Source organism: Candidatus Vicinibacter proximus (assembly GCA_016713905.1).
GTDB classification, from domain to species: Bacteria; Bacteroidota; Bacteroidia; order Chitinophagales; family Saprospiraceae; genus Vicinibacter; species Vicinibacter proximus.
On sequence record JADJOE010000001.1, the window covers coordinates 1,091,029 to 1,321,714 of the forward strand.

149 protein-coding genes and 5 tRNA genes (2 of these 154 running past the window's edge) are annotated in these 230,686 nt (G+C 38.0%); 90 read left to right on the plus strand and 64 right to left on the minus strand.

Annotation, left to right across the window (positions count from 1 at the left end; genetic code table 11):
- Positions 1 to 62: the 5' end (the start) of a DNA-3-methyladenine glycosylase 2 family protein gene (locus IPJ83_04320; protein ID MBK7879768.1), read on the minus strand. 553 nt of this gene lie to the left of the window's left edge; 62 of the gene's 615 nt are visible here — the first part of the coding sequence; the start codon lies at positions 60 to 62; the stop codon falls past the left edge of the window.
- Positions 63 to 105: 43 nt separating this feature from the next.
- Between IPJ83_04320 and IPJ83_04325 the strand changes: the two genes are divergently transcribed.
- The gene (locus IPJ83_04325; GenBank protein MBK7879769.1) at positions 106 to 1,728 is read left to right on the plus strand and encodes a choice-of-anchor B family protein; all 1,623 of its coding nucleotides are present in this window, start codon (positions 106 to 108) and stop codon (positions 1,726 to 1,728) included.
- Positions 1,729 to 2,080: 352 nt separating this feature from the next.
- On the opposite strand, the gene IPJ83_04330 is transcribed toward IPJ83_04325, so the two are convergent.
- Positions 2,081 to 3,844 (minus strand): T9SS type A sorting domain-containing protein, encoded by a 1,764-nt coding sequence (locus IPJ83_04330; GenBank protein ID MBK7879770.1) that lies wholly within the window; start codon positions 3,842 to 3,844, stop codon positions 2,081 to 2,083.
- A gap of 623 nt (positions 3,845 to 4,467) precedes the next feature.
- Between IPJ83_04330 and IPJ83_04335 the strand changes: the two genes are divergently transcribed.
- From IPJ83_04335 to IPJ83_04360, 6 genes are all read left to right on the plus strand, one after another.
- Positions 4,468 to 4,995, plus strand: a complete 528-nt coding sequence (locus IPJ83_04335) for a hypothetical protein (GenBank protein MBK7879771.1) — start codon at positions 4,468 to 4,470, stop codon at positions 4,993 to 4,995.
- A gap of 177 nt (positions 4,996 to 5,172) precedes the next feature.
- Positions 5,173 to 6,849: a DUF1800 domain-containing protein gene (locus IPJ83_04340; protein MBK7879772.1), complete on the plus strand. Its 1,677-nt coding sequence runs from the start codon at positions 5,173 to 5,175 to the stop codon at positions 6,847 to 6,849.
- A 23-nt stretch (positions 6,850 to 6,872) separates the two neighbouring features.
- A complete protein-coding gene (locus tag IPJ83_04345) occupies positions 6,873 to 8,459 on the plus strand; it encodes a DUF1501 domain-containing protein (GenBank protein ID MBK7879773.1) in 1,587 nt (528 codons plus the stop codon).
- A gap of 250 nt (positions 8,460 to 8,709) precedes the next feature.
- Positions 8,710 to 9,099, plus strand: a complete 390-nt coding sequence (locus tag IPJ83_04350; protein MBK7879774.1) for a hypothetical protein — start codon at positions 8,710 to 8,712, stop codon at positions 9,097 to 9,099.
- Between the two features lie 321 nt (positions 9,100 to 9,420).
- Positions 9,421 to 9,669 carry a hypothetical protein gene (locus tag IPJ83_04355; protein ID MBK7879775.1) on the plus strand — a complete coding sequence of 83 codons (249 nt, stop codon included), beginning with the start codon at positions 9,421 to 9,423 and terminating at the stop codon, positions 9,667 to 9,669.
- Positions 9,660 to 10,295, plus strand: coding sequence for a hypothetical protein (locus tag IPJ83_04360; protein ID MBK7879776.1), 636 nt, complete (start codon positions 9,660 to 9,662; stop codon positions 10,293 to 10,295). Before IPJ83_04355 ends, IPJ83_04360 begins: the two co-directional genes overlap by 10 nt.
- Before the next feature lie 105 nt (positions 10,296 to 10,400).
- On the opposite strand, the gene IPJ83_04365 is transcribed toward IPJ83_04360, so the two are convergent.
- The 6 genes from IPJ83_04365 to IPJ83_04390 all read right to left on the minus strand — a co-directional run bounded on the left by IPJ83_04365 (position 10,401) and on the right by IPJ83_04390 (position 19,573).
- Positions 10,401 to 10,616: a hypothetical protein gene (locus IPJ83_04365; protein ID MBK7879777.1), complete on the minus strand. Its 216-nt coding sequence runs from the start codon at positions 10,614 to 10,616 to the stop codon at positions 10,401 to 10,403.
- 278 nt (positions 10,617 to 10,894) lie between these two features.
- Positions 10,895 to 14,452 (minus strand): DNA polymerase III subunit alpha, encoded by a 3,558-nt coding sequence (dnaE, locus tag IPJ83_04370; protein ID MBK7879778.1) that lies wholly within the window; start codon positions 14,450 to 14,452, stop codon positions 10,895 to 10,897.
- Positions 14,453 to 15,223: 771 nt separating this feature from the next.
- Complete coding sequence (locus tag IPJ83_04375; protein MBK7879779.1) at positions 15,224 to 16,750, minus strand: T9SS type A sorting domain-containing protein; 1,527 nt, start codon at positions 16,748 to 16,750, stop codon at positions 15,224 to 15,226.
- 414 nt (positions 16,751 to 17,164) lie between these two features.
- The gene (locus IPJ83_04380) at positions 17,165 to 17,746 is read right to left on the minus strand and encodes a hypothetical protein (protein ID MBK7879780.1); all 582 of its coding nucleotides are present in this window, start codon (positions 17,744 to 17,746) and stop codon (positions 17,165 to 17,167) included.
- A gap of 107 nt (positions 17,747 to 17,853) precedes the next feature.
- Positions 17,854 to 18,345 carry a heme-binding domain-containing protein gene (locus IPJ83_04385; protein ID MBK7879781.1) on the minus strand — a complete coding sequence of 164 codons (492 nt, stop codon included), beginning with the start codon at positions 18,343 to 18,345 and terminating at the stop codon, positions 17,854 to 17,856.
- Between the two features lie 10 nt (positions 18,346 to 18,355).
- Complete coding sequence (locus tag IPJ83_04390; GenBank protein MBK7879782.1) at positions 18,356 to 19,573, minus strand: hypothetical protein; 1,218 nt, start codon at positions 19,571 to 19,573, stop codon at positions 18,356 to 18,358.
- 1,358 nt (positions 19,574 to 20,931) lie between these two features.
- Between IPJ83_04390 and IPJ83_04395 the strand changes: the two genes are divergently transcribed.
- From IPJ83_04395 to IPJ83_04410, 4 genes are all read left to right on the plus strand, one after another.
- Positions 20,932 to 21,156 (plus strand): hypothetical protein, encoded by a 225-nt coding sequence (locus IPJ83_04395; GenBank protein MBK7879783.1) that lies wholly within the window; start codon positions 20,932 to 20,934, stop codon positions 21,154 to 21,156.
- Entirely contained in the window at positions 21,099 to 22,004 is a 906-nt protein-coding gene (locus IPJ83_04400; GenBank protein ID MBK7879784.1) for an IS110 family transposase, read from the plus strand. Before IPJ83_04395 ends, IPJ83_04400 begins: the two co-directional genes overlap by 58 nt.
- 76 nt (positions 22,005 to 22,080) lie before the next feature.
- Positions 22,081 to 22,437: a hypothetical protein gene (locus IPJ83_04405; protein MBK7879785.1), complete on the plus strand. Its 357-nt coding sequence runs from the start codon at positions 22,081 to 22,083 to the stop codon at positions 22,435 to 22,437.
- 2 nt (positions 22,438 to 22,439) lie between these two features.
- Positions 22,440 to 22,979: a hypothetical protein gene (locus IPJ83_04410; protein ID MBK7879786.1), complete on the plus strand. Its 540-nt coding sequence runs from the start codon at positions 22,440 to 22,442 to the stop codon at positions 22,977 to 22,979.
- Between the two features lie 607 nt (positions 22,980 to 23,586).
- Here the strand turns inward: IPJ83_04410 and IPJ83_04415 are convergent.
- From IPJ83_04415 to IPJ83_04430, 4 genes are all read right to left on the minus strand, one after another.
- Entirely contained in the window at positions 23,587 to 24,351 is a 765-nt protein-coding gene (locus IPJ83_04415) for a hypothetical protein (protein MBK7879787.1), read from the minus strand.
- 7 nt (positions 24,352 to 24,358) lie between these two features.
- Positions 24,359 to 25,357: a hypothetical protein gene (locus tag IPJ83_04420; GenBank protein ID MBK7879788.1), complete on the minus strand. Its 999-nt coding sequence runs from the start codon at positions 25,355 to 25,357 to the stop codon at positions 24,359 to 24,361.
- An 885-nt stretch (positions 25,358 to 26,242) separates the two neighbouring features.
- Entirely contained in the window at positions 26,243 to 26,602 is a 360-nt protein-coding gene (locus tag IPJ83_04425) for a hypothetical protein (protein MBK7879789.1), read from the minus strand.
- Positions 26,603 to 26,613: 11 nt separating this feature from the next.
- On the minus strand, positions 26,614 to 27,696 hold the full coding sequence (locus tag IPJ83_04430; protein MBK7879790.1) for a hypothetical protein: 1,083 nt from the start codon (positions 27,694 to 27,696) through the stop codon (positions 26,614 to 26,616).
- Between the two features lie 648 nt (positions 27,697 to 28,344).
- On the opposite strand from IPJ83_04430, the gene IPJ83_04435 reads away from it, so the two are divergent.
- The 15 genes from IPJ83_04435 (at position 28,345) to IPJ83_04505 (ending at position 52,023) form a co-directional block, all read left to right on the plus strand.
- The gene (locus IPJ83_04435) at positions 28,345 to 28,851 is read left to right on the plus strand and encodes a transposase (GenBank protein ID MBK7879791.1); all 507 of its coding nucleotides are present in this window, start codon (positions 28,345 to 28,347) and stop codon (positions 28,849 to 28,851) included.
- 632 nt (positions 28,852 to 29,483) lie between these two features.
- A complete protein-coding gene (locus IPJ83_04440) occupies positions 29,484 to 30,629 on the plus strand; it encodes a T9SS type A sorting domain-containing protein (GenBank protein MBK7879792.1) in 1,146 nt (381 codons plus the stop codon).
- 422 nt (positions 30,630 to 31,051) lie between these two features.
- A complete protein-coding gene (locus tag IPJ83_04445) occupies positions 31,052 to 32,497 on the plus strand; it encodes a T9SS type A sorting domain-containing protein (protein MBK7879793.1) in 1,446 nt (481 codons plus the stop codon).
- 401 nt (positions 32,498 to 32,898) lie between these two features.
- The gene (locus tag IPJ83_04450; protein MBK7879794.1) at positions 32,899 to 34,260 is read left to right on the plus strand and encodes a protein kinase; all 1,362 of its coding nucleotides are present in this window, start codon (positions 32,899 to 32,901) and stop codon (positions 34,258 to 34,260) included.
- A gap of 1 nt (position 34,261) precedes the next feature.
- Positions 34,262 to 35,794, plus strand: coding sequence for a serine/threonine protein kinase (locus IPJ83_04455; protein MBK7879795.1), 1,533 nt, complete (start codon positions 34,262 to 34,264; stop codon positions 35,792 to 35,794).
- A gap of 10 nt (positions 35,795 to 35,804) precedes the next feature.
- Positions 35,805 to 37,514 (plus strand): FHA domain-containing protein, encoded by a 1,710-nt coding sequence (locus IPJ83_04460; protein ID MBK7879796.1) that lies wholly within the window; start codon positions 35,805 to 35,807, stop codon positions 37,512 to 37,514.
- Between the two features lie 44 nt (positions 37,515 to 37,558).
- Positions 37,559 to 38,986, plus strand: a complete 1,428-nt coding sequence (locus tag IPJ83_04465; protein ID MBK7879797.1) for a serine/threonine-protein phosphatase — start codon at positions 37,559 to 37,561, stop codon at positions 38,984 to 38,986.
- 78 nt (positions 38,987 to 39,064) lie between these two features.
- Positions 39,065 to 39,724, plus strand: coding sequence for a hypothetical protein (locus IPJ83_04470; protein MBK7879798.1), 660 nt, complete (start codon positions 39,065 to 39,067; stop codon positions 39,722 to 39,724).
- 76 nt (positions 39,725 to 39,800) lie between these two features.
- Positions 39,801 to 40,265: a hypothetical protein gene (locus tag IPJ83_04475; protein ID MBK7879799.1), complete on the plus strand. Its 465-nt coding sequence runs from the start codon at positions 39,801 to 39,803 to the stop codon at positions 40,263 to 40,265.
- A 5-nt stretch (positions 40,266 to 40,270) separates the two neighbouring features.
- The gene (locus IPJ83_04480; GenBank protein MBK7879800.1) at positions 40,271 to 45,205 is read left to right on the plus strand and encodes an Ig-like domain-containing protein; all 4,935 of its coding nucleotides are present in this window, start codon (positions 40,271 to 40,273) and stop codon (positions 45,203 to 45,205) included.
- Between the two features lie 56 nt (positions 45,206 to 45,261).
- On the plus strand, positions 45,262 to 46,698 hold the full coding sequence (locus tag IPJ83_04485; protein MBK7879801.1) for a hypothetical protein: 1,437 nt from the start codon (positions 45,262 to 45,264) through the stop codon (positions 46,696 to 46,698).
- The gene (locus IPJ83_04490) at positions 46,698 to 49,220 is read left to right on the plus strand and encodes a hypothetical protein (GenBank protein ID MBK7879802.1); all 2,523 of its coding nucleotides are present in this window, start codon (positions 46,698 to 46,700) and stop codon (positions 49,218 to 49,220) included. The genes IPJ83_04485 and IPJ83_04490 overlap by 1 nt, the downstream gene beginning before the upstream one ends.
- 1 nt (position 49,221) lies before the next feature.
- Positions 49,222 to 50,064, plus strand: coding sequence for an ABC transporter ATP-binding protein (locus tag IPJ83_04495; GenBank protein ID MBK7879803.1), 843 nt, complete (start codon positions 49,222 to 49,224; stop codon positions 50,062 to 50,064).
- 29 nt (positions 50,065 to 50,093) lie between these two features.
- On the plus strand, positions 50,094 to 51,536 hold the full coding sequence (locus IPJ83_04500; GenBank protein ID MBK7879804.1) for a hypothetical protein: 1,443 nt from the start codon (positions 50,094 to 50,096) through the stop codon (positions 51,534 to 51,536).
- A gap of 10 nt (positions 51,537 to 51,546) precedes the next feature.
- Complete coding sequence (locus IPJ83_04505) at positions 51,547 to 52,023, plus strand: hypothetical protein (protein MBK7879805.1); 477 nt, start codon at positions 51,547 to 51,549, stop codon at positions 52,021 to 52,023.
- A 73-nt stretch (positions 52,024 to 52,096) separates the two neighbouring features.
- On the opposite strand, the gene IPJ83_04510 is transcribed toward IPJ83_04505, so the two are convergent.
- A complete protein-coding gene (locus IPJ83_04510) occupies positions 52,097 to 53,365 on the minus strand; it encodes a C40 family peptidase (GenBank protein ID MBK7879806.1) in 1,269 nt (422 codons plus the stop codon).
- Between the two features lie 162 nt (positions 53,366 to 53,527).
- Here IPJ83_04510 and IPJ83_04515 point away from each other — a divergent pair, with 162 nt between their 5' ends.
- Complete coding sequence (locus tag IPJ83_04515) at positions 53,528 to 54,193, plus strand: PorT family protein (GenBank protein MBK7879807.1); 666 nt, start codon at positions 53,528 to 53,530, stop codon at positions 54,191 to 54,193.
- Between the two features lie 374 nt (positions 54,194 to 54,567).
- Here IPJ83_04515 and atpC read toward each other — a convergent pair whose 3' ends face one another.
- Together atpC and IPJ83_04525 are read right to left on the minus strand one after the other, a co-directional pair.
- On the minus strand, positions 54,568 to 54,810 hold the full coding sequence (atpC, locus tag IPJ83_04520) for an ATP synthase F1 subunit epsilon (GenBank protein ID MBK7879808.1): 243 nt from the start codon (positions 54,808 to 54,810) through the stop codon (positions 54,568 to 54,570).
- 4 nt (positions 54,811 to 54,814) lie between these two features.
- Positions 54,815 to 56,329, minus strand: a complete 1,515-nt coding sequence (locus tag IPJ83_04525) for a F0F1 ATP synthase subunit beta (protein ID MBK7879809.1) — start codon at positions 56,327 to 56,329, stop codon at positions 54,815 to 54,817.
- An 83-nt stretch (positions 56,330 to 56,412) separates the two neighbouring features.
- Between IPJ83_04525 and IPJ83_04530 the strand changes: the two genes are divergently transcribed.
- From IPJ83_04530 to IPJ83_04540, 3 genes are all read left to right on the plus strand, one after another.
- Complete coding sequence (locus tag IPJ83_04530) at positions 56,413 to 56,649, plus strand: hypothetical protein (GenBank protein MBK7879810.1); 237 nt, start codon at positions 56,413 to 56,415, stop codon at positions 56,647 to 56,649.
- Positions 56,650 to 56,903: 254 nt separating this feature from the next.
- On the plus strand, positions 56,904 to 57,053 hold the full coding sequence (locus tag IPJ83_04535) for a hypothetical protein (GenBank protein ID MBK7879811.1): 150 nt from the start codon (positions 56,904 to 56,906) through the stop codon (positions 57,051 to 57,053).
- A gap of 155 nt (positions 57,054 to 57,208) precedes the next feature.
- Positions 57,209 to 57,739, plus strand: coding sequence for a hypothetical protein (locus tag IPJ83_04540; protein MBK7879812.1), 531 nt, complete (start codon positions 57,209 to 57,211; stop codon positions 57,737 to 57,739).
- 79 nt (positions 57,740 to 57,818) lie between these two features.
- Here the strand turns inward: IPJ83_04540 and IPJ83_04545 are convergent, their stop codons facing one another.
- On the minus strand, positions 57,819 to 58,739 hold the full coding sequence (locus tag IPJ83_04545) for a DUF1566 domain-containing protein (protein MBK7879813.1): 921 nt from the start codon (positions 58,737 to 58,739) through the stop codon (positions 57,819 to 57,821).
- Positions 58,736 to 59,191, minus strand: a complete 456-nt coding sequence (locus IPJ83_04550; protein MBK7879814.1) for a hypothetical protein — start codon at positions 59,189 to 59,191, stop codon at positions 58,736 to 58,738. The genes IPJ83_04545 and IPJ83_04550 overlap by 4 nt, the downstream gene beginning before the upstream one ends.
- A gap of 207 nt (positions 59,192 to 59,398) precedes the next feature.
- Here IPJ83_04550 and IPJ83_04555 point away from each other — a divergent pair, with 207 nt between their 5' ends.
- The 6 genes from IPJ83_04555 to IPJ83_04580 all read left to right on the plus strand — a co-directional run bounded on the left by IPJ83_04555 (position 59,399) and on the right by IPJ83_04580 (position 67,163).
- Entirely contained in the window at positions 59,399 to 59,830 is a 432-nt protein-coding gene (locus IPJ83_04555; GenBank protein MBK7879815.1) for a nuclear transport factor 2 family protein, read from the plus strand.
- Positions 59,831 to 59,900: 70 nt separating this feature from the next.
- Positions 59,901 to 60,911, plus strand: a complete 1,011-nt coding sequence (locus IPJ83_04560; GenBank protein MBK7879816.1) for a proline iminopeptidase-family hydrolase — start codon at positions 59,901 to 59,903, stop codon at positions 60,909 to 60,911.
- A gap of 132 nt (positions 60,912 to 61,043) precedes the next feature.
- Positions 61,044 to 61,784 carry a hypothetical protein gene (locus IPJ83_04565; protein MBK7879817.1) on the plus strand — a complete coding sequence of 247 codons (741 nt, stop codon included), beginning with the start codon at positions 61,044 to 61,046 and terminating at the stop codon, positions 61,782 to 61,784.
- Positions 61,785 to 62,540: 756 nt separating this feature from the next.
- Entirely contained in the window at positions 62,541 to 64,208 is a 1,668-nt protein-coding gene (locus tag IPJ83_04570) for a DUF1800 domain-containing protein (GenBank protein MBK7879818.1), read from the plus strand.
- Positions 64,209 to 64,218: 10 nt separating this feature from the next.
- A complete protein-coding gene (locus IPJ83_04575) occupies positions 64,219 to 65,805 on the plus strand; it encodes a DUF1501 domain-containing protein (GenBank protein MBK7879819.1) in 1,587 nt (528 codons plus the stop codon).
- Between the two features lie 110 nt (positions 65,806 to 65,915).
- Entirely contained in the window at positions 65,916 to 67,163 is a 1,248-nt protein-coding gene (locus IPJ83_04580) for a S8 family serine peptidase (protein ID MBK7879820.1), read from the plus strand.
- A 450-nt stretch (positions 67,164 to 67,613) separates the two neighbouring features.
- On the opposite strand, the gene IPJ83_04585 is transcribed toward IPJ83_04580, so the two are convergent.
- The 4 genes from IPJ83_04585 to IPJ83_04600 form a co-directional block, all read right to left on the minus strand.
- Positions 67,614 to 69,068 (minus strand): SusF/SusE family outer membrane protein, encoded by a 1,455-nt coding sequence (locus IPJ83_04585; protein ID MBK7879821.1) that lies wholly within the window; start codon positions 69,066 to 69,068, stop codon positions 67,614 to 67,616.
- Positions 69,069 to 69,099: 31 nt separating this feature from the next.
- Complete coding sequence (locus IPJ83_04590; protein ID MBK7879822.1) at positions 69,100 to 70,572, minus strand: RagB/SusD family nutrient uptake outer membrane protein; 1,473 nt, start codon at positions 70,570 to 70,572, stop codon at positions 69,100 to 69,102.
- 32 nt (positions 70,573 to 70,604) lie between these two features.
- On the minus strand, positions 70,605 to 73,577 hold the full coding sequence (locus IPJ83_04595; GenBank protein ID MBK7879823.1) for a SusC/RagA family TonB-linked outer membrane protein: 2,973 nt from the start codon (positions 73,575 to 73,577) through the stop codon (positions 70,605 to 70,607).
- A 597-nt stretch (positions 73,578 to 74,174) separates the two neighbouring features.
- Positions 74,175 to 78,776 (minus strand): T9SS type A sorting domain-containing protein, encoded by a 4,602-nt coding sequence (locus IPJ83_04600; GenBank protein ID MBK7879824.1) that lies wholly within the window; start codon positions 78,774 to 78,776, stop codon positions 74,175 to 74,177.
- 315 nt (positions 78,777 to 79,091) lie between these two features.
- Between IPJ83_04600 and IPJ83_04605 the strand changes: the two genes are divergently transcribed.
- The gene (locus IPJ83_04605) at positions 79,092 to 81,623 is read left to right on the plus strand and encodes a carbohydrate binding family 9 domain-containing protein (protein ID MBK7879825.1); all 2,532 of its coding nucleotides are present in this window, start codon (positions 79,092 to 79,094) and stop codon (positions 81,621 to 81,623) included.
- Between the two features lie 196 nt (positions 81,624 to 81,819).
- On the opposite strand, the gene IPJ83_04610 is transcribed toward IPJ83_04605, so the two are convergent.
- Entirely contained in the window at positions 81,820 to 83,202 is a 1,383-nt protein-coding gene (locus tag IPJ83_04610; GenBank protein ID MBK7879826.1) for a TolC family protein, read from the minus strand.
- 248 nt (positions 83,203 to 83,450) lie between these two features.
- Here IPJ83_04610 and IPJ83_04615 point away from each other — a divergent pair, with 248 nt between their 5' ends.
- The 4 genes from IPJ83_04615 to IPJ83_04630 all read left to right on the plus strand — a co-directional run bounded on the left by IPJ83_04615 (position 83,451) and on the right by IPJ83_04630 (position 88,992).
- Complete coding sequence (locus IPJ83_04615) at positions 83,451 to 83,777, plus strand: c-type cytochrome (GenBank protein MBK7879827.1); 327 nt, start codon at positions 83,451 to 83,453, stop codon at positions 83,775 to 83,777.
- Positions 83,767 to 84,732 carry an NAD-dependent epimerase/dehydratase family protein gene (locus IPJ83_04620; protein ID MBK7879828.1) on the plus strand — a complete coding sequence of 322 codons (966 nt, stop codon included), beginning with the start codon at positions 83,767 to 83,769 and terminating at the stop codon, positions 84,730 to 84,732. Before IPJ83_04615 ends, IPJ83_04620 begins: the two co-directional genes overlap by 11 nt.
- Before the next feature lie 121 nt (positions 84,733 to 84,853).
- On the plus strand, positions 84,854 to 86,701 hold the full coding sequence (locus IPJ83_04625) for a T9SS type A sorting domain-containing protein (GenBank protein ID MBK7879829.1): 1,848 nt from the start codon (positions 84,854 to 84,856) through the stop codon (positions 86,699 to 86,701).
- An 80-nt stretch (positions 86,702 to 86,781) separates the two neighbouring features.
- Positions 86,782 to 88,992 (plus strand): hypothetical protein, encoded by a 2,211-nt coding sequence (locus IPJ83_04630; GenBank protein MBK7879830.1) that lies wholly within the window; start codon positions 86,782 to 86,784, stop codon positions 88,990 to 88,992.
- Here the strand turns inward: IPJ83_04630 and IPJ83_04635 are convergent.
- On the minus strand, positions 88,982 to 89,794 hold the full coding sequence (locus tag IPJ83_04635; GenBank protein MBK7879831.1) for a segregation/condensation protein A: 813 nt from the start codon (positions 89,792 to 89,794) through the stop codon (positions 88,982 to 88,984). The two genes, IPJ83_04630 and IPJ83_04635, sit on opposite strands and share 11 nt — an antisense overlap.
- Positions 89,795 to 89,892: 98 nt before the next feature.
- Between IPJ83_04635 and IPJ83_04640 the strand changes: the two genes are divergently transcribed.
- On the plus strand, positions 89,893 to 90,603 hold the full coding sequence (locus tag IPJ83_04640) for an SAM-dependent methyltransferase (protein ID MBK7879832.1): 711 nt from the start codon (positions 89,893 to 89,895) through the stop codon (positions 90,601 to 90,603).
- A gap of 35 nt (positions 90,604 to 90,638) precedes the next feature.
- Here the strand turns inward: IPJ83_04640 and IPJ83_04645 are convergent, their stop codons facing one another.
- Positions 90,639 to 91,775, minus strand: a complete 1,137-nt coding sequence (locus IPJ83_04645; GenBank protein MBK7879833.1) for a glycosyltransferase family 4 protein — start codon at positions 91,773 to 91,775, stop codon at positions 90,639 to 90,641.
- 73 nt (positions 91,776 to 91,848) lie between these two features.
- On the opposite strand from IPJ83_04645, the gene nadB reads away from it, so the two are divergent.
- Positions 91,849 to 93,450: an L-aspartate oxidase gene (nadB, locus tag IPJ83_04650; protein ID MBK7879834.1), complete on the plus strand. Its 1,602-nt coding sequence runs from the start codon at positions 91,849 to 91,851 to the stop codon at positions 93,448 to 93,450.
- Here nadB and IPJ83_04655 read toward each other — a convergent pair.
- The 4 genes from IPJ83_04655 to IPJ83_04670 form a co-directional block, all read right to left on the minus strand.
- Positions 93,424 to 93,915 carry a RecX family transcriptional regulator gene (locus IPJ83_04655; GenBank protein MBK7879835.1) on the minus strand — a complete coding sequence of 164 codons (492 nt, stop codon included), beginning with the start codon at positions 93,913 to 93,915 and terminating at the stop codon, positions 93,424 to 93,426. The two genes, nadB and IPJ83_04655, sit on opposite strands and share 27 nt — an antisense overlap.
- Positions 93,908 to 94,540: an HAD family phosphatase gene (locus IPJ83_04660; GenBank protein ID MBK7879836.1), complete on the minus strand. Its 633-nt coding sequence runs from the start codon at positions 94,538 to 94,540 to the stop codon at positions 93,908 to 93,910. Before IPJ83_04660 ends, IPJ83_04655 begins: the two co-directional genes overlap by 8 nt.
- 390 nt (positions 94,541 to 94,930) lie before the next feature.
- Positions 94,931 to 95,013: transfer RNA gene (locus tag IPJ83_04665), tRNA-Met, on the minus strand.
- 208 nt (positions 95,014 to 95,221) lie between these two features.
- Positions 95,222 to 95,295, minus strand: a tRNA-Ile gene (locus tag IPJ83_04670).
- A 983-nt stretch (positions 95,296 to 96,278) separates the two neighbouring features.
- On the opposite strand from IPJ83_04670, the gene IPJ83_04675 reads away from it, so the two are divergent.
- Complete coding sequence (locus IPJ83_04675; protein ID MBK7879837.1) at positions 96,279 to 98,240, plus strand: hypothetical protein; 1,962 nt, start codon at positions 96,279 to 96,281, stop codon at positions 98,238 to 98,240.
- Positions 98,241 to 98,336: 96 nt separating this feature from the next.
- Here the strand turns inward: IPJ83_04675 and IPJ83_04680 are convergent, their stop codons facing one another.
- Both IPJ83_04680 and IPJ83_04685 read right to left on the minus strand, forming a co-directional pair.
- On the minus strand, positions 98,337 to 99,293 hold the full coding sequence (locus tag IPJ83_04680; protein MBK7879838.1) for a M28 family peptidase: 957 nt from the start codon (positions 99,291 to 99,293) through the stop codon (positions 98,337 to 98,339).
- Positions 99,294 to 99,470: 177 nt separating this feature from the next.
- Positions 99,471 to 99,541, minus strand: a tRNA-Gln gene (locus IPJ83_04685).
- Between the two features lie 380 nt (positions 99,542 to 99,921).
- On the opposite strand from IPJ83_04685, the gene IPJ83_04690 reads away from it, so the two are divergent.
- A complete protein-coding gene (locus IPJ83_04690) occupies positions 99,922 to 101,514 on the plus strand; it encodes a right-handed parallel beta-helix repeat-containing protein (protein ID MBK7879839.1) in 1,593 nt (530 codons plus the stop codon).
- Here IPJ83_04690 and rnr read toward each other — a convergent pair.
- Positions 101,511 to 103,655 carry a ribonuclease R gene (gene rnr / locus IPJ83_04695; protein MBK7879840.1) on the minus strand — a complete coding sequence of 715 codons (2,145 nt, stop codon included), beginning with the start codon at positions 103,653 to 103,655 and terminating at the stop codon, positions 101,511 to 101,513. The genes IPJ83_04690 and rnr overlap by 4 nt on opposite strands.
- Positions 103,656 to 103,817: 162 nt before the next feature.
- Between rnr and IPJ83_04700 the strand changes: the two genes are divergently transcribed.
- Both IPJ83_04700 and IPJ83_04705 read left to right on the plus strand, forming a co-directional pair.
- Positions 103,818 to 105,230, plus strand: a complete 1,413-nt coding sequence (locus IPJ83_04700; GenBank protein MBK7879841.1) for an inorganic phosphate transporter — start codon at positions 103,818 to 103,820, stop codon at positions 105,228 to 105,230.
- A 262-nt stretch (positions 105,231 to 105,492) separates the two neighbouring features.
- The gene (locus IPJ83_04705) at positions 105,493 to 107,493 is read left to right on the plus strand and encodes a T9SS type A sorting domain-containing protein (GenBank protein ID MBK7879842.1); all 2,001 of its coding nucleotides are present in this window, start codon (positions 105,493 to 105,495) and stop codon (positions 107,491 to 107,493) included.
- A 194-nt stretch (positions 107,494 to 107,687) separates the two neighbouring features.
- Here the strand turns inward: IPJ83_04705 and IPJ83_04710 are convergent, their stop codons facing one another.
- The 4 genes from IPJ83_04710 to IPJ83_04725 form a co-directional block, all read right to left on the minus strand.
- Positions 107,688 to 107,963 (minus strand): GIY-YIG nuclease family protein, encoded by a 276-nt coding sequence (locus IPJ83_04710; GenBank protein ID MBK7879843.1) that lies wholly within the window; start codon positions 107,961 to 107,963, stop codon positions 107,688 to 107,690.
- A 273-nt stretch (positions 107,964 to 108,236) separates the two neighbouring features.
- Positions 108,237 to 108,512, minus strand: coding sequence for a GIY-YIG nuclease family protein (locus IPJ83_04715; GenBank protein ID MBK7879844.1), 276 nt, complete (start codon positions 108,510 to 108,512; stop codon positions 108,237 to 108,239).
- A gap of 273 nt (positions 108,513 to 108,785) precedes the next feature.
- Complete coding sequence (locus tag IPJ83_04720) at positions 108,786 to 109,061, minus strand: GIY-YIG nuclease family protein (protein ID MBK7879845.1); 276 nt, start codon at positions 109,059 to 109,061, stop codon at positions 108,786 to 108,788.
- A gap of 73 nt (positions 109,062 to 109,134) precedes the next feature.
- A tRNA-Asp gene (locus IPJ83_04725) sits at positions 109,135 to 109,208 on the minus strand.
- Between the two features lie 721 nt (positions 109,209 to 109,929).
- Between IPJ83_04725 and IPJ83_04730 the strand changes: the two genes are divergently transcribed.
- Both IPJ83_04730 and IPJ83_04735 read left to right on the plus strand, forming a co-directional pair.
- The gene (locus tag IPJ83_04730; protein ID MBK7879846.1) at positions 109,930 to 110,904 is read left to right on the plus strand and encodes an acetyl-CoA carboxylase carboxyltransferase subunit alpha; all 975 of its coding nucleotides are present in this window, start codon (positions 109,930 to 109,932) and stop codon (positions 110,902 to 110,904) included.
- Between the two features lie 8 nt (positions 110,905 to 110,912).
- Entirely contained in the window at positions 110,913 to 111,797 is an 885-nt protein-coding gene (locus tag IPJ83_04735; GenBank protein ID MBK7879847.1) for a 4-hydroxy-tetrahydrodipicolinate synthase, read from the plus strand.
- A gap of 16 nt (positions 111,798 to 111,813) precedes the next feature.
- On the opposite strand, the gene lptC is transcribed toward IPJ83_04735, so the two are convergent.
- A complete protein-coding gene (gene lptC / locus IPJ83_04740; GenBank protein MBK7879848.1) occupies positions 111,814 to 112,347 on the minus strand; it encodes an LPS export ABC transporter periplasmic protein LptC in 534 nt (177 codons plus the stop codon).
- 29 nt (positions 112,348 to 112,376) lie between these two features.
- Positions 112,377 to 114,458 carry a gliding motility-associated C-terminal domain-containing protein gene (locus tag IPJ83_04745; protein MBK7879849.1) on the minus strand — a complete coding sequence of 694 codons (2,082 nt, stop codon included), beginning with the start codon at positions 114,456 to 114,458 and terminating at the stop codon, positions 112,377 to 112,379.
- A 178-nt stretch (positions 114,459 to 114,636) separates the two neighbouring features.
- Between IPJ83_04745 and IPJ83_04750 the strand changes: the two genes are divergently transcribed.
- The 3 genes from IPJ83_04750 to rsmI are packed head-to-tail and all read left to right on the plus strand — an operon-like array spanning position 114,637 to position 116,263.
- Positions 114,637 to 115,341 (plus strand): CDP-alcohol phosphatidyltransferase family protein, encoded by a 705-nt coding sequence (locus IPJ83_04750; protein MBK7879850.1) that lies wholly within the window; start codon positions 114,637 to 114,639, stop codon positions 115,339 to 115,341.
- Positions 115,338 to 115,598, plus strand: a complete 261-nt coding sequence (gene purS / locus IPJ83_04755; GenBank protein MBK7879851.1) for a phosphoribosylformylglycinamidine synthase subunit PurS — start codon at positions 115,338 to 115,340, stop codon at positions 115,596 to 115,598. The genes IPJ83_04750 and purS overlap by 4 nt, the downstream gene beginning before the upstream one ends.
- Positions 115,598 to 116,263, plus strand: coding sequence for a 16S rRNA (cytidine(1402)-2'-O)-methyltransferase (gene rsmI, locus IPJ83_04760; GenBank protein ID MBK7879852.1), 666 nt, complete (start codon positions 115,598 to 115,600; stop codon positions 116,261 to 116,263). The genes purS and rsmI overlap by 1 nt, the downstream gene beginning before the upstream one ends.
- A gap of 545 nt (positions 116,264 to 116,808) precedes the next feature.
- Here rsmI and IPJ83_04765 read toward each other — a convergent pair.
- From IPJ83_04765 to IPJ83_04810, 10 genes are all read right to left on the minus strand, one after another.
- Positions 116,809 to 118,005 carry a DUF1566 domain-containing protein gene (locus IPJ83_04765; protein ID MBK7879853.1) on the minus strand — a complete coding sequence of 399 codons (1,197 nt, stop codon included), beginning with the start codon at positions 118,003 to 118,005 and terminating at the stop codon, positions 116,809 to 116,811.
- A gap of 7 nt (positions 118,006 to 118,012) precedes the next feature.
- On the minus strand, positions 118,013 to 118,522 hold the full coding sequence (locus IPJ83_04770) for a HupE/UreJ family protein (GenBank protein MBK7879854.1): 510 nt from the start codon (positions 118,520 to 118,522) through the stop codon (positions 118,013 to 118,015).
- 55 nt (positions 118,523 to 118,577) lie between these two features.
- Positions 118,578 to 120,218 (minus strand): YHYH protein, encoded by a 1,641-nt coding sequence (locus tag IPJ83_04775; GenBank protein ID MBK7879855.1) that lies wholly within the window; start codon positions 120,216 to 120,218, stop codon positions 118,578 to 118,580.
- A gap of 33 nt (positions 120,219 to 120,251) precedes the next feature.
- Complete coding sequence (locus IPJ83_04780; protein MBK7879856.1) at positions 120,252 to 121,475, minus strand: T9SS type A sorting domain-containing protein; 1,224 nt, start codon at positions 121,473 to 121,475, stop codon at positions 120,252 to 120,254.
- An 18-nt stretch (positions 121,476 to 121,493) separates the two neighbouring features.
- The gene (locus IPJ83_04785) at positions 121,494 to 123,209 is read right to left on the minus strand and encodes a metallophosphoesterase (GenBank protein MBK7879857.1); all 1,716 of its coding nucleotides are present in this window, start codon (positions 123,207 to 123,209) and stop codon (positions 121,494 to 121,496) included.
- Between the two features lie 28 nt (positions 123,210 to 123,237).
- On the minus strand, positions 123,238 to 124,908 hold the full coding sequence (locus tag IPJ83_04790; protein ID MBK7879858.1) for a T9SS type A sorting domain-containing protein: 1,671 nt from the start codon (positions 124,906 to 124,908) through the stop codon (positions 123,238 to 123,240).
- A 106-nt stretch (positions 124,909 to 125,014) separates the two neighbouring features.
- Positions 125,015 to 125,410, minus strand: a complete 396-nt coding sequence (locus IPJ83_04795) for a hypothetical protein (GenBank protein ID MBK7879859.1) — start codon at positions 125,408 to 125,410, stop codon at positions 125,015 to 125,017.
- Positions 125,411 to 125,511: 101 nt separating this feature from the next.
- Entirely contained in the window at positions 125,512 to 125,772 is a 261-nt protein-coding gene (locus IPJ83_04800; protein MBK7879860.1) for a hypothetical protein, read from the minus strand.
- Between the two features lie 51 nt (positions 125,773 to 125,823).
- A complete protein-coding gene (locus IPJ83_04805) occupies positions 125,824 to 126,381 on the minus strand; it encodes an RNA polymerase sigma factor (GenBank protein MBK7879861.1) in 558 nt (185 codons plus the stop codon).
- Positions 126,382 to 126,925: 544 nt separating this feature from the next.
- Positions 126,926 to 127,792, minus strand: a complete 867-nt coding sequence (locus IPJ83_04810) for a helix-turn-helix transcriptional regulator (protein MBK7879862.1) — start codon at positions 127,790 to 127,792, stop codon at positions 126,926 to 126,928.
- A 136-nt stretch (positions 127,793 to 127,928) separates the two neighbouring features.
- Here IPJ83_04810 and IPJ83_04815 point away from each other — a divergent pair, with 136 nt between their 5' ends.
- From IPJ83_04815 to IPJ83_04830, 4 genes are all read left to right on the plus strand, one after another.
- On the plus strand, positions 127,929 to 130,055 hold the full coding sequence (locus IPJ83_04815) for a TonB-dependent receptor (protein ID MBK7879863.1): 2,127 nt from the start codon (positions 127,929 to 127,931) through the stop codon (positions 130,053 to 130,055).
- 3 nt (positions 130,056 to 130,058) lie between these two features.
- Entirely contained in the window at positions 130,059 to 130,676 is a 618-nt protein-coding gene (locus tag IPJ83_04820) for an HmuY family protein (GenBank protein MBK7879864.1), read from the plus strand.
- A 198-nt stretch (positions 130,677 to 130,874) separates the two neighbouring features.
- Entirely contained in the window at positions 130,875 to 132,551 is a 1,677-nt protein-coding gene (gene ettA, locus IPJ83_04825; GenBank protein MBK7879865.1) for an energy-dependent translational throttle protein EttA, read from the plus strand.
- 490 nt (positions 132,552 to 133,041) lie between these two features.
- Entirely contained in the window at positions 133,042 to 135,036 is a 1,995-nt protein-coding gene (locus IPJ83_04830) for a T9SS type A sorting domain-containing protein (protein MBK7879866.1), read from the plus strand.
- Between the two features lie 40 nt (positions 135,037 to 135,076).
- On the opposite strand, the gene IPJ83_04835 is transcribed toward IPJ83_04830, so the two are convergent.
- The 6 genes from IPJ83_04835 to IPJ83_04860 all read right to left on the minus strand — a co-directional run bounded on the left by IPJ83_04835 (position 135,077) and on the right by IPJ83_04860 (position 140,219).
- On the minus strand, positions 135,077 to 136,264 hold the full coding sequence (locus IPJ83_04835) for a homoserine dehydrogenase (GenBank protein ID MBK7879867.1): 1,188 nt from the start codon (positions 136,262 to 136,264) through the stop codon (positions 135,077 to 135,079).
- Positions 136,265 to 136,269: 5 nt separating this feature from the next.
- Complete coding sequence (locus IPJ83_04840; protein MBK7879868.1) at positions 136,270 to 137,448, minus strand: aminotransferase class I/II-fold pyridoxal phosphate-dependent enzyme; 1,179 nt, start codon at positions 137,446 to 137,448, stop codon at positions 136,270 to 136,272.
- Complete coding sequence (locus IPJ83_04845) at positions 137,429 to 137,857, minus strand: OsmC family protein (protein MBK7879869.1); 429 nt, start codon at positions 137,855 to 137,857, stop codon at positions 137,429 to 137,431. Before IPJ83_04845 ends, IPJ83_04840 begins: the two co-directional genes overlap by 20 nt.
- Positions 137,857 to 138,834 (minus strand): homoserine O-acetyltransferase, encoded by a 978-nt coding sequence (gene metX, locus IPJ83_04850; protein ID MBK7879870.1) that lies wholly within the window; start codon positions 138,832 to 138,834, stop codon positions 137,857 to 137,859. The genes IPJ83_04845 and metX overlap by 1 nt, the downstream gene beginning before the upstream one ends.
- Positions 138,835 to 139,124: 290 nt before the next feature.
- Positions 139,125 to 139,718 (minus strand): thioredoxin family protein, encoded by a 594-nt coding sequence (locus tag IPJ83_04855; GenBank protein ID MBK7879871.1) that lies wholly within the window; start codon positions 139,716 to 139,718, stop codon positions 139,125 to 139,127.
- Positions 139,719 to 139,727: 9 nt separating this feature from the next.
- Positions 139,728 to 140,219 carry a TlpA family protein disulfide reductase gene (locus IPJ83_04860; GenBank protein MBK7879872.1) on the minus strand — a complete coding sequence of 164 codons (492 nt, stop codon included), beginning with the start codon at positions 140,217 to 140,219 and terminating at the stop codon, positions 139,728 to 139,730.
- A 103-nt stretch (positions 140,220 to 140,322) separates the two neighbouring features.
- Here IPJ83_04860 and IPJ83_04865 point away from each other — a divergent pair, with 103 nt between their 5' ends.
- Entirely contained in the window at positions 140,323 to 141,138 is an 816-nt protein-coding gene (locus IPJ83_04865; GenBank protein MBK7879873.1) for an alpha/beta fold hydrolase, read from the plus strand.
- Between the two features lie 6 nt (positions 141,139 to 141,144).
- Positions 141,145 to 141,840 (plus strand): tRNA (guanosine(46)-N7)-methyltransferase TrmB, encoded by a 696-nt coding sequence (trmB, locus tag IPJ83_04870; GenBank protein MBK7879874.1) that lies wholly within the window; start codon positions 141,145 to 141,147, stop codon positions 141,838 to 141,840.
- 71 nt (positions 141,841 to 141,911) lie between these two features.
- Here trmB and IPJ83_04875 read toward each other — a convergent pair whose 3' ends face one another.
- Together IPJ83_04875 and IPJ83_04880 are read right to left on the minus strand one after the other, a co-directional pair.
- Positions 141,912 to 142,697 (minus strand): sterol desaturase family protein, encoded by a 786-nt coding sequence (locus IPJ83_04875; GenBank protein ID MBK7879875.1) that lies wholly within the window; start codon positions 142,695 to 142,697, stop codon positions 141,912 to 141,914.
- 31 nt (positions 142,698 to 142,728) lie between these two features.
- Entirely contained in the window at positions 142,729 to 143,118 is a 390-nt protein-coding gene (locus tag IPJ83_04880; GenBank protein ID MBK7879876.1) for a hypothetical protein, read from the minus strand.
- Between the two features lie 1,138 nt (positions 143,119 to 144,256).
- Here IPJ83_04880 and IPJ83_04885 point away from each other — a divergent pair.
- The 5 genes from IPJ83_04885 to IPJ83_04905 all read left to right on the plus strand — a co-directional run bounded on the left by IPJ83_04885 (position 144,257) and on the right by IPJ83_04905 (position 152,600).
- Entirely contained in the window at positions 144,257 to 145,594 is a 1,338-nt protein-coding gene (locus IPJ83_04885) for an autotransporter outer membrane beta-barrel domain-containing protein (protein MBK7879877.1), read from the plus strand.
- 23 nt (positions 145,595 to 145,617) lie between these two features.
- Positions 145,618 to 146,676 (plus strand): imelysin, encoded by a 1,059-nt coding sequence (locus tag IPJ83_04890; GenBank protein MBK7879878.1) that lies wholly within the window; start codon positions 145,618 to 145,620, stop codon positions 146,674 to 146,676.
- Positions 146,677 to 146,678: 2 nt separating this feature from the next.
- Entirely contained in the window at positions 146,679 to 148,055 is a 1,377-nt protein-coding gene (locus tag IPJ83_04895; GenBank protein MBK7879879.1) for a c-type cytochrome, read from the plus strand.
- A 40-nt stretch (positions 148,056 to 148,095) separates the two neighbouring features.
- Entirely contained in the window at positions 148,096 to 150,321 is a 2,226-nt protein-coding gene (locus IPJ83_04900) for a M20/M25/M40 family metallo-hydrolase (protein MBK7879880.1), read from the plus strand.
- A gap of 167 nt (positions 150,322 to 150,488) precedes the next feature.
- Entirely contained in the window at positions 150,489 to 152,600 is a 2,112-nt protein-coding gene (locus IPJ83_04905; protein ID MBK7879881.1) for a hypothetical protein, read from the plus strand.
- Between the two features lie 494 nt (positions 152,601 to 153,094).
- Here IPJ83_04905 and IPJ83_04910 read toward each other — a convergent pair whose 3' ends face one another.
- Entirely contained in the window at positions 153,095 to 154,435 is a 1,341-nt protein-coding gene (locus tag IPJ83_04910; protein ID MBK7879882.1) for a phosphatidylserine/phosphatidylglycerophosphate/cardiolipin synthase family protein, read from the minus strand.
- A gap of 283 nt (positions 154,436 to 154,718) precedes the next feature.
- Between IPJ83_04910 and IPJ83_04915 the strand changes: the two genes are divergently transcribed.
- The 12 genes from IPJ83_04915 (at position 154,719) to IPJ83_04970 (ending at position 178,783) form a co-directional block, all read left to right on the plus strand.
- The gene (locus tag IPJ83_04915) at positions 154,719 to 155,465 is read left to right on the plus strand and encodes an outer membrane lipoprotein-sorting protein (protein ID MBK7879883.1); all 747 of its coding nucleotides are present in this window, start codon (positions 154,719 to 154,721) and stop codon (positions 155,463 to 155,465) included.
- Positions 155,462 to 156,676 (plus strand): ABC transporter permease, encoded by a 1,215-nt coding sequence (locus IPJ83_04920; protein MBK7879884.1) that lies wholly within the window; start codon positions 155,462 to 155,464, stop codon positions 156,674 to 156,676. The genes IPJ83_04915 and IPJ83_04920 overlap by 4 nt, the downstream gene beginning before the upstream one ends.
- Positions 156,673 to 157,890: an ABC transporter permease gene (locus tag IPJ83_04925; protein ID MBK7879885.1), complete on the plus strand. Its 1,218-nt coding sequence runs from the start codon at positions 156,673 to 156,675 to the stop codon at positions 157,888 to 157,890. Before IPJ83_04920 ends, IPJ83_04925 begins: the two co-directional genes overlap by 4 nt.
- Positions 157,891 to 157,892: 2 nt before the next feature.
- Positions 157,893 to 158,573: an ABC transporter ATP-binding protein gene (locus tag IPJ83_04930; GenBank protein MBK7879886.1), complete on the plus strand. Its 681-nt coding sequence runs from the start codon at positions 157,893 to 157,895 to the stop codon at positions 158,571 to 158,573.
- Between the two features lie 10 nt (positions 158,574 to 158,583).
- Entirely contained in the window at positions 158,584 to 159,747 is a 1,164-nt protein-coding gene (locus IPJ83_04935; GenBank protein ID MBK7879887.1) for a hypothetical protein, read from the plus strand.
- A 324-nt stretch (positions 159,748 to 160,071) separates the two neighbouring features.
- Entirely contained in the window at positions 160,072 to 163,170 is a 3,099-nt protein-coding gene (locus IPJ83_04940) for a CHAT domain-containing protein (GenBank protein MBK7879888.1), read from the plus strand.
- 29 nt (positions 163,171 to 163,199) lie between these two features.
- Positions 163,200 to 166,439 (plus strand): CHAT domain-containing protein, encoded by a 3,240-nt coding sequence (locus tag IPJ83_04945; protein MBK7879889.1) that lies wholly within the window; start codon positions 163,200 to 163,202, stop codon positions 166,437 to 166,439.
- Positions 166,440 to 166,482: 43 nt separating this feature from the next.
- Complete coding sequence (locus IPJ83_04950) at positions 166,483 to 169,425, plus strand: CHAT domain-containing protein (GenBank protein MBK7879890.1); 2,943 nt, start codon at positions 166,483 to 166,485, stop codon at positions 169,423 to 169,425.
- 35 nt (positions 169,426 to 169,460) lie between these two features.
- A complete protein-coding gene (locus IPJ83_04955) occupies positions 169,461 to 172,448 on the plus strand; it encodes a CHAT domain-containing protein (GenBank protein ID MBK7879891.1) in 2,988 nt (995 codons plus the stop codon).
- Positions 172,449 to 172,569: 121 nt separating this feature from the next.
- A complete protein-coding gene (locus tag IPJ83_04960) occupies positions 172,570 to 172,857 on the plus strand; it encodes a tetratricopeptide repeat protein (GenBank protein MBK7879892.1) in 288 nt (95 codons plus the stop codon).
- Positions 172,858 to 172,895: 38 nt separating this feature from the next.
- A complete protein-coding gene (locus IPJ83_04965) occupies positions 172,896 to 175,691 on the plus strand; it encodes a CHAT domain-containing protein (GenBank protein MBK7879893.1) in 2,796 nt (931 codons plus the stop codon).
- Between the two features lie 38 nt (positions 175,692 to 175,729).
- Complete coding sequence (locus IPJ83_04970) at positions 175,730 to 178,783, plus strand: CHAT domain-containing protein (GenBank protein ID MBK7879894.1); 3,054 nt, start codon at positions 175,730 to 175,732, stop codon at positions 178,781 to 178,783.
- 27 nt (positions 178,784 to 178,810) lie between these two features.
- On the opposite strand, the gene IPJ83_04975 is transcribed toward IPJ83_04970, so the two are convergent.
- Positions 178,811 to 179,713 carry a hypothetical protein gene (locus tag IPJ83_04975; protein MBK7879895.1) on the minus strand — a complete coding sequence of 301 codons (903 nt, stop codon included), beginning with the start codon at positions 179,711 to 179,713 and terminating at the stop codon, positions 178,811 to 178,813.
- Between the two features lie 526 nt (positions 179,714 to 180,239).
- Here IPJ83_04975 and IPJ83_04980 point away from each other — a divergent pair.
- The 6 genes from IPJ83_04980 to IPJ83_05005 all read left to right on the plus strand — a co-directional run bounded on the left by IPJ83_04980 (position 180,240) and on the right by IPJ83_05005 (position 192,453).
- Positions 180,240 to 180,413, plus strand: a complete 174-nt coding sequence (locus IPJ83_04980; protein ID MBK7879896.1) for a CHAT domain-containing protein — start codon at positions 180,240 to 180,242, stop codon at positions 180,411 to 180,413.
- Positions 180,414 to 180,528: 115 nt separating this feature from the next.
- Positions 180,529 to 181,266, plus strand: a complete 738-nt coding sequence (locus IPJ83_04985; protein MBK7879897.1) for a tetratricopeptide repeat protein — start codon at positions 180,529 to 180,531, stop codon at positions 181,264 to 181,266.
- A gap of 8 nt (positions 181,267 to 181,274) precedes the next feature.
- Positions 181,275 to 182,639: a CHAT domain-containing protein gene (locus tag IPJ83_04990; protein MBK7879898.1), complete on the plus strand. Its 1,365-nt coding sequence runs from the start codon at positions 181,275 to 181,277 to the stop codon at positions 182,637 to 182,639.
- A 207-nt stretch (positions 182,640 to 182,846) separates the two neighbouring features.
- Entirely contained in the window at positions 182,847 to 186,158 is a 3,312-nt protein-coding gene (locus tag IPJ83_04995) for a CHAT domain-containing protein (protein MBK7879899.1), read from the plus strand.
- 296 nt (positions 186,159 to 186,454) lie between these two features.
- Positions 186,455 to 189,448 (plus strand): CHAT domain-containing protein, encoded by a 2,994-nt coding sequence (locus tag IPJ83_05000; protein ID MBK7879900.1) that lies wholly within the window; start codon positions 186,455 to 186,457, stop codon positions 189,446 to 189,448.
- Positions 189,449 to 189,510: 62 nt separating this feature from the next.
- On the plus strand, positions 189,511 to 192,453 hold the full coding sequence (locus tag IPJ83_05005; GenBank protein ID MBK7879901.1) for a CHAT domain-containing protein: 2,943 nt from the start codon (positions 189,511 to 189,513) through the stop codon (positions 192,451 to 192,453).
- Positions 192,454 to 192,619: 166 nt separating this feature from the next.
- Here IPJ83_05005 and IPJ83_05010 read toward each other — a convergent pair whose 3' ends face one another.
- Both IPJ83_05010 and IPJ83_05015 read right to left on the minus strand, forming a co-directional pair.
- Positions 192,620 to 194,281, minus strand: coding sequence for a T9SS type A sorting domain-containing protein (locus IPJ83_05010; GenBank protein ID MBK7879902.1), 1,662 nt, complete (start codon positions 194,279 to 194,281; stop codon positions 192,620 to 192,622).
- Positions 194,282 to 194,343: 62 nt separating this feature from the next.
- Positions 194,344 to 197,337, minus strand: a complete 2,994-nt coding sequence (locus IPJ83_05015; protein ID MBK7879903.1) for a hypothetical protein — start codon at positions 197,335 to 197,337, stop codon at positions 194,344 to 194,346.
- A 302-nt stretch (positions 197,338 to 197,639) separates the two neighbouring features.
- Here IPJ83_05015 and IPJ83_05020 point away from each other — a divergent pair, with 302 nt between their 5' ends.
- From IPJ83_05020 to IPJ83_05040, 5 genes are all read left to right on the plus strand, one after another.
- A complete protein-coding gene (locus IPJ83_05020) occupies positions 197,640 to 198,050 on the plus strand; it encodes a CHAT domain-containing protein (GenBank protein MBK7879904.1) in 411 nt (136 codons plus the stop codon).
- A 78-nt stretch (positions 198,051 to 198,128) separates the two neighbouring features.
- On the plus strand, positions 198,129 to 198,863 hold the full coding sequence (locus IPJ83_05025) for a tetratricopeptide repeat protein (protein MBK7879905.1): 735 nt from the start codon (positions 198,129 to 198,131) through the stop codon (positions 198,861 to 198,863).
- 23 nt (positions 198,864 to 198,886) lie between these two features.
- Positions 198,887 to 199,330: a tetratricopeptide repeat protein gene (locus IPJ83_05030; GenBank protein ID MBK7879906.1), complete on the plus strand. Its 444-nt coding sequence runs from the start codon at positions 198,887 to 198,889 to the stop codon at positions 199,328 to 199,330.
- A 38-nt stretch (positions 199,331 to 199,368) separates the two neighbouring features.
- Complete coding sequence (locus IPJ83_05035) at positions 199,369 to 201,408, plus strand: CHAT domain-containing protein (GenBank protein ID MBK7879907.1); 2,040 nt, start codon at positions 199,369 to 199,371, stop codon at positions 201,406 to 201,408.
- A 363-nt stretch (positions 201,409 to 201,771) separates the two neighbouring features.
- Positions 201,772 to 202,320 carry a glutathione peroxidase gene (locus IPJ83_05040; protein ID MBK7879908.1) on the plus strand — a complete coding sequence of 183 codons (549 nt, stop codon included), beginning with the start codon at positions 201,772 to 201,774 and terminating at the stop codon, positions 202,318 to 202,320.
- 181 nt (positions 202,321 to 202,501) lie between these two features.
- On the opposite strand, the gene IPJ83_05045 is transcribed toward IPJ83_05040, so the two are convergent.
- Both IPJ83_05045 and IPJ83_05050 read right to left on the minus strand, forming a co-directional pair.
- Positions 202,502 to 202,651 carry a hypothetical protein gene (locus tag IPJ83_05045; GenBank protein ID MBK7879909.1) on the minus strand — a complete coding sequence of 50 codons (150 nt, stop codon included), beginning with the start codon at positions 202,649 to 202,651 and terminating at the stop codon, positions 202,502 to 202,504.
- A 207-nt stretch (positions 202,652 to 202,858) separates the two neighbouring features.
- A tRNA-Cys gene (locus tag IPJ83_05050) sits at positions 202,859 to 202,929 on the minus strand.
- A 197-nt stretch (positions 202,930 to 203,126) separates the two neighbouring features.
- Here IPJ83_05050 and IPJ83_05055 point away from each other — a divergent pair.
- From IPJ83_05055 to lysA, 3 genes are all read left to right on the plus strand, one after another.
- The gene (locus IPJ83_05055) at positions 203,127 to 204,245 is read left to right on the plus strand and encodes a hypothetical protein (GenBank protein MBK7879910.1); all 1,119 of its coding nucleotides are present in this window, start codon (positions 203,127 to 203,129) and stop codon (positions 204,243 to 204,245) included.
- Between the two features lie 61 nt (positions 204,246 to 204,306).
- Positions 204,307 to 205,635, plus strand: a complete 1,329-nt coding sequence (locus IPJ83_05060) for a hypothetical protein (protein ID MBK7879911.1) — start codon at positions 204,307 to 204,309, stop codon at positions 205,633 to 205,635.
- 38 nt (positions 205,636 to 205,673) lie between these two features.
- Positions 205,674 to 206,873, plus strand: coding sequence for a diaminopimelate decarboxylase (lysA, locus tag IPJ83_05065; GenBank protein ID MBK7879912.1), 1,200 nt, complete (start codon positions 205,674 to 205,676; stop codon positions 206,871 to 206,873).
- Positions 206,874 to 207,100: 227 nt separating this feature from the next.
- On the opposite strand, the gene IPJ83_05070 is transcribed toward lysA, so the two are convergent.
- From IPJ83_05070 to IPJ83_05080, 3 genes are all read right to left on the minus strand, one after another.
- Positions 207,101 to 207,469 (minus strand): c-type cytochrome, encoded by a 369-nt coding sequence (locus tag IPJ83_05070; GenBank protein ID MBK7879913.1) that lies wholly within the window; start codon positions 207,467 to 207,469, stop codon positions 207,101 to 207,103.
- Positions 207,459 to 209,393 carry a cytochrome C peroxidase gene (locus tag IPJ83_05075; protein MBK7879914.1) on the minus strand — a complete coding sequence of 645 codons (1,935 nt, stop codon included), beginning with the start codon at positions 209,391 to 209,393 and terminating at the stop codon, positions 207,459 to 207,461. The genes IPJ83_05070 and IPJ83_05075 overlap by 11 nt, the downstream gene beginning before the upstream one ends.
- A 183-nt stretch (positions 209,394 to 209,576) precedes the next feature.
- Positions 209,577 to 209,912 carry a hypothetical protein gene (locus IPJ83_05080; protein ID MBK7879915.1) on the minus strand — a complete coding sequence of 112 codons (336 nt, stop codon included), beginning with the start codon at positions 209,910 to 209,912 and terminating at the stop codon, positions 209,577 to 209,579.
- A 46-nt stretch (positions 209,913 to 209,958) separates the two neighbouring features.
- Between IPJ83_05080 and IPJ83_05085 the strand changes: the two genes are divergently transcribed.
- Positions 209,959 to 230,686: the 5' portion of a T9SS type A sorting domain-containing protein gene (locus IPJ83_05085; GenBank protein ID MBK7879916.1), read on the plus strand. It continues 1,955 nt past the right edge of the window; the window shows 20,728 of its 22,683 coding nt (coding positions 1–20,728); it begins with the start codon at positions 209,959 to 209,961; its stop codon lies off the right edge, out of view.

Here is a 230,686-nt window from a genome sequence, read left to right on the forward strand (position 1 = left end):
GGTGTCTCCTGAATAATTTTGTGCATCCTTTTATCTTTGGACAAAATATCAAGGATTTTTATATTAGAATTTTTCATATATTTGCTCAATTATTAGTTAAATATAATGAAAACTTTTGCCGCGGTCTTGTTGAGTTTGATGGTCAGTTTCTCAGGAATCAGCCAAAACTGGAACATGTCACAATGCTTTCGTTACGATGATCCTAATCTGCCATTCCGTGGACCTGTAGCCTACAACGATGTCTGGGGCTACGTGTGCCCGGCAGGGGAGGAAGTAGGAATTATAGGCACAGTGGACAGTATTTTCTTTTTTGAAATTGCGGGTTCCTGCAGCGGAAGTTTACGAAAAATATTTAGTTTCAAGGGAGGGGCTTCTTCCATTTGGAGAGACATCAAAACGTATAGAAACTATGCGTACACTACAGCAGATGAAGGAACAGAAGGTTTACTAGTTTTTGATCTGGAGGATGCGCCGGATTCTATTGCTTTCATGGGGAGAGATGACAGTACTTTCCATCGGGCGCACAATCTTTTTGTGGATACAGCAACAGGGCATCTTTACATTGCCGGAGCAAGCCTGAATAATGTGGGCATCAGTCTGATCATGTATGACCTCAATCCGGACCCAAGTCATCCGCAGCTGATAAAAAAGATCAGTTTGCCTGGTGGATACGTGCACGATGTGCATGTTCGAAATGATACCGCTTTTGCCTCTCACGGATATTATGGGTTGGGAATTTATGCCATTCACCCGAATGGTAATTTTACTGAAATTTCATCCATCACCAATTACCCTCAAAAGGGATACAACCACAGCAGCTGGGTGACCCGCGATGGAAAAAATCTGGTATTCGCAGATGAGTCTCATAACATGGGCTTAAAAATTTACGAGTTGAACGACATCAGCAAACCTAAGTTGGCCAGCATTTTTCGTTCAGCACTTTTAGCACCCGGGGACACTGCCAGTATCGTGCACAACCCATTCATCAAAGACGATTATATTTATTTGGCCTACTACCATGATGGCGTTCAGATATTTAACATGGCTGACCCTAAGAATCCGTACAAGGTTGCTTATTTTGATACAGAACCGAATAATACCGATTACTCGGGATATCAAGGATGTTGGGGCGTGTATCCCTATTTACCATCCGGAAGAGTCATTGCCACCGACATAGCAAATGGTTTTTTTGTGATCAATGTGGATATATTACTTGCTTTGAATGATGTAAAACTCGAAGCAAATGCTGAGCAAGAAGGCATCATGTTGCATTGGGATATTTTGGCAGACCAATCCAGCGGTACCGCTGGAATTGAATTGCAGAAAAGTACAGATGGGATGACATGGGAAGGAATGTACGGATTAGGTGATCATGAAATGTCTGCTAGTTGGATGGATCATACCCCTATGGAAGGTCAGAATTATTACCGCATGACGTGGATGGAAAATGGGGTACAAAAATCCACTGAACCCGTCAGCGCCCTTTGGTCTAAAGAAGAAACACAAGGATTAATTTACCTGATAGGCGATGAAATCTATCTGCAAAAAATGCATGCAACAGAATTTGAAGAGTTGAAAATTTATAACCTCGATGGCAGACTATTGGAATCAACCATTCAACCCTCTTTTCCGGTAAAAATAAAACATGCGATACCGGGTAGCATGCTTTTATTGGAAATAAAAAAGACCAACGGCGGAAGCGTTTTCACCAAAGGATTCTACAAATAAATATGGTTATTTCAAGCTTCCTAACTTGAAATTTACTTTGCGTTGGTTATTTCGAGCTTCCCAGCTTGAAATTTACGTATTGTTGGTTATTTCGAGCTTCCCAGCTTGAAATTTACGTTATGCTTAAATAGCAGTGGATCATATTTACGTTGTGTTTGACAACCCTTGTTATTTCAAGCTTCCTAGCTTGAAATTTACGTATCCATAAATGAAGTATTTTTTTGATCACTTTTTGTGAGCAACGTTCGTCTTTTTATTAACTAATTAGCTCATTAGCTAATTTTCAAATTAATTTAATAGTTCATTAGCCGATTTACGGATCCATAAAATTCTAAAAAATTATCCTAATTATTTATTCAATCACCAACTTCTCGGTCTTCATCATTCCATTGATGTCACCTAATTGTACAAAATATAATCCAGATGGAATTGACTCCAGATCTATTGTGTTACTTCCCTGAAATATTCTCTGAGAAAGTACTTTCTCTCCCTGCGAATTGAACAGTGTACAAACTAACCTTTGAGGAATATAGTCTATTAAATTAATGACGACATAATTATTGGCAGGATTGGGAAATATCTCAATTTGCATTTTCAAATTATTGTCACCACTTGTATGCGTTGTACCAAGATTCAAGCTGCGACACAAGGTGTCTGCGCCATTATGATTCTTTACAATAAGACAAACGTCATAGACTCCTCCTTTTGAATAGCAATGAACGGGCGAAGTGTCTGTGCTTTGAACACCATCTCCAAAGTCCCAGAACCACTCTGATACTTCATAAGCACTGAGATCTCTGAATTTAATACAAAGAGACCTACTAGTATCCTGTTCATATCTCCACCAGCACCATGGAATATTGTCTATCCCAAGACTGTCACAGATGCTTCCGTCGATTGGTCCCAATCGAAAATTGGGGAATGATGGGATTGTTGTTATGATGGATTTAAGGCGGACAGAATGCTGTCTGAAATCGCAATCAGATCCCGGCTTATTCGGTTCATTGATGACATGCATATACCTGGACTGTAGGAATTCAGGATTGGAATAGATTCTTCCGTCAGGAGCCAATTGAAGATTTCCGAATGTGGAAGACGATCTGTTATTCTGAAAAATGTGTCCGTAATGTCCATCGTATTCAGCTATGACCTGCTTATTGGAAAGCTTGCCATTGATGATTTCGTATTGATAAAGATAATAACTGGAACTTAGATACAGAAATCTGCTGTCTGGCGAAAATGCACATCCGAATGCAATTGTAGGAGTAGTATCAATAAGGACATACTGCCGATTTGATATCAATCCAGAACATCTATCAAAATTGTAAAATTCAACACCACCTATTGCAAGACTATCTAAATTTTCTCCCAAAGTTATACAATAATAATTCCCGTCTGGTGAAAAACAGGAATATCCATTACTACTATTTCCTGGAATTCTCCCAATATTTTGTATGAAAGTTGTATCAATATTTTCCCCATTAAATAAAAAACTATAAACTTCATTTCTGTTAAATCGTCCAACAATTATCCACCAATCCTTCCCATTGGCATGACGACAAGCAGTCAATCTTTCAAAATCAATCGAGTCATTTACAATTTGATTTCTAATTTTTTGAAGTATTAATCCTGAGTTATTTATTGTATTACTTAATTTATTTACAAATAAATTGAGACACAATAAATATGCATTTGTATCACCCACGGCAAAAGTTTCAGTGTTAATTAAATTAAAAATTAATTTATTATTATGATTGGGAATAATTAGACACGATTGAGGGTGATAACCACAATAATTAATTGGGCAAATATCTTCATCACCTGTCACCCATTTATTAGTGTAATCTTCAAGACGATAACCATTAAATTGGAACATGAAATTGCCATCCTTATCAGATATCAAAGCACCATAAGACCCCATATAATTTTTAAACTTGGGAGAAGCCTGAATCAACGGATTGCCATTCTGAGAATTGAAATTCAGAATGGCAGTCCCTTCGAGAGAATCTTTCTTAATAGCATACGGTTCACCCATTATCCAATTGAAGTCGTACTTCTGAGAGTACAGATCAATAAGAAATAAATTAAAAGCAATAGCCAAAAAGAATTTATACATAAGATAATATTAAATTATTCATTTCAATATAATGATAGATTGGCTTCCAAAAAATTTGTGTGAACTATACAAAACAAGATTGTATATTCCGGCTGTCCAGTCATGACAATGTACTCTAATGTGATCAGAAACCTGCACTCCAGAATCAAACATACGGAGAGTTTAGTAAATATCAATTTTGATCTTAGTCATTTTGACGCTGGGAAGCATGACTGAACCATCTCTGCTTCAACAGAGTATCGTGCGACAGCACGATAAGTGATGGAACCCTGCCTGACTGGGTCGGCAGGCAGGCGCGAAAGCGGCTAACAGGAGAATTAGAGAATGAGAGATGACTGAACGATCTCTGCTTCAGCAGAGTATCGTGCGACAGCACGATAAGAGAAGGAACCGCGAAAGCGGCTAACGTACACTATATTAGGTTCTGGTTTTAATCACCGTAATGTTTGACGCTGGGAAGCATCAAACAACCCGGTTATTTCGAGCTTCCCTGCTTGAAATTTACGAATAGTTTAGCAGGTACTATTTGTAATCTTCGTCATTAACTCATTAGCTAATTTTCAAATTAGCTCATTTTCAAATTCTCCCATTCTTTTTTCCTTATTTTTGCAAAAATTTCAAAGATGAAATACGTTTTTAGCTTGCTCTCCATCGCTTTGCTTTTTGCCTGTAATCCATTGTCCAAACACCGTGAAGCAATAGAATCCCTCAGTTCAGAATGGCAGGCCATGGCCATAAAGGTTCACGAAGGTGACAGTGCGGTGGCAGCTTCACACCAGACGGTTAACTTCCTGAAGGATAATTTCACCCAGGCTGCCGGTAACACCAAGCTCAAGAAAGCCGAGCTCGATTACATTGAAGAAATGAGACAGGCTTATCAGGCCCAATTGGATGGATTATCTAAAATGATCGAAGACAAAGGGACATTCCTTCAAAAATGGGAAGAGCAAGCTCAAAGGCTTAAGCTGCTTACCGAGGGTCTTAAAGCTGGAAAGTATGAGGGCGATGCCGCCAAGGAAATCGAACAACTCCAAGCCTTTTTGATCGAAGCAACCGAGGTTACCGAGAATTGGGCGAAGCGTTCTGAAGGTGCCAAAACTACTGCGCTGACCGCCTATCGCAATGTCTTTCCATTCCTGCCAAAACAATAGGGTACATATAGATCGCTTCCCGCCTACCAAAAAATAATTTGGTAATTTAAAGTATTCAGGCAACATTCCATCCGGTATGGTCATCATTTCCATAGTATTGATGGTCTATTTTGCCATTTCCATATTCAGATTTGCGAATATTACCTATCTTGTTTCCTATATCAAAAAGTAAGCCTTATGCCAATCAACAGTCCTTTGTTGCCTTATTCCGGGCCGTTCAACAAACCGGAGTTGCTGCATCTGCTGAGACGTACCCAGTTGGGCGTTTCCAATGCAGATTTGAATCATTTTAAAGGAAAATCACTGAATCAGGTGGTAGATGAGTTGCTGACTTTCGGAACTACTGTTGCACCACCGGTGAAGAATTATTCTGCCAGAGTAAATAACTTGCCGGATCCTACGGCCCTCGATACAGAAGTTCAGCTAGGCCAGACCTGGGTGGACACTCCTATTCGAAACCAAACCACCAATCCAGATGGCTCAAGAAGAGAAAGTCTGAAAGCCTGGTGGATGGGACTCATGTTGGGGCAGGAACGTAACCTTCGTGAACAAATGGTTTTGTTCTGGCACAATCATTTTTCTACCGAGGCCAACGATGTAGGGAATGCACAAATGTCCTATCGTACCAACAAGCTATTTAGGGAAAATGCTGTAGGTAATTTCAGAGATTTTTTATTCAAGATCACTCTGGACCCGGGAATGCTTAAATACCTGAATGGATATCTGAATAAGGCTACGGCTCCGGACGAAAATTATGCACGGGAACTTCAGGAGTTATTTTGTGTGGGGAAGGGTCCCGGATCAGGATATACTGAAGATGACGTAAAGGCAGCAGCCAGGGTACTTACCGGCTGGAGTCTGATCACCCAGGAAGGAACCCCTGCGGTTCCGGTAACACCTTACGTGAAAGAAAATTTAAACAACCACGATAAAAAAGATAAAGTTTTTTCCGCTTTCTACGGCAACAAAGTGATCAAGGCAGTTGCTACGCCAACCCGTGCTACCATGGAAGCAGAAATAAGAGAATTGATCGACATGATTCTAGCCGTGGAAGAAACATCCAAATTTATATGCCGGAAATTATACACTTATTTCTGTTATTACGAAATCACTCCGGATGTTGAAGTGAATCTGATCGAACCACTGGCAGAAGTTTTTAGAAACAGCAACTACGACCTCAAAGTATTGTTGAAAGCATTCTTTACCGCAGATTATTTTTTCAAACCTGAATTAAGGGGTGCCATGATTAAAAGCGGGATGCAATTCGTGATTGGCAAAACCAGAGCTTTTGGTTATCAAATTCCGGATGCTTCCAAATTTGAGGCACAATATTATTACTGGTCCGTATTTAAGAATTATGCACGCAACATGGGCCAGGACATCATGGATCCACCCAATGTGGCCGGCTGGCCTGCTTACTATCAGGTGCCGCAATTTCATGAAATGTGGGTCGACACAGCCACCTATCCGGAACGAAAAAACTTTTACGAAAACATTAGTAAAAACGGTCTGAACTCCGGTACTTTTTACTATCAGGACGTCAGCAAAAATGTAAAAGTTACGGTGGACTTTGTAGCCTTTGCCAAGCAGTTTTCTGTACCGGAAAACCCAAATATTCTCGTGGCCGAAGCATGTGAATTATTGTTTGGTGTGCCGGTCTCTCAAGCCGTCAAAGATCAACTGAAGACGAGTTTTCTTTTGGAAAACCAGAGTTCGGATTATTATTGGACCGAAGCGTGGCTGGAATACATCAACAATCCTTCCACCACTGATCCGGAAGCCAAACGCGTACCAACCATGCTGAAGAATTTATTTCTCGACATGGAATCCGCTGCTGAATTTCATCTTTGTTAATTCATCTCCACAAAAAAATTAAAATGAAAAGAAGACAATTTATACAATCTGTACCGGTCGCAATAGGTGGAATGTCCGTTACAGCATATGCCAACAGCCCTCTGTTGTCGGCACTTACGGCTGCGCTTTACGAAACAGACCGTGTACTCGTAATTGTTCAGCTCAACGGAGGTAATGATGGATTGAATACCGTTTTTCCATTGGATCAATATGCTACCTTGGCCAAACACAGAGCCAATCTGCTGATGCCGGAATCCGATATACTTGTCCTTGGAGGGACGAATGGAACAACAGGTATTCATCCCGCGATGAATAAATTTAAAGAATTATACGACGAGCAAAAATTATCGGTGATACAGTCTGTAGGTTATCCTTCCTTCAATTTCTCCCACTTCAGGGCAACGGATATATGGATGACGGCATCGGATTCAAAAGAATTTTTGAACAGTGGATGGGCCGGTAGATATCTCAATTATGAGTTTCCAAATTACCCGGTGGGATTTCCGAATACGACCATGCCTGATCCATTGGCCATACGGATAGGAGGGAATGTGCCCCTTGGATTGCAGAATATTGGTGTCAACATGGCCATCTCTATCAACAATACAAATGACCCGCTAAACCTTACCGGATCGATTTATAAAGACCCAGCTTCTGCCGATTATAAAGGCAAAGAATTGCTTTATTTGCGTGAAGTTCAACGCCAAACAGATAAGTTTGGGGATGCGGTTGCAGCTGGAGCCACCAAAGGAAAAAATCTTTCCACTTTGTACCCGACGGGCAGTGCGCCGGGAGCGTCGTTGGCCAATGCCTTAAAAATTGTTGCCAAGCTTATTTCTGGCGGATTGAAAACCAGGATTTATTGGGTGAGTACTGGAGGTTTTGATACACACTCCAATCAGGTTGTAGGAAGTGACCGAAAAACCGGAAATCACGCCAACCTCCTTAAAGGGGTAGCAGATTCCATCCATGCGTTTATGGACGATGCCAAACTGCTTGGATTGGAAGACAGGATTGCCGGGATGACCTTTTCTGAATTTGGCAGGAGAATCATTTCCAATGGATCGGTAGGTACTGATCACGGTGCCGGTCAGCCGATGTTCCTTTTTGGTAAGAAGGTCGTGCCGGGCGTCATCGGTAAGAATCCAACCATTGATCCCAATGCTACGGCCAACTCCAATATTCCAATGCAATACGATTTCAGATCGATCTATGCTTCTATTTTGAAAGACTGGTTCTGTGTGCCACAGGAAGATCTGCAAAGTGTTTTGTTGAAGAATTTCCAGGCCTTACCGCTGTTTGATCCATCAGGCTGCATTCCTACCAGTGTGCATGATGAAAACAATAAAGCTGGAGAGAATCTGCTTTATGCCTATCCAAACCCGTTCCAGGAATCCACTACCATCAAGTTTGAAACTAAAGGAGATCATACTCTCGTACAGATTTTCAACAATCAGGGTGTGTTGATGCAGACGCTGTATGATGGAGATTTGGCTCCTGGTAAGTACGATTTACCTTGTGACCTTGGGCAGGCACCTGCAGGAATTTACTACGCCAGAATACAGAATGGTAAACTGCAACAGGTGAAAGCCATTCATAAAGTTCGCTAATCCGGTAGATTTCAAGAAGACTGGAGAAAGGAAATCTGCTTGAATTGACTTTTTGAGCATTTTGCTCAATGCAAATAGGGGAGGCTCATTGGTTTAATGCGGCTTACTTGAAGGATTTGTTCGGCAGGCCTCATGTTTATGCGTCGAACCAAATCGATATGGTCGTTGATGAGAATCAATGGGAAGGATGACTTTCACCGCAGGTGGTTTGCAGGATAATGATTAGCTTTGGGTCTTTAAACCAAGAATTATGAGCTACAGCGATAAAAAAGTGATAGGTGTCTGGATAGATCATTTACATGCCTACATCATCGGAACACCGGATCTAAAAAATGAAGGGGAATACGATGTCCTCAAAAAGATAGAATCTCATTTTAATCCCTCCAATGGTAAAAGCGAAGGAGTGATGAACCACAAACATTCCAATGAGTTGAAAAAGCTCTACAAGGAAGTTGGAGAGCAAGTGTCTCAGGCAGATGCTGTGTTTATCATCGGCCCGGGAAAAGCTCAGGAAGAATTAAAGAATTTTCTGCAGGAAGACAGACATTTTCAAGCCAAGGAAATTGAATTAGGTACTGCCGATCATCTCAGCATGAATCAGATGGTGGCTAAGATAAGAACCCATTTCTTTCATAATTAATCAGACACAAGCAATTTTAATTGCTTGAGCTGTTTTTGATTTTTATTTAGATACAAGTTGTATGCATTGAGGCGGAAAAGATGTTGATTAAATGCATCTAGTCTTTTTAATTTAACTCATCATAATGCATATTATGGGTTAAAAAGCTTCCGATACCTCATCATATAGTTATCGAATGATAAATTGAGATCGGCCTTTTTCATTTTAGCTAAAACTGATTTAAAAAGCGTTCAAAACAAAATACTGTTTGAGCTCTCATGCAAATAAGCTAACAAATATAATAAAAATATTGATGATTATTTTCCTAATTATCAATCATATTTGAATCAATATGGACCAAATTATGGTGTCGCTGACCATGAATATTTGGCTGCCCATTGGATTCAAAAAATTGTGGATGGATTAAAAGATATTTATGGTAATACATTTACAGATGGTGAGTATTTGGCTTTTGCATGGCAGGGGCTTCGAAATACAGCTGCTTGGTCAAATTTAACAAATACCCAAAAAAACCAAATCAATACAAACTTGACTAGCGGATTATCCAAATGTACTAAAACATGTTTATAATATTTATTTTACTTCTACTAATAAGTTGTCAAAAACCCGCTACCGCCATCTATGTTAATGAGCATAGCCAATTAATTTTTCAAAAGAATGACAGTTTATATATTTCTAATTCTTCCTTGGGGTTTATTAAAATAGATAACTTTACAAATTCTAAAACTATTATTGTTTATTCAACTGATGTAGAGTGTATTGATTTAGAAGGCAATATATACAATATAGAATTGATAATTTCAAAGTTGAATAATTCATTTTTACTGCAATTTAATGATAGCTGTGCAGAAAATTCGAACTATTCAGGAGAATATACTCAATTAATTTTAGAGCCGATTCAATGGGATTCACTTAAAATTCATTTTGTAAACAGTGAGGAATATGATGTAATTGTCCATCGTCATAAAACGAAGGATTTATCTAAGAATTGCAATTTGTTGGATTTTGATTCAGAAATTCTATTGTATTTTAATGATAAACTGAATAACGATATGCGCAGGTATCGAATTGGTGAAATTCCAGAGTTAATTTTATACCATAATGGTTTAGTAACTAAGAAAAAGAGACGAGGATATTTGCCTCAATATTTTACTAATATTAGTAAAGTAGGTTATTCTAAATTCAAATATAATTAATATTGATTTAAACTTTAAGTATTTTGTGTTGACTTACAAAACATAATTCAAAATAACGTTACACTTAAATTTTCATTCCTACTTCCCATATAATTCCGCATCTGTTTAACCATCTCCATTGCTGTCAAATCCGGATACATTAATTTTTACCTTTAAATAGGCATTGGTTCCTGTAGTGCCGAATTGGTCCTGAATGTAAATGAGACCATGCGTTCCGCGGTGACCCATTTTGGTTTTGACCGCTATAACTTTACCTGTTAGTGCAGTACATGATTCCAGCCTGTCTTTGAGTCCGGGTGTTTGTTGAATGACAGCGGCCAATAGTTTATAGTCTTTTATTTTATCGTATCCGTCCTACAAACTGCCACATCCCATAGTTCCTTTGGAAAATAACTATGTGCAAAATAAGTAGGTCTAAGTAAGTATTTGAGAAAATGTAGGATGGCTACAGGAATAGAAATTCAAACGCATTGAATGGTTAAATCAAATTCATAACAACAAGGTAATTGTTATGAGTTATGATGACTTCATATTTTCATTCACCATGTATGCTTTACACTAAAACAAACTTGTCAGACGATAAGACTTCATCTTTAAAATTATCCTTTGCCATTGATTTTGTAATGAACACCCAATTCATCCAATTCAGAAAACAATTCTCCGCTTGCAGTTACTTTTCTCTTTATACCCAGAAATGCCAGACTTAACTCTTGTTCGGTATCCAGAATATTGAAGCGTATGATTTGATGTCCTTTGTGTTTTTTTAATGTTTGGTCCAGACGCTTGATCATGTCTTTGTTGACAGATCTAAGGTTGATGTACATCAATAACTTTTGGACAGTATATTCCAATGCAGAACTGAGCAACATGATGTTCTCCACTTTAAAAAACCACTCGTCACTGTTGCGCCAAGTATCTTTACCGTAGGTCCCCTCTACCAAAATCGAAACCCCCGGTTCCAGCAAATTTCTTTTGTTCCGGTAGAGTTCTTTATTCGCATTAAACGCAAAATTTCCATGGTAGTCCTGTAAAGTAAAACTCGCATATCCTTCGCCGGCTTTATTGGTCTTGTGCTGTACATTGCTGATCACACCCGCCAAACGGAGTTTGATGCCATTGGTTTCGTCTTTCTGATATCGTGGCAAAGCATCCAGGGTGCAACTGGTCGCATATTTAACTTCATGCTTGAAGTCATCAAGTGGATGCGCACTTAGATAAATGCCTGCAACTTCTACTTCATGCTCCAGTTTTTCTATGCTGTTCCAGGGTTCTGCCTGCGGAGGAGAAGGGGGCATCACCTCCTGAGTATCGAATGCCCCGAATAAGGAACCTTGTGAATTGTTTTGTGAATTCTGATATTGCTGTCCCCAACGAATCATATACTCCACATAGGTATTGTACTTTTCGAAGGGGGCAAAATATTGTGCACGGTGCACGCCTTCAAAACTGTCAAAAGCACCTCCATATACACAACTTTCGATGACCTTCTTGTTGGCAGAACGAGTACCCATGCGCTTGATGAAATCTCCAAAATCTTTGAAAGGGCCGTTTTTTTCTTTCTCTATGATCAATTCCTCTACCGGTCCTTCTCCGACCCCTTTTAAAGCGGATAAGCCAAAACGAATTTCACCTTTTGCATTTACGGTAAAATCTATTTCACTCTCGTTGATGTCAGGACCGAGTACTTTAATTTTCATCCGGTTGCATTCGTGCAGATAATGGCCCAGATCATCCATTTTATTTTTTTTGGACGTAAGCACCGCTGCCATGTACTCTGCAGGATAGTGCGCCTTTAAATAAGCTGTTTGGAAAGCAAGAATGGAGTAGGCCGCAGCGTGGGAACGGTTAAAGCCGTAGGAAGCAAATTTAGCCATCGTGTCGAAGATTTCCACCGCCTTGGCTTCTTCAATTCCTTTGGCAGTCGTCCTTTCTACAAATATGGATTTTTGCTTGTCCATCTCTTCCTTCTTTTTCTTTCCCATCGCCCTCCTGAGAATGTCTGCTTCTCCCAGACTGTAGTCTGCCATGATCTGTGCAGCCTGCATGATCTGTTCCTGATAGACCATGATGCCATAAGTAGGACTGAGCAAATCTTTCATCCATTCATGCGGATACACCACCTGAAGTCTGCCGGACTTGCGCGCAATGAATTCGTCAATGTAATCCATCGGTCCCGGCCTGAAAAGTGCATTCATGGCAATGATGTCCTCAATATTGCCCGGCTTCAGATTCTTAAGATGCCCCCTCATTCCCTCGGATTCGAACTGGAACACACCAATCGTATTTCCCAATTGGAAGAGCTCCAGTGTGAGCGGATCGTCCAGCGGTATTTCCTTTATCTCCAGCTTAAAGTCATCCCCAAGCCTTCTTTTAATGATTTTAAGGGTATCGTCGATGATGGAGAGCGTAGCCAGACCAAGAAAGTCCATTTTAATCAATCCGGTTGACTCAATCACACTCCCTTCTACCTGGGTGACCCACAAGTCGGTATCTTTTGCTGTGGATACCGGGATAAAGTTCATGATGTCTTCGGGTGCAATGATCACTGCAGAGGCATGTACGCCTACACTTTTGACAGAGCCTTCCAGTTCTTTCGCAGTTTTCAATACTTCAGCTTCCAGTCCTGTGGACTGAAATATTTTTCTAAGCTCTGTGATTTTGACTTTTTCGTCCGGTGTAAAATCATCCGAAACCTGTTGTTCCAGATCCAGCAGGTTTTTTAAGTAAACGCCGGGTTTGGCAGGAACGAGTTTGGCAAGCCGGTCTGCGGATGACAGATCCAGTCTTTTGACTCTGGCAACATCACGGATGGAGGATTTGGCTGCCATGGTTCCGAAGGTGACGATTTGGGCTACCTGATTTCTTCCATATTTCTCTACGACATAGTTCAGCACCTTATCCCTGCCGCGGTCGTCAAAATCTATATCTATATCGGGCATGCTGATACGCTCCGGATTCAGAAATCGCTCAAAGAGTAAATTATATTTAATCGGATCAATGTCGGTGATGGTCAGGCAATAGGCAACGGCAGATCCTGCAGCTGATCCTCTTCCCGGGCCCACACCTACTGAAAGATTACGTGCAGCCTGAATGAAATCCTGAACAATCAGGAAGTAGCCTACAAACCCCATTTTCTCAATGACTTCGAGCTCAAAGTCCAATCGGGATTTTACCTGCGCAGTGATCGTGCCATAGCGCTTTTTTGCACCTTCATAAACCAGGTGTCTCAGATAGCCGGCCTGATCCTGAAACTCAGCAGGAATCGGAAAAGCAGGAAGCAGAATGTCCCGTTCGAGATTGGGCGTATAGCATTTGTCGGCGATCTCCATGGTATGGTCAAGCGCAAAAGGGACATCGGCAAACCGTTCAGACATTTGATCGTGAGTCTTGAAAAAATACTCCGGACTCGAAAATTTAAATCTCGATTCTTCATCTACGAACGAGTTGGTATTCACACACAAGAGGATGTCATGCGGTATGGAGTCTTTCTCTTCCAGATAATGGACATCGTTGGTCGCAATGACTTTGACATTGTATTTTTTGGCCAATGCCAATAAATGCTGATTTACCTGTTCCTGGCTGATGCCAATTCCATCAAGGTCATCATTGCCATGCTGTCGCTGAATCTCTATATAAAAATCCTCTCCCAGAAGATTCAGCCACCATTGTAAGAGCCTTTCAGCCTCTTCCATTTTTCCTTTGATAATGGCTTGCGGAATTTCAGCCCCAATGCAACAACTGGTCGCGATGAGTCCCTTATGGTGAAGCTGGATAAGCTCTTTGTCTATCCTTGGAAATTTACCGTATAGCCCTTCTATGTAACCCAGCGAACAAAGTTTGGAAAGGTTTTTATATCCTTCTTCATTTTTCGCCAGCAGGAGTTGGTGGAATCTTTCGTCTTTCTCACCTCCGGATTTCAGAAAAGATTGTTTACGCCTGTCCTCGACCATGTAAAATTCGCAACCCAGTATGGGTTTCAATCCATTTGCACGAGCCTCCTTCACGAAGGAGTAGCATCCGAACATATTGCCATGGTCCGTAAGGGCAACGGCTTTCATTTTATCGGCTTTTGCCTTAGCCATCATGGACTTGATGTCCGTAGCACCGTCAAGCAATGAAAACTGGGTATGGCAGTGCAGATGACAAAATTCAGGCATGGTGCGGTGGAGTCTTGGTGGGATGCAAATTTACGGCAGTTTTAAGATATTTGGATTTATTTAATATCAGGCCAGGTATATTTTAAGGGAATTAAGTAGAAACTAACCTCTTATTAAGCAGTATTTGTTAGATTCCAATGCCTCATATATTTATCGAATGAGAAATTCAGCCCGGCCTTTTTCATTTTAGCTAAACCTGATTTAAAAAGCGTTTAGAACAAAATACAGTTTGAGCTCGCTTGCTGCTAAGCTAAAATATTTGTGACAGTAAGGCCAGGAGCTATTATGACTGTTTAAGGTGACTGACCGATTTCCGCAATGCGGAATGAAGCACGACAGTGCTTCAAGGGAAAGAACCCTGCCTGACTGCGTCGGCAGGCAGGCGCGAAAGCGGCTAGTAAGAGAATGAGAAATGACTGAACGATCTCTGCTGTAAGCAGAGTATCGTGCGACAGCACGATAAGTGAAGGAACCGCGAAAGCTGAAATTTTTTGACTTGGAATAGAAATTCTAATGCATAGAATGGGTTTATCAAGACAAAAAAGAACAATGATAATAAGATGGAATTTAGGACAACTTTAAAATCCAATAGGCAACAATTTGTTGTAGTCCTTTATTGTAAATTGTTTAAGAAAGTGACTTGTACAAGCAAGTCATTTTCTTTTAGTGAATGTAGGGAAAAAATATTCGGTCAGCCCTTCCAAAAAAAATATACCACAACAGATAACTCTGTTCATTGTGTTGAAACATCCCATTTAGCATATCTAAACACTAATTAATTATAATTTTTTTCAAATAATCTCGATTATTTAACCTAACTTGTATAAAATAAATTCCAGCTGGAATATCTGACACATCATAATAATTATTATAATTTTTTTGATACTCCTTGACAATAGTGCCCATTAAATCAAGTAATCGCACGTATAGGTAAGAATGAAGATCTGAACCTATTTTAAAATAATTATAAACTGGGTTTGGGTAAATTGAAATTTCGACATTCAAATTATTACTAGAACTTGATAAAAGTGTATCACATGAAGATTTCGTTTTTACTAATAGATTATAATTTGGCGGAGCAGGCAAATTGCCAAACATAAAAGCAGGTAGTTCAATTTGCCTTAAATGGAAATTGCAATTCAATCCTTTTTCATTAGGATTGTTTACCACATGAAGATATATACTACTGCTTCTACACGATACATAGATCTTTCCATCTGTCGCAAGAGATAATTGATTAAATGAGGTAGTTAACCTATTCTCAAATAAGTAACCATCCCATTCACCAATTATAGTCTCGCTACTCTGGATATCTTTTGCATGCAAATCGTATTGCCAGATAATAGAATCAGAGTTTAAATATAAAAATTGACTATTCGGACTTACAACCACATAACAATAATCCTTAAATAAAGCATTTTTATTAATAACAATTCTTGGATTTGAAAGAATTCCAAGACACCTGTCAAAGTCAAATATTTGAATTTGATAACCTCTTAAATATTTGATAAACATCTCTCCATCCGGTGTAAAGATACTATTTCCAGTCCAATCAAAACTGTCTGCAGGAACGCCAATTTTTTGATTAGCGTAAAGCCTTATTCCAGATGTATCCAATAAATAAACTCTATGGTTGTTACTCAGATAATCCTCTATTATAATCCACCAATCTCTTCCATTTGCATGTTTTGTTAATGCCATATGAGATTGGACAAAATCACCCTGTGTAATAATGCTATCTTTAATTGAAACTAAATTTTCTTTGGAAATCCTGTCAAATTCTATTCTTGAAAATTTGAATACAGGAGCAAAGAAATACCTTTGAATAAAATCAGGATGATAATTAATTGTAAAATGAATTAATGCGGTTTGAATATCCTCTTTCCCTGGCATTGGAATAAAATAATGATTATACTCAGCCGGATATCCACCAACATAGTCGCGCCAAACACGTCCGTAATTTATACTATCTCCATTTGAAATGACTTTTTGCTTATTATCATAAATTCTAAAACCATCAGTAAAATATCTCAATGTTCCATTTTTATTACCTATAGATGCGTTTGTGTACCCCAATTCTGGTAACTTTTCACCAAACTTGTATTCAACATTAATATTACCACTTGAAAAATTAATTTCAGTTTTTCCGTACTTAGGCAAAAATGTACTATCATTGCTATAACCTACTATCCAAGCAGCTCCATAGTAATCTTGTGCTACTAACGCATGATTAGTAGAATCACAAAATCCATAAAAGATACATATATATATACAATATTTAAAATAGTATCGTTTCATTTAAATAAATTAATTAACAGAAATTCTTCTTTGCAATGTGTTTCCATTTTTGGATTTATAACTACTAGATAAACGCCTGGGGTTAATTTAATTCACTTAATTTAAGTTTGTCCTTTAATTGAATTTGTAAATCCCCAATATAGTGGACCAAATATAACTAAAAATAAAGTAGTGTTTCCAAGATCATTTAAATTTGTCCATCATGGGAACATATAAGAAACAAACCACAGACAACTTTAGTGAATAACGGGGTCCACAAAACTAGTTTCTCCCAAAATTTTAACTTGACCCTTTATATCTGTCTGCTTTGTAATAGCATTTTAGTTATTCTCAGATATGCCCCTAACACAGCTCTACTGGCATGTAAATGAATGTTAATTTAAGGATTTATAAAATCAGGAAATTTTTTAAAAATTATTCTTCTCTAAAAAATCGAATATGCTCAAAAGGCATAAAATAATTTGGAAAGCAGCTGATAAAATCTTCTTCAATCTGAAAATCTATACCTTTGAAACTTACTTTCTGCAGAGAAGGATTGAGTCCCACTTCGAAATAATTATTTTTATTTTGCGCGTCTTTTATCTGACACATCACATCCGGAAACATGGGGTGCTGTAAATAAATATCATCAGCTTCCTTTAAATCGGTCCTGATATATCCTTCACGGTCCGATTCAAAATCTCTTTTTTCTTTTTGGTAAAAAACAGCACATCGCACCCGGTCGATCATCATTGGATTGTCATGCACAATGCGAATGGTAATGGGTCCGTCTTCCTGAGTTTGTTTGCGGACCGGAAAATCCTGCTGAACGTTTTTGTCAGAATGCAGTTTGAGGATGTTCCCTTCAATGGAATAGGTTCCTTCCGCATAACGGTCAGATGCGCCGTAGACATAATAAAAACGAAATGTACTGTCTTCCCTGAATTCAAATCCGGCAGCCATTTCCATGATTCCACGCAGATGATAACTCCCCGGTTTAAAATTTTGTGCCTGCATGTGAGTAACTGATTGAAGAATTAATCCTAAAAAAATAAACTTTTTATACATGGCAAGATGACTAAAAAATGACGGTCATTTTTCTTTGAAGTTTGATGAAACTGCCGTTATCTTTTCTTTCTCTTAAGACTGTCAGCAGGATACTGTCTGGCAATTAAATCCAATTGCATCTGTGCCCACATGGTGATGTTCGCACGGTCACTGTCTGTTAGTTTGGCTTCAGGGTGAAGTCCCAACCAGGTATAGGAAGGTAAGGGCATTTCTTTTTCCTTTACCACCTCGATTATTTCTTCAAACTTGTGATTTTGTCTGGCGATGGGTCCGGCGGTAAAATTAGAAAAATTCAATTCTCCTCTACCTTCCTCTATGTGATGATTCAGCCACCAGCCTATGGGTTGAATGCTGCTGTACCATGGGAATTGCACTGAATTGCTGTGACAATTGTAACAGGCATTTTTAAGCAAAAGCCCCACATCTTCGGGTACCGGAAATTTTGTGTTCAAGTGATTAGACTGGTCTGCGTTGGAAGTTTTGTCAATCTGAAAAAACTGAATGATGATCAGGCCGACCGCAAGTGTGATTAATATTTTCCTTATCATAAAATTAGATTTATTGCTGTGAAACCACAAAACTCAAACTATTACTTTTTTTGTCAATGGTCAACCTGGCAAAATACAGTCCGGGAGGAAATCCCTGAACACGATATTGAACAGCAAGCTCCGTTTTTCCGATCAGTTCTGCATTCACTTTTTTACCATCCGCTGAAAAGAAAACGATGGATTTTTCATCAAATTGTTTGTTGCTTCTTATTTCAATTATTCCGGTAGATTGGTTTTGCCATAATTGGAATTCACGATCTTCAATGTTGACCGTGCTGAGTAATTCGTCGTTTCTCAAAATCCTGCCCAGATAGGTGCAGATGAATCCGCTGTTTTGATTGACCAGATCCACTGAGAAAAGATGTTCCGGACCCAGTGGACTTGGCATCTGAGTCCAGGACTGCCCTCCATCCGTCGTTTTTAGAATGGTGCCATTGAATCCCACCACCACACCAGTCAGCGCATCTGCAAAATCCAAATCCATCAATGGTTCCTGGACACCAGAATTCAAGCTGGTCCATTTCGTTCCCCCATCCTCTGTTTTATAAATTCTACCGATGTCAGCACAGGCATATCCAACTTGAGTATTTACGAATTTGATGCGACGTATCCAATCAGCAGGCGGGGTGAATGGGAAGTCTTTGACCGCAGTCCAGGAATCGCCACCATCATCGGTTCTCAACAAAACATTGGAACCGGAAGCAAATCCTTTTTTATCATCCACAAAGCAGATTGAATACAATAAATTATTGAGGCCGGTGGGAATGCTGAACCAGCTTTCACCGCCATCTTCTGTCTTAAGAATCATTCCATAGGCACCACAGGCAAATCCCGTCTGGTCATCCAGAAAATGCAATCCCCAGAGTTGTTCTTTGGTGCCGGTTGTTTTGGTTACCCATTTATTTCCCCCATCGGTCGTTTTGATAATCAGGCCATCGTTTCCACTCATGAAAGCGGTTTGTTCGTTGAGGATAAAAATGTCCATAAACCGGGTTCCGGAATAGCCGGAGCTCTGATCCGTCCAGCTGAGGCCACCATTGGTGGTCTTGTGGATATTCATCGTAGAGCCATTGTACAACGAACTAACACAATACCCAAGTTCGGAGGTAAGAAAGCGGATTTTCTGAATGGTTTGCTGCGGACTAAATCGCGTGATTTCTTTCCAGCTTTGCGCATTGGCAAAGCATACCATCATCAAGAAATAGAATCCTGTAAATACCGGTTTCATGCTTCGATTTTTTCCAAAGATAATGGAAAGATAATTGTGACAATTAGGAAATTGGCTAATTAGCTAATGAGTTAATGGATGACTGAACGATCTCTGCTTCAGCAGAGTATCGTGCGACAGCACGATAAGAGAAGGAACCGCGAAAGCGGCTAACGGGAGAATTAGAGAATGAGAGATGACTGAACGATCTCTGCTTCAGCAGAGTATCGTGCGACAGCACGATAAGAGAAGGAACCGCGAAAGCGGCTAACGGGAGAATTAGAGAATGAGAGATGACTGAACGATCTCTGCTTCAGCAGAGTATCGTGCGACAGCACGATAAGAGAAGGAACCGCGAAAGCGGCTAACGTACAATATATTAGGTTCTGGTTTTAATCGCCATAATGTTTGACGCTGGGAAGCATGACTGAACGATCTCTGCTTCAGCAGAGTATCGTGCGACAGCACGATAAGAGAAGGAACCGCGAAAGCGGCTAACGTACAATATATTAGGTTCTGGTTTTAATCGCCATAATGTTTGACGCTGGGATGACTGAACGATCTCTGCTTCAGCAGAGTATCGTGCGACAGCACGATAAGAGAAGGAACCGCGAAAGCGGCTAACGGGAGAATTAGAGCAATGAGAGATGACTGAACGATCTCTGCTTCAGCAGAGTATCGTGCGACAGCACGATAAGAGAAGGAACCGCGAAAGCGGCTAACGTACACTATATTAGGTACTACTTTTAATCACCGTAATGTTTGACGCTAGGAAGCATGACTGAACGATCTCTGCTTCAGCAGAGTATCGTGCGACAGCACGATAAGAGAAGGAACCGCGAAAGCGGCTAACGGGAGAATTAGAGAATGAGAGATGACTGAACGATCTCTGCTTCAGCAGAGTATCGTGCGACAGCACGATAAGAGAAGGAACCGCGAAAGCGGCTAACGTACACTATATTAGATTCTGGTTTTAATCGCCGTAATGTTTGACGCTGGGAAGTATGACTGAACGATCTCTGCTTCAGCAGAGTATCGTGCGACAGCACGATAAGAGAAGGAACCGCGAAAGCGGCTAACGGGAGAATTAGAGAATTAGAGAATGAGAGATGACTGAACGATCTCTGCTTCAGCAGAGTATCGTGCGACAGCACGATAAGAGAAGGAACCGCGAAAGCGGCTAACGTACACTATATTAGATACTACTTTTAATCACCGTAATGTTTGACGCTAGGAAGCATGACTGAACGATCTCTGCTTCAGCAGAGTATCGTGCGACAGCACGATAAGAGAGTATCCATGTAATTGAAAAAAGGTTTAGCTTTAGTTAAGTGGTCCAAAGGCCACAATTTAAATTAAATAACTAAAAACTAAACCTTATGACAAAAGTATTACAAAAGGCTGGATTTGTAGGAGAAACCATTTACGTTGGCATAGATGTCCATTTGAAGAGTTGGAATGTTTCACTTTATTATGGGAGTCAATACCTCCGAAGTTTTCATCAATCACCTCATCCAGATATTTTAGTTTCATTTTTACAGCGTGAATTCCTGGAGCAAATTACAGTTGTGCCTATGAGGCTGGTTTTAGTGGTTATTGGATAAAAAGAGCATTGGATAATCATGGTGTAAGTTGCATTGTTGTTAATCCAGCAGGCATACCCCAGACAGACAAAGGAAATAAATCAAAAACAGATAGAAACGATTCTAAACGGATTGGATCTTCACTTCAAGCCGGAATGTTGTGTCCGATTTATATCCCATCGCAAGAGACAGAAGCTGATCGGCAACTAGTTCGTACAAATGAAAAATTAACACGCGACCTGACCAGATCAAAAAATAGAATCAAAGGAATGCTATATCAAGTAGGCATAGAAATTCCCGAACGGTTTGGAAGCGAAAATTGGAGCAATATATTCATAAACTGGTTAAAAGACCTACCTATTTCATTTGGAACATTACGAACTGCCTTAAACCATCAAATAAAAATGATGGAAAATATCAGGGTAGAAAAAAACCTGGCACTTAAAGATATTCGCAAACTAGCAGTTAGTGAAAAGTATGCCTCTATCGCTTCTAGATTAAAAACAGTACCTGGTGTGGGCACAATAACTGCCATTACTTTAATAACGGAAATAGAAGACATGAATCGCTTCAAATGTTTCGAAAAACTAAATGCATTCGTTGGTTTTTATCCCACAGAGTTTTCTAGTGGGGAACATATTCGTACAGGACATATAATAAGTAGACATCATAAGCGATTGTGGAGCTTAATCCTAGAAGCCGCCTGGATAAGAATAAGACGTGATCCTGCTATGACCCAATATTATAATAATACAAAACTAAAAGTAGGAGGTAAAAGGGCTATCATTAAAGTTTCACGAAAACTATTAAATCGTATAAGATCAATTTGGTTAAATAAAATAGATTTTGAAATCGGAATATTGAAATAAATAAAATTATTTCCTAATGATATTAATAACTACAAACAAAAAGAATTAGCTTTGAATTAAATTGAAACACTACTTAGTGATAAGTTCAAATTACTTTGACAACATACATATCAAGATTTTTAATAGTGGGAGCCCAGCATGTAATTTTCAATTACTAAGTGGTGGAACCAACAATCCACAAGTTGTACATGCTTACCCAAACCCAGTAAGTGGGGAAATTACATTAGAATTTGATATTAAGAATGAAAATACTAAGGGGGAATTTTTAATTTCTGGTCTGGATGGTCAGAAATTAATTTCTACTTCTAAAATTTATCCTAGAGGTCATCAAACCGAAATCTTCAATTTAAATAGCATAACAAATAACATATTGTTTTTGAGAGCGGTTATCGATGAAAAGGCACAAGTAACTAAAATTATTAAAATTCATTAGTAATGAAAAGAGTGTATATATTATTAACCATTATTTCGATTTTATCTTGCGAAAAAAACAGCATTTTTGATAATGATGGCTTCTATGGAGAGGGAAAGGCAAAGCTTGATGAAGTAGAATGGAACGGCAGTACCGGTATTTTTAAAGCAAAAAAATATTGCTTTCCAGATACCTGTGTGGCTATATTAGTCGAGGGTTACAATAAAACTAGATCAGTGCGCAGCAAAATTATAATTAATCAAGTTTTCTTGAAAACTGGCAAGTTTTATTTTAATCCAATTTACCCGACATTCAAGGATACTTTATACAGATTTTCATATCAGGAATTCAGTGGAGATGCTGTAGTAGGTATTTATAATATTATTGAGGCTGATTGGAACAATTATGTTGAAATCAAAGAACTTAATTTGAAAACCGGCGATGTCAGGGGAAGTTTTCAAGCAAGAGTGATTTCAAATTCAGGTTGGCCTTCAAATGGATCTCTTCCTGATACCATTGACATTACAAACGGAAGTTTTTATGGAAAAATTAATTGGAAGTAATTGTTTTTACATTAATTGATGATAACTGAGTATCTACGGAGATAGATGCCATCTAAATGTTCTTAACTATGGATTCTTACCAAAGGTAATTTTTAAGATCTAATCTTTTGGTTTGTTCAATTGCAGTTGCTTCGTAGATACTATTTCGTTTCCGGTAAAGGTAAGTTCAGACTATTTTAATGAATATAAATTCTATTTAAAGAAAGATCTAAGGAATTTCATAAGTGATAGAGGTAACAATTTATGGAAAAGAGAATTCTCTAAATACAACAAATATGATTAATTACGGAATTTTTAACTAATTCATGTATTGGTCTGCGTTAGGGACGAAGTTAAGATGTGGTGTTTTTGTGAATGATTGAAATAGCAGGCCGCATTAAAAATGATATGATCAAATGGCATCGCAGTTTAAAATTGCGACGAACAAATGGAACAATTTTCAAATTCTGGAGATGCGAAAGATTTATATGATCATGAGACGTATAAATCTAATTACAATTTATTAGATGCCAATTGATTTCTTAAATCTCTAAATTGTTAATTAGTTTTTGTTTTGAAAATGTATCAATATTTTTCAATTTTATAACTTGTTCATGGTGATAATTGACTAATCCTTTTTAAGAATTGCTTGTGTGGAATCATATAGAAAGCCTCGCTCTGAATGGATAAATTCCGGATGATCATTCATCCAGAATTTTTCCTTTTGCAAGAGATCCTTATATTTAAGATTGCTAATATTATGAATTAAATGAAATATTATATGTGAATATGATTTCTTATACCGCAAACTGGGAATAATATTTTCTAAAAACAATAATAGATTTTCCTCTGATAAAGAGTAATAACAATTGAGAATATATGCATTTAAACTATATTCTGATATTCCTTGTATTGAATTAATGTTTAGTAATAATATTTTTAATTCATTTTGTTTTATTCGTTTATTTATACAGGATATTAATTCAGGAAAAGCAATATAATTTATTTTCAGAATGCTGTCTGGAGTTGTCAAAATATTTATTAATAGATCATAATTATTGGGCGTATAATTAATGGATTTTGAAAACTCATATGCTAGTATTTTTTTCTCTAGCTCATAACATAAGTTATTTCTATGATTTCCTAGTGTGTAAAATAATGTGTCGTTGTATTCTTTTAATCTCGAATTTAGATTTTTTAATAGCTGATCGACATTTGTACTACCATTAAAATATTGTTCTTCGATAATTGATCCTATGCTATCACAAATAATTTGAGAACGGCCATGTTGTTTTTTGAAGTCTAAAATAATTTGTTCCTTTTTAGGTGGTTGACAGCATGCTGTAATTGTATAGCAAATTGAAATAAATAATAAGAGAATATTTGTTTTCATATGTTTTCTATTTCCATTGTTTACCTTGAAATTTGTGGGAAAGGTCAAATGACCAATCTTTCATATCATATTGATTAAAATTTGAATTTAGTTCTTCTATTTCACATAACATTTCCTCATATTTAATCCCAGCCATTCCTCCAACTTCGTATCCATCTAATTGCGGCAAATCAAATTTAAACATTTTGCCTTCATTTAACTCCCATAGGTCAGGCACATAATCCTTATCTGAATCAAGACTAATATTATAACCGTTTGGCCACCAATTGTTCCATATTTCAATGTGTTTATTTTCATGTACAATTGTTTCAACAAAAGTATGTATTCCAGAGTGAGTAGTTATCCAATTCTTTTCACTGGCTTCTTGTCGAAAAGTGGTTATAAAACTGTTATCAAATCTAGTTGTGCATGCGAAATTATTGTCCTTATCATCATATTTTATTTTCTTAATTCTATGTAAGTTAACAATCTGACTCCAATAATGAAACCAATTCGGCTCTGTTGGATGCCAAAAATTGGGTTCATCTTTTAGAAAGAAGACCTGAGCTTTTTTATTGGGTCTGATGTCTGTGGAGTAGACTGAATTATTGTATTTGTCTGTAAGCCTAATGGTTCCGTTCTTGGAGCCAAACTCCTCATTGTACTGTGGTAGTGCATATTTTTGAATAAATCCCATATCTGTCAGGGAAGAAGCGGATTCAAGTGTCCATTTATTTTGATAGCCTGGTCCGCTTCCAGATCCGAGCCCCCATTCATAGGGTTCCGATGGGGTAAAATCAAATCCCTTGACATCGATCCACATTTTTTCTTGGCCACTGATGACAACTTTCCAGACTTTTTCATTTCCTACTACTTTTTCTATCCGCATGCCCGAAGAACACTCCACCTGATTACCTCCCGGGAGGGGAGTGGTCTCCGGTATTTGTGCAGGAATATAATGGACATTGCTGAGCATAACTAAGGCAATATACGTTTTCTTAACTACTTTAAAGAACGGATGCAACATAATAATGATTTAATTGTGTGTGAATGCTTTTTATCTTTTTACAAATTTTTTTATAACGGCTTCACCATTGGTGGTTTTGAACTTTATGAAATAGATGCCTGGAGTTAAGAATCCAATTTCTTCACGTGCATTTTAATTGGTACTGTTTTTAATCACCGTAATGTTTGACGCTAGGAAGCATGACTGAACGATCTCTGCTTCAGCAGAGTATCGTGCGACAGCACGATAAGTGAAGGAACCGCGAAAGCGGCTAACGTACACTAAATTAGATTCCGGCGTGAAGCGCCATAGTGTTTGACTCTGGGTAGTATTAGGTGGCGATCGTTGCTTTAGCAGAGTATCGTGCGACAGCACGATAAGAGAAGGAACCGCGAAAGCGGCTAACGTACACTATATTAGGTACTGCTTTTAATCACCGTAGTGTTTTCCATGATTTGTTTAAATATCGTACGACCAATCTAATAACACTCCTAATTATTTTTCTCTAATAATTCATTCATTTGTTTTCTAAGCTGAATATTTGCATTAAATTTAGGATTATCGTTTAACCGATTCTGCAAAAGTTCAATATATTTTATGCGTTCTTGATAATTTAATAAATTAATATCGACTTTCATGTCATTCAATAACCGAGCAGAATACAAGGAGTTTTTGCGCGAATCTTCAGAAATTAAATCCAATATAAATAAGTAATAATCCATCCTTGATATAACATCTACACTTTGTAAAATTGCATCAATAGCAAAAAACGTGTGTCATCATTATAATAAATTTGGATGATTTCAATTTTTTCTTTTTCCGAAAGTACTCTAGACTGATACATTAATAAAACCGAATAAGCACCTTTTAAATACTTATCATCAGCATAGCAACTATCTACAATAGTCAAAAATCTATTTTTGCGGATTTTATATATTTAAATTTGCATGAAAGACTTAGTGATAATAAAATAGATTTTAATCCAGAACAGTATGAAAGTTCATGTGAGCTTAATTTGGTGATATTTGAAAGATTATATTTGTAAACATGAATAATAAAATTATTTATGATTGGGTTCAAAAAAACACATTCAATATTAAAATAAAGTTTATCAATTTCTTTTTGAATCGCCAAACATTTTGATTCAGTCAATGTAGTGTCAGAAAGTAAATTAATTAAAATATTTACAGATTCATTTGTCTTTTTTTCTTGTGCATTGCAACTAGTAATTGAAGCAAATAAAATTAAAAACAGATATTTTTTCATAACATTAAATATTATTTCCATTGTTTACCTTGAAATATATTGTTAAAATCAAATGACCAATCCTCAGTATCATAAACATTTACTTTTGCCTTTTTTTGAATTTCTAAACACTTATCTTCTTCATACCTATATCCATTTGATCGCCAATATGGTGAACCATCTTTTTTCTGCTCATACCTGTCTACATCATCATAAGGATCAAATTTATATAGTTTTCCATCATCGCTTATCTCAAACCATTTAGGGTAATAATCTTTATCACAATCTGAATATGGACCATCAGTTTCATTATTACAACCTGAGTTATCTGGATTGTACCCATTCGGCCAAAAGTACTCAGCAAGTGTGATATGATGATTTTCATGGGCTAAAACTTCTACAAACGCATGTATTCCTACGTTATTTGTATACCCTGGTTTTTCTGATATTAATTGTCTATATACGCAACTACGATCTCCCTTAGCTTGGACACAAGCAATAACATCTTTCTTGCAAACCTTTATTATTTCACTTAAAGTTAAATATTTTAAACTGCTTATTTTCTTTTTATCCACAATCTGCTTCCAATAATATGACCAATTTGGTTCTTCCGGATGCCAAAAATTGGGTTCATCTTTTAGAAAAAGACCTGAGCTTTTTTTATTGGGTCTGATGTCTGTGGAGTAGACTGAATTATTGTATTTGTCTGTAAGCCTAATGGTTCCGTTCTTGGAGCCAAACTCCTCATTGTACTGTGGTAGTGCATATTGAGGAATAAATCCCTTATCTGTCAGGGAAGAAGCGGATTCAAGTGTCCATTTATTTTGATAGCCTGATCCGCTGCCAGATCCGAGACCCCATTCATAGGGTTCCGATGGGGTAAAATCAAATCCCTTGACATCGATCCACATTATTTCTTTGCCACTGATGACAACTTTCCAGGCTTTTTGATTTCCTACTACTTTTTCTATCCACATACCTAAAGAACACTCCACCTGATTACCTCCAGGGAGAGGAGCGGTCTCCGGTACTTGTGCAGGAATATAATGGACAATGCTGAGCATAACTAAGGCAATATACGTTTTCTTAACTACTTTAAAGAACGGATGCAACATAATAATGATTTAATTGTGTGTGAATGCTTTTTATTTTTTTAGAAATTTTTTCATAACGACTTCACCATTGGTGGTTTTGAACTTTATGAAATAGATGCCTGGAGTTAAGAATCCAATTTCTTCACGTGCATTTTAATTGGTACTGTTTTTAATCACCGTAATGTTTGACGCTAGGAAGTATGACTGAACGATCTCTGTTTCAAGAGAGTATCGTGCGACAGCACGATAAGTGAAGGAACCCTGCCTGACTGCGTCGGCAGGCAGGCGCGAAAGCGGCTAACGTACACTATATTAGGTTCTGGTTTTAATCGCCGTAATGTTTGACGCTGGGAAGCATCAAACAACCCTGGTTATTTCGAGCTTCCCAGCTTGAAATTCATGTGCATTTTAATTGGTACTGTTTTTAATCGCCGTAATGTTTGACGCTGGGAAGCATCAAACAACCCTGGTTATTTCGAGCTTCCTAGCTTGAAATTCACGTACGTTTTAATTGGTACTATTTTAAATAAACGTAATGTTTGGCGCTGGGAAGCATCAAACAACCGGCTGAGAAACATCAAACAACCCAAGTTATTCAGGCTTTCCAATTTGATATTTCTCAATTTTTTCAGTTTCTATTAAAATTAGAATTATTAATTTTACGAGACTATGACTTACACAATCTACAGGAATATATACTATTCCACATTCACTATCTATCAGTGGAAGAAGCTTTTAAAAAATGAAAAGTATATAGAATTAGTGCTGGACTGTTTGGTCTTTTTATATAAAAATAATAGATGCTTAATTTTTGCATTTGTTATTATGCCAGATCATATCCATCTTATATATGAAGTGTTAGAACCAAATTCAAACGAAAACTTTAAACATAATTTTTTAAGCTACACAGCGCATCAGTTTTCAAAAAAAATGAGTAGTGAAATGAAAGAAGAATTTTTAGTAAATAAATCAAAAAGAAAATACCAATTTTGGAAATCTCCCTCATTAAGTGTAGAAATAGTCAGTCCTAAATTTCTAATTCAAAAATTTAACTATTTACATGATAATCCAAGAAGAGCTGGACTCGTGGAAGATAATTTGAATTACAAATATTGTTCATATAGTTCTTATGAACTGGGTGCCCCTCAATTTGATTTTTTAACATTGTTTTTGTGATGGTAAGTTTGGGATTCCTAATGCAATGTTTAATGTGTATCTGCATTAATGCAATGTTTGACTCTAACCAGCATCAAACAACCATTGTTATTTCGAGCTTCCTAGCTTGAAATTCACGTACGTTTTAAATGGTACTACTTTTAATTACCGTAATGTTTGACGCTGGGATGACTGAACGATCTCTGCTTCAGCAGAGTATCGTGCGACAGCACGATAAGAGAAGGAACCCTGCCTGACTGTGTCGGCAGGCAGGCGCGAAAGCGGCTAACGTACACTATATTAGGTTCTGGTTTTAATCGCCGTAATGTTTGACGCTGGGAAGTATGACCGAACGATCTCTGCTTCAACAGAGTATCGTGCTACAGCACGATAAGTGAAGGAACCCTGCCTGACTGCGTCGGCAGGCAGGCGCGAAAGCGGCTAACGGGAGAATTGAAGAATGAGAGAATTTGAAAATTAGTCGATTAGTATTCACGTAAATTTTAATTAGTACTGCTTTAAATAAACGTAATGTTTGACGCTGGGAAGCATCAAACGACCACAACATTATTACAAATTAGCTCATTTTCAAATTTGCAAATTCTCTAATTCTCCTAATTTTTTCCTTACTTTAGATCATAATTCATAAGACAATGACCAAAAAGGCACTGCTATTTTTACCAATAGCTTTAATGATCAGTCCTCTGATTGTCCTTGCACAATCAGATTTTTGCAAGCAACTCAACCAAGCTGGTTTGATTTTTTGCGATGATTTTGAATCTACTCAGGCCATATCTTCACGATATTTCGAATACAACAACAACAATGGAGATTTTGTGCCACTTGGCGGTCTGGGGCGTAATTCCTCAACAGGCATGAGGGTAAGATGGCAACCAGGTGAAGTAGGTGCAGGGAGTTTGTCAAAATCTTTTGGGCGTACACCTTCCACTTACATAGGTAAAAATGCTTCTCTTCCCGACAGCACTTTCAAGGAGGTTTATTGGCGCATGGATGTCCGGCATCAGGAGGGATGGATGGGCGGAGGCCCGGCTAAACTTTCACGCGCACTCACTATGGCCAATGGCAACTGGGCCACAGGTGCCATGGCTCATATGTGGTCCGGTGGACAGGGAGATTTTTATTTGGGAATGGATCCGGCAACGGGAATTGATGCCAGTGGCAAGCTGGTGAGTACCAAATACAATGACTTTGCGAATCTTCGGTGGCTGGGCTTTAAAGCAGGCAATATTCCATTGTACAGTTCTGAACGAGTAGGCGAATGGTTTTGTATTGAAGGACATGTCAGGTTAAATACGCCCGGCAAAAGCGATGGCGTATTTGAGTTCTGGATCAACGACACCCTTCAGGCCGGTAGCTATTCCCTCAACTGGCATGGCAACTGGAATGCGGATGAAAGGAATTATGGAATCAACGCCATTTTCTTTGAAAATTATTGGAATGCCGGGTCCCCTGTCTTGCAGGAAAGGTATTTCGATAATTTGGTAATTGCGACTTCCAAAATATCCTGCAAATCTGCTACCACGCACGCCAAAGAAGCTACGCCCATACACTGCAAAGTCTGGCAAGATCCACAACATTTGAATTGGCCGTCAGACCTTGCCCCGAATTCTACGTTGAAGATATATTCACTTTTTGGTCAATTGGTCTTGCAGCCGCCATTAAATATTTCAGGTAAACTTAATCTGGCAGAATTGCCACTTCCAGCAGGTATTTATCTCTATCAGTTGAGTGGTTTGTCCTGTGGAACTTTAACAGGTAAGCTGATATTGCATCCATAGATTATTTCACACCTAAAAAACGTTTAGGCAAAAAGGATTAATAAATTAGAGAAGGTAGTAATATTAACCAATTGGAAATTGAGCAATAAATAAATTTATTAATAAAGTAAATATTTCGTATAATTGTGAAGTGAATCAAGGAATATGAAAAAGTAAACACAAAGTGAGCCTGGAATTATTATAAAAAGTATAAAATTTTTGAAGGACCAAACATTTAAAGCGGTCCTGAATTTTGCTTATATGGGTTTATATAACCATGTCGTAAACAATTCGTTTTACATTTAAATGGTTAATGGTTCGATTTATAGTTATGGCTTCTAAGCTTGACTTGTGGAAGAAACGATAGTGATAAAATTTACAGCTTTGGATTATCATTGATTCATATTTTAGTAGAAAGAATTAAAATCAAAAAAAATCGTCGGATGAAAATACAAATAATTCCATTCATTTTTAGCTTAGTATTTAGTATACAATTATTTTCACAGTCATGCCCAACTGGGGATATTTACTTCACAAAACAATCTGAAATTAATACATTTAGGCAGTTATATCCAAATTGCAAGGAAATTGCAGGATCGGTTTATATTTCTGAAAATTCAGTAAGAAATTTAGATTCATTGGTGAATATCGAAGCAATTAAGGGGGATCTGAAAATTGGTAATGCTGATGTACTTACAAGCGTTAGCGGTCTGCGAAACCTAAAAAGTGTAGGTAAGAATTTTGCAATAGAGTATAATGACATATTAACTAACTTAAATGGATTATCATTACTAGAGTCAATTGGGGGGAGTCTTACAATTAGGAGTAATCTTTTATTATCAGATCTTAAGGGAATGGTTAAGCTTAAAAGTATTAAACTTGGCATAAGCATTGAAAATAATGCACAGTTGAAAGAATTATTTTCAAATAATCTTATTACAAGAATTAACAATGGATTGAATATTTGGAATAACAAGAAATTAAAATCTTTAAATGGATTAAGCAACATTCGATCTATTAATGGTGATTTATCTATTGGTTACAATATTTCGCTTACGGATTTAAGTGTATTAACAACAATTGATACCTTAATAGGACAAATTAAAATTTCTAATAATGATTCTTTACAATCCATAGCTGGTATAAACATTCTTTCTGGTGAAATAGATGGGGTAATTATTAGAAATAACAAATTTTTAAAATCAATTGGAGGATTAAATAAGTTTTTACTATGTGATGGAGAGTTGACTATTGAAGGAAATGAAAGCTTAAAGACTTTAGATGGACTTCAAGATCTGCAGATTGTAAATGGAGATTTGACCATATATAATAATGCTTCTATCGTGAATTTAAATAGTTTGAAGAATTTATTATATGTGACAGATGACATTAGTATTGATGACAATAGTCTTTTAGAAGACATTAGTGGTTTAAGGAATTTAAATTATACAATTATTGATAATGGAAAATTATATTACTTAATCACAGGTCTTTCAATAACCAACAATAGCACAAAATTAAGGATGTGTGCTTTGTCGGCATTTTGTGAGTACCTTTTGGATAGTGGAACTTCTTCAATTTATGGAAATGGAACGGGTTGTAACACAAAATCAGAAGTGCTAAGTCAATGTCTTACAGATAGTAAAGATAGCAAGAAAAAATCCAAAAAAACTGATATATTGACTTTAGCTGATGGGAAATTTTTTATTCAATCAAACAACGGTTTGTCTCAAGTAAGTGTTTACTCGAGCTTAGGAGTTAATCTAATTAAAGTATCAACAAATGATGAGAATTATATACTTGATTTGACGAGATTCCCTTCAGGTATTTATATTTTAGAGCTTTTTACTTTAGATGGTAAAGAGTATAAAACAGTTTTTAGTAATTAAAAATATTAGACTTTTCTATAATAAGAGGTCAATATCTGTCTGAATGTCAGGGGGCTGGGAACTGATTCCGCCTTAATGGCAGTCACAATTCAACGCCATAATTGACCTATAATATAATGGTGAAAAAGCTCAAGTTTTCATATTTCGAGTTGTCATAATCATTGAAATAGGGGGCAAATTCCTGTGGAATCTAAATGCATATCTATTTATTATAGAAATCCTGTGAATTTCTCTTTTTCATCGGTCTGTTTTATAGTTCCTTAGGATATGCAGAAATCAAAGACGCAAGTCGGTCTAGCTGAATGATTGTTCATTAAAATGCTTCTCAATTCATTTATTTTCAATTAAATTTAATTTGTAGTACAGAATTTATATATTTGTCGGAAAGAATGCCATTTTTAATGACGCCCGCTTTAATTGATAGAGCTGAGTATAAGACTTATTTTGAGTCAAATAATTCAATCCCGGAGAATATAAAATTTTCAGCTGGGGATAAGTTCTACCTTAGTTCAGGTCCATATGAATGTGTGAAGTTCTTAGGTGAAGGCGGTTTTGGTTTAGTATACGAGATAAAAAATGAATCGGATAATCAGAATTACGCTTTAAAAATCCTGGACTTAGCAACAAAGGATCCTAAAGATTTTGATAATTACAAACGAAGATTCCTTCAGGGGTTCGATATTGGTCGCCTGAACTCTTCACACCTGGTTTCAAATTATTTCAAAGGAGAGCTTCATGGAAACCCATATATAATTATGGAATTTTGTGAAAACAGTAATTTAAGATCTAGAATTGGAAATAATCTTGATCAATCGGACTTTAATCAAATCGGAAAAGGTATACTCAAAGGGCTTGCGAGCCTTCATGAAAATGGCATAGTTCATAGAGATTTGAAGCCGGAAAATGTTCTCTTTGATTCAAACTTTCAAGCTAAACTTTCCGATTACGATATTTCTATACTTGTTGATCAAAGGCAAACAATTAGAAACTGGATGGGCCAATTAAGACAAGTTTGGGGTACTTTACCATATGCTCCTCCGGAACAATTGGATGTTTTTAATGGATTTAAATCATTGACATTTGCAGCCGATATGTTTAGCTTTGGAGTGACAATGTATGAAGTCATTACTAATGGATGCCTTCCTTATGGTTCTTATGAAGAAGTTAAAAGGGATCCTGAAAAATACTATGAAAGAATAAAACAGGGCGTACCCATACCAATTACAACATACACCAGGAAGGTGGAACCCGCATGGGTCAATATTATAACTAAATGTATTTCTTCTAAAATTCTAAATCGTTACCCCAATGCTTCCGTTGCCTTGAAGGACTTACCTGATTTTGAAGGAACTCTTATAAAACCTGATAAGCAAGACAATTTGGAAGGAGTGTGGTTTTTGCAAATCGTGAATGGTTCCGAAAGAGGCAAAATATTCAACTTAAGCCAAATTATAAATATTAAAGGATCAAATAGTGTTTTATTAGGTTTTACAGAAAGTAAGGAAGATAATACAAATGATATAGGAATTTCCGAATATTATTCAAGGTATATTTCTAGAAGGCAAGCTACTTTAATTTTCGAGCTTGGAAAGTGGATGATTAAAGATGGTCAATTTGAATCAAGCGAAAATTTATGGAAATTTTCTAAGAATGGAACATTTGTAAATTCATATGAGTTACAAGAAAATGAAGCAATGCCTTTACAAGATGGAGATATTATTCAAATTGGTCATGATACTTCATTACAAATCAGATTAAGGTAATATGCTTAAAATTGGTGATAAAGTTGGCGATTATACCTTAGATCAATTCATTGGGAGTGGTGGATATGGAGTGGTTTGGAGAGCTAGGGATCCTTTTGGAAAAATATTTGCATTAAAAATTTTCCATGAAAGTGTAATTGATGATGTGAAATTGTTTTTGGAACGTGAATATGATGAAGTGAAAAAATTAATTCATGGCAATATCATTGTTCCATTAGCTGTGGCCTATCATCAATCTATCCCTTTTTTAATTTTAAAACTTTGTGATGGAAATCTTAATCAATTAATGAATCAAAGAATAATTGAAAGAAAGAAATCAGGTGAATTCACAAAGCCTTTGTTTAGTGAAATGGAAATTGCAAAAATAATTAGGGATATCGGATCGGCTCTTGTTTTTTTGCATTCAAGACGGATCATTCACAATGATATTAAGCCCTCTAATATCCTATATAAAAATGAAGATGATGGTTCTTATTCATTCTTTATAAGTGATTTTGGAACAAGTTTTTTTCTAAATAAGACTATACGGAAGAACCCCCATAAGGCTACTGAGGATGAAAAAAATGCAAGTGATTATGGTCTGTCATTAGGTTATGCAGCTCCTGAGGTTTATCAAAATAAGCCTGAATTTGCAAGTGATGTATTTTCATTAGGAGTTACGATTTACGAGTTAATTTCCGGTGAATTACCCAGTAAGACTAATAATTTTGGACTTGGTTATTTGCTTACTCATGGAGGAAGTTTTTCACCACTATCCCAAGATACTCATCCTAATCTCAATAAGGTACTTTACATGATGCTTGAAAAAAAGGCAATCCACCGACCATCAGCAGAATTGTTGATGAGTTTTGCAGATTCTTTTATTCTGAATGGGGAGTGGAGGGTTCTTCAAATTCCAAGATCTACGGATGATGAAGTTTCGTTTGCTTCAAATTTTCAGAAATTGATTTCGGGAAAGTCAGGTGAGATTAATAGTTATTTTTCTAAAATTGGTTCAATTTTAAATGTATTTAAAAAGCAGAAGTTATATTTTATAGTAGGGATGACGATTTTTGTCCTTCTTGCCTTATTTTTCACAGCCAATAACTCAGAAAAGATTGATTTTAATGAACGGATAGAGTCTTGCAATAATTTGAGTGAATATAATAAATTATTGATTGAATTGAATACCATTTCCTTATCCAATGAGGATTTAGAATTAAGGAAAAATATTTCATATCTTTCAAGAGCAGTTAAGAAATATTCGTATATTGGAAAGTTTAAAAATGGGTTCACTGAAGTGCATGACAGAGATAAGAAGGGGGTGATTAATCTTCAATTTAAGATTGTAATTCCTGTTGAATTTCAAGATATTAGGTATTTAGAAAATATTTATTTTGTTAAAGATTTTAAAGGAAATTGGGGAGCTTATTATCCTAACGGTGAGCAAATATTTAATAATGAGTATGCAAGAATAAATTTTAGCAAAGACTTCAAGTCTCTTGAAGCTAAGCTGCCAGTCACAAATGAAATTATTACCAAATCAATTAGATAAAAATAGTCATATGTCAACAACGAAAACAACCAACAATCCTTACAAGCAAGGTCTTGCAAAAACTATTGGTCAGGGCTTTAGTACCATAGGTGGAAGTAGCTCAGTTTATTATACCTTGTATTTTTTAGAAAATTCGGCAAATAAAAGAGCTTCTGAGCATGAGACAATTGTGGTGAACGAGGCTTTTTTGGGAAGAGATCGTGACTGTATAGTTAAATACGGGGATGAATACCCTACAGTTTCAAGAAAGCATGCTGTACTTAGGTGGTCAAATGGGGTTGTAGTGTTGCATCATTTGAGTCAAACTAACAGTACTTTTGTAAATGATCAAGAAGTTTTTGGTCAAAGAGCCCTACAGAATGGAGATGTAATTAAGTTGAGCAGTGATGGACCCAGATTAAGATTTAATATGGCTGAATCAGGCCAAGGTGTCAAAAGCATGCGTATATCTGAAAGGCTTGCACTTTTTGCAAAGCAAGGCTTGAGACCATATCGAAATGCAATTATTGCACTTTCAACCTTATTAGTTTTAGCTACTACAGCTGGAGTTTACTACTTTATAAAGACTGGAGATCAATTAGAGCTTATTACCGAGAAGCAAAAGGAGATAGATCAGTTGGGTAACAAAGTTCTTATGGCTGAAAAGGAATTAAAGGAACTTGAGTCTAAGGGTGAGGCCGATGCTTCTCGTGTTAATGCACTCAGAAATCAAATAAGTTCATATACCGGAAGTATCAGCAGACTAAGGAGTGATTTAAGTAAAATAAAGTCTGGGTCTAGAAATTATGGAAATTCAAAATCTGATGCAGCCAACAATTCTTCTTCATCGTCAGAATCTGGCAACAGCCCACAAGCAACCTCAACGAATTCAAATGTAACAAGGCAGGAATCTTCGTCCGAAAGTTCCACATATGATGATAATTTGAAGTTTTTAGAGAGTGACGTCTATTTTGTTTCTGTGGATAGAATTGAAATGAAAAATAACAAAAAGCAACCGGTACCTGTACCTTTAAATGATGAAAAGCAAACCTGGGGAGGCACCGGATTTATGACAGCTGATGGTAATTTTGTAACTAGTAGACATGTTGTTCATCCCTGGAGATATATGGATATTGAAAAGGATAAGTGTTCCATTTTTCACCTCTTGAATATTTGTGAATACAATGAATTTCCGTTTATAGTATATTATAAAGCAAAATCTAAAAGTGGCAGAGCTTTTACATTTACTAATAAGGATTTAGGAAAGGATGAGAGTGAAGATAAGGATATTGAATCTAAAGAATCCCTTTTTTATTGCAAAAATGAGATTAGAGATTTGGCTAAATCAGTAATTCCTTCAGATTTGAGAAAGTATAAAACACTTAAAATCGCAAGGCGAGAGAACACCGATTGGGCAAAGCTTAGCAATCAAAGTGAAAAATCAAAATTTGAAACTTCTAGAGATATTATACCAAATAAGGGAGAGATTTTATACACTTTAGGTTATCCTCTAGGAACTGATATACAGGAAGCAACTATTGAGCCAGCCTTTTCTCAACTAACAGTAAGTCAAACCGGACCAAAAAATTCGATAATTAATGTGACCAACCATTCTGTTACGGAAGGTCATAGTGGCAGCCCGGTTTTTGTAAAACGCGATGGAAGGTACATATGCATTGGGCTGCTATCTGCTGCCAATAATGGTTTAGCTTTTGTAGTACCTTTTAATAATGTTAGGTAAAGACAAAGCGAGTGTTTGAAATTAATTAAAATTACCTACTTGTAATGTATTCATCAATTTCTATCAAGTACTGCGCAGGAACCAATGTAGGTCAATGTCGTGAAAATAACGAAGACAACCTTATTATTGGATTAGGCTCAGGATTAGCCAATGAATATTTTTATAACAATGATAGTTTTATCATCACTGAAACTAAATTTACTGTTGAGAAAGATTTATTTTTTTTAGCAGCAGTTGCCGATGGTATGGGGGGGACCAACGCAGGTGAAATTGCCTCTTTACTTGCTTTAAAAACAGTTCAGGAAAGAGTTAATGTCGCTAAATCTTTTCCAGAAGGGGATAATGAAAAGGCTCACTTTTTTAAAAGCATGATCCTTGAGGCACATAAGGTGATTAAAGATGCAGGCAAAAGGAATCCGGAACAACGAGGAATGGGTACCACTATTGTACTTGTTGAAATTGACAGCAGAGGAATGACGTTAGTTTGGAGTGGTGACAGCAGGGCTTATTCACTTTCTCCTACAAGCCTAGTTAATCCTGACAGAAGACTTGGCCTTGATCGTATGGAACTTCTTACACGGGATCACAGTCTGGTGTGGGATTATGTAGAGAGTGGAGAAATAACACCAGAGGAGGCTAGAGTTCATCGGATGAGTCACATTATTACTCAAAGCCTCGGGTCTGACGATACCGCACCAACCCCTGAAGTTGGGTTTAGGAATCTTATGAAAGGTCAACGTATTCTTTTGTGTTCAGATGGATTGAATGGAATGCTTACAGAACTACAGATAGAGAATCTTTTAAAACAAGATGGGGGACTTGAAGCTGTTGTGAAAGATTTAATTAACGGAGCAAACGAAGCCGGAGGGCAGGATAATATAAGTGTTATTGTATTGGAAATAGAGCAAGCAGTTGAATGTGAAACTAACAATTTAAATGTAATCAAGAATTTAACCACCGCTAATCAGATTTTACGAAAAAATGGGTCTTTTCAATTAAAACAATTTTTAACTGTGATTTTCTTGTTTGTATCAATTATTTTTTTAATATTTTTCATTTTTAGATATAATGATTTTACTAAATTTATAGATCAATTTTCTATAAGACAAAATTCAGAAGATACATCTCAATTACAGATGAGTAAACTAAAAATTGAATCAGATTTAGAAGGTTCAACTTTATCCACAAATATTGTGACCCTATTAAAGAATGAGGACTCACTGAGAGAAAATGTAAAACAGTTTGAAAATCTTGTGCGAGAATCAATGACTATTTTGAAGAGAAATGAAGAAAATGGCGCACGCTCAAAACAATTTAAAAAGCAAGAAAATGAAGAGGTTTTATATTCTGTAACTGGTGCTCTAGTAAAGGATTCAATGGGTCAAATGGAGGGAAAATTCACCTCAAAAAATCTTAAGGATAGTTCAAAATTATTGAAAGTAATGATAAATGAGGACAGTTTAAGAAAATAAATAAATATTAATTGTCTAGTTGAAACGCCTTATGAGAGTAAAATGTATAGTGATTTCTAATAATAAATCAAGTAAACTATGAGATACACACAAATACAGATGTCCATCAATTCAATAATTGGTTCAATTGTTTTATTCGGTATATTTACTTCTTATGGATGCAAAAGCGATAAGAAAAATATTGATGAAATTGTTATGGGATTTGAAATAGAGGGGCAAACTGATGTGCAGGATGCAGAGTTAATGGTTGCCGGCACACCTGAATTTAGTGATCTGGATTGGGTTTATCAGTTGGAAGGTGAAAACAGTTACAATTTTAGTGATAAAAATCATGAAGTGGGTGGTGTTACAGAACGGAAATGGTATTTGGTTGACAGAGTAGAGAATGAGGAGCTTATTGGTGTTGGATCTGCATTTGAATTTTCACCTTCTGATACAGGATTATTTAAAGTAAAATTGTGCTATAATGACAACTTAAAGTGTACAAGCAGGTGGCTATATGTATCTGGTGTTGATCGGCCAATTGTTAAAGAAGATGATACCCAGATGGAAGGAGCATTAAGTAATAATAAGCAAACTGATGACCTAATTTTAGATGAAGCTAAAGTGGAAAGGAAAATGTCTATAAATACCCAACTTGAAAAGAGCGATAAAGATTTTGTTGTTGGTAAAAATCAAATTGTTGAAATTGACAGAAGTAAGTCAACTGAAACCACACAGGGAAAAGTGAAAAAATAGCCTTACAATTTCTACTCAAAAGGCTGCAGAAATTAAGGAAGTTCCAAATTTTATTGAGCCAAAAGTTGAAAAGGAAATGATTTCCGAAGAAATAAAGCCTAGCGAAAAAGATATAAAGGTTAAACCAAAATCCTTTGAACTTAAAGATGAGGGCAGGATTCTTCAATTGACAACTGAGGATTGTATACGTCAAAATGGCAAGACGAAAAATACTGGTAGTATGAAACTAAGTGCTTCTAAATTAACCAGATTAAAGGGAGGGTCAGTATGGGCTACACAGCAAGGACAGATAAAAATAAATTTAACAGGACCAAATGGAGAGTCAGGAGAGCTTAAAAAATTTCTTAATGCCGGTGCAAACGTAATTAGATTTTCTGAATGGCCACACTTGCTATTGAAATCAGGTGAGTCCTGGTTACTTGAATTTCAAAGTATTGACGGAGTTAAGCTTTTTGAAGTAAATTCCTGTGTAAGTGGTACCGGAACAGAACTTAGGCCAATGAATAGTTTTTTTATTTATAATTTAACTTATTATAATTGATTTTTATGAGACATTTCTTTTTTAACTTGATTTTTAGTTACATAATTGTAGGTTTTACACCAATTAATTCTTTTGGGGAATGTTCCATTATTAATCCAGCATATATAAATTACAAAGAAGATACACCATTAACTATCGTACTATTTTATAATAATTTAATTGAAGGAATAGATAAGAGTCAAACTATAGATAAAGTCGCAAGAGAAGGTTCGATTCCTCTTGCTTTAACAGTTTCAATAAATGGTATGGGAACTATTTGTGAAGGTGAAAGTTCCATTTTTACAGCAGTTCCATCTGGAGGAACAGGTTCATATAACTATTTATGGAGTACAGCAGAAACGACTGTCTCAATAAATGTTTCAATACCGGGAACTTATACAGTTACTGTTACTGATAACGGAACATCTGAAATGGCAAATACATCCAAAACAGTTACAGTAAATCCAAAGCCAGTGGTGAATGCAGGGATGGATGTGGCAATATGTAAAGGTACATCAACGACATTGATGGCAAATGGGTCAATGGGAACTCCACCGTACACATACAATTGGGACAACGGACTTGGGGCTGGACAAAATCATAATGTTTCCCCTATTTCAACGACAACCTATTCAGTAACTGTTACCGATTTCAATTTATGCACTTCAACAGACAATGTGATAGTTACAGTAAATCCAAAGCCAGTGGTGAATGCAGGGATGGATGTGGCAATATGTAAGGGTACATCAACGACATTGATGGCAAATGGGTCAATGGGAACTCCACCGTACACATACAATTGGGACAACGGACTTGGGGCTGGACAAAATCATAATGTTTCCCCTATTTCAACGACAACCTATTCAGTAACTGTTACCGATTTCAATTTATGTACTTCAACAGACAATGTGATAGTTACAGTAAATCCAAAGCCAGTAGTGAATGCAGGGATGGATGTGGCAATATGTAAGGGTACATCAACGACATTGATGGCAAATGGGTCAATGGGAACTCCACCGTACACATACAATTGGGACAACGGACTTGGAGCTGGACAAAATCATAATGTTTCCCCTATTTCAACGACAACCTATTCAGTAACTGTTACCGATTTCAATTTATGTACTTCAACAGACAATGTGATAGTTACAGTAAATCCAAAGCCAGTGGTGAATGCAGGGATGGATGTGGCAATATGTAAGGGTACATCAACGACATTGATGGCAAATGGGTCAATGGGAACTCCACCGTACACATACAATTGGGACAACGGACTTGGAGCTGGACAAAATCATAATGTTTCCCCTATTTCAACGACAACCTATTCAGTAACTGTTACCGATTTCAATTTATGTACTTCAACAGACAATGTGATAGTTACAGTAAATCCAAAGCCAGTAGTGAATGCAGGGATGGATGTGGCAATATGTAAGGGTACATCAACGACATTGATGGCAAATGGGTCAATGGGAACTCCACCGTACACATACAATTGGGACAACGGACTTGGGGCTGGACAAAATCATAATGTTTCCCCTATTTCAACGACAACCTATTCAGTAACTGTTACCGATTTCAATTTATGTACTTCAACAGACAATGTGATAGTTACAGTAAATCCAAAGCCAGTAGTGAATGCAGGGATGGATGTGGCAATATGTAAGGGTACATCAACGACATTGATGGCAAATGGGTCAATGGGAACTCCACCGTACACATACAATTGGGACAACGGACTTGGAGCTGGACAAAATCATAATGTTTCCCCTATTTCAACGACAACCTATTCAGTAACTGCAACAGATTTTAATTTATGTATGTCATCGGATACCATAACTGTAAATGTACTTGATATCCCTAAGGCTGGTAAAATTGATGGTGACAACTTTGTATGCAAAGGTGCAATGAACTTTTTATCAATTAGTGGAAATTCAATTCCAGGTGGCTGGAGTAGTAACAATACAAATGTAGTTACTGTCGATAATTCCGGCAAGGTTATGGGTCAAAGTGCAGGTTCAGCTGTAATCAAGTATACTGTTGTTAGTTCAAGTGGTTGTAAAGACAGTGTGCAAAAGGATATAAATGTTCCCTTCGTTAATGCTGGATTAATTTCAGGACCAGATCAAGTGTGTAAACAGGCTGATATAAGTTTGAAAATAAATGGTAATTCTAGTCAAGGCTTATGGAGTAGCGATAATACTAATGTTGCGACAGTGGACAATTTTGGAAAAGTATTTGGTGTAAATGTTGGTCAGGCTAAAATAAAATATTTGGTTATTGGATTAAACGGATGCAAGGATAGCGTTATTCAAGTAATGAAAATTAATGAAAAACCCTCAGCCGGATTAATTTCAGGTGCAAATATGTTATGCAAGGGTTCAATGATAATTTTGACTATTACTGGAAATTCAATTTTAGGAGGATGGAGTAGTAATGATTTGAGTGTTTTGGTTGTTAATGCCCAAGGACAAGTAACTGGTTTAAAACAAGGTAAGACTTCAGTAAAGTATCTTGTAGTTTCTTCAGAGGGATGTAAGGATAGTTTTTTAAAGGATATAACAGTAAATCCTTTACCTAATCCTGGATCAATTTCTTCTAATAGTGGAAGATTTGAACTCTGTGATGATTCCAGTTTGGATTTGACAAGCAATGGTGATTTGAATGGCAAATGGTCGTCATCAAAATTATCTATTGCAACTATAGCCCAGAATAACGGCAAATTGACAGCAATTTCACCAGGAGTGTCAACGGTAGTTTATTCAGTAACAAATAGTTTTGGTTGTGTTGACTCCACAAGTAAAGATTTTACAGTAAACTCAAATCCTAAAGTCGAAATTGATGGAATTGGCTCAATTTGCAAGAATGATACTACAGAATTTATTGCAGAGGTGATGGAAGGAACTCCAACCTATTTTTACGTTTGGGACAAAGGTTCTAGTTTGGGTTCAAAAAGAAATAATGTAAGTCAGGCCGGAATTTACAATGTTTCTGTAACGGACAGTAAAGGATGCAAAGGAGTTACATCTAAAGAATTAAAATTATTTAAACTTCCCTTTAGTAACTTTGATTTTACTCCAAATCTTGGAAATAATTACAATATTGATATTAGTAATCAAAGTTATCCAACAGAATCCGGCGCAGTAATTGTTAAGTATGAAATGTATATTGATGGGGTCAAAAAGCTTGATTCAAGTGCTTTTAAGAGTTATAATCATACCTTTGTAACTACAGGAATTCACAAGATTATTTTGAAAGTTACGGATTCAAATGGCTGCATGAATATTTTTGAAAAAACTTACAAAATCCAAGATCTGAAGTGTGATGACCTGGCTTTCAAAATTAATTTTTCAAGCAAGGATAGTACATATTGTTATAGAGGAAATGATTCTATTTTTATAGACTTGGAATTAAATGAAAGTAAAATATTTCAGAGTTCTAATGGTATAGATTCATTCAGTATTCCAAGGTTTATAATAACAAACGGTAAAGGAGGTAATTTTAGAGATACCATAAATAAGGTAATATCTTCTAGTGGCAAAGATAGATTTATAAAAATTCCCGTGAATAAATTACGGACAGGAAAGGAGTCTTTTATAGTAGAAGTGACAGTATTATACCTGAATTCCACTGGCGGAAAAGACCCATTAATTTGTTCGGCGGAATTGCCCTATGAAATATTTGACACAGTTAATTTAACTCTCGAAAGGGATAGTTTTTGTTTTAAAGATTCTAAAAATTTGACTTTAATAAAATCCAATGGAAATAATGTTTCCGAATTAAAAATTAATGGGCAATTAAGGACGGACTTTAATTCTGTTTCCTATCCTTTTCCCATTACATTTGGCACAAGAGATAGTTTGTTAAATATTTTGTATGAAATTAAATCAGAAGGAGGGTGTACTTCTAAAAATTCATTAAAAGCATATGGATTTTCACTTCCACCCGAAATCATGGATACCACAGTTTGTATAAATGATTCAGTGGTATTTTTTAAGAATATTGACACTAAAAATTTTGAATATTGCTGGAGCTATATAGGTAAATCTGAAGTATGTAACAAGATAATGAATTTAAAGGTTACAGAAAATCTTATAGCAAACTATAGTTTTAAAAATGTGAGAAGTGGAACTCTTGAATGTAAGTCGGATCTGTCTTTTAATATTTCTGCAGTAGAGAGTCCTGATTTTATACTTGATAGTATTGCATGTTCTGGATTATACTTTATAAAGAATTTATCTAACTCTAAAGCTGTTTTAGCCTGGGAGTCAACTGGAAGCCTTAGCACTAAAGTAATTGACCGCAATAAGAATTTAATTTCAGTTTTAAATGGTAGAGGTAAATTGATAGCACAGGCAAAAATTGGGTCCTGTTATAAAAGAGATACTTTAGATGTGGAAACTTCATCATTAGTAGACAATAGACTGCTTGATAGTAGTTCCATAAAAAGTTTTATTTGTGGAGGCAAGAAATTGCTCTTTCCATCTGATTCAGGTTTATGTACAAAATGGATATCCTTTAATGAAGATGGATTAATTGATACCTCATTCATGAGTTCTCTAGAATACAAAGTAGTTGACTTCGACTATTCAGATAATCACCATGTTTTTATGATGAGGTTTAATTGTTCAGATTCTTGCAATGGGTATATTTCCATTTTAAACGATAGAATTAAAGAGAAGGACTCTTGTAACATACTATCTCAGGCCAAAATGATTTTGTATCCCAATCCAAATAATGGACTATTTACGATAGAGTTTGATGGAATAGAGAAGGGGAATTATCAGATTGAAATTTTTAACCATTTAGGCCAATTGGTAGAAAGTGATAATATCCAAATAACAGAGTCTGATTATAAACATCTGTATAGCTTCAAATCCTTTACTTCTGATGGAATTTACAGTCTTCGAATTGTTAATTCCAGCATAACTAAGTTTCATAAAAATTTGGTCATTTTGAAATGAATATAATAATGAAGATGCAATTAATTTATAATAAAATCACCCTAACAATATTTAAAATGAAGTTATTTATTATATCCCTTCTTTTTTATGCTACATTTATTATAAATGGAGTTGGGCAAACAAATCTATTGGAAATTAGGGAAGATGAAAAAACCAAAATATCTGAAGATTCTGAAAATGTAAAGTCTGAAATAAAAGACTTGTTAACAAAATTTTTAATTCGCTTTCAGCAAGCCAGCACAATGATAGATTTATCATTGCCTTCCACAGATGAGCAACTTATTTCTGCTGAAAGTCAAAGCAGGTTTACTTCAAATTTTTCTTATAGTTCGAAAATTTATAATGACTTACAATTATATCCGGAAGTAATCTCTCCAAAGGATTACGCAGCATTCGTGGCAACCTATTATCCAAAAGGGATTTCCCCAAGTGAACTCACTTTTACGGATGTTCTTTTAAAAGATTTAAGATTTAATGTTGAAGCGCAGATATATGAAATCTCTATAAGAGTATCTAAGGTTTTAAATACTGCAGTGGATGAAAATAAGTTAAATCCCAAAAAGTCAAAAATCAAGACTTATAAAGAAGGTAGAGAGCATAAGCTCGATATGGTCATTAATGTTTCTGAATCTTTAGACTACAAGACGATGTCTATACTTAGTATTATTGGAGAAAGAAAGGAGAGGCCTGCTGAAAAGAAAAGGTGGCTCAATCTTTCAATCACTGCCGGGCTGAATAAACCAGAAATTGGAATTCAAGCTTGGGCAAATAATAGTTCTTCATTAATAAAGGTTTCTCCAGGTATAAGTTTTGGACCCGGTTTAAGTTATTCTTTGGAAATTCTTAGAAGGAAAGGGCATTATTTTGTAGGAGGCATAAATTCTGTTTATCATACATTCAACATTAAATCAGATCAGATAGATTGTAATTTTGAAAATCAAGTGTTGGCTGCTTCTGGAATTAGAGGGGCACATGTATTAAGAATTAAAGATTTTAGTGAAAGTTCAATATTTACTCTAGAAGGTTTATTTGGACTTTCCTTTAATTTTACGCCAAATTCTATTATTAATTCTTATGGTTTAGGGCTTTTTATAAAGCCTGTTTATTCTGTTTATTCAGGAAAAGCGAATGGAAAGTTGACCATGCATCAGATAGTTGGGAATACTGAAGTTTGGTGCACAGAGGAGCTCAATCAAATACCCGAACGAAATTTTAATCCACTTAATTTTTTCATATCAGCGTCACCATTTTACGAATTCGATGTTGATAGACGTGGATATCGAAGAATGAGAATTAATTTAGATATAAATTATTCTTTAACCAATTGGATTAAAGGACAAGATGGGAATTTGGCTTCATCTGATTTCATCTCAGGTAATCAAATTATAAATCCATCACTAAATAATATAAGTTTATTGTTTTCTTCTTTTAAACCTCATTATTTGGGGTTTAGGTTAGAATATAAGTTTAATTTAAATCCAAATACTCAATGATGCTCAGAACTAAAAATGTCTTATTATTATTATTAGTTTTATTAATTGCTTTTGAATTTAGTTATGCTCAAGATTTTAAAAGAGTTTTGGGATTTCCGGAGCATTTTATTCGACCTAAAGATAAGTTAGGCTCTGACTATAATGATTATATGGTTCAGAGGAGTAGTCTGTCCAAAAGTGTACCATGGATTGTAGTTTCGGATAGAACGAATAATCCAACATTTAATAAACCTTCAGAATCCAGCGGTGAAAAGGAACGACTACCATTTAGAGGGGTGTATTATGTCGTAGAGGAGGAAGGAGAATGGGTTCATGTTGTAAATCTTGGTAAAAAGTTAATAGGTGGATTAGATATTAAATTAGGAACTGCGCTTACAGATAGAGGCTGGGTCAAAAAGCGAAATATGCTGTTGTGGCAGACTCCATTAAGAAATCCTGTGAATGGAATAATACTTAAATCTCTATTGCTTTATTCTGCAAGAGCTGTTGTTGATATTGCAAATGGTGATTTGGGGAAAACCGTTAAATTTCTTGATGCTCCAATGTCTAATGGGCAGGTATTAGATGATAAGTTGCTTTATGAATTTTTCTTTATCCTTAAAAGGGAAAATGGATTTGTTTTACTTGGTTCTGAAGCAAATTTTTCGGATCTCAAATCTAATGATCCAAGGATATTAGGTTGGATAAGTGAGGTCAAACAGGCACCTTGGGATACTAGACTTTGCTTAGAGCCAAATTTCAAACCAGAGGCATTTAAAGAGAGAAAAAATCGCACCGATTGTCGTATTCATTTATATAAACAGTCAGTAAGTGCATCAGATAATTTTCGGACAGGCGCTACAAGAGATTATGATGGAATATATGATCCTGTTGTGGCAGACCCTAGAGAGATAGCTAAGGATGGATTAAGGTTTAAAGGGTATAAAATGAGGCTGCCAGTGCTTAAGGTCGATCCAAGTCCCAAATCAGAATGGTTCTTTAGTGGAGCTTTAGGTGGTCTTGGGTCTGATGGACAATTTAAACTTGAGGATAATGACATGGCAAAAATACAAAGTGCTTTTGTGGCTCAAAAGAAAAAGCAATCCAATTGGAATATTTTTTTTCTAATAGAAGCATCTGAATCCATGAGAGCATGGAAACCGGCAATGATTGCTGCGCTTGAAAATATAAGAAAGGAGATAAGTAGCGAGGAAAATGTTAGTTTTGGTGTTGGTTTTTACAGAGATGCAAAACTAACTGGAGCCCCTCCCTTCTTTTCAGTTAAGACAAGGAGTCGTGATCTGCAAGATATTTACAAATTTATTAATCAACAGGAGTTTATAGCTGAAGAGGTAGATCCACACACAGCATTAAATTATGGAATTAAACAGGGACTAATTAAATCAGGATTTGGTGAAGACGAGACAAATATCTTTTATCTTTTTGCCAATAACCCAGATTTCAGTCAAGACGCTATGTTAGATTTTAAGTGTAATAATATTGAGTGTCCTGAGAAAGTGACGGTAGATGATATCTCCTCATTGATGCAGGATAAAAAAGTGCATTTTATTTCCATTCAACCATCCGCATCTGATTTTTACTTGGCTCGTGATATGCGTGACAGAATTGAGGATATCATGGCGGAGTCTTCAAAGAGAATTTTTGAGAGTAACAAAAGTGTTGGCAAAATGCTTGAATCTTTTGTAAAGTTCGATAATCCCAGAATAATTGAAACCAGTACAGGTAAAACTGTAAAGGAAGGAGCATTTGTATCCAAGTTAGTCCATCCTGAAACTAATTCTGCAGGTATCGGCAAGCAAGGATTTTCAGATGCCATCTCGAAATCTTTTAGCGAAATTAAGGAAAGAACAAATTCAATTACTGAAGTACTGAACAAACTTATTCTCAATGGAGAGTCTGCATTGGATCTTAAAGATGATATTTCAATTGGTAAATTCGGAAATGGAATAATAGATAATATCAATGATATACTTAAAAATGCTGGATATTCTGAAGTTAGTAAAAGTGTGATTAATCAGATAATACAAAGAAAAATAAGATTATATCAGGAGGTCTTTGTTTCTAGAAGATCGGCCGGGGCAAATTATGATGCATTTTCTCCTGTTTTGTTTTTTCCGCGAGAAGAATTAAGGGATTATATAAATGAATTACAAAATTTGAGTGTGTTAGTAGAAAAAAATGACATTGAGATGCGAAGAGGATTAAAAAGCCATTTAGAGAATCTTTTTAGTAAATATTCAGGAACAAAGAAAATGCCTAAAGATTTAAACCTGGAGGATATTTGTAAAGCATTAGCCGGTAATGGGTTTGAATTTAAGCGAGCTGATAATTTTGAAATTAGTGACCTCGTTAAGGATAACATCCAAAGTGATATGATCCGGAGTTTTATTGGAGAAATTACTGCTAAAATGGAAAGATTGGATAAGATTGTAAACAATCCAAAAATATATGCAGAATATATTTATACCACGCCTGGAAGTGGGGAGAATTATTTTTGGATACCATTTGAAGAAGTATTTTAGGATGGAAGAGCCAAAAGTTTATGAGATAAAAAATTTACTTTGTGGATATAAAAGTGATCATCCTGTCTTGTTTATTAAAGATTTGACAATTGAGAGATCGACGCTTTATTTTATAGTGGGTCCTTCAGGAATTGGCAAAAGCACTTTCATAGAGGCATTGGGCTTAATGAACAACACCATATTGGATGGAACAAATTCAACATTTAGGTACACAAATAAGGTTGGTGATATTCACGATCTTTCATTGGTATGGAAAAACTCACTTCATACCATTGATAAATTTAGGAAAAATTATTTTAGCTTTCTTTTTCAAAATAATTTTTTAATGCCGAATTTCACTTCGGGAGAAAATATGATGTTTACTGCATTGCTTAAGGGAGATAGTTTAGATTATGTTGAAAGGAATATATTAGAACTTATGGCCAAAGTAGATTTAAGTAATGATTTATTTACAAGAGAGGTAAGCCAACTATCTGGTGGACAAAAACAACGAGTGGCATTTATAAGATCATTAGTAGCTTCATGCGAAGTTTTATTTGCAGATGAACCCACTGGTAATCTTGATCAAATTACAGCCCGAAAAATACTTAAATTGATGAAGGAAGAAAATCTTCAAAGGTCTAGAACCGCAATGATTGTAAGTCATGATTTGGATATGGCGATTGAGTTTGCTGATGTAATTGTGCCAATAGTTAAAAGTGCATCAAAGGATACCACGTCTGGAATAATTGATCATTGTTATAATTTTAGGAAAAAGGATGATTTTTGGGTTGATCATGAAAATAACCGGCTATTTGATATTAAGAGTTTATTAATTCAGATGTACCAAGAAGAAGTTTTATGAAGCCACAAAAGGTCTCCTATTATGATCTCTTGAAATCTAAGGAATACCTTGCATTTAAAGGGAGAAATAGTATAAATCAGGTAATTTTGATTTTAATTATAACCCTTTCTCTCGGTTGTATAGGATTGGCTTTACAGATTTATTACTCTTTGCAAGAAAAAATGAGTAACCCTTTTACGAACTGGGTTGACCTTCCTGTAAGTGTTGGATTTCAAGACAGTATTAAAACGATGGAAGACCATGTTTTGCGTGATGAAAAAACTAACCAATTTTATCTGAATTCTATAGTTGAGTACAATCAAAGACTTCAGGCCATATTTGAACCTAATTTACAACATAAAAATTATCTTTTTTTACGTTCAATGCAATATGATGAAGATCTATTTAAGAAGTTTACTGACCTTTCAAATATTGTTTATGGAAAATATGATGATAGTTGGACTGGAGAGATTTGTAAGATAATCATAACCGAAGAATTATTTAAGTCATCGGAATATGTTTGGGATGAAAAGAACGGATTGAAAATCGCACTACCATTCAGAGACAGTACCATTCTATTAGATGTTTTAGCTGTGGTCAAGGATATACCGAATCTAGCTGATATAGTATGTTCGGCCGAAATGATGAACTTATTAAGCAATCCTGTTGACGAAAGCAAGTTTTACCGCACGGGAAATATTTCAGAGGTTACATTTCTATTGCAAAACAAAATTGAACAATTTGATGATGATATATTATCCGGTAATTCTCTAGAGTCTTTTGAAATCAACCCAGTTTTACTTTATGGAGAAAGGGTTTTCTATTTGACAAAATTAAACTTTAGAGATTATTTAGATTATCCTAGAAAGGATTCTATTATGAAATATTTAATTCTAAAGAGTGGAGGTATTGTAGAAGATTTAATAGACTGGGAGTGTGTGGCAGGCAATCGAAATTTTAACAGGCCACAATTCTTAGCTTTTAATTTTTCAAAATTGGATCGCATTAGAGATTTTAAGGACCACTTATTAAAAAATTATGCTATTCCTCTGGATATTTCTGAAGTAGATGATAAAGAAAATTTTGCTTTAGTAAGTAAATTGGCAATTTCTGCAATTTTAAGCATAATACTAATTGGTGCCATGTGCCTTGTAATATTTATGTACTTTCTTATCAAAAGTCATATTGAAAGTGTAAAACAAAACATTGGCACATTTATGGCATTTGGACTCTCGCAATCATTAATTATAAAAGCATATTTGACTGTTATTATTAAACTTATGTTATCAAGTACGGTTGCTGCAGTTTTTATTTTACTTTTCTTTAATCTGACATGCCAGATATTTGTAGGAAAATATTTTATTTTAGTTTTTCATATACTCATATTTATTGTTACTTTTTTATTTATTTTAGTTGGTTTTATAATTGGAAATTTATTAGTTTCAAAAATGTGTAGGAATACACCAGGTAATTTGATTTATAACCGAGTTTAATTTTTATTTTGTGAAAGCGATAACTGAAATTATTTTATTATCATTTTTTATTTCATGCACTTCATGCTCTAATAGTAATGATCAAAAAGTTCTAAGTAGTGGTTATGCAATGTTGGATTCAACTCTATTGAAAGAAGTAAACATGCAAACTCCAGATTCTATAAGTACAATAGATCCATCAATTTCTATATCTATGGTCAACCCTGAAACTAAGGCAAAGGAAGGGAAAGCCGATAGTACATATGCTGTAAAAATAAAAAATGACGCTGATCGAAGTATAAATAAGGCTAAGCCTTGTGAGCAGATTATGGAGGATTTCAAATCAATTGTAGATGAAGTTATTAAAACTAAGGATCCAACACTTTTTGAACAACGTGGTTGGAATAAAAACGATCCATTTTTTCAGGGTTGTTTGAAATCAGATAAAGATTTCCAAGAAAAGTATTATAAATTAAATGACTTGTTAAAAAGTACATTCTCAAAGTAGATGTTGGTTCTTTTAATCGTTTTATTCGTAAATACGTTTTTTTATAATTTCTTTGGCGATTTGAGTTAATAAGTTATTTAACATAAAGCAATCTACCCTCAACTGGGCAGCCAGCTTCGTAATTATCGCCTAAGATTAAATTAAAGTAATCACTTTCGTCTCTTACTAAGTTTTTAGATAGAGAATCGTTACGGTAAAATTCTTGATTATTAGGTTTTGTAGAATATATATTCCCTTTAAGTAAACTTGTGAGGGTTGAATATTCAAATGTTGCCTTGTAATGTACAACCGTACCATCATAATCAATTCCACTTCCATTTAAAGTGAATGCACTGTTTTGTTTTTTGGGGAAATCAAACGATAATGTAATAACGTCTGTTGTTTGATTTTGGCATCTTAAAAATAAACTCCACTTTCCAGTGATTTCGGTTGAAATTCTTGTAATGTAATATTTGCCGCCATTAAACCAAGGTTTATCCATAAATTGTATCAATCTACAACCTCTTTTTGATGTCTTGTTTAATGCACAATCTGTTGGAAGGCTATCATTTCCATTTGATTGAAAAACAGCTAATTCGCCGGATTTGTTTTTTAAGATTATACCAATATGCTTGGCAATATCCGTTCCCTTTTTTTTCCAATGAATTATATCCCCAGTTTCAAACATCAGCGTATTATCAGTGGTGATTTCTTCTACTTTTATTTTAGACAATGCAGGTATTCCTTTAATTATTGAATTTTGTAATACCTGAGCTTTTCTTTGGTTGTCTGCAGGTGATGCCAGTTTTATATTAGATTTATTGAAGATGCTTTCAAGAAAACCTGAACAATCAAGTCCATAAATATTTTCTTTGCAAACAGACTTCGGGTAGGGAGGTGGCTGAAATTTAGTTTCATCTTTTTGTCCATAGGAATAAGCCAATCCGTATTGGTCTATATTCCCATCTTTATTATAATCAAATTTATGCAGTTCCCTATTAACAAGAGTTAAAGCAGAATAAGTCAATTCTTTAATTAGTTTATTTTTAGCATCTTGGGGACCAAGATCATTATAGCCCTTAGGGGTTCTTGTGGAAGTTTTGTTTTGTTTAAATGAGTCTATTTCGTTTGAAAAAGCTTCCAGACTTAGTCCATTGGGAAGGATTATAGTCGAAGGGTCAAAACCTATCGCGTCAGGAGTTGATTCAATAATAATCGATTCATCTATTGATAATGGTTCTTCAAAGAAGTTATTTTTCTGATTTAACCAATCAATATCTGAGTTTGTGCCTAGATCATCATTGCATGAGAAGTTAAAAGATAGTACTAATAGCAACACGATGGTTAATAAAATGTATTTCATAATATTTGATTAATAATTGATTATATATATATATAAATTTAATTCAAGGTAAGGCTTTTAACCATGGAAAGTTTTCAAATACCAAATTTAATATTTAAAGTGTATTATATTTAAATTTCCAAGAGAATTAATATCTTGCAACCATAAACTAAATCAACTTTTATGAGAAATGTAATCTTATTTTTATTTGTTATTATAAGTGTTTTTTCAATTTCATCTATACATGGACAAACCAGGTTTGGCTTAAAGGGAGGGCTGAATATAGCTTATGGCAGTTGGCAAGGTCCAGGTTCTTCTGTTAGGGAAGAAAATAGGAAGTTGCTTTATGGATACCATTTAGAAGGGCTATGTGTGTTACCGGTTAAAGATAATTTTGCCTTCAGATTGGGGATTGGAGTTCATTTAAAAGGAGATAAGTATTCTGAAACTGTTTCCGGAAGAACAACTTCATTGACTACTGCACCAGTTTATATACAATTACCGGTAATTGCATCCTATGTTAATGAAAAATTTCATATTGGAGCAGGGCCATATTTTGGCTTTGGGGTTGCGGGTAAGATAACTTCTAAAGCAACAGGAGGAGGTCTTGATGATAAATCTACTGACAAGAAAATAGTTTTTGGTAATGCCTTGGGTAATGATATAAGACCTTTGGATGTCGGTTTGCAATTGGAGGCAGGATTTACTATCAATTATGATTATATCATTAGTGCTTCGTATAATGTAGGTTTGGGGAACATTGTGCCAACAGAGTTTTCGGAAGAATACGGTTTTACTGGAAAATTTAATTCTATAAGTATTTCTTTAGGGTACCTATTTCCTTACTAATCCAGCTCATTATTTTAAAGGTATTAATTACCCTTTTGTTTTAGGGTGAAGCTGGTTTGGGTTTCTATACTGGTTTTACAAAATCTAGCATTCGGATTTTTCAAAGTCGAAGTGTTAATATTAATTAGTCAAATAGTAGTGTCCTCACGAATAATTCGATAATTATAAACAGTTGGGCCAACATACTAATAGTCAATTAATATCACACTTATACTTAAATTTTTTCATGAAGAAAATTTCATTCTTATCATGAAAGGAGAAATTCTAACATGTCAAATTTTTGTTATAATAAGGTTCACGAAAAAAAATGAAATCTCAAATTGCAATGATGCAGTTTAAAATGTCATAAATTAATAAATAGTTTCAGAGCTTTTTTACAAAACCCTCACCAAAATGCTCACTTCATTTTTGAGCACCTCCGCAAAACCATTTTTAATGGAGAACTTATGTTTTTCTCCTTTTTCATCGGTCAGCTGGATGGTGCCTTTGGATAATGCGGAAATCAAAGGCGCATGTCGGTCAAGTACTTCAAATTGACCTCCGAGTCCCGGCATTATGATGGCTTTAGCCTGGCCTTCGTAAAGAGAGCTTTCGGGGGTTAGAATGCTTACCTTCATGGGATTAATTGTTTGATTCGGCCAAAATTTTCTTTCCCTTCTCGATGGCATCATCGATCGTTCCTACCAGGTTGAAGGCTGCTTCCGGATACTGGTCAACTTCACCATCCATGATCATGTTAAATCCGCGGATGGTTTCTTCAATAGGTACCAATACTCCTTTCAGACCGGTAAACTGTTCAGCAACATGGAAAGGCTGAGACAAGAACCTTTGTACACGACGTGCGCGGTGTACAATCAATTTATCCTCTTCTGACAATTCTTCCATACCGAGGATGGCGATGATGTCCAGAAGTTCGTTGTAACGCTGAAGGATATTTTTTACGCGCTGAGCGGTGTTGTAATGCAATTCTCCGATGATCAGCGGATCAAGGATTCTTGAAGTAGAATCGAGTGGATCCACTGCAGGATAAATACCCAGTGCTGCAATCTTACGACTCAATACCGTCGTTGCGTCCAGGTGAGCAAAAGTCGTAGCCGGAGCCGGGTCAGTCAAGTCATCCGCAGGAACGTAAACCGCCTGTACGGAAGTGATGGATCCTCTTTTGGTAGAGGTGATACGCTCTTGCATCAAACCCATCTCTGTAGCAAGCGTAGGTTGGTAACCCACCGCAGAAGGCATACGTCCCAACAAAGCTGAAACCTCAGAACCTGCCTGTGTGAATCGGAAGATGTTGTCGATGAAGAAAAGGATGTCTTTTCCTCCTGCAGGATCTGTCATGTCTCCGTCACGGAAATACTCCGCAACAGTAAGACCTGAAAGGGCAACCCTTGCACGTGCACCCGGTGGTTCGTTCATTTGTCCAAAGATGAAAGTTGCCTTAGAATCCATTAATTCTTTTTTATCTACAGAAGCGAGATCCCAGCCTCCTTCTTCCATGGAATGCTTGAATTTATCTCCGTATTTTATGATTCCGGCCTCTATCATCTCACGAAGTAAGTCATTTCCCTCACGGGTTCTTTCTCCTACCCCTGCAAATACGGACAGACCTCCGTAACCCTTAGCAATGTTGTTGATCAACTCCTGGATCAATACGGTTTTACCAACACCCGCACCTCCGAACAATCCAATTTTACCACCTTTGGAATATGGCTCAATCAAGTCAATAACTTTAATACCTGTGAAAAGAACTTCGGTCTCTGTGGACAAATCCTCATAGGTAGGCGGTTTCTGGTGAATGGAATAAGTATGTGCACGGCTTACCGGTCCAAGACCATCAATAGGCTCTCCTACCACATTAAACAAACGGCCTTTGATTTCTTCACCCACCGGCATAGAGATGGTCTCTTTCAAGTCTATGGCCTCTGCACCGCGGGTAAGTCCATCCGTGGAATCCATGGCAACTGCCCGGACGCTGTCTTCACCAAGATGTTGCTGAACTTCTAGAATAAGATCTTCCTTACCTTCACGTTTAATACGAAGGGCATGATATATTTCAGGTAGATGAGAACCTTCTCCGGAAAATGAAACGTCCACCACAGGACCGATGATTTGACTTACGCGACCGATATTTGCCATAAATTAGAATTAATTAGATGTGTTTTTAATCCGCCGCAAAGATAAAACCCTGAAGGACGCTGAAAGCCTTAATTTTGTTAATAATGATTAAAGATTTGGATAACAATTTGGAGGATTTGAAAACTGAGGCCCTTCATGGTGCTCAGGATCCTGTCGGCTTGGCTCAAAATCTTGCCCACCGCTTCCTTTTGGTCCACTCAGCACAATACATCCAATATCATGGCAAAGACCTGGATCAGTTTCCAAAAGCAAGAGTACAAGCCACCTGGGAACATTTTTTAATCAGATCTTACAACAGGATCACCAGGCGCTTTTTATGAATTTTGCCTACTGACCCAAAGAAAATCCCAGGTCTTTCCGGTCAATTTTTTGGTCAAAGTGCTGGATTATCTTGGCACTCATCCCGAATTGGCAGATTATGCTTTTCCCATTCTCGGAGAAGCCGGACAATTTCTTTGTCGCCAAAATCCGGACTGGCACTGGTTAGATTCAACAAAATGGGAGAAACCTTTATGGTGCAAAGAATCTGCAAAGAGGCTGTTTATGTACCGCCGATTTTTGGAAAGTAAGAACCATGAAGCATTTCATTTCTTTTTTAGAACAGGTTAGCGATTTTTCTGAAAAAGAACAAGCGGCGATCCTTGAATATGGTTTGCATAACTGGCCGGTTTTAACGGAAGAACAAATGGAACAATTGCTGAAATCGGTTAAACCAAAAATGTAATTCTTCTGTATCCCCATATCTTTAAGGATAAACAGAATCCTGTTAGCATACAGTCAAAACTCTGGCTTGAATCTTTACTGCTTAAACCATCTTCTCTGCAAGAGCCAATTCCTCCATTAAAGAAAAAGCAAAAAGAATATACGCTAGCACAACATTTGGAAATTATTCCACCCACTTGGATTACCGAGAGACAAGATGCAAAAAAAATTTTGCAAAAATTGGCCGGTGAAGATTTTCTTCAATCTATATTGGAATCTATCAGAAAATACAAAGATGTCGAATCTGCCAAATTTCTCGCCAACTGGCTGATCGATAACCAAGCTTTTACGGAAGATTTGGAGGTGGCAAAATTGTCCTCCTGTATGAACTTTGAAACATTTAATCAGGTTTGCGTTACCGCAATAAGAAAATTGGGTCCGCAAATAGATCTAGAGGCTTTTCTGCATTTTATTCTTGCAGAAAAACATTTTTGGTCTGATGATTTGTTGACCGCAGTTTTGGATTTACATCTGCATGAGCGGTTAAGGAGAGATTATGATTTGGAAGTTTTCTATGCCATGATTCCCTATAGAATTAACCCAAATACATCTAGGCTGGAAGAAATCCCAAAATCGCTTTACCATTTGCACGAAGCGGTTTTGAGTTTTGAAAGGGTTTTACAGTTCAGAAGACTTCTTAGAAAATAATGACTGGTATTTAAATATTAAATACAAATTATTACATTAATTATTTTGACTGTCTAATTATAATTTATTTTCGAAAGTATTAAAATTTTCGAACTGCCCTGATGTGGTATAATGCAGTATTCTTACCGACAGTAGCAATGTCTCCTGAACCAAATTGAAATACAAAGGCTGTATTAGCTTTAGCTTCTGTGGATGACCAATAATAGTCAAAATGAGTTATGGGAACGGTCAAAGGATCACCATCATTATCAGCTATTTTATTAATATAATATCGTCCATTTCTTAACAAATTTAGTTCATCAATCGATGGTAAATACCAGTCTGAGAATCCAGCATAATTATAGTCAATGCATATTTGAGCAGCGCTGGCAGAGTGTCCGGATTGCTTAGTAATAGCATTCGAATTTTCTTGCCCATTCCAAAGGCTTTGTGCGCCATTCCCAACTAAACTGGCACCTACATTGCTCCATACGGTTCCATTAGAAACATCATTTAAACTTACTATTAAACCGTGCTCATTTCCATCCTGGCCATTGTACACATCAAAAATAATTCCGCCCTGATAGTACTCGCCAATAAAATGTTTTGTTAGAGTCCTTGCTTTTTCTGAATAGAAAGAAAAGGGTACACTAAGCAGTTGACTATTGCTTTCTAAAGTATAATTATTTCCACCTTTAACATCAATTCTTGTTTTAACAAAATATGGACCATTTCCCCAGTTAATTTTATTTAATGTGCCAAGTACTGAGGTGCCTTCACCTATATTTAAGGTGACTAATCCATTTGCATTCGTGGTAGGAGATTGAAGTTCAACAAATACCTGATTTCCATTAATTGATTTTTCCAATATTGAAATTTCGATTCCAATTTTTTGGTTAGACACCAACGAATTGTCATTTTTTCTAATGATTGCCTGATAGCCTATAAGATCAGGCGTTTGACATACAAGTTGATTGCCAAATTGCAAGAACAGAAAAGAGACAAATAATAATGTTCTCATAAAACTAATACTTTAAAGGTTTTTAAATTAGATTCTTTAACAAATACCCCCAGATAATAAATACCGGGCAAATAATGGTTTAAGTCAATTGTACTGAATGTAAAATTTGAATTTTTACTTTCTAATATTTTTCCATCCCCGCTCATTAAAATATAAGTATGGCCGGAAGGCGCAGTCAATTCTATTAAATTTCCAGATTGATTCAATTGCAATACTTCAGTATCAATTAAGTCTTTAGATTTTGTAAGTCCATTAATGGATGGCTGTTGTATTCCTTCATTTAAATTATTCAAACTGTTGGAAGCATAATTATCAAACACTTGACCGATTGAAAAAGAGACTGCTGTGGTTCCATTTGAAACATGTCCACCTGAGGAGACCGTCCCTGATTGACAAAAAGACCAATTAAAGAGGAAAACTCCAATGACCAGAATAAATAATGCTTTGTTCATAATAGCTTAAATCTTAAGTGATCAAAGATATAGAAATATTTGAAAGCACGGATATATATATATATATATATATATAATATGTAATAAATTGATAATATTTATTTTGTTTAGAGTTGAAATAAGTTTTTCAATTAATTTAAGTAACACTATTATTCATAATTTTATTTCGAATAGATTTATGATTAAATTTACCCAAACCTATATTTCATGAATCCAACGCTTACTTTTTTTAGGATTGTTTCTTTCTTATTTTTTCTCACAGGTGCAAGTGCCCAAAAAAATGAACTCATCCTTCAAAAAGTTCAGTCCTTAAATCAAGCATTGTTATCACAAGACTCTTCCACTCTTCGTTCTTTGTTGCACAAGGATCTTAGCTATGGGCATTCCAATGGATGGATAGAAAATGTAAATGAACTCATCCACAACAATGCAACCGGATATTTAACCTATCAAAAGATAGAGGTAGAGAGTATTTCTGTTAAATTAAAAAATAAAACTGCCGTTGTGCGTTTCAATGCCACACATGACATCATTCTGAACGGCAAATCCATTTCATTAAAGTTGCATGTTTGTCAGACCTGGATAAAGGATAAGAGGAAGTGGAAACTGCTGGCAAGACAAAGCACAAAAGTTAATTAGTATTATAGTCATCTGCGAATAAGAATCTTCTTTAAATTGGTTATCTTCGTGCAACTCAAATTAAAATTCCATGCGTAATTTTATTTTTTTAATCACTGTCCTCTCTATTGCATCCTGTACCCAGCCATGCGTACAGGAAAAATGTTTGCCCCTAAGTTACTTCCAACCACAAGATACGGGCATACTAAATGGAGGAATTCGCATGATTCCCATTACTACTCCAAAAGGTAATTTTAAAGTATGGACCAAAAGGATTGGCAACCATCCAAAAATAAAACTTTTGCTGCTACATGGAGGACCGGGCACCGGGCATGAATATTTTGAATGCATGGAGAGTTTTCTTCCACAGGAAGGTATCGAATTTATTTATTACGACCAATTGGGAACCTGCAACAGTGATAAGCCGACAGACACCAGCCTTTGGGATCTGTCAAGATCAGTAGATGAGTTGGAACAGGTGCGTCAGGCATTGCATTTAGACAGCAGCAATTTGTATTTGTTGGGACATTCGTGGGGTGGAATTCTGGCAATGGAATATGCACTGAAATATCAACAACATCTTAAAGGACTGATAATATCCGATATGATGTCAGACGCAAGAGCATATGGCAAATATGCGGACGAAGTGTTGTCTAAAAAACTCCCTGCAACAGTACTGGATACCATTCGTGCCATCGAGCACAGAAAGGATTTTTCAAATCCTCAATACATGGAATTGCTGATGCCACATTTTTATGAAAAATTTATTTGCAGAATTCCTTTGGAGCAATGGCCTGAACCCGTGAATCGCGCTTTCGCAAAATTAAACCAACAACAATACGTGATCATGCAGGGGCCCAGTGAATTTGGTATCTCAGGCAAATTAGAAAATTGGGATCGGAGCAATGATCTAAAGCAAATTAAAGTTAGAACCTTGATCATCGGAGCAACTTATGATACCATGGATCCGGCACACATGGAATGGATGTCCAAACAAATCAGTGGTGCATTGTTTCATTTATGTCCAAATGGATCTCATATGTGCATGTGGGATGATCAGCAATCCTATTTTAAGGGATTGATTGATTTTTTAAAATCATGATTGTTTTTCCTTCTGACTTTGTTCTTACTTTTCTATTTCACTTCATCTGGTAGATCTTAGGTTTTACATTTATTAATCAGGTGCTCAACAATAAAGACTACCTTGGGCATTATTCACTAAAATCAAACAAAAATGAAAAAGTTTTTATTGTGGTTGTTGGTTTGCGGATTTGTGCACAACCATTCCTTTGCACAAGCCAAGACCGACATGCCTGCTTACCAGATGTTCAACAACATGTTGGTAAAACCAAAACGTGGTATGGAGAAAAAATTTGAAGATGGGGTCAAAGCACACAATGCCATGTTTCACAGTTCAGGACCTAACAGAGCTACACTCTCTCAGATTACGGAGGGATTTAAGAGTGACGGCTGGTATGTCTGGAGTATGGGTCCTATGACATTTACAGATATGGATCATGCACCGGGTGGTGATGCCAAGCATGATGCAGACTGGGATAAAAATGTAGATGTTTACGTGGAAGAATATGGCGAATCCCATTTTTGGAAATTACAGGATAAACTTTCCTACACACCACCAAATTACAATCCAAGTCATATTGATGTATGGATTGTAGACATCAAACCCGGAATGAGATATGAATTCGCTGAACTCATGAAAATGAATAAAGCAGTTTGGGATGCAAAAAAGTATAACTTTTCTTCCAGAGTATTTTACAATGAATTGTGGAACAGGAGTGGACAGGACGCTGCAGTTATTTTTAATTTTGAAAAGTATGCAGAGTATGATGAAGACATTAAGTTTAAAGAAGATTATGAATCTGTACATGGTCCCGGATCTTATGATAGTTTTTGGAAGCGCTGGCACCTGTGTGTAGAAGGTGTTAATGAACAAATGAGAAAATTTATTAAATAATTCTTAGTTTCTTATTTTTAAAATTCTCTTTATTGAGGATTATTATCCCTTGCATGCTGTCGTGTATAATTATCTTTTATAGTGCCGGTTTGCAAGGGATTTTTTTATATTTAAAGTTCATGTATTAATGTATTTTTTATCAAGTCAGGTAAATTCTATAGTGAATAAGTAGAAATTAAACCTCTTTAGTTGCTGTATTAATTAAATTCCGATACCTCATATAGTTATCGAATGAGAAATTCAGATCGGCCTTTTTCATTTTAGCTAAAACTGATTTAAAAAGCGTTAAAAACAAAATACTGTTTGAGCTCGCTTGCAGATAAGCAAATAAATTTATGACAGTAAGACCAAGAGCTATTATGGATGATTAAGGCGAGTTCATTTTGTTTAGCTTTTTAGATCAGTTTTTGCGTTAAGAAATGAAAACAGCCTTGATTTTTTTTGGTTCTTTTTTGTATTAAGACAAAAAAGAACAATGTGAATAAAAGGATGGAATTTAGGACAACTTTAGTGACAAACGGGGTCAGCAAAACTGGTTTCTCCCAAAATTTTCAACTTGCCTCTTTTTTAGACTTGTGTTTGATGGAATATTAAATTTTTCTTAAAGTGCAATAAGAAGTTCAGGATATCCTTTTTGATTGTATTTTTAAACTTGATTTAGCTTATCGATTTGAGCAAATCGAATAATAGAAATAATATTTCCACTCATTATTTTGTTAAAAGTAGAATCGAATCATCATCTCAGAATATTATGTCATGAAAAGATCAGAATTTGTAAGGATGTTTGGTGGATTGAATCAAAGTATGCGGCCAGATCCGCAATCGGGAATCAATCCTTATACAGGACCCTGGACCACTACACAGGTTGTGCATCTGTTGAGAAGAGCCACCTTCGGGGTTAGGAAATCGGAAGTGGACCAGTTGTTATCTCTGGGTATGAATGCAGCAGTAGACAAATTGCTGGATACCGCCGGGGCTAAAGATCCTATTCCATCCCCACCCCTGAATGTGTACAGCACACCGGCAGAACCCGATCCGACAACCCCTTACGGACAGACCTTTATCAATGCCCCCGCTGTCACTCCCATTCCACCGCAATATTATCAGGCTCGGACGGATGTGTTTAAAGCCTGGTGGGCCGGAAATATGATCCATCAGAAAATGACCATTACAGAAAAATTAACCCTTTTCTGGTTTAATCACTTTGCATTGGAGGCAGATACGGTTCAGATCGCACAGGCGATGTATTATTATTATAAACTACTCAGAGAAAATGCATTGGGTAATTTTAAAACCATGGTGAAGCTGGTATCCGTTGATCCGGCAATGCTCCGGTATCTAAATGGCCAGCTGAACAGCAAGGCTGCACCAGATGAAAATTACGCTCGCGAATTACAGGAACTTTTTACCATTGGAAAAGGACCGGATGCTACCTGGACAGAAGATGATGTGAAAGCTGCTGCGAAAGTTCTTACGGGCTATCGGATTAATCCATTGACCACACCGATTTCCTATTATTTTGACTTTAATCAGCACGATCTATCTACCAAAAGATTTTCAACTTTCTACAACAATAAAACCATCACCGGAAAATTTGGTCCGGCAGGAGAACAGGAATTGGATGAGCTGATTAACATGCTCACCGACAATATTGAAACTGCACGACACATGGTGCGTAAATTATACCAGTTTTTCGTGTATTACGAAATTCCAAATGATGTAGAGATGAATGTCATTAGACCACTTGCAGACCTTTATAAATCGTCAGGATACGACAACAAAAAAGTAGTAGAGACTTTGTTTAAGTCAGAGCATTTTTATGATATGCTCAGTGTGGGTTGTATCATCAAGAGTCCTTTGGATTATTCAATTGGGTTGACCAAAGAATTTTCTATTAAATTTCCCGACCAATCCAATCTGGTAAATCAGTATTTATCCTGGGGGCTTATAGCCTCTTTGTCTGCTTATCAGGGATTAAACATAGCCGATCCACCGGTAGTTTCCGGATGGCAGGCCTGGTATCAGTCTCCCCAGTTTCATGAGATTTGGATCAATGCAGATACGCTTGCAAACCGCAACAGGGTGGCAGAAAATATTACCAGCAGCAAAGGGGTAGAGTTTAATGGAATTTCCTTAAAAGTAGATCCCATAATTCTGGCATCCAGCTTTTCACAACCACAAGATGCCTTGCAGTTGGTGAAAGATTCTGTGGCCATCTTGTACAATTATACCCTTTCAGATACTTCCATTCAATATTTAAAATCTTTTCTAATTCAGGGACTTCCCGGGGACAGTTATTGGACAGACATCTGGTTAGAATATACCGGAAATCCAACAGATCCTGCCTTAAAAAATGCAGTGACCCTGAGATTAAATGCCCTCTTTAAAGAAATCATTAGCCAAGCAGAATATCATCTATCCTAAATTAAGAAACATGAAACGTCGTAAGTTTATAAAATCCGCCGCCGCCGCAAGTGTTGTAGTGCCTTCCATGATCAATGGTATTCCGCTGCAGGCACACAGCAATAATGCATGGCTGCAATCTGTCCTGAATCCTGGATTGGAAACAGATCATGTGATGGTGCTTATTTATCTCGGAGGAGGTAATGATGGATTGAATACGGTAGTACCTGTAGATAATTACAGCCGACTGGATGCGGCCCGAAAAAATGTTTTGTTGCCACAAAATCAATTGTTGAAACTAAACGGATTTGCCAATACTGCACTTCATCCTGCCATGACCGGTATGCAGACTCTTTTTAATGAAGGGAAAGTAAACATCGTACAATCTGTGGGCTACCCAAATCCAAATTTTTCACACTTCAGGGCAACAGACATTTGGGCAAGCGCCAGCGAAGCCAATCAATACCTCGACTCTGGTTGGCTCGGAAGGTATCTGAATGAAGAATTTCCGGGTTTTCCGCTCGATTATCCGAATGCTGCAAATCCTGATCCGTTAGCCATCCAGGTAGGGGCTAATCTTCCGTTGCTTTTTCAGGGTCCAAATGCTCAAATGTCCATGAATGTGTCCAATCCGGACATTTTTGGGGCATGGCCAACCGGATTAAGTGATCCTCCACCAGCAACACCACTCGGTCATGAATTGAATTACATCCGAACTATAAGCCGACAATCCAAAACCTACGCGGATACGCTTGTTAAAGGTTTTTTAAAAGGTAATAATCTCGGAAATTACCCTGCAGGAAATTATTTAGCGGATACGCTGAAAGTGATCGCACGCCTGATTAATGGTGGCCTCAAAACCAGATTGTATTTGGTAAATCTATACGGCTTTGATACCCATTCTGATCAGGTGGTTACCGGTAACAACGCTACGGGAGCGCATGCCAACCTCTTGAAATTACTGAGTGATGCCGTTTTTTCATTTCAGCGTGATATAGAACTCATGAACGTGGCACATCGTGTCATGGGTATGACTTTTTCTGAATTTGGAAGAAGGATTAAATCCAACGACAGCGTAGGAACAGATCATGGTGCTGCAGCGCCTTTGTTTGTATTTGGTTCAAAGGCAAGAGGCGGAATTACAGGCAACAATCCAATTATTCCTTCGACCGTTACAGAAAATGACAATCTGCCCATGCAGTATGATTTCCGGTCTGTGTATGCATCAGTGCTCAAGGATTGGTTCTGTGTCAAGGATGATAGTCTGCAAAGAATTCTCTTAAAAAATTTCCAGGCACTTCCACTGATAAAAAATGAGTGCAGCACTACGGATACCAAGAATCTTAAAGATGCCGAAGATGCTCTGCAAATCATCGCCAGCCCAAATCCAATGACTTCTTTTACAAATATTCAAATTGCAACTGGCACAGATGGTGTAGCTCAGTTACAGTTGATAGATCCATTAGGCCGACTGGCTAAAATTTTATTTTCCGGCAAATTGCAAAACGGTACCCATCAGTTCAGTTTGGAAAATGAAGGGTACGCACCGGGCAATTATTACATCAGACTTCAACAGGGCAATGCACAAAAGACGGAGCCATTGTTGATTGTAAGATAGGGCTGCTTAATCAAAATAGTAAGTTTTGAAAAAAGTGATTATTGTGTCATGAATAGTTTGTAAATTTAAGTTAATGCAGTATTTTTGTTGACTAACTTAAATTATTACAGATGAAACTAACGCCAAGTATTCAAAGTTTTAAACTTTTATTCTGTTTGTTGCTCATGCTAGCTGCATGTAAGCACGAAACAACAGAACAATACATTGCACCTTTATTCACCCCACCTGGTCAGGTCATCAGCAACCAATACATCATTTTGTTTGAAGACAATTTGGTCGACCTGAGTAAACTAAATTCTGCCGATGTTCAAAGGGCACAAAGGCCATCAGTTGGCGAAACCCGCAAACAAATAGTAAAGGATAGAATTCTTGAGATTGTCTCACCGATGGGGATTAGACCAGATGCCATCATTGATGTATATGCCGAATTGATGATTGGATTTTCAGCAGTTTTGGACAACAACCAGCTTACACAATTGCGAAACCATCCTAATGTAAAACAAATCGAACAGGACATGATCGTGAATCTCCCTGAAACCACACTGGAATATCAGAATGTAGGGCTCAGAGCACAATCTACACCGTGCGGCATCACCAATGCAGGAGGATCTGCGGACGGTAGCGCTTCATCCAAATGGATTTGGATCGTGGACACAGGAATCGATCTCGATCATCCTGATCTGAATGTAGAGACTGGAAGCCAGTATGCAAAATCATTTGTAAAAGGAAGCAAAAGTGCCGATGACTGCCATGGACATGGTACACATTGTTCAGGGATTGCTGCCGCCAAGAACAATGACATTGGTGTAGTTGGGGTTTCAGCCGGAGCTCGGGTGGTGCCTGTTAGGGTTTTAAATTGTCAAGGTTCAGGAACCACCTCCGCTATATTATCAGGACTTAATCATGTTGCTGCAAATGACGAACCAGGTGATGTAGTAAATTTAAGTCTTGGAGGATACTGGGGTGCAAATTGTGATGCAAATTCTTCCTATTCTGCTGCTTTAAAAAATATGAGTGCTGCGGGTACCCGTATTGCAATAGCTTCAGGAAATTCTGCTGCAAATGCCGCTTTGTACACCCCAGCTTGTGCAAATGCCACAAATATTCATACCACTGCATCTATGACTTGTGCAAAAGCCTGGTCTTCATTTTCTAACTATGGCGTACCTCCGGTGGATTGGATTGCAACCGGCTCCAGTGTATATTCTACTTACAAGGATGGCACTTATGCTACCTTAAGTGGGACTTCCATGGCAGCACCACATGTTGCAGGAATTATGCACAACATACAGGCTAGTCCTAACCAAAATGGAACGGTAACTTACAACAACATAGACTATAAAATTGCCGTGAGGTGATTTTAAAATTATAACCTTACCTGAATTAAGCTCCGGTCCTTGGTCGGGGCTTTTTTCTTTTTATAATCTGAATATCGCAAAACTGGTTATTTCGAGCCTACCGGCTTAAAATTTACGATAGTTTTATGGGTGCCCCTTTTAATCAACTTAATCATGAAAATATTAATGATCAGGCCGCATTTAAAATGCTATAGTCCTATTGCATCGCAGTTTAAAACTGCGACAACCAAAAGCGGTTATTTCGAGCCTCCCGGCTTGAAATTTTCGAAAGTTTTTATAGGCACTACTTTTAATCAAAGGGGTAATGAAAATATCGATTAAGCAGTTCGCATTTAATATCCTAACGTCGTATCGCATTGCATTTTAAATCTGTGACGAACTGAGACCAAACAAAAAAAAGGGAAGACCATATAGGCCTTCCCTTTTTCTAATTTTTAATAATAAAAAATACTATTGAACGCTTCCGGTTCCGTCTTTAAAATTAAGTGTAATCGTATGACTTCCCGCAGCTACATTAACTCTTGCCTGATCATTTCCGGTGCCTCGGAACTCAATCTTTCCGTTCAGTACCATCAGCTCTGCTTGCCACCAATCGCATTTCAAGGTAGGCGAAGCAACATGAATACGTAAATCTCCTGCACTCAATGCTTTGGTAATGGTCACATCTGTTCCGGAAGTAAATTTATTTTCCGGTTTTGCAGCATCGTATCCACCAACGCAATCACCAATCAGGTAAACTGCAGCGTCGATAACTTCAATGGTTTCATCTTTAAGGTTCACTACCACAAGGTAATTTCCTGGTGCAGTTGGAGCAGAAACGTTGTCAGTTCCTTTACCGTAAACACCATTTGTTGCGGTTCCTTTAACGCCAAAGTCTCCTTTCCACTCTCTGCCTGGTGCAAACTTGAATCCACCGGTTCCTTCCATTCTTACAATTTTCCAGAATAATTCTGGATGGCTGTGCACCGGAACCATAGGAAGGTCAATGGTTGCCCAATCCCATCCACCAACTGCATCACCGATCATGTATAGTTTTTCAGGATATTCAGCAAGAGGAGGTCCGTCACCGGTTTTGGTTTGCGTTGCTGTAAAACCTTTACCCACTTCATAAGTTAAAGTGAATTTGTATAAGCCGTAAACAGTATTTGCAATATTTGCACCACCTGCGGTAAGTGCAGCAACCGTTCCACCCAGATTTGAATTTGCCTTAATCCCTTTCTTACCGCCACCAAGATCAAACTCAGTATCGATATTGATTTTCCATCCATTTGAATAACGGAATTTCCAGTCATTTTTTAACATGAGCACATCAGTTGCCTCAAATTCCATTTTAGTCAAATTGAAAGTAGTATTCATTGGTGTATTGGTACTCCATCCACCTGGTGTTGCGCCGCCTATCAAACCATATTTTACTCTGGCGATGGCTACTTTATTTACACCTAAATCCACAATAACATGATATAAACCATCTTCCGGAACAGTAAATGGGGTAGTAGATTCTACCAAATTACCTTTCCAAAGTCCATCTTTTGGTTCATCCACATCCAATGCAGCAGTTTCTACAATTTTGAAATCTGCACCCGGTCCATAGGTTTTACGTGTAGTTCCGGAGACACTAACGATGTTGAAACCATCAGCACCTGCTTTAACTGGAATATATAACTCCAACAAATTGGTTCTGTCTTCTTGCAGAACTTCATTTTTAGTAACTTTAAATAAAGCTTTGGTACTGAAATCCGCAAATCCGGTACCTGCACCTTTTACATAAAGCCCATCTTCTACTACTGTTCCACCACCGCCGGTATCGTCGTCATCTGAGCATCCGGTCATCCAGAAGCTCAAAGAAGCGACCATCGTCAACAGAAGGTACTTAGAGCAAAAGTTTAAAAAATTTTCCTTAGACATTTTTAAAGATTTATAGTTAATGAATAAAATTTTACAAACCTAAATTTGGATTGGCATCAATGGCCCATTGAGGAATTGGAAATAAATTCCTTTCCGGAGCACTTGCCGGTTTTGCCCACCAGGCATTATTGAATTTCTTAAAACGAATGAGATCTTGTCTTCTGTGCCCCTCAGCAAACATTTCCCTCCCTCTCTCAGCAAGGATCATGTCTAAAGTAGTACCTGTCCATGCAGATACACCGGCTCTTTGGCGAACCTGATTGACTAGATTGTCTCCATTTTTTCCTTGTCTGATTTTTGCTTCTGCGCCCATTAAAAGGATGTCTGCATATCTAAAAAGCGGAAAGTCGTTGTCCAGATTTTCATCTGTACCTGCTGCAATTTCAAATTTACCTATTCTGGCACCGGACATTCTGATTTGTTCGAATGTATAAGAACCATCCATGATCAATGCGGGAATTTTAGGATTGATGACCAAAGGTTTTCCAGCTGTTTCATCAAACAATGGCTGACCTGTAGAAGTAAATTGTGGTCCAACAATAAATCCTTGTTTTCTAAGGTCGTCATTCGTAAAAGTATTGTAATGATCTTCCACTGCAGCACATCCGTTCCATGGTCCAACCAACATGTCAAAGGTTTGATTCATCAAGTAATGAAGTGTCCTCATATGCAAACGGAATCCTTTCAAACTTTTTGAATCGAATGGAATGGTGAATATGTTTTCAATGGAATTTTCATTATTTTTTACAAATGGAAGCAAGGGTTTAGCTTCCAGATTATAGATTCCTAATTGTATGATACTGTCACAATATGATTCAGCCTCTGCCCATTTTTGAGTGCCAGTATAAATTTCCGCATTCAAATAAAGTTTAGCCATAATGGCATAAGCAAGTCCTTTGGAAACTGCAAATTTTTTAGTGTTCACTTGGAGATAAGGAAGGCTTTCCTTTAAATCTTTGATCAGGAAATCAAAAATTTCAGCTCGTTTATTTTTCTTTGGTTGTGGATCGGCCGTAAAAAATGAGGTAACCAAAGGTACATCCCCATAATTGTCCATCAACAAATACAAATAAAAAGCCCTCAGGGTTTTCAATTTTGCAATGTTTACTTTCGCTGCTTCAGCAGCCTGAAACGGGATGAGTTCATCAATGGCTTTATTTGCTTCAAACACGCCATCATACATCTGTGACCACATAGAATTTACAGCATCCACATTGTTATTCCATTCATGGGTATGCAAGACTCTCCATTTACCTCCATCTTCCCAATCTGTAAGCCTCACGGGAAATACAATTTCATCACTGGTCACCTCTTGTGCCCAAAACCACCATCCCGCATCATCTATGAGGTCCGCAAGTTCCTTATAGGTTGGAATAATATTTAATGCAGCCTGCTCTTCGTTTTCAGGAAACTCGCTTTCCGGAATTTTGTCAAATATCTTTTCATCCAGTTTGGTACAGGAAAGTGAGAATATTAAAGCAGAAATAAAATATATTTTTTTCATGTTTTTACTTTTTGTGAATCAGATTTGAAGATTTAAAAACTTGCGTTAATTCCAAATGCAATACTTCTGGCTTTAGGATAAACATCGTATTGGTCCCTTCCGAATTCAATACCACCATAACTTAATTCAGGATCCAGTCCACTGTATCCGGTAATGGTCAGAAGGTTTGTCCCTGCCACATAGACTCTTAAATTTTTCAGATACTTGGAATTTCCAGTTTTGAAATTGTAGCCAATATTGACATTGTCAAGTTTTAGGAAAGTGCCATCTTCCAGATAATAATCGCTTACAATCGGCGAACTGGTAAGACCCTTGTCATACTCTGTTAATGCTTCCTCCAATACATTCAATGTAGGAAGATCTGCAGGATTACTGAATACCATTCTGGTGACATTAAGTACATCAAATCCCACAACAGCCCGGACTGAAAAACTAGCATCAAAAGATCTACCTAATTTAAAATAATTGGACCAGCCAATGGTAAAATCAGGTTGTGCATTTCCGACTACTCTTCTCTCCGCTCTTGCCGGATCTCTGGTCACTCCACCTGCGGCAGTGTAAAAAAGAAATTTTCCATCTTCGGTTAGGCCTGCATATTCAGGGAGATAAAAGGTGCCCAATTCTAAACCTGGTTTAATGATTTGTGTATAGTTCTCACCACCTACCAGTCCGCGTCCGGAAACATACAGAGTTTTAATTTCGTTCAGATCATATTTATCATTTGCAAGCTCTGTGGTTTTTTGTTCGTTGGCACTGAACACCAGATTGGATCGCCAATCAAAATTTTTCATATCCACCACAAAGGTTTGAATGCTTGCTTCAATACCATTGTTTTTTATTTTTCCTGCATTTGCAAATATGTATCTGTTTTTATTTGGTGGAACTGGCAGCTCATAGTTATAGATCAAATCGCGTGTGGTCTTTTGATACACTTCAATGGATCCGCTGATTCGGTTTTTCAAGATGCCAAAATCCAAACCGATGTTTAATTCTACATTCTCTTCCCATTTTAAATCTGGATTTGGATTTACACCGCCAAGATTTTGAAATGAAATTACTTTATTTCCATTTTCCGGATTGATGGCTGTCCCGGCAGGAATAAAAAATATCTGATCCACATTCGTAGGAATATTTTGATTTCCTGCAATTCCATATCCTACCCGCAATTTAAGTTCTTCCAAAAAACCTACATCACTGAGGAATGATTCACGGACCAGATTCCAACCCACAGAGGCCGAAGGAAACCAGCCCCATTCATTGTTTTTGCCAAACTTAGACGAACCATCTCTTCTAATCGTCGCAGTAATAAAATATTTTTTGTCAAAATCATAAACTGCACGACCAAAAAAAGATGCGAGCAAAAATTCGTTCTTGTAGGAAGAAATACTTCCCGGTTCCAAATTCAACAACGCTCCAAGATTATAGGATTTTAAATAATCTGAAAGTGCTTCTTTTCCCTGGGCAGTAAATCCATCGTAACCATCTTTTTGGTAAGAATGTCCACCCAACAATTGAAGTTGGTGTTTTTGTGAAATATTGGTGGAATAATTTAATGTGGTTTCAATAATTTTTGACTGATAATTATTGTAAGATCTCTTGCCAAATCCTTTGGTGAAATTGGATGCAGCATAACTTGGTTCGTAATAAAAACTTTCATCGTCATCACGAATGTAGGCAAGGTTAACTGCAGCAGAAAGTCCCCTGAATATCTCTAAATCAGCTCTGAAATTTCCAAAAATCCTTTTCGCTTCACGTTCATTTTGAGTTTCCTTGATGATGGCCACTGGATTAAAATACTGGAAGGATCTGTCTGTCTCAAAATAACTACCATCCGTATTGTACACCGGATCTGTTGGGCTTCTTCTAAAAGCCTGATAAATTATATTGGTAGGTGAAATTCCTCCTCCGTAATTAACATAATTATTGTTCTCTACCGTTCCGGAAAGTCTTGCCTGAACAGTAAGTTTGTCCTGAAGACCTTTTTGGGTAAAATTCAATCGGCCTATACTTCTTTGCTTGGCAGATCCAAGAAGCAATCCATCAATATTTAAATGCGAAATGGATGCTCTATAATTTGAATTAGCATCTGAGCTGGAGAAGGACAGCGTCTGGTCATGCAGCAAACCTGTGCGGTATATTTCGTCCAACCAATCCACGTTTGCACCATTATCAATGAATGTTCTGCCGGTCTTTGCTGCAAAATCTCTGATTTGATCCCCAGTAAGAAAATCCAGTCTTCTTGCTGTCTGGTCCACGGATACCTGGCCATTATATTCTATTTGGTTGATGCGATCTTTTGATTTGGAAAGTCCTGCATTTTTGGTGGTGATGATGATGACACCATTGGAACCTCTTGCCCCATATATGGCTGTGGAAGAGGCATCCTTTAAGACGTTATAGGATTCAATGTCATTTGGGGAGATGGTCGTAGGGTCAACACCCGGCACTCCGTCCACTACAAACAACGGGCCTGTTCCACTGGTAAAACCGGAGGCGCCCCTGATGTTTACAGAAAAACCACCATTAGGATCTCCGCCTTGTTTCGAAATGGTAACACCTGCTGCCTTTCCCTGTAAAGCTTGCACAGGATCCTGAAGACTACCAACATTGAGCTCATCCGCCTTAACCATAGAAACCGCCCCAGTCTTGTCCGTTTTCTTCTGAGTACCATAACCGATAAGAATTACCTCATCCAATAATAATCCTGGTTTTAACTGAATGAGATAGTTGTTTTCTACCCCAATGCTTTGAATCAAAGTGGTATATCCTGTAAAAGTGATGACAAGGTTTTGCGCACCATCCGAAAGACTAATGCTGAAATTGCCATCTGCATCTGTTACGGTACCAATGGTCGTATTTTGCACTTGAACTGCCGCCCCAATAATTGGTTCTGAGGTAGTGGCATCCTGGACCTTTCCGGTGATGATCCTTTGTGAAAATAGACTTACCCCTGCTATCAGGGTAAAAACCAGTAACAAAGTAATCTTAAAGTATCGCTTATTCATGGATGAGTTGAAATTAGGTTTTGTTTGAACTGGCAAACTTAATATCTTATTAACAATTCTACCGGATTTTGTTTATTCTGCCATTATTATTTTTTCTGATATAGTATATTTTATAAGATTTTCTATGTGTTGGCCAAAAAAACTGGCAATTATTTTTATATGGCATGATTCAGGATTATGGAAAATCTTTAAAAATTGCCGCGTTAAAGTAAGAAATCAATGCGCACAAGCATTAATATATGGGCGGTCAACATTGTTTGAACGTACATATTCTGTATATCGACCAACAGAAATGACAAAAAGAAGATGCCAATGTCTTTTATTTCAAATTTATTGTATGTGACATATATTTTGAAATTCAATAAATTTTCAAAATATATGTTGGTTTAGTATAAAGTTATTTTAGAGTGACTATAGTTTAGGGTATTCTTGAATACTTAAACATTGTCATCATTTTGGACATTTAAAAAGCCCCCCAAAAATATGGGAGGCTTTTTAGACTATCTGAATAGAGCATGAGAATAAACAAATTAACTATCAGGATTTCATAGTGTCAAAAACAATACACATTTTAAAGATCGAATGGGTAAACAATGATTAAAGTTTAATCAGTTTAATTATTTTCGAATGGCCTATTCCATTTCTAAAGTCAAGTATGTAAACTCCTTGTTTGAGATCAGCAACTTCAATTTTTTGTTCGAGGTTAGGTGGAATGTTTATTGTCCTGATCAATTGTCCGTTCAAGTTTATAATGTTTAATCTAGTTTGATCATTGGTCCATTTTTCGTAAATTTGGATGAATAATTCATCGTTTACCGGATTAGGTCTGATTCTTATATCCATTTCAGAGTTTTTAGGATCAATTCCACTGTTGATACAACCCCAGTTCTTCACAAATCCATCTCCTGCGGAAATTAGTTCACATGTTTTGGTTCCACATGAATCATAGGATGCCAGCGCCCTTACCAATTGATTTAAATGAGCGGTACTGTTCCAATCCAGAGAATCCCATTCTGCCACCCCTGACATCGTCTTCATTCCTGCTTCCATAAAATTTCCGGCCACATAAAGTTTTTGATCATAATCTCTCAAATCATAAATTCCTTCGGTGCTCTTGTTGAAATCACCACCATTGAGAGCAGACCAATTTGTGCCATTCCATTGGGCGATGTGTTTAGTATTGTTGATGCCATTCGCATTTTCAAATCTACCGCCAACCATTAATTTTCCGTTAAACTCTTTTAATGTGGTCACGCCCTGCCCTTTGTTTAGGGGATCAAGATTAACCCCATTCAAAAGATTGCTCCAGTTGGTTCCATTCCATAAGGAAATATTATTGTTGGGGATGTTGAAAACACCACCAGCGTAAAGTTGATTTTGAAAGAATTCAAGTGTGTTTACAGGACCATTAAAACTTGCCGAAAATGGGGCTTCCCAATTAAGACCATTCCATCGGGCGATATTTTTGGTATTAATTTTTACCGAGTTTCCGGCTTCACTAAAAAACCCGCCAACTATCAATCCTAATGGATGACTTAGTAAAGCATTTACGGATACCAAACTACTTGAATCCATCACGCCATTATCTAATTTATTCCAGGAATTTCCATTCCATACAGCTATATGGTTAGCATCTGTCAGTCCACCAGCTTCGACGAATTTTCCTCCAACATAGAGTAGTCCATTGTGCACAGTTAGAGCGTTCACAGTGCCGTTGATGCCAGACCCCACAGCACTCCATAAATGGCCATCCCAGACGGCAATATTATTTGCATTCGTGGACCCGATTTGGCTAAAGCTGCCAGCCACATAAAGTTTGCATTGATAGATACACATGTCTTTGATATGTCCGGTTTGTCCCATCAGATTCCAGGATTTTTGTGCCGGAAGACAAGCAGATGTGGTGCAGGCTGTATCCAATCCAGGTGGTTGCACACAATTAAAGGTTTGCTGATGCGTACAACTGTCCACCTTTCCTCCGGAGCTATAGTAATAAGACAGGGAGATTGTATAGTTACCGGACCCTTTTACGCAAAAGTTAACAGGTACTGATGGGCCGGATGGAAAATATCCGGATTGGTGACTCAGGGTAAAACTTTTATCATTTACCAGAATGTTCCAATCGGTACCTGTGGTTAATTTTTCAAAAGTTCCACTACTGATATTTAATTTGAGTAATTGGAAACAATTTGTCTGAGGAATTTGCTGACTTAGTTTATAACAACAAGTTCCTGAAGAATCCTGCAGTGGAATAATTTGATGTTGTAGAGAATCGCAACTACAAACCAAAGGAGGTTGGGGACAATCGATGTTGTCATGGTATACACAACTGTCTAGCTTACCTAGTTTGCTGAAATAATAAGTTCTGGTGATAACATATTGGGAAGCATTTTCTACACAAAAACTAACAGGTAAAGAAGGTCCGGAAGGTAAAAATCCGGATATATGGGTTAATAAAATCTGACTTGCATTACCGCTGTATTTTAGATTAATGTCCGGCACCACTTTTATAAATTTACCGTTGCTGAGATTTATTTTAAGCGAGGTAAAACAATCAGGACCAGGTATGAACTGATCCACAACAAAACAGCATACACCCTTATCGTTTGAAAGTGGTTGGAGTTTTGTTTTTAAAGAGTCACAACTGCAGAATTTAGGTGGCTGAGTACAGCCAAATTGTTGTGCATACATGCAACTGTCTTTAATGCCATTTTTATAAAAGAAATATTTAACCGTTATGGTATAAAGTGCTGCATCTATGACACAAAAAGACACAGGCAAGTTATTGCCTTCCGGAATAAATCCGGATTGGTGTGTGACATCGAATTTTTGATCAGTTCCAATTACATCATAATTTGGATCGGGGACCACTTTAGTAAATTTACCATTACTTAAGCTAAGCTGAATAGAACTGAAACAATCGGCTCCCTTTATTTGTGAAGAGAGCGTGTAACAACATTCTCCATTAGACCCTGAACTTTGAATGATTTTTGTTTTGATCGAATCACATTTGCACACTTTAGGAGGAGGGGTGCAATTTTTTATAAATGTTTTTCGGCAAGCATCCAGTATTTTTCCTGCAGGGTCAAAGAAGTCCACAGTAACTATAAATGGATTTACTGCACTATTTACGCAGAAGGAACCAGGGAGAATATTTCCGGTGGGAATAATGCCACCATTCGGTATAAAGCAAAAACCATCGGGTAGATTCTGCACGGACCATAGAGGATTTGGGGTAATCTGACTAAAATTTCCTGAGTTGGTTTTAAAACATATTTTTGAAAAACAAGCTGATTTGGAGTTATAGGCAGAAAAATTAAAGCAGCAATTACCAGCTGGTCCATTACTCAACAATTGAACATTTTTTAAGGAATCACAACAAGTATTTGGGACGGGAATCCCAGGACATCCTACCAAAAATTCAAATGAGCAGGAATCTTTTCCTTGTGGCGTGGTAAAATGATATCTGAGGAATACCTGTGCTGGGTTTTGATTGGTGTTGATGCAAAAAGATCCGGGCTTTATGGATCCGGAAGGAATAAATCCGGAGTTGTGATTAAGAAAAAATCTGTTGCTAGCAGATGGTGTAAGAAAAAATCCCGCGCCTAAATTGGCATTTCTGGAAGAGAATGTTCCACCATTAATAATCACTTCAATTTTGGTAAATAAATTTGAATTAGGATTTTCTGCCTTTATATCAAAGCAGCAGGATGTCGGGAGCGTATATTGTTTTTCTAAAAAACTGCTGAATGCGGTATCACATTTTGCACTTTGAGGATTTGCTGGGCAGTCTTGAACATATTGATAAATGCAGCTATCTGTTTTACCTCCGCTTGTGGAAATATAATGTACTGTAATGCTGTATTGCCCGGCACCCTGGACACAAAAATCAGCAGCGTTGAATTTGCCAGGAGGAAGGAAACCGCTGTTGTGGTTTAGATAAAAGGTTTTTGAATTTACATTTGCAAATGACCATCCGGATGCACTATTGGGATTGATGTTTGAAAAGGTCCCGTCACTTACGGTGACCAAGATATTGTTGTAACAATGATAGGAACTTATTTTACCGCTGAGGTTAAAACAACAACCATTTGGCAGTACAGATATTTTTTTGAGGACATTGGTGTTAAAAGTATCGCATTTGCATGGTTTTGAGATTACACAAATAGTTCCTGTGCAATTTTCTTCGCAGTTACCATCCTTTACATTCAGTCGTATTAGATAGCACCCGGGCACAAAATATGGAACACGAATACTGTCTCCTGTAAAGGTCTGCGTTCCAGGTCCGCCAGGAATATCCAGAGTCCATCGCAGTTGTTTGTTATTGGATCCATTGCCTGTGTAAAAAATCAATGCTGTGTCACCGACCGTAATGGTATCCTGAAAATCAAATGAGCAAGTTAAATTGCATTGAACGGTAGTGCAGACCGTATCCTTGCACGTTCCGTTATCAATTATTACACAGTAGCATCCAGCCTGAGGAGGACGAAAGCATTGAGATTTGGAATAAACAATGGGCTGACTGCAGGAAATCCAGGTGTAATCCAAGCCGGAAGGAAACGCACACAGGCTGTCAGGGCCTTGTACAATGGAACCATTCAATGCAGGTAAAACCTTTATGCTAACTGAAGCCGAAGGCATTGCATTGGTGCAATTCTGATCTTTTATTTCTACTAATTCATACACATTGGTAGTAGATGGGCAGACGTTTAATTGGTATCCATTGGAGAAGCTGGTATAACCATTTATTCCGGAATTGTCTTTGATGGTAAATCGGAAGGGAGGTGTTCCTGTGAAACGCAAGTTAATCAATTTGCAATCACCCAGACACAAGCTGTCGTCAGGGCTGAATTGGCCAAGCGGAATAGGATGTACCAAAACTTGGACAGTGCATGTTTCCGGCATTTGACCCGGTTCCTGAGTAATTAATCGGATGCTGCATGATCCGGCTTTGAGGAAGCATGCATCGTGCGGGTTTTGCAGGGTGGAATTCGTGATGGTTCCACAATCGATGGACCAATCATAGCTTGCATTAATGGAATTCATGCCTATGTAGCTTACAGGAAGGCAATCACCCAAACAGGCTGTAGGGGCCACCTGGATGCAGTTACTTTGTGCAAAAACAATGTAATTGCAAAAAAAGAAAAACAGAACTAACGACTGTGCAATTTTATTAAAAAATGAGTCATTACTAATCATAATAGAGGAGTATTAAATGATTAAATAAAAAAATAAAACTCAGTGAAGTGAATATCTCTGAGGGGATGAAAAAAGGTGTGGTTTATCCCGAGATAATCTCAAAGATACAAAATCTTCTGTGGTTTATAGTAAAAAAATTTTTTCAAGATTAAATTTTGGTCCCCAAGGACCAGGTTAATATCTCTGGTTAGGATAAAGCCAGGTACAATAAAATATTTGGATTCGATAATTGGGGGGTTGTGCATGTTTTAAATTCTGCTTACCTTTACCTGCCCGTCATTTAGGAACACTTAATTTATTATTTAATTTGACAAAATGCTTCAACCAAGGAAGCCTTCTTTCTTTTCTCTTGTTCTGATCATTTGCTTCCAGTGGTCAACATTGCAGGCATTGGATAAGCCCAAACTATTCCAAGCAGTTAGAATTTATCAACCCATTAGTATTGATGGTAGACTGGTTGAAAAAGAATGGTCTTTTTCGGATACCGCTGAAGGATTTTTTCAAACTGAGCCATTGGTAGGAAAACCGGCAAGTTTTGAAACGAAAGTATATTGTCTTTATGATGATTATGCCGTTTATTTCGGAGCAAGACTTTTTGATCCTGAACCCGATAAAATACTTAAAGAGTTGTGCCTGAGAGACAATTCCAGTAATTCAGATTTGTTTAAAGTATTTATAGATTCCTACAGAAGTGGTTTAAACGGTTTTCTCTTTGCAGTGAATGCTGCTGGCGTTCAGGCAGACTATATTGTATCCAACAATGAAGAAGATTCGGAATGGGACGTAATATGGGATTCTGAGATCCAGATTGACCAGAACGGCTGGACCATAGAAATTAAAATACCCTATTCGTCCCTTCGCTTTCCCAAGTCATCCATACAAGAATGGAATGTTCAGTTTGGCAGAGAAATACGCAGATTCAGAGAGACCTCCTACTGGAATCCAATTGATCCTTTAATCAGCGGATGGGTACAGCAAAGTGGCGTATTGAACCACCTGGATGGTATTAAATCTCCGGTCAGGTTGTCCATTACTCCTTACTTATCGGCTTATTTGAACTCAGATTACCAGCCTGAAGCAGCATCAGTGAGATTTATTCTTGACCCTGCATACAGTATGGGTGCAGATCTTAAATATGGGATAAATGACGCTTTTACTTTGGATATGACATTGGTACCGGATTTTGGGCAGGTCATTGCAGATCGTCGTGTTTTGAATTTATCTCCGTTTGAAATTTTTTTTAATGAGAATAGACAATTTTTTACCGAAGGAACAGAATTGTTTAACAAAGAAAGTCTATTCTATTCAAGACGGGTTGGTGGCCAACCATTTAATTATTTCAAAGTTTATGATGAATTGTCACCAACCGATGTATTGGTAAGAAATCCAAGTATATCCCAACTGTATAATGCCACAAAAATTTCCGGTAGGACAAAAAAGGGAATGGGTATTGGTTTTTTTAACGCGGTGGAATCGGAAGAATATGCGATTATAAAAAATGAACGCGGAGAAGAAAGAAAATTTCTGACAAACCCACTCACTAATTACAATGTATTTGTTTTAGATCGCAACTTAAAAAATAATTCTGTGGTGAGTGTGACGAACACAAATGTTTTGCGTAATGGATCAGAATACGATGCCAACGTCACAGGAGGATCCTTCGAACTAAAAACAAAAAATCAAAAATATTCTGCAAAAGGACGAGGGGTATTGTCCCAAAAATATTTCTCCGATTCCATAGACCTTGGGTTCAGCAGCTCTTATGAATTTTCTAAAATAAGTGGTAATTGGACTTATTCGTTGGGTCAGGTTATTGAGTCTGCAAATTACGATCCAAATGATTTGGGATTTTTATTTAGCCCAAATGAAAATTCTATATTAGCTTCTGTTGATCACACGCAATATAAAACTGCTGATAGTAAATTGCAACAAGTTAATGTAAGTGGCAGTTCCCGATATACCAGTTTATACGAACCCTTTGTATTCAGTGATTTCTATCTTGATCTCAGTACTTTTATTCTGTGGAAAAGCAGAAATGCCATTGGAGTAAACATCAGATTAGAGCCTATCGTTACCAGAGATTATTTTGAACCAAGAACTGCAGACTTTAGCAAATATCTTGCGTGGCCGGTTAATTATACATTTGGTGGCTTTTTTTCTTCAGATTATCGCAAGGCTTTTGCACTCGATGTGAATGGTTCATTTAGATTTTTTGATGCTCAGGGTCGCTCAAATTATGATTTTAACTTTTCACCCAGAATGAGGTTCAACGATCATTTTTCCTTATTTGCAGATTGGGGTGTGAATAGAAATCTTAAAGAACTGGGATACGTAAATAAAAATTTTGCAGATCAGCCTGTTCCGGAAATCCAAACAGAGGATATTTTAATGGGTTACAGAAATCGTTGGATTGTGGATAATTCTTTGGGCTCCAGATATATTTTTAACAACAAGATGGGAATAAATCTGAGTATCAGGCATTACTGGGATCAAGTGATTTACCATAATTTTGGGATACTTAGAGAGGACGGAAATGTTCAGATCATTGGTTACCAGGGATTAGATAAAACCAACAAACCAATCTTTGATCAAAATGTAAATATATTTAATATAGATCTTCAATACACATGGCGATTTGCACCGGGAAGTGACATCATCATCGTCTGGAAAAATCAGATTTTCAAACAAGACGATGCGTTTAATTATAGATATTTCAGAAACGTTTTTAATTTGATTGATGCTCCTCAATCCAATAGCATATCTGTAAGGATAATTTATTTTATGGATTATCTGAAAATGTTTACCCAAAGGAAAAAAACAAATCCTTTTAAAACTGAAATAAATTAAACCGAGAGCCAACGCAAGGCTTTAAAAAAAAAACGGATCACATAGGTCATTCACTTCTAATTCAAGAAAATTCAAAAAATTAATCCTTCCCGAATACCATAGACTAAAGCAAAATAAACATGGGCTATTAACCCTTGATTGTTCTGGAATGAGCATTAAAAGCAGGAACTTAAACCCGTTCTGATGTAAGAATAAGTTAAATCTTACCCAAGGCTTTGTCCAGGTCCACTTTGGATTGTATAAGATTGTATTGCGCTTCCAGCACATTAGCTTGTGCAGTATAAAGGTCTCTTTCTGCCTGGGTAATTTCCAGGGATGACCCTACTCCTTCTTTAAATTTTGTTTTTGTGGTTTGGTAAATACGATCTGCCAGATCCAAAGATTTCTTTCTGGATTCAAGTGTAGCCAACGCATTTATATACTGCGTCTTTGCATTCTGAAATTCAAGATCCACTCCTCTTTCAAATTCTGCAAATTGCATTTTGGTTTTTTCGTTTTGTGTTTTAGCTCTGTTGATTTTTGCTTTTCGGTCCAAACCATCAAAAATTGGAATGTTGAGATTTAGTCCTGCAATAGTCGTAGGGAACCATGAATTTTCATTATTGTCAAACAAATTATTGCGTTGTAAAACTTCTTGATGACTGACAAAACCGCTCAGACTTGGTAAGTAGGACGCCTTTAGCCTCTTGATGTTTATTTCTGTAAGCTCCAATCCTTTTGCGATCACCGGATATTCAGGTCTTAATTGGGTGTTCAGTTTGAAAGAAGGATCCATTATTTCCAGATAAGATTTATCCAGAATTTGTTTAAAGGATTCTGTTTGCACCAATTCTTTATCTAGCGGAAAATTCATTTGGAATTTCAAAACGTTTTGTGTGATCCCATCGAGTCTGGCAAGTTTTTCCCTTTCCGTCCTAAGTGTCTGAAGGGAGAGCTCAATTCGATCCACATCCAATTTTTCCGAAAAACCAACCTTGTAAATTTCATTGACTTCTTTATATACCTTTTCAAGATTTGCAATGTTCTTATCCAGGATGATCAAATTCTCTTTGATGGATAGAGCACCCATATAAGCTTTGGTAACTCTGTATCTTAGGTCCGCTTCAGTCTGGTTAACCTGCAATTGTATTAAATCAGAATAAAGTTTCTGCGCTTTAAGTCCTACAATAAAACTGCCATCAAAGATCAATGTACTTAATTGGACACCTGCCGTTAGGTTATTTTTTAATCCAAATTGCGCAGGAAACCCGGAGCCATAATTGATGTCTCGTCTTGGCAATACATTTTCATCAAAAAGCACGTTATACACTGCCGGAGAAATAAAGTCAGGCAGAATACTGGTAGGGATGTTGATGAAATGATTGTAACCGACGGATGCATTTAATTTAGGAATACCAATGGACTTGTATTCCAATATTTGATCTTTTGCATCCTGAATGTCCAATTTTTGAATATTTAGCGAATTGCTGTTTTGCCTGGCATAATTGATGGCTTGTTCCAGGTTGAATTCATTGGCATTTTGTCCAAAAAGTCCAAAACAAAAGAGCATAGATAAAAGAAGGAAGGTATTTTTTTTCATAAAAAAAGAATAAGTACAAAGATCTAAGGTTCGTTTAAAGTCTAGCTATCCTAAAAGACCATTAAATGCAATTTAACAAATTATCTTCGTTAAGGTTCTCTGTTTTCAGAGTTTGGCAGAATAATTATCAATTTAAAAAATGAGAGGAATAGAGCTTTGACTTTGCTAATTGGCATGTGTTATAAACCTTAAGAATTCTTCGGGTGTTTATGGAAAGCTTCTTAGATTCGCCTGTTTTTTAAGAAATTATGCCTAAATACTTTGTATACATTTTTAGTCTGTTCTTTTTTACCTCCTGTAATTCAGGGAGTAGAAATCAGGATGGCTCAATGACCGGAAAGCAAATTTTTAAATCCAATTGTGTGAGTTGTCATGGGATAAAGGGTGATTTGATGACCAATGGGGCCAGAAATCTAAAGGAATCTAACCTGAGTTTAGAGGAGAGGATTTTGATCATCCGAGATGGCAGGAATATCATGACGTCCTTTCGGGAAAAATTAAGCAAGGAACAAATTCGTAAGGTGGCTGAACACACCATGACATTAAGAGATTCGATCCCACCAGATGGAAAATAAAGGCATTTTACTGACAGGGGCTACCGGTTTTTTGGGATCTTATGTTCACCAAGCGTTAAGCAAAGATGTGGATCAGCCGCTCTGGCTCTGTTACCATCAAACCCCACCGAAAACGGAATCCGACCGCTGGTTAGGAATAGACCTTTTGAAACCTTCAGAAGCAGAAGAGATTCTGCCAAAAATTGATACCATAATTCATCTGGCAGGAAAGATCAGTTACCAAAAAAAGGACAGGGATGCCTTACGAAAGACCAATGTGTGGATGACCAGAGAGCTAATCAACAGTGCTCTGGCTTTTGGTGTAAAGAATTTTATTTTCATGAGTTCCGCCTCCACGATGGCTAAAGCAATTCAGCCATTGGTCTATACGGATAAACAGTCTTCCTCTCCGGTATTTCACAGCTACTATGCCCGCACAAAATTTGAAGCAGAGCTGGAAGTGAGAAGGGGGGAAGCTGAAGGGATGCAGATTGTAATTTTGAATCCATCTTTGATCCTTGGTCCAGGTGATTGGAACAAGGGTTCTTCATCCATCATTACAAAGGTAGCATCCGGGCTTCCTGCCTATCCTGCAGGTAGCCTTGGGTTGGTAGGAGCTGAGGATGTAGCAAAAGTGGTTGTGAAAGTAATCCGGGAAGGATTGTGGGGACAGCAACTTTTAATTAATGCAGAAACCTGGACCTACCAAAAATTTATTTATACCATTTGTGAATTATTAAGTGTTAAACCACCGCAATTTCAGTCTAATGCACTGTTCGCTAATCTTGCAATCTGGAAAGATATGATATCAAGTATGTTTCATAACAAGCAAAATATCATTACAACTGAAACAGCGTTTATGAGCGCACAATCGTTCTCTTATGAGTGCAATTCGTCAAATCAAGTGGTGAATATCAATTATCAGCCAGTGGAGGCAGTTTTAAAGCAGATGATAAACGAATATATCAATAAGTAGATATTTATAAATTATTAATAAACAATATTTTATAATTTAATAATATTAAAATATCTAATTTTTTCTTACCAACAAATCAAATATGCTTAACTTTATTCCTTAATAATAAAACAATTTTAATATGAAAAGAATTTTACTTTTTGCTTTTTTACTCACTATGGTTGCCGGACTTTCTGCACAGAAGGTAGTTTGTCTGGTTAACTCTCCGGCAAGTATTGCAGGGGATAAGGTATTTGTTGCTGCAGGATTCGGTGCTGATTTAAGTACTGGTACCTGGACTGCGGATGCTGTTATAGCTGAACCACTTCTTGCTTGCAGTGCCTTAACAAACGCTGCAGCTATGGCCGGAAAAATTGCCCTTATTGAAAGGGGAACTTGTAATTTTGATCAAAAATGTCTGAATGCACAGAACGCCGGTGCTATCGGTGTGGTAGTAATGAACCACAATGTAACTTCAAATCGCGGAGGGGCTCCTTATGTAATGGGGGTTGCTACTGCCAGTATTGCCAGTCAGATCACCATTCCTTGCGTAATGGTTGGTTATGATAACAATGTAGCTTTAAAGGCTGCGATTGCAGCAGGAACCGTAAACATAACACTAGGTGTGGTGAACAAACAAGAAAATGATCTTGCTATGTACACCAAGGTAACTACTAATTATACAGAGCCTTATATCTTTAATTCATCCTGGGGTGCTATTCCTGTAGGATTGCTTCGCTCAGATGATGATTTTCCTTTCCAACCGGGTGGATTTTTTAACAACATTGGATCAAAAGATCAGACCAATGTTAATCTTAAAGCTACCATAACTAAAGGTGGAAATCAAGTATTTACACACACAACCACGGATAATATTACAGTTGAGGTTGATTCTACAAGAGGTCTTTTGAATGATGCATTCATTTTAAATAAAGTGAGCGGCAACAGAGTTGGATCTTATCAGTGTACTTACAATGTTTTTTCAAATGCTACTGAATTGTTGAGTTCTGATAATGTTTTGACCAGTTCCTTTGATGTGTCCAACAATTTATTGTGTAAAAGCCGTATCAATAATGCAGCTAAAGCTCCACTAGCAAACCAATATTGGGGCGGTGGAACAGGATTTAGAGAATTGCTTTCCCCATTCTTGTTAAAGTATGGTAAGGGAGTTCAGATTGACAGTATCTTTTCAGAAGTAGCTTCCAATGAGCCATTGGCGGGTCTTTATATTGAGGGAAGACTCTATCGCTGGAATGACTTAAACGCAGATAACGACATCCAAAATGACGAAATGGAAACTGTAGCCATCGGTTCTTATACTTTCCCGGGCACTGCTTCCGGAAACTTCGGAACTATCAGAGTTGGTTTGGAAGATTTAAATACTGGAGATCCTTTCCATACCGTTACAGAAGATGGAAGACTTTATTTTGCTGCAATTACTTACCAAGGTGGTGCTAATTCTTTGTTCAATGCATACGATGCATTCAATGGCCAAAGACAATATTTTAACCTTAAAGACGGTCTTCAGGAATTAGGATACCAGGATTGGCCCTACATCTCTGTAAGATCTCAGGATGCTGTAACAGGTGGTCCTAACATGGATGAGGCTGGTTTGTTCTATATTGATGACAACGGCGACCAAACGGCACAGGATGAAGAAGTTTGCTTTTTTGCACCTTCTATTGCTGTTCAGATGACTATTGTGGTAAATAATAAAGACATCAGCAATGAAATCGATGTAAATATCAAATTGACTCCTAATCCGGTTAAAGATCAGTTGATCGCTGAAATTAAATTACCAGAAGCAACTGTAGTTAATTACCAGATCATTGATGCGCAAGGTCATCTTGTGTTCAACAAGGACGAAAAAAATGCTGCAAAGGATATCAATACTACCTTCAACCTTTCCGGGTTGAGCTCAGGTCAGTACTTCCTTAAAGTAAATACACCAAATGGTTTTGTGAAAAAAGCCTTTACAAAAGTGAATTAATAAGTAATCTTATTAAACATATAGAAAGCCATTCCCATTTATTGGGGATGGCTTTTTTATTTATTTAATTTTGATGCCAAATGAAAAATCAGGAGATAGGAATTTTCGGAATTCGCCATCATGGTGCGGGATCTGCCCGTAGATTGATACAGGCATTGGAAGAATATAAGCCTGATGCCATTTGTATTGAGCTGCCCGCAGAATCAGAACCTTTGTTTGGTTTGCTGGGGGATGCTGACTTAGTGTCCCCTGTGGCCTTTTTGTGTTATCAGGTGACCAACGCCAACCGATTTTTTTATTTGCCGATGGCTGAATTTTCACCTGAATTTCAGGCCATACAATATGGCTTAAAAAATAAGATAGTATTGAAAGCAATGGATCTACCTGCCGCTCAAGCCCTGATCCCTGAGAACTTCAAGCTGAAGACCGAAGCCTCTTTAAATCTACATGAATTGAACATAACCAGAGATCCTCTGGGATATTTGGCCAGACGTCAGGGTTATAAAGACACAGAGCGATGGTGGAACAGTTACTTTGAGCATTGGACTGATCACCGTCAGTTGTTTGGCGTCATTCAGGATCTGATGGTTGAATTGAGAAAAATGAGCAAGGGACTGGATGATGAAGAAACCCTTATTCGTGAACAGCATATGAGAACAGTCATCAGGGATACCTTGCGTCTGGATGTTACAAAAGTAGCAGTGGTATGTGGGGCCTGGCATGGTCCTGTGCTTACCCTAGACATGGTTCAGAAAAAACAAACAGAAAAAATTAAAAAATTAAAATCCGTCAACACAAAATGCACGCTTATTCCATGGTCTTATGAACGCCTTATTTTAAATCGGGCTTATACAGCAGGAATTGAATCTCCTGTTTGGTCTGAAGCTTTATTTAAAAATCCGGATACTGCCATAGCTTATTGGATGAGTAAAGCAGCACAGCTTTTGCGTCATTACGAATTCAACGTCAGCACTGCAGAAGTGATCGATGCACAACGTCTGGCAGATCAATTGGCTGGAATGAGAGATTTGCCTTTACCCGGAATTGAAGAATTAATGGATGCAGCCACAACCGTTTTTGGTCAGGGACGCTCGAACAAATTAGAGATCATCAGTCAGAAGTTGATAGTAGGGCATAAAACAGGTTCTGTTCCGCTTACGCAGGAAGCTTTGCCACTTGTACTTGAGTTCAAAGAGAAACTCCAAAAACTCAAGCTTATATCTTATTGGGTGGCCAATCCAAAAGAACATCTTGATCTGGACTTACGTAAAGAAAGGCATCTTGAAATCAGCAGGTTTTTATATCAATCCAAGTTGCTAGGTGTGCATTGGGCATATGAAAGATTGGTGGAAAGTAAATCTTTTGGAAATTTTCATGAATACTGGACTTTCCAATGGTCTCCGGAGTCAGAAATGGAATTGATCAGATCGGCTTTGTTTGGAAATAGTATAGAAGACTGCATCACCAAGCTATTAACGGAGCATTTGGAAAAGGAAAGTGACTTGGGAATACTCGCAAATTTTTTGGAATACAGTCTTAAATCCGGTCTGCATTCCTTTTGGCCAACATTGTCCAATAGACTTCTAGCATTGAGTATCGATCAGCAAGATGTTGAAATTCTGGCAAAACTTGTAAAACCACTGATTGGAAGCCTTTCCTATGGAAGTATTTATCAGATCAAACTCGATATACTTCAGGAACTTCTCTCCACTTTGATCACTAAGATCATTTTGCATTTTGGTGAGCAATCCCAACAGATAAATGACGAGAAAGCGCAAAGAATGTTAAATGTCTTTATTCTCTTGCATAGTTATTTTTACCATGACTCCATTAAAGATAACCTCCAATTATGGAAAGACGAATTACATAAAATATCCGGGGATGAATTGTTACATCCCTTGATAAACGGTAAAAGTTGGTTTACTTTAATTGATGAGAAATGGGTGGAAGAATCAGCTTATTTATTGCAGTTGGAATATCAGTGTAACCATGTTGTGGATCCACAACATACTGCCAAGTGGATTGAGGGATTTTTACACAGTGCCAATGGTTTTTATTTTCTTAAAGATGAAGTGTTACGAATATTAGATCAATGGTTAGGTCAATTGCCAGAAGAGGAATTTAAAACCGTATTGCCATTGTTGCGCAGATCGTTTAGTAAATTGACAGATTCAGAAATTATTCGAATACGAAGTAGAATTTTAAATCCACACACAGGTCCAAAAGATAGACTCCTTGTAATGCTTTTCGATGGAGAAAGAAGAAAAAAGTGGATCATTTTTACTCGCTGATTTCCGATACATCTTCTGCATCAGAATCCTGATCTTCATCCGAAATATTTTCCGAAATGATATGATCTTCTTCATTATTTTCTTCCAACCAAAATTGATTAGGTCCTTCACCCTTAATAATTTTAAGTTGCTGAAGATTGATCAATTCCAGCATGGCCAGAAAAGTAACTATGGCATGAATTCTATTTTCACAAGTTTCAAATACTTCGACAAAATCAATTCGTCCTTTTGTTTTTAGGCTGGCAAAAATTCTGTTCTGCTGATCCGATATCTGGTATTCGTAATTAAATATTTTGTGTATTACAGATGTTGGTTTATTGAATCTTTCTACAACTTTCTGGAATACTTTTAATAGGTTAAACAAACTTAGCGTTTCCCATTCTGCATCCACCAATGCCTTCTGTGAAAGAAGCTCAAATTCCTTTTGAATATTTCCCCGTGGTAATTTAAGGGACTGGTTATCTTCCATATTCGAAAGTTCCGATATAACATCCTTAACAGCCTTGTATTCGAGAAGCTTTTGAATCAGTTCAGACCTAGGATCGATTTCAACATTGTTTTCGTCCAGCTCCTTACGAGGAATCAGCATTTTGGCTTTGATTCTGATTAAGGTAGCTGCGACAAGGATAAATTCGCTGGCCAAATCCAGATTTAGCGTTTGGCAATGACGGATGAAGTCCAAAAAATCTTCCGTGATTTTTGCAATAGGGATATCGTGGATGTCAAGCTCGTCCCTTTCAATAAAAAACAGCAAGAGGTCAAATGGACCTTCAAACTGCTCTAATTTAATGGTATAGCTCATCTTTTTCAGAATTGGACTGCGAAGATAGTCAATCCCATAAAACCCTTGATGCAAATGGGCCAACTATGTGATAGCTTTGCAGCAACAAATTCCTCATTATGCATAAAGCCTGTCTCCATTTGATCCCATTTCCCCTGACTGGGGCACCAATCAGCCAGATGTCTCAGGAGGCTATGGAAGCTGCCAAATTGCTGGATTGTTTCCTGGCAGAACGCACTAAAACGGCCAGACATTTTATAAAAGCCCTGGGGCACCCTTTGCCACAGTCAGCCATCGAAGTAGTCGAGATAGGTGAGAAGGATCTTGTGAATAATTTCAACTGGCTTCTTGAGAAAATAAATTCAGGCCATTCTGTCGGCGTAGTGTCCGAGGCAGGAATGCCCTGCATTGCAGACCCCGGAACAGAGTTGGTAAAATTTGCACACAAGCATGGGATAAAGGTTGTCCCACATGCAGGACCAAATAGTATGATGATGGCCCTGATGTCTTCAGGATTCTCAGGTCAACAGTATCAATTTCATGGCTACCTTCCGGCAAAAAAGGAATTGCTTAGAGAAAGTTTGATCAAATTGGGACAGAACGCACTGAATTCTCCGATAAGTCATATTTTTATGGAAACGCCTTACCGGAACAAACAGATGTTTCAGATTGCTTTTTCTGTCTTGCCACAGAGCCTGGACCTATGTATTGCAACAGGAATGGGCACTTCCGATGAAGTAATAAAAACCATGAATGTTAAATTGTGGAAGACAGAAAACCTCGAAGTTTTTACGGATAAGCCGTCGATTTTTATTCTTTCAAAGCCTTAGGATTTTTCTCAAAAAGTCCATTAAATCTAAGAATATTAATTTCCAGACCGTTTAGTAGTTAATTCCTGAATTTTTTCAAAAACATTTTTTGCAGTTTGCGCCCAGGAGAATTTTTGGCGATGTATTCGGCCTAGATTGATGCGCTCAGAGTGATCTGTTTCATGGTATAATTTCATCATTGCCTGTCCTATGGATTGGGGATCATCCGGATTGAAAAGTAAGCCCCCGGGTCCGGCTACCTCGGGTAAAGAAAATCTATCCGAAATCAGTACAGGGACATCACAAAACAACGCTTCCAAAACGGGTACACCAAAACCTTCCAAATAAGAAGGAGCTGCGGCCGACCAGGCAGATCCGGTTACCTTAACAAGTTTCTCTTTGTTCAGATAGGGAAGAAAAATAATATCTGACTGATGTGGGGAGTTCGTATAGGCCTGTTCTATTTCTTTTGTCAGCCATGCCTTTCGACCCACCAGTACCAATTTATAATCTGATGAAGTATTTTCCTTGAACCAGTCAAAACCCATGATTAGGTGATGTACATTTTTGCGAGGATGCATGGCGCCAACAAATAGTATGTATGGTTTTCCCATACTAATTTCATTGCGGGTAAGATTTATTTGTTGCTCAGTCAGAGGTTTGAATTCTTCCCTGCAACCATTATATGCTATGGAAATTTTAGAAGGGAGCGTTTTATATTGTTCAGTAATGTCTTTTTTTGTGGCATTTGAAACGGCGAAAACATGAATAGCCTTCTTGATGTAACGGGGCACAAAATGTGTGTAAAATAACTTAACCAATAGAGGTACTTGCTTGGGAAAATGGCAAAATGCAAGATCGTGTGTAATCATAACTTGCGGAATAGAAGTGGTCAAACTGCAATAACCGTCAGGGCTTAGAAAAATATCCGGTTTGATTTTTTTGAGTAAAAGAGGAAGTGAAAATTCAAACCAAATCCACCAAAGAAATGGATGTCTGGCAGGCGGATTAAGTACATATCCCCGGACATTTTTATCAAAAATAAAATCGGAAGAAAAAGGTCTGTCAAAAATCAAATGGAACTCATGTTCGGGGTGTTGATGGACCATATAACGGATCAGTTCATGACTGTACCAGCCGATCCCCTCCATTTTGCCCTGGATCAAAAATCTTGCATTTATAGCGATTCTCATGGATTTAATAAAGCCTTTCAGCGCTTGGATTTAATTGTTTGTACCTTTACCCGAAGTAGTAAAGATAGTAAGTGTGTATAAATCTGATGTACTCATCATAGGAACCGGAATTGCCGGACTTTCCACCGCGATTCAAATTGCCAGTAGGCGACCAGATCTTTCCATCTCTTTAGTGTCAAAGACCAATAAAGAGGAATGCAATACAAGATATGCCCAGGGTGGGATAGCTGCCGTATGGGATTTAAAGGAAGATGATGTCCAAAAACATATTGCAGATACTCTGGATGCAGGGGACGGCCTGTGTGATGAAAAAATTGTCAGTATTGTAGTCAAGGAAGGCCCTAAAAGGGTCCAGGAGCTGATCGACTGGGGGACGAGATTTGATAAAATCAATACCGAGCAATACGATCTAGCCATGGAGGGCGGACACTCAGAAAAGAGGATCCTACATTACAGAGACTTGACCGGGGCAGAGATTGAAAGAGCTTTGATTGAAAAAGCTTCTTCGTTTTCAAACATTCATTTTTTAGAGCATTATTATGCAATTGATGTGTTGACCCAACACCACCTTGGGTACAATGTTACCAGAGTAATGGATAACATCAATTGTTACGGTGCTTATTTGTTGAATTTGCAGAATCTCGAAGTAGAAACCCATTTGGCAAAAATTACAGTTTTAGCTACTGGGGGCGCCGGACAAATTTATAAATCCACAACCAATCCGATCATCGCAACGGGTGACGGTATAGCCATGATGTATAGGGCAAAAGGACATGTAGAAAACATGGAGTTTGTACAATTTCATCCTACGTCCCTGTATAATCCAACCGGAGAAAATCCCTCCTTCTTGATTTCCGAAGCGGTCAGAGGATTTGGCGGTATATTGAAAACCAGAGATGGCAAGGAATTTATGCACAAATATGATGAGCGTTTGTCCTTGGCGCCAAGAGATATTGTGGCGAGAGCAATTGACTCAGAGATGAAAGCAAGTGGAGATGAATATGTGTGTCTCGATTGTCGGCATTTGGATGAAGCGGCTTTTAAATCGCATTTTCCGACCATCCATCAAAAATGTGTTTCACTTGGAATAGATCCGATGAAGCAAATGATTCCTGTAGTACCCGCCTGTCATTATATGTGTGGTGGAATAAAGGTGGATGAATTCGGAAAAAGCACCATCAATAATTTGTTTGCATGCGGAGAATGTACCTCTACAGGTCTGCACGGTGCCAATAGACTTGCTTCCAATTCCTTGTTGGAGGGTGCTGTTTTTGGTTATCGCATTGCTACAACATTGGCAGAGTTAATTGATAAGGTAGAATTTAATCTTCAGATTCCGGAATGGGATGCACAAGGTACCGTGTTGCCAAAAGAAATGGTATTGATTACACAAAGCATCAAAGAACTCAAAGATCTGATGTCTTATTATGTTGGAATTGTACGATCCAATGTACGATTGAAGCGTTCCTTGGATAGATTACATTTGTTGTATAGAGAGACCGAAGATCTTTACAACAACACTGTATTGTCCCCTCAGCTGTGTGAGTTACGCAATCTCATTACCATAGGGTATCTCGTAGCCAGATCTGCCAGTATGCGTAAAGAAAGCAGGGGTTTACATTTTACGACCGATTATATGGATCAGCATTCATTCATTCAGTCCAGTATCCTTTAAATTCAGATCACCGAGCACTTGTGTGATCAGATGGTGTTCATAACCTTTTTGCATCAGGTGTTGTATTGCTTTATGAGATCTGGAAGGTTCTGATTCATTGGCAAGCAAAGCATATTTTTTTTTCAGAAGTACCTCAATTTTGTCAAAATATTCTGATTCATCAATTTCTTCAAGAGCCATGGTGATAAGCTTTTCGGTTATCCCATGTATCTTTAGGTTTTGCCGGATTTTTACTTTCCCCCATGAGTTTATTTTGAACTTACCCCTTACCATACTGCGGGCATACCTTTCTTCATTAATAAAATCCTCGCGCATGAGATCCAGCAGAATTTCATCGCGCCATTCTGGATCAATTTTTAACGAAAACATTTTATCTAAAACTTCTTTGTGGCATCTTTCCTGGTAGCTGCAATAATGCTTCATTTTTTCGAGGAGCAAATCCTTGGTGGAGTAGATTTTAGGCATAAGCTTCGGTCAATACTTTATGGAATATTGCAGCAATGTCTTCTTCAGGATTGTGATGGTAGGAGGGGATTCCAACCGATCTGGCAGCTTCTACATTCTCTATTTTGTCATCGATAAAAATACATTCTTCGTGATTTAACCCTGTTCTCTGCAATACTTCCAGGTATATACGGGTTTCCGGTTTGCGCATGTGCAATTCATGAGAAAAATAAACAGCATCAAAATAATCTTCGAAGTCAGTTACATTATTAGCCAGTTCGATTTTTTTCTTCACTTTCCTAAGATGAGTGATATTGGTATTGCTGAGTAGGTATAATTTGTATTCCTGACGCAATGTTTTTAAAAACTCAAAGCGATGTGCAGGAAAATCCAACAACATTGCGTTCCATATTTTTACATATTCTGCGCCATCATGCACCTGATAAGATCTGCGTTGCAATCTGTTGAAAAAGCTGTCTTCTGAAATCTCACCTCTTTCAAATGGATGGAAAACCATTTCAAATATATCTGTGGTCAGGGAAGGATCCATAATCACTTTGAAACCATCCCAACTTAGATCTTCATCCAGATTAAGTAGTACATTGCCAAAATCGAAAATTATAGCTTTTGGTTTGGTCGGAATCATGGGATTTTATTTAATAAACATAGCTAATTCACAACAAAGGTAAGGTGTTTTGGATCAAGAGAGAGTCTAAACTTGGGTGGCGTGATTTCAAGTTTGATGGTTGAGATATCACTAAATAAATAATTTATAATTTTAGAAGTATTAGAATTATAGGCTTCCTCATAAAGGTGGACAGAAAGATAAGATAGAAAATTAATAATAATTCACTTTTCCATTCTTCAAATTCTAAGTGGTTTTTGAAATAATTCGTAAACTACAAAAGTTAACTTAGGATGTTCCAAATACCCATCAAACGTAAAAGTTCTCAATATGAATAATTATTAAAAAAAATGGAGGTGCCCGAAAATCACATTTGCTAGTTTGCTCATTTTCAAATTAGCTAACTAAAAGTGGTCCCACCTGGGCTCGAACCTCCCCAACAAGTTGGGGACTGATTATGAGTCAGATGCTCTAACCGGCTGAGCGATGGGACCGGGAGACCTTATGTGGTGGCTTCAAAAGCCGCGGCGTAAGTAAGAAACTTTGAGAAATGCAAGCGTTGCTAGGAAGTGTAATTTGGATACCTCTTACGAATGAGTAATTTTTAACTCAAAATCTGCATCACTAACAAGGTAACAGTAAATAGGGTTCAAGAATTATAAATTAGCTAATTAACTCATTTTCAAATTAACTAATAGAAAGTGGTCCCACTTGGGCTCGAACCAAGGACCCTCTGATTATGAGTCAGATGCTCTAACCGGCTGAGCTATGGGACCGGGAAACCTTTTAAGGTAGTTTCAAAACCGCGGCAAAAGTAAGAAACTTTCAGAATTTAAGGTATAAGTTGAAACTGTAATTTGAAGTTCAACTACAAAACAAGAAGATAATAGTTCTGGAGATGAAAAAGCAATGGTAGAAAAATGTGGAAGGAAATGGTAGATAAAAGTAATCCTCCTTGGGCTCGAACCTCCCCAACTTGTTGGGGACTGATTATGAGTCAAATGCTCTAACCGGCTGAGCGATGGGACCGGGAAACCTTATATGGTAGTTTCAAAACCGCGGCAAAAGTAAGAAACTTTCAGGAATTCAAGCATTGCATAGAAGCGTAATTTGAATACCACTCAAAGATTGGTAATTTTTAACTCAAAATCTGCATCACTAACAAGGCATCAGTAAATTGGATCCAAGAAATATATTATCTAATTAGCTCATTTTCAAATTAACTAATTAAAATTGGTCCCACCTGGGCTCGACTGATGATAAGTCGGATGCTCTCCCAGGGTGAGCTATGGGACTGGAAACCTTAGATAAATGGTTTTAGGTATAGGTAGAAATCCAATAGCTTAAGGCAGGTTTTTGTTCTCCAGACAACAATATATCAATCTGGACATAGAATTTATTCCTCAGCGAATTCATCATTTAATTGTTTAGGAGAAATATTTAGATTTCAGAAGGGATCTTCCTCGGTGTATTGGTTAATTCCATTTACCCTATTTGCCGGATGATTTATAGGTTCCAAAACCAGGATATTATAGTTTGTTTCGTTCCTATTTCTTCGATTCAAAAAAATCTGAATTCGGTTAATTTGTTACATATAATTATCTATAATTTTTAAAACAATTAAAATGAGATAATCTATATATTATAACTTGTATGCATATTATAAAGTGTTGAAAATCTTTGGATTGTTTAATTATATGTCATTTCTTTGGGGGCCATTTGAACATATTCCAACAAGGGAGTAAGAATTACCAACCTGATGCATAGGAACTTTTTATTTTTATTGCTTGCAATCGGTTTCTTCCAAATTTCTGGACAGAGTTGTTCGGATACCAGACAATCTGATAGTTTGTTTTTAGTAAAGTTCTACAATAGTCTTGAGCACAAAGGCTTGATGTATGAATGGGATTTTTCCAAACCACTGGATAGGATTGACCCTCTCAGGGTAAGACTTAGTGCGGATGGCTGTTTTATAGAATACATAAATTTTGAAAATTCGGGCCTTAAAACCCAGGGATACCTTTTTCCAATGCTCCTTCTGGGGATGACTCATCTCAAATATCTTAATTTGAGTTTTTGTAACTTAAAAGGTAACATTCCGAATGAACTTTACAACCTGAACGATTTAACACAATTGGATTTTTCCTATAATTTTTTTTCCGGAAAATTAAATCCTTCTATTTCAAAGCTGACCAAACTAGAATCTTTAGTATTATCTGAAAATCAACTTTCCGGCGAGTTGATTCCAGAGCTTTTTCAGTTGACAAAATTAAAGGACCTAAACATCAGAAAAAATAAGTTTAGCGGTAGAATACCTTCCCAAATTGCCAGTCTAAAAAATCTCGAAAAACTAAGATTGGGTCAAAATAGTTTGACTGGAACTCTACCTGTAGAAATTGGTCAACTTACCCAGTTGACTGAAATTTCACTTCAGAGCAATCAATTGGATGGACCGGTACCATCAAGTCTGGATCAATTAACAAACCTTCAGATCATATATTTGAATGATAACTACTTTACAGGAATCCCAAAACTTCAAAATACATGGTATAGACTTCTGGATGTCTCTTCTAATAAATTTACTTTTGAAGATTTGCTTCCATTATACCAAAGCAAATTGAATTCTTCTGCTGAGTTTTATTATTCGCCTCAGCGGGACTTTAATGTTGGGAATCGCTATTATCTTAATCCTGGATCCAGACACACAATGACTGTATCTATTGATGGATCTGTGGCTAATAATAAAGTTAGTTGGTTAAGGAACAATTCTAATGTTGGCAATGGTAAGGATTGTTCGATACAGAGTTTTAACAATAGCATACATGGTGGAGTTTACTCCAGCATTGTGGAAAATGCCGAATTGCCATCCTTGAAATTGAATGTAAATCACGATACGTTAGCCTGTTTACCCCAAACAGGGATTTATAACCTTACGTTATGCGAAAATAAATTTGTTGACATTCATGGACGCAGATTTGATGTAAATCATACCAGCGATTCTATATTGTTAATGGGATTTAGTCAAAACGCATGTGATTCATTAGTCCTGGTGCACGTAGAAATAATTGAAAATTCTACTGACCATTTTTATAGTAAAATTTGTAAAGGGATGCCTTTCGAGTGGAATGGCCAATTGTACTTTGAAAGAGGGGTTTATCCTCAACGGTTGGTTAATCAGGGAGGTTGCGATTCTGTGGTTTACCTTCATCTGGAAATTTCCGAATTAAAAGACAATGCTATAATTCAAAATGATCTGGGTAATAATTCAGGCACAATCGAAGTATTTATAACGGATGGTCTACCACCTTACCAATATCATTGGAGCACTGGTTCAAATCAATCTAAAATTACCAATCTGGGGCCTGGTATTTACCAATTGGAGGTGTTGGATGCTAATCAGTGCAGTAAAAAATTCTTCTATGAAATTCGGAATCAGACCGGCTCTGTTGTACCTGCAGAAAACCTCATTAAAGTTTATCCAAATCCTGTTCCCGGAGATGTCGATATGGTACATTTTATTGCCAGTGAATTGACTGGTGATGAGAAACCATCGTTTTTTTGGGTGAATTCATTAGGGCAATTGCAATCCGCTAAGTCAATTCATGAATCAGGAAATGAATGGCTTATACAAAGACCAGATCAAGCAGGAGTTTTTTTGTTAAGAATTGCTATAAGTGGTCGTTCCCCGATGGTCTATTTTCCTGTTGAAATATTTAGATAGTTTTTGAATCAAACAAATTATCGGATAGGAGAAATCATATTTATTTGAAGGTGATTATTTATTCCTTTGGTTTGTAGATTTTAAAAACCCAAACATTTATATTTTACCGGCTTCTTCCAAATAAATTAATTTTACCAGAACTCTTCCCACTGCATCCAAGGTAGCTGGATCAATAGCATCCATATTGTCTTTTTGAGTATGCCAATGATATGGAAAGCCAGTTTTACTGGTAAGGGGCCTATTAATAACATCAATCATTGGGATTTGAGCATCCTTATTGACGAAAATATGATCATCGATGATGGGTTCACCATTTTTTTCAATGAAGAAATTTGACAAATGTTCTTCATTTGCTATCCGCCATACTTTTTCCACAACCTTGGGCGCAAACTGCAAGGAATAATAGTCTTTGCAGAAAGTTGCATCCTTGGCACCTACCATATCCAACAATATACCATAGTCTGCTTTATAGCCTGCAATATGAAGGTGAGAAGCCCAATACTGACTTCCCAAGCACCAACTTTCCATTTGACCACCATCCTGACCATAGTCCTCGCAATCAAAAAGAATGATGTCAATGCCTAAATTTTTCAAAGGATTTTCATGGATGATTCTTGATATCTCCAGGAGTATACCGACACCACTAGCCCCATCATCTGCTCCCAGTACCGGAGTTTTGAGGTTTAAGCTGTCAGGATCCTGATCTGAAAAGGGTCTGGAGTCCCAATGTGCGGCAAGAATAATCCTATGTTTGGCATTATGATTATGGCTAGCAATGATGTTCATGCCGTCTAAAATCTGACCATCAAATGCCTTAGGTTTAAAATCCTGCATGACAACTTTAGCCCCATGGGATTCAAAAACTGTTTTGAACCACGCACGACACTTGCGGTGTGCTTCCGAATTTGGCACCCTTGACCCAAATTTAACCTGCTCCCGAACCTTGCTGTAGGCATTGGTTTTGTCAAACGGTGGAAAACGTACCTCCCTTGTGCAGTTAGTCAAGAAGACAAACGAGATAAGACAGGCAGATCTTAACAAAAGGCATTTCATGATTCAGTTTTACTGGGTAAAAATATAGATATTGATGCGCTAAGTGAGCAATTTATAAATAATAAGGTTGGGAATTTCATCGAAAAGGAAAGCCGATCATGAATGCATAGCATTATACCTGCAGGAAAAGGGTGTAAAATTTAAAAGCCCTCTGCTTGAAGCTAGAGGGCTTTTAAGTTGACCCATAAGGACTCGAACCTTAACAGGCAGAATCAAAATCTGCAGTGCTGCCATTACACCATGGGTCAATTTCCCCAAAGGGAGTGCAAAATTAATGGTTTTCACATATCCTCAAAAGATATCCGACAAAATCTTACATAAATAATACAGATTTATTTTTTTGTGCCTCATTTTAAGCTTTCAAAATTTAGGGGTAAACCCTGATTTTTTAAATATCATGGTTTTACCTGATGTATAATGCTTGTTGATTCAGGTATATTTGTATCAGATCATGAGAGATTAAAGAAGTAAAGTTGCGTCAAGAACGCCGATGAAAAAGGCACTCCAAGTTGGGGTGCTTTTTTTAGTTAGGTGGGATTCTTCTGAGAAACGTTTAATCTTTGGTTTTCTCCTTAAGTTTGCAGCGAATTAGGGGTTTACATTCTCTAACTATTAAACCTTCCTTCATATGCCGATTCGATATTTAATAATTTGTGCCTGGATATTTCTCCCGATTCTTGAATCGCAATCGAGGGCGTTGTATGTATCACCAAAAGGTAATGACAACAATAGCGGCATAAATTTAACAGATGCTTTTTCCAGTTTGCAAAAAGCTTCTGATGTAAGTTTGCCCGGAGATACCATATTTGTAGACAGTGGAAGCTATAGTTCAAAAGAGAAATCTGTTTTAAAAGTCCGTCGTTCCGGGACAGAAAATAACTGGATAACTTATAAGAATTTAGGCGTTGATCGGCCTGTGGTACTTGTCACGGGAGAGGCAGGAATTGTCATTGAATCCGCTTCTTATATTTCCATTGAAGGATTTGACATCATGATGGATTTGCATCATTTTGAAAAACAGGCCCACGAAGCAATGCCTGATCATTTGACTTCCAAAGGAAACGGCATTCTTGTTGAACGGGTAGCTTCTCGGGAAAAAATTTCACACCACATTAAGATCTACAATAATTTTATTCATAATTGTCCGGGAACAGGAATAATGGTTAACCATGCAGATTATCTCACTATTTCCTATAACCAGATTCATGATAATGGGGAACTTAGTCTGACCAATAATGGTGGTATACGAATCCAATTTTTAGTTGAATTGGATAGCCGTGAAGGTTATCACAATTTCATTAATGCCAATACAATTTATAATCATCGCAGGTATTCAAGGTTGGAAAAAGAAATTGAATCCTGTGAAAAAACTTATTCCGCAAGCGGTATATCCATTAGGGACAATAGGTATGCTACGGGGGTACAAGGTATACAAGGTTATCAAATGCAGAGTCTGGTATCCAATAATGTTATTTATAACAATGGAGGCGTTGCAATAGATATTTATGAAAGTAACAAGGTTGATGTGTTGAACAATACTTGTTTTAGAAACAATCGAAACAAGCAAGTAAATTGTGGAGAAATATTCGTGCGCAATGTCAAAAATTCAAGAATCATAAACAATATATTTTTTGCCAATCAGGGAAAGCTTGGAAACAAAATCACCAATATTGAAAATTTTACTTTAAGCCATAATCTTTATTTTAATTCTTCTGGATTTGACCAGGGAATAAATGATTTGGTAGCTGATCCGATGTTTGTCCGAGCCAACAATAATGAAACTTTTCTGGATTTCAATCTTAGACCAAAGAGTCCTGCAATTAACGCAGGGACGAATACGCAAATAACTGCCTATGACTTTGTAGGTTCCAACAGACTGCTGGGATCACAAGTAGATTTAGGCGCTTACGAATATACTGGGCCAAAAATAAAACCGAGAGATTTTGTCCCTGCAAGGGTGGATGAAAGATCCATGAAACTTTATTGGCAAAGCGCCTATCACGAAAAGACCGGCCAAATCATTATTAACAATACCAGAGGACGAATTTTTTCTTGTAAAATTTATGATTGTAGGGGAAAGCTGGTAACGGAGTCCATATCGAGTGAGGATAGCCTATTAGGGCTTGAGTTTGATGTCAGCACTTTTCCTAAGGGAATCTATTTTGTCATTGCATTTTCAGATCAGGAATCTTTATTTAACAAAATTCACATTACCAATTAATTGCTGTTTGTTTCCAGACTAAAGACCAATTCTCTATCATCTAGATCCGCAGAAACAATTTTTACTTTAATGTGGTCTCCCATTTTCCATTGTTGGTCTGAAATGGATGAACTGGCAGATAAACGATTCTTCTTAACTTCGATCTGATCGTCCATATCATCCAGTAGTAATACACCTTCACATTGATTCTCAATAAGCTGAACATAAAATCCACGATCATTCATGCCGGTTATTCTGCCATCATAAATTTCTCCGATTTTGTCTTTAAGATAAAACACCTGAAAATATCTTATGGATTCTCGCTCAGCTTCCATTGCTTTACGTTCCTGTGATGAAATATACCTGCATTGTGCTTCGATAGTATCCAAACGATATCTTTTTTCTTTTTTGAGATTGTCGAACAAGATCCGGTGTACCATTAAATCTGCATATCGTCTGATCGGCGAGGTAAAATGGGTATAATATTCAAAAGCTAAACCATAATGTCCTATATTATTAGGATTGTATTCTGCTTTTGCCATTGTGCGTATTGCCAAAGGTTGCAGAATTTTTAAGTCTTCATTTTCTTTAATTAATTCTGCAAGTTGATTCAGGGATTTGGAAATTTTCTTTGGGGTGCTGAGGTCCAGCTTAACACCAAGTTCATGTGCAAAAACCATAAAATCCTGAAGTTTATCAGGGTCCGGAAGATCATGGATACGATATACAAAGGGCACTGGAATGCTTTTATTTTTGAAAGCCATGAAGTGTGCCACGTATTTATTTGCCAACAGCATAAATTCTTCTATCAGCATGTGGGCATCCAGCCTTTGTTTTACAAACAATTCTTTTGGAAGACCAGCTTCATCCAGTTTGAACCTAACCTCATCTGATTCAAAGTCAATGGCGCCGTTGCGAAGTCTTTCCTTTCGGGTGTGTTTGGCTATATCATTCAGGTGATTTAGTTCGAGTACAAAGTCCCCTACTTTACCATGGAGAATTTCCTGAACCTCTTCATAAGTAAATCTACGTTTGCTGTGAATGACAGATTTTCCTATCCAGTGTTTTTTAATATTCATTTCTTCGTCGTAGGTAAATACAACGGAAAAAGTAAGTTTATCTTCATTAGGACGAAGGGAACATAGTTCATTGGACAATTTCTCCGGCAACATAGGAAGCACTCGATCTACCAGATAAACAGAATTACCTCTTTTCAAAGCCTCTTTGTCAAGTGCGGAATCAGACTTAACGAAATGGCTTACATCTGCGATGTGAATTCCGATTTCAAGTAGTCCATCCTCTGTCCGCGAATAGGAGAGCGCATCGTCGAAATCTTTGGCGTCAACAGGATCAATTGTAAAAGTGGTAATTTCTCTAAAATCTCTTCTTTCTTCAAGGTCGTATTCATGTTCCACAATTTCTGATGCTTCATGCAACACCGCGGATGGAAAGTCTAAAGGGAAACCGGCTCCGGCAAGTATGGATTCCATTTCCATATTAATGGTTTTCTCCTGGCCAAGGGTGCGAACGACCCTCCCTTGCATTTTGTCCCCCGGTTTTTGTTTCCAGTGTGTAATTTCAACCACCACACGATCAAAGTCCACCAATCCATCCAAGGCATCATTTTGAAGGAAAATCTCCATGATCTGGCCTGCATTTTCCAGGAGAACGACGGAATGGTTCTTATGGGCACGGTAAACACCCACAAACTGGGTTCTTGACCTTTGCAGAACTTTTGTAACCACCCCTTCAGGTTTGTTCATGTACATTCTGACCACACGCACCTGGACAAAATCACCATCTTGTGCGCCAAAAAGGTTTTTCTGGCTCACAAAAATATCTCTACTAAGGCCCTTACAAAGGATGTAAGCAAAACCTGCACGGGCGACATCCACCACACCCTCATAGATTTCTTCTTTTCCTTTGAGCGGTTGTGCAGCAAATCCTTTATAAATCCATTTTCCGGGAGATACTCTTTCGATGAGTTTTTTATGTTCCAGCGTTTCCAGTAATTCCAACAGATTGCCTAGCTTATCCAATCTAAGCCTGCGTTTAATTGCACTTATACCATAAGCCTTATCCTTATTGTCCGCAAAAAACCTTAAAAGTTTACTGTTGCTTAAAAGATCCTGTGTTCTTTTGTTTTTCTTATTTCGTTTCATTACTGAAGTTAACAAAATTCAGTTTAAAAGGGTTCTATTTAAGATTTCTCACTTTGATTCCTCGTAATTTTGAACGCCACTTAACAATTTGTTCATAATTTCTTAATATTGGCTAAGTAGATAAACATTTGAGATTATATTTAGGTCTTAATTAGGGCAGCCATGTTGGAATTTGAATTTGGGTTAGAAGGTACCTTGCTTTTTAGTTTTGTGGTATGTATTTTATTAGTGTGCATTTTTGAGTTTGTAAATGGTTTTCATGATACCGCCAATGCAGTAGCTACTGTGATTTATACCAAGTCTTTAAAGCCTATACAGGCTGTAATTTGGTCAGGATTAATGAATTTTTTGGGTGTAATTTCGAGCAGTTATATTTTTGGCATGGCAGTAGCCACTAAAATAGCCCAGCTGCTACCATTGGAATCTGTACTAAGCAGGAGCACAAATGAGGCCATTGCCATGGTCGCTTCAGCACTTATTGGAGCAATTATTTGGAACCTTGGAACTTGGTATTTTGGAATTCCTTGTTCCAGTTCGCATACTTTAATTGGTTCCTTACTTGGGGTTGGAATAGCATTTACTCTGGTGCCGGACAATAATCTTAAAGCTGGTGTCAATTGGAACGAGGCTTTCAAAATTGGGAATGCCTTGCTGTTTTCTCCACTCTTTGGATTTACCATGGCCATAGCCTTGATGTTTATATTAAAGAGAAATGTGGTGGATAAAGCCATTTTTAAAGAACCGGAACCTGACAGTAAGCCTCCAATATGGATTCGCGGTCTGCTGATCGTAACCTGTACATTGGTGAGTTTTTTTCATGGTTCCAATGACGGTCAGAAGGGAGTGGGATTGATGCTGATTGTTCTGCTTGCTTTTGTACCGACCAAGTTTGCCTTAGCACCTGAGTTTAATAAGGATGAATGCATCAACAGAATGGTTGTGTTGGAAAAGGTTTTGGTGAAAGAATCGACTCAGAATTTTGAGTTAGAACGAATTCTTTGTGCCCGTGCAGAAAATATTGCAGGATTTGCTGATGATGTACGTAAGTTGGACGCCAACAGCAATAAAGAAGTGATGCGCGTGCGAAAGGAAATGAATGTTTTAGCTAAAGAGTTAAAATTGATACTTGCAGAACCAAATGCCATTTCTTCTCATAGTAACCGTAAGTTAATTAAATCAGAAATCGCTTATTTTAATCATAACACTAATTACGTTCCGTTTTGGATCATACTTGCGATATCCATTTCTTTGGGTATTGGGACCATGATTGGATGGCGGAGAATTGTGGTTACCATAGGTGAGAAAATAGGTAAGCGACACATGACCTACGCAGAAGGCGCATCGGCAGAATTAATTGCATCCAGCACCATAGGTCTTGCTTCCGGATTGGGTCTTCCTGTATCTACTACACATGTATTGTCTTCGGGTGTTGCAGGAGCAATGGTTGCAACAAAGGGAATTAAAAACCTTCAAGCCTCAACGATCAAAAATATTGTATTGGCCTGGGTACTTACACTGCCTGCCACGATGATCATCAGTGCAGTTTTGTTTTTTCTCGCAAGAATGATCATGTAAAGAATAATTTAAGGTGTAATTTTTTTAATTTAGATTTCAGATCTGTTGACCTAATTATTAATAGACATCGCATTCTTCCATAGATTATTTAATTCAAGAATATTTGATCCACTAAGAGTTTAGATCAATTTTTGTTAGTGTGTAAAAAATAAGCATTAAATGTTTTATTTTAGATTTTGTAAATTCATGATTCGTTTGAACGTAAAGATAATATTGTTATAAATCGACCTTAAGTTTGTTTCAATCCAAAAAAATTAAATCCATGGTTAAATATTGTCTAAAGTTATTACTGCTACTGATTTCAATAATGGAACTTTATGGTCAGGTGGACACCTCATTTCTTCCTTTCACAGATTCCGTGATCACCTGTTTTCCAGATACAACAGGTTACAAAAGAATTTCTGTGGGACCAGTAGGCAGAGATTTTAACAATTTGCAATTGGCCTTAAACCAGGCTTTGCCAGGCACAATTATTATATTGGATGCAGGCGTTGATTTTAAAGGAAGTTTCTTATTACCAGCGAAGCAGCAAAGTGAAAAATGGATTATTGTGATGTCATCAAAAATGGATTTGCTTCCTGTTGAAGGGAACAGGATAATGCCATTTCAAATGACTGGTGACCAAAAGTATCCATCCCAAACAGATGCTTTGCCGAAAGTAATAACGGACAATTTATCCGGCGTTCCATGCTTTAAAACTGAAATTGGTACTCATCATTACCGGTTGGTCGGATTGGAAATTAAAGCAGATGAGAAGGTTATAAATAGTTACGGATTAATCAATTTAGGTGATGGATCAAATCAACAAAATCAGTTCTCAAAAGTACCCCATCACTTGATCCTTGATCGTTGTTTTATTCATGGTCATACGAAGGGGGATATTATGAAATATGGTGTCCGAATGGATTGTGCATACTCCGCGGTGATTGATTGTCACATTTCAGATTTTCACAGCATTGGATTTGACGCACAGGCAATATCCTGTATTAATGGTCCCGGTCCTTTTAAAATTCTAAATAATTACCTGGAGGCATCCGGAGAGAATATTCTATTTGGGGGTGGTGCAGCAGCAATACCTGGCTTAGTTCCTTCAGATGTTGAAATCAGGCAGAATCATTTTTTTAAACCCAAGTCCTGGAGGGTAGGGGATCCAAATTATGCAGGAAAGCATTGGACGGTAAAAAATATTTTTGAATTAAAAACAGGTAAACGGGTATTGTTGGAAGGTAATACTTTGGAAAACTGTTGGGCTGATCTTCCAATTGGTCAAAGTGGCTATGCCATACTGCTCACCATCAGGACGGAGAATGGGGGCTCACCCCAAGCAGAAGTGAGTGATATCACTATTCGAAATAATATCATCAAACATACCGGCGCTGGTATTTCGATTTCAGGATCAGATGATGGAAAAGGAATTCGGTCAAAGAGAATTAGAATAAGTAATAATTTATTTGAAGATATTAATGGCATGTTGTACGGGGATCAAAATAATGCCGGACCGAACATGGGCACTGCTTTTCATATCGGAGAACCGGAAAATGTAATTATAGATCACAATACTATTTTTCATACCGGATCGATCACATGGGCATACAAAAAAATGAATGGATTAGTATATACCAATAATCTATCCAACAGTTTTATATCTGCAGGTGGATACCAGGGAATTTACGGACCCGGATTTAGTCAAGGAAATGCCACTATCGCGAATTATTTTGCGGACATAACCGATGCCAATAAACGGTTTCATAAGAATGTTTTGATAAAAGGGGATTCCGGAAAATACACAAACTTTTCAGGAGTAAGTAAAAATTATTTTCCAAACAATACAAATACAATTGGTTTTATTGATTTTGCAAATGGTAGTTCAAATTATTTAAATTATCGATTGGAAAATTCGAGTCCATATTTCCAGAATGGATCTGATGGCAAAGATATCGGAGCAAATATGAATTTGATTAAATCAGCACTTGAACAAAAAAGAGATTGTGGTTCTGTATCCACCACTATTTTGGGGACAGATCTAAATACCGAGATTTTACTTTATCCCAATCCTGCAAAGGATCATTTGATCCTTGTAAATAGTAAAGAAGTTTTTAATTATTACGTGATATACGACATTCAAGGCAATAAACTTTTACAGGGCAATATTGGTGAAGTATCAAAAAAGATTGAACTTAGTGGGATTACACCAGGAATTTACCTAATCAGTTTATCTAATAATAAATTTACGGTTAATCGAAAACTGATAATTCTTCCTTAATTTAATTTAACCAAGAATAGGTTTAATGGTAAGATTCGAACCCGTCCCCAACTTGTTGGGGATGAGAGGGCGGCGAAGTGCTATTTCGAATGGTAATGTTGAAAAAGTAAACAAGAATTTATGATTTTGCAATCATGAATTCTTAGAGCTTGCAAACTGAAAAGAATGTCAAATTCAATAGCAGATAAATTTATTCATTGACTCAAGAAAAAGTTCAATTGATTTACAGTGGAATTTATGAGATCAATAAGTTGGCGATGATCATATTTTTTCAAAGCGGCTTCTCTTTTTAGAGCCATGGATTTGTTACTAAAAACTTCTAAATGAACTAAAACCCAGGGCCCTTTTCCGGCGGTGAAGGTGCTTTTGTTGGCGTTGTGTTCTGCGAGTCTTTGCAAGGGACTTAAGGAGTATCCCTTATAATAAGTATTAAAATTTTGACTGTAAATAATGTAGACATAGTGGTTCATAGTGTATCATATTAGAGGTGTTAAAATCTTATAAAAAACAAAAAGCCCTCAATTTTTCAATTGAAGGCTTTTGCGGACCAACTCCCCAACGAGTTGGGGACCTGAATGCGGGATTCGAACCCGTCCCCAACTTGTTGGGGATGAGAGGGCGGCGAAGTGCTATTTCGAATGGTAATGTTGAAAAAGTAAACAAGAATTTATGATTTTGCAATCATGAATTCTTAGAGCTTGCAAACTGAAAAGAATGTCAAATTCAATAGCAGATAAATTTATTCATTGACTCAAGAAAAAGTTCAATTGATTTACAGTGGAATTTATGAGATCAATAAGTTGGCGATGATCATATTTTTTCAAAGCGGCTTCTCTTTTTAGAGCCATGGATTTGTTACTAAAAACTTCTAAATGAACTAAAACCCAGGGCCCTTTTCCGGCGGTGAAGGTGCTTTTGTTGGCGTTGTGTTCTGCGAGTCTTTGCAAGGGACTTAAAGAGTATCCCTTATAATAAGTATTAAAATTTTGACTGTAAATAATGTAGACATAGTGGTTCATAGTGTATCATATTAGAGGTGTTAAAATCTTATAAAAAACAAAAAGCCCTCAATTTTTCAATTGAAGGCTTTTGCGGACCGGCTCCCCAACGAGTTGGGGACCTGAATGCGGGATTCGAACCCGTCCCCAACTTGTTGGGGATGAGAGGGCGGCGAAGTGCTATTTCGAATGGTAATGTTGAAAAAGTAAACAAGAATTTATGATTTTGCAATCATGAATTCTTAGAGCTTGCAAACTGAAAAGAATGTCAAATTCAATAGCAGATAAATTTATTCATTGACTCAAGAAAAAGTTCAATTGATTTACAGTGGAATTTATGAGATCAATAAGTTGGCGATGATCATATTTTTTCAAAGCGGCTTCTCTTTTTAGAGCCATGGATTTGTTACTAAAAAATTCTAAATGAACTAAAACCCAGGGCCCTTTTCCGGCGGTGAAGGTGCTTTTGTTGGCGTTGTGTTCTGCGAGTCTTTGCAAGGGACTTAAGGAGTATCCCTTATAATAAGTATTAAAATTTTGACTGTAAATAATGTAGACATAGTGGTTCATAGTGTATCATATTAGAGGTGTTAAAATCTTATAAAAAACAAAAAGCCCTCAATTTTTCAATTGAAGGCTTTTGCGGACCGGACGGGATTCGAACCCGCGACCTCCGCCGTGACAGGGCGGCATTCTAACCAGCTGAACTACCGATCCAATATTTTAAAACTCAACTCCAACATAATGGAGCATGAGGATGAATACTTTTAAAGGAAGCAAACAAAACCTTGATGGTGATTCGAACCCGTCCCCAACTCGTTGGGGATGACAGGGCGGCATTCTAACCAGCTGAACTACCGATCCAATATTTTAAAACTCAACTCCAACATAATGGAGCATGAGGATGAATACTTTTAAAGGAAGCAAACAAAACCTTGATGGTGATTCAAACCCGTCCCCAACTCGTTGGGGATGACAGGGCGGCATTCTAACCAGCTGAACTACCGATCCAATATTTTAAAACTCAACTCCAACATAATGGAGCATGAGGATGAATACTTTTAAAGGAAGCAAACAAAACCTTGATGGTGATTCGAACCCGTCCCCAACTCGTTGGGGATGACAGGGCGGCATTCTAACCAGCTGAACTACCGATCCAATATCTATTGATTCTTCTTAAATGAAAGAAGAATGATTAGAATTCGGATTCCATTGCAAACCCATAAATTTGATAGTATTTGTAAACTTCAAATTTATATTCTCCTCCTTTGAGGTGAAAAGCGAGGCAAAAATAGGTATTTTCGGGAAATCTCACAGAAAATCATTTTAAAAATAAAACTTTGATTTATTAGCTAGTCCAAAGGCATTGTACTATTTTGGCTTCGTTTTTTAAGAATCTCATTTTCTGATGGCCTCCAGAGCCTAAACATTTGATATTATGATATTTATGGAATTTGAAAAGCCACTTGAGGTGATGTTTGAGCAGCTCGAGCAGATTAAAAAAATATCCAGTGACGGTTCGATAGACATGACGGCGCAGATTCAGGAACTGGAAAATCGCATAAAAACCAAGAGAAAAGAAATTTATTCTAACCTTACGGGCTGGCAAAGGGTACAACTTTCCAGACATCCGGAAAGACCTTATACCCTTTATTACATTTCTCAGATTTGCAAAAAGTTTGTCGAACTGCATGGGGACAGGAATATTAAAGATGACAAGGCGATAGTAGGTGGTCTTGGCCAAATCGACAATCAGACCTTTGTCATCATTGGTCATCAGAAAGGTACGACCACCAAACAGCGGAGTTACAGGAATTTTGGGATGGCAAATCCGGAGGGATACCGCAAGGCCCTACGTCTGATGAAAATGGCTGAGCGATTTAATTTTCCGGTAGTCACATTTATAGACACACCAGGAGCTTATCCGGGAATTGAGGCTGAAGAGCGCGGACAAGCAGAGGCTATTGCCCGAAATCTATTCGAAATGGCACAGCTTAAGGTGCCAATCCTTTGCTATATTATTGGAGAGGGGGCTTCCGGGGGTGCTTTAGGAATAGGTGTAGGGGATAAAGTGTTTATGCTTGAAAATACCTGGTACTCTGTAATTTCCCCTGAATCCTGCTCTTCCATCCTTTGGAGAAGTTGGGAATTCAAAGAGACAGCTGCTGAAGCATTAAAGCTTACAGCCGATCACATGGCATCGTTTGGATTGATAGATGGTATTGTAAAAGAACCTGTAGGTGGGGCGCATTCAGATCCTGAAGCCATGGCTAAATCCTTGAAAAAGCATATTAAATCAAGTCTGGAAGATTTAGTCAACATGAGTCCTGAACAAAGAATCACCCTAAGGATTGAAAAATATGAGAAGATGGGTCGTTTTCATGAATTAGAAGAAAAATCAGACAGGGAATAATTTTAAATATGCCAAATTATAGTCATTTGAGGGGAACAGGGGTTGCCTTGATCACTCCCTTTAACAAAGAAAAGGAAATTGATTACCCAGCTTTGCAGAAACTCATAGAACACTGTATAGCTGGAGGGGTAAACTCTTTGATCAGCATGGGGACCACCGGGGAATCTGTAACCCTAACAAAAGAAGAGAAGGCACAGCTTTTGGCTTTTACCATCAAGCAGGCAGCCGGTAGGGCGCAGATCATTGTGGGCATCGGTGGTAACAACACCCAAGAAGTTGCAGAAGAAATAGAGTCACTGGATACAACAGGAATTTCAGCCATATTGTCCAGTAGCCCGGCATATAACAAACCATCACAGGAAGGAATTTATCAACATTATATGGCCCTTGAAAAAGTGGCCAAGTTGCCAATAATTATATATAATGTACCAGGCAGAACGGCATCTAATCTAACCGCAGAGACCACGCTAAGGCTCGCACATGCCAGTTCAAAGTTTGCAGGGGTAAAGGAAGCATCCGGTGATCTCGCCCAGGCAACGAAAATCATAAAAGATCGTCCGGAACATTTCCTGGTTTTGTCCGGTGACGATCCTTTAGCTCTTGCGCTGGTGGGAATAGGTGGAGATGGGGTAATTTCAGTTATTGCAAATGCCTATCCCAAAGAATTTTCTCAGATGATCCGAATGAGTTTAAACGGAGATTTTAATGCAGCACAGAAGATCAACAATACTTTATTTGATTTACATAAATGGTTATATATCGACGGAAATCCGTCAGGGATCAAGGCCGCCTGTAATTTGTTGGGTATTTGTGAAAATGAATTTCGATTACCTCTGGTGCCAATGGCTGCTGCCAATTATCAAAAATTAAGAGAGGCAATGGAAGCGATTTAAGAGGTAGAAAGGAGCGTTATTCTTCTTTTTCTTCGTCGATTTCGCCCAATATTTTTTTACTGGGAAACTTGGCTTCTGATGAAAGTAATATTCCTTTCAGGAAATTCTGATCCGATTCAAATCCATAAGCATGTATGATCTCATCCTGACGTGAAAGTCTGACAAACTTGTCTGTTTTAATTCTGCCATCCCTTTCATTCCAAATAAGTTCTGAGGTCTCCAATTTTTCTCCTTTCGGGTTATTCAAGACTACATGATCCGACAAGTATGTTTTGCCTTCCTCAGGAACCCTGATAGCATAATTAGAGGAGAGTACATTGCTGATGATTCCATCCTGATAGAATGTCGTTACAAGACCTTTGGTAAATTCATCTTTAGAAACCCCATCCTTTATGTGACGCAACATTTCGGGTGCAACAATTTTTAAAACGAGCTTTCCGGAATCCGAATAAAGGAGTTCGATGTTTTTCAACAATTCTTTATTCACTAGTTGTACAGCTTCCTGTTCGGTCAATTCTTTTTTTGATTTATCACAAGCAAAAAAAGACAAAATGCAAATAACGAGTAATAAACGAAAGATCATCTCAATACAGTAAGGTCACCAGAATAATCTTTGGTAACGCCATCAATAAAACGGGCTCGAACAAGATATACAAAAACACCCGGTGCAACAGGCCGTCCTTTAAAATCTCCATTCCAAAGAGCCTCCAAATCTGAAAATGAAACATCTTCACGACTGTAGACGCGTCCACCCCATCGATCATAAATTTCAACCAGGTCAATTTTTTCTAAACTTTCATCACTTACAATTCTAAAACGATCGTTTATGCCATCGCCATTAGAAGAGATCACATTTGGAAATACTACTTTATATTTTTTTTCAACAGCAATATAGACTGAATCAATTCCAAAACAGCCATTTTCATCGGTTGCAGTGACATAATGGTATCCAGAGTTTTTAGGTAGAAAACTGATGGAAGGACAATCTGTGCATGGGGAAATTTCTGAAGTACTCCAGTGATACGAATATAAATTCAAAGGACTTACAGAAGCGGAAAGGGTTACAGTTTTTCCTAAAATAACACTTTGGTCCGGTCCTGCATCCACAACAACCGGCGGAGGTTGATTGATGGTAAAATCTATCATACTCATACAGCCTTTTGCATCCTGAATATATAGTTTATACGTGCCGGCAGGTAAATTATTTAACTCTTTCAAAGGGGCAAAATTTATTCCGTCCAAACTAAACTGGTAAAACTGCTCATTGGTCTCTGAATCTTTGTAGGGAGTTCCTGCAACTCCTCTGAACACCACCCGACCATTACTTTGACCAAAACATTTTACATCAAAAATACTGTCGATCACAAGTCGCAAGGTAGGTAGGTCTTCACAGCATGGCTCTACAAATATTCTTCTCACTTCAGTGATCTTACACCCCAGGTCAGTTTCTAATGTCAGTGTTAGAAACTTTTCACCGAAAGAAAAATAATTTACTTTATGTGGTCCTTGGCCTGATCCTTTTGCAGGAATGGCATCTACCCCAAAGTTCCATTCCCAACTTCTGATTCTACCTCCCAGAAAACTCGAGGAGTCGGTTACTATAAAATCCGTTTCGCATTTCAAACCGGTAGGAGGATTAATGTTGAATGCGGCAGTTGGTCCAACAAAATCGCAACCACCCCAATCCATTGAAAAACCTATACCTGTATTGGTAAAATTGTTGATACAGATGGTGTAAGCTTTTCCTGCTTCCATATCAATGTATTTACAAAATCCATCTTCCCCTGCATTGCAATTAAAATTTTCAGTCAGGTCTGTAGAAGTCAGATTCAATCCGGTAGGTCCGGCACAAGGAGGTGCAGTGGCATTGCAACGCAAAACTTTCTTGTTGCTGCAGTCATTGATTCCGTTAGGCAACTCATAAACCGCGAAATCGATATCGTCACTCGGGTTTAAAGGGGTTAGGGTAAAGGTAAATTTACAATCGGAAACAGCTACCCAGCTATACCAGGTAGATTGAGATTCTGAGGTACCAATGTTTCCTTCTCCTAGACATGAATCATCTGCTTCATCGCGATCCACACCAGCGCCAAAAAATGTTTGATTGACAAATGGTGCATTGTTGCAGATAATCGTAGCCCTGTTGCAATCTTGTTCGGCACGAGCAGGAGGAAAGTAATTATTAATACACAACTGAAACGTACCGGTAGCTGCAGACCTTCCGTCAATGCGAAGAAGGTAATCTCTACCCACCACAAGTCCCCCTTCGTAGAGAGAAAGAATTCCGGCATTCCTGTTGTCTGTACCACAATTAATTTCCTGAAGTGTTCCGCCGCAAACACCACTGTAAAGGGCAGCTTGCATAGTGCGAAGGGTTCCGCCCGGAGTGCCTGCAACGTTAGCTCCAATTATGGTTATATTCACGTCTGACGCAAATGCCCGAAAAGCAAACCAAACGTCACCAGGGGAGGTGCTCCAACAAGTACTTGCACCATAACCGGAAGGTGTAGCGTCCACGGTGGTGAATTCTCCAACCTTGCTGCAATATTTAGTGATGTCGCCAATTTTGATGGGACTGTTGCAATTGTCATAAGATGGTTGTGCCACAAGGGTTACACCAAACGCCAGGGCACAGACTAATAGCGACAGTTTTTTATTCATAGGACCTTTTTTTAGCATTTCTGCTACACTAATGACTCAGATTTAAACAAAAATGCTTCAATGAGTTTCACTAAATAATGCATAAAATTAAGTTAAATTGCATAAATGGTAGATTTTCAACCCTAAGATTAGGTTAGACACCAGGTTTGGGCTTAGTTTTGTGGGGTAAAATACGAATATGTTTAGCCTTCCTAATCTAATTACGGCCCTTAACTTGTTCCTGGGATGTATGGCTTGTATTGAATTGGTAGAAGGGCATTATGAGCCTGCATTGATATTGCTTGCAGGATGTTTGTTGGCAGACTTTCTGGATGGATTTGTGGCAAGAATGATGGGGAGTGATTCCCTGCTTGGTGTTCAATTGGATTCACTGGCGGATGTTGTATCTTTTGGACTGGCTCCTGGCCTGATGATTTTTAAATTGATGGAATCCAATGGGACCGGGATGTACGGGGACACAATATTGCCTTATTTTGGTTTGATCCTTCCTGTATTTGCTGCATTTCGTTTGGCCCGATTTAATATTGAAACAACTGGTATTCCCACCCATTTTACAGGTCTTCCGGTACCCGCCACGGCTCTGTTTTTTATGGGTTACCTTGGTGGAAGGAATTTTTTACCCGAATGGATGCTGGAAGATTTTTTCCTTATTGCATGCAGTATAATTTTTTCGCTCTTGATGATCAGCAGACTTCCTATCATAAAGGTGGTTCCCGGAAAAAGTTGGATGTACAAATATTATCCGATGGTTATCGCTTACTTGATTTGCATCCTTTGTTATTTTGCGATAGGTATGCTCTCTCTGTCTTTGTTGATCATTTCTCATGTTATTATTAGCTTATTTTTACTCAGAAATAAAAACCAAAACACATCATCGTTATGAAGAAGTTTGTTGCCAAAATAGACATCATGCCGCACAAAGAATTACTGGACCCACAAGGAAAAACGGTGGCCAAAAATATTGGTCACATGGACATTCATGGGGTAAAAGATGTGCGGATCGGCAAACACATTGAAATGGTATTGGAGTCATCTGATGAGGCAAGTGCCAGAGAAGTAGTGGATTCTTCCTGTAAAAAATTATTGACCAATCTCATTACTGAAACCTATAGATTCGAACTTTCAGAAATCGAAGGATAATGTTGTACCTGGTGCCGACTCCAATTGGCAACAAGGGCGATATGACTCCCCGGGCAATTGAAGTATTGAATCAATGTTCCCTTATTCTTGCCGAGGATACCCGGGTCAGCAAACCCTTTTTAAAGACCTATGGGGTAGAGAAGGAATTTCAGAGCTTTCATGCCAACAATGAGCACCAACAAACGCCAAGGGTAATTGATAAACTGAAGTCTGGTGTGGACATTGCCATGGTAACGGATGCCGGAACTCCTGGTATTTCTGATCCCGCCTTTTTGTTGGTAAGAGAATGCCGACAGCATAAAATAGAAGTACAGGCATTGCCTGGCGCTACTGCATTTGTTCCTGCTTTGGTTTCGTCCGGATTGCCCTGTGACCGATTCTTTTTTCAAGGATTTCTTCCCCAGAAAAAGGGAAGACAAACCCAATATATTTGGTTGGCACAATTACCCTGTACCATTGTAATATATGAATCCCCGCACAGGCTTTTGAAATGTATAGATGAGCTTATCACACATTTTGGTGCACAAAGACAAGCGAGTTTTGTAAAAGAAATTTCAAAGCTATTTGAAAAACATATCCACGGAAATCTGGAAGAAATTAAAATTCAACTTCAGTCAGAAAAAATTGTAGGGGAATGGGTGATTGTGATTGGTGGTAAAGAATAAGCAATATTGTTATTTGAATTTTTTTTATAAGCAAAAAGACTTGTTTCTACAATCAGCTTTAATGATATTTTATTATTCATTTTAAAATCCTTTTTGGGTTCCTTCCCAATCGAATTAGATTTATTTTTTTAGAAAGTCAAAGAAATTAATTACCAAAGATGCATTAAGGCTAAATGCAATTAAATTATAAAGAATTAAAATTGTCTAAAGAGGTAATAAGTAAAAAAATCAATCCTTAGCTCAAGATTCTAAATTCCTGAATTCTAAAATTTTTAATTAAAAATTTAGTATTCTATTTACTGGTTTAGGATTCATGGGTATGAAAGGAAATAGCAATTGATTTAGAAAAATCCATTTAAAATTAGTGAACTTTTTTTCTCTTAATGTAATGCGATAACTGCATGGTGAAGCATTGAAATTAAGAGTTTTATTGGCCATCATTCAAAGATTCAATGCCTATTTAAAATATATCTATAAACTTTCAAAAATTACAAATTGGAATGATGTATTTTGAGATGAAATAAAAGCAAAAAAGTGAGCTTTGTTTACTTTATTACATTAATAAATTTAGAAATTCTATTGCCATCTTTGAAAATAGTAATACAATAAATACCCTGCTCCTCAAAATTCCAGATAAGCTCATTGCTTTGAGGAAAAATTTGTGCAATTATTCGACCTAAATTATCTGAAATATTAATCAAGTCAATAGTTTTTGAGCATTTAATTTTTATACTATGGCTAGTAGGATTGGGAAATATTTGGACTGAATAATCAATAGATTTAAAATTTTCAAATCCTAATGACATTTTATTACCCCTAACACATAATAGCAAGAGTTTATTAGTTTTGGATTCGTAAGTTGTTATTCCAAATCTTGTATCAAGATACCAGGCCTTAGAAGTTTGATTTGGAAGACTGGTTGAAGCCCAATATTTTCCAATTCGAACACCAGGAAAGTAATTTTGATCCAAAGAAGGATTCATAAAATTTTCTGAGTTAATGGATTGGAGTTCTTTAATATCTGGCATTCTCCAATCATCATAGTTTCCAAATGAGAGATTCTCTGCCATTAACAAAGCATTTTCCCATGTCAGCGAATCGGGAAGCGGTGCTTGTAACCAGCTTAATCCAGTATACTTATCGATTGTGATGCCATTTCCCATTTTAACAAAATGGTCTGAAAGAATTTCCGGAGATTGAACATCCCGGACTGCACGAACATGAAATCTTTTCGTCCCTCCCGCGCTTATTGTTTCGGTTTTAGCATGATTTCCAACCCCTCCTCCTGCATTGGTTACCCATATTTTGTTTACATCATTCAATTGTCTGTCTGAACTCCACCAATATTCTGCATTAGTTTTGGTAAAATACCTGGTATCAATTGCTGGATTGGGTTTGTCATGATGGAGGATGCTGAAAGATTCATGACAATTCGGTAATCTCCAGTTGGAATAACCTCCAAGAGCTAAGGTGTCACAATATGATATAGCACTTTCTACAGTCATTTCCCCTCCATCTGTTTGTTGCCACATCAGACCTGTAACCGTATCTGTGACGGTTCCATCGCCGTTTAATTTAAAAAATGGAGGGTTAATGTTGTAGTCAGCATCTTCACCAAATGTCGAAGTGTAACTTGTAATTTGACCTGTACCCGGAAGTAACTTCATGGTTTTTTGAAAATTTTGACTCCACGCCGAATTAGCATATAACAGCAATGACAGCGCAAACATTAGTTTTCTCATGATCGATTTAATTTGATAAAAATCTTTGTATCGCAAAAAATAGTCCCAATCCAGCAATAATGGTTGAAAGTGGAATGACAAGGCTTGTGCGATACCAAAATTTATGACTAAAAAATTTAGCAATTAAAAAATAGCAAATGGCAATGACACAAACCTGTGCCAACTCTACTCCACAATTGAAACCAAATAATGCTTGGATAAAATTTTCTTCAGGCAACTCAATGAATTTTAATACTGATGCAAAGCCAAGGCCGTGGATAAGGCCGAATATAAATACGATCACCATTCTCCAGGGTTTAATTTCGGATTGAAAAAAGTTTTCAAAGGCGATAACAAATATAGAAAGGGCTATAATAATTTCAACTGTTTTAGAATCGAAAGGCACATAATCCATTGTGGCTAAAGCAAGGGTTAGAGAATGTGCGATTGTAAATACTGAGCATTGGATTATGGAAGACTTTAATTTTGAGTTAAGTAAAAACATGGAGATAATAAAAAGAATATGATCATAACCCAATGGCAGAACATGCTTAAAGCCTAAGCCAATATAATCCCAGAAAACTTGCATCTATTTATTTAATGATAATTTTATTTACAAAGGTAAATTCGTGAATTTTAATATGAACAAAATAAATTCCTGGGGCGTAATTATCTGTTTCAATTTTATTAACATAATTTTTTGAGGCAAAAATTTGAGAACCAGTTTGGTCAAAAACAGAAATGTTTTGAATGTCTTCAGGATTTATATTCTGTGGAAGATTAATTGAAAATTCCCTTTCTGCCGGATTAGGAAAAATTTCAATCTTATTTTTTTCCAATTCAAATTCTTCAATTAATGTAGCTAAATCACATGGTAAGTGTCCTTTATATGTTGATGTAGTGGATCCATTCGGGTTGATGAAGTTAAAAGTGTATGTTCCATTATTAGTCCAGCTATAGCTTACTTTATAAGTTTGTCCGGATAAACTGTATGTTAAAATATAACCGTTGGGTCCATTTGGCTCACAACTTGTAATTACAGCTCCTTTAAGAGGAGTTCCTGCAGGTCTGATTGGACTGGCCTGCGCTTGGGGGATAATCTGGAGAGTGTTGTCTTCAGTTACTTTTCCTACCATTTTTCCAATCATGTAGGGTGCGGATGTTGTACCATGGTAATGATAAATTCCATTTGGCCCATAATGCCCATGATTGGCATCCAACGGAAGCATTGCGGTCCCATCCGGTTCGAATGCACCGTATACTGCAAATCCGTCCAGTGCATAGGCTATTGGCAGCGTTTTTTGGGTTACATCATATAAGTGAAGTGGGGCTATATGATAATGATAATCATCTGCACGACCACAATGACCTCCCCACTGGTCAAGCTGCCCATCAAGAAGTGCATCCACACCAGTATTGGTAAATGGATTAAAGATAGCAATTCCATTAACAGCTAAAGCGATGGCACCTCTTAGGAAGTGGGAAGGATTTACAGGTACTGGATTAGTAGCAATCTCTGGATTTAGTGGAATACTCCAGGCATTTGATCCGATGTAGCATTGAGGAATAGGAAACTGTTGCTGCCAGCCTGTAATTCCTTTCATCATGGGGTGTGTGGTAGGAATACCATTGGATTCAACATAAAAATAAGTAGCATCCCATCTGGTTGCTACATGAGGTTTGAAAGGGGCAAAAGCAGAATCAATTGTCAAAGGATTGGTCCCTGTACAAAAAAATCCAGACACAGGAGCTTTGACAGTGAAGCTGTATAGAGTAGAAAATAGACCAACACCTATTATGTACCACGCATATTTTATACTATTTTTTCTTTTTATAAAAATGGTTATCAAAGCCAGGAATGAAATAAACAGAATTACTAAAAATGGCTTCTGTGGATCAATATCATTTAAAATATTTCCATTTTGGGCAGGCAATATTATTTCCCTATTCATTTTTTCAATTGCCTTCATTCGATGGTTGACATATTGCTGATCAGATGCAGATAAATTTGAAAAAAATACAGACAGAGTTATTCCATTCTCCCTTTCTAAATAGACTAAATTATTTTTTTTCATAAGAAATGAAGCCTTAACAGGAGTTTTGCTTACAGACCATTCCCTGGAAGTCAATGCTTTTATATCCAGGTTGTGACCAAATGCATGGAAGCTTATGGAAAAACTGAAAAGAAAAATTGCTATGAAATGCATTGAGGTATTAAACGATAAATTTTTCATAATTCAAGTAATTTATTAATTAAAAAAATCACATTATTTTTTACAATGAATTAATTTGACAGCTTTGTATATATTCTTATCCTTTATAGTTAAAATATAAATTCCATCCAATAATTCAGTATTAATTTTGAGTTCTATTTTTTCATTATTGTTTTTGCGCACAGTATTCCAATTTTGAATTTCACGTCCAGACAAATCTGTTAATCGGATTTCGGCATTATTCAAAATTGCATTACAATTCAAAATAATATTTTCAAAAAATGGATTTTCAATTTGAATAAATGGAACATCTGCTAAATTACTTGTTCCTGTTAGATTGCCAACAGTTTTTCTGGCAAGCACTATATTGTCTAAAATTAAATTAGAAGTCCATATGAAGTCAGCATTTTTCCAAGCTGTTGAAGCAAAATTGGTATAGGATACAGAATTGGTGACCTGATTGGCAGAATATGTTTTTGCTTTAGGCCATGCGGAATCATTAAAAAAATTGTTATTCCAGTCTTTGGGAATGTTATAGTGGATGGCAAAACAACTGTCTTTGCAAGATGGAGAGGTGCTTGCAGAAGCCGTCGACCTGGTGCTATCCGGCAATTCAACGATTGTGCTTAAATTTTCTATAGGTGCAATATAATATGTTTGTGCCCTCCAGCTGGTGTCGGTTACTGTGCCATCGCTAAATTGTGCAATAAATCCACCATCTCCGGCATGAAATAAATTTCCATTGTTGTTTTCGGTTCCCAAGCCCAGATTTTCTTCCCAATCAATTAACAAAACTGAAATCGTATAAGGTCTTTTTACTTTAAACCTGACGATACAAGAATTGAATGGTGTATATGGCACTGGGTCTACACCAACTATTTTTCCATTGATGTATAATTCAAAATAGTTGTCACTAAAAATAAAACCAGTAATAATGTCCCCGTTAAAATCAATTTCTGTAATCGGAACGTTGTTTAAATTTACTCCATTAAGATTTGCCGGTCTAACATTGTTACATTCATTATACAAGTCAGATAATTTTACTGCACCGAGAAAATTATTTTCGGCCGGAAGGATCCAGTTTTTTTTATCCAGAGAAGTAATGGTACCAATGGCACTCACTCTTGAACCTGGGCAGCCAGAAAATATATTTGGATTGGTTGTTATGCCCCTTCCTTTAGTGACTGAGCCTGATCCATTATAGGTTCCTTGGGAAAAAAGGCCTGATACTATTAAGCTGCAAAATATAGAGCAAAATAGTATTTTTATTATTTTCATTATGATAAATTATTTGGGTTATCTTTTTAAAAATATTTTGCCTGTTTTTTCATTTAAATTTTTTCCAGTGATAGAATAGAAGTACATACCGGAAGGAAGCAAATTGCCAAACGAATCTTTCCCATCCCATACAATCTGATATTTGCCTACATCAATATTCTTTTCTTTGATTAGCTTATTTACAACAATTCCTTCAGAATTTAAGATACATATATTTATGAGCTCTGACCTCAATAATTCAAATTCAATTGTTGTTTCCTTTTCAAATGGATTTGGAAAAACCAATTCATCAACATAATTGGTATTCCATACTACTGGAGTGCTGGTCATTATGGTGTCATAACAGTTGGTGGTTCCAATAAAATATGTAGCTGAAACATCTTTGTTTTTACGGTTGTTTGTTTCATTTTTAGGAAGGTATGCTCTGACATAATCTACTTTTACCCCATTTGGATTAACACTTACTCTGAGATGACCGGAGTTTGGTAGGATTTGTCCTTCAAGATAACCATAGTCACGGGCATAATTGACTGAAATAAAATTTGGATGACTTGGTTGAGGAACTTCCTGATAGATTAGACAGTTTTTTTCCTGCTTGCCAAAAAAATGGTCATGACCATGGAAAAAGATAGTTACTCTATTCTCAGTTAATAAATCTTTGATAGGTTTATACCAGCCTGGTCTGTTGGAGTTGAATCCATAGGATCCATTCAGGTTATTCCCACCCCACTCATAGCGGTTTGCATATTCAACTCCACCGCGACCGTTTGGATCCCCACCGATAATTTGATGTGCAAATACAAATTTAAAAGTTGCGTTACTATTTTCTAAAGTAGTCTTTAGCCAGTCGTATTGAGTTTTTCCTAGAGTCCAACGCCATCCGTTTAAAGAATCAGGTTTAGGTGAAGTATACCAATAAGGGTCAATCACTATAAAAAGAGAATTACCCCAATTCCAAGCATAATAATTTTCCCTTTGACCTACATATTTATGATCAGTAAGATCCCCAGTGTAAAAACTATCCGGTGCCGGATTAACAAAATATTTTTTCCTTTCAAGTGTTCCCCAAATTGCAATATTTTCTGAAGTTCCGTTCAACTGCCAACCTGATTCACCCTCGTGGTTTCCCAATGCCATGAACAATGGAACTGAGTGGCAGGAATTTTCGTAGTAGGACCTCATTAAATGGCATCGGTAAGTAATTGTGTCGCGGGTAATTTTACCGGCACTATTTTTTAATTTATCTGACATGAATATATCCCCGAGGTCAACCATAAAATCCGGTTTATCTTCCAATTGGTTCAACAAACATCTCTTATAAAGCAGACTATCGCTTTGTTCGTCCAAATGTGGGTCGGCCTGTATTACAAATGAAAATGTGCTCATTGGATCACGTTGGGTATGAAAGCAATATTCAGGTCTAAATATTGAGTTAATTGAGTCTGGAGAACGGTAACACATTCTGTAATAATATTTGGTATTGGCGGCCAGGTTTGAAATGATGATCTCAACAGGCTCATTACTGTTTGCGCGAAACCAATTTGTTTGATTTCCATAAACCCCACTTTGTGTACCATATTGTAAACAAGCTTCAACTGGGTTGTCAAAAAAGGCCTGCATTGTGATACTGTTGTTGGTTGGTCTTCCTAATAATTCAGAATGAATTAACCTTTGAGCATGTGCATAATTCCCTAGAACAAGAAAAAACAATAAAATAATAAAATGATATTTCATAAAATTGGAAATAATTTAAATTGATAATTTAATTTTTGACAATTAATTTTTTTATAATTTTTTGGTTTTCAAATTCAATTTTAATTAAGTATACACCATTTGGGATCCTAGAAACATCTAATTCATTAGATTCACTGGACATGATTAATTGACCATAAATATTCAACATCTGGATTTTAAATTGTTGATCCTTATTTTCTGTCAAAATGTGTACTTTGTTGGTAGCCGGATTTGGATATACTGAAATGGGCTCATATTTTTTTGTATCATTTAAGCCTGTAGTGCAACTACCGACCGTGTAGGTATATGCTACCTCGTTATTGCGATGTTTTCCCCCCACAGTATCTTTTGGTAAATATGCTCTGACATAATCAACTGTAACGCAATCAGGGTTAACAGTTACTCTGATGTGGCCAGATCCATCCAGTGTAATATCAGTATAAGCATCGGCATTTGCAAGAACTCCAATTTGATAAGTTGAATCACTGGGCATAGGGACTTCTTGGTAAATTAAGCCATCCAGTTCTTCTTTTGCATACAAGTGATCATGACCTTGGAAGAAAATGTTTACTTTGTTTTTTACCATCAATTGGTGAATGGGTAATTCCCACCCTGGTCTATAAGTATCAAATTTATAGACATTTCCATCGTATCCACCCCATTCAAAACCAGTGGCGGTCGTAACTGCCCCTCTTCCTTGCCCTCTTGTATGATGAGCGAATACAAATTTAAATTTTGACGGGCTTGTTTCAAGTGTTTTTTTTAACCATTTATATTGAGTTTCACCCAAAGTCCAGTCCCATTTTTGTGGTTTTTCATTAACATCACAATCACGGTAAACATCAAGAACCACAAATAAGGCATCACCCCAAGTCCATGCGTAATAATTTTCTGGAAGATCCATGCCATGTTCTTCCCGATTTATATTGCCACTGTAGAAATTGTTTGGGTATGGATTTGGATAATAAAATTTGCGCCATAGCGTGCCATATACAGCAATGTTATTGGGTGCATTTTGTTTCAGATAAAATCCATTTTCTCCTTCATGATTACCAAGACAAAAGAAAAATGGCATTGAGTGGCACACATTTCCAAGATATTGCAAGTAATCTTTATGCAGTGCATCCATGTCTGCACTGGTAGTTTCATTTGGTGTATGGTCATCCCCAAAGGTATCTCCTAATGAAAGCATAAAATCTGCGCTGTCTTTAGCCTGATTTTCCAGGGTGATTTTATATAAACTTCTTACTCCTTTTTTATCGTAAAGATGCTCGTCCGCTTCAATCAGAAACTTGAAACTTTTTCCTGGTGCACGCTGTGTATGAAAGTTGTACTCCGGACTTGCTTCAAAATTTGTATTCTTAGTGGTTCGGTATCTAAGTCTGTAGAAATATTTAGTATCTGGCAATAATTTTTCAATTTCTACTTCATCAGGAGAATTTGCTTGATTAGATATAGTCGGAGTTAACATGGAGTATTGACCTTGAATGCTACCGTATTCTATATAATGCTCCACTTTTTGGTCAAATAAAATACTTGCCGTAACAGTTTTGTCAGTGGGGCGACCAAGAATAATCGATTTTGTTTGAGAAAACGCAATTAAATGACAAAATGAAAATATCGAAAATGTGATTTTCCTCAATTTTAATTTTTTATTGATTTTGATAAAATAGATTTGACGGAAGACATTAGCACTCATGTAAATTGTTTATTTGTGACTTTTTAATATATTATTTCGCAATTTCTTATTTTTTTTATGATCCAATTAAGTAATTAATCGGTTTATTTCTTTTCCGAAATTGACATTATTTTCTTTTCTCTGGTTTGAAATAATTCTTAATATCTTTAACTAACCATTCAAGTTTCATCAATTGTTCTTCAGTGCAGATATTTTTTAATTCTACTGACTGTCTAATTCTTAAGCATTCCATGAGATATTCATTTTCCGCAACCCTTCTTGCCAGGTTATTCAATAAAACAGAATCTGTATGTTGCTGAAACATTTCCTTGTTCATGGAATCTCTTTGACTTTTTATAAGTTTGCTTAATTCTGATTCTTTATAAAAGAACATTTCTCTTAACTGGAGTAGCTGACTTTCCTGTTCAGCAGATAATGATAATTTTTCCTTAAGAGTTGATGCCAACTTTTTGAATTCATTTTTTGGAGGAAATGATTCAATGCTTGCTTTATTATTGCTCAATATGAAATAGACTAATATGAAATTAAACAAAGCAAGTATAATGACCCAAATAAGAAGAAATTTATTCCTTTGAAAGATATCCATTGTAATTAAAATTGAGATTAATGGATAGGAATGAATAATTCCGCTGAAATTGTTTTCATGTCCCCCCTTATTAATTCATCATTTCTTCTTGAAGTATGAATATATAATGCATACAAGTTAATTGTAATTATTAAGCAAGCAGCAAACTTAAGAATGAAGCTTTTAAACTGATTATTTTCATTTTTCCTCTCCTTTTTTATTTTGCTAATAATACCCGCTCGCCATTTTTCAGAGGGAGTAATTTCTTGAAGTTGGTCAAATTGATCTAAAAGGGACATAATTCCAATGGTTTTTACAATATAGACGATATTTATTTTAGGAACTGACGATCAATCTTCATTTATTAATACTTTACTCAAACTTTTACGAGCCCTATACACCAGGGCCTCAACAACTGATTTACTCATTTGCATAATTTCAGCAACCTCTGAATTGGTATACCCCTCCACTTTACTTAGAGTCAATGCAATGCGTTGTTTTTCAGGCAATTTGTCCAGTAGTTTTAGGAGTTTATTCATATTTTCTTCCTGCTCTATTTTTTGGTCAGGTCTTTGAGGATCAGCAAAATGGTGTCTAATTTGCTCCAGACCAAAGATTTTACCAAAAGAAGAAATTCTTCTTAAACGTTTCTTTTTCCTTAATTCATCAATTGATTTATTTACGGCAATTCTGTTCAACCATGTACCCAAGTTTGATTCTTCCCTGAATTTCTTAATAGAAAAGAAAGCTTCAACAAATATCTCCTGTGCGATGTCTTCAGCGTCCTCTCTGTTTAGTAAAAATTTATAGCATATATTAAGCACTTGAGTCTGATGAATTTCAAGCATTTCTTTAAAAGCAGCTTCATCGCCTTCTTTTAACCTGCCTATAAGTGTGTCCTTATTCATCAAATTCTATTACAATAAGGGGCTCTTATTATTTGGATTTTTTAATAGAAAATATTACAGAATTAGCAGACCATTTTAGGATGGGTAAGCTTAATTTGTTTTAATTCTAAATACCGCCGGATTTGTTAGTCCCTTAAGGTTAATATAGTAAGACCACTTCTTTTGAGAATGTACTCATTAATTTTCCGAAAAAAGTAAAATATTTTAGCTTAGTGATTGAAAGATAACTTTGTAGAATTTCTAAGTCTCTGATTGTCTATTGATTGTATTTTTATTTTTAGTCAGGCCTTTCATTAAAAGATTTCAAATTTTTGCCTGAGTTCAATTAGGGTGGGATTTCGACATTTTTATGAACTAATTTTTTTAAAATATTAAATTGGGTATTATTTAATAACTTTCCTAACGATCCAAGGAATTTTTACTGAGCTCTTATATGATGTCTTGAACATTGCTTAAATTAATAATCATCGGATTCTAGTTTTTGTTAAATAATAAAAGCAGATTTTCAATTTGTAAAACTTAGTATTAAGAACATTCACTGGAATTATTGATTCATTTTCTTAGGTGTCAATCCGTATTTTCTTTTAAATGCGGCAATGAAATGACTTGTATTCGCATATCCTATCCGGTCCGCTACTTCGCCAACTTGTAATTTGTCCTGGGTCAATAATTGTCTAGCGATTTCAAGTTTGTGGTCCAGAAGGTATTGATATGGACTATTCCCATAAATCTCTTTGAAGCCAACCTTCAGTTGGAATTCATTCAGGCCAATTGCTTTTGCAAGTTCGGTTATGGTAGGTGGGTTTGAAAAAGATTCGAAAAGGAGTTCCTTTGCTTTTTTTATTTTACGTACTGTAAATTCATCATTGAGAAAAGGGCAAGTTTCGATATCTGGTTTTGCACCTGAAAAGAACAGACTGAGTATTTCAATTGCTTTTCCCTGAAGAAATAAGCGTAATGTATTTGCAGGAAGTTTGATTTCAAAAAGTTGATGCAGAATGACAGTGAGATCTCCTGGTATTTCCTTTTCTTCATAATATTTGCGGTTAATGTTTTCAGGTTTAAAAACCGGGGCGTCCTGGAGTTCAGGAACAAATAACTGGTGAAGATGATCGAGAGATATTTTAAGCCTTACCAATCTGGAACCCTCACCAAGAGTTTGACGATAGGGAAGGTCTGCATCCGGATTGTAAATCATAAATACCTTACCCATATTCAATACCCTTTGGTAAACCGGGCCAAAAGCAAATGTAGAGGAACCCTCCAGACAGAATATCAGATAGATTTTAGCTTTTTCGAACGCCGGTTGTGTTTCCGGGACGAAAGTCGAGTTGGTAATCAGCTGTAATTGGATGTCCTTTATTTGATCTCCATAATCAGGACCTTTTGGGGTATTTTTTAATTCAGGCATAATCCGATTTATTTAAATTTAAGAAAAATCGAGTGGTAATATATGAAGTTAAACTTAATACTTTTACTTATTGGGCTATTTAAATTACGTTTAGGGGTATTTTTATAAATCGCCCGGACTCAATTTTGTGACAGAAATGAGACGAATTTCTATTTTGGTAAGTTGCATATTATTGGCAGGTCATTTGGTCGGCCAGCGTGATTCTGTACAATTGTCAGAAGTCATGATTACCGCAACGCGAACGGAGAGATTACTTTCAGCGGTCCCCATGCCCTTCCAAATGATTCCGGGAAAAAATATAAAAGCGCTGGGATCTACCCGTCTTCAGGACATCCTTGGAGAACAGGCAGGATTAATCATTGTCCCTCAAGTGAATGGTTTAGGAAATGGTATTCAGATTCAAGGTCTTAACCCGGATTACACCCTGATCCTGATTGATGGAGAGCCTATCATCGGGAGGTATGCAGGAACTTTAGAGCTTAGCCGCATCACCACTGGCAATATTCGGAAAATCGAAATTGTAAAAGGCCCTTCTTCAAGCCTTTATGGTTCCGAGGCCTTAGCAGGTGTGATAAACATCATTACTGACCAACCATTAGTAGATAAGTTGAATGCCGGGATCAGATATGGATCGCGAAACACACTTGATCTGAGTGCCCAGGGAAATGTTGCCAGAGAAAAATGGCGCTTTTCTGTATTTGGGAACCGCTACAGCACCGATGGCTATGATCTTTCACCGGATATTTATGGTCAGACTGTGTCTCCCTTTGCAAATTATACCGTTCAGTCCAGACTGGTTCTCAATCCAACGTCTCATCAGGAGATTAACCTCAGTACAAAATATTTTCAGGAAGATCAGAATAATGAGTATCAGGTTCTTGCCGGTGGAGATTCCATCAAAGTAAAAGGAACCGGGAAGGTTAAAGATTTCAGTTTTAATCCTTTTTATAAATATTCTTGGGACAATCAAACCCAGGTCACTGCCAGACTGTACTCTACCTATTACCATACCTCCACAGAATTGTTCAAGAAGGAGGACGGAATTCTTCATTATACGGATGATTTCAATCAGTTTTTCATGAGACCAGAAATGCAAGCAACCTGTAAGTTTTTATCCCATCAAAAATGGACTGCAGGAACCGGCTACATTTTGGAGACAGTAAACACTTCCAGATACGGTGCTGACCAAAATAAAAAGCAAGATACTTACTATGGTTTTATACAGCATGAGTGGGATCCCAATAGTCGTTTTATTTTGGTAAGTGGCCTTAGATTTGATCACAACAGTTCCTATCGTTCTCAGTGGTCACCTAAACTTGCATTGCAATATTCTTTCAACCCAAAACATTCCCTCAAGGCTTCCATTGGAAGTGGATTCAAAGCACCTGATTTCAGGCAATTATATCTAAACTTTAATAATGCAGCAGCAGGTTATTCTGTTTTCGGATCGGATGTTGTTACACAAGAGATAGAAAGTCTTATGTCTGCGGGTAGGATTCAGCAAATTTTAAGCCCTCTGGAATCCATGGGACATATTTCTCCGGAAGAGTCATTTGCATTCAACCTTGGCTCACAGCATAAACTGAATCAGTTTTTGAAAGTTGATCTCAATGTATTCAGAAATGACTTGAAAGGATTGATTGAAACCATTCCAGTGGCTTTGACCACTGATCAGCGATTGATTTACAGTTATACCAATATCAAAAGAGCTTTTACACAAGGATTTGAAATCAATACAAATTTCAGCGGCATAAAGAATTTAGGGATTCAATTGGGCTATCAATATCTGGAAGCAAAAGACAAAGAAGTTTTAAATGATGTTAAGAACGGGCTTGTGTATGGTCGCAATCCACAGACTTTAGAATCTTATAGATTGAAGAGTTCAGACTATCTTGGATTGTCCAACAGGTCAAGACACAATGCAACTCTAAAATTTTTCTATGAAATTCCAAAATGCGGTATGGATCTCAACCTCAGATTTGTATATCGTGGCCCCTTCGGCATCACCAACACTGCAGGGAATGTATCCGGCATATTGATACCATCTTCTGATAGAAACGGTAATGCCATTCTGGACTCCTACGATGAGTTGGTTAAGGGCTATATGCTCACCAATCTGACAGTTGGAAAAAAATGGAAGGACCGATTTAAAATTCAACTGGTTTGTGAAAATTTATTTAATTACCGGGATGCATTGCGCATACCAAATCTTATTGGCAGAAATTTATTTATACATTTTCAATATCAATTTATTAAATCTTAAATTATGAAATATTTTTTTTCGGCTATGTTATTGTTTGCTTTCGCTTTGGGGATAAGTTCATGTAATGACGATGAGGATACGACAGGATCAACCATCAGCTCAGTGTTTGTTAAAGATCTGGCAGCAGATCCAACGACAGGATTTGATCCAAATACAGGTATGCCTATTGGAGATAAAAAAATATTTACCTTTTTCAGATTGGCAGACAGCAGTATTGTTCCCAATACAGATAGTGCAACGACAAAATGGGATATCGGATTCCGAGGTAGCACTATTATAATCAATGGAGGATCCAGTGGTCCTGGCCAAGGCGGTGCATTTATTTTTAGTGGTTTGTTTTCAGATCTAAAGGAAGTCCCTGCGGACAGTACTTTTAGAGTGGATCAAAGCCTTAGCAATACAGCGATTGGAAAGGGTTGGTACGATTATAATGGAGCGGCGATGGTGTTCACTCCTAAGCCAGGGAAAGTATTGGTCATCCGTACTGCGGATAACAAATTTGCAAAATTGGAAATTCTATCTTATTACAAAAATGCACCCGCGAATCCAACACTGAATGATCCTGCAAGGTACTTTACCTTCCGTTATGTGTATCAGGCAGATGGTACGAAGAAATTTTAAGATAAATTTAGCGGCTTGTAAATGAAAAGATATCGCAGTTGCAAACTGCGACTTATTGACATCATGGCTTTAAAATTATGAACTGACATCGCAGTTGCAAACTTCGACGGAATGAGGCATTTAAAATTATGAACTGACAATGTAGTAGCAAACTACGACGAACAAAGTTTGGTTATCTTTGCCGTTTAATATAATGAAATGGCAGACAACAAGATCATCTTTTCGATGGCAGGCGTGGGGAAAATAATCCCACCGCAAAGGGTAATTCTTAAAGATATATATCTTTCTTTTTTCTATGGAGCCAAGATTGGTGTGTTGGGATTGAATGGTTCCGGTAAGTCTACTTTACTGAAGATCATTGCAGGCATTGACAAGAATTATCAAGGGAAAATAGAATTTGATGGAACCTACAAGATAGGTTATCTGGAGCAGGAACCTACCTTGGACGAAACAAAAACCGTTAAGGAGATCGTTCAGGAGGGTGTGCAGGAAATTGTTGACCTATTGAAGGAATATGATGAGATCAATTTAAAATTTGCTGAACCCATGAGCGATGATGAGATGAACAAACTCATCCATCGACAGGGAGAGGTTTCTGAAAAGTTAGAAATTACCGGGGCCTGGGAATTGGACAATAAGTTGGAAGTGGCCATGGATGCATTACGATGTCCTGAAGGAGATGTTCCGGTAAATATTCTCTCCGGTGGTGAGCGGCGTAGGGTTGCTTTAGCCAGGTTATTGTTGAGTAATCCGGATATACTTTTGTTGGATGAGCCAACCAACCACTTGGATGCAGAATCTGTGTTATGGCTGGAACAATATCTTGCAAAATTTCCCGGAACGGTGATTGCAGTAACGCATGATCGTTATTTTCTGGATAATGTGGCAGGATGGATCCTGGAGTTAGATAGAGGAGAGGGTATACCATGGCAGGGGAATTATTCATCCTGGCTTGAGCAAAAGACCAGCAGACTGGCAGGAGAAGAAAAGCAGGAAAGCAAGAAAAGGAAGGCATTGGAGAGAGAATTGGAGTGGGTGCGTATGAATCCAAAGGGTCGTCAGGCAAAAAGCAAAGCCCGTCTAACGGCTTATGAAAAAATGGCCGGAGAAGAATCCAAGGAAAAAGAAGCCAAGTTGGATTTGTTCATTCCTCCCGGCCCGAGATTAGGGGATGTAGTCATTGAATTAAACCATGTCAGCAAAGCATTTGGTAATCGGGTGTTGTACGATGATGTCTCTTTTAAGATACCTAAAAACGCAATTGTCGGGATAATTGGTCCTAACGGAGTAGGAAAGTCCACCTTGTTCAGGATGATCATGGGTCAGGAAAAACCTGATCAGGGAGAAATTGTAATTGGAGAAACAGTGAAGCTTGCGTACGTGGATCAAAGTCATAAAGATTTACTTCCAGAAAAAAGTATTTACGATATTATCTCAGGTGGATTAGATTTGATCACTGTTGGAAATGTTTCTGTGAATGCAAGAGCATACATCAGTAAATTTAATTTTGGCGGTCAGGATCAAAGTAAAAAAGTTGGCATACTATCCGGAGGTGAACGCAATAGATTGCATTTGGCGATGACCCTAAAAGAAGGTGGAAACGTGTTGTTGCTCGATGAACCTACCAACGACATTGATGTGAATACTTTGCGTGCTTTGGAGGAAGCAGTGGAGAACTTTGCCGGTTGTGTGTTGGTGATTTCCCACGACCGGTGGTTCATCGATAGATTGGCAACGCATATACTTTCTTTTGAAGATGAAGGACAGGTGGTATTTTTTGAAGGAAACTTTGCTGATTTTGAAGAGAATAAAAAGCAGAGATTAGGGAATGTAGCACCACACCGACCACGATTCAAAAATCTGCTCAAGAGTTAGTGATAGAATTCTTCTTGATGGGGAGTTGTTCGTTTCTGTATTGATGGATGATGAATCCATCCATCCATTTTATTTTAGCACGTTTGATTTTGAAACGGTGGTTCCGATGCAAGTTGTAAAAGATAAAAATTGAATAATTGGAGGAAGCTTCTAAAGGTTCAAATAAATTCATTTGCGCTTTGCAAAGAGTACTTAAATTTCAAGCGGGGAAGCTTGAAAAAACCAAAGCAGCTTGAAATATACGAGTTTAGTTATGAATAAGGATTTCCACTCAGTAGTTGTCCTAAAGAAGGTAAATCTTTAGTTAGGAGCGATTAAACCCATATTTTTTAAAATCTGATATATTTGAATTGTAAACTATAATAGGTTATGATTAAATAGTTTATACATGGTGGTTTGTATTCATGTTTTAAAGTGTTCTTAAATTAGTTCCAGGACTTTGCATATTGACAATGAATGAGTTATATTTATACCCTAAAAACCAAAGATCATGAGGATGTATATTTTTGTGGCGGTGCTGGTAATGGGTTTCAGTTCCGTCTTCGCTTACTCCCCCTCCCCTCTGAGCTTGACTGTGGAATGTCCTCAGCCTGTAAATTTGTTGGAGGGCCAGTCGTATGATACGACGGTCACCGGATTGCCCAAGATCATCGAAAATGATGGAGGGGCAATCACCATAACATACCTTGAATATTACACGAAAGGGAACTGTTCCAATAAGAATGATGTGGTTACCCGAATTTTCACCATTCGGAATGCCAAAGGAGACCTTCAGAGATGCAACCAAAGTATTTTTCTAAAACACAGGACTATCAATGAAATTAGATTTCCCACAGACACCACCGTATCTTATCCAAAAAACGGTTCTTTCGTAAGCGCTATACTTGGTGTGCCAGATGAACTAGGAGGGTTGGTCATAAGTTTTTCAGATACCAAATTGTCCTCAGGTTGTGCTAGCCCGGTGCGCATCCGAAGAGTATGGACCATAACCGATCGTTGCACAGGAGCTGTAAACACAAGAACTTCTTTGATCAATGTACTTAACTACCAAAATAGTTTTGAGCATCAAAAGGTTGTAGAAGATGATCTTTGTGATGAAGAAGGTCTGATCAGTATTTCTCCTTTGGGAGAATTTGGTGCGTACACTTATGCATGGAGTAACGGTGCTACAACTTCGCTCATCAGCAATCTGAAACCCGGAATATATAGCGTTGTCATTACCGATAAATTCAAATGTAATACATTGGTTTCCTTTGGTCTTGAATCCATGTCTGTAAAGGCCGATGTCGGAGGAAGAATTGTTACACAAAACGATTACAGAGTGTATCCGGACTCCATTTACATCACAGATGCTGCCAATGTAAAAAAATTCTGCCTCTCTGCAAATGGCGGATTACATTATGGTTTTACAGTAAAAAAACGAAACAGTGGTTTTATGGAATATCGATTGGTCAAGCGGAGTGATCCGGTGGCCGGAATATCCACAAAGGATGTATTGTTGATACAAAAACACATTTTAGGAATAGAGCGTTTTTCCGATACCCTAAAATATTTTGCTGCAGATGTCAACAATAATTTTAATGTTACTGCTTCAGATATGACTGAGTTGCGCAGACTAATTCTTGGCATAAAAGATAATTTTACTGCTGTGCTTCCATGGTATTTTTTGAGAACAGATTGGAAACAGGTGATTTCACCATTTCAGAGTTTTCAGTCCATCCAATTCAAGGGCATCCAGATTGTTAATTTTCCCCGTCAGAATGCAGACATACTTGCGCTTAAAATGGGAGACATCGATCTGAGTTACCGCCAAACTTTCACCGGAAATCAACTGACCCAAAGGCTTATGGGTATAAGCTGTAAATTAATCCATGGAGAGGTAAAATCTTTAGGAAATCAAATGGTAGAAGTTCCATTTTACCTGTCCGCCACTAAAGACATTATGGGCCTGCAATTTGCACTGAACTTGTGTAGTAATGGGGATGAAATGCATAGCATCATACCGATGCAAATTCCTGAAGACCATATTTATTTAAAAGCTAATACAGTAACCGTATCGCACAGCACCGGACTTCCTTTGGTATGGGATCCTCAAAAACCAGTTTTCGCGATCAGGTGCAAAGTGGAGAGATTAAATGACCTAACTGCATTGTTTTGCATGAATGATAAAATTACTGCGGAATATTATGACAATCAACTAGCAGAATGGGGACTTGAATTGATCCAGCAGGGTGCTGTAAATTCTGAAGAGAAATCGTACTTTCTGAGCCCACAACCTGTGCGTGAAATGTTGCACATCCGGTCCAAAGAAATTGGATTTTCTAACTTCAGTATTTTTACTTCGGACGGAAGAAAACTAGATCAATTGACATTTGAATCAGACTTGGATTATCCTGTAGCAGCGCTACCTTCGGGTTTTTATTTTTATCGGATAGAGAAAAATTCCACCATCAGGCAGTCGGGTAGATTTGTTGTTGTAAAATAATTGTTGTAATTAATTTTCGCCAGGTTCTTAAACTAGTTGATCATTCCCCAACTACTGCACAAAACAAACTTTTTTCCTTTAGGTAATTTTGTACCAGGAAGAGTTCTTCCAGATTTATCATAGCCAAAACATAGGAATAATCTTCGCTGTAATATTCTGAAAGGATCTCTATAAAATTTATTTGGGCAAGATCCTCTTTGGTTTGGATGCGCAAATAGATTTTAAGATTGACCTTTCGGGTGAATAAGTTTGAACCATTTTGTTCGTGTTTTTTAAAGGAATATCGGTACTGGTAAGAGAGTGCGGAGATATCAGAAAGTACAGCACTTCCTGTGGGATGACTTCCGGCGCCGCGACCCTGAAAAAATTGTTCTCCAGAAAATTCTCCCTCCACAATTACCCCATTGAATTCATTTTCCACCTTATACAAGTTATTCTTTTTACTGATAAAATGTGGAATGACATATGCAGTAATTTGATGTTCTGCTATTTTTTCGATTACCGGTAGTAATTTAATTTTATAAGATTTTTCTGCAGCAAAATTGATGTCAAATTCAGAAAGTTCAGAGATGCCTATGTTTATAATTTCTTTCGGTTCGATAATGATTCCAAAAGCATGTAAAGCTAAAATTGCTGTTTTGAATTTTGCATCAAATCCTTCCACATCATTGGTCGGATCACTTTCTGCAAAACCGGCATCCTGGGCTTGTTTTAAGGCAAGCGGATAAGAAAGTTTTTCCTCTATTGTTTTTGTCAAAATATAATTGGTAGTCCCATTAAAGATTCCGGAAACTTTAACCAAATTTTCATTGTCAAAATATTCCTCCAGTGTTCTGATGATTGGAATGCTACCGCAGGCTGATGCTTCATACAATAAACTTACCTGATGTTTTTCCTGCAAATCAAAAAGTTCTTTTAAGTGCAAGGCAAGCATTTTTTTATTGGCCGTGACCACATGTTTTCCATTCCTTATGGCAGTTTTTACAATATCGAAAGCTTCAGTTGCATCATCGATTAATTCCACCACCACATCAATTTCAGGATCGTTAAGGATTTCATATTTGTCGTAAGTGAGCATCTCTGCACTTACAATTCTTTTTTTGTCCCGATTTTTTACGCCAATTTTTTTGATGTTGGCTTTAAATCCTGTGCTGTGATTTAGCACATAGTATAAGCCCTGGCCTACACATCCAAAACCAAACAATCCAATATTTAATATTTTCATGATGTTATTTATTTTTTAATGGATTCAAGTGCCTGAAAAATGTCTTGATAAATGTCTTCGTATTGTTCCAGACCAACAGATATTCTAATAAGGCCGTCCGTGATGCCGGTTTTTATTCTGTCTTCTGCACTTAGTTTACAATGAGTAGAACTAGCAGGATGCGTGGCTATCGTTCTGCTGTCGCCAAGATTGGGTGAGATTTTTATCATTTGTAATGCATCCATAAACTTTTGTCCAGCCAATAGTCCTCCCTTTAATGAAAAAGAGACGATGCCACCACCGGCGCTCATTTGTTTTTTGGCGATGTGGTATTGTGGATGTGAAGGAAGGAAAGGGTAGCGTAAATATTCTATCGAAGGATGAGTTTCCAGTTTGCTGGCTAATTGTAAAGCATTAGAACAATGACGATCCATTCGCAAAGAAAGAGTTTCCATACTTTTGCTGAGGATCCAGGCATTAAATGGCGAGAGAGACGGTCCTGTGATGCGTGCAAATAAATAAATTTCACGGATGAGGTCTTGGCGACCAACCACTACTCCGCCAAGTACTCTTCCCTGGCCATCAAAATATTTTGTTGCAGAATGAATCACAAGATCAGCTCCGTAAAGAATAGGTTGTTGTAAGTAAGGTGTAGCAAAACAGTTGTCCACCACCAAAATCAAATTGTGTTTTTTTGCAAGCTGGCCGATCCATTCCAAATCGATGATTTCGATTGCAGGATTCGTAGGTGTCTCCAGATAGATCAAGCGAGTTTCCGGTCTGATGAGTTGGTTTAAATCTTCAGGATTAGATGCATTGAAGTAACTACAGGAAATATTGAATTTCGGATAGTATTTAGTGAATATAGTATGGCTTGCTCCGAAGATAGAAGCGCAGGAAATGATATGGTCCCCGGAATTAAGCAGAGGGGTCAGCGTATGGTATATGGCAGCCATTCCTGATGAAGTACCTATCCCGGCCTCCGCACCTTCCAGATGACATACTTTTTCTACAAATTCATCCACATTGGGATTTCCATATCTGGAGTAAATGTAGTCGTCTGTTTCCTCATTGAAAGCCGCACGAAGGTCTTCTGCCTGATCAAATACAAAACTTGAACTTAGGTACAACGGTACCGAGTGTTCATTATTCTGTGAACGTTTTGTTTGTGTTCGGATGGCGATGGTATTAAAATTCTTCTTTTCCATTAAGTGTAAGTTTAGAAATAATAGATGCTGTGGGTTCGAGTGTTTTGGCTACAGAACAATATTTTTCAAGGGATAGATCGATTGCCTTTTTTGCCTGATCTGCTGAAATTTCACCATTGATTTTGAAATGAATCACAATGTTTCTATACAGAGAATAGGTTTCTAATTGTTCGCGATCTCCATCCAGTGTTATTTCAAAACTGCTGTATTTTTTTCGTTGTTTTTTTAGAATGTTGAGTACATCAATGACACTGCAGCCACCGAGTGCTGCCAACAAAACCTGCATGGGTCTCATTCCATTATTTTGGCCGCCAATGTTTTCGGAGGCATCCATGATCAGTTTGTTTCCACTTTCATTTGTGGCTTCCATGGTAAAGTGTTCATCTAAAAGTTTTATCTGTATATCCATTATAATTGATTTAGAAATGATTTAATTAATTTGTTTATTTTTTTGCCTTCTGTAAGAAATCCATCGTGACCATAAGGTGAGCTGATGATTTTAATTTGTGCACCAGGAATATGAGCTGCAAGAAATTTTTGTTCGGAGACCGGAAATAAAATGTCTGATGAAATTCCGATTACCAGGGTTTTGGCTTGAATTTTTGAAAGTGCATTTTCAATACTTTCTCTTTCTCTTCCGACATCGTGGGAATCCATTACTGAACTTAAAATATGGTATGCTTCTGCAGTAAATCTGTTGGCCAATTTTTCTCCCTGATATTGTTGGTATGAGATGGTGCCATGATAGTCTTTATCTTGTTTTGGATCCAGGGTGCGGTGAAACATCTGATAATTTCTGTAACTCAACATGGCAATGGCTCTTGCTGCTTTTAAGCCATTTTCCCCGGCCGCAATGGCCATTCGTTGGGCTTCATTGAAGGCAACACCCCAGGCAGAATGCTTTGCGTTGCAGGCAAGCAATACCATATACTCTATCGTTGTAGGCGAGTGAATTGCCCATTCCATGGCTTGTTGTCCGCCTTGTGATCCACCAATGATGAGATGTATTTTTTCTAAATTCAAATGTGTGAAAAGCAATTGGTGTGCTTTTAGTAAATCTCTAGTGGTGAGATTTATATTATTCTTAATGTGGGCATTATTTTGATGTACAACATGATTGAATTGAGTTCCATAGCAGGAGCCAAGGTTGTTTGCACAGATTATAAAATATTTATCGGGGTCCAGCAATTTATTTTTTCCAAAAACCGGATGCCACCAATCTGCCACGTCAGAATTTGCCGTTAATGCATGACAAACCCATACTACATTTGATTTGTCTTCATTTAGATTGCCGTAAGTGTGGTAGGCTATCTTGAGATCATTTAATTCGGTACCGTTTTCCGAAACGAATATTTTGTTGTATTTAAATATGTGTGGTTGATCCATTACGCTGCCAATACATTTTTATAAAAAAAAAAGAGCCTTGCTGTATGCAAGGCCCTTCTGTAAATCTTCCGAATATTTTTTATCAACTCAAATGTTCAGACGATGGCCTTGCGGTATGCGCACACATGCAGCAATACATCATCATAGAGCAAAAAGTTTGATTTTTCATTTTCGAATTAATGCTGCAAAGAAAGGATTATTTTCAAAAGAGGAAAAACAATTCTTCGTTTTTAACAAAATTTTATGAACAGGACATGGTTGTTGACATCTGAACCATAAGTCCATTGGCATCAGGATTTAACCTTAATGCTGCAGCCAATGGCTTTGGTGACAGAGGGATCCGGATCTTTGCCTGACATCAACGCAGCAATGGCGTTTTCAAGATATTTATCTTTGACCATGGCCGCATCCTTAGGGCTGTCATCAATTGCGCCTATATATTTTACTACACGGTTTTTGTCCAATAGAAAAACATGTGGTGTTTTGGTCGCGCCATAAACCGGGAAAACTTCTTGTTTTTCATCAAAGAGGTACGGGAAATTGTATTTGTGTTTTTTTGCAATCTTTTTCATTTCTTTTGGTCCGTCTTCCGGAACCACAGCAGGGTCATTTGGATTAATTGCAATTACCGGATAGCCGGAATCCGTATATTTTGCACTGAGTTCGATAATTCTTTTTTCATACATTTTTGCATATGGACAATGGTTGCAAGTAAAGATGAGGACATACCCTTTTGCGTCTTTATAATCAGACATACTCACCATTTTTCCATTGGTGTTTTTAAGACTGAAATCCATTGCTACATCCCCAATTTTATAGGCTTTCTGAGTAAATGCCGTAAAGCCACAAGACAAGAATAAAATGGTAAGAAATAAATTTTTCATAAATGGTATTTATTTTTTAATAATTGAATTGATCCAATTTTGAATATCTGAAGCAGAATGAAATTCCCGTTCAGCGAAACCTCTTGTTTGATTTCCAATCACCAATGTTGCAGGGATTGATCCTGTCCAGCTTGGTTCGATACGATCGATATAGAAATTTGGATTGTTCTCATCGAGTACCATGACCTTTGACATCACATTCTTCTTTTTTAAGAAATTGCTGAGCTTAGATTGAGACCGATTTAGATCATCCAGGCTGACCAGGTATAAAAGTTGGCTGGTACCTTTTATTTCCTGATTGAACGTTTCGAAATTAGGGAGTTCTTTGACACATGGCACGCACCATGTTGCCCAAAAATTAAATACCCGAACAGTATCGTCTTGTTTGGAGAAGAGTTCTTCGAGATCACCGAGTTTGATGATCTGATATTCGCCTTGTTGGGCCTGCATACCCAAAGAAAGAGTGAGGAGGATAGCCAGGATAGGGTTTTTGATACACATGACTTGGAAACGAATACAGGTGCAGGTTTGTTTTGAATTTCGGAGGTGAATTTTAATAATTCGGTTGCAGGTGTTTGAATTAGTTTAATTTAGCCTTTGAATTATGCGTTGGAGCTTCAGGCGGACTTTGGTATTGCTTTCTTCGATATTGGTATTGTATATCGTAGGGATTTTTTTTATTTATATTTTTATTGATTTTATTGTTTTTTCCCCCGTGATACATCCGGCAAAAGCACGATACAAGCTGGATTTGCCATATCAGGAGATCAAATTGAATCATCCAAATGGGGAGCAGGTGAATATGTTGGCCTTTAACCAACAGGCTCCTCTAAAGGGTTATGTATTATTTTTTCATGGTGCGAACAAGAGTGCTGATTTTTGGGCTGCCTACGCTCCATTTCTGACAGAACGAGGATTTAAGCTGTTTATCCCCGATTACCGTGGTTACGGAAAATCAGACGGTAGTCCTTCGGAGATCAGCTGGAATGAAGATGCCCAGCTTGCACTTACCTGGCTTAAAACACAAGCATCTGAGGACAGCATCATTTTCTATGGGGTGGGACTGGGCGCTTCTGCTGCGGCCTATCTGGCTACGATAAATCCTTGCAGAATTGTCATCCTTGAAAATCCGGTTTATGGCTTAAGATCCTGGATGAGATCCTCATTTCCTCTATTGATGTTGCCCTATGAGCTGAAATATGACTTTAATCTTTATGAGTATATTCCAAATATTGTTAGTCCTACCATCATTTTACAAACTAAAAAGTCTAAAGACTTGAATAAGTTGGAACAGACCCATCTTCAATCTTTATTGCCAGACCCCAATAACTTTATTTGGCTTGACCATTCTGATAAAAGTTTTCCTTTGGAAGACGAAGAGTACATCCGTTTGTTTGATCAATTAGTGAAGAGTTTATAGTTTTATATGAGTAACCGGTCCAAGCTGGAGAAATTTGCAGCCAATCTTGCATTTCCCAATGTATTTGAAAATATGGATTTTGATGAGCCCAAGTTAAGGAAAGGGTTGAATCAGTATGTAGATTTTTGGAATACATGGAAGGTAGATTACTTTAAAAACAATTCCCCTCTTATTCTTGAACTTGCCTGTGGGCGTGGAGAATATAGCCTTGGAATGGCAAGAATGTTTCCGGAGCGAAATTATATTGGGGTAGACATCAAGGGTGCCCGGATTTGGAAAGGTGCTTCAACCGCTTTACATGAGGGGCTGAATCAGATTGCCTTTGTGCGTACAAAGATTGAGTTGTTGGACAAATTTTTTGGCGAGGCTGAGGTGGATGAAATCTGGATTACTTTTCCGGACCCTTTTCCAAGACCAAGTAAATCCAATAAAAGATTAACTTCAGAACATTATCTACAACTCTACACCCGGATACTAAAGCCAAATGCATCTCTTCATCTCAAAACAGATGATCCCGGATTGTTTGCTTTCAGTCTTGAAACTATAAAAGCTCATCCGGCATTTGAATTGATTTACCATGATGACGATATTTATGCCAAACCTCTTGTAACTCCAGAGCTTGAGATAAAGACGTATTACGAACGGATGCACCTTCAGGCAGGAAAAACAATCAAATATATCCATGCCAGACATTTGAGTTAATGATGGTTTGTCATACTTTATCGGAATCTTAAATTTTTAGAAGGCTTTTTTTTTAAATAAAAATTTCTTGCTTATAAATTCATAAATGGAGAGCGAATCAGGAAGCCGGCTTTTTGCTTTTCAGGCGGCTCAAATTCCTTTAATCCAAATTTTATATCTTCCGGTTGAACCGGATGCCAGGTACCAAAGATTCTATCCCAAAAAGTAAAGACATCACCATAGTGACTGTCGGTAAATTTTTGCTCGTTGGCATGATGAATTTTGTGCCAACCTGGGGTAGAAAAAACATAACGATCATATTTTTCTATCCAGGCCGGAAATTTTAAATTGGTGTGTTGCATGACTACAAAACAAATGGCAATGGTAGCATAAATAATAAATGCATTGATGGGCACGCCGATTATAGGAATCCAAATGCAGAAGAAAATTCCTTGACTCAATATTACATCCAGTGGGTGAAAACGTAATGCGGAAGAAGTGTTGAGATATAAATCCGAATGATGCACTCTGTGAAATCTCCACAAAATGGGTATCTTATGCTGCAAGTTGTGAAAGCAATAGGATCCAAAATCGAGGAGGAAGATACTTAGTATTACTTTTATGACATCAGGGAGGTTCAACAGATTTAGTAGTCCGAGATGTTTTTCCGCAGTTAAATTTACCATGAATAATACTGCAAGACCAATAAATCCATTGACGGCAAAAGAAATGAAGCTTAGAATAAAATTATGTATGTCGTGCTGTTTTTTATTGTTTGGTTTCTGCAAGTATGGAAAAAATGTTTCCACACTGTATAATAGAATGATTAAACCGACCAAAATGACAGGTTGCAAATCAGCAATTTGTTGCAGTGACATGGTTTAATAAATTTGAAGTTTGATAAATTATCTAATTCTTTAAAGCTCCACTGAATTCATAATGAATATCCGCCTGACCAGGTTTTTTCCAAACCGATTTTCCATTGATCGTATTATCCTTCACCATTCCTTCAAATTGGATTTCACCTTCGCTGGAACTATAGATTGTGCAGTTGAATGCGATGTTGCCGTCCTTGTTCTGTTGTTGATAAGCGGATGTGGCAAAGCCATACTGATGACAGGCATCTGAATCCATTTTTCCATCTTTAAATATTAATATGTCAGCATCTTTTTTATCCGGATGGGCGACATCCCAGATGCTGATCTGAAAGGATTTTCCATCGAGCGATTTATTCATATTCTGAGCGCAGGACATGTTTAGAAAAATGCTTAGACCTAAAAAAAATTGAATTGCTTTCATAAGAGTTGGTTTTTACTGTGATTTAATAATAAATTAATTTAATGGGTTTAGATTTTATTTCCAAAATTTTCCTTGTTAGGAATTAGCACTATTTACGGTTGGATGGGAATTTAATTGGATCAGGTACCTAAGCTGCACGCAGGCTCCGGTACAATTTATTTATGTTAACATGCCACTACGAACCAGACTGCCAGCTGTCCTTGTAATAATTGAATGCTTTTGGCATTTAGCCCCTGATATTTTTTTACCAGGAACAAAAGTTAAACCAATTAAGGTAAAATTTAAATTGCCTCTTTTTATTAAACTAAAATTACTTCCAGTGGGAATTAAACATGAAACTTTAATCCTGTGCATTAACAGTATAAAATTTGGCAGATGAAAACCAAAATCGATTTTCACGAATTTAATTTTTTAAAATTCTCAAAAATCACCATTGTCCCATAATAAAGTCGCGAAGCACCATAGAGCCCTTGACTTAAAGAAGGACAAAGCACAAACTGCTCAAGGTAAATGTAAGGATTATTTTGTGAAATCTAATTCACTTTCTTTAACAATTGTTTAAAATCTGTTCCATCCACCGAAGTCTAGGTGTGCTTAAATTAACCATAATGTTTTACGTAATTTTTGAATTTAGTATTTGCTAATTTGGAATTCATTGCATTAAAGGGATTCTTAGTTTTTGCAAATTGTAATTTTAGAAGTGAAGATTGACTTGATTTTATTTTTGTTTTATTGCTTACCAATATCCAAGAGAATTTATGCAGAAAGTTGAGGATCAACTAATATGTTTTGGTGGCAAAATCAATTAAAACCACATTCACATGGATATGTATATCAAAAGTAAAAGTGACTTAGCCCTAAAACCTGGTAAAAGCGCGAAGAGGATCTTATCTTAATGTAAGCTTTAAAGTTTTCTCAAGTTTACTTTAGGCAAGTTGAAACAGTGGAATGCAGATATGAGCATTAATTATAGCAAGAACATTGTTCAGAATTGGAACAAATCTTCTTTTCATCCTGAAAAATCTTGAAATTGAGCTCAGGTCTAAATTTTTTAGACTTCGCCTAGGATTTCCATCATTTCCCGGAATGATAACAATCAATTTAGGCAACCCTAAAAATAATTTTCGTATGATAAAATATGTCATTACATTTGCCATTACCAAAGCGAATAAGACTCTTGAAAGCTTTATTTACGATATACAATCCAAATTTAACCAAGGTATTTTATAACCTGTTAGTATCCCTTATTTTTATAGAGGGTGTTCAGGCTCAAATGTTTACAGATAGCTTAGGCAGGGATAGATTTAGTGGTTTCCGGCTTAATGGTTATGGTGCCATGCATTATTATCACTTTGATTGGCAGACGGACAGTTCGAGGAGAGATGCCATCGATCAGGAACGATTTATTTTGGAATTGGGCTACAAATGGACAGAAAGGATAGGATTTAATACTGAGGTAGAGTTTGAACATGGAGGTACAGGAGGTGCAGTAGAATTTGATCGTTTTGAGGAATTTGGGGAATTTGAATTTGACATCAGTAAAGGTGGGGAGGTGATTGTGGAGCAAATGAATCTGGAATTGGGCATGTATAAAAGTTTAAGATTAAAACTTGGCAGAGTGAAAGTGCCTTTTGGGATGATGTTTAAGCGGGATGAGCCAACCGATTATCTGACTTGCTGGAATTCTGAAATGGAGACCCAGATTCTTCCTGAGAACTGGACAGACAATGGATTTCTGTTGTATGGGTCTTCCGGTAAAAAACATCGCTTTAATTATTACCTGGGATTTGTAAATGGCTTAGACGGATCCGCATTTAATTCCGCCAACTGGATCAAGCGTGGCAATCAACGGAGATTTGAAACGGTAAATGCAGAAAATTTTGCATTAAGTGCAAGGCTTGATTACAGTAAAGGGAATAATTGGCTGATGGGTTTTTCTGTTTATGGCTGCAATACTACCGACAATCGTCCAAAACCTGATCTCAGATTATCTACACCATTGTTTCTGAGTGAAGGGCATTTCCAAATGAAAATGGATCCTGTTCGTGCTGCAGCAATGGTTCTGTACGGGACGCTTAATAATTCCGAAGCGCTGACGAATCAGAATCGCAATCTGTCCAACAACTTAAATGTGAAACGTACACCGGTCGGTGCTGAAGCACTTGGTGCTTTTGCAGAATTAGAACTTGTAGTTTACGGAAACAAAGGTTTTATTGCAAGTAAAAACGATTCTGAGCTGTCGTTTTATTCCCGTTACGACTATTACGATACCATGCATAAGACGCAGGGATTGGTATTTAACAATCCGCGTTGGGAGAGGAAATCTTTTTCGACGGGGCTGGTGTATAAACTGATCAAAAAAGTTCAGTTAAAAACGCAATTTACCCTTCGAAAAGTTGGCGCGCCTGCACCAACCAGTATTCGCGGAGGGCGATTGGAAAAAACATTTGCTGCAGGTTTTGCATTTGAATTTTAGATCATTTTAAATATTATATAGACATGAAAAATAAATTTTTAATTCTGTTATTATTATGCATCAGCATTTTCATTTCCTCCTGTGGATCTGATGAGGACAATACTGTAAAAAACGATTACAAAGACATTCTTCAAAATATTTCCAACGATGTTATTCTTCCTACTTATCAGGATTTGTTTGACAAAACCCAATTGTTGGTGAATACTTTAACGATACTGGAACAAAACATCAGTCAGGCAAATCTGGATGCAGCAAAGCAAGCCTGGAGAGATGCACGTGTACCGTGGGAACAGTCGGAAGGATTTTTATTTGGTCCAGTAGATCAGCAAGGACTGGATCCTGCTATAGACAGTTGGCCGGTTAATGAGACCGATTTGGATGCCGTGTTGAATTCCGGTGCAGTACTTACAAAGGATTATGTGGATGGTTTGGATGGCACTTTAAAAGGATTTCACACCATCGAGTATTTGATTTTTGGTAAGGAAGGCAATAAATTAATATCCAATTTTACACAAAGAGAATTTGAATTTCTAAGGGCATGTAGTCAAAGTTTGCATGGTGCTACGCAGGCACTTTACTTTGCCTGGAAACCCGATCATCAGAATTTTATAGCCAATGTATTAAAAGCCGGAGAACCGGGCAATTCAGTATATCCATCGCAGAAATCTGCACTGCAGGAAATTGTAACCGGAATGATTACTATTGCAGATGAAGTAGCCAATGGTAAAATAAACGAACCATTTACTACGCAAAATTTAATTTATGAAGAAAGCCGTTTCAGTGCCAATTCGAAGAGAGATTTTGCGGACAATATTCAGAGCATTAAAAATGCATATTTGGGTGTATACAAAAATGCAAGTGGCTTGGGTATTTCAAAAATCATCCAGGAAAAGAATTCCGGACTTGATGCTAAATTCAGGCAACAAGCCGATGATGCAATCCGAGCGATTGAATCCATCCAGGGAACATTTACCACAGCAGTTACCAATGCAAGACCAAGTATTGAATTTGCCCAACTAAAAGTAAGAACAGTTCAGCAGACCCTGGAGAGTGAAATACTACCATTGATTTCAAATCTATAATCATGACTTCCAAAAAATATATTTTTCTCACTTTGGGACTAACTCTATTGTTGGTATCCTGTCAACAAGATGATTCGAACAAACCGTTGGAGGATGAAGATGTATTATTGGGCGGAGCTACCAGTATTGATGGGGCGTTCATCAATATTTTTCAGCAACCTGCCGGTAATCTGAATGAAGTTGAACTGCAGCATCATTTACAAAGTGATATTGCATTTGGAGATCAGTTTGTGACTGCTCCGAATGTAATCAATGGTGGATTAGGTCCGGTATTCAACCAGGCCTCCTGCGAAGGTTGTCACGTGTCCAATGGTCGGTCTCCATTTCCATCTGCTTCAAGTGATTTAAGGGGCTTGTTATTCCGTTTAAGTATGCCGGGAAAAGGTCCGCATAATGAACCACTTCCGGTACCGGATTTTGGCGGTCAATTGCAGACCAAAGCGGTATTTGGTAAATCCCCGGAAGCAAAACTCAGTTGGCAGGAAGTCGAAGAGGTAAGAACCTATTTGGATGGGGAAAAGATTAGCCTAAGAAAATTTAACTATACATTTGTCCAGTCATACCGGAATATTCCGGCTGAAATGCTCTACTCACCGAGAATTGCACCACCCGTTATTGGACTCGGACTTTTGGAAGCCATCAAAGAATCAGATATTATGTCACTTTCAGATCCGGCAGATATGGATGGTGATGGCATATCCGGAAAAGTAAATATAGTGTGGGATGTTCAGGCACAACAGTTTGCCATTGGACGTTTTGGCTGGAAATCCGGCCAACCAAATTTATTGCAACAAACGGCTGCAGCCTACAACAATGATATGGGGATCACGAATCCTCTTTTTACAAAAGAAGCCTGCTTCGGGCAGGAACAAGCAGATACTCTTTCAGACGACCCGGAGATTGATTTAAAGACGCTTAAAGCCGCCACTTTTTATCCACAGTCCCTTGCAGTACCCAAAAGGAGAAACTGGGCCGACGCGGATGTAAAAAAGGGCAAGGAACTATTTTTTAAAATCCGATGTAATTCCTGTCACCAGTATAAATTTATTACCGGTACACATCCTGAATTTGGTTTCTTAAGCCAACAGACCATTTTTCCCTATACAGATCTTTTGCTGCACGATATGGGGGATGGATTGGCGGATAACCGTCCGGATTTTGAAGCAAATGGTAAAGAATGGAAAACACCGGCATTGTGGGGTATTGGGTTAACAAAAACGGTCGGCAACCACAGCAATTTCCTGCACGATGGCAGGGCTAGAAACCTGGAAGAAGCCATTATGTGGCATGGTGGCGAAGCGGAGAAAAGTAAGGAAGCATTCTCCAAATTAAACAAGAAAGAAAGGCAGTCTGTTATTAAGTTTCTCGAAAGTCTGTAAATCTGCATTAATTTTGCAGCCTCATTTAAAAAAATAATTCATGAGATCAATCATTTATGTTGCGATGTGCCAATTGATGGTATTGCTTTTATCTGCGCAGGAAGGTCATTTGAGCAATATCAAAAAACTTACTTTTGGCGGAGACAACGCAGAGGCATATTTTAGTCCGGATGGTAAATTTCTTACGATGCAGGTGACCAATACCAAGATTGGCGCATCGTGTGATCAGATTTATATGTTGGATCTGAGTGAAAACAATCCTGCAACTGAGAGTTTGAAGTTGATCTCAACCGGGAAGGGCAGGACCACCTGCTCTTATTTTATGCCGGATGGTAAGCATATTTTGTACGCATCTACCCATCATCATGGGGAAGCTTGTCCACCGCCTGCTAAGCCGAGAAAAGATGGCAAGTATTTATGGTCTGTTTATCCTGAATTCGACATTTTTATAGCTGACTTACAAGGGAAGATAACAAAACAGCTTACAGATTCGCCCGGTTACGATGCGGAGGCGGTTGTTTCTCCGGATGGGAAGAAAATAGCGTTTACTTCAAGCCGTTCAGGAGATCTCGAATTATGGACCATGGATATCGATGGAACCAATCTGAAGCAGATTACCAGTGGATTAGGGTATGATGGCGGTTCATTTTTTTCTCCGGACAGCAAAAAACTGGTGTTCAGAGCATCCAGACCTAAGACCGAAAAAGAAATTAAAGAATATACAGAATTACTGGCTGAACATTTAGTCGCACCGACCGAAATGGAAATCTACACCTGTAATGCGGATGGATCCGATCTTAAACAAATTACTCATTTAGGAAAGGCCAACTGGGCTCCGTTTTTTCATCCGTCCGGTCAAAAAATAATATTTTCTTCCAATCATCATTCCACTAGGGGTTATGATTTTCAATTATACCTGATTGACCTCAACGGAGAGCATCTCAAACAGATTACCTATGAAAGTATGTTCAATGCATTTCCAATGTTTTCACCGGATGGAAAAAAATTGGTGTTTTCAAGTAATCGTCAACAAGGTGCGCCAAGAGAGACTAATGTGTTTATTGCAGATTGGAATGATGGGGATCCGGTAGAAAATGCCGATCAAAAAACAATTTACAAGCATATTGAATACCTGGCATCCGACAAACTTCAAGGCAGACTTACGGGATCCAAAGGCGAAAAATTGGCGTCGAAGTACATCAGCAAAGAATATAAAAAATATGGTCTGTTGCCTTATGATAAAAAATCTTACTTGCAGCCATTTTCATACTTATACAATCCTAATCCACACGGAACCGAAGACAAGAGGGTTTCTCAAATGAATGGACACAATGTAGTTGGATACCTGGACAATGGTGCCAATAAAACCATTGTGGTAGGTGCGCATTATGATCATTTGGGATTAAATCAACACCACAATTCTACCTCTCCAAACTCAGAGGGTCAGATTCACAATGGAGCAGATGACAATGCTTCAGGAGTTTCAGGATTGCTGGAGTTGGCAAGAATGTTTAGTACAAACCGTGCTAAGGAAAAATGCAATTTTGTTTTTGTTGCATTTTCAGGAGAAGAAGATGGGTTAAAAGGATCAAAGGCATTTGCAGAAAATGTGCAAACAAAATATCCGAATGTGGTAGCCATGATAAACATGGATATGATTGGAAGATTGGACAGCCTGAAGGCGCTGGTGGTAGGAGGTGTGGGAACCAGTCCGGAATTTACGGATCTTGCAAATCGTTTTAAACCAGCCGGATTTAACATTACGCTGGACAGTAGTGGAATTGGTCCGACGGATCACACTTCATTTTATCTGAAAGACATTCCTGTATTGAATTTTTTTACCGGAACACACAAGGATTATCACAAACCTTCCGATGATTTAGAAAAAATCAAGATCAAGGAAGAAATGATCATTGTAGATTATATTTTTAATCTCGCGCAGCACCTTGCAGGAATGGAAAAAATTCCTTTTACAAAAACAAAATCTGCCACTACAAAAGCAGTTCCAGCATATAAAGTATCTCTTGGAATCATGCCGGATTACACAGACTACGGCGATGGGTTACATGTAGAGGCAGTAATGGACAACAGACCTGCACAATTAGCCGGCCTCAAAGACAAAGACATCATCATCAAAATTGGTGACTGCGAAATCAAAGAAGTATATGGCTATATGGAATGTTTGTCCAAGTTTAAATCAGGGGACGAGGTTCCTATCACTTTCAAAAGAGATGGACAAATCCAGACTTCGAAAGTTAAATTTTAATTACTAAGAAAAGCATTGCTTTTTATTTTCTTACAGGTAAAAATTTTGTGCGAATAAATCCATTTGGATAGCCTGGTTAATGATTCTTGTCATGTTGTTAGTTGACTGACATTATAACTTCTTCAATTAAATTGTATTAATATTCGTCTGTAACTTAATTGGCGAGTATGAAAAGCAATTCGTTTATCAGATTGGTTTATCCGATTTTAGTTTTGGTATTCTTACAGGTTTCCTGTGATGAAGATGATCCGTCCGGTACGGTAACCAATGGTAAAATCAAAACAGAGGCATCCAAGAAATGGGTGGAGCAAAATGTTTTACCAATCGGGGGAGTTATACAAATTGTGGAAGAAGAGTCCGGAATAAAGGGCTTGGAAGTTGATGTAAAGTCAGGTGCGTATTCTGAATCCAGAAAGTTTACCATAAGTGCAGCGAAGGTAACCAGTCATGAATTTGGCGAACACTTCAATCCGGTTTCGCCTTTGATTCATATTGAGAATGAAGGAGGATATTCGGATGAACCTATGTTGCTAAAGATTCCATACACTCCTGATCCAGGCAAATTTATTATGGCTGTCATGTATGATCCCATTACGGGTCAACTGGAGGGTTTTCCTCCGGCAAGTTATGAGGATAATTTTATTACCGTTGCTACCCGGCATTTTGATTTGACTTCTGTGATCAATACTTCTCTGCAAAGAACCGGAAAGTATGTTGAAATTATTCTCACCGCGGTAGATACGCAGTATCTGCATACGCTGGATATGAATACCGGTTTTGTCCCAGGGGTAGATGATTGGGAATTTACCAATTATGGCACCATGGAAAACCCGGGTGGAATTTGTGCGGGAATGAGTACTACTGCCATGTGGTATTATGATTTTAGAAAAAAACAAGAAGGACAGTTATATGGAAAATATGACATGGTTACAGATGTAAATCCTTTTGGCAGAGATGCTTTTTGGTTTGACAACACGCAAGGTATTTTATTTGCATCCCGCGTGCAAAGTTTGTATAAAACTAATTTGAACACACCTTCCGGGCAATCCAGTTTTTATGAGCATTTTGTACCCATTGTCGCAAATCCGCTGGCGCAATTTCGTTCGTTTGCTTATATGATGGGTTTGACAGGCCAGCCACAGTACATAGCTGTTCACAATCCAACGGGGTCTCATGCTTTGGTGGTGTATGGGATCCAACAGGGAAAATTAAAAGTGTCAGATCCAAATTGGCCAACGCAAAAGGATAGGGAAATTGTATTTGATTTTAATCAAAGCAAATTTCTTCCCTACCTAGGTTTTGTGAAGGCAGATGGAACACAATTCTCTTTTACTGATTTTTATTTTTGTGCAAGGTCAGCCATAATTGACTACAACAATATGAATGCTCAGTATGCAAGTACCCTTGGTAAGAAAACTACAAAAGGTATTGGTTGTTTTCCGAACTATCAGCTTCAACTGAAAGATGAAAACACGTTTATCGATTGGCCTGATCAGTGGAATACAAATAGCGATACGCTTCGCTGGAAGTTAGAGAATCCACAGGCAGATCTTTTAAAAATGAATATCTATGATGATCAGGGAAAATTGTGGTCTTTTGGAGATGCGGGTTTTCAATTTCTGAATCAGGGCGAGAAAGTGTTGGGTATATATATTCAGGATTTGGCAGGGAAGGATTGTAAAGGTGCGAATGTGAATCCATCATGGGAGTGGTGTGATTTCAGATGGGTAAAGGTGGATTATCAATTTGAATTTATTAAGTTTTTATCCGGTCTAACTGTGCCGGTAACAACAGAAATTTTTGGATTTGCTGGATCTTTTAAATTGACAAATGCAAAAGGGGATGTGAGAACTGAAGTTGTAGAGCCGGGTCTGTACAATCCCTCATTTTATGACTGGAAGGATGTAGATGCAAAATTGAAATGGACAGGACTTTCATTTGTTTCAGAAAAGGGCAAGTATGTTCAAATAGAAGGAAAAGTATCTCTAGACGGAAAGCTGATAGAGTGGTTGAACATTAATTATGATGGCCTTTTAGAGGAGAAGTTTAATTTTAGAGTGATTAATATTCCCTTGAAAGAATTTAGAAACCTTGCAACTCCTCATGGATCCTATGCACTTTATGAATTGAGAACCGCTCAAAAGATCAGTAAACAAATCAGCCAACTTGTAATTAAGGGATTGGATGCCAACACCGGAGACAGGTATGAGTTTCTGAGTATTGACAATTGGTCTTCGAATGATGATTCGAATGTGATTCGGATAAGATTTTCAAATTAAGCAATTGACAGCGTATTAGCGCCATGAACTTTCTTCGCATATAAATAGTTTTAAATCGAATGTTGTATTTATTTTTTTTATTACGTTCTTGATGAATTGTAAATATTTTTAAGAGGTAAGGCAAAAAATTAGGGAGAAATCATTTTTTTGTGGACTCCATTATTTACTAAAGATGTCCTGAATTTCATTCTATGATCCTTGTTCTTTTTTGTCCTAATACAAAAAAGCACTAAAACAAATCAAGGCTGTTTTCATTTATTAACGCTATTTAAATCAGTTTTAGCTAAAATGAAAAAGGCCGCTCTGAATTTCTCATTCGATAATTATATGATGAGGTATCGAAAACTTTTTAAAACAACTATTAAAGATGTTTAATTTCTACTTAATCCCCATTAAATTTATCTGACTCATTTTTAATTGCATGAAATTAGAGAGGATGCAATGCTTCTGAAAATGTAAGGAAAATAAAATGCGTTTTCCATATTATGGAATATTTACAACAACCACCAAAAGGCAACAGCCACTGTGTAGCGGAGGAAATTTGTTTTTGTACGCAACCACAGAGTGGGTTTTGGAAATTTTTTTTCAGGACGATGAATCGGTTTGTTGTTAGGGCCAATTTGGATACAGTTTTCCAGTCTATTGTTCCAAACGTTTATGTGTCTATTTACAGCTTTTTTATCTTTTGTCCACACAGCTACCTCCGTGTTATAACGTACAGAAGGTAAGTGAATGTTGTAACTACCCACGACAAGCATTTGGCTGTCCACCAGGATGGTTTTGCCATGAAATCTAAGGTGTCCCTGAAATTCCCATATTTCAATTCCATCGTTCAATATCTTTTCGCGCCTGTGTCTGTAACCGGCATATCGAATGGGTAAATCATTGGTCATCATGGAAGTGGTCAGCAGGCATATTCTGACCCCTCTGTTACTGGCATCGCAAAGTGCATTCGTCCATTTTTTTGTAGGAATGAAATAGGGGTTTTCGATGAATATAGTTTTTTTAGCCTGTTCCACCATTTCAATTAACGCAGAGGTACTTCCTTCATCCTTGATATCGGTTTTGTAATATTTTTTACCTCTTTTGATAAAAAAGTCATCGTGTATAAACCCAACATCCGATTGATTCATCTGATATCCTGACCTCCAATTTATACTTGAATCCAAACGAATGCCAAACTTGCTTTGTATTTCTGATTTATAGAGGGATAATTTTTTTAAATGTCTTGCCTCTCTTTTTGGTTTTATAACCGGGATAGGTACTGGTGAAGACAATTTCTCATCCGCCCACAGAGAGTAAAAGTGTAATCGGGCTTCATACAATACACTGTCTGCATTAGTAAGCAGGTCATAATCTACCAGATTGTATTTTTTCGACATACCGTAATATGGATCCTGAATATTTCTACCGCCTACTATCAGAAATTCACCATCTGTTATAAGCATTTTTTCATGCAAGCCATGATAGATTCTTTCGACGGCTTTATTTTTTAAGTCGAAGCGATGTAATTCTACCCCATTTTTATTCAGGAGTGCTTTCATCGTTGCGGTTATTTTGGATCCATTTTTATCCAACAGAATTCTTACCACCACACCTCTTTTTGATGCTTCAGCCAGTAAATTTAGTACTACACTGCCACTCAGATCATCCACAATAATGAAGTAAGAAAGTAAAATTTCCTTTTTTGCCTGACGTATTAAATCTACTCTGCATTGCAATGCATCTTTAGGTTCATACAGTACGCGAACAAAATGTTTGTCCTCTTGACCTGTAACAAAAGTCTGTAAAAGGGTAAAAAGAAGTGTAAAAAAAATATTTCTTAATGGTATCAATACTGAATGTCTGTTTTAGGTATTTGTAAAGCTACACAATATTTGACAAACTTTGAAGCTATAATTCTTACTTTTGAGATTTATCTTCTTGTATGTTGAATTAATTGAATCCAATTTTTCATTTGAAAGATTCGGAAGTAATTGATTGCACTGGTCAGTTAAAATTTATTATAAAAATATAGGTGATCATTGTCATACCAATTAATTATAATAATTAATTAAATTGTTCCAATAATTTTATATTATTGTAGCTTGTATAATTGTACAAGTAAAGGGGTTAACAATGAGTAGGATTATATTCATTATTTTTGGTTCATTTTTATTTTGTATTAAAATTTTATCACAAGATGCTCTTGAAATTGTAAGAAGGTCTGAAGATCGGGCAAAAGGAAAAAGCTCTGTTGCTGAAATAAGTATTCAGACCATCAGACCTGAATGGAAGAGAGATCTCAAATTAAAAACCTGGACACTTGGAAATGATTTTGTGGTCATCTTAATTCAAAGTCCTGTTAAAGAAAGGGGCATAGCCTTCCTTAAGAGAAAGAAGGAAATATGGAACTGGGTACCATCCATTGATCGATCCATTAAATTACCGCCTTCCATGATGTCCCAAAGTTGGATGGGGACCGATTTCACCAATGATGATTTGGTTAAGGAGTCTTCAACTGTGCAGGATTACCGCCACATTATCACAAAAGATACACAAATCATGGGAAGGATTTGTTATCAGATCAGACTCGATCCGAAACCGGAGGCAGCAGTGATTTGGGGAAAAATATTATTGTGCATCGATAAGAAGGATTATTTATTGATGAAAGCAGAATATTTTGATGAAAACAATCAATTGGTTAATACCATGAATACCACTGAGATCGGTATGCTTGGAGGAAGGATATTACCCTTGCGCATCGAATTAATTCCAAGGGACAAAAAAGGGCACAAAACCATTATGCAATATCACAAGATTGTTTTTGATAAACCCATTGCTGAAAAATTCTTTTCAGTCCAGCAACTCAGCAAACTGAAATGATTTATTTATTGATCTGGAGAAATATTTGGCGTAACAAAAGGCGGACGCTGATTACCATGGCTTCAGTGGCCTTTACGGTGTTTCTTGCGGTGACCATGAAATCCATGCAGACCGGTGTTTTTGAAAATCTCATTCGGAATATGGTCAGTTATTATTCAGGATATCTTCAGGTTCATAAATCCGGCTATTGGGATGAGAAGGTGCTGGATAATTGCTTTAACTCTGCAGACAGTAATTTAATCCGTGCATTGAATTATCAAGGGGTAAGGAAGATTATCCCACGTTTGGAGACCTTCATTTTGATTTCAAATGGTGATCAAACAAAAGGATGTATGGTGGCAGGTATTGATCCTCCAATAGAAGAAAGCTTGACCCATTTTTCAAAAAAATTAATATCGGGAAATTTCTGGAAGGAAGAAAATAATGAGATCGTCCTCGCTTCCAGGCTTGCAGAAAAACTAAATGCAAATGTTGGAGATACCGTATTCCTGTTGGGTCAGGGATATCGGGAAAGTTTTGTTGCCGGAAAATTCAAAGTCTCTGGAATTATACATTTTGGTTCACCGGAACTTAATGCATCCATTGCATTTCTACCTCTTGGAGTTGCAAGAGAAATGCTTAATACCGGGCAAAACATTACAGCTTATATATTGGATTTAGAGGATCCGGAGAAGATGGAAATTTTGCAAAATGATCTGAAGGAAAGGATCCCTTCAGATTATGAAGTATTGTCCTGGAAGGAAATGATGCCGGAAATATCTGATCACATGAAGGCAGATGGAATGGGATATTATGTGATGATGGGAATCCTTTATCTGATCATCGTATTTGGAACTTTCGGGACTATTTTTATGATCACTGCAGAACGCAAATATGAATTTAGCATGTTACTTGCAATTGGCATGAAGAAGCGGATACTCACTTTTATTTTATTTGGAGAAATTCTTTTATTGGCATTTGGAGGCGCCATTTTAGGAATGTGTTTATCAATTCCCATAGTATTGTATCTTCAGGAATTTCCGATCCGTTTAGGAGGTGAATTTGGAAAGGCATTTGAGCAATATGGATTTGAACCGGTGTGGCCTGCACTTTTTGAATGGAATGTAATTTTTGAACAGTCATTGATTGTTTTAATTTTATCTGTGATCATAGGATTATATCCTGTCTGGCACGTGTTCAGATTTAAAGAAATTGGAAAAATCAGATTATGATGTTGTGGGTTTTGGCATGGAGAAATATATGGCGTAATAGGAAGCAGAGCTTTGTCTTGATGGCAGCGATTGCGATTGGTGTGTTGTGTGCATTGTTCATTGTGGCATTTTATTATGGTATGATTGACCAGCGTGTTAAAAGTGTCATACAAAATGAGATTTCTCATATTCAGATCCACCATCCTAAATTCAGAGAAGAGTTCGATCCAAAATATTTTATGGAAAACGCAGATTCCATCATGAAGATAATTCGGATGAATCCGGAAGTGTCTGCCGTCGCAGGAAGGATAAATATACAGGGCATTGTCGCTGCGACGGCAGGGAGCAGCGGAATCATGATTAACGGAGTGAATCCTGATGAAGAGAAAATACTTACCGGACTAAACAGAAAATTAATTTCTGGAAGTTATTTTGATGCAGCACAAAAGAACCCAGTACTTATCAGTGAACGATTGATGTCTAAACTCAAGGTAAAGGAAAATTCAAAAGTCGTTTTCACCTTTCAGAATGCAGAGGGAGAAGTGGTTTCTGCAGCGTTTAAAGTTACCGGGGTCTTTGCCACCAACAGCAAGCCCTATGACCTCGCAAATGTTTTTGTCGGTTTGCAAGATTTACAACAATTACAAGGGAAAGGAACAGAATTGAATGAAATTGCTATGAAGTTAAAGGACCATAGCAAAGTAGATGAATTGAAAAATAAATTTCAATTTAAATTTCCAGATACTAAAGTTGAAACCTGGATGGAAATTTCACCGGAGATGAAATTGCTGGTTGGTTCTTTCAATCAAAGTATGTACATCTATATGGGTATCATACTTCTTGCGCTTGCATTCGGCGTTACGAATACCATGCTAATGTCGGTGGTCCAGAGAACCCGAGAGTTTGGTATGTTGCTGGCTTTTGGGATGAAAAAATCTAAAATTTTTAATATGGTGATGCTGGAAACTTTTTTACTTACTCTGTGTGGACTGCCATTGGGTTTTCTGATGGCTACCATTGGAATAGCTTATACCCATCAACATGGAATCAATTTAAGTATTTACAAGGACACTATGGAGAGTTTTGGATATGACCTAATAGTTTATCCAGAGATCACTTATAGACATATGATAACGCTGTTGATTTTGGTATTCATTCTTGTTTTCATATCAGCTCTTGGACCTGCGCGAAGGGCTTTGTCATTTAACCCCATTGAAGCATTAAGAAAAATTTAATCATGAGTTCAATTATTGATGCCCACCGATTGGTTAAAATTTACGATCAGGAGACCGTGCCGATTTACGCACTCAACGATGTGCACTTGCATCTGGAACAAGGTGAATTTACCGCACTCAAGGGACCATCTGGTTCAGGAAAGACCACCTTGCTTAATATGATTGGTGGACTGGATACCCCAACATCCGGTTATGTGGAAATAGCAGGAAAGAATATCACCGAGTTGAGTGAAAGCGAGTTGATGGATTTTAGATTAAATCATATTGGTTTTGTTTTTCAATCCTATAACTTAATTCCTGTTTTAACAGCTAAGGAGAATATTGAATTTATTATGTTGTTGCAAGGAAGACCAAAAGCAGAAAGAACTGAGCGGGCGATGGAATTGCTTGAATTGATAGGTATGTCAGACAAAAAGGATAAAAAACCCATGGAACTTTCGGGTGGTCAGCAACAGCGTGTAGCCGTTGCCAGAGCACTTGCCGCAAAGCCTAAATTCATATTGGCAGATGAACCAACGGCGAATCTGGATTCTGCCTCTGCAGGAAAGTTACTTGACATTATGTTGAGCATGAATAAATTGTTGCAGACTACTTTTATTTTTTCCACCCACGATCAGCGCGTAATCGATCGGGCGAGAAGAGTCATTACTTTGGAAGATGGGAAAATAATTGCTGATCAATAGCACATCGATCATGAGGTACATTTTATTCGGATGGATTTTTCTTTTTTTCTTTTTAGAATCTTTGATATCACAGGATTCCATACCTTCCAGATGGACTTTTAATGGATATCAAAAACTTTTAAATATTATTCAGACAGATCCCTCGACTCATCAGAATTTCAACATTAATTTTCTGCACAACAGAATACAGGGTCAATATGATTGGGGAGAAAATTTTTCCATCAAATTACATCTTCGGACGAGAATGTTTTTTGGTGAGGGCGTAAAGCTTGTCCCCGGTTTTGCGAAGCTGTTACAGGATGGTGCTCCATTGCTCCATCTCTCCAAAACCTGGCTGGATAAAAATGGAATCGTTGCCAACAGCATGATGGATCGCTTAGTTGCAGAGTGGCAGAATGATCAGTGGTATATAAGTCTTGGCAGACAGCGTGTCAATTGGGGGATGCATAATTTGTGGAATCCGAATGATATTTTCAATGCTTACAACTTGCTGGACTTCGATTATGAAGAGAGACCTGGATCAGATGTATTTCGGGCGCGGTATTATGCGGGAATCAGCAGCAGTATAGAGTTTGCTTATCAGCCTGCAACTAAATTGAGTCTTTCCACAGGAGCCTTTCTTATGAAATGGAATCGATGGCAATATGATTTTCAATTCCTGGCAGGTCATTTCAGAAATGACGCGGTGCTGGGAGCTGCCTGGGCCGGCAATTTAGGAAATGCGGGATTTAAAGGAGAATTCACTTGTTTTGTGCCAGGACTTGTTGAACGAAGTACTGAAAAAACAAGTGTCGGAATTTCCATCATGAGTGATTACAGTTGGAAGAATGGTTATTACGGAATTATATCGTTGTTGTATCAATCCAATGCGCAGGGTGGGGTTTTGCCTATTAATTCCATTTCCTCTGCAAATCTTTCTGCCAAGAATTTGTTTCCATTTGCCTGGAGCCTTTACAGTGGACTCAGTAAGCAGTTTGCAGATCGTTGGATGGTCAATACCGGTTTTATTTATGCTCCTCCTCAAAAGGCTCTCATCTTCCTTCCATCCACCGGATTTGAAATCAACGAAGCCTTTGATGTTGATTTTACCGCACAGTTTTTTTGGGGCGATCAAAGCAGTAACTTTAGAAATGTGTCGAATGCATTTTATTTACGAGGAAGGTATAGTTTCTGATGACAAATTGTTTTGGTAACTCCATAATCAGACTAAATTTTAGATTCCCAAAAAGCATGGAATTTATTAATTAATCTATTAATACATTTAGTTTGAATCAATTCTAAATAGAATTACTTTTAATATTGGGAGCACGGGAAATAGATTTTTTGGAACTTTTTCAAACTCCTGAAGATTTGGGACTCTAGTGTTGGTTTGATTATAATTCCTGAATTTTTCTTGAATTCCAATGCATTGCCTCTGGCAAAATTTCTTATTCTCTATTGAATCAGACAGAGATGGTCCACAAAAATGCTTACCATGTGATTCGTATATTCAATTAGTTTGAGTATTTTTACCAATGTGGTGCAATCTATTCAGATTTTCGATATTGTAAATCGATTGTTTGTATCAGATACTCCTGAATCAAAATATAAGATGTTGAAACCTCTTTTTCTTTCAATCTGTATAATTATTTCAAGTTATGTTCAAGCACAACATGTTGATACATTATCAATAGAACATTCCGTGGATAGTTTCATAGAGATTTCAGGAAAGTGCATCAGAAATCGTGATTTCGAAAATGCCATTAAGTTCATCGATGTTGCCGAAAAAGTTGCAATTGACAATTTTGGAAAAAATTCAATTTCATATGGAAAGTGCGCTCTCATAAGAGGGAAAATGCATTTTTATAAAAATGAATACATGGTCGCCGAAAAATGGTATCTCGAGCATAATTCTATATTGGCTAGAGTAAGGGGAGAAGATAATATGGATTTTGCATGGAGTCTTTTTGTGTTAGGTCAATTATACAACGCCATGGGACAATTTGAGAAAGCAGAACAAATTTACCTTAAGACCAAAGAGATTTTTGGTAGAATTCAGGGACTACATCATACAGACTATGCCATAATTTTGAATGAACTCGCGATTATGTACCGAAACATGGGTTCTTATGAGATGGCAGAACCCTTGTATCTCGAATCAAAATCAATTCGTGAAAAAGTATTCGGAAAGAACCATCCGGATTATGCCTGGAGTTTAAACAATTTGGCAAACTTGTATAATTTAATGGGTGTCTTTGAAAAAGCGGAACCTTTTTATTTAGAGGCATTAAGTATTTGGGAGAAGTTGGTTGGAAAAGAAAATTCTACCTACGCTTCCGGAATGAACAACCTTGCTTCATTGTATTTTCACATGCGAGTTTATACGAAGGCAGAGGCTTTATTCTTAGAAGCCTGTACTTTACGAGGAAAACTTTTGGGTAAGAATACACCTGATTATGCGGGTAGTCTAAGCAATTTAGGTTCCTTGTATATGGAAATGGGTTTTTATGAAAAGGCGGAGCCCTGCTATCAGGAAGCTAAAGCGATTCGAGAAAAAATTTATGGTAAAGACCATCCTGAATATGCAAACACCTTAGGCAATATTGGGATTTTGTATAATAGAATGAGAAATGATAAAAAGGCTGAATCCTATTTTATAGAGGCTAAGTCCATTTGGGAAAAAGAAGTTGGCATCCATCATCCGGAATATGCAACGAGTCTATTTAATCTAGGAATATTTTATTTGGAATTGGATCGTTTGGAGATTGCTGAACCTTTGCTTTTGCAAGCCAATGCAATTCGCGAAAAATCATTGGGCATTGAAAATCCTGACGTGTCAGAAAGTCATAGAAACCTTTCCAAATTATTTATCCTGCAAGATCGAATTACAGAAGCTTTGCCAATTCTTGAGGCAGTGTCCGGGCAAAACCAAAATCAATTGTTAAAAGCCACTAACTATCTTTCTGAATATGAACTTTCTCAATTTATAGATACCTACCAGAATCAAGAAGATGAATTGGGTGCATATTATTATTTATGTCCTCTTGCAACGAATTGTCTTCACGCAGGAAAATTAGCGATGTTGGCTTATGATCGGGCATTATTTTATAAAGGGTTTTTACGAATGGCAGCGGTTAGATTAAAGACGTTGTCGGAATCCACAACCGAATCTAAAAATATTTACAACCAATTAAGAAGTTATCACCGGAGATTGGCTGATGAATATTCCCTCCCAATCGAAGATCGAACTTTGGTAGCTGAATTGGAAGAAAAGGCTAACGCCACAGAAAAGCAACTTGCAATTATGTTAGCAGGATATTCAGAGGCTAACCGACAAGTCAAATGGAAGGATGTTCAAAAATCTATAAAGAAAAATGAAGCAGCAATTGAGTTTATGCGTTTTGAAATTAACTTTCCCAAGGTAGCAGATAGTATCATGTACTGTGCATTAATTTTAAAAGAAAATGCAGCAGAGCCTATATTGATTTCATTGTTTGAAGAAAAATCACTAGACTCATTGTTGCAATCAAAAATAGAACGCAAAGCAGATTACGTAAATGGATTGTACACCATCGCTGACAGAGGAGCAGTTCAAATTCAAACATCAAAACAGTCACTGTATGAGCTACTTTGGAAACCACTTGAACAACATTTACAAGAAATCAAAACCATTTATTTTTCGCCGAGTGGTTTACTGCACAGAATTAATCTGGATGCCATAGCAGTTTCGGAAACAGAAACATTGGCAGATCGTTATAAGTTGATCGAGCTAAACAGTACCCGTCAATTGGTCATCCCAGCGCCAATCATTAAAGTAAACAACGATGCACTCTTGTACGGAGGAATTCAATTTGAGCAAGACAGCAGCATTCAAAATATGGAGCCTCTGCTTGCTTCACGGTCCAGAGGAGAAATTTCATTTGGTACAGTTGATTCCACCTTAAGAGGTGGAAGTTGGAATTTTTTATCAGGCACTGAGAGAGAGGTGAATTCGATTGAGCAAGTTCTGAAGAATTCAGGCACTCAAGTCACTACAATGAAGGGTTATGATGCAACAGAGGAGTCCCTGAAAAATATTGGAACTAATGATTCACCTTCGCCAAGAATCCTGCACATTGCTACACACGGATACTTCTTTCCTGATGCAAAAAATAAAAATGAATCTTCATCAAATGAAGAACCAGTTTTTAAAATGTCTGATCATCCTATGCTGCGCTCCGGATTAATCATGGCCGGAGGCAATGCTGCCTGGAAGGGAAAGCAAACATTGGAAGGTAGAGAAGATGGAATACTCACTGCTTATGAGATTTCACAAATGAATTTGTCCAACACGGAATTAATAGTATTGTCTGCATGCGAGACAGGCTTGGGTGATATAAACGGCAACGAAGGTGTGTTTGGCCTTCAGCGTGCATTTAAAATTGCAGGAGCCAAGTATTTAATCATGTCTTTGTGGCAAGTACCTGATAAGCAAACTTCTTTATTGATGACTACTTTTTATAAGAAATGGGTGGAGGATAAAATGTCGATTCCGGATGCATTTCATGCTGCGCAAAAGCAGTTGCGTGATGGAGGACTGGAACCTTATTATTGGGCGGGGTTTGTACTGGTTGAATAAAACAATTGGAATAACTAAAAAATAATTCAATGAAATATCTATTGCATTTTTTAATGACCTTTTGTTTATCTGTCACTTTAGCGCAACCTATGGATTCAATGGTTATCAAACAAGTGGACAGTCTTATTCAGGTTTCACAAAAACTGACAGGGCTGAAGCAATACGAGCAAGCCCTCGAAGTGAATGTCGAAGCGGAGCGACTTGCAATGACAGCTTTCGGCAAGGAATCGGCAGTGTATGGACTTTGTTGTTTTAATCATGGAAGGGTTGAGTACTATAAAACGGATTATCCGGAAGCCGAAAAATGGTACCTTGAATCAAAAGCCATCCTTGAAAAAACGGGGAGAAAGAAAAATCTCGATTATGCCAATAGTTTGAATAACCTGGCAGTTCTTTACAGGGTCATGGGCCAATTCGAAAAAGCCGAACCGCTCTATCTGGAATACAAAGACATCGTGGAAAATGCTTTGGGCAAGGAACACCCCGATTATGCCTGGACCCTGAACAACATGGCCAATCTTTACTGGTACATGGGCCAGTACGAAAAAGCTGAACAGCTTTACCTGGAATCCAAAGACATCATGAAAAAAGTGTTGGGCAAGGAACACCCCGATTATGCCAGGAGCCTGAACAATCTGGCAAATCTTTACATGGACATGGGCCAATTCGAAAAAGCCGAACTGCTCTATTTGGAATCCAAAGATATCTGGGAAAAATCCCTGGGCAAGGAACACCACTATATTGCCATGAACCTTAACAATCTGGCCATGCTTTACCGGAACATGGGTCAATACGAAAAAGCTGAACCGCTTTACCTGGAATCCAAAGGTATTCTAGAAATAGTCTTGGGCAATGAACATCCCGATTATGCTAGTAACCTGAACAACCTGGCAGATCTTTACAGGGACATGGGCCAATACGAGAAAGCCGAACCGCTATACCTGGAATCCAGAGACATTTGGGAAAAGGTCCTGGGCAAGGAGCACCCCGAATATGGCATTAGCCTGAACAGCTTAGCCATTCTTTACGATTTTATGGGCCAATATGAAAAAGCCGAACTGCTCTATCTGGAATCCAAAGATATCTGGGAAAAATCCCTTGGAAAGGAACACCCCGATTATGCGAGTAGCCTGAACAATCTGGCAACTATTTACGATATTAGGGGCCAATACGAAAAAGCCGAGCTGCTTTACCTGGAATCCAAAGACATCAGGGAAAAAGTCCTGGGCAATGAACACCCTGATTATGCTAGTAGCCTGAACAATCTGGCAACGCTTTACCAGACCATGAGCCTATACGAAAAAGCCGAGCCGCTTTACCTGGAATCCAAAGGCATCAGGGAAAAAGCCCTGGGCAAGGAACACCCCGATTATGCCTGGAGCTTAAATGGTCTGGCAAATCTTTACAGGGATTTGGGCCAATACGAGAAAGCCGAACCGCTCTACCTGGAATCCAAAAACATCTGGGAAAAATCCCTGGGCAAGGAGCACCCCGATTATGCCTGGAGCTTGAATGGCCTGGCAAATCTTTACTATAACATGGGCCAATTCGAGAAAGCCGAATCGCTTTACATCGAACTTTCTTTAGTCAATAAACGCCGGCTCGAAAAAGCCTCGCTCCACCTATCTGAACGGGAACTCCACTCTTACCTGAATACGTTTTCGGCAAGTCAAAATAAAACCCTCTCGTTTACCCATACTACCGGCAGTAATCCATTAATCCCTACTTGCTACAACAACTGTCTGTTTTACAAAGGCTTTCTCCTACAAGAGGTTGTCCGCCTTAGGCAATTAGCCCTTTCGGATACAGCCACTACCGAAAAATTTAACAGCCTGAAAGGCTATCACCGTCGCCTCGCCGCCTTATATTCAATGCCTGTAACTGAGCGTAAAGGTATCTCTGAATTGGAAGAGAAAGCCAATAGGGCTGAGAAAGAGTTAGCTCACTCGGCTAAAGGTTATGCTGACGCCAACCGTCAGCTCAAGTGGCAGGACGTAAAGGCGGTATTAAAGCCATCAGAGGCCGCTATTGAGTTTGTTCATTTTAAGTTTAGTTTTCAAGAGAAATCAGACAGCATAATGTATGCTGCCTTGCTTCTTATGCCAGAAGACAAACAACCAAAATTTATTCGTCTTTTTGAAGAAAAGTCTCTTGACTCTTTATTGAATTCAAAATCGGAACGAAAGGTGGATTATGTAAATAATTTATACACACTTGCAGACCGGGGTGCGGTCGCAGTTGAAGCTCACAGAAAATCATTGTATGAAATTCTGTGGAAACCTCTTGAAAAACAATTGACTCATGTCAATACGATTTATTTTTCACCAAGCGGATTATTGCACAGAATTAATCTGGATGCCATTCCGATAAATGAAACGGAAACCTTAGCGGATAGATATAAACTTATCGAACTAAATAGTACTCGCCAATTGGTCATTCCCACTACAATAAAAAATGTCAACAACGATGCTGTTTTGTATGGTGGTATACAATATGAGCAAGACAGTATGTTTCAAAGCAATGAACCCCTGATGGCTTCACGATCCAGGGGGGAATTATCTTTTAGTAATGTAGATAACACGTTGAGAGGAGGTAGTTGGAATTACCTGGCGGGCACAGAACGCGAAGTGAATTCTATTGAAAAAATTATGCAATCAAACGGAGTGCAGACCAAATTGAAAAAAGGATTTGATGCCACAGAAGAATCATTTAAAAATTTAGGTTCAAATAAAAATCCATCACCAAGGATTTTACATATTGCAACACATGGTTATTTTTTCCCTGATTCAAAAAACACTGCTCAAAAATCAAAAGACGGCAGTCCATCTGAAAGCGTATTCAAAATGAATGATCATCCAATGCTTCGCTCAGGTTTGATCATGTCTGGAGGCAATGTCGCCTGGCAAGGAAAACCAACTCTGGAAGGTAGAGAAGATGGAGTCTTAACAGCTTACGAAATATCGCAAATGAATTTATCCAATACAGAATTAGTGGTCTTATCTGCATGTGAAACTGGTCTTGGAGATATTCAAGGCAACGAAGGTGTGTATGGATTACAACGTGCCTTCAAAATTGCAGGAGTCAAATATATTATCATGTCTTTGTGGCAAGTACCGGACAAACAAACATCCTTATTGATGACAACATTTTACAAAAAATGGATTGAAAGTAAAATGAACATTCCGGATGCATTTCATGCAGCGCAGAAGGAGCTGCGGGACAATGGATTGGATCCTTATAATTGGGCTGGTTTTGTATTGGTGGAGTAGCGCAATACCGCGTGTTATTGGTCAAAATTAAAAATAATTTACTATGAAATTCTATTTTCTTTTTTCGCTTATATTCATGATAAATTTGCTGTCGGCCCAGACTGTCGATTCGGTTGTGATTAAACAGGTGGACAGTCTTCTGCAGATCGCCAATGACCTAATTGGTAAAAGGGACTTCGACTCAGCCTTAAAGGTCCATACTGTTGCTGAAAAATTAGCACTCGAAAAACTGGGACGTGAGTCAGTCGCATTTGGTAATTGTGCGAGAAATCGAGGAGTGCTTTATCTTATGAAACAAGATTTTCTTGAAGCCGAAAAATGGCTCCTTGATGCCAAAGAAATACAGGAAAAAACGGTGGGAAAGGAAGATCCTATTTACGCATTATGCTTGAATAGTCTAGGTGCCCTTTACTTTGGTATGGGCAACTACAAAAAAGCCGAACCATTCTATATTGAATCTATGGCAATCTTAGAAAAAGTTCTCGGCAAAGAGCATTTAAATTATGCCAAAGTCCTTGACAATCTGGCAAACCTTTACTTGCAAATGGGCAAATACGAAAAAGCGGAGCCATTTTTTATCGAATCTAGAGCGATACAGGAAAAGTTGGTAGGGAAAGAACATCCTCGATATGCAAGATGCATAAATCAAATGGCTATCTTATATAAGAATATGAACAACTACGTTAAAGCCGAAATATTCTTTCTCGAAGGTATGGCCATACTAGAAAAAACGCAGGGAAAAGAACATCCCGATTATGCCACAACCCTGCATAACCTCGCATGCGTTTACGCGGATATGGGCAACTTTGTAAGAGCTGAAAATCTATTTCTTGAAAGTCTGATTATTAAAGGAAAAGTTATGGGAAAGGAGCATCCATCTTATGCTTATGCCCTGAACAATATAGCGGGTATTTTTGTAAATATGGGCAAACTTGAAAAAGCTGAATCTCTAATCCTTGAAGCAAAATCCATAAGGCAGAAAATTTTGGGAAAGGAACATCCTGATTATTCCATGAGCCTAAATGAATTAGCAATCCTTTACCGTACTATTGGTGATTACAAAAAAGCGGAACTCTATTTTCTGGAAGCAAAAGCCATAAATGAAAAGATATTAGGAAGGGAGCATCCCGATTATTTAGATTGTACAATCGAATTAGCGCGAATATATGAAAGGCAAAATCGATTTTTAGAATCAGATCTTTTGCTCGAAGAATCAGGCTCTCTTTTACAGTCCAGACTCGTAAAAGTTACTTCCTTTCTATCTGAACTAGAACTTACCAATTACACGAACGCATTTCAATTTAGTACAAATAGTTTGAATGCCTATCTTTTGGAACGAAAGGCCAATAAGGCCCAGACGGGAGTATTACCCAACCTTGCATTTGATAATGCCCTTTTTTATAAAGGTTTCCTCTTGACAGCTGCTTCAAGACTAAATTCACCTGCCCAAGCAACCACTGAATCAGCAGAAATCAACAATCGCCTCAAAGGCTACCGCCGCCGCCTCGCCGCCGAATACGCCAAACTTATTGCTGAAAGGCAGGGTGTTGCCGATCTGGAAGAGAAAGCCAATAGGGCTGAAAAGGAATTAGCACGATCGTTGGTAGGTTATGCAGAAGCTATCAGGCAGGTAAAGTTTCACGAAGTGAAAGCGAGATTAAAAAAATCTGAGGCCGCTATTGAATTTGTTCATTTTCAAGTCAATTTCCCTCAAAAAACTGACAGCATCATGTATGCAGCACTCGTGGTATTACCTGAGCTGGAACAACCGAAGTTTATCCCACTCTTTGAAGAAAAATCTCTGGACTCCTTATTGAATTCCAAATCAGACCGCAAAGCTGATTACGTCAACTCATTATATACACTTGTAGATCGTGGTGTGGTCGCAGTTGAAGCCTCCCAGAAATCATTGTATGAAATATTGTGGAAGTCTCTTGAGAAAGAATTAGATGGAATTAAAACAATTTATTTTTCACCAAGCGGATTGTTGCACAGAATAAATCTCGATGCCATTCCTATTTCTGAAACAGAAACATTGGCAGATAAGTATAATCTGATCGAGCTAAACAGTACACGCCAACTGGTGATTCCCACTGTATTAAAAAATGTAAACAACGATGCTGTTTTATATGGTGGAATAAAATTTGAACAAGACAGTATGCTTTTAAATAATGAACCCCTGTTTGCTTCACGATCCAGAGGAGAATTATCTTTTAGTAATGTGGATACAACGTTGAGAGGAGGAAGTTGGACTTACCTTGCGGGCACAGAGCGCGAAGTGAATGCCATTGAAAAAATTATGCAGACAAATGCAATACAAATCAAATTAAAAAAAGGGTACGATGCGACGGAAGAATCCTTTAAAAACATAGGAACAACTCATAATCCATCACCAAGAATTTTACACATCGCAACACATGGATATTTTTTTGCTGATCCTGACCGAACGATTTCTGCCGGAGGCAGAATGGCGCACGACAGTGCGACAAGTGAGGGAACCGCGAAAGCGGCTTCCTCTAAGCCAAAGCTGGAATTTGAAACAAAAGAATCTGTATTTAAAATCTCCGATCACCCCATGCTTCGTTCCGGTTTAATTATGGCCGGAGGCAATGTTGCCTGGCAAGGCAAACAAACTTTGGAAGGAAGAGAAGATGGAATTCTCACCGCCTATGAAATATCTCAAATGAATTTGTCCAACACAGAACTTGTAGTATTATCTGCATGTGAAACAGGCTTAGGAGACATCCAAGGCAACGAAGGAGTGTATGGTTTGCAACGCGCATTTAAGATTGCCGGAGCAAAATATTTGATCATGAGTCTTTGGCAAGTTCCGGATAAACAAACGAGTTTATTAATGACGACTTTTTATAAAAAATGGTTGGAAGAAAAAATGTCGATTCCGGATGCATTTCATGCGGCGCAAAAAGAGTTACGTGTTATTGGATTGGATCCTTATCAGTGGGCAGGGTTTGTGTTGGTAGAATAGGTATATAAAATTTAAACCTCAAATTAATTTCAACGATGTATAAAATAGTATTTGGCTTAGTTCTATTTACCAATTTATTATTTTCCCAAACTGCTATAGATTCAATTGAATTAAAAAGTCTGGATAGTTTATTAAATGTTTCAAAGAATCTACGATCAAAAGGTGATTTAACACAATCATTGGAAATAACATTAAAAGTTGAGAAAATAGCTTTAGAGAAGTATGGCAGAGTTTCTGCAATTTATGCAAACACTTGTATTAATCGTGGTAAATGGTGTATTGCGAAAAGTGAACATCAGGAAGCAGAGAAATGGTATTTTGAGGCTATTGATATTTTTAAAACAATTTATGGAGAAGAGGATAATCAGTATGGAAAAGCCCTAACTAACTTAGGAGTTCTTTATTTTTTAATGGGTAAATTTGATAAATGTGAACCAATCTATTTACAGGTTCGGCAAATTCAACTTAAGGCAGTAGGAGTTAATCATATGGACTATGGAGTAAGTCTGAATAACTTGGCGTTGTTGTATAAAGAAATGGGACGAATTGATAAAGCCGAACCTTATTTCCTTGAATCATATCAGGTTTTCAAAAGAGCATTGGGTGTGAAGCATCCACAATACGCCAGTAGCATTACAAATTTGGGCGTTTTCTATTATGATATGGGAAATATTCAAAAGGCAGAATCATATTATCTGGAAGCGAAGGAGGTTCGTGAAAATGCATTAGGGAAAATGCACCCCGATTATGGTGAAAGTTTGATTAATTTGGGAAGCTTGTATATGGAATTAGGTAATTATACTAAATCCGAAGCTTACTATCTTGAATCTGTAAAAATATTTGAACAGGTTGTAGGGAAGAATCATCCTCAATATGCTCAAAGTTTATACAATTTAGCTTACCTATATAATAGAATGAAAAGAGCTAAAGATGCTTTGGCTCTGTTATTGGAAGCAAAATTAATCATTACAAATGTACTTAATCCTAACCATCCTGTCTATGTTACATGTATTTCCTTGCTTGCTAATTCTTATAAATTATTGGAACAATTTGATTTTGCTGAAAAGTATTTTTTAGAAGCAAAGGAGAAACAGGAAAAAATTACAGGAATTAATAGCTTGGGATTTACACAGAGCATTATAGGCCTTGCAAAGTTTTACATGGATACAAATCGGGACACGATTGCACTTGGCCTATTGAAACAGGCACATGAAATTTTAAATCAATTTTTTGGTCACGAGCAAACAGAGTATGCTTTATGTGTTCATTATCTCGCAATTACTTATGAAAAATTAAATAACCCTAATTTGGCAAATACTTTTTTTGAAGAGCACTTGAAATTGAATCAAATCAAGCTTCGAGAATCCATTCAATATTTGTCCTCTTTTGAACTAAATAAGTATTCAGAACTATTTAGTGGTTATATCGGCACTTTATTTTCTGTAAATTATCGAAGGTATCAAGTTCAGAATATTTCAAAAAATCTCAATAGTGCCAGTCTTAATTCCATTTTGTTTCACAAGGGATTTGTATTAACGGCTGCAAATCGATTAAATTCAATGTCGGATCAGTCTCTCGAAACAAAGGAGCTGTTTGCTTCTATCCAGTCTTATAAACGGAGATTGAATAAGGAATATTTAAGAAAACGCACAGAAATAAACATAAATTTAGTAAGTGAATTAGAGGAAAAATCTAATAGCTTAGAAAAAAAAATGGCATTAATTTTATCTGATTATAAGGATGCTAGTCAACAGTTAAGTTGGGAAAATTTAAGAGAGAAGTTAAATAGAGATGAAGCACTTATTGAGTTTGTAAGTTTTAAATTGGATTTTCCAGTAAAAACAGATAGCATCATGTATGTGGCTTTGTTGTTGAGACCTCAGGATACGATACCTGTAATGGTACCATTATTTGAAGAAAAGCAATTAACAATGGCATTCTTTGAAACTGGTAGAAATGCTCCAACTTTATTATATGCTAGCAGAGGAGCAAATCCAGTTAAAACATTTAATTATTCAAGTATTTATAATTTGTTATGGAAACCTTTAGAACCATATCTTGTGATTAGTGCAAAGGTTTACATGGCAGCTACAGGAGTATTGCATAAATTGAATTTGAATGCAATAGAAATGCCCAATGGTGAAATTCTCTCAGATAGGTATAAGCTGGTGCAATTGGGTAGTACCAGACAAATTTATTCAAATATTATTGATAAAAAATATATTAAAAATGCAGTTTTAATTGGAGGAGTTGACTACAATTTTGCTGATACAGCATTAGTTTCAACGTTAAACATTAAATCAGATTCAGGTAAGATTAAAAGTGCGGTTCAAACTAATAGTATTATACCTGCATGGAGTTATTTACCTGGTACAGAAAATGAAGTGAAGGAAATAGCACATTTATTTCAAAAACACAAGCTTCCAGTTTCAGTATTTCAGGGTACAAGTGCAACTGAGCAAGATATCAAACAAGTTGGGACGATTAATACATCTCCATCAATTTTACACATTTCAACACACGGTTTCTTTTTTCCGGATATGCAATTTAGTAATTATGATAGTACTGAATTAAATAGCTATGTTTCAACATTTAAGTATAGTAAAGAACCCATGCTTCGATCCGGTTTAATTCTGGCAGGAGCCAATCATTCTTGGTTGGGAGAATCTGATTCGGAAAATACAGAGGATGGAATTTTAACCGCCTATGAAATATCTCAAATGAATTTATCGGATACAGAGTTAGTAGTATTGTCTGCTTGTGAAACTGGCCTGGGAGATATTCAAGGCAATGAAGGTGTATATGGATTGCAACGAGCCTTTAAAATCGCCGGTGCAAAATATTTGATCATGTCACTGTGGCAAGTACCCGATAAACAAACATCACTCTTGATGACCACTTTTTACAAAAAATGGTTAGTAGAAAAGATGACTATTCCGGATGCATTTCATGCGGCACAAAAAGAATTACGTGACAATGGTTTGGATCCTTACAATTGGGCGGGGTTTGTGTTGGTGGAGTAATATACCCGACCTTAATTTGCATAATAACATGTGCACTTAATTATAAATTAGGAGTGCATTCTACATTTCTTTTCTGAGGAATTTATAAGTAAATTAATTATTTTAGCATAAAAAATAATTTATGAAGTTCTGGGTTCTTTGTTTCATTGCCTTAATATCAACCCAACTTACTGGACAGACACCTGACTCGATAGCCATAAAGCAGGTGGATAGTCTCGTCAAGGTAGCCTTAGACCTCAACGACAAAAACGACTTTGACAAAGCACTTGAAGTCATTGCTGACGCCGAAAAAATCGCACTTGAAAAATTAGGACGGGAAACTTTAACCTACGGGAATTGTACTCACCACCATGCAAGATTGTGTTCATTTAAGGGTGATTATTCTGAAGCTGTGAATTGGTATTTATAGCAATAAAAATACGGGAAAAATTGCTGGGAAAGGAAAGCATGGATTACGTTAAAAGCATAGGCAATTTAGGTGCTGCCTATTGGGCATTGAAACAATACAATAATGCCGAAAAGTTTTATCTCGAATCTAAAGAAATACTGAATAAAGTAAAAATCAACAGAAAACTTGATTATGAATGGGTAATTTGGTTTCTGAATAATTTCGGGAGGTTTTATTGGGATATGGGCATGTATGAGAAATCCGAACCACTTTATTTAGAGGCAATGTCAATACGAAAAAGTATTTTAGGAACAGATCACCCAGATTATGCCGCAAGTCTAAATGGATTAGGGAATTTATATTTTGCGACAGGACTAGTTGAAAAAGCAGAGCCATTTTATCTTGAAGCTAAATCAATTCGCGAAAGAATATTAGGCAAAGAGCATCCTGATTATTTTTGGAGCCTAAATAATCTTGGGAGTGTATATTGGCATAAGGGACAATATGAAAAAGCCGAAAAGCTTTATCTGGAAGCCTTCTCAATGTGTGAAAAAACATTTGGAAATGAACATCCAAATTATGCTACATGTCTTAATAACCTCTCTAATCTTTACGAGGATTTAGGCCAATTTAGAAAAGCAGAACACTTTTATATAAAAGCCAAACTACTACGTGAAAAAAACTTAGGAAAAAATCATCCCGATTATGCAGGAACACTAATTAATCTTGGAGCACTTTATCACGATTTGGGACAATACAAGGACGCAGAATTAAATTTATTAGAAGCGAAAGAAATTTTTGAATTAGAAATAAAAAATTGTAATCACCCTTTTTATTTTAATTGTTTGTCAAACTTAGCAAATGTATATGTGTCGAATTGCCAATACGAAAAGGCAGAATCGCTTTATATGCAGGTTATTTCAATCCAAGAAAGTTTAATGGGTAAAGAACATCCGGACTATGCATTGGGGCTTTACAATTTATCTAATTTGTATCAGCAAATTGGTAAATATGAAACAGCAAAAAATTTATCGATTGAGGCAAATGAAATCTTAAGTAGAACCGTCGATAATAAACATCCATATTACGAAACTGGACTAAGTAACTTGGCACATCTTTTTAGCCTAAATGGAGATTTTATAAAAGCTGAACAATATTACAGAGAGCGAGCTCAATTAAATCAATTGCAATTTGAAAGAGGACAGTATTACCTTTCAGAGCTTGAACTAGGCAACTACATGAATCATTTTTTACAAACTCAAGCAGAGCTACTTTCATTTACGCAAATTTATGACAGCAAATTAGGTTCAGCCGACAGTTATGATAATTCACTCTTTTATAAGGGCTTTATCCTTCAAACCAGCAGATTCCTTAACCGTGCAAGTATGAGTGACTCAACGACTAGTGAGGAACTCCAACTCTTAAAATCAATTGAAAGGAAACTTTCGGTACAATATTCCAAACCCATTTCAGATAGAGATAGTGCTGAAGTAGCTGATCTTGAAAGCAAGGCAAATGTTCTTGAAAAAGAACTCATCCGCAAGGTATTTGGATTAAATAAAAAAACCCATCATGTGAAGTGGCAAGAAATTCAAAATAAGCTAAAACCAACCAATGCAGCCCTGGAGTTTGTACATTTTCGATATTACGATAAGAGAGTAACAGACAGCACCATGTATGCCGCCTTACTGATCCTGCCAGGAATCGATCAGCCTAAATTTATACCTCTGTTTGAAGAAAAATCCCTGGATTCACTTTTAAATTCCAAATCAGAACGCAAGGCGGATTTTGTAAATGGATTATACACACTTGCTGATCGTGGAGCAATGGCCCTTGAGATGCCAAAGAAATCTTTGCATGAAATTCTTTGGAAGCCTCTTGAAAAAGAACTGAAGGGAATCAAAATCATTTATTTTGCGCCCAGCGGATTATTGCATCGTATTAATCTGGATGCAATACCCGTTTCAGAAGCTGAGACTTTAGCAGATAAGTATCAATTGATTGAACTGAACAGTACAAGACAGTTGGTCATTCCCGATCAAATAAAAATTGCCAGTAATGATGCTGTCTTGTATGGTGGAATCCAATACGAACAAGACAGCAGTTATAATACTAGAGAACCCTTGTTGGCTACCCGAACAGGAGGAGAATTTTTATTTAGTTATGTAGATTCAACGTTAAGAGGCGGCAGCTGGAATTACTTAGCAGGCACAGAGCGCGAAGTGAATGCCATTGAAAAAATTATGCAGACAAATGCAATACAAATCAAATTAAAAAAAGGGTACGATGCTACGGAAGAATCCTTTAAAAACATAGGAACAACTCATAATCCATCACCAAGAATTTTACACATCGCAACACATGGATATTTTTTTGCTGATCCAAAAAGTACAAATGTAACATCATCAAACACAGAACCCGTGTTTAAAATAAGTGATCATCCTATGTTGCGTTCCGGTTTAATTATGGCCGGAGGCAATGTTGCCTGGCAAGGCAAACAAACTTTGGAAGGAAGAGAAGATGGAATTCTCACCGCCTATGAAATATCTCAAATGAATTTGTCCAACACAGAACTTGTTGTATTATCTGCATGTGAAACAGGCTTAGGAGACATACAAGGCAATGAAGGAGTGTATGGTTTGCAACGCGCATTTAAAATCGCCGGTGCAAAATATTTGATCATGTCACTGTGGCAGGTACCCGATAAACAAACATCACTCTTGATGACGACTTTCTATAAGAAATGGTTGCAAGAAAAAATGAGTATACCAGATGCATTTCATGCGGCGCAAAAAGAATTGCGTGACATCGGACTGGATCCATATCAATGGGCAGGATTTGTGTTGGTGGAATAGACCATGAAATATTAGTTGTTAATTAAAAAATGAAAATTATGAAATCCAGGTTTATTTTTTTGCTGGGATTTTTATTCAATCATCTTGCTGCGCAATCTGTCGATTCTGTTGCTATCAAGCAGGTGGACAGCCTGATTCAGGTTTCACTCGAGCTTAGAGCCAAGTATGATTTTGACAAAGCGCTCCAAGTCAATGCCGAAGCTGAAAAAATTGCGCTTGAAAAAATTGGTAAACAGTCGGTGGCATATGCGAATGTCTACTTTAACCAAGGTAAGATTAATTATGACAAAAATGACTTGCCGTTGGCTGAAAAATGTTACCTTGAATCAATTGCTATTTGGGAAAAAGTACAGGGAAAGCAAAATCTGGATTATATCAAAAGACTTTCCAACCTGGCCAACCTTTATCGGAATATGAGCTACTTCCAAAAATCTGAAGAGCTACACTTAGAAGCCAAAGCTATTATCGAAAAAGTATTGGGAAAGGAAAATTTTCATTACGCTTGGAGTTTGACCAACTTTGCAAATCTATATATGGATTTGGGCAACTACGATAAAGCAGAACAGCTCTACATCGAATCTAATGCAATCACCGAAAAGTTGTTCGGAAGGGAGAATCCTAATTTTGTCATGAATCTTACAAACCTGGCAAACCTTCATTTGAGAATGGGTAATTACCAAAAAGCGGAGCCGCTTTATTTAGAATCAATAGCTATTAGGGAAAAAATACAGGGGAAAGAGCATCCCAATTATGCCAGGTGCCTGGCTAACCTTGCAATCCTTTATGATGAAATAGGCAACTTTGAAAAAGCAGAACCGCTCTACCTTGAATCTAAAGCTATCCGGGAAAAAACACTGGGCAAGGAACATCCCGATTATGCTCAAAGCCTGAACGGCCTCGCAAACCATTACTACCAAATCGGTCAGTACGAAAAAGCCGAACTGTACCACCTAGAAGCCAAAGGCATTTGGGAAAAAGTTCGTGAAAGGGAGCATCCAAATTATGCCACAATCCTCTCCAATCTAGCCTTGCTCTACTTTCAAATGGGTAACTTTGAAAAAGCGGAACCGCTCTTCCTTGAATCTAAAGCCATCAATGAAAGAACCCTTGGCAAGGAACATCCGCAATATGCCCATAGCCTCAACGGTCTGGGCAATTTGTACAATGCTAAAGGGAACTACGAAAATGCAGAAGAATTTTTCCTGGAAGCCAAAGGCATTTGGGAAAAAGCTCTTGGAAAGGAGCATCCCGATTATGTATTCAACTTGAACAACTTGGCTGCTCTGTATTGTTTTATAAACGAATACGAAAAAGCTGAATCGCTTTACCTGGAAATATCTTCTATCGACAAACGACTCATTGTAAGAGCAATGCACCATCTATCAGAAAAGGAACTGAACAACTACCTGAATCAATTTTCAGATAGACAAAACCTTAATCTTTCTTTTACCCAGCACTCCAACAAAGGAAAAATATTGACTGTCTGTTATGACAATATTCTTTTTTACAAGGGTTTCTTGGTTCAAGCTGCCAACCAGGTAAAAAATCTGGCCCTTTCCGACACATTTGCCACAGAAAAGTTCAACCTGCTGAGGTCATATGGTCATCGCCTTGCCGTTGAATATAGTAAGCCCATCGTAGAGCGAATAGGAGTAGCAGAACTTGAAGAAAAAGCCAATATGCTGGAAAAAGAACTGACGCGGATGGTGGCCGGATATGGTGAGGCGATGCGGCAGGTGAACTGGAAGGAAGTGCAGCGCAATCTGGCAGCTGGTGAAGCGGCTGCCGAGTTCGTCCACTATAGGTTTGCAGGGAAACAGCAAAGTGATAGTACGATGTACGCTGCCCTCTTGCTTTTACCAGGAGCCCAACAGCCCATCTTCATTCCACTCTTTGAAGAAAAGCAATTGGACAGTCTTTTGAAAACTTCCGGCGAACGAAAAGCAGATTATGTAAATGGATTATACACCCTTGCTGATCGTGGAGCAATGGCCATTGAGGCACCAAAAAAATCATTGTATGAATTGATCTGGATGCCAATGGAAAAGGAATTGGCTGGTGTCAAAAAAATTTATTTTTCACCAACAGGTTTACTGCATCGAATAAACCTTGATGCAATTCCTGTTTCTCAAATGGAAACATTAGCGGATAAATTTCAATTGATCGAGGTAAACAGCACCCGACAGTTGGTCATACCCAATCAAAAAAATATTGCCAACCAAGATGCTGTTTTGATTGGAGGAATTCAATATGAACAAGACAGTACTATTCAAAACAATGAACCTGTTCTTGTCTCTCGTTCCAGAGGCGAATTAAGCTTTTCATCCGTTGATTCAACCTTAAGAGGTAGCAGTTGGAATTCCCTTGCCTGGACAGAGTGGGAAGTAAATTCCATTGAGAAGATCATGCAAGCAACAGGGGTTGCAGTATCCCTTAAGAAAGGATATGGAGCGACAGAAGAATCATTTAAAAATATTGGAACAAACAATTCACCATTTCCAAGAATATTGCATATCGCAACACATGGTTACTTCTTTCCTGATCCTGACCGAACGATTTCTGCCGCAGGCAGAATGTCGTACGACAGTACGACAAGTGAGGGAACCGCGAAAGCGGCTTCTTCAAAGCCAAAAGTGAATTTTGGAATAAATGAAACCGTATTTAAAATCTCAGATCATCCCATGCTGCGTTCCGGATTGATCATGGCCGGAGGCAATGCAGCATGGCAGGGCAAACAAACATTGAAAGGTAGAGATGATGGAATATTGACCGCATATGAAATCTCGCAAATGAATTTATCGAATACAGAATTAGTAGTACTCTCTGCATGTGAAACAGGACTTGGTGATATTCAAGGAAATGAAGGAGTTTATGGTTTGCAACGCGCATTCAAAATCGCCGGAGCAAAATATTTGATCATGTCTTTGTGGCAAGTTCCGGATAAGCAGACTTCTTTATTGATGACGACTTTCTATAAAAAATGGTTGGAAGAAAAAATGTCGATTCCGGATGCATTTCATGCGGCGCAAAAACAATTACGCGATAATGGTCTGGATCCTTACAATTGGGCTGGGTTTGTGTTGGTGGAGTAAAAATCCTATTCTCTGTGAATAGAGTTTTCAATTTTTTAAACATCTGCAACTAAATCCATGATTTTTTCCCCAATCGATTCTACTGATCCCGTCAAAGCCCCCACTAAGCGTTATTGCTTTTGCACTTCCAGCGAAGGAGCTCTCATCCGAAGACCAAAAATCTGCTTCCGTACCTTCAAAAATAAATGATCCGTTGGCTTGTCTTCTGCCACCAGGCAATGCACTGAAGCCACTTTCATTGCTTGCATGTATGGTTCCGCGCCATAATGGATCAATTTTTTTGAGCGCAATGGATGCAAGTGAATCTTTTTTCAAATATTGAAAGAGCGTTTCCCATTCTGCCATACTTGGTATATGCCATCCTTGAGGACAAAGTTTGCCTGATTTTACCGCATACCAATTATAGAGTTTTCTGTATTTGGGTCCATTGGCGACATCATTGTTGTAATAACACCATGCGGGTGTTGTAGCAAAGGCCCATTCCATGGGATCGGTAATTTTCGGAATACCGGCTTCAATATTTACGTTGGACATCAGCCAACATTGGGTGCCGATGGTTACTATATCATAAAGGTTGTTTTCTGCATCGCTCACAGCCGTAAAACTACCGCAACCATTGCCTGAAGTCTTAGTGAATGTATAGCTAGCCTCAGCGGTGCACCCGTTAATAAGATCGGTAACCGTTACAGCATACACGCCGGATTCAAGGACACTTATTTTATTTAAATTGCCAACACCATTTGACCATTTAAACTCGTACAATTCCGCAGCTCCGTTTCTTGGATGCGCAACCAACTGATCTGAACCTTCCTGGGTAATATTCACTCTGAGGGAGGTGCATTCACCGTCAATCGGTTTTCTAACAAGGCATGAAATGAAAATACATAGTATGCTCAATGTTAAAATTAAATGATGTGGTGTTGTTTTCATTTTAACTTAATTATCTATTTGAAAAAGGACAATCAAATTTATAAATTTACTTCGGAATTGAAAAAAAATATAAAATGATATGAAGAAATTCCGGTTCGAGTAAAAGTCAAAATGCATACAAGAATAAATCAACTTCAGCTCCCGGATCAGGCAATTTGCAATGTAATTTATTAAAGTTACGATCTAATTTATGATGTGGAAATTCTCCGAAAAACGGAAACGAGTGGGATGGAAAGTGAAATAAGGAATTCATCTATTTTTTCTTTTATTTTTTCGCCGATACAATAAAAATCTGATGGCTTGCCATCCATTGGTTTAAAATATTATTGGCAGTATTGATATTAAAAAACTCTTGATCATTCGTTTCTATATTTTCAATCTGTCAAATCTGATGAGAATAGCTGATGCTATATGGAACCATCAGAGGTGCAAATTTATGTTGTTGGAAGGGAAAAATTTATCTACGTCCATGGACTTGTTGACTTTTTAGGGTGCATTTTAAATTGCAGGAGCAAAGTATTTGATTATGTCATTGTGGCAAGTACCCGATAAACAAACATCACTATTGATGACTACTTTTTACAAGAAATGGTTGGAAGAAAAAATGACCATTCCGAAAGCCTTTCATGCAGCACAAAAAGAATTGCGTGAGATAGGTTTGGATCCTTATCAGTGGGCGGGGTTTGTATTGGTGGAGTAATCATAATTTCATTATCAATCTTTATTCGAGATGGGCACCGTTAACCTGTGTCAAGATACTTGAGGAGTGGTTCTCAAGAAAGAAGTCTATTTTTACAACAATTACAACGAACCGGATGAAACACAAGCTTCTTTTTTTATTGGTATTTGGATTAAATGCACTGGTCGCCCAAAAAACTAATCCCCGCGTAATTAAACAAGTGGACAGCCTCCTTCAGGCTTCCGGTTTCTATCTGGATCTTCCGGATCCTGATCGGGCTTTTGAAGTGCTCAAGCAGGCAGAAATAATCGCCCGTAAAAAAATAGGTATGGAGACACCCGCTTATGGTTCATGCGCCCACAATTTTGGAGTGGTGTATCATTACAAGGGTGATTATGCCAACTCAGAAAAATGGTACTTAAAAGCAAAAGCCATTCATGAAAAAGTCTTTGGCAAGGAGAATGACCATTACATCGAAAGTGTTTTTGACCTGGCTAATCTATACAAACTGAAGGGCGAAAACCAGAAAGCTGAAGTGCTCTTCAGAGAAATTACCAACATCAACAAGCAAAGGTTGAAGAAAGCCCAAGGCTATTTGTCCGAATCCGAATTAAACAGTTTTCTGAACCGTTTGCTCCCAATAGAACACCAGATCCTTTCTTTCATGCAGTCAGAAGGCGCAAAGGATTTGACAGCCTCACTTTATGACAACAGCCTTTTTATAAAGGCTTCTTACTTCAGGCGGCCAATCGAATCCAGAGGTTGGTTCGGGCTAATCCCGGGGCAACCAAAACCTACAATCTTCTCAAGAAAAAAAATGAGCAACTGGCCAATCTATACAGCACACCATGTTCACAACGGGACACCGCAATGATCACCACCATGTACAAACAAATAGAAGCACTGGAGAAAGAGCTGGCCCGAATCATTGCGGGTTATGCGGATTCCAAACGGCAGGTATATTGGTGGGATGTACAGTCCGCTCTCAAACCCGGGGAGGTTGCGGTGGAATTTGTTCATTACTCTTTTTACCGTGCTCAGAAGACTGACAGCACCTTCTATGCTGCTTTACTCCTACAGCCGGGTAATATGCCCCCTTTGTTTACAGTATTGTTTGAGGAGGCTGAAATGGACAATCTGCTCATGACACAAGGTGAACGCAAGGCGGATTATGCCAATCAACTGTACGCAACATCAGACAGAGGGGCGATTGAAATTACAAATCCCAAACGTAGCCTGTATTCACTTATCTGGAAGCCTTTTGAAAAGAATTTAGAGGGCGTTCATACCATTTATTGTTCAAACGATGGATTGTTGCATCGCCTGAATCTTGGTGCCATCCCCTACAACAAGGATCAGACTTTTTCAGATAAATACCGTTTAGTTGAACTCGGAAGTACCAGGCAATTGGCCTTGCACTCAGAGTTGCAAAACTTAGGGCACGATGCTGTTTTGTACGGAGGCTTGAATTATGAACCAGACACTTCAAAAATTCAATCACAGATGCAAGATTCAGCTCCGCTACTGGTCGAACTTTCCTTTGATCGAGTAGATCGAAATCTTCTGAGTGGGAGCTGGAATTATCTGGAAGGTACAGACAAGGAAGTAAAGACCATACATAAATTATTGACCGCATCCGGAAATTCGGTGGTGATGAGAAATGGGAACGATGGGACTGAAGAGAGTTTCAAAGCTATGGGTGTAAGTAATCCATCACCTCGTATATTACACATTGCGACACATGGGTACTTTTTCCCTGACCATGCGGGTGACGAATTTTCATTTGGTAGCTCATCTTACAATGCTCAGCCAGTTTTCAAAACCAGTGATCACCCAATGCTGCGTTCCGGCCTGATACTTTCAGGGGGTAATGGTGGATGGTTGGGAAAATCAAATGGGAATGGACAAGCAGATGGTGTTGTAACCGCTTACGAAATCAGTCAAATGAATTTATCGAATACAGAATTGGTAGTGTTGTCTGCCTGTGAAACAGGCTTAGGGGAAATACAAGGTAACGAAGGTGTATACGGCTTGCAACGTGCATTTAAAATTGCTGGGGTAAAATACCTGATCATGAGTTTGTGGCAGGTGCCGGATAAACAAACGTCCCTATTGATGACTACTTTTTATAAAAAATGGTTGGAAGAAAAAATGAGTATTCCTGATGCATTTCATGCTGCGCAGAAGGAATTACGCGAAATTGGATTAGATCCTTACCAGTGGGCGGGGTTTGTATTATTAGAATAAATAGTCAAATGCGTTCTCGCTCTCTTTCTCGCTCTCTTTCTCGCTCTCTTTCTCGCTCTTCTTCCTTGGTGGGTGTCGGCGCCGTCTGGTAATATGGTAACAGGTTGAAGAGCTTCGTCAGCATTTGTGTTGTAGAAGTGGTGTTTAGTTAGTAATATTGAAGCTATTTATTAAAATTGTTTTATATAAATTAGTCAAAAATAAATTATGATGAGATACTTTATACTTTTTGTTATGGTTGTAAGCATAGATTTTTTGAATGCACAAACGCTTGATTCGGTTGTTATCAATCAGGTGGACAGTTTAATCAAAATCTCTCAAAAATTAGCAGAAAATAAAGAATATCAAAAAGCTCTGGAAGTTAATACAACCGCTGAAAATATTGGATTGAGTAGGCTAGGAAGAGAATCTGCACAGTATGGCAAAAGCTGTTTTAATCGGGGAACAATACTTCAGCTTTTAAAAAAATTTACTGAGGCAGAAAAGTGGTATATCGATGCGCTAGAAATTAGAGAAAAAGTGCTCGGCAAAGAACACCTAGATTATTTAATGAGCCTCAATGCCCTTGCAGGTTTATACATGTCTACCGGAAAATATGAAGATTCCGAATTTTATTATATAAAATCCAAAGAAATAAGAGAAAAATTATCAGGAAAGTTAAATCAAGACTATGCTACTCTAATTAGTAATTTAGCAAATGTTTACAGGCTAAAGAACGAGTTGGTCAAAGCTGAACCCTTGTTTGAGGAGGCTCTAAATATAAGAGCAAAATTGTTAGGTAAAGGACATCCAGATTATGCAAAATCATTAAATAATTTGGCAAACTGTTATGTTAGCCTTGGTTATTATAGGAAAGCCGAACCACTATATTTAGAAGTTAAAGATATTAGATTAAAAATTTTTGGAAAATACCATATAAATTATGCATCAATACTGCATAATTTGGGTAACTTTTACCACTTGCTTGGAGATTTCACAAATGCTGAATTATTTTATTTAGAATCTTTGGAAATTAAAACAAATTTGTTTGGTAATAAAAGTCCAGAAAATACAATTACATTAAATAATCTCGGTGTACTTTACTTTGATGTTGGTAATTATCGCGCTGCAGAGAAGATTTATTTAGAATCCCTTGAAATAACTGCTTTAAATTACGGAAAGGAAAGCCCAGATTATGCGACTGCACTGCACAGCCTGGCTGGCCTTTATACGGCAAAGGGAGACTTTTCTAAAGCAGAGTCACTTTATTTGGAGACATTAAGAATTCGGAAAGGGACTATAGGAAATGAACACCATGATTATCTTACAACTCTAAATAATCTTGCAGTCCTTTACAAAATAAAAGGAGACTATGTTAAAGCTGAAGATATTTATACAAATGTTATAGAATTGGCAGTAAAATCTGTGGGCAAGGAAAATCGTGAATATGCTAGTTACCTAATTAATTTAGCTAACCTATACCAAATAAAGGGAAATCTTGAAAATGCTGAAATGATTTATTTAGAGGCCTTAAGTATTAAGCAAAAAATATTAGGGAAAGAACATCCTGAGAACGCTTTCGCTTTAGAAAATCTCTCACAAATTTATAAAACAAAAGGAGATTTATCAAAAACTGAATCATTACTACTAGAGTCTAAAATTATTAGAGAAAAATCACTCGGAAAAGAGCACCCTGAATATCTTAATTCAATTTACAATTTAGCAGATTTTTATTCAAACTCACAACAAGTTCAACAAGCCCTAATTTATTATCTAGAAGGAAACCAACTCAATAAATTGCTGATACAAAAGGCATCTGCTTATTCAACAGAAAGCCAAATGGTATCGTACCTAAGTTTGTTTAAGAGAAAACAATCAATATTCCAATCATTTGCTTTGGATAACATACAAACCAATTTAGGTAGTGAGTTGTATAATAATTCTTTATTTTATAATGGGTTACTGATTAAAAATTATAGTCAAATTGTCAATCAAATTAAGAATACAGATAGTATGAATCTTAATCTCTTTAGAAGTTGGCAAGACTCCCGTAAACTCCTTGGGCTGGAACTATTAAAACCATTATCAGAGCGAAAATTCGTCAATGAATTAGAATCTAAAGCAGAAAAATACGAGAAACAATTAACCTTGAACATTTCATCCTTTAAACAATTAAATCAAGAAGTTACATATAGGGATATAACCAGTAAACTTCATGCTGGTGAAGCTGCGGTTGAATTTATTAACTTCAGTTACGCCAAACCTGAATTTACTGACAGTACAATTTATGTTGCTCTAGTTTTAATATCTGGATGGGATTCACCAAAAATATTCCCTCTTTTCGAAGAAAAAATTCTGGATTCCCTCTTGCATTCCACCTCAGATCGAAAGGCTGATTATGTCAACAATTTATACTCACTTACAAACCGTGGTGCAATAGCCATCGATGCTCCCAAAAAATCTTTATATGAAATACTTTGGAAACCACTTGAAAAGGAATTGACAGGAATCAAAACTGTTTATTATTCTCCAAGTGGATTGCTGCACAGAATAAATTTGGATGCAATACCTATTTCCGATACTGAAACCCTTGCAGATAAATATCAGTTGATTGCTGTCAATAGTACCCGTCAATTGGTCATTCCTGATCAGGTTAAAATTGTTAATAGCGAGGCGGTTTTATACGGAGGCATCCTTTTTGAGCAAGATAGTATTTTAGAAGTAAAAGAAGCTTTATTGACTAATCGCACACTGGGCAGTCTGACATTCTCTTCTGTTGACTCATCATTGAAAGGCGGCACTTGGAATTATCTTCCATTTACAGAACGCGAAGTGAATGCCATAGAAAAAACCATGGAGGCTGCTGGGGTAAAAACCAATTTGAAAAAAGGCTATCAGGCCACTGAAGAATCATTCAAAAATATCGGTGCAAATAACTCCCCTTCACCTAGAATTCTACACATAGCAACCCACGGTTACTTTTTCCCAGATCCTGACCGAACGATTTCTGCCGCAGGCAGAATGTCGTACGACAGTACGGCAAGTGAGGGAACAGCGAAAGCGGCTTCTTCAAAGCCAAAAGTGAAACATGGAATAAATGAACCCATATTCAAAATTTCCGATCATCCCATGTTACGAAGTGGGCTTATTATGGCCGGCGGCAATACAGCATGGCAAGGTAAGAAAACATTGGAAGGAAGGGAAGATGGAATTCTTACTGCTTACGAAATCTCACAAATGAATTTGTCCAATACTGAACTGGTAGTTCTCTCTGCATGCGAAACCGGCCTTGGGGATATTCAGGGCAACGAAGGTGTATACGGCTTGCAACGCGCATTTAAAATCGCTGGGGTAAAATACCTGATTATGAGTTTGTGGCAAGTGCCGGATAAACAAACATCCCTATTGATGACTACTTTTTATAAAAAATGGCTGGAAGATAAAATGACGATACCGGATGCGTTTCATGCGGCGCAGAAGGAATTGCGGGAGATAGGATTGGATCCTTATCAGTGGGCTGGATTTGTGTTGGTGGAGTAATTATTTTTTCATTCTCGCTCTCCTTCTCCTTCTTTTTCATTACACTCTGAATGCCGACAAGCGGCGCTTCGTCAGCGTTTGTATCAGTGGAATAATTGAAGCCATGATTTAATTTTAAAACCTTATCCAGGTATCCATATTTAAATGTGATAGATCAATAGATGGATATCTTAATTAAAAAATTTCGATTTACAGAATATTAAATAACTTATTATAAGATTCTTACCTTAGCTGTTAAACCAGAATTTATTATTTTCTGAAATGGGCTGGTTTTTAATTTTTGTAAATTATTTTGGATGAAGTATCTTTTCAAGCTAGTTTTATTATGCATTGGATATTCAGCAATTGGTCAGGCTACCTTGGACTCAGTAATTTTTAATAAACTGGATAGTCTGTTAACTATTTCCAAAAATTTAAGAGAAAAAGGAGAACTGTCTAAATCCCTTGAGGTTGCACTTGCAATTGAAGATGAGGCCTTGGAAAAATTTGGTAGAAATTCTTTAGTCTATGCTAACTCTTGTATAAATTTTGGAAAGTGGCATTTAGCAAAAAGTGAGCACCAGGAAGCAGAAAAACGGTATTTCGAGGCCATTGATATTTTTAAAACGCTTTATGGAGTCGAACACAATCTTTATGCAAAAGCACTAAATAATTTGGGCGTTTTGTATTATTGGATGGGTAAGTTTGAGAAGTGTGAACCCATTTATTTGCAAGTTCGGGATATTCAGGAAAAGGCAGTTGGAAAGAATCATATGGATTATGCAGTAAGTTTAAATAATCTGGCCTTGCTCTACAAGGAGTTGGGCCGTTATGATAAAGCAGAGCCATATTATATAGAGTCCTACTTGCTGTTTAAGAAAATCCTGGGTGCTAATCACCCACAATATGCAAGAAGTGTCACCAATTTGGGAGTATTCTATTTTGTAATTGGGAATTTTGAAAAGGCTGAACCTTTGTATTTGGAGTCAAAAGAAATAAGAGAAAAATCTTTAGGGAAAAAACATCCTGACTATGGTGTAAGTTTGACAAATCTTGGAACACTTTATTCTGAAATGGGTAATCTACAAAAGGCGGAGAGATATTTTTTAGAGGCTACACAAATTTTTGAAAAGGTTGTTGGCAAAAATCATCCGCAATATGCCCAAAGTCTTTACAATTTAGCTTCATTATATAATCAATTGAATAAAGACAATCAAGCATTAGAATTGTTATTGGAAGCGAAAACTATTTTAGTCAATGAAATAGGAACTAAACATCCGGACTACGTAAATTGTATTCAATTGCTAGCCCATGCCTATAAAGCCTTGCAAAATTTGGAGCAAGCTGAAATATATCATTTGGAAGCATTAGAAATTCAGAAGGCAATTACTGGTGGTAATCATAAAGGCTATGCTAAGGCTTTGATTGATTTGGCAAAAATTTATATGAGCACCGATCGAGATTCACTTGCAGAACCTTTATTGTTGGAAGCCCAATCCATTTTCAAACAAGAGCTTGGAACAGATTATTCTTCATATGCTTCAACTGTAATTAACTTAGCATTATTTAATGAAAAGAGAAAAAATTATCATAAAGCAAATTGTTTATTCAATGAATATGTAGACCTTGATCAGAAAAAACTCATTCAGTCTGTTCACTATTTGTCTTCTGAAGAGTTGAATAAATATGCTGAAGTGATTAGTAATCATTCCGAAACTTTACTATCTATTAATTTTAGACGTAATACACTTGGTGTCAATACAAATGAATTAAGTAAAACTATTTTAAATCTGGCTCTTTTTCAAAAAGGCTTTGTACTAAATGCAGCAAGCCGGTTGAATCTATTGACAAATGAGGACAATGAGTCTAAAGAATTGAGTGCATTACTACAGAGTTATAAAAGGAGGATTGTTAAAGAGTATTCAAAAAGCAATGCTGAGCGAAGGAGTCAAGAAATTATAGAATTAGAAGATAAGATCAATGAAATTGAAAAAGAATTAGTTCAAAGTGTGTCAGGCTATTCTGAAGCGATCAGTCAGGTTAAATGGGAAGAAGTCCAAAATAAATTGCATCCTGGTGAGGCAGTTTTAGAATTTGTACACTTTAAATTGGATTTTCCAAAGGAAACAGATAGTGTGATTTATGCGGCGATTTTGTTAAGAGAAAGAGATTCATCAGCAGTTTTTATTCCTCTTTTTGAGGAAAGGCAATTAAGTTTGTTGTTAAATACATTTCCAGCAGATGCCCAGTTAGAAATTTATGCGAGTCGGGGAGTTTCACCAATTAATGTTCAAAATTATTCAAGCTTGTATGATTTAGTCTGGAAGCCTATTGATCCATATATGAGCAATATAAATAAAATTTTTATGACCACTTCAGGTTTGCTTCACCGTTTGAATTTTAATGCATTGGAGTTTACAAAAAATTCAATTCTGGGAGATAGGTATACCTTGGTTCAACTTGGCAGTACAAGACAATTGGTTCAAACACAGAACAAGATCTGGAATCCAACAACTGCTGCATTGTTTGGTGGAATAGACTACAATATTAATGCAACAACAGAATCTTCAGATCTAGATTCTCTATGGCAATCAAATTTAAATTCCAATACTAACGCTTTAAAAAGCACAACACTTCCGACATGGAATTTTCTACCTGGAACTGATCAGGAAGTTAGTGCCATTCATGATCAATTTATACACGGAAAGGTACCTGTAGTAAAACTTCGTGGACCAAATGCCACAGAATCTTCCTTTAAGCAAATGGGAAAAGGAAATGCCTCTCCTCGGGTTCTTCATATTGCAACACACGGTTATTTTTTTTCAGATCCTCAGGAAAAAATAATGGATAATGATTTAGATATTACCTATCAAGCTACTTTAAAGTATAATAAACAACCAATGTTTCGATCAGGCTTGATTTTTGCTGGAGGAAATAAGGCATGGCAAGGAAATAAACCTAAGGATGGGGAAGAAGATGGAATTCTTACTGCATATGAAATAAGTCAGATGAATTTATCCAATACAGAATTGGTAGTACTCTCAGCTTGTGAAACAGGACTCGGCGACATACATGGCAACGAAGGAGTGTATGGGTTACAACGCGCTTTCAAAATAGCCGGAGCAAAGTATATAATCATGAGTTTGTGGCAAGTTCCTGATAACCAAACCTCTTTATTAATGACTACATTTTACAAGAAGTGGTTGGAAAATAAAATGACTATTCCGGATGCATTTCATGCGGCGCAGAAAGATTTGCGAGAGATAGGATTGAATCCATATCAATGGGCTGGTTTTGTTTTAGTGGAATGATAATTGGTTGGAAAAGGAGAGGGGAGCGTTTTTAACCCATATTGATAAAAAAATAAACTAAAATGAGATACTTTATATGTACACTACTCACTGCTTGTATGGGACTCTTGAATGGGCAAACTGTTGATTCAGTCGCGATTAAGCAAGTGGACAGTCTCATCAAGGTTTCAGCTTCTTTTGCTGAAAAGAGAGAATTCGAAAAAGGACTCGAAGTCAATGCCATGGCAGAAAAGCTTGCTTTTAATAAACTTGGCAGAGAGTCAGCAGCATATGCAAGATGTGCATTCAATAGGGGTAGATTGAATCTTAACATAGGTGATTACTCTGAAGCAGAAAAATGGTTGCTTGAATCCAAAGCCATTCGCGAGAAAGTGCTCGGTAAAGAGAATGCCTCTTATGCGTGGAACTTATACAGCCTTGCTCTCTTGTACAAAACTATAGGTCAGTATCGAAAAGCTGAACCTCTATACCTTGAAGCTTTAACCATTCGTGAAAAAGTACTGGGCAAGGAACATCGTGATTATGCCTCAAGCTTAGAAAGTCTTGGAAACCTGTATCTTGCATTAGGCAATTACCAAAAAGCCGAGCCACTCTACCTGGAATCCAAAGCCATTCGGGAAAAAGTGTTGGGCAGGGATCATCCCCATTATGCCAATAGCCTGGGTAACCTTGCAATCCTTTTCTATGAAATGGGCAACTACGAAAAAGCTGAACCGCTCTATCTTGAAGCCATAGCCATACGGGAAAAAGTACTGGGCAAGGAACATCCGGAATATGCCAATAGTCTGGACAACCTGGGAGTGCTGTACTCTGAAATGGGCAGATATAAAAACGCCGAACCCCTTTATATTGAAGCCATGGCCATACGGAAAAAAGTGTTAGGCGAGAAACATCCGGATTATATTTCAAGTCTTAACAACCTGGCAGTTCTTTATGATGACCTGGGCGACTACGAAAAAGCTGAACCCCTTTATCTTGAAGCCAAAGCCTTTTTGGAAAAGATACCCAACAAGGAGCATCTCGATTATGCCTCCAGCCCAAACAATCTGGGAAATCTGTATTATGAAATGGGCAAATACGAGAAAGTCGAGTCTCTACACCTTGAAGCAAAAGCCATACGGGAAAAAGTGCTTGGCAAAGAGCATCCCGATTATACTGCAAGCCTGGAAAACCTGGTACGATTATATGAAAGGCAAAACCGATTTTTAGATTCTGATCCTCTGTTGGATGAAGCGTTTAAGCTATCTCAAAAAAGGACTTTAAATGTCACCACTTTTTTATCAGAAAATGAACTCGCTAAATACATGAGAAAATTTCGATACAGCGGTTCCAATTTGTGTGCGTACCTCTTTGCACGCAAAAATAGTGAATCACCGCCCGGAATACTACCGAAATTGGCTTATGACCATGCTCTTATGTATAAGGGATTTATTTTGTCCGCTGCTTCCAGGCTGAATTCCTTAGCACTTACTTCACCTACAACAGAAGAAATCAACCTTCGTCTCAAAGACTATCGCCGCCTGCTTTCTGAAGAGTACACAAAACCCATTGCAGAGCGAAATGGAATCGCAGAACTGGAAGATAAAGCCAACCAAGCTGAAAAAGAACTTGCCCGATCAGTTGCAGGTTATGCAGAAGCTCTCCGACAAGTTAAGTGGCAGGAGGTAAGAGCAGGTTTAAAACAGTCGGAAGCTGCAATTGAGGTTGTTCATTTTAAAGTCAATTTTCCGGAGCGTACAGACAGTATTTTGTATGCGGCTCTTTTAATTATGCCCAATGTGGAACAGCCCAAATTTGTACCACTTTTCGAAGAAAAATCTATGGACTCTTTGTTGCATACCAAATCAGAACGCAAAGCAGATTATGTAAACGCACTATACACTCTTGCTGATCGTGGCGCACTAGTCAAGGAAACGCCAAAGAAGTCATTGTATGAAATGCTCTGGAAACCAATTGAAAAAGAAATATCCGGAATCAAAACCATTTACTTTTCACCAAGTGGATTATTGCATAGAATTAATCTCGACGCGATTCCTATTTCCGAAACTGAGACACTGGCGGACAAATACCAATTAATTGAATTAAACAGTACAAGGCAATTGGTCATTCCTACTCAAATAAAAATTGCGAACAACGATGCAGTTCTCTTCGGGGGTATTCAATTTGAACAAGACAGTATATTGCAAAAGAATGAACCTTTAGTTGCTTCACGATCCAGAGGTGAATTGTTCTTTCAAAATGTCGACTCTACATTAAGAGGAGGAAGCTGGAATTATTTGCCGGGTACAGAAAGAGAAGTCAATTCCATTGAAAAAATTATGCAAACTTCCGGAATGCACACCAATTTGAAAAAAGGATATGAAGCAACGGAAGAAACTTTTAAAAATATTGGGGCAAACAATTCTCCTTCTCCTAGAATTTTACATGTTGCAACACATGGTTATTTTTTTCCTGATCCTGACCGAACGATTTCTGCCGCAGGCAGAATGTCGTACGACAGTACGGCAAGTGAGGGAACAGCGAAAGCGGCTTCTTCAAAGCCAAAAGTGAAACTTGGAGTAAATGAACCCATATTTAAAATTTCCGATCATCCCATGTTACGAAGTGGGCTTATTATGGCCGGTGGCAATGCAGCCTGGCAAGGCAAGCAAACTCTGGAAGGCAGAGAAGATGGTGTACTTACTGCCTATGAAATCTCCCAAATGAATTTATCGAATACAGAATTAGTTGTTTTATCTGCTTGCGAAACAGGACTCGGCGACATACAAGGCAACGAAGGAGTTTATGGCCTGCAACGAGCCTTTAAAATCGCCGGTGCGAAATATCTAATCATGAGTTTGTGGCAAGTTCCGGATAAGCAAACTTCTTTATTGATGACTACTTTTTACAAGAAATGGCTGGAGGAAAAAATGACCATTCCGGATGCATTCCATGCTGCCCAGAAAGAATTGCGTGAGATAGGATTGGATCCTTATCAGTGGGCAGGGTTTGTTTTGGTGGAGTAGTCCTTCGAGAATTAGTTTTATTTTGAATTATAGTCAATATTTTAAAATGAAGTACGCATTTACTTTTTGTCTGGCAATACTAGTGCACACTATTTCTGCCCAAACACTTGATTCTGTTTTCATCTGGCAGGTGGACAGCCTTATCAATTGATTTAATATTTTTACGCTAATCTAATACAACAACTTTTTTTGTAAAATTCTTGCCATTATTTAAGTGAACGCTTATAAAATATAAGCCAGAAACAGAAATATTTTCAATTTCAACTAATTGTTTATTTGGAGTAATGTTTCTCGCATTGCACAAATGTCCATTACTGTTATAAATATTAATACGGTTTACAATGTTGCTTATAATTTCAATTTTAACTATTTTATTCAATTGAATTGAAGCTATTCTTATATAATCTTCTTGTTTGGGTGGAATTTCAATTGATTTTAATAGCTTTGCGTCTATTTTGTATAGAAAAAAATTTATTCGGGTACTCTTTCTATCCCAGTCAGGGTAAATAATATCATTTGAACAAACTAACTTTTTACTCAACGTATGACCTAAAATAAAGAAATCTCCATTTTTTTTTTGTAAAATCTTGCTAATAAATTCAGTGCTATCTCCTTGAAAGTAAAATTTTCTTACCAATTCACCATTGTTATTGATGAAGTAAGTTAGAGCATCGAAATCCCCTTCGCTTTGAGTTACTTTATTATTTTCTTCATGTATTTGTTTCGTAAATTGGCCTCCTAAGAAAATGTCATTATTATTTACATTTCCAATTATACTGAATCTTTTACTTCCACTGCCTTTATATTCTTTATAGCTTTCGAGATTTAATAATTGGTCAAATCTAGCAATAAAAGAATTTTCAAGACCAAAACTATTTGCGATTGCTTTATTATTTATCACAAGTTCATTGTAATAATTACCGACAATATCTATTGAATTATTGTTATTGATATTTATATCTGTAAAAATTCCGCTAGTAGCTGCAAATTTACTCAATGTAAGATCTTCTTCAAATTTTAATGCTAATCCATAACCATTTGATGATTTTGGAAATAGTATACTATCTTTATTACAAATTAAAAATGGACTATATGTATCAACTAACAAATATAAATTTCTATTGTCAGAGCTGATGAATTTTAATGGGTAGCTATCTTCAAAGCCAATGAGTGTAGTAGCAGCTTTCAAATTATAATTGCTCCTAAGTAATTTAATGAGAATTATATCTTTTTCATTAAATGATGGCTTTAATCCATTGAAAATATTAGAATCAATAACTGCTGAACCAATAAATTGTAAACCTATATTAATATAAGATTCATCGATAAAAATACTAGACCATTCCCAACCTCCTCCAATTAATTTACATAAAACTAAATCACGCGTATTGAAATCAAATTTGAACAAATAAGTTGGTTGTAATATATTTATGTCATTTGTATAAAATGTGTCTTTATAAAAAATTGTATCAAAATTTGTTAATATAAAATAGTATTCATCATTAAATAAATAGGATCCAATGATATTGATTCCCTCTTTGCTATAAAAATGAATATTATCAAGGATTTGCTGATTAGTATCAATTCTAGTAATATATATTTCCTTTGATCTTCCAAAAATTGGCCTTGGATTACTCAATGGTTTTAAAACGCTATTTAGTATTTCGACAGAGTCAAAGGAAGTAGACTGAACTAATATAATGTCTCCGTTTTCATTGATTTCCGAATAAGTTGGTTTTATCGAAGTATTTAATGTTTGGTAAAATTGTGCTTTTATTTCTATAACCACAAATATTAATATGTAAACAAGGTAATATTTAAAATTCATAAAATGGATTTAATTGTAAAAAGAATTGCGGATCAACCTAGATTGATCCGCAAAAATAAATTTTACAGTTTTAAAAATTTGATCGATTTATTAAATTCTTTGTTCTTTATATTTAAAATAATTACTCCTTTGTAATCAATATTCCTTAGATTTAACTTAAATTCCGTATTAGTATTGCTATTGACTTGACCCTTCAGAAGTAAATTTGAGCTGATATTATAAATTGTATATTCAAATTGAGAAACAGCATTTCTAAATTTTATGGTTGTTTCATCAGTACATGGATTGGGGCTCACAAAGATTGACACTAAATGTTTGTCATTTTCAATAAAACTATTTCTTGGTAATGCATCATTTCCAGTGCCTGGATAAATAAATCTTTCACCACCAATAACTTGGTAGGGAAAAGTCATCTTATAATGCCTTATGTCAAATACATATGGTTTTGAAATTCCATTTCCTTTTGAATAAATATCCATCAAATAATTGTAATCTGATATTAGATTTAAATTACAAAATATAGCTGGAAAACTTGTAATATTAAATAATCCAGATTCTGGATCTAAAATAAATCCACTTCCTTGCATTCCACCTGCTATCCATAACGATTTTAACGGCTCTCTTAAATTTACAGAAATTGATGCATTGGTTAGAGTGGGATAAAAGTGCGGCAAAAGGGCATCTTTAATTTCTACACATGATGGAGTTGGAGTGACAGTTTGTATTATATCTCTAACATAAAGAATAGCTGTATCTTGGTTAAAACCTGAAGTTGAAAAAATAGTAACATTTTTCCATATTATATTATTATTACACTTGACATTTTCGTTTATATTTGAAACTTCATTACAATACATTGGGTCTTCAGTTGACTCAATTCTTGCTAACAAACAATAGTGATGTTTATCATTATCATTAAAGTCATCAGGATTAGGAGGTATCCAAGGGATAGTAACTACTGCTTCTTCGCCTGCTTCTATCCCTAATGTAGCTAAATTTACTGTATTTACAAGACCTGAAATTTGTTTTCCTGATATTGGATCAATAGAATATTCCCAATTAAGAGGCCATTTCAATCCAGTTGAAGCTTTTGACCAGTAAACCTTTAATAGAGCATTAGAAGTAATATTGCAACCCCTTCCTCTCACTCTAACTTTAATATAATTTTCCTTATTCTGAGAATTTTTTCTAAAGATAGGATTGTCATGATAAAATAAATTGTCGTTTGTTGGTCTGACCCAAATATCTTCAGAAAGCCACATATCTTTATTAGTAGGATTAATTTCTACACCAAAGTCTTCTAAATTATCTTTCATATATAGATCTACACCGCTTCCGTTAAATATTAATGGAAGAAATTTGTCTCCGTTATTTGCTGGAATATTATATGTTTTACTAAAATGACTCCATATTATGCATCTTTCCCAATCACTGTAATTTAAACCATTCGGACCTGTTACATCAAACATTGCAGTTGCAACATGGGGTTGGGCTGTATATCCATATTTAATATTAGCTAATCCTCGAAGTATCATTCTGTCTGTTTTTTCTTTGCCAATATCATTATATATTTTTAAAAGAACGCCTGATAATATAGTGCCAAAGTAATGAGGACTGCAATTGCAATTCATGAATGGACTAACATATGTTATATTCATTAATGTAGAATTTGCGAATCGATCAGTTGATGGATACATCCCAGATGGAACTGTACCAGGATTATGATTTGCCCAACGAAAAATTCCATAAAATCCGTCTTCATAATCCTTAAATTGATTTTCCGCATTGACTTCTGATAAAGCCCAATAATCGGCAACTCCTTCCCCTACACCTTCAGCACCTAGTGACAAGTAACTTTTACCTGGAGGGGGTATCCCCGCGAGTGAATGATGTATAAAATGAAATCCTTCATGTAGAATAACCATAGCATCTTCTCCATGGTCAGGGTTTGCTTCATTATGCCCATTATCTCCATCTGCTAAGGTTACAGTAGTTCCATTATAATGTGAATTGCTGCCGACTTCATGTGGATTAAAGTAAACAAAATTTGAAAATGATTGCAAACCTCTAGCATAGTCGATAGTTTTATCTAGAAAGTAATAGCACATAATAGCTTCAAATCCATCCTGGTGTCTTTTGAAATCAAAAAATGGTGAATTGGAAGTATACAAGTTAGGGTTATAAATTTTTGCATTATTGCCAACAAGGGAATAAACATTGCCATTTTGGGATATACCTAATAAATCTACAATTTTATAAAAAGGATCAAAAACAGGATTATTTGAGTTGTTGTTATCCATTATACCATTATTACCATATTTATTATGCGACGCTGATAATGGGTCAGGGTTAAATATCCTACCTGTACCATCTACATACATAATGTTGGATTTTAACTCTAAAATTTTACCTGTATTTGCATCTAAATATGCAAACCATTTACCATTGGGATTCTTGGTTTCAAATTGGGTAAAATATGATAATGTCGCACAATTGTTATAATGGTATATCATTAATAAAGATTCTTCCTGCTCATTAATTAGCGAAGTTTTAAAATGTTGCATTAAAATACTGCTTACCATATGTTTTGTTAAACTTGGTGCTATATTTATGTCCCAATTAATAGGAATTGTATTCTGAATTATTGAATTTAATCTAGATTGTTCGTCAAAACGTAAGATAAATTGATTACCATCAACAGGTAAATTTTTATAAATCTGATTAAAAATAACAATATTGTTTTCTATGTCATTTGTACCAAATTTCAATACTAAATCAGAACATTCTGTAAATTTAAATAGATTCCAATTTGAATTTAAATAGCTTAATGCTTTCTCCTTAAGAGTTGATCCTGGTAGATCTAATGTTAAGTTAATTTTGCTCAAGAGGGCATTATCGGATCCTCTAAATATTTGAGCCTCTTCTGATATATTTTGAGTATGTACTTTATCCCTACTAATTTCAAAATTCTTATAGGGTACGGCAATTTGGGAATAGAGTAAGAATGGCAATTGCAATAAAATTAACAAAAACCTAAATACAAATGAATTTTTCATAAATTCTAATTATAAAGGTGATAAAATAATTAAGAACAATCCAAATTCAATGTAAAAGCCTTACTTTTGCGGCCTTATTTTCCGATAAGAGGGCCTGCGTCCCCATTTCGATGGGTGGTCGTGGGCTTTTTAATTGTCTCTTGACTGTTTATATCCTTAATTTAACGTTTTGTTAATTGATTTAGTTCTTGAAATTAGAATTAACACAGGCATACTTTTTCCCTGACCATGCGGGTGACGAATTTTCATTTGGGAACTCATCTTACAAAGCTCAGCCTGTCTTCAAAATCTCCGACCATCCCATGTTGCGATCAGGTTTAATAATGGCCGGCGGCAACGCCGCCTGGCAAGGAAAACCAACATTGGAAGGTAGGGAAGATGGTGTGCTGACCGCCTATGAAATATCCCAAATGAATTTATCTAATACAGAATTAGTAGTGTTGTCGGCCTGCGAAACTGGCTTAGGAGATATTCAAGGAAACGAAGGCGTTTATGGATTGCAACGCGCCTTTAAAATCGGCGGGGCAAAATATCTGATCATGAGTTTATGGCAGGTGCCGGATAAACAAACGTCTTTATTGATGACTACTTTTTACAAGAAATGGCTGGAGGAAAAAATGTCCATTCCGGATGCATTTCATGCAGCGCAAAAGCAATTGCGGGATGGAGGATTGGAACCGTATTATTGGGCGGGTTTTGTGTTGGTGGAGTAGACAGAAAATTGTTAATTTTTAATGGTTAATTGTAAATTAATTATTAAGCACGTAGATTTTAATATTTAATTCACTAGTATGAAAAAATTAATTTGTCTTTTTGGATTTCTTTTAAACTTCGCTTCTATAATATCCGCCCAAGTGAGTGATTCTATAATCATAAAACAGATAGATAGTCTAATAAATATATCGAATGAATTCACAACATTAAAAGATTTTGAAAAAGCACTTGAAGTTAATAGTGTAGCTGAAAACATTGCTATTAAAAACCTAGGGCCAGAGTCAGCATCTTACGGAAGATGCTGTTTTATGAAAGGAAGAATAAATTATTATATGGGGAACTATAAGGAAGCTGAAAAATGGATTTTAGCATCTTTAGACATCACAGAAAAAAATTTTAGTAAGAAAAGTTTGAATTATTTAAATTATGCACTTTCTCTTGCAACACTTTATGAAAAAATTGGTAAGTACAAGAAGGCGGAATCAATCTATCTGGAAATAATAACACTTCACGATTCATTGTCAGGGTCAGAGAATGATGATTTTATCGAAACTACTTTTCGGTTAGGAAAACTCTACCACTCTATGGGAGAATTCATGAAGTCAGATACACTAGAAACAAAGGCAAAAAAATATTGGGAAGCAAAATATGGTAAGCTTCATCGCTACTATATAAAAGCAGTTACATCACTTGGGTATTTGTACACAGAAATGGAGCGTTATGAAGATGCTGAGCTTTTATCCTTAGAAGCCTTGTCCTTAAAAGAAAAACAGAAGGTAAAAGGACTCAATCCTATGGTTGGAGTTTGGTGAATGTTGGGTTATTGTATCGCAGTATGGGTCGACTTGACGATGCGGAAAAATTCTATAAAGAAGCCCAATTTGTTTTTGAAATTTGTGTTGGTAAAGAAGATGTTGATTATGGAAAAGCCACAGCTAATCTTGGTATTGTATATTCTGAGAAAGGGCACTATGATTTAGCTGAATTATATTTTACCAAATCACTAGCTATATTTGAAAAAGCTTATGGGACTGAACATCCAATAACTACATATGCACATTCTGTCATCGCAAGTCTCTATGAGCGCATGGGACTATTAGAAAGGTCCAAAAATTATCGACTACGCATTCAAACACAAAATATCAAGAACCTTGGAGTAAGTCACAAGGATGTTGCAAAGATTTATTTTGACATTGGTAGAGTATATCGTAGTATGGGCAATCTGGATTCTGCGAAATATTATCTAGACCTAGCCATCCCAATTTTTGAAAAAGTTTAGGTAAAAAAAGTATCGAATATGCTAAATGCTTAACTAATTTGTCATTTATATTCAGTTTGAAGTCAGACACACTTACTTCACAAAAATTACTCCTCGAAGCTAAACAAATATTTGAAAGTCATCCACTAGGCTGTAGTGACTGTTATTTTTCTACACTCTTGACCTTAGGAAAAAACTTTCAATTTCAGAATAAATTTGATTTGGCCGAAAATTATTTTGTGGAAGCTAATTTGTTTTTAGAAAGAGAATTGAGGGACTATAACGAACATTATCCTGAACTACTCTTAGCGTTAGCAAATCTTGAAATTGCAAAGGATTCAATACATATGGCGGTTCCTTTTTTACAAAAATTAATTCTCGTAATGAAAGGTAAACTGGAGCTTGCAACTCGCCATATGTCAGACTTTGAATTAAACTCGTTTTTAAGAATTATTTCCTCGCATAATGATGCTCTTTATTCATTTTTAACTGATTTTCCTGATGCATCTTTAATTCAGTCAGCCTATGATTATACTTTGTTTATCAAAGGTTATTTATTGCATAATGCCTTAAGATTAAAAAGTTTGGCTCAATCAGATTCAACCACCGCAGGATTATATGAAAGATATCTATATTGTAACAGAATGTTAGCAAGAGATTATGCAAATCCTTATAAGCAAAGAAATAATACAAATGAGTGGGAAATGAAATCCGATTCTATTGAAAAAAAGCTTGCACGTATTTTTGTTGAACACACAGATGCTATACGACAAATAAATGTACAAGAAATTCAGCAAAAACTCGAAGCTGATGAAGTAGCTGTGGAGTTTATAACCTTTCAATACAGTGGCAATAAGTCATCAGAAACTAATATGTATGCCGCTTTATTACTTAATATTAGTGATACTACTCCGCATTTTATCCTGCTGTGCGAAGAAAAGGAAATTTACCAATTATTAAATTCATTTTCCGCTCGAAAAATGGATTACGTCGCAAATCTCTATCAACCTGCTGATGGACGTGGCGCCTTACCCATTAATGAAAATTCCAAATCTCTTTACGATTTAATCTGGAAGCCTCTTGAACCCTACTTGAAAGGAGTCAAAACCACTTACTTCTCTCCAAGTGGATTACTCCACCGGATAAATCAAAATGCAATTCTAATTTCTAAGGAGATAGATAATCATACTTTACTTTCAGATAAATATAATTTAGTTCAATTGGGAAGTACAAGACAAATAGTATTTAAAAACTTTGATGAAAATTTAAAACCAATCAGTGCTTCCATCTATGGAGGCATTAACTTTGAAATGGATTCTATGGAGATGATGGAACACCTTCCAATTAGAGATAGTAGCATTGCTTCACTTCGTTCTGAACATACTTTTTATTATATAGATTCTACAGTCCGAGGAGGTAGTTGGCAATATCTCCTTGGCTCCGACCAAGAAACTACAGAAATTAATAAGATCTTTAGCAAGGCAAAAATCAAAAGTAATTTATATAATGGAAATGATGCCACGGAAGAATCTTTCAAGCAATTAGGGGACTACAAAAATGTATCTCCAAGGATACTTCATATCTCTACTCATGGTTTTTTCTTCCCTGACCCCAAAAGTGAAAATAGCAATTCACCATTTTCAATGAGTAGTCAGGAACCGATATTTAAAATAAGCGAGCACCCCATGATGAGGTCCGGATTAATTTTGGCTGGAGGAAACCACGCCTGGAAAACCGGGAAGCCTATTCGTCCTGACATGGAAGATGGCATCCTAACGGCATATGAAATATGTCAACTTAATTTAAGGAATACAGAATTAGTGGTGCTATCTGCTTGCGAAACGGGGCTCGGAGATTTACAGGGTAATGAAGGAGTCTATGGCTTGCAACGCGCTTTTAAAATTGCAGGCGCCAAAAATCTGATCATGTCCTTGTGGCAGGTACCCGATCAACAAACCAAAGAATTGATGACCTTATTCTATAAGTATTGGTTACTTAAGAAAAAGACAATTCGTCAAGCCTTGCAAATGGCGCAAAGGGAATTACGGAATAAAGGATTGGAGCCATTTTATTGGGCAGGATTTGTTCTTGTAGAATAAATTTAACTTTTGTTTTCATTCGTACTCTTCATTGTGGCAGGGTGCCTACGCTTTCGGTCTGCATGCTGACAAGCAGAGCTTCGTCAGCATTTGTATTGGCGGAGTAATTAGATATACTAACATCCTTCCTTCTTGTAGACAGTCATGAGGCATGTTGACCAACTAGGCTTCCTCAACATCTATGTTGGTAGTATAAAATAAACTATTTACCATTCTGTTCCAATTTATGGTATTTCAAAATATTTTGGCATTGCGAATTGAAATGGATAAGTCAATTCTCTGAAAGCATACCTTTTGAAATTAAAGCGGTATGGATCATTGAACAAGTAGCCCAATCTGTTGTTTCTTGCAAATAAACTAATTATGAAATATACTGCTCTTGTTTTCTTCTTTACTTTTTTATGTTCTTCAATCCATTCACAAACGATGCAAAGTATTTACGATTTTAAGGTTCAGACAATCGACGGAAAAGAATTTGATTTTGCTCAATTAAAAGGCAAAAAAGTCCTCATCGTAAATACTGCTTCAGAATGTGGATATACACCACAATACGCGGAATTAGAAGAGCTTTACAAGAAATTTGGTGGCGAAAAATTTACCATTTTGGGTTTTCCGGCAAATAATTTTGGTGGACAAGAACCCGGTACGAATGCAGAGATACAGCAATTTTGCAAGAAGAATTATGGGGTGAGTTTTCCCATGATGGCCAAAATTTCAGTTAAGGGTAAAGAAATGCATCCTTTGTATCAATGGCTTACCATGCAGGCAGAAAATGGTGTTCAGGATGCAGAAGTCAAATGGAATTTTCAGAAGTTTTTGATCGATGAAACGGGTAAATGGATCCGTGTAATATCTTATAAAGAGAGTCCATTGTCTGAGGAAATATTGGAATGGCTTTCTCAGTCTAATTAATAAATGGTTTGGTATTACTTGAAATAAAGTATCCCCGCATACTTTAAATGAATATCATTCCTCTTTTCATGAAAAGGATTAGTCCCCGCGGAATTTTATCCACATACTACTTTTACGGATTCTGCAAATTTGCAGTCCTTTTGTAAACAGTTTAAAATAGAGCAGCAACAGCAGGGCTACACTAATCGTCGATGATGATATTTCTTAGATAAATATTGCCGATTATAGGACGAGCATTGCATTCATTTTGACTGACTTGCACTACCTGCCATCTAAGTACTTGTGTAAAGAATGAAAGGGAACCATCTGCAAGTGAAAAATTCCGTCCCATTTTGTGCAATCAAATTATAACAGCAGGTTCCGGCATTTTGAAAATTGAACACAATTTTGTCGCAACCTTGCACTGGCATCATTTCATCTTGTAAAACGATTTAATAGTTATTCTTTGGATGGAATACTAGTCAGATTTTCTTGAGCGCCAAAGCATAAAAAATAAAAATCCCCCTATCCGAAAGAATAGAGGGAATTTTAGGTTTCGAGGTCGAGAGCGGATTCGAACCGCTGTAGAAGGTTTTGCAGACCTCTGCCTAGCCACTCGGCCACCCGACCCGTTAAGGGATGGCAAAGATAGAAAAGTCCAAAGTATAATCTATAAAGGAGTAAAAGATTTTTTGGAATTTGCAGGAAACTATGGTCTCAGGGGCTCAAAGCACCTGAATAAGGGCATTTTGGTTCCTGGATGAGTTGATGTCACTGGTGATGTTTTTACCTGCAGGCTGAATATCTTTGCGCTACAAGGCATGAGCATGAGAGAAAGCGATTATCTGGACTGTTTGGGGGATCATGAGCTGTTGATTCAATCTCCGGGCAGAATAAACCTGATTGGCGAACATACCGACTACAATAAGGGATATTGCCTTCCGGCAGCCATCAGACAATCTTTGTTCCTGGGAATCTCTGAGGCTCCTGCCATGAAATTCAGGGCACTGGATACAGGGGACGATTGGGGGTACGGAAATCAGCAAAGACCCCATTGGATGGTTTACCTTCAGGGTGTAATCGATTTTCTGGCAGCTCAAGGAATCAAGGTGCCACCGTTCGAAATGGAGTTTGGGGGAACACTACCTATGGGGGCCGGGCTTTCGTCTTCATCCTCCCTCACCTGCGGCTTTATTTTTGGAATCAACCAATTGATGTGCTTGGATCTTCCTACGGAAACCCTTACTGCATGGGCCGTTCAGGCAGAGCGCGCCTCCGGGCTGATGGGTGGCATGATGGATCAGATCAGCATTTTTAATGGCAGGAAAAAGGAGGCATTGCTGATTGATTGTTCGGATTGGTCATTCAAATACTACCCGGTCGACATCCCCGGTTTTAGCTGGCTGATTGCGGATACCGGAGTAAAGCATAAGTTGGTCGATTCAGATTACAACAACCGAAGCCTGGCTTGTACCGGGATATTGAGGACCATGCAGCTGAATGGTTTTGCCGGAGCGTCTATCAGCGAACTGCCCATTCATGAACTGTCTCAATGGGAAAGCCATTTGTCAGAAGAGGATTTTCCACTGCTGTCCTATGTCCTGGAAGAAAACAAACGGGTGTTGACTTTTGCAGAAAATCTTACGGCTCATCAGGTGAATGAATTGGGGCAACTTTTATTGGAAGGACATGCAGGGCTGAGGGATCAATACCGTGTGTCTTGTGCAGAGCTGGATTTTATGGTGGAATTTGCAGAACAATTTGAAGGCGTGATGGGAGCGAGGATGATGGGTGGAGGTTTTGGAGGCAGTACTTTGCATTTACTCAAGGAGGATGCAAAGCAGGATTATCAGCATGCCCTTTCGAAGGCCTATTTCAAAAAATTTGACAAGGAGGCAAAAATATTTGAAGCAGAATTGGAGGACGGCGTCCGTCGAATTCATTGATCGCTTGTCCGGAGTCCTTTTATTAACTTATTTTTGACCCTGCTCTTTCAGTTGCCATTCCATGAATTTTAAATCACAAATATTAATCTTAACTTTTTTCTTGCTGACATTTTGGTCAGCGGATGCAACCCCCTTGAAATTTCATTCAAATGAAAAAGAAAAAAGGGAAATTGAAAAGCTCATCCGACAACAGTTTCCGGATTGCAGGATTTCAGATTTTAAAAGTGAAGAGGGATTTAAATTTGTACTCGAAGTCAACATACTCCAAAAAGTAGATCATCATAATGCTGATTCGGAAAAATTTTATCAGAAAATTTATTTGTATCACAAGAGTCGGAAGAAACCAAATGTCCTGGTGACAGAAGGATATGCCATCCGTGACAATGTGTATGAACCTACGCGCATTTTTGATGCAAATCAGATTTCTGTTGAGTTTCGTTATTCGGGAAGCTCCACACCGAAGGTAATGGATTGGAAATTCCTGAAGCAGGAACAGGCCTTGCTTGATTTGAATGAAATTCAAAAACGCTTCTCAAAAATTTATAAAAATAAATGGATCAGTACCGGCATCTCAAAGGGTGGTACCACCTCAATTCTTTATTCACTCACATTTCCAAAAAATCTTTCAGCGGTGGTAGCTTATGTAGCGCCTTTTGCCCTGGCACAAGAGGATTTCAGAACCATCGATCATTACAGAAATAAAGTCAGCACCCCAGAATGCAGAGCAAAAGTTTTTGAATTCCAAAAGCAGATTTTTAATCATAGAGACGAGCTTAAATTATTGATCGATACTTTAGCAATTACGGAGCAGGTTGAATTTCCATTGGGCATCGAAAAAACTATTGAATATGCAGCTTTGGAATATCCATTCTCTTTTTGGCAATGGGGCTTTGGTTGTTCTGAAATTCCGGAATCGGCCGCGACTGCTAGAGAGATTTTTGAGCATTTGGAAGAAACAGTGGACATCAATTTATACGATGATAAAAATTGCGCGTACTACTTGCCTGCATATTATCAGAACATGACGGAATTAGGTTACTACAGTTTTGATACCGTGGGTTTAAGTACCTATTTGCTATACGAAAAAAATCCATCCAACCTTATATTTTGTCCAAAGGATGTCCCGATCATTTACGATTCTGCATACATGAAAATGATGAATGAAAAAGCCATTTATCAGGGCCGGCACATACTCTACATTTATGGTGAAATAGACACCTGGACTTCATGCGGAGTGGTCCCTGACAAAAATTTGGATGCAGCCAGATTTGAAATGAAAGGTGGCAATCACCGTACCAGAATCAGAAATTTTAGTGTGGAAGAAAAAACACAAATTTATCGGCTCTTACAACGCTGGACCCGCTTAAATACACGACCTTTACCTTTTTAAAGAAAAGCAATATGGAATTGATCAACGGAAAATACAGCATACAAAAAATAGATGCACTCGACCTGGTAAAGAAATATGAAACACCACTTTATGTGTACGACAGCGAAATCATCCGCAGACAACTGGACAGATTGAATACTGCATTTACAGTGAAACACCTTGGAATACATTTTGCCTGTAAAGCACTGAATAATATCAACATATTAAAACTTCTAAACCAATGGGGTGCGGGATTGGACACCGTTTCCATCCAGGAAATCTGGACCGGTCTCCAGGCGGGCTTCGATCCTTCCAAAATTATCTACACACCCAATTGTGTCAGTGTGGATGAAATTGAAATGGCTATTGGACTCGGCGTGCAGGTGAATATAGATCATATTGAGACATTGGAATACATAGGACAGCATTATCCAGAGGCTAAGATTTGCATTCGTATCAACCCGCATGTGATGGCAGGTGGAAACGAAAAAATCAGTGTGGGTCACATCGACTCTAAATTTGGAATTTCAATTTATCAAATGCCATTGGTAGAAAGATTGGTCAAAGCACTTAAACTTAAAATTAATGGTTTGCACATGCACACAGGATCTGACATTCTGGATCCCGGTGTATTCAGCCTGGCGTCGGATATTTTATTTGACATTGCGAGAAAATTTCCTGATCTGGAATTTTTGGATTTTGGCAGTGGATTGAAAGTACCTTACAAAGAAGATGATGTGTGTACAGATGTGGAAGAATTGGGAGAAATCTTATCCGATCGTTTCAATAATTTCTGTAAAGAATATGGAAGAGATCTTAAACTTTATTTTGAACCCGGAAAATATCTGGTTTCAGAATCCGGATTCTTTTTTGTGAAAACAAATGTTATCAAGCAAACACCCTCTACTGTGTTTGCTGGCGTGGACAGCGGGCAGAATCATTTGATTCGTCCTATGTTTTATGGCAGTTACCACCACATTCTGAATGTGTCAAATCCATTAGGAAAACCAAGAGTCTACAACATTGTGGGCTACATCTGTGAGACCGATACTTTTGCCAGCAATAGAGTGGTGAGTGAGATTCATCCCGGAGACATTCTTTGTTTTAAAAATGCAGGGGCCTATTGTTTTACGATGAGCTCTAATTACAATTCCAGATTCAAACCTGCTGAAGTATTGATTCACGAAGGGAAAGATTATCTGATCCGAAACCGCGACACCATGGAAGATTTGTTGAAAAATCAGATTGAAGTAGTTTAGCAACTTTCTTTCTCGGATTGTTTAAACTTGTTACACATTTATTCCCAATACTCGGTTGCTTCGAGCTCCCCACCGGTTGCTTCGAGCCTCCCGGCTTGAAGCTATGAAATCGGTTTCTTCGAGCTTCCCAGCTAGCAACGGTTTCTTCGAGCTTCCCAGCTTGAAGTTTTGAGTGGTTGCTTCGAGCTTCCCAGCTTGAAGCTTAGAATTTCACAAGAAGAACAGAGCTATTTTCTGATTTTCTTAAAACTCAGAAAATGTAAAATCGCCTCAATGTCCTCATAGCTCAACTTTTGGGCGATCCCGTGATTGTCTGCATCCGTGATGGAGAGTTTAGCTTTATAAGTGTCTAATTGCTGTTGAGAAAAATCAGGAATGCTGTCTTTTGATTTGCCAAAAATTCCATGACAGCCACTGCAATTTTCTTTATACAAATCTCTCCCATGTTTCCAGTAAGCGGTGAGATTTTTTTTACTTTCCTTAGAAATATTTTTGGGCAAAGGATAAGTGATGCGAGGCTTGCAGGAGAAGCTTATTGGCATCAGTATAGATGCCAAAAAAATATACTGCAGTATGAATCTTGATTTAATATTCACCACCAACTTTTCTTTTATTCAATGCTTTCACAGATGATAAAGGTAATTCTTTAGGAGGATCCCCCGGTTGAATTTTTTCGTCTAGCGATCTAAGAAAATGTATGAGTTGTTTTTTTTCTGTGACACTAAGGTGAAGAGAATCCGATTCAAGCGTTTGATTTTTTACAGGAAGTCCTTTACCTACACCTCCGCCTGCATCGTAAAATTCAATGACTTGTTCGAGGGTGCTCAACGATCCATTATGCATAAAAGGCGCTGTATGGGAGGTGTTGCGAAGATTTCCAGTTCTGAAAGCATGCAACATTTCTGAAACAGGGTGTACGGTGTATCGACCAGAATCCTGACTCAGCCCTGTGAAGTTGCTGTCTGCAGGAACTCCGATCACCTCAAACTCACTGCTGATGTAGGGGGGCTTGATCCCATTGAATTGTGGAGGAAAATGGCAGGTTGCACATTGCGCTTTTCCCATAAATAAATTGAATCCTTTGATGGCATCAGTTGAAATATTTGCCGCAGCATTGATCGACTGATCAAATGGTGCATCGGTATAACTGAATTGACTGTAATAAAGTATAATTGCGGAGGCGAGGTGTTCTAAAGTTGGTTTTTTGACACTGGTATATTTGGCTAGTGATTTTAGTTTTGTTTTGTAAGATTTACAACTCATTATTTTTTTCATCAGTTCGTCGGGAACACTGTTCATTTCATTGGGTTTGCTGATCACATCTCTGAACTGATTCAGTAGGGTATGGTGTTTTCCATCCAACATCATCAAGTGGTGATGAACCGCATTCACCAGCGTCGGAGTATTTCTTGCAAGTGAGTTGCGCGCATCAAATTGCAAAGCTGTTAGCCTGGAAGTATCCGTAAAATATTGTTGCGGGATGTGGCAGGAAGCGCAGGATCTGCGGTTGTTTCCGCTGAGCAGCGGATCATAAAACAATAATTTTCCCAAACCACGTATTTCATCCAACAATGAATCATTTTCGACGGGACGAAAGATGCCTTTTATGTCCTGAGCGGTATAAAGTTTTTTTTTAAAAATAGAAAGAGCCTTATTATTGAGTGAATAATCATTGTAATTTTTTGATCGGAAATTATTTTTTTGAATCGCCAATTGATTGAATCCAAAAAGTGGATTGACATAATCTTTGATAAAAATGTAGTGATCAAAATTTGAAAATTCATTTGTTTGATGTTCCACAAAACCAATTAGACCTGTATAAAGAGTTAAGTAATTTTGGGAGATGGAATATTTTGGATTACTCTGGTTGAAGGTGTTGTAAATTTTTGCTGTTTCATTCAACAAATGTTTTAACTCAACAATTATTTGTGCTGAATCCGGACACTCAAATCCTGTAGTGTAGATGGCTGTCAGATTCAACAGAAAAAGTCGGTTGGCGAAATAGAAATTTGCGGGATTATTAACCTCTGCAATCATGGAGTCAGTCAAGAAAGAGGGTATGGAAGCAAGGGCTGAATCCAGCAAGGCAATTAAATCAGTTTTTTGAAGTGACTCTTCACCGAGCTTATTTTCTGCAAGTATCAAGCCGGCACCTTCTCTTTTGTAAGGAGCTTCAAATTTTTCGAACACCTCGTTTTCCCACTCCACCGGAAGAGGACCATTTATTTTTCGGTAGGCGATCGGATCCAGGTATCGGAGCCAGAAGTCGCAAGATTTAAGTTGGAGGCGGGAGGAGTGTATCGATTTTAGAATCTGTTGGTTCTTTTCAGGATTTCTGGGGTCTGATTTTTTAATAATTTCAAGAGATTTCAGGATGGAGGATTGCAGCTGGCCAAGCCTATCCTGATAAAGCTGTTTGTAGGATGGGGCTGATAGATCCTTTGGTTGATTAAATCCTGCCAAAGAAATGGCCATGATTATCAGGACGGCAACCGGGTAGGCGAACTTTATTTTTTTCATCATGAAGTTTGCAAAGTTAGGATTTTCACAGCCAACATTTTGGCGGATGGTTGGCTGTTTTTTAAATTTAGAAGAGAGACCCGGGAACTGACAGTAATTAAATTTTTTAAATTAAAATATATTAAATTATTTATATATGTATAAAGTATTAAAAAACAAAATAATATATATTGTATATTTAACTTAATTGTTTTTTGTCAGATGTGTTATCAGTTGATTTGTCCGTGGTTGTGATTTTATCTTTTTAGTTCTTTCTTTTTGAGTACAAGTTTCACTATTTTTGACTTCGTAAAGGAAGATCCGGCATCTGGTAATTTGATAAAATGTTGGGATTGACAAAATCCTGTTTTTTCCAGATTTCTTATGTCGGTCAAAGCCAACCTGATAGTAGGCATGAATATGACCATATTCAAATGTTTGTACATTGGACTGAAACCTGTTTCGGTTGTTCAGTGGTTTGCTTTGCTTACTCCTCAAATCTTCGTTGCTCCCATTCACTTTTTTGACATATACCAGCAAGATTCTTTTTTGGATCTGGCTTCATTCATCCCACAAACTTTTTCCAATGAGTAAATTGTATGCATTTGTAAAAAATTCTGGACCACTTCCGCATTCCGGTTTGAATGCTGACTGTTCAGATAATATTCAAATCTCACGTGCTACTCATCATTCATTCATTTCATTTTTATTTATGAAGTTATTCAACTCTTTATCCCAAAAATTGATGCTGACCCTAAGTTCTAAATCAATCCTAAGCAGATTTGCTTTTTGCATTGCATTGGTTTTATTGACTTCATTCGCCCAGGCTCAGGAAGCCATTAAGGTTGCCCCGGAACTGGAGGGACAGGTCCGTAATTCACTAAAGGAAAACGCACAAACCATCAGGTTCGTTGAAAACAAGGGCCAGTACGAAGATTCAAGTGTTCTATTTTACTATCAGGGAAAAGAAGGAGATGTATTGATCGAGAAGAACAGAATTCGTTTTGTAGTTCACGAGCTCTTAAAAATGAAGGTAGGATATCCATTGGGAACTGAGGGTCCTGATGCACTGGAAGAAGAACAAGTTTCTACAATTGGAGAGCATGTTTTTTTTCTAAATTTTTCGGGAGCAAGTGATCAAGTAAAAATCAACTTGGGAGAATCTTTTGAAACAAAATATAATTTCTTTACCAATCTAGATCCCAACAAATGGGTAAGTGGGGTGAAAGCATCCAAAGAATTGACTTTAACTGATATTTACCCCGGAATTGATTTAAGACTGTACAGTGCACCGGGAGGGGCTCTTGAGTTTGACTGGATTGTGGATGCTGGAGCAGATTTCAGTCAGATTAAAATGAATTTTCTAGGTCAGGATCAGCTCAAAATCGAAAAAGACGGGCAATTGAAAGTAAAGTTAAGATTTACTGATTTATTCTTTCATATTCCGGAATCTTACCAGCTAACAGAAAAAGGCAAAGTACCTGTCACACTTACGTTTGATCTAAAAGGGAAAAATGATGTTGGTTTTAAAAGCAAAGATAAAATTGATAGAAATTATCCATTGATTATAGACCCTATTTTAACCTGGGGTACTTTTTTTGATTTTAACAATGCTAATTTTGATCAGTATCTGTATGCCATACAAGTCGATACGGCCGATCAGTTAACTTATTGTGCAGGGGCTACCAACAGAAGTGTACCGGGAATTTTTCCATATGATTCTACAGGAGGTTATAAAAGTACAATTGGTGGATTGACAGCTAATCCTAATTTAGACCCATTTGCAGCCATAGTTTATCGGCTTAACAACACTGGTAGTGCAATTGTGGATGTAACCCTTTACGGGCCTAATACTATGGTATCTCCAAACAGAGTGAGAATTCAAGCCTTAAGTTTATCAAATGATCGGGTTTTTGTTGGTGGATTTACCAATGTGGATATTCCTATGACCGGCAGTCCATTTGATGGAACGCGCAACAATAATGATGGCTTCGTTGCGGTTTTTTCAAAAGATTTAGGGACATTACACTACAGTACCTATCTTGGTTCTGCAGCCAGTGAAGGAGATTGGGGGGTATCGTCAATTAGGGCAATTAGCAACACTTCTTATGTGGTAGGTTTGACCACTGCTGGTCAATTACCCAGCTCGTATGTTCCAGCTGCAGCAAATGACACAACTTATAACGGTAGCCAGGATATTTGGATTGGAAAATTCAACACCATCAATGGATTATCCTGGGGTACTTATGTCGGAGGGGCACAAGCGGATACACTCAATGACATTGAAGTTTTTTCTGATGGGAGAGTTGCTTTTGCAGGATGGGGAAACAGTACACTTTCTGGTATAGAAACAAGAGGTGCAGCAGCCAGTAGTGCTGTGACTACCAATCCGGACGGATATATTGGAGTTTTGACTTCAAATGGTCAGACTTTTAATTATTTCGATGAAATAGGCGGAGCCAATTGGGATCGTCTTATGGATGTAGAAATTGTTGGCACAAAACTGTATTGGACTGGTTCTGTAGGTGATGGTTTTCCGGTATCTACTTCAGGTGTGTATGATAACACATTTAATGGTAGAATAGATGCCGTAGTTGGGGTGGTCAGTGATACAGGTGGTGTTGCGACTTATAAGGCAACCTTCTATGGGTCAAGTGGTCAAGACTTGGGAAATGGAATTAAACTGGTTTCAGAAACTGCCTGTGGGAGTGGTGGTAATTCATTTATTTTGATTTGGGGAACAACAGGAGGCAATAATCTTCCAACACGCAATATTGGTTCAGATCCATTTTTTGATGCTTCTGCTAATGGTGGTACTGATATGTTTTTTTCCGGCTTTAGAAGTGCATTAGATACTTTAATATATGGGACTTACGTAGGTGGAAATCAAAATGATTATTTGGGAAATATTGGCAACCCTATTGGTTCAAATCATCTTTGGGTTTTAGGAAGTAGTATTTATGTGGGTACTACGACACACAGTTCTACGCTGACCCCCACCGTTATTTTAGGAGGTTTCGACCAGAATAAAAATAATGGAGGAAATGATGCACACGTGATTTTTAAAATTGCTGTAACTTCTATCGTAACAGTAGACTACGGAGATGCGCCTACTTCCTTTGGTAGTCCGTTTCATAACATTAATTGTGGTACCATTGGAATCAAGAGAATTGATTCAGAATCCGGACCCCAACCTACCAATAAAGCCAGAGGTGATGATTTGGCTGGATTTGATGACGAAGATGGCGTTGCCTCATTGCCGATTGTAAATACAGGAGGACCACAGACTGTAACCATAACCATTGACAGTATCTATAATCAAACTGGTCGTGAAGCAACCATTTACGCTTGGATAAATGTTTCAGGAGATGGAAGATTTCAAGCCGATGAGTTTCAAACCACCAAAGTGGCAAATGGATTTGTAGGTTCAAAAACTCTTACATGGGCAAACGTGACCATGAGTGCACCCGATTCTAATAGATTTTTAAGAATCAGGATTACAACAGACTCTCTAATTGATAATTTGCTTAATGACAATGTGGATGAGAGATCTCTGATTTCAGCACGGGACGGGGAAGTTGAAGATTATTTTCTGGATACCGTTTATACGCAAGTTGTTTTAAATTGCCCTCTGAATAGAGTGGAGGCGGCTTGCCAGACTCAGGCTCAAATAAATACCAAATTTGCTGCTTGGTTAGCTACAGTAAATTATACTGGGGGCTGCAATCCTGTTCTTACCAATAATAATACAGGAGCTCCTTTAGCTTGTGGAGGTACCACTACAGTCACTTTTACGGTCACCAGTGATTGCGAGCCACCGGTCTCTTGTATGGCCACCTTCACTGTAACCAATGCGCCGGCAGTAGTTTTAACCTGTCCTACTAATAAAACAGAACCTATTTGCTTAACGCAAGACACTGTAAACGCTAGATTTAATGCGTGGCTAAATACTGCCTCACGAACTGGCGGATGCAGTCCAGTTTTAAGCAATAATAATACGGGAGCGCCAGATAAATGTGGGGGTACCAGAAGTGTAACTTTTACAGTCACCAGCTCATGTGAGGTGAACAGAACCTGTACGGCCACCTACACTGTTAGTACACCAGCAACTGTGGCGATTACATGTCCTACTTCCAAGGTGGAACCTGCTTGTTTAACACAAGACACTGTAAACGCTAGATTTAATGCATGGCTGGCTTCAGTCTCCAGAACAGGTGGCTGCAATGTTGTAATAACCAATAATAATATTGGAGCTCCCTCGAAATGCGGTGGATTAAGGTCTGTGACTTTTACTGCTACCAGCACTTGTGATGTAAATAAAACGTGTACCGCTACCTATCGTGTTACCACGGATACAACGCCTGTAGTTACAGGAACTCTTGATACTTTAGTTGTTCAGGGTTGTACAGCCTCCAATGCACCGGTTGCAAAAACTACAGTTGCAGGAATTGAATCTCTTCCTGGAAACGTTTTAATAACGGATGCGTGTACACCGGATTCTTTGCTTACCGTCATGAGTACTGACAGTAGTTATAATACCTGTCCGGTTTATGTAAAAAGAACTTATAAAGTGACAGATGTATGCAGCAACACCACCTCAGGAATCATACAAATTATAAAAATTCAGGATACTACTCCACCAAACATTACCGGTGCGTTAGATACAATTACTTTAGAAGGTTGTACCATTTCTGTTGTTCCATTGCCAGTTACAACAGTAGCTGCTTTAGAAGCCCTACCAGGCAATCTTATGATTTCGGATACGTGCACTACAGACCCAAATTTGGTGGTGATGAGTTCTGATTCCAGTTATAATAACTGTCCGATCATTCTTAGAAGAAAATACACAGTTAAAGATGCTTGTAACAATATTAGCAATAATATTTTTCAGTACTTCAGAATTAGAGATACTCAAGCTCCATCTTTTACAGGATCTCTGGATACTCTGACCTTAGAGGGTTGTACAGTATCTTCAGCGCCTGCGCCAAAAACTACAGTGGCCCAATTGGAAGCTCTACCTGGAAACCTTATGATTTTTGATTCCTGTACTGTTGATGCCCAGTTGATTGTTATGAGTGTAGATAGTGTTTATGGCTCATGTCCAATTAACATTAAACGAAAATATACAATCACAGATGCCTGTGGAAATACCAGTAATATAATTGTTCACTTTATCAGAGTGGATGACACTACTTCCCCTTCAGTTACAGGTTCGTTAGATACTCTAATAATTAATGGATGTGAAGCTGGTGCAGCACCGGCACCAAAAACAACCGTCGCGGAACTGGAAGCCCTACCGGGCAATTTAATGATTACCGATGTATGCACCGTGGATGCTTCGCTTACGGTAAGTAGTTTCGATGAAGTTGATGGGACTTGTCCGATTGTAATTACCAGAACCTATAACATTACCGATGCATGTGGAAACACCAGCGTAGATATTATTCATATCATTGAAGTACAAGATACCACAAAGCCTACATTCAGCAAGCCGGCAGACATTACCATTTATGTCGATGAGACATGTATGTATGATGCAGACACCAGCATTACTGGAACAGTTACAGATGAAATGGACAATTGCAGTATTGGATTAGATGCCATGTATGCAGATTCCACAGTAGTTGGGTCATGTCAGGGAGAAACAAAGATTTATAGAAAATGGACGTTACTCGATGATTGCAACAATGCAGCCACCCCTAAAACTCAGTTGATAACAGTCAGTGATACCATCCCACCTACTTTTACGGTTCCAGCAGACATTACCATTTATAAAAGCCCGGACATTCCGGATACTGCGGTAATTGTAAATTATGATTTTAATGGAGGATCAGATTATGATGCTCTTTGTCCTCAGGTATTTACAGGCATCAGTGTAAAAGTAGACACCTCTTCAAATCCATTTAAACAAGTGCCCGGAACTAATTCGGGAACATTTGCCTACACCAATAATCCCGACGCTGGCAACGGTTTGACCGTGGACAGTTCACAAACTGCCGGACATTGGCAGTTCAATATCAAGGGAGAGACGCTGCAAAATTGCAGTAATATTGGAGTACACATACAAGGGTACAAGGCAGGTTTAGGAAGTGCGGATGTATTGCGCATGGAATACAGTCTCAACGGTTCCACATGGAATATTTTCCGAACAAAAACACTTACAACAGGTAGTTGGGTTCAGGACACTGCCACCATACCTGGTGTCAGCAGCCCGGATAGTTTATTTTTAAGAATTAGTTATACTACTCCGGGAGTAGGATCTCCTAAGAGTCTTCATATAGATAACTTACAAGTAAGAGCTCAGTTGTGCTGCGGCTATGATGCCTCACCCAATGTAACCGGAAATGTTACTGACGAGAGCGACAATTGCGCGACCGGTTTATTGGCAACTTTCTGTGATTCGGTAGTTGTAGAACCTTGTGAAGGTTCTAACCTTATTTACAGGATGTGGTCCTTGCAAGACAGTTGTGGCAATGATGCAGAAATGGGCACTCAGTTGATTACTGTTTTAGATACTACCAAACCAACTTTTGATATTCCCAACGACACAACACTTTATAAAGGTGGTGTCAGTGCAGACACAAACATCATCGTTAATTATAATTTCAACAGAGGAAATTCGTATCCTAAATTATACCCGCGTTTGTATTTTGGAATTTTGTCTGAAGTGGATTCCAGTTCGAATGTATTCCTTACAGATACCGGAACCATCACGGGACCATTGGCTTTTGCAGTAGATTCATTTGTCGGCAGAGCCATGCGGGTTGATACCAGTGATCGCCCGGGGCATTGGCAATTTAATTTGAGTGGATTTTATCTTCCTCTGTGCAGTAATATCAAGGTTTATTCGCAAGCCTTGATGAAAGGTGTAGGTGCTGCAGATACCTGCCATTTTGATTACAGTTTGAACGATACTACCTGGTTCAGGTATAACTCCTTCCCATTAACCTTGGGTCAATGGAAGGAAGATACCGCCACTGTTCCGGTTAGTGGTGTGTCTAGATTATATTTAAGAGTTACTTACTCGGGAGGTACGGGAATAGGAGATAAATCATTCCTGATGGATAACTTCCAGGTGAATGCACAAATGAATTTTGATTCATGCTCTTATGATGCCGATCCCTCTATTACAGGCTGGCCGACCAATGTCATGGACAATTGTGACAAACATCCGGTAGTGTTTTATGTGGACACCATTCAGGAAGGACCTACCTGCTCTTCAGAAACCTTAATCTATAGAAGCTGGACCGTGATCGACGACTGTGAGAACATGGACACGGCTACACAGATCATCACCATTCTGGATACGCTCAAACCAATAATTACTTGTCCGATCGATGTGACTGTAAATTGCGAGCAATCCACAGATCCGGATTCAACCGGTTATGCTACCGCATTTGAATTCTGCTACGATACAATGGTTTTGGTTACCCATCTCGACAGTATTCTCCCGGGAACCTGTCCGGGTGATTATACCATATTAAGAGAATGGACAGCCATGGATTCCTGTGGTAATACCAGCATGTGTACTCAGGTCATTACAGTCATACCTATTGAAGGTCCTGAGCTCACTTGTCCTAATGATACCACCCTCATTGCTTGCCAGACACAGGGCACAGTGAATGCTGCATTTGATGCCTGGTTGGAAACGGTGCAGGTTTCAGGCGGATGTTATACAGAATTAACAGACGACAACACGGGTCCTCCGGATGCTTGTGGCGGAAGCAAAACGGTCACCTTCACGGCTACCAGTGATTGTGAAGATGATCAGGTTTGCATGGCGACCTTTACGGTTACAGCAGCTCCTGTAGTTGTTTTAACCTGTCCGACAAATGCTACAGAAGCAGCTTGTCAAACGCAGGCAGAAATAAATGCTAAATTCACCACCTGGTTGGGAACGGCCATGTTCACAGGTGGATGTAATGCGACAATTAGTAATAACAACAATGGAGCCCCTATGGCTTGTGGCGGTAGCAAAACCGTCACCTTCACTGTCACCAGTACCTGTGAGCCAAATAGGACCTGCATGGCGACCTTTACAGTTACAGCAGCACCTGCTGTAGTGATTACTTGTCCCGTAAATGCCACCGAAGCAGCTTGCCAAACGCAGGCTGAGATCGACACAAAGTTTACGACCTGGTTGGGGACAGCCATGTTCACCGGAGGATGCAATGGCGTTTTAACCAATGACAATACCGGAGCGCCGATGGCCTGCGGTGGAACAAAGACGGTAATTTTTACCGTGAACAGTGATTGCGAAGGTCCTAAAACCTGCACCGCTACTTTTACCGTAACAGCCGCACCTCCAGTGATGCTCACTTGCCCTACGAATACCACTGAAGCAGCGTGCCAGACACAAGCACAAATAGATACAAAATTCAATACATGGTTAAGCACAGCGATGTTTACAGGTGGTTGCAATGGCGTGTTGAGCAACGATAATTCTGGCGCTCCAATGGCATGCGGAGGAACTAAAACAGTCGTATTTACCGTAACCAGTTCCTGCGAATCAAACAATACCTGTTCTGCAACATTTACCGTGGATCCTGCTCCTCCGGTAATGCTTACATGCCCAACAAATCAAACTGAGGCAGCTTGCCAAACACAAACAGAAATTAATACTAAGTTCAATACCTGGCTAGGAACCGTCAGCTACAGCGGTGGATGTAATTCTATGTTGAGCAATGACAATTCCGGTGCTCCTGATAAATGTGGCGGAGTTGCTACGGTTACTTTCACGGTATCCAGTTCCTGTGAGTCTAACAATACCTGTACCGCTACTTTTACGGTGACACCTGCTCCTGCGGTCGTTCTGAATTGTCCTGCCAACCAAACGGAAGCCTCCTGTCAATCACAGACAGACATCAACAATAAATTTACCACCTGGTTGGGTACTGCTAATTTTAGTGGAGGCTGCAATGCAACATTAAGTAACGATAACAGTGGTGCACCGGATAAATGTGGAGGTGTTGCTGTCGTAACGTTTACAGTAACCAGTACCTGCGAACCTAATAATACCTGTACTGCAACATTCACTGTAACCCCAGCCCCGGCTGTGGTTTTAACTTGTCCTGTTAATGCAACAGAAGCAGAGTGTCAGACGCAGTCTGCCATTGATACAAAATTCACAACCTGGTTAGGCACCGCCATGTTTACAGGTGGCTGTAATGGAGTTTTGACTAACGATAATACAGGCGCACCAATGGCTTGTGGGGGAAGTAAAACAGTTACCTTTACCGTAACCAGCGATTGTGAAGGTCCTAAAACCTGCATGGCTACATTTACCGTAACCGCTGCGCCAGCAGTTGTGTTGACGTGTCCAACCAATGCGACAGAAGCAGAATGTCAAACACAATCTGCCATTGACACGAAATTTAATACCTGGCTAGGCACCGCCATGTTTACAGGTGGCTGTAATGGAGTTTTGACTAACGATAATACCGGTGCCCCAATGGCATGTGGCGGAAGCAAAACTGTTACATTTACGGTAACCAGTGATTGTGAAGGTCCCAAAACCTGCATGGCTACATTTACTGTAACCGCTGCCCCTGCAGTTGTGTTAACATGTCCAACCAATGCAACGGAAGCAGAATGTCAGACTCAATCTGCTATTGATGCAAAATTCACCACCTGGCTTGGTACTGCCATGTTTACAGGTGGGTGTAATGGCGTACTGACCAACGATAATACCGGAGCGCCAATGGCCTGCGGCGGTAGTAAAACCGTCATTTTTACGGTCAACAGCGATTGCGAAGGTCCTAAAACCTGTACTGCCACTTTTACAGTAACTGCGGCTCCGATAGTAGTGCTTACTTGCCCAACTAATCAAACCGAAGCCGCTTGCCAAACACAAGCAGCTATTGATGCTAAATTCAATACCTGGTTAGGTACTGCCATGTTTACAGGTGGTTGCAATGGCGTTTTGACGAATGACAATACAGGTGCTCCAATGGCCTGTGGTGGTGTCAAAATGGTAACATTTACAGTGACCAGCGATTGCGAACCAAATAAAACATGTACGGCCACTTTTACCGTGATAGACGCACCTGTAGTAGTTCTCAATTGCCCATCCAATCAAACTGAAGCAGCCTGTCAAACACAGTCAGCGATTGATGCTAAATTCACGACCTGGTTGGGAACAGCCAATTTTAGTGGTGGTTGCAATGCAATGCTGAGTAACAACAGCACAACAGCACCAGATCATTGTGGTGGGATGGCCTCTGTAACTTTTACAGTGACCAGCGATTGCGAACCAAATAAAACTTGTACGGCCACCTTCACGGTAACACCGGCACCGGCAGTTAATTTAACCTGTCCGGTAAATGCAACCGAAGCAGCTTGTCAAACACAAGCAGCGATTGATGCAAAATTCAATACTTGGTTGGGTACCGCGATGTTTACAGGAGGATGCAATGGAATGCTGAGCAACAACAACAGTGGTCCTGCCCCTGATCATTGCGGAGGAAGCAAGAGTGTGACATATACGGTAACCAGCGATTGCGAACCGAATGTGACCTGTACTGCAACGTTTACCGTTACTCCTGCCCCTGCGGTGATGCTGACCTGTCCTGCGAACGTGACAGAAGCAGCCTGTCAAACGCAAGCACAAATAGATACTAAATTCAACACCTGGTTGGGTACCGCGATGTTTACGGGCGGCTGTAATGGTATGCTGAGCAACAACAACAGCGGACCTGCACCGGATCATTGCGGTGGAAGCAAGAGTGTTACCTACACGGTGACGAGCGATTGCGAACCGAATGTAACCTGTACAGCAACGTTTACAGTGGATCCGGCACCACCGGTGATGCTAACCTGTCCTGCGAACGTGACAGAAGCTGCATGTCAAACACAAGCAGCGATCGATGCCAAATTCAATACCTGGTTGGGTACTGCGATGTTTACCGGCGGCTGTAATGGTATGCTGAGCAACAACAACAGCGGACCTGCACCGGATCATTGTGGTGGAAGCAAGAGTGTTACCTATACGGTGACCAGCGATTGCGAACCGAACGTAACCTGTACGGCAACGTTTACAGTAGATCCTGCACCGGCAGTGGTATTAACTTGTCCTACGAATGCTACCGAAGCTGCTTGTCAAAGCCAGTCAGCGATAGATGCAAAATTCAATACCTGGTTGGGTACTGCGATGTTTACAGGAGGTTGTAACGGAATGATGAGCAACAACAGCACCACAGCACCAAACGCCTGTGGTGGATCTGCATCCATCACTTTCACGGTGACCAGCGATTGTGAACCAAATCAAACCTGCACGGCAACGTTCACAGTAGATCCGGCACCACCGGTAAATCTTACCTGTCCTGCAAGTGTAACGGAGGCTGCTTGTCAGACACAGTCAGCGATAGATGCAAAATTCAATACCTGGTTGGGTACAGCGATGTTTACGGGTGGTTGTAACGGCATGTTGAGCAACAACAGCACGACCCCACCAAACGCCTGCGGTGGATCTGCATCCATCACCTTTACAGTGACGAGCGATTGCGAACCGAACGTGACTTGTACAGCGACGTTTACCGTTACCCCTGCACCACCGGTGATGTTGACCTGTCCTGCGAATGTAACAGAGGCCGCTTGTCAGACACAAGCACAAATAGATACTAAATTCAATACCTGGTTGGGAACAGCAATGTTTACCGGCGGATGTAACGGCATGCTGAGCAACAACAGCACGACAGCCCCTGATCATTGTGGCGGCGTAGCAACAGTGACCTATACGGTTACCAGTGACTGCGAACCAAATGTGACCTGTACAGCGACATTTACCGTTACCCCTGCACCACCGGTGATGTTGACCTGTCCTGCGAATGTAACAGAAGCAGCTTGTCAGACACAATCGGCCATAGATACAAAATTCAATGCATGGTTGGGTACCGCGATGTTTACCGGCGGCTGTAATGGCATGCTGAGCAACAACAGCACGACTGCCCCTGATCATTGTGGTGGCGTAGCAACGGTGACTTATACGGTTACCAGTGACTGCGAACCAAATGTGACCTGCACAGCGACATTTACGGTAGATCCGGCACCACCGGTGATGTTGACCTGTCCTGCGAATGTGACAGAAGCTGCGTGTCAAACGCAAGCACAAATAGATACAAAATTCAATACCTGGTTAGGTACTGCAATGTTTACCGGCGGCTGTAATGGTATGCTGAGCAACAACAACAGCGGACCTGCACCGGATCATTGCGGAGGCAGCAAGAGTGTTACCTATACAGTGACGAGCGATTGCGAACCGAATGTGACCTGTACGGCAACGTTTACAGTGGATCCGGCACCACCGGTGATGCTGACCTGTCCTGCGAACGTGACAGAAGCTGCGTGTCAAACGCAAGCACAAATAGATACTAAATTCAACACCTGGTTGGGTACTGCAATGTTTACGGGCGGCTGTAATGGTATGCTGAGCAACAACAACAGCGGACCTGCACCGGATCATTGCGGTGGAAGCAAGAGTGTTACCTACACGGTGACGAGCGATTGCGAACCAAATGTAACCTGTACAGCAACGTTCACCGTGGATCCGGCACCACCGGTGATGCTAACCTGTCCTGCGAACGTGACAGAAGCTGCATGTCAAACACAAGCAGCGATCGATGCCAAATTCAATACCTGGTTGGGTACTGCAATGTTTACCGGCGGCTGTAATGGTATGCTGAGCAACAACAACAGCGGACCTGCACCGGATCATTGCGGTGGAAGCAAGAGTGTTACCTATACGGTGACCAGCGATTGCGAACCGAACGTAACCTGTACGGCAATGTTTACAGTAGATCCTGCACCGGCAGTGGTATTAACTTGTCCTACGAATGCTACCGAAGCAGCTTGTCAAACACAAGCACAAATAGATGCAAAATTCAATACCTGGTTGGGCACTGCGATGTTTACAGGAGGTTGTAACGGAATGATGAGCAACAACAGCACCACAGCACCAAACGCCTGTGGTGGATCTGCATCCATCACTTTCACGGTGACCAGCGATTGTGAACCAAATCAAACCTGCACGGCAACGTTCACAGTAGATCCGGCACCACCGGTAAATCTTACCTGTCCTGCAAGTGTAACGGAGGCTGCTTGTCAGACACAGTCAGCGATAGATGCAAAATTCAATACCTGGTTGGGTACAGCGATGTTTACGGGTGGTTGTAACGGCATGCTGAGTAACAACAGCACGACCCCACCAAACGCCTGCGGTGGATCTGCATCCATCACCTTTACAGTGACGAGCGATTGCGAACCGAACGTGACTTGTACAGCGACCTTTACCGTTACCCCTGCACCACCGGTGATGTTGACCTGTCCTGCGAATGTAACAGAAGCAGCTTGTCAGACACAAGCACAAATAGATACCAAGTTCAATACGTGGTTAGGCACTGCGATGTTCACAGGAGGTTGTAACGGTATGCTGAGTAACAACAGCACGACTGCCCCTGATCATTGTGGCGGCGTAGCAACAGTGACCTATACGGTTACCAGTGACTGCGAACCAAATGTGACCTGTACAGCGACATTTACCGTTACCCCGGCACCACCGGTGATGTTGACCTGTCCTGCGAATGTAACAGAAGCAGCTTGTCAGACACAATCGGCCATAGATACAAAATTCAATGCATGGTTGGGTACCGCGATGTTTACCGGCGGCTGTAATGGCATGCTGAGCAACAACAGCACGACTGCCCCTGATCATTGTGGTGGCGTAGCAACGGTGACTTATACGGTTACCAGTGACTGCGAACCAAATGTGACCTGCACAGCGACATTTACGGTAGATCCGGCACCGGTAGTGAATTTAACTTGTCCGGTAAATGTAACAGAAGCAGCTTGTCAAACACAAGCACAAATAGATACAAAATTCAATACCTGGTTAGGTACTGCAATGTTTACTGGCGGCTGTAATGGTATGCTGAGCAACAACAGTACCACTGCACCAAATGCATGCGGCGGATCTGCCTCTGTAACTTTTACGGTGACGAGCGATTGCGAACCGAATGTAACCTGTACGGCAACGTTTACAGTGGATCCGGCACCACCGGTGATGCTGACCTGTCCTGCGAATGTGACTGAAGCAGCCTGTCAAACGCAAGCACAAATAGATACTAAATTCAACACCTGGTTGGGTACCGCGATGTTTACGGGCGGCTGTAATGGTATGCTGAGCAACAACAACAGCGGACCTGCACCGGATCATTGCGGTGGAAGCAAGAGTGTTACCTACACGGTGACGAGCGATTGCGAACCGAATGTTACCTGTACAGCAACGTTCACCGTGGATCCGGCACCACCGGTGATGCTAACCTGTCCTGCGAACGTGACAGAAGCTGCATGTCAAACACAAGCAGCGATCGATGCCAAATTCAATACCTGGTTGGGTACTGCAATGTTTACCGGCGGCTGTAATGGTATGCTGAGCAACAACAACAGCGGACCTGCACCGGATCATTGTGGTGGAAGCAAGAGTGTTACCTATACGGTGACCAGCGATTGCGAACCGAACGTAACCTGTACGGCAACGTTTACAGTAGATCCTGCATCGGCAGTGGTATTAACTTGTCCTACGAATGCTACCGAAGCTGCTTGTCAAAGCCAGTCAGCGATAGATGCAAAATTCAATACCTGGTTGGGTACTGCGATGTTTACAGGAGGTTGTAACGGAATGATGAGCAACAACAGCACCACAGCACCAAACGCCTGTGGTGGATCTGCATCCATCACTTTCACGGTGACCAGCGATTGTGAACCAAATCAAACCTGCACGGCAACGTTCACAGTAGATCCGGCACCACCGGTAAATCTTACCTGTCCTGCAAGTGTAACGGAGGCTGCTTGTCAGACACAGTCAGCGATAGATGCAAAATTCAATACCTGGTTGGGTACAGCGATGTTTACGGGTGGTTGTAACGGCATGTTGAGCAACAACAGCACGACCCCACCAAACGCCTGCGGTGGATCTGCATCCATCACCTTTACAGTGACGAGCGATTGCGAACCGAACGTGACTTGTACAGCGACGTTTACCGTTACCCCTGCACCACCGGTGATGTTGACCTGTCCTGCGAATGTAACAGAAGCAGCTTGTCAGACACAAGCACAAATAGATACTAAATTCAATACCTGGTTAGGCACTGCGATGTTTACCGGCGGATGTAACGGCATGCTGAGCAACAACAGCACGACAGCCCCTGATCATTGTGGCGGCGTAGCAACAGTGACCTATACGGTTACCAGTGACTGCGAACCAAATGTGACCTGTACAGCGACATTTACCGTGACCCCTGCACCACCGGTGATGTTGACCTGTCCTGCGAATGTAACAGAAGCAGCTTGTCAGACACAATCGGCCATAGATACAAAATTCAATGCATGGTTGGGTACCGCGATGTTTACCGGCGGCTGTAATGGCATGCTGAGCAACAACAGCACGACTGCCCCTGATCATTGTGGTGGCGTAGCAACGGTGACTTATACGGTTACCAGTGACTGCGAACCAAATGTGACCTGCACAGCGACATTTACGGTAGATCCGGCACCACCGGTGATGCTGACCTGTCCTGCGAATGTAACAGAAGCAGCTTGCCAGACACAAGCACAAATAGATACAAAATTCAATACCTGGTTGGGAACAGCAATGTTTACCGGCGGCTGTAATGGTATGCTGAGCAACAACAACAGCGGACCTGCACCGGATCATTGCGGAGGCAGCAAGAGTGTTACCTATACAGTGACGAGCGATTGCGAACCGAATGTAACCTGTACGGCAACGTTTACAGTGGATCCGGCACCACCGGTGATGTTGACCTGTCCTGCGAATGTGACAGAAGCAGCCTGTCAAACACAAGCACAAATAGATGCAAAATTCAATACCTGGTTGGGTACAGGAATGTTTACGGGAGGTTGTAATGGAATTTTAAGTAATGACAACAGTGGACCTATTCCTGATCATTGCGGTGGAAGCAAGAGTGTTACCTATACGGTGACAAGCGATTGTGAACCAAATGTTACCTGTACAGCAACATTTACGGTCACTCCTGCCCCTGCTGTAGTATTAACTTGCCCTATTAATGCAACCGAAGTCGCATGTCAAACCCAAGCAGCGATCGATGCCAAATTCAATACCTGGTTGGGTACTGCAATGTTTACCGGCGGCTGTAATGGTATGCTGAGCAACAACAACAGCGGCCCTGCACCGGATCATTGCGGCGGAAGTAAGAGTGTAACTTTTACGGTCACCAGTGATTGTGAACCAGTGCAGACTTGTACGGCTACTTTCACGGTAGATCCTGCCCCGGCAGTAGTTTTAACATGTCCGATAAATGTTACTGAAGTAGCATGTCAAACTCAAACAGCGATCGATGCAAAATTCAATACCTGGTTGGGTACTGCGATGTATACTGGTGGTTGTAACGGCGTATTGACCAATGATAACAGCGGACCTGCACCGGATCATTGTGGTGGCAGTAAAACGGTAACGTTTACCGTGAATAGTGATTGTGAAGATCCTATGATGTGTACTGCTACATTTACGGTGGATCCTGCACCTGCTGTAGTGTTGACCTGTCCTGTGAATACAACAGAAGCAGCCTGTCAAAGTCAATCAGCTATAGATGCAAAATTCAATACCTGGTTAGGCACAGCGATGTTTACCGGAGGATGCAATGGTATGCTAAGCAACAACAGCACCACTCCGCCAAATGCTTGTGGTGGATCGGCTTCCATCACTTTCACTGTGACGAGCGATTGTGAATCGAATCAAACTTGCACAGCAACGTTTACCGTTACCCCTGCACCTGTTGTAGTATTAACTTGTCCGGTGAACCAGACGGAAGCTGCTTGCCAATCGCAAACAGACATCAATAATAAATTCAATACCTGGTTGGGTACAGCAAGTTTCAGTGGAGGTTGTAACGCCATGTTGAGTAACAACAGCATAACAGCCCCTGATCATTGTGGTGGTGTAGCCACAGTGACTTTTACAGTAACTAGCGATTGCGAAACACCAAAGACTTGTACTGCAACTTTCACCGTTACACCTGCACCAGTTGTAGTATTAACTTGTCCTTTGAACCAAACAGAAGCTGCTTGTCAATCGCAAACAGACATCAATAATAAATTCAATACCTGGTTGGGTACTGCAAGTTTCAGCGGTGGTTGTAATGCCATGATGAGTAACAACAGCACAACAGCCCCTGATCATTGTGGTGGTGTAGCCTCAGTGACATTTACCGTAACCAGTGATTGTGAAACACCAAAAACTTGTACGGCAACTTTCACCGTAACCCCTGCACCTGTGGTGGTATTAAATTGTCCGGTGAATCAGACGGAAGTTGCTTGCCAGACACAAGCACAAATTGATGCAAAATTTAATACCTGGTTGGGTACAGCTTCATTTAGCGGAGGCTGCAATGGCATGTTGAGCAATGACAATACAGGACCAAATCCGGATCATTGTGGTGGAAGCAAATCCGTTACGTTCACGGTAACCAGTGATTGTGAACCTGTCAAAACTTGTACTGCTAGCTTTACAGTGTTAAGTTCACCGGTTACGCTCAACTGTCCAGTCAATCAAACTGAGGCGGCTTGTCAAACTCAAGCTCAAATTGATACAAAGTTCAATAACTGGTTAGCTACTGCCAACTTTACCGGAGGTTGTAATCCAATATTGTCCAACGACAACAGTGGTCCTAATCCTTCCTTCTGCGGTGGAAGTAAGAGTATTACTTTTACCGTGACCAGCGATTGCGAGACACCAAAGACCTGCCTTGCAACATTTACAGTCACTCCTGCCCCTGCTGTGATTATCAATTGTCCGGTAAATCAGAACGAGGTAGCTTGTCAGACGCAAGCGCAAATTGATGCTAAGTTCAATATTTGGTTGGGTACAGCATCTTTCTCAGGGGGATGTAACGGAACCTTATCCAATGATAACACAGGACCAAATCCAAGTCCATGTGGTGGTAGTAAGACTGTGACATTTACGGTTACCAGCTCCTGTGAAGGACCTAAAACCTGTACAGCAACTTTTACTGTGAACCCGGCACCGCCTGTAGTATTAACATGCCCTGTTAATCAAACTGAGCCTGCTTGTCAGACTCAAGCTGCAATTAATTCTAAATTTACCACTTGGCTTGCTACAGTTTCTGCCACCGGTGGATGTAATCCGGTATTCACAAATAATAATACAGGAGCACCATTAGCATGTGGAGGAACAACCACAGTTACATTTACGGTAACCAGTGATTGTGAATCTCCAAAGACTTGTTCTGCTACTTTCACGGTTAGCCCTGCTCCTGTGGTAAGTGTAACTTGCCCGGTAAGTCAGACAGAAGGACCTTGTCAGACACAGGCAATTATTGATTCTAAGTTTAGCATGTGGTTAAATTCAATTTCTGTAAGCGGAGGTTGTAACACACAAGTAAGTAACAACAATACAGGTGCACCATCTTTCTGCGGAGGTACCACAACCGTTATTTTTACGGTGACCAGCGATTGTGAACCAAATGTGACCTGTACTGCCACTTTCACAGTTTCTCCCGCAACACCGGTTAATCTGACCTGTCCTGTGAATCAGACAGAAGCTGCTTGTCAAAACCAGGCTGCTATCGATGCGAAGTTTAATACCTGGCTGGGAACAGTTTCTTTCAGTGGAGGATGTAATTCTTCACTCAGTAACAACAACACCGGTGCTCCATCCTTCTGTGGTGGCAGTAAAACCGTAACTTTTACGGTAATCAGTGATTGTGAAGCGCCTAAAACCTGTTCAGCAACATTTACCGTGGATCCTACGGCATTGGTCGTGTTGAACTGCCCAGTGAATCAAACAGAGGTGGCTTGTCAAACACAGGCGTCTATCGATACCAAGTTCAATAACTGGTTGGCAACAGTTTCTTTTAGTGGTGGATGTAATCCAACATTGAGCAACAACAATACCGGGGCTCCTTCTTTCTGTGGTGGTAGTAAAACGGTAACTTTTACAGTAACCAGTGATTGTGAAGCGCCTAAGACCTGTATGGCCACTTTTACAGTAGATCCTGCACCTGTTGTGGTATTAACCTGCCCTGTGAATCAAACGGAGGCTGCATGCCAGACGCAAGCGGTCATCAATACTAAGTTTACAGCCTGGTTAAATACAGTAGTTTTCAGTGGCGGTTGCAATGCAACCATCAGTAACAACAATACAGGTGCTCCTAATGCCTGCGGTGGAACTACAACAGTAACGTTTACGGTAAACAGCGATTGTGAGTCGCCAAAAACATGTTCTGCAACATTTACAGTTTCTGGTTCACCGACTACACTTACCTGTCCGGTGAATCAAACAGAGGTGTCTTGTCAAACACAAGCACAAATTGATACCAAATTTGCAACCTGGCTTGCTTCAGTTTCTGCAACCGGTGGATGTAATACCATGTTCAGCAATAACAATACAGGAGCTCCAAATGCTTGTGGTGGTACGACGACAGTAACCTTTACATTGACCAGCGATTGTGATGCGCCTAAAACTTGTAGTGCCACATTCACAGTGCTAAGCTCACCTGTAAATCTAACATGCCCGACAAACCAAACCGAGACCGCATGTCAGACCCAGGCACAGATCGATACCAAATTTGCAACCTGGCTAAATACGGTTAATTTTAGTGGAGGATGTAATGCAACCATAAGTAATGATAACAATGGTGCGCCTAATTTCTGCGGAGGTAGCAAAACAGTAACCTTTACAGTAACCAGCTCTTGTGAAGTACCAAGAACATGTAGTGCTACTTTTACAGTTAACCCAGCACCTCCCGTTAGCGTCACTTGTCCTTTCACCCAAACGGAAGCAGGTTGTCAGACCCAGGCACAGATTGATACCAAATTCGCAACCTGGCTCACCACCATCAATGTATCCGGTGGATGCAACACAATGGTAACCAACAACAATACCGGTGCGCCTAATTTCTGTGGCGGTTCCAGTGTAGTAATATTTACGGTTACCAGCAGTTGTGAGCCATCCAGTACCTGCACGGCATCTTTTAATGTTAACCCTGCACCTGGTGTAATTTTAACATGTCCTTCAAATCAAACGGAAGCCGCTTGTCAGACTCAGGCAGACATCAATTCTAAATTTGCAACCTGGTTGTCTACAGTGAATGTAAATGGAGGTTGCAATCCGATGGTGACCAACAATAATTCAGGTGCGCCAAACTTCTGCGGTGGCACCACAACTGTGGTCTTTACTGTAACCAGTTCATGTGCCAGTTCCTCAACATGTTCTGCCGTCTTTACAGTAAATAATGCACCAAATCTTACCTTAACTTGTCCAGCAAATGTCAGTGAGGCTGCTTGTCAAACACAAGCCCAAATCAATACGAAATTTGCAGCATGGTTGAGTTCGGTGAGCACAACTGGAGGATGTAATCCGGTGGTAACCAACAATAATTCAGGAGCGCCTAATTTCTGCGGTGGGACGACTACCGTAGTCTTTACAGTAACCAGCAGCTGCGCAAGCTCTTCGACATGTTCTGCCACATTTACCGTTTTGTCTTCTCCAATTTCCATTACTTGTCCTAACAATGTAACGGAAGTTTCCTGTCAGACACAAAGTGAAATCAATACCAAGTTTAACAACTGGCTAAATGGCGCTTTGATAACCGGAGGATGTAATCCTGTCGTGAGCAATAACAACAACGGTGCACCTAATGAATGTGGTGGCTCAAAAACAGTCACTTTCACGGTAACCAGTGATTGCGATATACCAAAATCCTGTACAGCAACATTCACGGTGGAAACCATTCCGGATCCGCAGATCGTTTGTCCACCTGATGTAACCATTGATTGTGATGAATCTACCTTACCTTCCAACACTGGTGTTCCGGCTGCAGTAGATGGATGTAACGGCACTCCGAATGTAAGTTATGATGACCAAATTACTTATGGTGATTGCCCGGGTGATTATGTAATTACCAGAACCTGGTTAGCGGTTGATAAGTGTAATAAAACAGATGAATGTATGCAGATCATTACCGTGGTCAATACAGTAGAACCAACCTTTACCTTACCACCGGATATTACAATTTTCAAATCTGCTTCCGCATCCGCAACAGCTAAGACAATTGTGAATTATGATTTCAACAAAGGGATTTCATACCCAAGCTTGTCGCCATATTTATATCCAGGAATTACATCCGTTGTCGACACCAGCTCGAATATGTACATGAGTACAACGGGTGTTACAACAGGGATTCAGGCCTTTACTGTTAATTCAGTGGCTGGAAAAGGACTTAAAGTCACTAATTCTCAGCAAACCGGTCATTGGCAATTCA

Excerpts from the sequence above, each read along its gene's own strand:
- IPJ83_04325 (MBK7879769.1), top strand. The coding sequence starts at position 106 with ATGAAAACTTTTGCCGCGGTCTTGTTGAGTTTGATGGTCAGTTTCTCA.
- IPJ83_04330 (MBK7879770.1), bottom strand. The coding sequence starts at position 3,844 with ATGTATAAATTCTTTTTGGCTATTGCTTTTAATTTATTTCTTATTGAT.
- IPJ83_04335 (MBK7879771.1), top strand. The coding sequence starts at position 4,468 with ATGAAATACGTTTTTAGCTTGCTCTCCATCGCTTTGCTTTTTGCCTGT.
- IPJ83_04340 (MBK7879772.1), top strand. The coding sequence starts at position 5,173 with ATGCCAATCAACAGTCCTTTGTTGCCTTATTCCGGGCCGTTCAACAAA.
- IPJ83_04345 (MBK7879773.1), top strand. The coding sequence starts at position 6,873 with ATGAAAAGAAGACAATTTATACAATCTGTACCGGTCGCAATAGGTGGA.
- IPJ83_04350 (MBK7879774.1), top strand. The coding sequence starts at position 8,710 with ATGAGCTACAGCGATAAAAAAGTGATAGGTGTCTGGATAGATCATTTA.
- IPJ83_04360 (MBK7879776.1), top strand. The coding sequence starts at position 9,660 with ATGTTTATAATATTTATTTTACTTCTACTAATAAGTTGTCAAAAACCC.
- dnaE (MBK7879778.1), bottom strand. The coding sequence starts at position 14,452 with ATGCCTGAATTTTGTCATCTGCACTGCCATACCCAGTTTTCATTGCTT.
- IPJ83_04375 (MBK7879779.1), bottom strand. The coding sequence starts at position 16,750 with ATGAAACGATACTATTTTAAATATTGTATATATATATGTATCTTTTAT.
- IPJ83_04380 (MBK7879780.1), bottom strand. The coding sequence starts at position 17,746 with ATGCAGGCACAAAATTTTAAACCGGGGAGTTATCATCTGCGTGGAATC.
- IPJ83_04385 (MBK7879781.1), bottom strand. The coding sequence starts at position 18,345 with ATGATAAGGAAAATATTAATCACACTTGCGGTCGGCCTGATCATCATT.
- IPJ83_04390 (MBK7879782.1), bottom strand. The coding sequence starts at position 19,573 with ATGAAACCGGTATTTACAGGATTCTATTTCTTGATGATGGTATGCTTT.
- IPJ83_04395 (MBK7879783.1), top strand. The coding sequence starts at position 20,932 with ATGACAAAAGTATTACAAAAGGCTGGATTTGTAGGAGAAACCATTTAC.
- IPJ83_04410 (MBK7879786.1), top strand. The coding sequence starts at position 22,440 with ATGAAAAGAGTGTATATATTATTAACCATTATTTCGATTTTATCTTGC.
- IPJ83_04415 (MBK7879787.1), bottom strand. The coding sequence starts at position 24,351 with ATGAAAACAAATATTCTCTTATTATTTATTTCAATTTGCTATACAATT.
- IPJ83_04420 (MBK7879788.1), bottom strand. The coding sequence starts at position 25,357 with ATGTTGCATCCGTTCTTTAAAGTAGTTAAGAAAACGTATATTGCCTTA.
- IPJ83_04425 (MBK7879789.1), bottom strand. The coding sequence starts at position 26,602 with ATGAAAAAATATCTGTTTTTAATTTTATTTGCTTCAATTACTAGTTGC.
- IPJ83_04430 (MBK7879790.1), bottom strand. The coding sequence starts at position 27,696 with ATGTTGCATCCGTTCTTTAAAGTAGTTAAGAAAACGTATATTGCCTTA.
- IPJ83_04435 (MBK7879791.1), top strand. The coding sequence starts at position 28,345 with ATGACTTACACAATCTACAGGAATATATACTATTCCACATTCACTATC.
- IPJ83_04440 (MBK7879792.1), top strand. The coding sequence starts at position 29,484 with ATGACCAAAAAGGCACTGCTATTTTTACCAATAGCTTTAATGATCAGT.
- IPJ83_04445 (MBK7879793.1), top strand. The coding sequence starts at position 31,052 with ATGAAAATACAAATAATTCCATTCATTTTTAGCTTAGTATTTAGTATA.
- IPJ83_04450 (MBK7879794.1), top strand. The coding sequence starts at position 32,899 with ATGACGCCCGCTTTAATTGATAGAGCTGAGTATAAGACTTATTTTGAG.
- IPJ83_04455 (MBK7879795.1), top strand. The coding sequence starts at position 34,262 with ATGCTTAAAATTGGTGATAAAGTTGGCGATTATACCTTAGATCAATTC.
- IPJ83_04460 (MBK7879796.1), top strand. The coding sequence starts at position 35,805 with ATGTCAACAACGAAAACAACCAACAATCCTTACAAGCAAGGTCTTGCA.
- IPJ83_04465 (MBK7879797.1), top strand. The coding sequence starts at position 37,559 with ATGTATTCATCAATTTCTATCAAGTACTGCGCAGGAACCAATGTAGGT.
- IPJ83_04470 (MBK7879798.1), top strand. The coding sequence starts at position 39,065 with ATGAGATACACACAAATACAGATGTCCATCAATTCAATAATTGGTTCA.
- IPJ83_04475 (MBK7879799.1), top strand. The coding sequence starts at position 39,801 with ATGATTTCCGAAGAAATAAAGCCTAGCGAAAAAGATATAAAGGTTAAA.
- IPJ83_04480 (MBK7879800.1), top strand. The coding sequence starts at position 40,271 with ATGAGACATTTCTTTTTTAACTTGATTTTTAGTTACATAATTGTAGGT.
- IPJ83_04485 (MBK7879801.1), top strand. The coding sequence starts at position 45,262 with ATGAAGTTATTTATTATATCCCTTCTTTTTTATGCTACATTTATTATA.
- IPJ83_04490 (MBK7879802.1), top strand. The coding sequence starts at position 46,698 with ATGCTCAGAACTAAAAATGTCTTATTATTATTATTAGTTTTATTAATT.
- IPJ83_04495 (MBK7879803.1), top strand. The coding sequence starts at position 49,222 with ATGGAAGAGCCAAAAGTTTATGAGATAAAAAATTTACTTTGTGGATAT.
- IPJ83_04510 (MBK7879806.1), bottom strand. The coding sequence starts at position 53,365 with ATGAAATACATTTTATTAACCATCGTGTTGCTATTAGTACTATCTTTT.
- IPJ83_04515 (MBK7879807.1), top strand. The coding sequence starts at position 53,528 with ATGAGAAATGTAATCTTATTTTTATTTGTTATTATAAGTGTTTTTTCA.
- atpC (MBK7879808.1), bottom strand. The coding sequence starts at position 54,810 with ATGAAGGTAAGCATTCTAACCCCCGAAAGCTCTCTTTACGAAGGCCAG.
- IPJ83_04525 (MBK7879809.1), bottom strand. The coding sequence starts at position 56,329 with ATGGCAAATATCGGTCGCGTAAGTCAAATCATCGGTCCTGTGGTGGAC.
- IPJ83_04530 (MBK7879810.1), top strand. The coding sequence starts at position 56,413 with ATGATTAAAGATTTGGATAACAATTTGGAGGATTTGAAAACTGAGGCC.
- IPJ83_04535 (MBK7879811.1), top strand. The coding sequence starts at position 56,904 with ATGAAGCATTTCATTTCTTTTTTAGAACAGGTTAGCGATTTTTCTGAA.
- IPJ83_04545 (MBK7879813.1), bottom strand. The coding sequence starts at position 58,739 with ATGAGAACATTATTATTTGTCTCTTTTCTGTTCTTGCAATTTGGCAAT.
- IPJ83_04550 (MBK7879814.1), bottom strand. The coding sequence starts at position 59,191 with ATGAACAAAGCATTATTTATTCTGGTCATTGGAGTTTTCCTCTTTAAT.
- IPJ83_04555 (MBK7879815.1), top strand. The coding sequence starts at position 59,399 with ATGAATCCAACGCTTACTTTTTTTAGGATTGTTTCTTTCTTATTTTTT.
- IPJ83_04560 (MBK7879816.1), top strand. The coding sequence starts at position 59,901 with ATGCGTAATTTTATTTTTTTAATCACTGTCCTCTCTATTGCATCCTGT.
- IPJ83_04565 (MBK7879817.1), top strand. The coding sequence starts at position 61,044 with ATGAAAAAGTTTTTATTGTGGTTGTTGGTTTGCGGATTTGTGCACAAC.
- IPJ83_04570 (MBK7879818.1), top strand. The coding sequence starts at position 62,541 with ATGAAAAGATCAGAATTTGTAAGGATGTTTGGTGGATTGAATCAAAGT.
- IPJ83_04575 (MBK7879819.1), top strand. The coding sequence starts at position 64,219 with ATGAAACGTCGTAAGTTTATAAAATCCGCCGCCGCCGCAAGTGTTGTA.
- IPJ83_04580 (MBK7879820.1), top strand. The coding sequence starts at position 65,916 with ATGAAACTAACGCCAAGTATTCAAAGTTTTAAACTTTTATTCTGTTTG.
- IPJ83_04585 (MBK7879821.1), bottom strand. The coding sequence starts at position 69,068 with ATGTCTAAGGAAAATTTTTTAAACTTTTGCTCTAAGTACCTTCTGTTG.
- IPJ83_04590 (MBK7879822.1), bottom strand. The coding sequence starts at position 70,572 with ATGAAAAAAATATATTTTATTTCTGCTTTAATATTCTCACTTTCCTGT.
- IPJ83_04595 (MBK7879823.1), bottom strand. The coding sequence starts at position 73,577 with ATGAATAAGCGATACTTTAAGATTACTTTGTTACTGGTTTTTACCCTG.
- IPJ83_04600 (MBK7879824.1), bottom strand. The coding sequence starts at position 78,776 with ATGATTAGTAATGACTCATTTTTTAATAAAATTGCACAGTCGTTAGTT.
- IPJ83_04605 (MBK7879825.1), top strand. The coding sequence starts at position 79,092 with ATGCTTCAACCAAGGAAGCCTTCTTTCTTTTCTCTTGTTCTGATCATT.
- IPJ83_04610 (MBK7879826.1), bottom strand. The coding sequence starts at position 83,202 with ATGAAAAAAAATACCTTCCTTCTTTTATCTATGCTCTTTTGTTTTGGA.
- IPJ83_04615 (MBK7879827.1), top strand. The coding sequence starts at position 83,451 with ATGCCTAAATACTTTGTATACATTTTTAGTCTGTTCTTTTTTACCTCC.
- IPJ83_04620 (MBK7879828.1), top strand. The coding sequence starts at position 83,767 with ATGGAAAATAAAGGCATTTTACTGACAGGGGCTACCGGTTTTTTGGGA.
- IPJ83_04625 (MBK7879829.1), top strand. The coding sequence starts at position 84,854 with ATGAAAAGAATTTTACTTTTTGCTTTTTTACTCACTATGGTTGCCGGA.
- IPJ83_04630 (MBK7879830.1), top strand. The coding sequence starts at position 86,782 with ATGAAAAATCAGGAGATAGGAATTTTCGGAATTCGCCATCATGGTGCG.
- IPJ83_04635 (MBK7879831.1), bottom strand. The coding sequence starts at position 89,794 with ATGAGCTATACCATTAAATTAGAGCAGTTTGAAGGTCCATTTGACCTC.
- IPJ83_04640 (MBK7879832.1), top strand. The coding sequence starts at position 89,893 with ATGCATAAAGCCTGTCTCCATTTGATCCCATTTCCCCTGACTGGGGCA.
- IPJ83_04645 (MBK7879833.1), bottom strand. The coding sequence starts at position 91,775 with ATGAGAATCGCTATAAATGCAAGATTTTTGATCCAGGGCAAAATGGAG.
- IPJ83_04655 (MBK7879835.1), bottom strand. The coding sequence starts at position 93,915 with ATGCCTAAAATCTACTCCACCAAGGATTTGCTCCTCGAAAAAATGAAG.
- IPJ83_04660 (MBK7879836.1), bottom strand. The coding sequence starts at position 94,540 with ATGATTCCGACCAAACCAAAAGCTATAATTTTCGATTTTGGCAATGTA.
- IPJ83_04675 (MBK7879837.1), top strand. The coding sequence starts at position 96,279 with ATGCATAGGAACTTTTTATTTTTATTGCTTGCAATCGGTTTCTTCCAA.
- IPJ83_04680 (MBK7879838.1), bottom strand. The coding sequence starts at position 99,293 with ATGAAATGCCTTTTGTTAAGATCTGCCTGTCTTATCTCGTTTGTCTTC.
- IPJ83_04690 (MBK7879839.1), top strand. The coding sequence starts at position 99,922 with ATGCCGATTCGATATTTAATAATTTGTGCCTGGATATTTCTCCCGATT.
- rnr (MBK7879840.1), bottom strand. The coding sequence starts at position 103,655 with ATGAAACGAAATAAGAAAAACAAAAGAACACAGGATCTTTTAAGCAAC.
- IPJ83_04700 (MBK7879841.1), top strand. The coding sequence starts at position 103,818 with ATGTTGGAATTTGAATTTGGGTTAGAAGGTACCTTGCTTTTTAGTTTT.
- IPJ83_04705 (MBK7879842.1), top strand. The coding sequence starts at position 105,493 with ATGGTTAAATATTGTCTAAAGTTATTACTGCTACTGATTTCAATAATG.
- IPJ83_04710 (MBK7879843.1), bottom strand. The coding sequence starts at position 107,963 with ATGAACCACTATGTCTACATTATTTACAGTCAAAATTTTAATACTTAT.
- IPJ83_04715 (MBK7879844.1), bottom strand. The coding sequence starts at position 108,512 with ATGAACCACTATGTCTACATTATTTACAGTCAAAATTTTAATACTTAT.
- IPJ83_04720 (MBK7879845.1), bottom strand. The coding sequence starts at position 109,061 with ATGAACCACTATGTCTACATTATTTACAGTCAAAATTTTAATACTTAT.
- IPJ83_04730 (MBK7879846.1), top strand. The coding sequence starts at position 109,930 with ATGATATTTATGGAATTTGAAAAGCCACTTGAGGTGATGTTTGAGCAG.
- IPJ83_04735 (MBK7879847.1), top strand. The coding sequence starts at position 110,913 with ATGCCAAATTATAGTCATTTGAGGGGAACAGGGGTTGCCTTGATCACT.
- IPJ83_04745 (MBK7879849.1), bottom strand. The coding sequence starts at position 114,458 with ATGAATAAAAAACTGTCGCTATTAGTCTGTGCCCTGGCGTTTGGTGTA.
- IPJ83_04750 (MBK7879850.1), top strand. The coding sequence starts at position 114,637 with ATGTTTAGCCTTCCTAATCTAATTACGGCCCTTAACTTGTTCCTGGGA.
- purS (MBK7879851.1), top strand. The coding sequence starts at position 115,338 with ATGAAGAAGTTTGTTGCCAAAATAGACATCATGCCGCACAAAGAATTA.
- rsmI (MBK7879852.1), top strand. The coding sequence starts at position 115,598 with ATGTTGTACCTGGTGCCGACTCCAATTGGCAACAAGGGCGATATGACT.
- IPJ83_04765 (MBK7879853.1), bottom strand. The coding sequence starts at position 118,005 with ATGAGAAAACTAATGTTTGCGCTGTCATTGCTGTTATATGCTAATTCG.
- IPJ83_04775 (MBK7879855.1), bottom strand. The coding sequence starts at position 120,218 with ATGAAAAATTTATCGTTTAATACCTCAATGCATTTCATAGCAATTTTT.
- IPJ83_04780 (MBK7879856.1), bottom strand. The coding sequence starts at position 121,475 with ATGAAAATAATAAAAATACTATTTTGCTCTATATTTTGCAGCTTAATA.
- IPJ83_04785 (MBK7879857.1), bottom strand. The coding sequence starts at position 123,209 with ATGAAATATCATTTTATTATTTTATTGTTTTTTCTTGTTCTAGGGAAT.
- IPJ83_04790 (MBK7879858.1), bottom strand. The coding sequence starts at position 124,908 with ATGAGTGCTAATGTCTTCCGTCAAATCTATTTTATCAAAATCAATAAA.
- IPJ83_04800 (MBK7879860.1), bottom strand. The coding sequence starts at position 125,772 with ATGTCCCTTTTAGATCAATTTGACCAACTTCAAGAAATTACTCCCTCT.
- IPJ83_04805 (MBK7879861.1), bottom strand. The coding sequence starts at position 126,381 with ATGAATAAGGACACACTTATAGGCAGGTTAAAAGAAGGCGATGAAGCT.
- IPJ83_04810 (MBK7879862.1), bottom strand. The coding sequence starts at position 127,792 with ATGCCTGAATTAAAAAATACCCCAAAAGGTCCTGATTATGGAGATCAA.
- IPJ83_04815 (MBK7879863.1), top strand. The coding sequence starts at position 127,929 with ATGAGACGAATTTCTATTTTGGTAAGTTGCATATTATTGGCAGGTCAT.
- IPJ83_04820 (MBK7879864.1), top strand. The coding sequence starts at position 130,059 with ATGAAATATTTTTTTTCGGCTATGTTATTGTTTGCTTTCGCTTTGGGG.
- ettA (MBK7879865.1), top strand. The coding sequence starts at position 130,875 with ATGGCAGACAACAAGATCATCTTTTCGATGGCAGGCGTGGGGAAAATA.
- IPJ83_04830 (MBK7879866.1), top strand. The coding sequence starts at position 133,042 with ATGAGGATGTATATTTTTGTGGCGGTGCTGGTAATGGGTTTCAGTTCC.
- IPJ83_04840 (MBK7879868.1), bottom strand. The coding sequence starts at position 137,448 with ATGGAAAAGAAGAATTTTAATACCATCGCCATCCGAACACAAACAAAA.
- IPJ83_04845 (MBK7879869.1), bottom strand. The coding sequence starts at position 137,857 with ATGGATATACAGATAAAACTTTTAGATGAACACTTTACCATGGAAGCC.
- metX (MBK7879870.1), bottom strand. The coding sequence starts at position 138,834 with ATGGATCAACCACACATATTTAAATACAACAAAATATTCGTTTCGGAA.
- IPJ83_04855 (MBK7879871.1), bottom strand. The coding sequence starts at position 139,718 with ATGAAAAATTTATTTCTTACCATTTTATTCTTGTCTTGTGGCTTTACG.
- IPJ83_04860 (MBK7879872.1), bottom strand. The coding sequence starts at position 140,219 with ATGTGTATCAAAAACCCTATCCTGGCTATCCTCCTCACTCTTTCTTTG.
- IPJ83_04865 (MBK7879873.1), top strand. The coding sequence starts at position 140,323 with ATGCGTTGGAGCTTCAGGCGGACTTTGGTATTGCTTTCTTCGATATTG.
- trmB (MBK7879874.1), top strand. The coding sequence starts at position 141,145 with ATGAGTAACCGGTCCAAGCTGGAGAAATTTGCAGCCAATCTTGCATTT.
- IPJ83_04875 (MBK7879875.1), bottom strand. The coding sequence starts at position 142,697 with ATGTCACTGCAACAAATTGCTGATTTGCAACCTGTCATTTTGGTCGGT.
- IPJ83_04880 (MBK7879876.1), bottom strand. The coding sequence starts at position 143,118 with ATGAAAGCAATTCAATTTTTTTTAGGTCTAAGCATTTTTCTAAACATG.
- IPJ83_04885 (MBK7879877.1), top strand. The coding sequence starts at position 144,257 with ATGTCATTACATTTGCCATTACCAAAGCGAATAAGACTCTTGAAAGCT.
- IPJ83_04890 (MBK7879878.1), top strand. The coding sequence starts at position 145,618 with ATGAAAAATAAATTTTTAATTCTGTTATTATTATGCATCAGCATTTTC.
- IPJ83_04895 (MBK7879879.1), top strand. The coding sequence starts at position 146,679 with ATGACTTCCAAAAAATATATTTTTCTCACTTTGGGACTAACTCTATTG.
- IPJ83_04900 (MBK7879880.1), top strand. The coding sequence starts at position 148,096 with ATGAGATCAATCATTTATGTTGCGATGTGCCAATTGATGGTATTGCTT.
- IPJ83_04905 (MBK7879881.1), top strand. The coding sequence starts at position 150,489 with ATGAAAAGCAATTCGTTTATCAGATTGGTTTATCCGATTTTAGTTTTG.
- IPJ83_04915 (MBK7879883.1), top strand. The coding sequence starts at position 154,719 with ATGAGTAGGATTATATTCATTATTTTTGGTTCATTTTTATTTTGTATT.
- IPJ83_04920 (MBK7879884.1), top strand. The coding sequence starts at position 155,462 with ATGATTTATTTATTGATCTGGAGAAATATTTGGCGTAACAAAAGGCGG.
- IPJ83_04925 (MBK7879885.1), top strand. The coding sequence starts at position 156,673 with ATGATGTTGTGGGTTTTGGCATGGAGAAATATATGGCGTAATAGGAAG.
- IPJ83_04930 (MBK7879886.1), top strand. The coding sequence starts at position 157,893 with ATGAGTTCAATTATTGATGCCCACCGATTGGTTAAAATTTACGATCAG.
- IPJ83_04935 (MBK7879887.1), top strand. The coding sequence starts at position 158,584 with ATGAGGTACATTTTATTCGGATGGATTTTTCTTTTTTTCTTTTTAGAA.
- IPJ83_04945 (MBK7879889.1), top strand. The coding sequence starts at position 163,200 with ATGAAATATCTATTGCATTTTTTAATGACCTTTTGTTTATCTGTCACT.
- IPJ83_04950 (MBK7879890.1), top strand. The coding sequence starts at position 166,483 with ATGAAATTCTATTTTCTTTTTTCGCTTATATTCATGATAAATTTGCTG.
- IPJ83_04955 (MBK7879891.1), top strand. The coding sequence starts at position 169,461 with ATGTATAAAATAGTATTTGGCTTAGTTCTATTTACCAATTTATTATTT.
- IPJ83_04960 (MBK7879892.1), top strand. The coding sequence starts at position 172,570 with ATGAAGTTCTGGGTTCTTTGTTTCATTGCCTTAATATCAACCCAACTT.
- IPJ83_04965 (MBK7879893.1), top strand. The coding sequence starts at position 172,896 with ATGGATTACGTTAAAAGCATAGGCAATTTAGGTGCTGCCTATTGGGCA.
- IPJ83_04970 (MBK7879894.1), top strand. The coding sequence starts at position 175,730 with ATGAAATCCAGGTTTATTTTTTTGCTGGGATTTTTATTCAATCATCTT.
- IPJ83_04975 (MBK7879895.1), bottom strand. The coding sequence starts at position 179,713 with ATGAAAACAACACCACATCATTTAATTTTAACATTGAGCATACTATGT.
- IPJ83_04980 (MBK7879896.1), top strand. The coding sequence starts at position 180,240 with ATGTCATTGTGGCAAGTACCCGATAAACAAACATCACTATTGATGACT.
- IPJ83_04985 (MBK7879897.1), top strand. The coding sequence starts at position 180,529 with ATGAAACACAAGCTTCTTTTTTTATTGGTATTTGGATTAAATGCACTG.
- IPJ83_04990 (MBK7879898.1), top strand. The coding sequence starts at position 181,275 with ATGTACAAACAAATAGAAGCACTGGAGAAAGAGCTGGCCCGAATCATT.
- IPJ83_04995 (MBK7879899.1), top strand. The coding sequence starts at position 182,847 with ATGATGAGATACTTTATACTTTTTGTTATGGTTGTAAGCATAGATTTT.
- IPJ83_05000 (MBK7879900.1), top strand. The coding sequence starts at position 186,455 with ATGAAGTATCTTTTCAAGCTAGTTTTATTATGCATTGGATATTCAGCA.
- IPJ83_05005 (MBK7879901.1), top strand. The coding sequence starts at position 189,511 with ATGAGATACTTTATATGTACACTACTCACTGCTTGTATGGGACTCTTG.
- IPJ83_05010 (MBK7879902.1), bottom strand. The coding sequence starts at position 194,281 with ATGAATTTTAAATATTACCTTGTTTACATATTAATATTTGTGGTTATA.
- IPJ83_05015 (MBK7879903.1), bottom strand. The coding sequence starts at position 197,337 with ATGAAAAATTCATTTGTATTTAGGTTTTTGTTAATTTTATTGCAATTG.
- IPJ83_05020 (MBK7879904.1), top strand. The coding sequence starts at position 197,640 with ATGTTGCGATCAGGTTTAATAATGGCCGGCGGCAACGCCGCCTGGCAA.
- IPJ83_05025 (MBK7879905.1), top strand. The coding sequence starts at position 198,129 with ATGAAAAAATTAATTTGTCTTTTTGGATTTCTTTTAAACTTCGCTTCT.
- IPJ83_05030 (MBK7879906.1), top strand. The coding sequence starts at position 198,887 with ATGGGTCGACTTGACGATGCGGAAAAATTCTATAAAGAAGCCCAATTT.
- IPJ83_05040 (MBK7879908.1), top strand. The coding sequence starts at position 201,772 with ATGAAATATACTGCTCTTGTTTTCTTCTTTACTTTTTTATGTTCTTCA.
- IPJ83_05045 (MBK7879909.1), bottom strand. The coding sequence starts at position 202,651 with ATGGGACGGAATTTTTCACTTGCAGATGGTTCCCTTTCATTCTTTACA.
- IPJ83_05055 (MBK7879910.1), top strand. The coding sequence starts at position 203,127 with ATGAGAGAAAGCGATTATCTGGACTGTTTGGGGGATCATGAGCTGTTG.
- IPJ83_05060 (MBK7879911.1), top strand. The coding sequence starts at position 204,307 with ATGAATTTTAAATCACAAATATTAATCTTAACTTTTTTCTTGCTGACA.
- IPJ83_05075 (MBK7879914.1), bottom strand. The coding sequence starts at position 209,393 with ATGAAAAAAATAAAGTTCGCCTACCCGGTTGCCGTCCTGATAATCATG.